Origin of the sequence: Paenarthrobacter sp. OM7, from assembly GCF_029873575.1 — a bacterium.
GTDB lineage: Bacteria > Actinomycetota > Actinomycetes > Actinomycetales > Micrococcaceae > Arthrobacter.
Genome location: NZ_CP123579.1, coordinates 1,940,983 through 2,171,668 on the forward strand (window position 1 = coordinate 1,940,983; position 230,686 = coordinate 2,171,668).

A 230,686-nucleotide genomic window follows, 5' to 3' on the forward strand; every position below is an offset into this window, starting at 1 on the left:
CAGGCGCTGCTCATGAGCGACGCCGACGTCAAGCTTGACGTTGGACGTGAACTCACGCGTGGCCTTGGCGCCGGCGCGAACCCCGAGGTGGGCAAGCAGGCCGCAGAGGACCACGCCGACGAGATCGAAGAAGTTCTCCGCGGTGCTGACATGGTCTTTGTGACCGCCGGTGAAGGCGGTGGCACCGGAACCGGTGGCGCCCCCGTAGTGGCACGCATCGCCCGCTCGCTGGGCGCGCTGACCATCGGTGTGGTGACGCGCCCGTTCACCTTCGAAGGCCGCCGTCGTGCCGGTTCGGCCGAGGCCGGCATCGACGCCCTGCGCGACGAAGTCGACACCCTGATTGTCATCCCCAACGACCGCCTCCTGTCCATCAGCGATCGCAACGTCTCCGTCCTGGACGCCTTCCGTTCCGCGGACCAGGTGCTCCTCTCCGGTGTCCAGGGCATCACGGACCTCATCACCACCCCCGGCCTGATCAACCTTGACTTCGCCGACGTCAAGTCCGTCATGCAGGGCGCGGGCTCGGCCCTGATGGGTATTGGTTCCGCCCGCGGCGAGGACCGTGCGGTCAAGGCTGCTGAGCTGGCCATCGCTTCGCCGCTGCTGGAAGCTTCCATCGACGGCGCCCACGGCGTCCTGCTCTCCATCCAGGGTGGTTCGGACCTGGGTCTCTTTGAAATCAACGAGGCCGCCCGTTTGGTTCAGGAAGTGGCACACCCCGAAGCCAATATCATCTTCGGCGCAGTCATTGACGACGCTTTGGGCGATGAGGCACGCGTGACCGTCATCGCGGCAGGCTTCGATGATGTGAAAGCGACCTCGCCTTCCATGGACCAGTCGCGTCCTGCGCAGAACCCCGTCCCCTCGGATCGTCCCGCTGCCCCGAGCAGCGCACCGTCCAGCGCCGCTGCTCCGCAGCACGCAACGGCCGGAATCGGTGCCGCAGGCCTGAGCAACTGGGGCCAGCAGCGTCCGTCGGCACTCCCTGCCGACTCAGGCTTCGACGTCGACCTCCCGGCGGTAGTGGAGCCCGATCTTTCGGGCAGCCGTTCCGACGACCTCGACGTCCCCGACTTCCTGAAGTAAGCCGAGTTCGGAGAGTCCATTCCTGGTGTTCTGGTGGCGCAATGAAGTTCGGCCCGGCGTCTCTGTAGCCTTCACGGATACAGGCGCCGGGAACCTGGCTCTCCACGTGGGAGACAACCCCGCCGAGGTCCTGGCGCGCCGCGTTCGAGTTGAACAGGCCGCCGGACTGGAAGCCGGCACATTCCAGTACATGGATCAGGTCCATGGCAACACCGTGGCGTTCATTGACGGCCACGGGCCAGGGCCAACGGCCGACGCCATGGTTTCAGCCGCCACTTCCTCACGACGTGCGGTGCAGCCGTTGGCGGTCATGGTGGCCGACTGCGTACCCGTGGTCTTCGTGGGGAGCGGTACCGGCGCCGATCCTGTGATTGCAGTAGCCCATGCCGGGCGCCCCGGTGTGGCTTCGGCGGTTGTGCCCGCAACCGTCGAGGAAATGCGCAGGCGCGGTGCAGTGGACATCCATGCATGGCTGGGCCCTTCCATCTGCGGATCCTGCTACGAGGTGCCGCCCGGGTTACGGGACGAGGTCGCGGCCCGGGTTCCTGCCACGTGGGCCACCACGTCCTGGGGTACGCCCGCCCTGGATCTTCCCGCCGGCGTCAGGGCCCAACTGGAAGCCATGGATGTCACCTTGGAGTACTCGGGGGAGTGCACTCGGGAGCACAATTCACTTTTCTCATACCGCCGGGACTCCCGGACGGGTCGATTTGCAGGTTTGGTGTGGACGCATGATTAGCCTTGGTCGCGACGACGAAAAACGCGATGGCCTGACGGGTGATGCCCGGACTGCCGAACTCTCCCACAGGCTTGACACGGTGAGGCGCCGGATCGAAACAGCTGTCGCTGCTGCCGGACGGACTGACGCGCCACGGCTGATCGTGGTGACCAAATTCCATCCCGCGGACGATGTACGCCGGCTTGCGGCACTGGGCGTGACCGATGTCGGAGAGAACCGTGATCAGGAAGCTGCCGCCAAAAGCGCCGGTCTTCCCGACGTGGATGTCCGGTGGCATTTCATTGGGCAACTCCAAAGCAACAAGGCCAAGTCAGTCGTCAAGTATGCTTCGTCGGTTCAGTCGATCGACAGGCTTCAGGTGGTCGACGCCTTGGCCAAGGCCGTTGCGCGGGAACAGGATGCTACTGGGCGCGGCGACCTCGACTGTTTCATCCAAGTGGGTTTGGATGACGACGCCGGTGCCCACCGTGGTGGCGCCAGCCCCTCCGACGTCGGCGTGCTGGCAGACAGGATCGAATCGGCTTCCGGCTTGCAGCTGTCCGGGCTCATGGCCGTGGCGCCGCTGGGAGCGGATCCGGAGGCGGCATTCGAGAAACTTGCCGGTATTTCCGAGGCCCTCCGGGCCACCCATCCAGCTGCCACACGGATATCGGCAGGGATGAGCCAGGACCTCGAAGCGGCAGTGAACTTCGGAGCGACACACCTGAGAATAGGCTCCGATATTCTCGGTTCCCGTCCGGCCGTGGGGTAGCGTCAAAGTATTGGAATGACGGGCCGGGGTTCCAATATGTCACGTCATGGCGGCCCGCCTACTGCAGAAACGATAGGAGTGCACCATGGCTGGCGCTCTGCGCAAGACAATGATCTATCTTGGGCTCGCCGACGGCGATGAACACTACGAATCTGAGCAGGCTGTCGCCTCGCACCACGACGAAGAACGCCCCCAGTCACAGGAACGGGAAGAGCGCAGGGCGCCTGCTCCCGTCCGGGAAGTTGTCCGTGAAATGCCCACTGTAGATGCTGAAGAGGAATACCGCGCACCCGTGACACCCATCAAGCGTGCGGCCTCCAGCCGCGAAGACGCCTCTGGCCTGAGGCAGATCACCACCGTTCACCCCCGTTCCTACAATGACGCCAAGATCATCGGTGAGAGCTTCAGGGATGGCATTCCCGTCATTATGAACGTCACCGACATGGGTGAAGCCGATGCCAAGCGCCTCGTGGACTTCTCCGCCGGCCTGGTGTTCGGCCTCCACGGCAGCATCGAGAGGGTGACCAACAAAGTCTTCCTGTTGTCGCCGTCGTATGTCGAAGTCATCGGTGATGACAAAAAGGCCAGCGAAACCCAAGCCAGCTTCTTCAACCAGAGCTGACATCGATCTTTTGCGGATGCCAGGCGGGTCAACCTGCCTGGCATCTGTGTTGCAATAGTAGGGACCGATCCGCATTCCGGAACAAGTGGGAGATCTGAGCTAACTCGTGGGCATTGTTTTCGGCCTTATCTATATTGTGTTGTTGCTGTTCTTCATTGCCCTGATCATCCGGCTCATCTTCGAATGGGTCCAGATGTTTGCCCGCCAGTGGCGGCCACGGGGTGTGGCGTTGGTTACAGCGCACGTGGTCTACTCCGTGACGGATCCTCCGCTGGGGAGGCTCCGGAGGCTGATACCGCCACTCCAGTTGGGCGGAATCTCCCTGGATTTGGGCTTCCTGATCCTGATTATCGCCGTCAGCATTGCGATGGCGGTAACCAACAGCCTGGCGTAGCTGCTCCGCGGAACCCGGACCACCGATGGTTCAAAGGCCGCAAATTCGCCAATTCAACACGATGGTGTTGAATTGGAGGAACCAGATGATATTTAGGTACCGTAGTTTTGAACGGCCGGAAGGCCTACTGACTAACTAGACCAACGAGGTGACCAGATGGCTTTGACGCCAGAAGACGTTGTCAACAAGCGCTTTCAGCCGACCAAGTTCCGCGAAGGCTACGACCAGGACGAGGTAGATGACTTCCTCGACGAGATCGTGGTGGAACTTCGCCGCTTGAACCAGGAAAATGACGAACTTCGCAAGAAGCTCGGCGAAGCCGGTTCGGCAGTGCCTGCTGCAGCTGCTGCGGCTCCGGTGGTTGAGAAGGTTCCGGCCCCCGTCAAGGTCGACAAGGAAGCTGAAGCCAAGGCGGAAGCCGAAGCCAAGGCTGCTGAAGCTGCCAAGAAGAAGGAAGCCGAGCAGGCTGCAGCCGCTGCTGCCGCCGCCAAGGCTCCCGCTGCGACCAACAGCGTCACGCCCTCCGCTGAATCTGCTGCGGGCCTGCTGGCCATGGCCCAGCAGATGCACGACAAGCACGTCTCCGACGGTGCCCAGCAGAAGGAAAAGATCATTGCCGAGGCTCAGATCGAGGCTTCCAGCCTCGTCAACGATGCCCAGGAGAAGTCCCGCAAGATCCTCGGTGCCCTGGAGCAGCAGCGCTCCGTCCTTGAGCGCAAGGTTGAGCAGCTCCGAGGCTTTGAGCGCGACTACCGTTCACGCCTGAAGGCCTACATTGAAGGCCAGTTGCGCGACCTGGACGCCCGTGGTTCCGTTGCTGCCCCCGAGGTCGGCGAAGCAACCGCAGACGTTTAGCAAGTATTCTGAAAGCCGGTGGCTGAGGACTCCTCGGCCACCGGCTTTTGCTGTTAAAAGCCCATGACAGTGCCCGCCACGCTTCCCGAATGAAAGCACTATGACCGACTTCACCGATGACGCCCCACAGTCGGCGCCCGCCGCCCGCCGCAAGTGGCGCCCGGCCATGCTCTGGCTGTTTGCCGGCTTCGCCGTGTTTGCCTACACCTTTGACCAGCTCACCAAGCTTTGGGTGACCAGCACCATGACGGAGGGGGAGCGGATCCCCGTTCTTCCCCCGTTGCTGCACTGGTACTACATCCGGAATTCGGGTGCCGCGTTCTCCATCGGCGAGAACGTAACCTGGATCTTCACGATTGTCATGGCCGTCGTATCCGTGGCGATCCTCTTCCAGTTGCGGCGCCTGGGATCGGCCTGGTGGGCCCTGTCGCTGGGCCTGCTGCTCGGAGGAGCGTTGGGCAACCTCACTGACCGCTTGTTCCGGGAACCGTCGTTTGCGATGGGCCACGTCGTGGATTTCATCCAGCTGCCCAACTTTGCCATTTTCAACATCGCAGACTCAGCCGTGGTGTCCGGCGTCGTCATCATCTGCCTCCTGACGCTTCGCGGCATCGGCATGGATGGGACGCGTCAAACGTCTGCTCCCAAGCCGGCTGATGACGCACGGTCCGCCAATGATGCCAAGCCGGCAGGCGGTTCCACCGGGGAGCCCGCCGGTGAGTAGCGCTGTAGTGGTGCCCGACGAACTGGCAGGTGTTCGGGCTGACGCAGGCCTGGCCCAGTTGCTTGGTATCTCCCGTTCCGCGGCGGCGCTGCTGATCGCTGAAGGCAACGTCACTGTAGGCGGCGTGGCAATGGGCAAGTCGGCAAAACTTGCCGCCGGCTCAGTGCTGAAGGTCACCGTCCCGGATCGACGGGATCCCTTGGAAGTGGTGGAGGAAGTTGTGGAAGGCCTGAAGATCCTGCTGGACGACGACGAGTTCGTAGTCATCGACAAACCGGTGGGGGTCGCGGCCCATCCTTCACCCGGCTGGGTGGGACCCACAGTGGTGGGAGGTCTCGCCGGGGCCGGGTACAGGATTTCGACGTCCGGTGCGCCCGAGCGCGCAGGGATCGTCCACCGGCTGGACGTCGGTACGTCGGGTGTCATGGTAGTGGCCAAGACTGAACACGCTTACACCATGCTGAAGCGCGCTTTCAAGGAACGGACCGTGGAGAAGGTCTACCATGCTGTGGTCCAGGGACTGCCTGACCCCCTGGAGGGCACCATTGATGCTCCCATCGGCCGCCACCCCGGCCACGACTGGCGGTTCGCGGTGATCGAGGACGGCCGGCCATCAGTAACCCACTACGAGGTGTTGGAAGCCTTCGGCAAGGCAACCCTGGTGGAAGTGCACCTGGAGACCGGTAGGACACACCAGATCCGCGTGCACTTTTCGGCCTTGCGTCACCCGTGTGCCGGAGATCTCACCTACGGCGCGGATCCCCGTCTCGCGGCCACCCTGGGATTGACCCGCCAGTGGCTGCACGCGCGTCAGCTTGGATTCACCCACCCCGGCACGGGTGAGTGGGTGGAAGTCAGCAGCGAGTATCCGGCGGACCTCCAGTACGCCTTGGACCTGCTCGCCACCGGTTCAGCGTAGGGCACCGCCGGCCGGGGTCCCTGCCCCGCACGGGCCGGGACGGTAGACTGTCGTGGTGACTTCCAGCAATGATTCGTTCGTCCACCTGCACACCCATACCGAGTACTCCATGCTGGATGGAGCGGCCCGTCTGGGTGAGCTGTTCGATGAAACCGAACGTCTCGGGATGCCCGCTCTGGCCACCACAGACCACGGCTACTTGTTCGGTGCGTTCGACTTCTGGCGCAAGGCCACGGACAAGGGCATCAAGCCCATCATCGGCGTCGAAGCCTATGTCACGCCCGGCACCGCCCGGGGCGACAAGGAACGAGTCCGCTGGGGCGACGAAAGCCAGCGCAAGGACGACGTTTCCGGTGGTGGCTCATACACCCACATGACGCTCTTGAGCTACAACAATGTGGGTATGAGGAACCTGTTCCGGGCTTCCTCCATTGCGTCCCTCGACTCGGTTTTTGGTAAGTGGCCCAGGCTGGACCGGGAACTGCTCAACACTTACTCCGAAGGTTTGATCGCCACCACGGGCTGCCCCTCCGGGGAAGTGCAGACCAAGCTGCGGCTCGGCCTTTACCGCGAGGCCGTTGAGGCTGCAGCGGAGTTCCGCGACATCTTCGGGGCAGAGAACTACTTCTGTGAACTGATGGACCACGGCCTGGACATTGAACGCCGTGTGACCGGCGACCTCCTGCGCCTGGCCAAGGAGCTCAACCTGCCGCTGGTGGCCACCAACGACCTCCACTACACGCACGAGCACGATGCCAAAGCCCACGAGGCTTTGCTGGCAATCCAGTCCGGTTCCACCCTTTTGGAACCAACGTACGACAACGGCGGCTCCCGCTTCGCTTTCTCGGGCAGCGGCTACTACCTGAAGTCTCCACAGGAAATGCGGGAACTGTTCCGCGACCACCCTGAGGCGTGCGACAACACGCTGCTGATTGCCGAGCGCTGCGAAGTTTCGTTCAACACGGGCGCCAACTACATGCCGCGTTTCCCCTGCCCGCCCGGGGAAGACGAGACCTCCTGGCTGGTCAAGGAAGTAGACGCCGGCCTCAAATACCGTTACCCCCAAGGCATCCCGGACAAGGTCCGCAAGCAAGCAGATTACGAGCTCGGCGTCATTACATCAATGGGCTTCCCGGGCTACTTCCTGGTGGTTGCCGACTTCATCAACTGGGCCAAGAACAACGGGATCCGGGTGGGTCCGGGACGTGGTTCCGGTGCAGGCTCCATGGTGGCTTACGCCATGCGCATCACCGACCTCGACCCCCTGCAGCACGGCCTGATCTTTGAACGCTTCCTGAACCCGGACCGTGTGTCCATGCCCGACTTCGACGTCGACTTCGATGACCGGCGCCGCTCCGAAGTGATCGACTACGTCACCAAGAAGTACGGTGACGAGCGCGTGGCGATGATCGTCACCTACGGAACCATCAAGACCAAGCAGGCGCTGAAGGACTCCTCCCGCGTTCTGGGCTACCCGTTCAGCATGGGCGAGACCTTGACCAAAGCGCTTCCGCCTGCCGTCATGGCCAAGGACATTCCCTTGGCGGACATCCAGAACCCGGAGTCCAAGCGCTACAGCGAAGCAGGCGATTTCCGCCAGCTCATCGCCACCGACCCCGAGGCCGCCAAGGTCTTCGAGACGGCCTTGGGCATTGAAGGCCTGAAGCGCCAGTGGGGTGTCCACGCCGCGGGTGTCATCATGTCCTCGGACCCCATCATCGATGTCATTCCCATCATGCGCCGTTTCCAGGACGGCCAGGTCATCACCCAGTTCGATTACCCGACGTCCGAAGGCCTCGGCCTGATCAAGATGGACTTCCTGGGTCTGAGAAACCTGACGATCATTTCGGACGCCCTGGAAAACATCAAGATGAACCGTGGCGTCGAGTTGGACCTGGAAAACCTGGAACTCGACGACGCTGCCTCCTATGAACTCCTTGCCCGCGGTGACACCCTGGGCGTGTTCCAGCTTGACGGGGGACCCATGCGGTCCTTGCTCAAGCTGATGAAGCCTGACAACTTTGAAGACATCTCGGCTGTCCTGGCGCTTTACCGCCCGGGTCCCATGGGCGCCAACGCCCACACTGACTACGCGCTGCGCAAGAACGGGATCCAAGAGGTCATTCCCATCCACCCGGAGCTGGAAGAACCCCTCAAGGAAATCCTCGGCGGCACCTTCGGCCTGATCGTGTATCAGGAGCAGGTTATGGCGGTGGCACAGAAGCTGGCCGGATACTCACTGGGCCAAGCTGACATTCTTCGCCGTGCCATGGGTAAGAAAAAGAAATCCGAACTGGACAAGCAGTTTGCCGGCTTCTCCCAAGGCATGCAGGACAACGGCTACTCCATGGCTGCCGTGAAGACCTTGTGGGACATTCTGCTTCCGTTCTCCGATTACGCATTCAACAAAGCCCACTCGGCTGCTTATGGCGTGATCTCCTACTGGACGGCCTACTTGAAGGCGCACTACGCGCCGGAATACATGGCTGCACTGCTGACCTCGGTGGGCGATGACAAGGACAAGTCGGCCATCTACCTCAATGAATGCAGGCGCATGGGCATCACGGTCCTGCCGCCGGATGTCAACGAATCCTCGCTGAACTTCACCCCGGTGGGAACGGACATCCGTTTCGGTATGGGTGCCATCCGGAACGTCGGCGTCAACGTAGTGGACGCCATGGTTTCAACGCGCGCCACAGAGGGCAACTACACCTCGTTCAAGGATTTCCTCTTGAAGGTTCCGGCCGTGGTGTGCAACAAGCGAACCATCGAATCGCTGATCAAAGCCGGCGCTTTCGATTCGCTGGGGCACCACCGCCGGGCTTTGGCCATGATCCACGAAGAAGCCATCGATTCCGTGATCACCCTCAAGCGCAACGAGGCGATTGGCCAGTTCGACCTCTTCGCCGGCTTCGAGGACCAGGAGCCCGAAGCGTCGCTCACCACGGAAATCCCCGACCTTCCCGAGTGGGAGAAGAAGGACAAGCTGTCCTTCGAACGGGACATGCTGGGACTCTACGTTTCAGACCATCCCCTGCAAGGGCTGGAAGGCGTTCTTAGCCAGCACGCGGAACAGTCCATTACCTCGATCATCGGTGAAGACGGACCGCACGACGGCGCGATTGTCACCATCGCGGGCATGATCACCTCGTTGAGCCGCAGGATCGCCAAGGCCAGCGGCAACGCCTACGCCCGGGCAGAAATCGAAGACCTCGGCGCATCAATGGAGGTCATGTTCTTCGGGCAGGTCTACGGTCCCATCGCCTCCGTCCTGGCCGAGGACCTCATCGTGGTGGTCAAGGGCAGGCTGCAACGCCGGGACGACGGCGCAGTGACGCTGAACTGCATGGAGCTTTCGGTGCCGGACCTCAGCGAAAGCGTCAATGGTCCCGTGGTGATCACCATTCCCACGTTCAAGGCAACCGAAGCGGTCGTAACGGACCTGCGCGATGTCCTGCGCACTCACCGCGGGAACTCCGAAGTCCGGCTCAAGCTGATGGGTGATACCAAAGTGGAGGTCATGGGGTTGCCCGTGCATATGCGGGTCAACCCCAGCCCGTCGCTTTTCGGTGACTTGAAGGTCCTGCTGGGGCCGGCCTGCCTGGACAACTAGCGAACCAAAGCCGGCAGTCAGGGATTCCGCCCCGTCAGATTTCGTAGTCGAGCGGCGCCGGCTTGCTGTAACCGCCGCTGTGGTACAGCAGGGGAGTGCCGTCGTCGCCTACTTGGCCATCGATGACCTCCACTACTACCACTGCGTTGTTCTCGAACGAGAGCCGCATCTGGATCTTGCCCACCAACCAGCCACTGACATCCTTGAGAATCGGCACATCGTGGGGGCCAGGTTCCCAATGGTCGCCTTCGAACCGGTCACGTGTCCGTGCGAAACGGTTGGCGAGGGCTTGGTTCTCAAGCCCCAGCATGTGGACACCGATGTACTCGGCATTGGCTACGGCCGGCCACGAACTGGAGCTCCTGGCCATGTTGAAAGTGAACCGGGGCGGCTCGGCGGACAGCGACGCCACAGAGGTGGCGGTGAAGCCGAAGGGCTTTCCGTTCAAGTTCGCCGTGATGATGGCAACCCCGGCGGCATGCCTGCGGAACATCTCCCGGAAAGTCTGGTCAAAGCCGGATGGTTCGCTTGTCACGTCGATGAATCTCCTGGACTGGGGGCTGACTCTCCCATCAGCGTATTCCTCCGGCGCTGCCGGGTCCTCATTTTGTTGAGCCTGCATGAACCTTTGTTAATGTGAGGGGTATGACCGAGCCAACCGTGCACGTACCTGCTGTTGCCGAACCGGCCCCGGCCGCTCCTCCCCGCAGTTTCAAGGAGGCTCTCTGGCTTGTCCTTCCGCCGGCCGCCGGCGTCCTTCTTGGAGTGCTCTGGTGGCTGTTGGCTCCGGGTGGGCTCAACCTGGTCTCCGGCAACCCCGCGCTTGCCGATGCAGTCAATCCCGAGTCCTGGCTTCCACGCGACCTGGTCCTGGCGGGGTTGGTACTCGTGGCGGGGTGCTTCACGGGGGTCATGCTGGACGGGAAACTGCAGGGCCCCTCCGTGGGGCGCCGATTGACCTTCGCACTCGTTGGCGGCGCGATGGGTGGCATGGTGGCGTGGTTGGTTGGCTTGCTGACCGCGCAGCTGTTTGGCCCGGCCCCCAACCCCGCACTGGGTCCGGGATATGGATTCACGCTCCGTTCCTTCGCTGTGCTGTTGCTGTGGCCGGCCGCGACGGCCTTCATCACGTTCGTCCTGGCGCTGTTCGGGGTTCTTTCCAAGAAGCCCGTAAAATAGCCAAGTGACCACTTCTTCGGATACTTCCGCCCGCCCCGCCGCTTCCCTCGATTTCCGGAGCATCGATTTCCGGGGCCGCCACCTTTCCCTGGCTGAGCTGCGTGCCGCAGTTCCCAGGGCGCGCCACCAGACCATGGCCGACGCCGAGCAGAAGGTCCAGGACATCATTTCAGCCGTCCGCGGCCGTGGCTTCGCGGCCCTCGCTGAGCTGGCCAGGAAGTTCGACGGCGTGGAACAGTCCCACCCACGGGTTCCGGCTGAGGCGCTGGACCAGGCCTTGGCCGGTCTGGATCCCGACGTCCGCGCTGCTTTGGAAGAGTCCATCAGCCGCGCCAGGCAGTTTGCGGAGCAGCAGCGCCCGGCCAATGTGGATGTTGCCCTGGCCGATGGCGCAGTCGTCAGCCAGAACTGGATTCCGGTGGGCCGCGTTGGGCTCTACGTGCCCGGCGGGCTCGCTCCTCTGGCCTCCTCAGTGATCATGAACGTGGTGCCGGCAGTAGCGGCCGGGGTTGAGTCGATTGCCCTGGCTTCCCCACCCCAGAAAGACTTCGACGGCCTTCCGCACCCCACCATCCTGGCTGCGGCAAAGCTGCTCGGCATTGATGAGGTCTATGCCATCGGCGGTGCGCAGGCGATCGTTTCCTTCGCCTACGGAATCCCGGGATCCGCAGACGAGCTGCCCATTGAACCCGTGGATGTGGTGACCGGCCCCGGAAACATCTTTGTTGCCACGGCCAAGAGGCTCGTCAAGGGCGTGGTGGGCATCGACTCAGAGGCCGGTACCACCGAGATTGCCATTCTTGCCGATTCCACAGCACAGGCCCCCCTCGTGGCCGCCGACCTCATCAGCCAGGCAGAGCACGACCCCAAAGCAGCTTCAGTTCTGGTGACGGACTCCGCTGACCTGGCTGACGCCGTCGTGTCTGAACTGGCACGGCAGGCTGCCGTCACCAAGCACAGCGCCCGGGTTCTGGAGGCGTTGTCCGGGCCGCAGTCCGGTGTGGTGCTGGTGGATGATCTCGAACAGGGGATCGCGGTCTGCAATGCCTATGCAGCTGAACACCTGGAAATCATGACGGCGGATGCTGCGGCTGTTGCGTCGCGGATCCGTAACGCCGGCGCCATCTTTGTGGGTGACTACAGCCCCGTCAGTCTGGGTGACTACTGTGCCGGATCCAACCACGTACTGCCCACCAGCGGAACAGCGGCCTTCTCTTCAGGCTTGAATGTCACCACGTTCCTCCGCGCCGTTCAGGTGATCAACTACAACCGTTCGGCGCTGGAACAGGTCAGCGGCCACATCGTGAGCTTGTCCGGTGCCGAAGATCTCCCCGGTCACGGCGACGCGGTCCGGATCCGCTTTGCGTAGCCCACTTAACCACTACATATAAGGGTGCCCACTACTACATGTAGTAATTACACGCTTGTCATTACGTAGTGAACAAACGTAAACTGGTGCCGGAAGTTTAAACTTCCGGCACCTTCTGCGTCCCCGGCAACCCGCCGGCTCCGTTCCGTGCCGGAACTGTCAGGGGAGGCCCAGCGTGTATTGTCCGTTCTGCCGGAATCCCGACTCCCGTGTCGTCGACAGCCGCATGGCCGACGACGGCTCTTCCATCCGCCGCCGCCGTCAGTGCCCTGAATGTGGCCGTCGATTCACCACCGTGGAGACCACCAGCCTTTCCGTCATCAAACGGTCCGGAGTCGGTGAGCCCTTCAGTCGGATCAAGGTCATCAGTGGTGTCCGCAAGGCATGCCAAGGACGCCCGGTTACTGAGGACGATCTTGCCATGTTGGCGCAGGAAGTCGAAGAAAACATCCGGTCCTCGGGTGCGGCGGAAATTGACGCGCACGAGGTCGGTTTGGCCATTCTTGGCCCGCTGCGGAAGCTGGACGAGGTAGCCTACTTGCGCTTCGCCAGCGTCTACCAGGCTTTTGAGTCCCTGGAAGACTTTGAATCGGCCATTTCACTGCTTCGCCACGAGCATGAAGAGCATGCGAAGACCGGGGCAAAAGAAGCCAAGGGTTCAGAGAAGAGCCCACTCTAGCTCCGGTGGCGGTGCGGAGGGGAAGCCGCGCCCGCCACCGGCACCAGGACCGGCACACGCCAGGGTGAGCGTTTCCGGCACGCCGGTCAGCGGCCTCCGGAAACAGGAAGCACAGCTCCGGTAATGTACCCGGCCTCGGCGGACGTCAGCCATAAGACGGCCGCCGCCACTTCTTCGGGTTCAGCCCCGCGCCCCATGGGAATGGTGGGGTTCAACCTTTCCACCCGGTCCGGCATGCCTGCGGCGGCATGCAATCCTGTGTTGGTGCTGCCGGGGGCCACCGCGTTGACCCGGATGCCCTGTTTGGCCACCTCGGCCGCCAAACCAACCGTGAGGACATCTACAGCGCCCTTCGTGGCAGCGTAGTGGACCCAGGTTCCAGGCGAGCCCGCTTTGGTGGCGGTTGACGAGATATTAACGATCGATCCGCCACTGCCGCCGTTGTCGGTGGAGAGCCGTCGAACAGCTTCCTGGCACATATGGATCATCCCGGATACGTTGACGTCAACAACCCGTTGAATGGTCTCGGCCGGTACGCCCACCAGGGGGCCGATCAGGTTGCCGGTGATGGCCGCGTTGTTGATAACGGCGGTCACCTGACCCAAGGCCGCGGCTTCGTCGAACAAACGCACGACGTCGGCGGGGCGGCTGACGTCGGCCTGGATGGCCAGTGCCCTGCCGCCCAGTCCGATGATGTCCTCAGCCACGTTTTTAGCTCCTGCGCTGTCCTCGGAGTAGTTGACCACCACTGCATATCCTGCGCGCGCCGCAGCGTGGGCCACGGCAGCTCCGATGCCTCGGCTGGCCCCCGTGACGATAACCGTTCCGACTCCCGGAACTGTGTCCTCAGCCATCCTGCGGACTACTTGGTGAGCTTGTGGTGCAAAGCGACCTCAAGCGCTGCGCCGACAATACCGGCGTCGTTCTTCAGTTTCGCAGTCACAATCTTGGTGCGCAGGTCCAGGTGCGGGAAGTACTCATCGGAGCGCTTGGAGATTCCGCCGCCCACAATGAAAAGTTCGGGGGAGAACAGGAACTCAACGTGCTGGAGGTATCGGTTGAGCAGGACGCCGTACTCGTCCCAGCTCAGGCCATCGCGTTCACGGGCTACGGCGGAGGCCTTGGTCTCGGCGTCGTGTCCATCCACCTCAAGGTGGCCCAGCTCCGCGTTGGGGACCAACTGGCCGTTGAAGATGAAAGCAGAGCCAATTCCGGTTCCCAGAGTGATGACCAGGACCGTTCCATCCACGCCTTCGCCGGCTCCGTAGCGGGCTTCAGCCAGACCGGCTGCGTCGGCGTCGTTGATAACCTCCACGGGTCGGCCAAGACGCTTGGTAAACCTTGCGTCGATGTCAGTACCGAGCCAGGTCTTGTCCACGTTTGCAGCTGAGTTGACCACGCCGTGCTGGATGATCCCGGGGAAGGTCACACCCACCGGGGAGTCTGCAGCCGGGGCGTCCGGGCGGCTGGACAGTTCTTCGACGATCTGGGCTACAACTTCGGCGACTGCCTCAGGAGTTGCGGGCTGGGGTGTGGGAACACGGAAGCGGTCTCCAATCAGCTTGCCCTTTTTCAGGTCGACGATGCCGCCCTTGATGCCGGTGCCACCGATGTCGATACCGATCAGCGGTGCGTTCTTGTGGGTCTTCTCATCCTTCTTGGACAATGCAATTCCGATCATGGCAGGAGGGGATGGGCATGGCGCAGCCGCCCGGGCTGCTGGACCTTCCGACGAGCTCAGGGAAGGGTAAGGATTTCCGCGCCGGTCTCAGTGACCAGCAGGGTGTGTTCGAACTGGGCCGTGCGCTTGTGGTCCTTGGTAACGACTGTCCAGTCGTCGGCCCACATGTCCCATTCGATGGTGCCGAGCGTCAGCATGGGTTCAATGGTGAAGACCATGCCTTCCTCGATCACGGTGTTATACGCCGGGGCTGCGTCGTAATGCGGAATGATGAGGCCCGTGTGGAAGGCCTCACCCACACCGTGGCCAGTGAAGTCCCGCACCACGCCGTAGCCGAAGCGTTTGGCGTAGGACTGGATGGCACGGCCGATTACGTTGATTTCGCGGCCAGGGGCCACGGCCTTGATGGCCCGGTTGAGCGACTCCTGCGTACGCTCAACCAGCAGACGGGATTCCTCATCCACGTCGCCAACCAGGAAAGTGTAGTTGGTATCCCCATGGACTCCACCGATGAAGGCTGTGATGTCGATGTTCAGGATGTCGCCGTCCTGCACCACGGTGGAATCGGGGATCCCGTGGCAGATGACTTCGTTCAGCGAAGAACACAACGACTTGGGAAAGCCACGGTAGCCAAGCGTGGAGGGATAGGCCTTGTGGTCCAGAAGGAACTCGTGGCCGATTTTATCCAGGTAGTCCGTGGTGACGCCGGGCTCCAGGTGCTTGCCCACCTCGACTATCGCCTGGGCCGCGATCTTGCCGGCGATGCGGATCTTTTCGATGGTCTCCGCCGACTTCACCTCGGAACCGGTGAACTTGGCCGGCGCCTTCTTGCCGACGTATTCGGGCCGCGGAATGGAGGCCGGGACAGGCCGCTCGGGGCTGATGGTTCCTGGGGTGAGGGCGCCGATGGGTGCAGTCGAAGCAAGAGAAGGCATAGATTGATCATATAAGGCACACAAGAGACGTAAGTAACAAAGGGTGGCCGGGTTCCCGTGACCCCGCCAACGTTACGCGTCCAGCCGCCCAAGGACCGAGGAGGAGACGTGACGGAGTACTGGTACAACGTCAAGACGCACGAGATCGAAGAGGACGCCATGTCCGATTGGACCCAGCTGATTGGCCCTTACAAATCCAGGGAAGAAGCCGAACACGCCTTGGAAAAGGTTAAAGCCCGAAACGATGCCTGGGACGCCCAGGACGACGACTAGAAGGAATGCTCGGGTCCGGGAAACTGCCCGGACCTGACGTCCTCGCCGTATGCGACGGCTGCGTCCCTCAGGGTGGTGCGCAGGTCGGCGTATTGCTTGACGAACTTGGCCATTTTTCCTCCCCGCAGACCAGCCATGTCCTGCCACACGAGGACCTGTCCTGTGGTGGTGTTCCCGGCACCGATACCTACGGTTGGTACCCGCAACGCGGCATCGACGGCGGCCGCCGTTTCCGCCGGAACCATTTCCATGAGCACGCTGAAGGCTCCGGCGTCCTGCAGTGCGAGGGCGTCGTCCACGAGGCGTTGTGCGTCGTCTCCGCGGCCCTGGACGCGATAACCGCCCAAGGAGTGTTCGCTCTGCGGAGTGAAGCCAATATGGGCCATGACGGGGATGCCGGCCTGAACCATGGCTTTAACGGTGTCTGCGTAATAAGCGCCCCCCTCGATCTTGACGGCGTGCGCCAGGCCTTCCTTGAGGAACCGGACGCCGGTAGCAACTGCGTGCCCTGGCGAAACCTCGTAGCTGCCGAAGGGAAGGTCCGCCACGATCAGGGCCCTCTTGGCAGCCCGGCTCACCGCCCGGGTCAGGGGCAGGAGCTCGTCCACAGTGACGGGCAGGCTCGTCTCGTTGCCAAAGACGTTGTTGGATGCCGAGTCTCCGACGAGGAGGACTTCGATTCCTGCCTGGTCAAAAATCTCTGCGGTGTACTGCTCGTAGGCAGTCAGCATGGCGAAGCGCCCGCCGTTGTCCTTGGCTTGCTGGAGGTGGTGGATCCTGACTCTGCTGAGCGGCTTACCTGCGCTTGAAGCGGGCGTCGTGGCAGCAGATGCCGGGCCGGTCCCGTAGGGTGCGGGAACTTCGGCGGGCGTGGTGGACTCAGGAAGGTTGCTCGGGGCCATGGGTAGAGCCTAAGGGGTGCCGACGACGCCTGCCACCAGTGTGCCAAGCGTCACTGAATGTAAACGCTGTGTTACGCGCAGGTACTGCTGCGGCATAAGCACCGAAGACTTAGTAGAGTGAAGGCTGAGTTGTCGTGGCTCCAAACCATTGGAACCAGCGGCATGGACACTGAATCGGAAAAGAGGCCCTATGGACCGCCAGCAAGAGTTCGTTCTGCGGACGATCGAAGAGCGTGACGTGCGCTTCGTACGCTTGTGGTTCACCGACGTCGTGGGTTCCCTGAAGTCGGTAGCGCTTGCGCCTGCCGAGGTTGAGGGAGCTTTTGAAGAGGGCCTTGGCTTTGACGGTTCAGCGATCGAGGGCCTTGCCCGCGTCTTTGAGTCCGACATGCTCGCCCAGCCGGATCCGTCGACTTTCCAGATCCTGCCGTGGCGCGGTGAGACGGAACAGACATCGCGCATGTTCTGCGACGTCCTGACCCCTGACGGTGAACCCTCCGCAGCTGACCCCCGCAACGTCCTCAAACGGACCCTGGCTAAGGCTGCGGACATGGGGTTCACCTGCTACACCCACCCGGAGATCGAGTTCTACCTGCTCAAGTCCAAGGACCTCGGCCCCGATGGCTCGCCGGTTCCCGTGGATGAGGGAGGCTACTTCGACCACGTTCCGGGCGGCGTTGCCCAGGACTTCCGCCGTACGGCTGTCACCATGCTCGAATCCGTCGGCATCTCCGTGGAGTTCAGCCACCATGAAGGCGGCCCGGGCCAGAACGAGATCGACCTCCGTTACGCGGATGCCCTGCAGACCGCTGACAACATCATGACCTTCCGTACGGTCATCAAGGAGGTCGCGCTCCAGCAGGGGACTTACGCCACCTTCATGCCCAAGCCATTCACGGACCACCCCGGCTCCGGCATGCACACCCACTTCTCCCTGTTCGAGGGCGATACCAACGCGTTCTTTGAAGCTGGAGCTGAGTTCCAGCTTTCCAAGACGGCACGCCAGTTCATCGCGGGAATTTTGAAGCACGCTCCCGAATTCACGGCAGTCACCAACCAGTTCGTGAACTCCTACAAGCGGCTCTGGGGCGGCGGCGAGGCGCCGAGCTACCTGAGCTGGGGACACAACAACCGTTCCGCGCTTGTCCGCGTTCCGCTGTACAAGCCCGGCAAGGGCCAGTCGGCGCGTATCGAGTACCGCGGGATCGACTCCGCCACCAACCCGTACCTGGCCTACGCTGTCCTGCTGGGCGCAGGGTTAAAGGGCATCGAGGAAGGCTACGAACTTCCCGCTGCTGCGGAAGACGACGTCTGGTCGTTGACCACCGCTGAGCGCAGGGCCATGGGGCATGCGCCATTGCCGGCCAGCCTCCACGACGCCATCCGCGCCATGGAGGAATCGGAGCTTGTAGCCGAGATCCTGGGCGAGCAGGTCTTCGAGCACTTCCTGCGCAACAAGCGCGCGGAGTGGCAGGATTACCGCCTTCAGGTCACACCGTACGAGTTGCAGCGCAACCTCGGCATTCTGTAGGCAAGGCCAATGAGCCTTGCACGTCGGCTCATTTCAGCCGGTTTCAGTGATCTCGAAAAGGCAGAACGTTTCCTTACTGCCCCTGAACTTGAGGGTATTGACCAGGAAGCGCTCTTTGCCGGGCTTTCCATGTCCGCGAGCCCGGACACGGCCCTGCAATCGTTGGTCCGCCTTCTGGAGAAGAATCCAGGGCTGAAGAAGCTGGCTGCGGCGGAGCAGGACACCAGCGAGCCCATGTACCGTCTGTTGGGCGCTTCCGAGGCGCTGGGGGAGTTCCTCATGCGCCGGCCTGAACACCTGGATGTGTTCGAGGCCCGCGTCAGCCCAGAGCCCCTCCAGGCCTCCAGTGAAGAGCTCCGGGCCATGCTTCTCCGTTCCGTGAAAGCCGAGCCCGGAGCCCAGCGCCCTGTGGCCGGGATCACCGGGATGCCGGCCTACGCGGCACTTCGGAGTGCCTATCGACGCGGGCTGACCGAGCTGGCCATCAAGGATCTTTGTGCCGCATCGCCCCAGGACTTCATGCCGGCTGTCGGCGCCGAACTGGCCGACCTTGCTGGTGCCGCCATCGAGGCCGCCCTCGCCGTGTCCCGGGCCGAAGCGGCAGGACAGTACGCTGCCGCGGAGATCGCCGACGTCGGGCTTGCCGTCATTGGCATGGGCAAGTGTGGCGCCCGTGAACTGAACTACATCTCCGACGTCGACGTCATTTACGTCATTGAGGCGGGGGATCTGGAGGACGCCCGGGCGTCCACCATCGGTACTGCCCTGGCGTCCGGGATTTCCCGCGCGATTTCTTCGTCGGCGCCGGAGCCCGGGCTATGGGAAGTCGATGCCAACCTCCGTCCCGAGGGAAAGTCCGGACCGTTGGTCCGTACCTTGCCCTCCCACCTCAGCTACTACGCACGTTGGGCAGAAAGCTGGGAGTTCCAGGCGCTCCTGAAAGCACGCACCATTGCCGGCGACCGGGAACTGGGCCAGCGCTACGAGAAAGCGGTGGAACCGCTGGTGTGGGCCTCCGCGGGCCGCGAAGGGTTCGTCGAATCCGTGCAGGCGATGCGCCGCAGGGTCACCGATTACATCCCCGCGGCCGAGGAACAGCGCCAGATCAAACTGGGGCGCGGCGGCCTTCGCGATGTCGAGTTCACCGTCCAGCTGCTGCAACTGGTCCACGGAAAATCCGACGAATCCCTGCGATGCAGGGACACCACGTCAGCCATTGCCGCACTGTCTGCCGGGGGTTACATCGGCCGCACGGATGCAGCCGCTTTCGACAACGCCTACCGGTACCTGCGTTTGCTGGAGCACCGGATCCAGCTTTTCCAGCTGCGGCGAACCCATCTCATGCCTGTGGCCGAGGACGCGCAGCGGTTCCTTGCCAAGGCCGTCCTGGGGCCTTTTTCGCTGGAACGGCCGCATCCGGACCAGCTGATGGCGACCTGGCAGAAGACCAAGAAAGCCGTGCGGGAGCTGCATGAGCGCATCTTCTACCGCCCCTTGCTCAATACTGCGGCCAAGCTGAGCAGCGAGGATGCCAAGCTCACCCCCGAGGCAGCCCAAGGGCGGCTTGCTGCCCTGGGCTACTCGGATCCGCAAGGGGCCATGCGGCACATTGAAGCGCTGACGGCCGGAGTCAGCCGGCGGGCGGCGCTGCAGCGGCAGCTTCTCCCCATTTTGCTGGGCTGGCTCGCTGACGGCGTGGACCCCGACGCCGGTCTGCTCGCCTTCCGCAGGGTCAGCGAGGCCCTGGGCACGACACATTGGTATTTGGGTCTGTTGAGGGATTCGCAGGCGGCTGCGGAACGCTTGTGCCAAGTGCTGGCCAACTCCCGGCTGATATCGGATCTATTGGAAGTTTCCCCGGAGTCTGTGGCCTGGCTGGCAAGCGACAAAGAGCTGGTGCCCATCAGCTTCGAAGCCCAGTGGCAGGAGATCCGGTCCAAGCTTTCCCGCCACCCCGATCCCGAAAGTGCCATGCGGCTCATTCGCTTGATCCGGCGCCGCGAGATCCTGCGGACAGCGATCGCCGACAGTTCAGGATTGCTGGACCAGGACGCAGTTGGCCTTGCCCTGGCTGAAACCGACCGGGCCGCTGTCCTGGGGGCGCTTCATGTAGCCGAATCCGTCATTGCCGCCGATGGTCCTCTGAAAACCGATGTCCTGGTGGTCGCCATGGGGCGGCAGGGTGGACGGGAAATCGGTTACGGCTCGGACGCCGACGTCATCTATGTGCATCGCGCCCGTCCAGGGTTCTCTGACGCAGAGGCCCAGGAGCAGGCGACGGCGATCGTCGCCAAAGTCTCCAGCTTCCTCACCCAGCCGCTCAAGCCGGCCATCATGGCTGAACGGGTACTCATGGTGGACGCGGACCTGAGGCCCGAAGGCAAGAACGGCGCGATGGTCCGGTCGCTGGAGTCTTATGCGGAGTACTACCGTCGGTGGTCGCTGATTTGGGAGGCCCAGGCGCTGCTGCGGGCGCGTCCCATGGCCGGTTCCGATGAGCTGGCCGCCGATTTCGTCAAGCTTATTGACCCGATCCGCTACCCTCGGGAGTTGGCGGAGCAGGATGTGCGGGAAGTCCGTCGAATCAAAGCACGCGTGGAGTCTGAACGTTTGCCGCGAGGTGCTGATCCTGCGCGTCACGTCAAGCTTGGGCGCGGCGGGCTGAGCGACGTCGAATGGCTGGTGCAGTTGATCCAGCTGCAGCACGCCGGCAAGCATCCGGAGCTGAGGACAACTTCGACGCTTGAGGCCCTCTCCGCAGCGGAAAAACTGGACTTCATTGGACATGACGACGCTGCGCTCCTGCGGGATGCGTGGCGGTTTGCCAGCAGGATACGCTCAGCGAATGTGATCGTCACGGGCCGGGCTTCTGACCTTCTGCCGTCTTCACGCAAGGACCTTGAGGCTGCGGCCCGCTGGTGTGGATATGCTCCAGGAAATGCCGGACAGTTTGAAGAGGATTACCTGCGGCTCAGCCGGAGGGCCAGGGGAGTGTTCGAGAAGGTCTTCTACGGCAATTAGCCCGGGGGAAGCGCCGCCCCGGCCTTTTCCCGGGCATGCCGCAACATGGAGACCACCGGAACCCCTGGCACCAGCATGCCGTTGACCACGTAGCCTTCTTCACGGTCCCGGAGTGTCTCCACCATCCGATCCCGCCAGCGGTGCAGTTCAGCGTGGCTCGCGGGATCGTCGGCGAGGTTGAAGCGTTCCTGCGGATCGGCGTCGAGGTTGAACAGTTCTTCTGTTCCTCTTCCGGAACCCCAAATGTATTTGTGGTGCCCGTCGGTCAACCAGTGCAGGTTCTGGCCCCAATAGACATGTTCGCCGTGCAGGACGTCCCGGACGGATTGGGTATTCTCGCCGCGCACCAGGGGCGCAAGGGACTTTCCATCCACGGAGTCCGGTATGGGCAACCCGGCAAGATCCAGCAGCGTGGGCATGATGTCCCGCAGTTCCACCACGTGGTCCACTACGGTGCCCCGCGCTGCGTCCTGTGCTGCAGGTGAGTTGGCGATAATGAACGGTATGCGGGCGGATCCCTCGTAGGGCACGGCCTTGCGGAACATGTGGTGGTCGCCCATCATTTCCCCGTGGTCGCTGGTGAAGGCTATGACCGTGTTGTCATCGAGTCCGAAATCCGCCAGTGACTCCTTGATCCGGTTGATCTGCAGATCGATCTGCGCCATCAGGCCGTAGTACCCAGCCCTGGCACGGTGGACCACATGGTCCGGCATTCTGCCGTAGCTTGCTTGGTAGTCTCCGTCCCTCCGGTTCCCATCCCAGTGGTGCTCCCAATTGCCCACCACGGCCTCATACCCGGGAAGGCCGAGGTACTGCTCAAAAGCCCACGACGGCGGGTCGTACGGTGGGTGCGGACGGTGGAAGGAAAGGTAGAGGAAGAATGGTTTCACAGGATCGCGGCGGTGCATCCATTCGATGGCCTGCGTGCCGATCCAATGCGTAGGGTGCAGGTTCTCTGCCTTGTCCCAGGGCCGGGCAACAACCGAGTTGCAGTTCACGCCGTGATCGAAATACTCTGCATCGGGGCCCATCCCCGGCTGCCTCCGGAGCCACGGCACGTAGTCATCAAACATGGCGAAATGCTGTTGGTGTTCCCGCCGCGCGTGATGAAGGTAGCCGTCATGGAGGACCACATCGTCGAAGCCGAGCCTTGAGCGTTCGGGCCACACATGCATCTTGCCGATTGCTTGGGTGTGGTATCCGCCCTTTCTGAACTCGTCCTGTACTGTCACCGGGTGGACAGCGTGAAACGGTACGCCGTCGTTGTACCCCACCCGTCCGTGGCGTTCCTGGGACTGTCCTGTAAACAGGGCCGCGCGGGCAGGGACGCAGGATGGCGTAGCAGAATAGCCTTTGGAGAACCGCACGCCGCTTCGGGCGAGTTCGTCGAGATGGGGTGTTTCGACGTAGGGATGGCCGTCCGAGGACAGGCAGTCGCCCCTCCATTCATCCACGCAGATCAGAATGACGTTCGGCCGGTTCATGGAGAGGTTCCTTCGACGTAGGGAACAGTTGTGACAACACTAGTAGGAAGACCCCGCGAAATGCTTGAATATGACTCGAAAGATCAATTTTCGAGCGCGAATGATCACTCTGACGTGGGTGATGTGTGGCTGATTCCGCTTAAGTGCCTGGACGATGACGCGCGGGCCATTCACCTGGGTGCCGTGGCCACGCTTTCCGTCGAGGAGAGGCAGCGCGAGTTCGTCGGGGACCCCCTCCGCATGATGCTGCTGGGCATGGAGGAGGAGTCCCGTCAGCCGTACGTCATTGAGTCAGGGGGGCTGGCGGTGGGTGTGCTGACCCTCCAGTACGGGGCTGCGGAATTGGCGGGTTGGTCCGACGGTGATTCTGCATGGCTTCTCAGGGGCTTCCTGATCGACTCGGGAAGCCAAGGGCGTGGCCTGGGAACACGGGCTGCGCGTGCGGCAACACAGGAGGCGTGGAAGCTGACGACCCGGCTGGGCGGCGGCCAGACCGGCGTCGTGCTGTCCGTCAACGAACGTAATCCGGCGGGACAGGCTGCTTACGCCAAGGCTGGCTTCGTCGATGCAGGCAGGTACCTGGGCGGCAGTTCCGGTCCGCAGCGAACGATGTACAGGGCCTTTGAGTGACACTGACGTCAACACTGGTTGACGATTAGCATTTCGTCAACTAGGGTTGACGTCATGGAGGTGGACCGAATGAAGACGCTGGTGGGATCGATGGATGGAATGGGCCCGGCTGAGGCACTGTACGCTGTAGCGGAACTTCAGAAGGAAGTCGGGCGGCGGGAAGCTTCGCTGGTACGTGCGGCCAGGCAGTCCGGTTTGTCATGGGAGGCGATAGCCCTTTGCCTGGGCGTCAGTAAGCAGGCGGTGCACAAGAAGTACGGCAAGCAGTAGAAATACTGCCGCGGCAAATGTGCAGGGGTCTGGCCCCGGCGGCTGGGGTCGTTTAGGATTCTCCCGTGACAATCAGCGTGGATTCGGAAGGTGCAGCTTTCTCCACCATGTCCTGTTTTCGCTGCGAACAGGCAGGGCCGCACTGGTCCTCGCGTCACGGCCGTGCCGGTACGTTTGTCTGCCGGCGCTGCTTTGCGACCTTCTCTGACGAAGAACCTGCTGCAATGGTCGGGGGAGTTTTGAGCCATTCTCCGGCGACCGCCGAAGAGCTGCGGTTTTTCGAATCCAAGTAGTCGCGGTACCTGGCAGGCGAAAAAACGAGTACACGCTACTCGTGTCCCCGCAATGGCCGCGGGGCAGCATTGTGGTTATGACAACGTATGTGATTGAACCAGCGGCCCTGCTCCATCGCTGCCAGTGCTGCGGCGAAGAAACTGACCGGGTGTTCTGCACTGACTGTGCAGCGCCGGAAGTCCCGGGGCGGTCGCCCAGAACCAAGCACTGATGGCTTGGCTCCGGTGAGCGCTGCGGCTCCTGGGGCATCAGGCTGCGCAGACGCTAAGTATCCTTATAGACTTCTTCTGTCACTGTTCTCTAGGCAGAGGGAAAGTCCATGGAATACAACCCAAGTTCGACAGAGAAGACCGTCCTTGCCGGGGAGTTGGACCGGCGCCATGTGGGCCAGTCCGTGAGCTTTCAGCCCAATGACTTCACTGTGGTTTTCGGAACCATCGCAGGCATTGCGCGAACCGAAGCGCTGGTCTACCTGTCGCTTGATGGAGTCGGCGGCGGTACCCACCTGAAGGATGAATACGACCTCACGATCGACCACAAGGTCTACCTTCAGCTGGATCCGCTGGGCAGCGCTGAAAAGGGTCTTTCGGAAGCTGCTGGTTTCGTCAAGGAGAAACTGGATGAGATCGCCAGGAACATCCGCGAACGCGATCAGGATAAGACTGAGTAGTTAGCCGCAAAAAAGGCGATCCCCGGTCCATGTGGACCGGGGATCGCGCTGGTTAATGCGCGTGGTGGAGCTTAGACGCCGTAGTAGAGCTCGAACTCGTACGGGTTCGGGCGCAGCGACAGCGGGCGGATCTCATTCTCGTACTTGTAGTCGATCCAAGTGTCGATGAGGTCCTGGGTGAAGACGCCGCCGGCCTGCAGGAACTCGTTGTCCTCGCGAAGGGCCTCAAGAGCTTCTTCCAGGGAACCCGGAGCCTTGGGGATGTCCTTGGCTTCCTCGGCCGGGAGCTCGTAGAGGTCCTTGTCGATGGGAGCCGGGGGCTCAATGCGGTTGCGGATACCGTCGATGCCGGCCATCAGCTGGGCAGCGAACGCCAGGTACGGGTTGGACGAGGGGTCCGGAGCGCGGAACTCGATGCGCTTGGCCTTCGGGTTGGTGCCCGTGATCGGGATACGGATACCGGCGGAGCGGTTGCCCTGCGAGTAGACCATGTTCACGGGGGCCTCGAAGCCCTTGACCAGGCGGCGGTAGGAGTTGACCGTCGGGTTGGTGAAAGCCAAGACTGCGGAAGAGTGCTTCAGCAGGCCGCCGATGTACCAGCGAGCCATGTCGGAGAGGCCTGCGTAGCCCTTCTCGTCGTAGAACAGCGGGTCACCGTTGCTCCACAGTGACTGGTGGCAGTGCATGCCCGAGCCGTTGTCACCGAAGACGGGCTTCGGCATGAAGGTGACGGACTTGCCCCAAGCATCGGCAGTGTTCTTGATGATGTACTTGAACTTCTGCAGGTCATCAGCAGCCGCGGTCAGCGTGGTGAACTTGTAGTTGATCTCCGCCTGGCCTGCGGATCCAACTTCGTGGTGGGAGCGCTCAACCTCAAGGCCGGCCTTATCCAGTTCGATGCACATGGCGTCGCGAAGGTCGGCCTGCTTGTCGGTGGGGGAGACCGGGAAGTAACCGCCCTTGACGGGGGTCTTGTAGCCGAGGTTTCCGCCCTCTTCCTTACGGCCGGTGTTCCAGTGAGCTTCCTCGGAGTCGATCTTGTAGAAGCTGCCCTGAGGGGAGGACTCGTACTGGATGTTGTCGAAGACGAAGAACTCAGCCTCGGGAGCGAAGAAAGCAGTGTCGGCGATGCCGGTGGAGGCCAGGTAGGCTTCAGCCTTCTCGGCTACGCCACGGGGGTCGCGGTGGTAAGGGTCACCGGTGCGGGGGTTCACGATGGAGAAGTTCAGCGCAAGCGTCTTCTCGATGCGGAACGTGTCGATGAAGGCCGAGGTCACATCCGGGATGAGCTGCATGTCGGACTCAGCGATGCCCTGGAAGCCGCGGATGGAAGAACCATCGAAGAGCTGGCCATTGACGAAGAAGTCAAGGTCAACGCTCTTGGCCGGCACATTGAAGTGCTGCTGGACACCAGGAAGGTCGGTGAAGCGGATATCGACGAATTTGACGTCTTCGTCTTTGATGAACTTGAGGACTTCGTCCGCAGTCTTGAACATCTATGCTCCTTATGCATATCAAGTAACAGGCCCGGAAGGCCGCGTGGTGCAGCCCATGCCAAAGCTCCGGAGACACAAAACATCCCCTTGTGCAGTGGTGGCTGGCAACTCATACCACCATAGGGAGATGGGATTTCCCGGGGGTGTCAGTATTGTTTCCGGCAGGTTACAGAATCATCTGTTGTGTAAACGGTAGTCGGCTTCCCGGTGTCTGGTCCACGTCGGTCCGGTGGGCGAACACTGCGCCCGGACAAGCACCTCTGGCGGCCGCTTCCGGAGCTCTGGCAGGTCGGACACCGGGCAGCCCAGCCGTTAGGCTTGAGGTGTGGTAGATAGAAAAGACATTGGCTCCTGGTTGAGCGGTCCGGACACGTCCGGAATCTCCAAGTATCCCGGCGAAAGGCTCGGGTTGCCTGAATCGGGTCCCGGCTCCACTGCGCGCGCCGGGCGCCGCATCCTGGGCATCGTTGTGGATTGGACCATCGCGTTGGTCATCAGCAACTTTGCCTTCGGCGGCGACCCATGGGCTACGCTGGCCATTTTCGCTGTTGAGCAGATTCTCCTGATTGGCACCTTGGGCTACAGCATCGGACACAGGGTGGCTGGCATCCATGTGGTTCGCTTGGGCGGAGGTCCTGCCGGTCCGGTGGCCGCAGTGGTACGGACGATCCTCTTGTGCCTGGTCATTCCGGCAGTCGTCTTTGATCCCGACCAGCGGGGCCTGCACGACAAAGCGATGAACACTATCCTCATACGGATGTAGGCACGCCCTCCCGGCAAAGAACACAACAAAAAACCGCTGCTCCCCGAATTCGGGGAGCAGCGGTTTTTCGTTGTAGCGAAGAGCGTCAGCGTCCGCGCGCGGCCTTGCGGTCAGGGCGCGCTTTGTAGGGATCAATGCCTTTGGGGATCGGCAGGCGGTTCCCCAGGGAATTGATGCGTTTGCTGACAGCGTTTACTTCAATCTTGGTGAGCTCCTTGTTGAGCTTGCCCATGGTCTTTGCCAGTTTGTTCAGGGGCACTTGGCCTTCTCCCCGTCCGGATTCCAGAACGTGGATGGTGACGTTCGGAAGAATACGGGCAAGGCGCTTGCGCTCTGCATCGACAAGGGGCTTAACACGGTGTGTGGGACCTTCGCTGACCAAGACAACCCCGGGCCGGCCAATGGCCATGAAGACTGCGTCCTGCGTGCGTGGGTTGACCGCTACAGGCTGGTCCTGTGTGACCCAACCACGGCGGAGGGTTCCCAAGGCGGCGCCAGAGGCGCCCGGCTGGTTCTCGATCTGGGCGAAGGCAGCCTTTTCGGCCCTTCGGGACAGGATGAACACCGCTGCCAGGAGACCCAGCGGAATACCGATAATCAGGCCGGTGACCCAGTTCTCCAGAAGGAAGCCGATCAGGAATGCGACAGCCACCACGGCAAGGAACGCCAGCACCATGATCCACACGACCTGGGGATCGTTCCGCCGGGTCATTTTGAAGACTTCAGCGATTTGCTTCAGCTGGCCAGGCTTCTTTGCCTTGGCTTCCTTGGGCTTGCGCTGGAACAGCCCACGCTTGGGTGCGTCGGCCGAGGGGGTCGAGTTGCTGGAATCAGGGGAGTTCGCCATAGTGCCTTAATTCTACGTGATGTACGCCCAGACACCGGACGCCTTGAGGACCACGGCCAGGCCGCAGGCGATTCGTTTTTGATTTCTCCGTCACGAACCAGCCCGCTGTGTCACTTGGTTTAAGTGACTCCCAAGCTCCGGAGTGACTCGACACTGCGCATTTCCCCACGTTCGATCGCCATAGGAACCACATGCCCGATTTGCCGCCACTGCTCACCATCGTCCTTGAGGAAACCGGACAACTTGACCGCGAGTCCGCCATGTACCGGCGATTGATAGCTGCACGCCTGCGGCTTGAATCGCATTTCTCGGTCCTTCATGTTGCTGAGCCCTTGACGACGACCGTCATCGCCAGGCTCTGCCGGCAGATCGACAGCAAGTACGTCATCTTCATGCGGACTTCCCACCTCTTGTCTGCGAACTACGTGGCCACCCTCTTCGAGTACCTCAAGTCGCGCACGGTCTATCTTGCCGAGCCCGTCATGTACACAGGCCCCATCCCGAAACATGTGGCCGGAACCAAGCTCGACGACGCGTACCACTACGCCCGCGACACCGACGTCTTTGGCAGTGCCTTCAACACGAGGAGATTGTCCGACGCACTGGAGGCGCTCGAGGACGTGGATCGCACCGCCATCTACACCAGCTACCGCATGTATTGGTCGATAGCGAAGGTCAGGCCGCTCACCACAGGTTTCTCCATGGCATCAGATACCAAGGGAGCGATCGGCCTTAAGGTTGCCGCGGAAGCCAACCGTCTGATGCCGGTGATGCCCGTTCACTCCAAAGAAATCAGGCTGCAGGTCCTGCGCTACGTTGCACTGTTCCTCCGGGGGATCCGGGGGCAAAAGGCGACGTCCATTAAGTTGAACCATCTTCGGGACTTGATCAGCGGCTTCGAGCTGATGGAGCTTCTGGCCATGGTGGAGCCGCTGCAGCCTTTCGAAGCTGCCTGGATCCGCTGGCTGGTTGACCCGGAAGACGGCAAGCAGTTCTACAAGCAACTCAGCAACAAAGACGCCTACCTGGTTTTCCGGCACAAGCCTGACGCTGGCGCGAGCGAGGTCCCACTGTATGAGTTGCTGTTCAATGACGAGATCCTGAGGATCGGAAAGTGCTATCTGGCACGCAATCTCAGGTCCGGCCATGCCAGGCCCGGCAGCTACAACTTCTACAACCGGCCGATCCGCCCTTCCTCGACGATCCTCTTTTTCGACCGGCCTCATCAAGCAGACGACAATGCAGAGCATTTGTATGAGTACTTCACAGCAAGGCATCCCGAATTTACCCATGCGTACTTCGCGATCAACCCCAAGTCGCCCGACTGGGCGCGCCTGGAGGCCAAGGGCTTCAACCTGATTTCTATTTTCACCAAGGATTTCTACGAGAAGTTCCTCATATCAGACCTTGTGGTGTCCTCGCAGATATACAGCATCAGATACCGCGGAAAATCGTTCGCCAACTCCCGGTTTGTCTACCTCCAGCATGGAATCCAGCTCAATGACATGTCCGATTGGGTGCTCTCCAAGTACTTTGACGTTTTTGTTGCCACGGGCAGGATCGAAACGGAATACATGAGCAAATTGGCTCCTGTTGAGACCCTGAACAGTGGATTGCCGCGCTACGAGTCCTTGGCCCGCGACATCCAAGGACAACAACATCTTCTCTTCATGCCCACATGGCGCTTCAACCTGCACCAGTCCTCGACTGAGCACTTTGTGCAGTCGGGCTACTTCCATGCCATTGACACCTTGCTCTCGGACCCAAGGCTCATCAGGTTCCTTGAGGACACAGACCGGATCATGCATGTGAAGCTTCACCCCAACGTGGAAAAACGAGCCGGACAGTTCAGGTTTACCGAACGCATCGTGAAGTCTGATTTGAGCTACCGGGAAGCGATCTGCGCCGCTGAGCTCGTGGTGACCGACTACAGTTCCGCGGCCCTTGACGCGGCCTTCGTGGGCAAGCCAATTGCGTACTACCACTGGGACGCAGCCGATTTCTTCAACGACCAGCCCTACGAGAGTCGCATGGACTACAGCGACGACGGACTGGGCCCTGTGTTCAGTGAGCACTCCGAGCTGGTGAACCACATCGTCCGTGAGGATTTCGCCGTGAGGGATCCCAAGTACATCAGACGCCGTGAGCGCTTCTTTGAGGGAGTGGATCCAGCACACATCAACGAAAAGATCGTCGAAAGGATGTTGAGTCTCTGATGGCGTTGATTCATGGCTTCAAGAAGAGCATCACCAAAGCGGGCCGGGCGGCGGCCTACTCGCCTGCCGGGCTGGAGGTCGCCAGGGCAGTCCTGGCCTCCCGTGCCGATTCACCCGTGCGGCGCATTATCAAGGCCAAGGGCCTGGAGGGGAGGATCCGCCGTGTTGCCTCCGAAAGCCTCCCGCAAGGGGTCTACTTCGCGAAGCTGACCTTGGGCAATTGGGAAGCCTGGAAGGGTCAGCAGTTCCGGCTGCTCCAGGACGGGAAGGTGGTCTATGGAAACATGGTGGAACCACCGGCCCGTGGGTTCCCTCTTGAATACCGCAACATCATGGTCACCTCGGACGATGTCTCCCGCTTCGCTGTCGATATCGACGCACCCTATGAGTTGAAGATCGGGCGGGGAGCGTTCACCACGCGACAGCAAATTTCGTACGATGAGCAGTATGGTGTGGAGCAACACGGGGACGTGTTCTACTCCTTGCGCGGGAACACAACAAACCCGAAAAGGATGCTCATCACCTTCCCTGGTTTTGGCCCTTCGACTACGCGGATTTCCTATGCAGTAAGTTACCTCAAGGACCTCACGGAGACGGACCTGCGGGACACCATAATGGTGTGCTTCCAAGACCGTTACCTGGTGGCCGGTTCCTACATGATGGTGGACAATGCAGGCAGGCCTCTGGAGAGCCGGGTGGGGGGAGCCATTGAGGGGCTGCGGAGCCGGTTCCACATCGATCGCAAAGAGATGCTCTTCTTCGGTGCATCCAAGGGTGGTTCCATCGCCATCCACTACGCCATGGACTATCCTGAGGCCGCCTTGCTTCTTGCAGTGCCGCAAATGAACCTGCCGTACTACTTCAGCAAGCCGTTCTTCAAGGACAACCTCTTGCAAAACCGTGCCTTGCGCGATGTCGGGCAACCAGAGGACCGCCTCCGCCGGTATTTCGCGGAAGGACGCAGAATTGACTACTTCTATACGAACTCCGACGAGCTGAGCAATCATTCGCTGATCGAGTTGGCCTCCGACATACCCAATCTCTCGAAGTACCGCATCAATGGCGGACACTCCGACGTCGCCAGGGCCGCTCTCCCCGCCATGTTGTGCATCATTCGGAGATTTCTCGGCGACCCGGTGGAGGAACAATTCGCGTGCGAAGAGATGCGTACCTTCCGCCACGACCAGACCCTCCAGGTGCAGGTCAGGATCGATGCGGAAGCTTCCACGGTCACCGGGGCCAACTGGTTCATCGCCGGGAGCTCGGGGAGAACACGGTTCCTGCAGCTGATGACGGAGCACTCCTATCACTTCGTCAAATACACCGCCGGTGAGCAGAGTCTTTTCCCCGCCTATGACCCCGTCGGCCAGCTCTCCCAGGTGATCGCCATGAAGGCCGATGGGACCACATGGACCGGCGCCCTGCCAGAGGCTGTGAAACCGGGGACACGGATACCAAAGAAGACCTTGAGCTCCCAGGCGTTGACACTTCACACAGAAACCACGCAGGACTATGCCGTGCTCGACGGAGATACCTTCGCGCGTTTCCGCTATAGCTGCCGCACACTGGCCCCTGACGGTGACACCATGGAGATCCATTTCGTTTCCGACCCCGAAGCAGGCATTGCAGACGTCGAGGACAGTTGTACCCGGACGGCGTGCAGGGCTGCAGTCCAAGTCCTCGATGGCTGGGCCTTGGCGGATATCGCAGCTCTGAGGTTTGTCATCGCTGCCGGAGTCCAGCGCTTGCTGATCGTCGTCCATGGAGACACGCACGCCGACGCTGCCGAGGCACTGTCCGCCATTGACTGGGAAGACACCAGCGTTGTGCTTGCGGACTCCCGGGAGGTGGCCGGTGTCCGACAATACTGATTCAAGCAGAGGTGGCCAGCCCCCGAAGAACCAGATCATCCGCTCTTACGCGGATGTCGCCGCCATTCAAGACAACGTAGTACACCTCAAGGAAACGCCCGGGTCTGAATTCACCTCATCAAGCGTGGAATTCGCGGGAACTGGAAACGTCCTCTTCATCGAGGATGGAACAAGGCTCCGCAACACAAGGCTCCGCTTCCTGGGGAACGACGCCGTGATCCATCTCCGGAAGTCCCATGGGTTCCTCAGGCTGATTGTGACGGTATTCGAAGAGTCGGTCTTCTATTTGGGCCCTGGCGCAACTTTCACGGCAGAAGCGCGGGTCCTTCCCACTGAACGCAAGCACGTGATCGTGGGCAGCGATGCAATGTTTTCGTCCCGGGTTTCCTTCAGGACGGCCGACCCACACTTGATCTATTCAGTCGAGCATCACCAGCGGGTTAATCCTACCGAGTCCATTTGGGTGGGGGACCATGTGTGGTTGGGGGAAGACACGCTTCTTCTCAAGGGAGCCAAGGTCGGTTCCGGCAGCATTCTTGCTGCCCGTGCCCTGATCACCAAGAACGTCCCGTCCAACGCTACAGCCGCGGGCGTGCCCGCAAGGATCGTGAGTAAAGGGATCTTCTGGACGCGACCATCAGTGCATGGGTACACGGCGGCCCAAACGGAAAAGAGCCTTGTCCATTCGGGGAGTGAGTTCATCTTCGTCTCCGACGAGCAGGTCATTGACGTTTCCACCTTGGAACGCGGGTTGGACGCTGCTACCTCCGGCATCGGACGGGCCGCCTGGTGCTTCCAATTGGATCACCTGGGCGCCCGGAACCGGTTTTACCTGGGATGAGACCACTCAGCCGCGCCGCCTGGTGGGGCGGCGCGGCTGAGGATGGGCTTGCCTACTTGTGGGCGGCGAGGATGGTGGAGGCTTCCTGGCGGGTGGTGCCGGAGTCCTGGATGCCCTCGGCAATGTGGGCGAGGTGGGCGGGGATGTCCCGGCCCTTCTTCCGCATCGCGGTGGCCCAGAGGCGCCCGGCCCGGTACGAGGACCGCACCAACGGACCCGACATCACACCAAGGAACCCGATCTCCTCGGCCTCGTGCTGGAGATCCACGAACTCCTGCGGCTTGACCCACCGGTCCACCGGCAAGTGCCGCTCGGACGGGCGCAGGTACTGGGTGATCGTGATCAAATCACACCCGGCCGTGTGCAGGTCACGCAGGGCCTCGGAGATTTCCTCCCGGGTCTCGCCCATGCCCAGGATCAGGTTGGACTTGGTCACCATGCCCAGATCACGGCCCTGCGTGATGACATCCAGGGACCGCTCGTACCGGAACGCCGGACGGATCCGCTTGAAAATCCTCGGCACGGTCTCGACGTTGTGCGCGAACACCTCGGGCTTGGAATCACAGATCGCCGCGATGTGCTCCGGCTTGCCGGAGAAGTCCGGGATCAGCAGCTCCACCCCGGTGCCCGGGTTCAGTTCGTGGATCTTCCGGACCGTTTCGGCGTACAACCACACACCCTCATCGGCCAGGTCATCACGGGCCACACCGGTGACCGTGGCGTAGCGCAACTGCATCGCCTGCACCGATCGGGCCACCTTGGTGGGTTCGAACATGTCCACAGGGGACGGCTTGCCGGTATCGATCTGGCAGAAATCACACCGCCGGGTGCACTCGGACCCGCCGATCAGGAACGTCGCTTCCTTGTCTTCCCAGCACTCAAAAATGTTCGGGCAGCCGGCCTCTTCACACACAGTGTGCAGGCCTTCCTTCTTCACCAGGTTCTTGAGCTGGACGAACTCAGGACCCATCTGGACCTTGGCCTTGATCCACTCGGGCTTGCGTTCAACCGGGACCGCCGAGTTACGCTGCTCAACGCGCAGCAACTTACGGCCTTCAGGTGCCAGTGTCACTGGAGTGCTCCTTCGTGGGTGGAAATGAGTGCTTCTTCATGCTTGCGGAATTCTTCCACGAAGCGGTCAACGATGTCGGCCGGGTTGATGGTCCGGCCGGCTTCCAGCGACATGGTGGTGACACTGGCGTCGGTAATTCCACAGGCAATGATCTGTGCGTAAGGCGCCAAGTCATTGCTGCAGTTGATGGCGACACCATGCATGGTGACGCCGTCCAGGACGCGGATACCGATAGCGGCAATTTTGCGGTCCGGACCTTTTTCATCGGCAAGCAGCCAGACGCCGGCCCGGCCTTTCACAGTCACGGCGTTGATGCCGTAGTCCGACATCACGGCAATCATGATGGCTTCGAGCCGTTCCACATAGTCGCGGATACCGGCGCGGTTCTTGAGTTTGAGGATGGGATAGGCGATCAGCTGTCCTGGACCATGCCAGGTCAACTTTCCACCGCGGTCCACGGGAACGACGGGTGTCCCGTCAAAGGGTCGTTCGTGATCTTCCGTGAGTTTGCCGGCCGTATAGACGGCAGCGTGCTCCAGGAGCAAAACGGTGCTGTTCTTCTCGCCCGCAACAACTTTGTTGTGGATCTCGCGCTGCAGGTCCCAGCCCTGCATGTAGTCAACGAAATCAGGGGCAAGACCCAGTTGTGAAAACTCAAGAGTCATGGGTTCAAGCTTAGACCCAGCGGCAGACTGTCCATGATTTTGTGGCGAACCTCTCAGTCGCATCACGTGCTGTTGGTGCCAGGGAGTGATCTGTTTGCGACCTGTGGATAACTTCTGCGGAAAATTCCGTATTCCGGTAGATCTTGTCTATGGAAACTCTGGATCCGCCAGCCGCCGTCACGCCGTCCGCTCCGGGCTATGTGACATCCCGCATGTTGGGCCAAGGCAGTACTTCTACTGTATGGCTGGTCACCAGGAGCAGCGATGGGGCGCGGTTCGCCATTAAGTGCGCCAGTCCCGGAGCCCAGATGGCGCAATCCAAGGTTCTTGAGGAAGCCTCGAGGGAGGTCAAGGTCCTGTCCGGCCTGAAACACCAGCACCTGGTTCGGGTTCACGACGTCGTTCCGCTTGAAGGCGATTGCGTGGGGACACTGGGCATCGTCATGGACTACGCGGCGGGCGGCTCGCTGGCCAACCTGATGGCAGGGCGGGGAAGGCTCCATGTAGGCGAAGCTGTCACCATTCTGACCCCTCTTGCCCAGGCCTTGGACTACCTCCATGCCAATGGCACCGTGCATGGTGACGTGGCGCCTGGAAATATCCTCTTCACTGCCGAGGGGAAGCCACTGCTCGCGGACCTGGGCATTGCCTCCGTGGTGGGAGGTGGCCGGCCAAACCTTGAGGCTGGAACACCCGGCTTCACGTCGCCGGGTGGCGCAGTTGCCGCCTGCAGTGGGACCGACGCATTGCAGGAACTCCAGCCGGCGCGTGATGTCTATTCCCTTGCCGCCGTCGGGTGGTACTGCCTGACGGGGGCGGCTCCGGAGACCACTCAACACCGGCCGCCGTTGTCTGTGCTGGTTCCGGATGTTCCGAGGTCGTTGGTGGCCGCCTTGGAGGCTGCGCTGGATGTCGATGCGTCGGTGCGGCCTGCTGCCAGGGAACTGGCCATGGCGATTTTCAGGAGCGCGGCGCCTGAGCCGGTGGACTTGTCCGGCGCCGTACATTCCTCCGTCATTCCTGACCTGCTGACCCGCCGCCAGGCCTTGGGGCGTCCCGCACGGCGCATGCCCCGATGGTTTGGATCATGGCGGAGTTTCCTTCCGCTTGGACTACAGCCTGGACTTCGTCCGGAGGGCCGGCGGCCCCAACGTCGTGGCCTCTGGGCCAGGGTCAGGGTCCTTGCGGCCGTACTGACTACCGGGTTGCTGCTCGGCATCGCGGCATGGATACTGTGGCCGCAGAACCCGCAGCATCAAAGCCTGGAGTTATCTGCGCAGCCGCAGCAAGCAGCGGCGGAGACCTTGAATCCGGCCCCAGGGCCAGGAACCACGGTGTCCGCCGCTCTGCCGGAAGAACTGGCCGAAGGACTCCACGCCGAAGATCCGGCAGTGGCCGTTGCCACGCTGGCATCCGTGCGCGACATTGCACTGGGGCAGGGAAGACCTGAGTTATTGGCTTTGGTCAATGCCGCTGGATCACCCGCGGAAGCCTCTGACCAGCTGCTGGCGGACCACCTGCGGAAAACCGGAACGATGTACGCCGGATTCTCGACGACGTTATCCGCGGATGGCGTGTCCGAACCCGGGGAGGCCGGCGACGCCGTGGTCACGGTGACTGTCGCGACATCCGGCTATCAAGAACGTGATGCCTCAGGAGCCAAAGCCCGGCCACAGCCTGCCGGCCCGCCGCAGAAGCTTCGCGTTCACGTTGTTCGCGCTGACGGGCGATGGTGGATTTCAGAAATCCTCGCTCCAAGCACCGGCAAGGAAAGCGACACCCTGGACCACACTGGTCCAGCGACCAATGGCTGACGGCCAACCGCCCGGTCAGCGTGCCCTGTCCTTGGTCAACCAGGCCATGGCGTCAGATAAGGATGGGTGCTCCCACGTGAAACCAGCGTCCGACAGCCGGGCAGGCTCCATTCTCTGGTTGGCTAGAACCAGCTCATCGGCAAGCCGCCCCAGCACCAACCGCAAAGCGGGACGGGGGACACGTAAGAAGGCTGGCCGGTGGAAGGCTTTGGCCAGGGCGGCGACGATCGTGTTGACGTCTGCGCTTTCCGGGGCGCAAACATTCACCGCGCCATCAATGTCAGTTCTCAGAAGATGCGCCAATGCAGCCACTTCATCGGCCAATGTGATCCAAGGCCAGTACTGCCGCCCGTTTCCAAACGGCCCGCCCAGCCCGATCCTCAGCAAAGGGAGGAGGGGTCCAAGCGCGCCCCCTGAGGTGCTGAGTACTACGCCGGTCCGTGGAGTCACTACCCGCACACCAGATGGTGCGGTCCGGGCTGTTCGTTCCCATTCGACGCACAAGTTTCCCAGCACGCCATGGCCGGGCCCCGAATCCTCCCGCAGGAGGCCCTCGCGTGAGGCACCGTAGTATCCGGAGGCGGACTGGCTGATGAAGGTGGCCGGTGGTGTGCCGAGCCTTCCCATGGCGTCGGTCAGGGTCCTGGTAGCTTCGAGCCGGGAATCCCGGAGTTCCCGGATGCGCTTCTTGGTCCACGGGCGGTCCCCGATTCCGGCTCCGGAAAGGTTGATGACGGCCTCGGCCGTGTCCAGGACGGCTTCGTCGAGTTGCCCCGCGGCCGGGTTCCACGTCCATTCACCGGGGTCCTTGGCGGGCCTCCGCACCAACCGGATGACCTCATGGCCGTGGCCGGCCAGGTGCTCCGATAAAGCCGTTCCGATCATTCCTGACGCTCCGGACATCACGATTCTCATGACCCATCTCACCATGGGAAACGTGTATGGCGGAAACGCCTGTCGGTGCCGCTGAGGCTGGGCGCCTCTTGACTATGATCGAACAATGACCTCCTCCAGCTACCTCCGTTTCCCGCATGTGCACGGCGATCTGGTCACTTTCGTGGCCGAAGACGATATCTGGGTGGCCCCCCTTTCCGGCGGGCGTGCCTGGCGGGTTTCGTCCCAGCAACTGCCGGCAAGGAACCCCCGCTTCACTCCGGACGGAAAACGACTCGTGTGGACGGTGATTGTGGGAACGTCTCCGGAGGTTGTCACGGCCAACGTCGACGGCGGTGGCTACAGGCAGCTGACGTACTTCGGCCACAGCACCACTAAAGTCAAGGGCTTCACACCGTCAGGAAACGTGGTGGTGACCAGCGCCTTCCAGCAGTCCGAAAGCCGCCACACGCATGCCTACAGTGTCCCCCTTGACGGGGGTGCCGCCGTCGAACTTCCCTTTGGACCCGTCGAGGCAGTTGCCTTTGGTCCCGAAATCGGTGACGAGAAGCCCGTGGTGTTGGCCAGTGTCCTTTCCCGGGAACCTGCTTGGTGGAAGCGGTACCGAGGCGGCACGGCGGGCAAACTGTGGATCGACGCCGACGGTAACGGTGAGTTCGAGCGCCTGGTTCCGGAGATCGAAGGGAACCTCACTGACCCCCTGTGGGTGAAAGGACGCATCGCCTTCCTTTCGGACCATGAGGGGTACGGCAACCTCTACTCCGTACTTCCGGACGGGTCGGGGCTGCGCCGCCACACCGATCACGAAGACTTCTACGTCCGGCATGCGGGCACCGACGGTGACCGGGTGATCTTTGAATCAGCCGGCGAGCTGTGGATGCTTCCTTCACTCGATGCCGACGCCGAGGCAAGCAAACTGGATATTACGCTGGGTTCGGCCTCGCCGGCCCGCCGTCCCGCGCCCCTCAAAGTCGCTGCGCACCTCGGCGACGTCGCTCCCAACGCGTCGGGTACAGCCAGTGCCGTGGAGTCGCACGGAACGCTCCACTGGCTCCGGCATAAGGACGGACCATCGCGTGTAGTCGAGGCGACACCCGGGGTGCGGGCCCGCCTGCCGCGTCCGCTGACCGGCGGCCGGATTGCCTACGTCGCTGACCATGAGTCCGTTGAAGCCCTGTACATCAAGCGCATCGCCTCGCGATTGTCGGCAGTCGTGGACGTGCCCGACGCGGTTGTTCCGACGCCGGCTCCGGACAATGAATCTGATCCACTGCCCAAACCGGTGTCCGCGTCCAACGTGTTGGGGCAGGCAAGTACTGCGGCGCGGGCAACAGTCCCTGTCACGCCGCCAACCGGCGCGGGAGCCGGCACGCCGGCCGAAGCGTCCGCTGACACTGTGAGTGCCACGGACGCGCCGCCAGTCCCTGAAACGGCGGAGGACGCGGCGGACGTCCGGATTGAATTCCCGTCGCCGACGCGCACAAGTGCACTCGAGGCGAGCCCGGATGGACGATGGCTCGCAGTGGGGACCTCCTTTGGGGACGTCTACGTTGCAGACACCGCCCAGGGAACGTTGAGCCTTGTTGTCAGCGTGGGTGAGGGGAGCATCGAACAACTGGCGTGGTCCGGGGATTCGCAGTGGCTGGTGTGGTCAGAGCCGGTCACATCTTTCGGTTCGCGGAGTAAGCTCCGAATCACCCGCCCAAGTGACGCTGAGGCGGGCATCATCGATGTCACGGACGGCCGTTTCTGCGACGAATCACCTCGGTTCACCCCTGATGGGAAGTTCCTCGCTTTCCTGTCGAACCGAAGTTTCGACCCCGTCTATGACGGCCACTCCTTCGACCTGTCCTTCCCCAGCCCCATCAAGCCGTATCTTGTGGCCTTGGCTGCGGACACGCCTTCACCTTTTGGCCCGTCCGTTGATGCGCTGGAGGACGGGGCGGCTGCCTCGGTGGAGTCCGACGACGGCGGCGCACCTTCCGTGCGTGTCGACCCGGAGGGACTGGCTCACCGCGTCATCAGTGTGCCCGTGCCGCAAGGGAACTACTCGCAGCTGTCTGTCGCAGACGGTGCCTTGTTGTGGCTTGATACTGAACTCTCCGGCGTGACGGGCGAAGGCAAGGGCACCCTAGCAGATAAGAAGACCGCACCGGCCTTGGTGCGGTACGAGCTCGCAAAGCGCAAGAAAACCACCTTGGTTGCCGCAGTGGACAGCTACAGGTTGTCCGGTGACCTCAAGCGGGTTGTTTACATCCTGGACCAGCAGGTGACCTCGGTACCTTCGGACACCAAGGTGGACGAGGAATCCGGAGACCTGGTGAAGGTGGAGCTGAACAGGATCCGGGTCATTCTTGACCCGGTGGCTGCCTGGGGGCAGGCCTTTGAGGAGGCTTGGCGTCTTCAGCGTGACTTCTTCTGGACCGCAGACATGGCTGGCCAGGATTGGGACTCCGTCTTCAAACGCTACCGGCCGATAGTGGACCGTTTGGGCTCGCATGACGACTTGGTGGACCTGCTGTGGGAGATGCACGGTGAGCTGGGAACGTCGCACGCCTACGTCAAGCCTGCCGCTGTGAGCGAGCCAGGGCGTAACGGCCAGGGCCGCCTGGGTGCTGAGCTTCACTTCGGCAGCAAAGGCTGGGAAATCACGCGGATCCTGGCGGGGGAGTCCTCGGACCCGCTGGCGACTTCGCCCTTGACGCGACCGGGTGCCGACGCGAAGGCCGGTGACGTCCTCCTGGCGATTGACGGCGTCGAACTTTCGGCGGCTTTGACGCCAGCAATGCAGTTGGTGGGAGCAGCCGGCCGGACAGTGGAGCTGACCCTGCTGAACGGCGAAGGACACGGTGGGGCCGCCGGGGCTCAACGTCGTGTGGCTGTTGTCCCTGTCCGTGATGAAGAGAGGCTTCGCTACCAGGACTGGGTCAGGGCCAACCGCCGCACCGTGCGGGAGGCCTCGGACGGTAAGTTCGGTTACCTGCACGTCCCGGACATGATGGCCAACGGCTGGGCGCAGCTCCACCGCGATCTGGATACCGAAACCGCCCTGGACGGCCTGATTGTGGACGTACGCCGCAACCGTGGCGGGCACACCTCACAGCTGGTCGCCGAACTCATCGGCCGGAAGGTCACTGGCTGGAGCATGCCGCGCGGGGAGAAGCCGCGGACTTACCCGGACCACGCCCCCCGCGGTCCTGTGATCATCCTCGCCGACGAATTTGCGGGGTCGGATGGCGACATCATCACCCAGGTTTCCAAACTGAGGGGCATTGGCCCTGTGATCGGTACGCGGACATGGGGAGGGGTGGTGGGCATCGACAACCGCTTTGCCCTGGCGGATGGCACCGGCGTGACGCAACCCCGGTACGCCACGTGGTTCAGCGGTGGGATCGGCTGGGATGTTGAAAACCGCGGAGTGGAGCCGGACATCGAAGTACTGTTTCCGCCCCACGCCTATGCCGCCGGTACTGATCCCCAGCTGGAGTACGGCATTGGTGCACTCAAGGAAATGATCCAGGAACTGCCCACGGACAGGCCTCCCCTCCGCGAGGGCTACCGCAAGGTCCGTCCGGAACCGTTGCCCTCACGTCCGCAGAAGGGCTAAGGGCAGAAGGTTCAACAGCGAAGAGCCCCGCCGTTTCCGTGAAGGAACGGCGGGGCTCTTCTTGTGGTTCAGTGGTGCTGTTCAGTACAAGGTGGAGCTAGACGGAGAGCGTGGCATCCAGGGTGATCTCGATGCTGGCCAGTGCACCCGAAACGGGGCAGCCTGTCTTCGCGTCTTCGGAGATCCGGCGGAAGTCCTCTTCGGACAGGCCAGGAACCTTTGCGGTCATGGTCAGGTGGCTCCCGGTGATGCCGGTTCCGGGAACGAAGGTGACATCTGCCTTGGTGTTGACTTCCTCAGCAGTGAAACCTTCACCGGCGAGGGCGTGGCTGAAAGCCATGGAGAAGCATGCGGAGTGGGCCGCGGCGATCAGTTCTTCAGGGCTGGTCTTGCCGCCGGACTGTTCGGTACGTGCCTTCCAGGTGACATCGAACGTGCCCAGGCCTGAGCTGTCCAGCGTCGTGTTGCCGGCGCCCTCGATCAGGTTGCCGTTCCAAACCGTGTGTGCGGTGCGTGTTGCTGCCATTTCCACTCCTTGAAGTCGTTGTGAGTCGGCAACCAGCCTGAGGCAGGTGCCACCGGTTTCCATCCTAGGGATTTGCCCGTGGGACCGCACGGACATTCCGCTGTCAGTGGATTGTGACCCCTTGACTGGCGGGATGAAGACGGGAAAACATACCCCTGCGCGGACAAGCCGGGGCCTTGGAATCGCGTCCATTATGATCAACGCGGTTGACGCTGCCCGGCGTCAGTATGGTGCCGGGTCAGTTCCAGAGCGTGGCGATGGCGATGTTCACCAGGGCAAGGCCGCCCACACCATGAGCCAGCCCGGTGGAGACAGGCTCGCCCTTCTTGACCTTGCGCGAGCCAATGACGGCAAGGACAGCCACAGCGACCCCAATGGCGAACTTAACCCCGAGTTTGAAGTAGTTGGGATCGGCATCAGGCAGCAAGGGGAACAAACCCATCATGGCGATGCCGGTCAGGAGCTGGAGGAAGGCGCCATCGCGCTGGCGCGGGTGGATGGTTGGCTCCTTGATGGTGGCGATCCAGTAGCCCACAATCATGGCCGCGCCGACGATGTGCAAGAACACCAGAATGCTGAAGAGGATACTCATGGACCCAGCTTATCGAGTTGGTTCTACGTCCCGTAGCAAAGCCACGCGGAGCGGATACAGCAAAGGGGCAGGCCACCGGATTTCCGGTGACCTGCCCCTTTTACGTCACAGCAGGACGTTGTGTCGCTAAGCCCTAGAGGCCAAGGTCGGCTTCGAACGCACCTTCCTCAAGGCGGGCCTTGAGGGTCTGCAGGAAGCGGCCGGCGTCTGCGCCGTCCACCAAACGGTGGTCGTACGTCAGGGAAAGGTACATCATGGAGCGGATGGCAATCGAGTCGTCGCCATTTTCGTCAGCAACCACCACGGCACGCTTGACAATCGCACCGGTTCCGAGAATACCCACCTGCGGCTGGTTGATGATCGGCGTGTCGAACAGTGCGCCAACAGAACCGATGTTGGTGATGCTGAACGTACCGCCGGACAGCTCGTCCGGGCCGATCTTGCCGTCGCGGGTGCGGCCTGCGACATCGGCGATCTTGCCGGCGAGGCCCGCAAGGTTCAGGTTGCCGGCGTCGGAGATGACCGGAACCAGAAGGCCCTTGTCGGTGTCGACGGCGATCGCCAGGTGCTCGGCGTTGTGGTAGGTGATTTCCTGCTTGGACTCGTCGTAAGCAGCGTTCAGCTTGGGGTGCTGCTTCAGGGCTTCTGCTACAGCCTTGGCGATGAACGGCAGGAAGGTGAGCTTGACGCCATTCTGGGCCAGGAACTGGTTCTTGGCCTTGAGGCGGAGCTTGGCAATCTTGGTCATGTCGACCTCATGCACCTGCGTCAGCTGGGTGGAGACCTCAAGGGACTCGCGCATGCGGCGGGCGATGACCTGGCGGATACGTGGTGCCTTTTCCGTGGTGCCGCGCAGGGACGATGCTGCTACCGGAGCAGCGGTCTTGGCAGCGGGGGCTGCGGCTGCGGGAGCCGATGCTGCGGTGGCAGCGGCGGCCTGCTTGGCTTCGGCAGCGGCCAGGACATCCTGCTTGCGGATACGGCCACCGACGCCGGTACCGGAGACGGAAGCAATGTCCACACCGTGCTGGTTGGCAAGTTTGCGGACCAAGGGAGTGACGTAACCGGATTCCGAAGAACCTTCAGCAGCAGGAGCGGCAGCGGGAGCGGCCGGAGCGGCAGCAGGTGCGGCCGGAGCGGCAGCAGGTGCGGCCGGGGCGGCAGCGGGTGCGGCCGGGGCGGCAGCAGGTGCGGCCGGAGCGGCAGCGGGAGCGGCCGGAGCGGCAGCAGGTGCGGGTGCAGCGGCAGGTGCCGCGGGTGCGGGAGCGGCGGCCGGTGCGGCTGCGCCGGAACCGATGACGGCAAGCACGGAGCCAACCTCAGCGGTCTCGTCCTCGTTGACGCGGATTTCCTGCAGGGTGCCCGCAACCGGCGACGGGATTTCGGTGTCGACCTTGTCGGTGGAAACTTCCAGAAGGGGCTCATCCACCTCCACAGTGTCGCCTATAGCCTTGAGCCACCGGGTCACGGTACCTTCGGTAACGCTTTCACCCAACGCGGGGAGGGTTACTTCATGGCCTTCGCCGCCGGAAGCGGCGGGTGCCTCGGCAGCAGGAGCTTCCTCTGCTGCTGGTGCAGCCGGAGCCTCCTGGGCGGCTGCCGGCTGCTCTGCGGGAGCAGCCGGTGCCTCCTCGGCCGGAGCAGCCTCGGCAGCAGGAGCACCTGAGCCGGAGCCGTCGCCGATGCGGACCAAGGGGGCGCCAACTTCAGCGGTCTCGTCTTCAGCGACGAGGATTTCTTCGATGACGCCTGAGATCGGAGAAGGGATTTCGGTGTCTACTTTGTCGGTTGAAACCTCGAGCAGCGGCTCGTCGATCTCTACCCGGTCACCAACCTGCTTGAGCCAGCGGGTGACGGTTCCTTCGGTGACACTCTCACCGAGGGCGGGCAAGTTAACGGATTCAGACATGTCGTCCCCGTTCTCCTTATTGATCTTTGTGCGGATGAATTCTGCTGGTCCGGTTCAGGCGCATGCGGCATTTTCCGCTGCATGCGCCTGAACCGTGGGTCTTGGTAAGACTTAGCCGTGGAGAGCTTTGCCCGCGAGGGCAAGGTGGGCTTCGCCCAAGCTTTCGTTCTGGGTGGGGTGGGCGTGGACCAGCTGGGCCACGTCCTCCGGGTAGGCTTCCCAGTTCACGATCAGCTGGGCCTCACCGATCTGCTCGCCCATACGGGAGCCGATCATGTGGATGCCCACCACGGGGCCGTCCTTCTGGCGTACGAGCTTGACAATGCCACCGGTGCCGAGGATTGAGCTCTTGCCGTTGCCGGCAAGGTTGTACTCCTGGGTCTGCACCTGGTCGTCGCCGAACTTCTCCTTGGCGGCCTTTTCGGTGTAGCCGACCGTGGCGATTTCGGGCTCGCAGTAGGTGACCTTGGGGATGTTGATGTCCTCGACGATTGCCGGGTTCAGGCCGGCGATTTCCTCGGCGACGAAGATGCCCTGCTGGTAGCCGCGGTGTGCGAGCTGGACGCCGGGGACGATGTCGCCCACGGCGTAGATGTTGCCGACGCCGGTGTGGAGACGTTCGTTGGTGATGACGAATCCGCGGTCAATGGTGAGGCCGGCTTCTTCGTAGCCCAGGTTGGCGGTCACAGGACCGCGCCCGACGGCCACGAGCAGGAGGTCGGCTTCGAAGGTCTGGCCGTCCACCAAGGTGACCTTGACGCCGTCGTCGTTCTGTTCGACGCCCTGGAAGAAGATGCCGGTGGTGAACTTGATGCCGCGCTTCTTGAAGGCACGCTCAAGGTTCTTGACGATCGAGGCGTCTTCGTTGGGAACCAGGGAGGGGAGGCCCTCGATGATGGTGACGTCTACGCCGAACGACTTCCATACGGAAGCGAATTCGACGCCGATGACGCCGCCGCCGAGGACGATTGCGCTCTTGGGGATGTAGTTCATGGTCAACGCCTGGTCGGAGGTGATGACCTTGCCGCCGATTTCCAGGCCAGGCAGGGAGCGTGAGTAGGAGCCGGTGGCCAGGACAATGTTCTTGCCCGTGTAGGGGGTGCCGTTGACTACTACCGTGTTGTTGCCCTGAAGCTTGCCTTCACCCTCGATGACGGTGATGCCCTTGGACTTGATGAGTCCTTGGAGGCCCTTGTACTTACCGGCGATGATGCCGTCCTTGTAGGCGTTCACGGCCGGCATGTCGATGCTGTCCAGCGTGACATTCACACCATACTTGGCGGAATCGCGTGCATGGTCGGCCAGTTCGGCCGAGTGCAGGAGTGCCTTGGTGGGAATACAACCGTTGTGCAGGCAGGTTCCGCCGAGCTTTGCCTTTTCCACAAGGCCAACGGTGAACCCAAGCTGTACGGCCCGCAGGGCAGTGGCGTAGCCGCCGCTGCCGCCACCGAGTACCAGGATGTCGAATTCTTGCGCAGTTGCCTGATCGGCCACTAAAACGCTCCCTCGCGTGAATGATGACACGGGACTGCATGCCATCTGGTCTTTGGAACTTGTTCTGCCGTGATTATGCCAGCACCTAAGTTCTCTTGCATTTGTGACTATCGAGTTCACCTTAGCGAACCACCTACCCATGCTCCACCCTCGGCGGGCGTTTTGTGGAGCGCTTGTGTCGAGACTCACGTTCACTTGTGACACAGCGCTACACGCCGCATAATTCCGGGGTTGCGCGGCCCTTGCAGGGTGTCCGGCAAGGACCGTCGCGGCCCTGGTGGGCGGGGGCGTGCCGCTTAGGCAGGAACGGCGAGGAGATCCTCGGCGTAGGCAACCAGGGTGCGGACAGTGCAACCGGTTCCCTGCTTGGGGGTGTAGCCGTAGGGGCTGCCGTTGTTGAACGACGGACCCGCAATATCGACGTGTGCCCAAGGGATCTGCTGGCCGTCGCCGTTCTTGCCGACGAATTCCCGCAGGAAAACGGCTGCGGTCATCATGCCGCCGTTACGCTCACCAATGTTGGCAAGGTCCGCCACCTGGGAATCCAGGCTTGGGCGCAGTTCTTCCGGCAGCGGCATCGGCCAGACCAGTTCGCCTGCCCGGTCTGCCGCCGACTTCAAGGCTGCGGTGACGGAATCGGAGCCCATGACACCAGCCGTGCGCAGTCCCAACGCGATGAGCTGGGCGCCCGTCAGTGTGGCAACGTCAATAATGGCGTCCGGCTTTTCCAGGCTGGCAGCGACGAGCCCGTCGGCCATGACCAGACGCCCTTCGGCGTCGGTGTTGAGGACCTCGACCGTCTTTCCGCCGTAGATGGTGAAGACGTCGGCAGGCCGTGCCGCAGCACCCGAGGGCATATTCTCCGCAATGCAGAGCCACGCGGTCGCCTTGATGTTCAGGCCAAGCGAAGCGATGGCCAAAACGGTATTAAGGACGACGGCGGCGCCCGCCATATCGCTCTTCATGTCGCCCATCCCGAGGGCCGGCTTGATGGAGATACCGCCGGTGTCGAACGTGATGCCCTTGCCCACGAGGGCAATCTTCCTGGTGGCCTTGGCCGGAGCATATTCGACCTTCACCAGGCGTGGCTGTCGGGTTGAACCCTTACCGACGCCAAGGATGCCGCCGAAGCCTTCCTTTTCCAGTCGCTTTTCGTCCCAGACAGTGACCTTGACGGGCAGGCCCTTGGCGAGTTCCTTGGCGGACTCGGCGAACGACTCCGGGTAGAGGTGACTGGGAGGCTGGTTGACCAGGGTCCGGGTGGCGTTGACGGCACGGGCCACAACAACAGCACGGTCCAGTGCCGGTTGGGCATCCTTGGGATCGACATCGGAGAAAATCAGGGCCTTGGCTACAGGGGCTTTCAGTCCGTCCTTGCTGGAACGGTGCTCCGTGTAGGAGTAGGCGCCAAGGGCGGCACCCTCGGCGATGGCCGCGACATCGGTGACGCCGGTGGTCGGGAAGGCCAACGTTACTGACGTGACGCCGGCCAATTGCCGGACGGCAGAGCCCGCGGCGCGGCGCAGGGATTCTTCGGGGAGGCTGCCGGATTCCGACAATTTGCCCACGCCGGCGAGGACCAAAATTCCCGAGCCGGTCTCCGGCAAGCCCGGGAGCCGGTGTGCCTGATCGGCAGCGCCGGTGATCCCCAACAGTTTGAGGGAGCCCGCAACGGACTCGGCTGCCTTTGCGCTCAACGGATTCGGCAGCAGCACTGGCCCATCCGCACCTTGCGCAACTCCAATCACAAGTGCGTCGCTGGGGGACTTTTTCAGGTCCTTGGCGATGATGCCCAGGATGATGTCAGTAGTCTTGACCACGAGGATGTTGCCTCACTTCTCTCTGCATTGCATGGCTGGGCCGCATGTTTGGCGGCCTGCCCCGGTACGCGCCCGACGTCCTCTTCCGACGGCGGCCTTGGTCTTCAGGGGCCAGTGTCGCAAGAGGATACCGGCCCGGTTCGATCGTAGTCTCTTGAACGCTGCGGACAGCAATTAAATGAGAGCTGCGGCACATCCGGTGCAGGAATGCCCGCTGGAGGTGCAGCGTTGTAAGGATTAAAGGAATCCCACCGCTACTACCGACGGCCCCGTTGGCGCCATGTGGCCGGCACCTCCGGGACCTTCCCCTACTTTGTCATTGCGAAAGGAACACGCCGTGTTTGAACGGATATCCGGCTCCCTCCTGGACCCTGAATCGCTGTACGCGCGCAACATCGAGACCTTCCACAGCCCTGAGCTCCGCGGGCTGAACATGGTCATGGGATTCACCGGCTTTGCCGACGCCGGCCAGGTGGTCCGGCAGATCAACGCGGAACTGCTGGACGAGCTCGACGCCGAGGTAGTGGCCATGTTCGATGCCGACCAACTGATCGACTACCGTTCGCGCCGCCCCCACATCAGCTTCGTGGAAGACCACGTACAGGATTACCAGGCCCCCAAGCTTGGTCTGTATAAGTTGACCGACGGACTCGGTCAACCGTTCCTGTTGCTGGCAGGCTTCGAACCGGACCTCCAGTGGGAGCGTTTCTCAAGGGCCGTCGTCGGGATTGTTGAAGAGCTGGACGTCAACCTGGTCACCTGGATCCACTCCATCCCCATGCCTGTCCCGCACACGCGGCCTGTGGGAGTCACCGTTCATGGCAACCGCCCCGATCTCATTGAAGGGATTTCCAGCTGGAAGCCCACTGTGGACGTTCCCGCTGCCATCGGCCACATTCTTGAACTCCGGCTGACGGAAGCGGAACGCAACGTGGCGGGCTATGTCATCCATGTTCCGCATTACTTGTCAGAAGCCGAATATCCTCCGGCGGCTGTAGCCGGCCTGGAGTACCTGGGGGCGGCAACATCGCTGATGCTGCCCACCGACCGGCTCCGTGAGTCAGGCCGGGAAGTTGGTCGCCAGATCGCGGAACAGATTGAGGCCTCGGAAGAGGTCCAAGCGGTGGTCACCAATCTGGAGGCCCGGTACGACGAGAAATCCGAGGGAGTGGTCCGCCGCTCGCTGCTGGCGGACGAGAACGATGAGCTGCCCAATGCCGAGGACATCGGAGCTGCAGTCGAGGCCTATTTGGCCCGTAAGGACTCGCCTCAATAAATCATCTTTCAGGAGGTGACAGGCATAATTGAGGGGTGAATGCACCCCGCGCCTGGCTTATCTGGACGATCGGCGTGTTCGCCTACCTGGTGGCGGTGGCGCAACGAACGTCCTTCGGCGTTGCTGGATTGGAGGCTACTGAGCGGTTCCATGCCAGTGCAGCCGCCATCTCCTTCTTCACCGTGCTTCAACTCCTGGTCTATGCAGGGCTGCAGATTCCGGTCGGCGTCCTGGTGGACAGGTTCGGTTCACGGGCCATGATCGCCGGGGGAGCAGTCCTGATGGGGCTGGGCCAATTGCAGCTCGCGTTCGCGGACAGTGTGCCCGGAGGTGTCCTTGGCAGGGTCCTGGTGGGTGCCGGTGACGCCATGACGTTCATTTCGGTCATCCGTCTGGTGCCGTTGTGGTTCGCTCCCGCCAAGGTTCCCTTGGTTACCCAGCTCACCGGGATGTCCGGCCAGTTGGGGCAGCTCTTCAGTGTGGTTCCGTTTGCGCTTCTCCTTCACACTTCCGGGTGGACCCCCGCGTTCCTCACCCTTGCGGCCATGTCAGTGCTGGCTGTGGTGCTGGTACTCGCGATGCTGCGGGATGCACCTCCCGGGCATCCGCCCAAGGAGTCCGGGCAAGGCCTGAGGGCCACGGGAGTCTCTCTGTCACGCGCTTGGAAACAGCCGGGGACCCGGCTGGGGCTGTGGAGCCACTTCACCGTCCAGTTCAGCGGAAACCTGTTCGCCATGACCTGGGGCTACCCTTTCCTGCTCTCGGCCCAGGGACTTGATGCCGGAACAGTCTCCGCTTTGATGGCGCTCTTTGTGGCAACCGCCATCATTGCGGGTCCGGGCTTTGGCCGTTTCGTCTCCAAACACCCCATGAGACGCTCAGCGATGGTCCTGCTGATCACCTTTGCCACCGCTGTGGCGTGGGCTGCCGTTCTCCTCCTTCCTGACCGCGCTCCGTTGTGGATGCTGGTCGTGCTGGTAGTGGTATTGGCGGTTGGAGGTCCGGGGTCCATGATCGGTTTCGACTTTGCACGGACCTTCAACCCCTCGCACCGGATCGGCACGGCAACCGGAATTGTGAACGTGGGTGGCTTCATTGCGGCACTTGTTGCGATTTACCTCATCGGCCTGGTTCTGGACCTCTTGAATGCCAGCGGTTTCTCGGGTGGCGATTTGTACGGACTGGCACCGTTCCGCATCGCACTCAGCGTGCAGTTCCTGCTCCTTGGCCTGGGAACGGTCCTCATCCTGGTGACCCGGCGTAAAGTCCGGCGGCAGATGGCCGCCCAGGGAATCCATGTACAGCCGTTGGTGGCAACCCTGGCCAATCAGCGCCGGGAGCGCGTGGAAAAAAGGCGCGCCTCGCGTGCCACCGCCGCAAAGGATCAGTAGCGCGGCTGCCGCCCTTGCCCCGGCGTGAAACGGACCAGCTTTTCCACATAGGCAAGGTATGGTCTGTTTCTGCCAGCCGGACGTACGCAGGCTGGATGCATGACCACCAAGAGAACACTGAGCATCCACCAACCTGAAGACATTCTTGGCTATATCCCCCACCTGCTGGGCTATTGGCCCGAGGACAGCCTGGTTGCCATCACCATGCAGGGGAAAATGCTGGGAGCCACGCTGCGGGTGGATCTGCCGTCCCGCCGGTCGCCCCGGGCACTTGTCGGTTTCGCTGAACAGATACGCCAATACCTGGTGGCGGACGAAGCCGCCAACGGTGTGGTGCTTGCTGTCTACACCGAATCCGGTTGGGCCGATGGAACCGTCGTCGACCAGGCGATGCCAATGATTGAAGCCTTGCAACTGTCCCTCGACGAGGTTGACTTGTCGGTGCGGGATGCCTGGCTGATCGGAACCAACTATTGGCGCAGCGCCTTCTGTTCGGACAAAAGCTGTTGCCCGGATCCAGGACTTCCGGTGGCCCGCATCAAGGACAGCCGCTTGAACGCTGAGCTCGTTTACCAGGGGAGTGCAGTCGGTCCGTCGCCGAGGAGCGGCACCGGACAACCCTCACTTGCCAGATCAGGACCGTTGGATCCTTCCGTGGTGGAAGCGGAGATCCGATGGGGAGAGCGCATCCTCGGCACATGGCGCAGTGGGCGATGCCTGGAATCCGTCCTTGCGGTCTGGCATCACGTCCTCGCCAGAGTCGAGCATGGTGCTCCTTTGCAGCCGGAGACTGACGCGCAACTGATCGGATTCCTCAGGACCACGCTGAGGGTGCCGGCTTGGCGGGATGCCGTGGTGGTGATGGCGGCCGCCGGCATGGACTCTGCAGTATCGGGCGCTGCTGCTTTTGAATTCTTCAGCGACGACGAGTCGTGCGCGCCGCCGTTTGATGTTGGCGAACTCGTCGTAACGGCATCCGCCACCTACCCGCCAGCCACTGCTCCGAGTGGTTCGAGTGGGCACGGGGATGTCTTCACTTATGGCGATGTCCTGCTGGGAATGCGCCCCGATACGCCGTGCTGGCCTCGCGTTGATGCGTTGCACCGCGTCCTTGCCGGGCTGTGCGTGGAAGAAGAGTCGGGTGATGTGGCTGCCGCGGCGTTCACGCTTCAGGGGTGGATCACATGGTGCAAGGGCAGCGGTTCAATCGCCCATGCATGCCTTGCTCGGGCCGAAACTGCCCGTCCTGGTTATCGGTTGGCCGAACTGCTGATGGAGGTCCTGGGCCAGGGCGCCGTTTGTCGGTGGGCGAGCCGGCCCGGCTCGGCGTGGAGGGGGCCCAGACAAGCACCTGTGTAGGACGCCTGTACCCACGTGGTGGAACTTCAACAGGCATGGGTTTCGCAAAACCGTGAGACAATGGATGCCGAGACCCGGTTGGGTCCGCGTTTGAATGCCTGCTTGAGCCCGGAAACGGGAACAAATCAGCGTTGTCGGGAGTTCTATCTACAGACTCTGCAGACGGCGATCGCATTTGAAATTGATCGCGGACTTGACAGGGTCATAGTGGTGTTGCCCGTATGGTGATTCCACAGACCGCCGCTAGAAAGGTTTTCTGTGACTCCGTCTTCCGTCGAGAAGGAACCCGCCGCCCAGGCTGAATTGACCGCCGAGGAAAAGAAGGCGGCCACGTCGGCAAAGCGCGCGGCGACACGCGCTGCCAACAAGGCTTCAGAGGGTGACTCTGACAAGCCCGCACCGAAGAAGCGTGGGCCCAAGCCCGGCGCGAAGGCCGCCGCTGAGGCCGCTAACAAGTCCGGCTCCGACTCCGAGGAAGCCACTGCCGAGGACGAAGACTTTGATCCCGCAGCAGCGGAGGAAGTCGAAGTCGGGGAAGATGACACCGAGGATGGCGCAGCCGCCGCCAAGGACAAGCCCGCCCCGTCCGGCTCGGGATTCGTCTACTCCGACGCTGACGACGACGACGCCCCGGTCCAGCAGGTCATGTCCGCGGGCGCAACCGCCGACCCCGTCAAGGACTACCTGAAGCAGATCGGCAAGGTCGCCCTGCTGAACGCAGAGCAGGAAGTGGACCTGGCGCTTCGCATTGAAGCCGGCCTTTTTGCCGAGGAAAAGATCAACGCTGATGACGGATCCATGGATCCCAAACTCAAGCGTGAACTTGAGTTCGTCATTCACGACGGAAAGCGCGCCAAGAACCACCTGCTCGAGGCCAACCTGCGTCTCGTCGTTTCCTTGGCCAAGCGCTACACGGGTCGTGGCATGCTCTTCCTGGACCTGATCCAGGAAGGCAACCTTGGCCTTATTCGTGCAGTGGAGAAGTTCGACTACACCAAGGGCTTCAAGTTCTCCACGTACGCCACCTGGTGGATCCGCCAGGCCATCACGCGCGCCATGGCTGACCAGGCCCGCACCATCCGTATTCCGGTGCACATGGTGGAAGTCATCAACAAGCTGGCACGTGTCCAGCGGCAAATGCTCCAGGACCTTGGCCGCGAACCAACGCCGGAAGAGCTGGCTCTGGAGCTGGATATGACCCCTGAGAAGGTCGTAGAGGTCCAGAAGTACGGACGCGAGCCGATCTCGCTCCACACCCCGCTCGGCGAGGATGGAGACTCCGAGTTCGGTGACCTGATTGAGGACTCGGAAGCTGTAGTTCCGGCCGACGCTGTCAGCTTCACGCTCCTGCAGGAGCAGCTTCACTCGGTGCTGGACACCCTGTCTGAGCGCGAAGCCGGCGTGGTGGCCATGCGATTCGGCCTGACGGACGGCCAGCCGAAGACTTTAGACGAAATCGGCAAGGTCTACGGAGTCACGCGTGAGCGCATCCGCCAGATCGAATCGAAGACAATGTCCAAGCTGCGGCACCCGTCCCGCTCGCAGGTCCTCCGGGACTACCTGGACTAAATCTGCCCGCACTGCAAAAGCGGCCCAGTCGGATAACCGACCGGGCCGCTTTTTGTTGATTGCCGTTCAAGGGGCAAATTCCCGGGCACACCCGGGAAGCAACAAGGCCCCTCCCTGATGGGAGGAGCCTCGTTATCTGATCAACACAATACTTGCTGAACAAGGGAGTCCGGCTGTGCGGGCTGCCCTGCCTAGTCGACGGGGACGGGTGCCTTCTCGTTGAGGCGCTCGGTCTCATCGTGCCAGTCCGAAGTCATGGGCCGGAGCGTAGCTTCAACTGCACGTGCGTGGTGGCCGCAGAAAAGCAGCTCACCACCGGAGGACTCGAGTACAACGCGGACATATGCCTGGGCTCCGCAACGATCGCACCGGTCAGCTGCGTTTAGCGTGCGGTCTGCAACTGCTGTTGTCATGTCGGCCTCCTTAGTAGTTCCGTACATCCATATAACCAGCATTCGACGCAGATCCATGGCAAGGATGGGTCACTTTCGCTGTCCGCGTATCACATGTGCGTAACGTAACCACACAGATTGGCCCGTACAGGGAGTGGCACCCAGTGGCACCGGTCGGTCGGGGCTAGCCTAGTATGGGCAGTGTTTGCCCTGAGTTACCAGCATTCACCAGCGATTACCAGTAATTACCAGCAGTTACCAGCAATTTCCGGCACTGAGCAGCAACTGGACGGCTGGGAAGCACCCCCAGATTCACCTTGAGATATACCCCGAAGGAGCACACTGCGAGTGGCACCGAGTTCTGAATACAACGCCCGGCACCTGTCTGTCCTTGAAGGCTTGGAAGCCGTCCGCAAACGCCCGGGCATGTACATCGGTTCCACCGACTCCCGTGGCCTTATGCACTGCCTCTGGGAAATCATCGACAACGCCGTTGATGAAGCCCTGGCGGGATTCGGCCACGACATCAAGGTGATCCTGCACGCCGACAACTCGGTGGAAATCCACGACGACGGCCGTGGCATCCCGGTGGACGTTGAACCCAAGACCGGTCTCTCCGGCGTCGAGGTCGTCTTCACCAAGCTGCACGCGGGCGGCAAGTTCGGCGGCGGTTCCTATACGGCATCCGGCGGCCTGCATGGCGTTGGCGCTTCTGTGGTCAATGCTCTGTCCAGCCGCCTGGACGTTCAGGTGGATCGCGGCAGCAAGACCTACCAAATGTCCTTCCGCCGGGGTGAGCCCGGCCGGTTCGTGGATTCGGGTTCGAAGCCTGGCCCCGAGGCTCCCTTTGAGCCGTTCGTTGAGAACTCCGTGCTGGACGTCGTGGGCAAGGCCAAGCGCGGGGTAACGGGAACCCGGGTCCGCTACTGGGCGGACCGGCAGATTTTCACACCTGATGCGAAGTTCTCCTACGATGACCTTGCCGCGAGGGCCCGCCAGACGTCCTTCCTTGTGCCCGGCCTGAAGATCACGGTCCGCGATGAACGCAAGCTCCCCGGGACTCCGGGTGAGAACGGTGCACACGAGGAAGTGTTCCATCATGACGGAGGCATCTCGGAATTCGTTGAGTTCCTGGCCGCAGATGCCGGGGTGACGGATGTTTGGCGACTCCACGGTTCCGGAAAGTTCAAGGAAACGGTCCCGGTGCTGGACGACAAGGGGCACAGCAAGATCGCGGAAGTCGAACGCGATTGTGAGGTCGATATTGCCCTGCGTTGGGGAATCGGCTACGAAACCACCATGCGCAGCTTCGTCAACATCATCGCCACTCCCAAGGGCGGTACCCACCAGTCGGGCTTTGAGGCGGCGTTGCTGAAGACCTTCCGCAAGGCTGTGGAAACGAATGCCCGCAAGCTCAAGGCCGGTAACGACAAAATCGAGAAGGATGACATTCTCGCCGGGCTCACTGCCGTTTTGACTGTCCGGCTTGCGGAGCCGCAGTTCGAGGGCCAGACCAAGGAGATCCTGGGTACGTCGGCGGTACGGGCCATCGTGGCCAAAGTGGTGGAAAAGGAGATCACTGGCCGGTTGAACTCGGCCAACCGTAACGACAAGGCCCAGTCGGCGCTCCTGCTGGAAAAGATGGTCAGCGAAATGAAGTCGCGCATCTCGGCGCGTGTTCATAAGGAAACCCAGCGTCGCAAGAATGCGTTGGAAACCTCCTCGATGCCCACCAAGCTGGCCGATTGCCGCACGGACGATGTTGCCCGTTCAGAGTTGTTCATCGTTGAAGGTGACTCCGCCCTGGGTACAGCCAAGCTCGCCAGGTCTTCCGACTTCCAGGCCCTGCTGCCCATCCGCGGAAAAATCCTGAACGTCCAAAAAGCTTCCGTGGGCGACATGCTCTCCAATGCCGAGTGCGCGGCGCTTATTCAGGTAGTTGGGGCCGGCTCGGGTCGCAGCTTCGATATTGAGGCAGCCCGTTACGGCAAGGTCATTCTCATGACCGACGCCGACGTGGACGGCGCGCATATCCGGACCTTGCTGCTGACCCTGTTCTTCCGCTACATGCGCCCCATGGTGGAAGCAGGCCGAGTGTTTGCGGCAGTTCCGCCCCTTCACCGGGTGGAGGTGATCAACCCCGGCCAGAAGGCCAACGAGATGATCTACACCTACTCCGAGGCGGAGCTTCATGTCCTCCTGGCGAACCTTGCCAAGGAAGGCAAGCGCTACAAAGAGCCCATCCAGCGCTACAAGGGCTTGGGCGAAATGGATGCGCAGCAACTGGCAGAGACCACCATGGATCCACGGCACCGGACTCTGCGGAAGGTTGGCATCGACAGCGCCCAGCGCGCTGAAGAGGTCTTTGACCTTCTCATGGGCTCGGATGTTGCGCCCCGCAAGGAGTTCATCATTGCCGGCGCCGCCACACTGGACCGGGAACGCATCGACGCCTAGCCGGAGGTGGACGGAGCCGCTGGTTCCTTGGTTCCCGGCGCGGCGAATGCCGTCAGCCCCACCAGCAGTGCCAAGGCTCCCAATCCCCAGGGAAGTCCGGCCGCCACGGCGATGCCGCCCACCAGCAACGGACCGCCGGCATCGCCGAGTTCGCGTCCCAGCTCGGCTGAACCCATGGTTCTGCCCAGCCGTTCGGAGGGGGTCGAGTCTGCCAGGTGCGCAAAAGCCAGGGGTGTGGAAATGCCTATCCCTGCGCCGATCAGGACGGCAGCAAGGTAGATCCAAACCGCTCCGGGGAGGAGCCCTGCCATCAGTGTGCCCGCCGCGATGCAGAGCAAGCCTGCCACCATGCCCGGCTTGTCGGCGAGGAAGCCCTGGTCCCGTAGCCTGCCGATGCGAGGTTGTATCAGCGACGACGCAAGGGCCAATACCGTTACAACCGCCACGCTTCCTGCCGTGCCAAGGCCTTCGCGTGCCGCCAAGGCAGGAAGGAAGCCGACGGCTGCGCCCAAGGCCCCGGTGGCTGCAGCCAGGACCAGTGTAGGGCCCAGGAATGATCTCTCGGTGCTCTGGCGCCATACATCCACAATGGTGTACCGGGGGCGGGGCAGTGGCGCCAAACGCGGCACCGCCACCGCTGCCCACATGGCAACAATGAGGCCCAGGGCGGACAGAACGCCGAAGAGGAGAGGGAAGCCGCCGCTGATGATGGCAACAGCTCCCAGCAGCGGTCCTACCGCGTAGCCGAGCCCCTTCCACGAACCGTATCGTCCGAAATACCGTCCGGTGTGCTTTCCCGCGAGGCGTGCCACGCCGGCCGATGATGCCGGTGAGAACGCCGAAGCCGCCATTCCCTGTCCCAGTCGCGCCATAGCGAGCATGGCAGGCTGGTCGGCCCACAACCCGGTAAGTGAGGCCGCGGAGAAGGCCAGGAGCCCACCCACGATGACCGGTTTTGGCCCGATGCGGTCACTCAGGGCGCCAAACACCGGCTTCAGGAACACTTCGGCGATGTCGTACAAGGCCAGCAGTACGCCCAAGGCCAGCAGGCTCAATCCAATGTCCGCGCTTTCGGCCCCCAGGCCGGCAGCGACAGCATGCGCGCCGAAGGCGGTGGTGAATCCCGCAGCGTAGAGCGGCCAGCGCTGATAGGCGTGGACGGGGAAGGCCGCGGCGTCAGTGGGATTCACGCTTCACAATCCCGTTCAGCCCAACAGTCCCGGGACGATCAACAGCGCGGTCGGCACTGCCAGCAGCAAGGCCGATACCACCAGGACAAGGATACGCAGGCCCTTGGTAAGTGGAGGCTGGGGTGAGAGGAGGCGGCTGACGCGTGACGCCGTCGTGCGTGGTGAGTCCGCCCCTCCGGTGGCACTGACGGCATTGCCTTCGATCACGGCGCCGCCGGCGTTGAGTGCCCCGGTTCCGATGGCGGGCTGGGAGGTTCCGCTGGCGACGATCGCGATGGCCTTGATCAGGGTGCCTTTGCTTTCGGTCCGCAAGGCGACGTCATCGGCCAGCATCTCGATCAGGGAGTTCACCGCGGTCTGGGCCAGCCGCGTGGTGGGGAACCACGGCAGGGCCTGGCGCCAGGCGGCGAAGGCCCACAGCAGGAGGTCGTGGCGCTGGGACAGGTGGGCGTTCTCGTGAATGAGGACGGCTCTGAGTTCAGCCGGCTCCAGGGCTGCCATCAGGCCGTCGGACAAGACCGTGACGGATCGGGCGCCGCCGGGGAGGCAGTACGCCACAGGGGAGTCGTGGTTGATGACCACGGTGCCGGGGCCGTCGTCGGACGGTGAGGCGAGCAAGGCCAGCAGTTCGCGGTGCCGCCGCCGTTGGCGCTCGATCTTGTAATAGGTCAGGAGCAGGGTGAAAACCAGGTGCGCGGTCAGGAGCGCTGCCGCGGACAGTGCGAAGAGGTGCCAAAAACCCAGCGCTGTGGTGGGTTCGTTGTTGAAGACCATGCCGGCCAGGCTCTTGAGACCGGCAATGAGGTTGTCGCCGATGGGCTCCAGCCCGTAGACCAGCATGGCGCCGATCATGGACAGTCCACCGGCGAGGGCGATCGCCTGCCACAGGACCATGGCCGTGAAGGGCGAGCGTGCCGGCCACTGGGCGCGGGACAGCAGGACGGGCACCGGCCATGCCAAAATCAATGCCAGGACCGCAAGCAGGTATGAGGTCCAGAACATAGTGGCTAATTGTAGCCGAGCAGTTTGCGCAGGGTAGCGGCTTCACTTTCGGTGACGGAACCAATGAAGCGGGCCAGGACGGCCTCGCGGTCCGGGGCGGAGCCCAGGACTTCATGCATCAGTTCGGCGGTGTGGTCAGCGCGGCTGGAAACAGCTTGGTAGCGGTGCGGACGGGTACCGCGCTCACGCTCCACCAGCCCCTTCTTTTCCAGGCGTGACAGCACGGTAAGCACCGTGGTCACGGCCAGATCCTTGCCTTGATGTCCCGCAGTGCCATCTCCGGCCTCGGAATCCTGCGCCAACAGATCGCGCAGGGTATTGGCAGTTGCAGCCTCCTGGCCTGCCCAGAGCAGATCCATGACTGCCCGTTCCAGTTCCCCAAGACTTGCCATCTATACGTCCCTACCTTCCGCTTCCCGGTGCAGGGTAACTGCTGCCGGGAGCGATGATCCAACATTCCACCATAAATCTACCGCTTTTCAGCTCTTCATTCTACGTGAGGTAGAACTATCGGCGCGCCGCGGCCACTGGGGAGCCCTTGCGCGTGGGTTACGCCACTTGAAGAATGGGTTTCGTCGCCCGCCATTTGTTCTACACTGTGTAGAAGACAAGTTTTCTACGCAACGTAGAAGTAACGTCATCGTACTTCGGTCCGCCGTACAAAGGACAGCCATGGACGCCTTGGAAATCGCACGCTGGCAATTCGGTATCACTACCGTCTACCACTTCATGATGGTGCCCCTCACTATCGGCCTGGGACTGGTGGTGGCCATTATGCAAACCATCTGGTACCGCACGGGCAAGCCCGAGTACCTGCGGATGACCAAGTTCTGGGGAAAGCTCTTCCTCATCAACTTCATCATGGGCGTGGCCACGGGCATCGTGCAGGAATTCCAGTTCGGCATGGCGTGGAGCGAGTACAGCCGGTTCGTCGGTGATGTGTTCGGCGCGCCGCTTGCCCTCGAGGCCCTTCTGGCCTTCTTTGTTGAATCAACGTTCCTGGGGTTGTGGATCTTCGGGTGGAAGCAACTCAAGCGCGGCGTGCACCTGGCTTGCCTGTGGATTGCCGTCATTGGTTCCGTCTTCTCCGCCTACTTCATCATCGTGGCGAACTCCTGGATGCAGCACCCTGTGGGAGTGGAGATGGTGGACGGACGGCCCGTGATGACCGACGCCTGGGCAGTTTTCACCAACAACACAGCGCTGGTGGCTGTACCGCACACGCTGTTCGGTGCGTTGGCAGTTGCCGGTGCGTTCCTCCTGGGCATCGCCTGGTACCACTTGTGGCGTCGCCGGCATGACGGCATCGACGTCGTGGGCAAGGACGGCAAGCTGGTCTCCGGTGAAGCTGCGATCCCGGGCCGGGACACTTCGGACTACACCGTGTGGATGAAGAGCCTCCGGATCGGTGCCGTGGTTGCCATGATTTCCTTCGCCGGCACCGCCATCACGGGCGACCTTCAGGGCAAGCTGATGTTTGAACAACAGCCCATGAAAATGGCTGCCGCAGAAGCCGCCTGCCACGACGGCACGGGCTTCTCGGTCCTGAGTGTTGGCAACCTCGGCGCCACCAACTGCGATGACATTGTTGCCGTGATCGAAGTACCCGGCATCCTCTCTTTCCTGGCCAAGGGTGACTTCACCACCGAAGTGAAGGGTGTCAACAGCCTGCTGGGCGAGTACAAGGAAAAGTACGGAACCCATCTCCCGGACAACCCGCTGTACGGCGACCGTGCGGGGCAGGAAATCCAGTACGTGCCTGTGATGGAGGTGACCTACTGGGGCTTCCGCATGATGATCGGCTTCGGCGGGATCGCAGCCTTTGCCGCACTGCTGGCTCTCTGGGTGACCCGCAAGGGCGTAGTGCCGCAATCGAAGTGGCTCATGCGCCTCGCCGTCTTCGGCATTCTTGCACCCTTCGGAGCCAACGCCGCGGGATGGATCTTCACCGAAATGGGACGGCAACCGTTCGTGGTGGCGCCCAACCCGGACATGAACGGCATCGACCAGGTCTTCATGTTCACAGCTGCCGCCGTGTCGCCGGGGGTCAGCGCCGGGGAGCTCCTGACCTCGCTGGTGGTCCTCACCGCCATCTACGCCGTATTGCTGGTGGTCGAAGTGAAGCTGCTGGTCAAGTACATCCGGGGCGGGGTGGCCTCCGCGATGCCGGAGCTGGCCCACCCGGCCAAGGACACGGACGACGACGACAAGAACGACGCCGGTCCGGACAAGTCCGGCGACGACGTCCTGGCCTTCGCCTACTAGAGACAGGGGAAACTGACAATGGAACTGTTGCCAACCATCTGGTTTGTTGCCATCGCGGTGCTGTGGACGGGCTACCTCTACCTGGAGGGCTTTGACCTTGGCGTCGGCATGCTCATGAAGCTGTTTGCCCGCAACAACACGGACCGCCGTGTGCTGCTCAACACCATCGGCCCCGTGTGGGACGGCAACGAGGTATGGCTGCTCACTGCAGCCGGAGCCACTTTCGCAGCCTTCCCGCTCTGGTACGCCTCGCTGTTCTCCGCCCTCTACCTACCACTCCTGGCAGTCCTGGCCGCGCTGATCTTCCGGGCTGTCGCCTTCGAATACCGCGGCAAAGTGGACTCAGAGCGCTGGCGGAACCGCTGGGACTGGGCGATCGCCGTCGGATCCTTTGTCGCAGCCTTCGGCATCGGTGCCGCTTTGGCGCTGACCACCACCGGCCTTCCGTTGAACGCCAACGGAGACCGCAGCGGCGGCCCGATGTCCTGGTTCAGTGGCTATGCGCTGCTGGGCGGTTTCGGTGTGGTGGCGTTCGCCCTGGTCCACGCCCTTGCGTTCCTGGCCCTCAAAACCGACGGCGATGTGCGGCACCGTGCCCGCCGCTGGTTTGTGCGGTTGGTGCCGTTTGCGGTGTTGCCGATGTTCGGCTGGATGGTGTCAGTGCAATTCCTCAGCGGCAAGCCGTGGACCTGGGCCCTGGTGGCGGCCGGAGTCGTAGCTGTCGTCCTGGCCTGGACGCTGGCCAGGGCAGGGGCAGAAGGTCGCGCCTTCGGTGCCCTGGGTGGGTTCATTGTGTGCGCCACCGCTTCGATTTTCGGGGCAGCCTTCCCCGTGGTGATTCCTTCCACCCTTGACCCAGCGTTCAACCTGACCATTTCAAATGCCTCATCCTCGGACTACACACTTGGACTGATGAGCATTGTGGCAGCCGTAGGACTGCCCTTGGTGATCGCGTACCAGTCCTGGACCTACTGGGTATTCCGCCGACGTGTCAGCGCGGCGCACATCCCTGAAGCGCACGGCTTCCTTCCCGCGATTGCCGCCAAGGTCCTGATCTCCAAGGACAGCCAGCCAACCGCAAGCACCAAGGAAGGCTAACCGCCCCATGAAGCCCGTGTTCCCCTCCGGCCCGGCCACCCGATCCGCGCTCTACCTCATTGGGCTCCTGTCCGCCCTCAAGGCGCTGTCCCTGGTGCTCATGGCCCAGGCCGTGGCGGGGATGCTGGCAGGGCTCGCTTCCGGAACGGGGGACTGGAGCAGCGGACTCGTCTGGGGTGCCGTGGGAGCAGTCCTGAGGTCACTCACGGTCTGGGGCCAGGGTATCGCCTCCAGGCGTGCAGCCCTGGGTGTCAAGGAGGAGTTGCGGGCGCAGCTGCTGCGGCGCTCACTGGCCGACCGTGGTTCATCCCCGGTCGAAGGAATGAACGACGGCGGCCTGGCCATCCTGGCGACGCGGGGCCTGGATGCGCTGGACGACTACTACACCCAGTACCTGCCCGCCTTGGTCAATTGCGCCACGGTGCCGCTGTTGATCGGGACCAGGATTCTCTTTGCCGACTGGGTCAGCGCGGTAGTGATCGTCCTGACCGTTCCGCTGGTGCCGTTGTTCATGGTCCTGATTGGCCGGCACACGGAGGACAACGTCAGGGACGCCCAGACAACCCTCCGGAAGCTCTCCGGGCACATCCTGGAACTGGCCAAGGGCCTTCCGGTGCTGGTGGGCCTGGGCCGCGCCACCGAACAACGGGCGGCCTTGGAAGACATTTCGGAGCAGTACCGGAGCCGGACCATGGGAACGCTCCGCACAGCCTTCCTGTCAGCGTTGGCGCTCGAACTCATTGCCACGATCTCCGTTGCCGTTGTTGCCGTGTTCATTGGTGTCAGGCTTGTGGGCGGCGACATGGCGCTGGAAGCCGGCCTTCTGGCCCTCATCCTGGCCCCGGACTGCTACCTGCCGCTTCGGGAGCTTGGTACGGCCCACCACGCCAGCGACGACGGCAGGGCCGCCTTGGAAACCACCCATGCCGTGCTGGATGCCCCCGCGCACCAACCCCTGATGGACAAAGAATCCTCAAACAACACGCCGTCCGGCGTTGTGGTTGACGGGTTGGCGGTGACTTATCACGGGAGGTCCACAGCCGCCGTCGGGCCCCTCAGTTTTACCGCTCCGCGGGGAAGTATCACAGCCCTCGACGGCGACAGCGGCGCCGGGAAGAGCACCGTCCTTGGTGTCCTTGCCGGGCTGATCGGACCAGGGCCGGGAGCCGGCGTAACGGGAACGGTCACTGGAGCCGGGAAGGGGGCCGTGGCATGGGTGCCCCAACACCCCGCCATGGCAACAGAGACCGTCCAGGAAGAAGTGTCGCTGTATCTTGACGGGTACAACGGAGATGCCGCCCAAGCCGTCACACGAGTTCTGTCGAAAGCAAAGGCTGCGCACCTGGCTGCGAAGAACCCGGCCGAGCTGAGCCCCGGCGAACTACGCCGTGTTGCGCTCGCCCGTGGATTGGCACGGGTGGAAGCAGGGGCCACCGTCCTGCTGCTCGACGAGCCCACCGCACACCTAGACCCTTACTCAGCCAGCGTGGTCCGCGACGCCATCGAGTCACTGCGAGGCAACGTGACTGTCATCCTGGTGGCCCACGACGCCGCAACCCGTGCGCTCGCGGACCACGTGGTGCCCGTGGGGAACAAACGCTTCCATAATGCGCCCATGGTTCCGTCCAAGCGCACGGGTGACACTCTGGAGAAGGCCGCTGGCGAGCAGCGCCAGACACCCATGACCGATGGTCTTACCCAGAGCGCCCCACAGGCCGGCAGCCTGAAGCGCCTGATGGGGATCCTCAAGCCCGTGCAGTGGAAGTTTGTCGCAGCCGGCACCGTGGCAGTCCTGGCTGCCCTGTTCGCGGTAGCACTGTCAGGTTTGTCCGGGTGGCTGATCATCAGGGCGAGCGAACAACCGCCCATCCTCTACTTGCTGGGCGCGATCGTGGGCGTCAGATTCTTCGGAATCGGCAGGGCAGTCCTGCGCTACTGTGAGCGGCTCCTGACCCACGACGCCGTGTTCGCCGCTATGACCCGCCTCCGCGGAGCACTGTGGGAGACACTGAGCCGCAGGGCACTGTCATTGAGGCGCCTTCTCCAAGGCGGCAATGTTCTTGGCGCAATCGTGGACGACGTCGATACCCTCCGGGATCTCCTGCCACGGGTCGCTCTGCCACCCGTCACCGCAGTGGGGGTGGGAGCAGCGGCGATCGCAGCCACCGCCGTCGTCCTGCCCGCCGCCCTGCCCGCTGTTGTGCTGGCCTCCGTTGTGGGACTTGCAATCGCTCCGCTCCTTGCCGTCCTGGCTGACAGGAACGCTGCCAAGGCCGAACAGCACATGCGCTCCGCGGTACTTCACGGCGTGGCCGCTGCCCTGGACGCCCGGGCAGAACTGACGGCCAACGCAGTAGCCGGGCCGGTCCTCAAGGATCTGCGAACCAAAGACCGCGAAGCCACCGTCGCTGCCCAGCGCTCGGCATGGGCTGAAGGCCTCGGCCAAGCCGTGATCGTCCTGTCCTGCTCGCTGGCAGCCTTGTGGGCAGGTGTCCTCAGCGCTCCTTCTGTTGCCAACGGTGCAGTCCCGCCCGAACTTGTGGCTGTCATCGTCCTGATGCAGTTGGCCTTGGTGGATGCCTTCAGCGGCATCGTTTCCGCAGTGCGCCAGGCTCCGGCGCTCGCGGACGTGCTGGGCCGGGTTGCTGCGTCCGGGGCTTTGGACGCTCCTGCCACCGATCTTTCCGGGGCAACCCGAACAGAACTCGACGGCGGCCCGCGGCCACTCCCGGACCGCGACGGCTCAGCGGGGCTTGAATTGAAGGGTGCGGCGGCCGCCTGGCCCGGGGGCCCCGATGCCTTCGCCGGGATCACCGCCGAAGCCGGACCCGGCCGTTGGCTCGCGGTGACAGGGCCCTCGGGCGCGGGAAAGACCACGCTGCTGTCCGTGCTGCTGGGCTTCCTGCCGCTTACCCGGGGAACAGCGAAGCTGACGGGCACCGCTGCCTGGTGCCCCCAGGAAGCGCACCTCTTCGACTCGACCATCCGTGGGAATCTCCTGCTCAGCCGTCCGGCCGCGGCGAAGCCCAGCGAGGCCGAGATGCACAAGGCACTGGCCGACGTCGGACTTGATGCGGTGGTGGACGCCTTGCCGGACGGGCTCGATGCCAGGATCGGGCCCGGTGGCTCGTTCCTCAGCGGAGGCGAACGGCAGCGGCTGGCAATGGCCAGGACCCTTTTGACTGGGGCATCGGTACTGCTGCTCGACGAGCCCACCGCCCATCTGGATGCCGGTTCTGCACGGGAAATGATGGCCATTCTCCGCCAGGGCCTCAAAGACGTCACGGTTGTCCTGGTGACGCACAATCCTGACGACATTGATCCGGGGGATGCGCGGCTGGAACTGCCCGCAGCCCGGCCTGCGGCGAAACAAAGCATGGGCGCGCCGGAACTGGTGGGAAAGCGTACCCCTCAGTAACCTGTTGGCATGCCTTTCAACGCCGCAAGCCCTGCTGTGCCCAATGCCGACATCACCGGCCTGCAGTGGCGGCCTGCCACCATGGAGGATCTTGATAACTGGGCGGCCCTGGTAGCCCGGACGGCCGCCGTCGAACATCCCGTCTGGTACGAAAAGCGCGGGGACCTGGCCCACATCCTGGAGTCCAGCAAGAACCCGCCGCAGACGAGCACCCTGCTGGGTCTGGACGCCGACGGTGCAGCACGCGCCTACGGACGTATTTCCAAGAACCCGGAGGGCGACAAAGCCACCGGAGGGGCGTGTGTTGATCCCGAATGGCAGCAACGCGGGATCGGCTCAGCAGTCCTGGTGTGGCAGGAAGAGCAGGTGCGCAGGCGGTTCGACGCTGATCAGGCTGCCGGGCATACAGAGGCACCGCCGCGGCTCCGCATCCAGACAGAAGAACAGCACGAACACCAGGCCACTCTCCTGATGGGGCATGGGTATGCTGCCGTCCGCTGGTTCAATGAAATGCACCGGCCCCTTTCCCACGAACTGCCCCAAGTGCCACTGGCTGCCGGCCTGGAACTCAGGACGCTGGAACCGACGCTCTTTGAACCCGTACGTCAAGCGCACAACGATGCTTTCAGGGATCACTGGGGGAGCGAACCCAGGGACGAAGAGTCCTGGCGCTTCACCATCGAGGAACCCACGGCGCGGCATGATCTCAGTGCGGTGGTTCTCGACTCAGGGACGGGGGAGGTGGCTGGATACCAGCTGAGCAGCTTCGATCCCGATTCCGCAGCAGACCGCGGTTTCACAGAGGGCTATACGGAGCTCCTGGGCGTTCGGCGCGCCTACAGGGGCCGTGGCATTGCACAAATGCTGCTGGCGGACGCCATGCGCCGGTACACCGATGCCGGGATGCGGGTGGCATCGCTGGATGTGGATTCAGCCAACCCCACCGGTGCGCTGGAGCTTTACCTCCGGATGGGCTATGCACCCGTGAACCGCAGCATGACGTGGGAGAAGATGCTCTAGCCCGTCTTAGCCGTCCACGTCATGCAGATGGTGGACAACATCGTGGAGGAAGTACTGGGAGAACGTCAGCACAGTAAACGAGGACCCGTTGCTGCGGGTGCCGGTGCGCTGCCAGTCATTCTCGGTGACCCGGGCGAAGGACTCGGCGATCTCGCTGCCCTCCGCTTCAAGTTCGTCAGCCACGGTTCGGGGGTCGGCCGAACCGTACTCCCCATCGATGGCGGCCTGGTCCTGGTCCCAGTTGTCGAACCGGGCATCATCCTCGGTCAGCATCAGGTTCAGTCGTTGGTCGAACAGGCTGAACACATCGCGGACGTGGCAGGCGTACTCCAGGTTGGACCATGTGTGGTCGTCAGGCCGGACGGCCGCATCTTCCCGACGGAGGACAGCCCTCCACCGGGGGAGCATGTTCAGGACCGACCCTGGCACCGTGGAAGGAGTTACCGTGGCGGGGTCGAAACCACATTCGGGGCAGGGCTGGGAGAGCACCCAGGTCCAGTCTTTTTCGTCAGGGATGATCGGCATGCCGCCAGTCTAAGCCGACCTGCACCACACCCGTTGCGAACCGTGAAATATGGTGTCGTTTTCGCATGACGTGCCCGCCCGCGCAAGAGTAAAGTTCATTCCGGGGGGAGAGCCGGAAAGAGAAAAACATGCTCAAGGATCAGCAGGTTGGTGCCGTCCTACCGGCACAGGACATAGCCCGGGCCCGCGCGTACTACAGCGAAAAACTCGGACTGGAACCCGAAAATCCGGACGCCGACGACAACCTCCAGTACAGGTGCGGCGATGGAACGGGATTCTTCGTTTACCAGACATCCAATGCCGGGTCCGCGAAGAACACCCAGATGGGCTGGACTGTCGATGACGTCAAGGCCACCGTGCAGGAACTGCGCGGCAAGGGTGTCACGTTTGAGGACTACGACTTTCCTGGATTGAAAACTGAGGACGGAATCGCCACGATGCCTGACGGCAGCGCTGCGGCATGGTTCCTGGACAGCGAGGGAAACATCCTCAGCATCAACCAAACCGGCTAGCCCGCGCCGTGGCCCCAGGGCCACGGCACAGCGAAGGCCGGGGTCCATATCCCCGGCCTTCGCTGTTCCTGACGGCTGTGCTGTTCGTGGCGCGGCTATTCTGCCGCTTCGACCCATGCCATGCTCGGTCCGATCGCCTCAACAGGCTGCGACAACGGCACGCCGGAACCATCCCTGCGGCCATGCTCGTGCGGGAGGGCCCGCGCGACGCCGGCTGCCGAGGACGCTTTTGCGGGGCCATGTCCCGCCCACGCCAGCAGCAGGGTGTCTTCGCCCTTGAGGAAACGGTGGACCCGGACGCCGCCGGTGGCACGGCCCTTGGCAGGGTACTCCTCGAAAGCTGTCACCTTCGCGGTGCCGGGAGCTGTGCCCGGCAAGGCGCCATTGGTGCCGGCAATGGTGACGACGACGGCGGCGGGATCGTTGGTGCGTACGGTTCCGAAGTGGATCACTTCATCACCGGCGGCCAGCTTGATGCCGGCCATACCGCCCGCCGTTCGGCCCTGCGGCCGGACGTTGGACGCACTGAACCGGAGCAATTGTGCCTGTCGGGTCACGAAGACGAGATCGACGTCGTCCTCCTGTGCCGGTTCCACAGCAAGGACCGAATCCTTGTCCTTCAGTGCGATGATCTCCCAGTCCTCACGGTTCAACGGATAGTCCGGTTGAACCCGTTTGACGATTCCCTGGACGGTGCCAACAGCGAGGATGGCATCCAAGGGAACGAACGCAACCAGAGTCTCGCCCTTGACCAACGTGATGAAGTCCTTCGCCGGGACACCGCCGGCAAGGTTGGGAAGCCCGGACATCGGCGGGAGGACGGGCATGTCCATGACCTGCAGGCGCAGCATGCGCCCTTGCGACGTCACCGCGCCGATCTCACCCCGGGCAGTGGTTTTCACCACCGAGCGGAAGACATCGTGCTTGGCCCGGGGTCCCGCTTCGGCCAGCGGCTCCTGGTTGGACGTCCTGGCAATCTGGCCTGAGACGCTGAGCAGGGCCCAGCAGGGGTCATCCGGAATCTCCAAGGGCAACGCCGCAGCCTTGCCCTTGGGGCCGGGAGTGGAAGCTGCGAGGGCTGCAGCCACGGTGGGGGAGACGGCTTCGGACTCCAGCAGCACCGTGCGCCGGGGTGTGCCGTACTTTTCGGCGATGACCCCCAACTCGCCGGAGACGAGGTCGCGGAGCAACTCATCGGAGGCCAGGATGGCCTCAAGTGCCTCGATTTCGCGGCGGAGCTCGTCCTGTTCCTTCTCCAGTTCAAGCCGGGAATACTTGGTCAGCTGCCGCAGACGCAGTTCCAGGATGTAGTTGGCCTGGATCTCGGTGAGGTCGTAGATGGACATCAACCGCTCGCGGGCGGCAGACGCTTCGTCGGAGGAACGGATGATCTGGATGACTTCGTCGATGTCAACGATCGCGATCAGAAGGCCCTCCACCAAGTGGAGGCGGTCCTTCTTCTTGCCCAGGCGGAAGGACGTACGGCGGCGCACCACAGTCAGCCTGTGCTCAACGTACACCTGCAACAACTGCAGGAGGCCCAGCGTCTGTGGCTGACCGTCCACCAACGTAACGTTGTTGATCCCGAAGGAATCTTCCATGGGTGAATAGCGGTAAAGCTGCTGGAGGACGGCGTTGGGGTTAAAGCCGTTCTTGAGCTCGATGACCAAGCGCAGGCCGTGGTTGCGGTCCGTCAGATCCACCACATCGCTGATGCCTGTCAGCTTCTTGGCGTTGACGGCATCCTTGATCTTCTCGATCACCTTTTCCGGGCCCACCATGTAGGGGAGCTCAGTGACCACCAGGCCGGTCCGCCGGGCGGACAACTGTTCCACCTCAACCTTGGCGCGGGTTTTGAAGGAACCGCGGCCGGTGGCGTAGGCGTCGCGGATTCCGTCCAGCCCAACAATCCGGCCGCCTGTGGGCAGGTCGGGACCCGGGATGAACCTCATGATGTCATCCAGCGTGGCGTCCGGGTTGGCGATCAGGTGGCGTGCGGCGGCGATGACCTCAACGAGGTTGTGTGGAGGCATGTTCGTTGCCATGCCCACCGCGATGCCCGTAGTGCCATTGACCAGCAGGTTGGGGAAAGCGGCTGGGAGGACATCCGGCTGGGTCAGTTGGTTGTCGTAGTTGGGGACGAAGTCGACTACGTCTTCGTCCAAGTGATCCGTCATGGTCAGCGCGGCGGCGGCCAGGCGTGCCTCGGTGTACCGCGGTGCTGCCGGTCCGTCGTCGAGCGATCCGAAGTTGCCGTGGCCATCGATCAGCGGCAGGCGGAGGGAAAAGTCCTGCGCCATGCGCACCATGGCGTCATAGATCGCGGTGTCGCCGTGGGGGTGGAGCTTGCCCATGACTTCGCCCACCACCCGGGCACTTTTAACGTGCCCGCGATCCGGGCGGAGGCCCATATCGGACATCATGTACAGGATGCGCCGTTGAACGGGCTTCAGTCCGTCGCGGGCGTCCGGGAGCGCACGCGAATAAATCACTGAGTAGGCGTACTCCAGGAAGGAGCCTTCCATCTCCGAAGTGACGTCGATGTCCACGATATTTTCGGTGAAATCGCCGAGGGGTTCGGCTGTCCGTGCTGATTTTTGGCTGCGGGCCATGGGGTCGGTGAATCCTTGAAGTTGTACTGCGGATGTTTTAGCTAGGCTAAGCCTATGGTGGATCAGCCCGGCGTCGGCATTTATCCGGAATATTGGGAGGCTGATGTCGTCCTGCGCGACGGCGGAACCGCCCACCTTCGCCCCATCCGGCCCGAGGACGCCGATGCCCTGCAAGCCTTCCATGCGGGCCAATCGCAGGCGTCGATCTACATGCGGTTCTTTTCCTTCAAACCCCGGCTCTCCGGCAAGGAAGTGCGGCGGTTCACCGAAGTGGACCACATCAACCGGGTGGCCTTCGTCATTACCATCGGCGGGGAGATCATGGGCATCGGCCGTTACGACCGGCTGGATGACCCGGACGAGGCTGAAGTCGCCTTCAATATCTCAGATGCCCATCAGGGCCGCGGGATCGGCTCGATCCTCCTGGAGCACCTGGCCGTTGCCGCCCGCGAAAACGGCATCCGGCGTTTCACTGCCGAGGTCCTGCCGGACAACCGGAAGATGCTGATGGTCTTTGCCGACGCCGGCTATGACCTCACCCGGCAATTCGACGATGGCGTGGTGAGCGTCGAGTTCAACATCGACCCCACGGAGAAGTCGCGGGCCGTTATGGAATCCCGTGAGCACCGCGCCGAGGCCCGCAGCGTGCGCGACCTGCTGTCGCCGTCGTCGGTGGCTGTTATCGGCGCCAGCCGCAAGTGGGGAACCATTGGCTACCAATTGCTCGAACACATCATTGAAGGCGGGTTCAAGGGCCCTGTCTACGCGGTGAACCCTGAGGCTTTTGAACTTGCCGGCATGGTCTCCTTCGGCAAGTTGTCGGAAATACCTGGACCTGTGCAGTTGGCCATCATCGCTGTTCCTTACGAAGAAGTACCCAAGGTGGTGGACGATTGCGCTGCTGCCGGCGTCAAGGGCATCGTAGTGGCAACTGCAGGATTTGCCGACGACGGCGAGCGGGGCCTGGCACGCCAGCACGAACTGGTGCGTCGTGCCCGGGCCAACGGGATGCGGGTGATCGGCCCCGAGTCCCTCGGAATACTGAACACCCACCCGGCCGTATCCCTCAACGCGTCCATGGCGCCCACCATGCCGCCCAGGGGAAGTTTGGGCCTGTTCAGCCAATCTGCTGCTGTGGGCGTTGCTGTCTACGCCGCCGCCAGCCGCCGCAGGCTCGGTTTGTCCTCCTTCCTCTCGGCGGGAAACCGTGCCGACGTTTCCGGCAACGATGCCATGCAGTACTGGGAGGACGACGCCGACACCTCCGCAGTGGGCCTGTACCTGGAATCCATCGGCAACCCCCGTAAGTTCTCCCGCCTGGCCCGCCGGTTGTCGCGGAGCAAGCCTGTGATCGTCGCAAAGTCCGATGTGACGGGCCTCAGCCTGCCGCCGGGGCACGAAGTGCGGACCACCCAAGCCCCCGCTGCCGCAGTGGACGCCATGATGCGCCAAGCAGGCGTCATCCGCGTGGAAACCATTGAGCAGCTCATGGACATCGCCCAGATCGTGTCATCCCAGGCGCTGCCACAAGGCCCCGGGGTTGCCGTCTATTCCAATTCCGTGGCCTTGGGCAAAGTAGTTTCCGACACCGCGGGTCCGCTCGGACTGGAGGTGAACCGGCTGGTCACTGACGTTGACCTCAACGCCGGTATGTCGCTTGCGCTCCCGGCACTGCGGACCAGCCTCATGGAAAGTCTGGCCGATCACTCCGTCCACGCTGTGATTGCCGCACTCCTGCCCGCGAGGGGACTCACGGTGGAGGCGTTGGCCGGTGTCCTCGCGGAATGTGCCGCAGAGGCCGGGAAACCCGTTGTTGCCGCGTTCACGGGAATTCTGGACCCCTCGGTCCACGTGGAGGGCATGGTGGGTTCCGCAGGGAAGCCCGTGCTTCCGTGTTTTTCCAATGCGGGCGCCGCCGTGGCTGCCTTGGCGGCCATTGTTGGCTATGCACAATGGCGCGACAGGGACCAAGGACTGTTCGTTGAACCGGACGGCTGCGACGTGGAGGGCACCCGGGAAACGCTGACGGCGATGCTGGCCGGTGTTACCGGCGAGAAACTCAGGAAGCTCGACGCCGGGGCTGCCGCGGCGCTGCTTGCCGGCTACGGAATCGACGTGGTGCCCACGCTTGGATTCGGTACACCGGACGAAGCCGTGCAGGCGGCCGACGCGGTGGGTTGGCCTGTGGTCCTGAAAACCACCGACCCAGCCCTCCGGCACCGGCTGGATCTGGGCGGGGTGCGGTTGGACATCCAGGACGCGGAATCGCTGCGCCTGAACGTTGCACAAATGCGCCGGGCCTTGGAACCATATGGATCGCCGTCCCTTGAGGTCCAGGCCATGGCTCCGGTGGGACAGGCCTGCACTTTCCGGGCCATTGAGGATCCGTTGCTGGGGCCCGTTCTCTCCTTTGGGTTGGCCGGTGATGCCGTGAACCTGCTGGACGACTGGGCCCACCGGGTACCTCCGCTCTCGGCTGCGGACCTGCATGACGTCATCCGCTCACCGCGCGCCTCAAGGAAACTCTTTGGTTATCAGGGACTGCCTGCGGTGGACGTGGCTTCCCTGGAGGACATAGCGGCCAGGCTTGCGAAGCTGAAGGACGATCACCCGGGAATTGCGCTGGTGGAATTCAACCCCGTCCTGGCCGGTCCCTCGGGCGCCACGATCCTGGGTGCCGAGGTCTGGATTGGCAACGCCGCACAGCGGACTGACAGCGCGCGGCGTGCGATGCGAAGTTAGCCACAGGGTGGACCGCGCGGTTAGGAAGTCATCAACCGATCTGTGAAAATGGGGGAATGAGCACCCAGTCTCCGACGCCTCAATCACGCCCGTCCAACACCGGGCACCACACCGCGCATAACCACAGCTCGCAGGGGCAGAGCCTGGACCAGGCATTGCAGCAGGCGGGGTTTTATCCGCGGCTCGTGGCGGACGTCGTCGATGACGCCCTGGACGGCCGGGAGTGCCTTTCCCATTTGGTGCACTTGGAGACGCACTTTGACCGCGCCGAGGTCCGCAGGCACATCACTGTCCTGGTGCTCACCGAAGACATGCTGGTCATCACCCATGTTGACGACCAGCAGCTTGATGAAGCCGGCGAGCAAATTGTTGCCCAGATCTCTACGGAGTCGGTCCCAGTGGCCCAAATCCGCTCGGTGGTCCTCAGCTACATGTACTCCCAGCCCCAGAACTACAAGCCCTCCGATCCTGTACGGGAGCTCACCGTCTCCATTGCCTGGTCCGGAGGCCAGCGTTTGGACATGGGACCGGCGAGCTGCGGAGACCCCCAGTGCGAGGCAGATCACGGGTACAGCGGCACCATTGCCCAGGAAGACATCGTGCTGCGCATCAGCGCCGAAGCGGATGGTCTGCAGGCCGTCCAGGATGCCAAGCTCTTTGCCCGCGCCCTGCGTGCCGTTAATACAGGAAATCCGGCTCCCGTCCAGCACACGGGCATCCCCGCTCCGCGGCCGCGTTCGGGTGTCTTCAGCAACCGCTTGAGCCGCGGACACCAGCGTTGAGGGACGCCGCGCAGACCTCGTCCCCGGTGACCCACGACGCAGCCGATCTCCCCTCGGCCCCGCTGTTCGGGAGCAAGTCGATCGCGGAAGTCTTCACGAGTTCCGCCGCTGCTCTCGGAGTGCCCGGGTTCACCAACCACTTGCAGGTGCCGGCATCCCAGCGTATCTGCGTGGTCCTCGCCGATGGTTTGGGCCGCAACCTGCTCAAACAGAAGGCCTCCCACACGCCCTTCCTCCGCTCAGTCCTGGCCGAAGGACAGGGTAACGTCCCGCAGTGGATCGACTCAGCTTTCCCCAGCACCACGGCAGCCTCCCTGGCGAGCCTGGGCACCGGCTTGCCCGCCGGACAACATGGCATGGTGGGATACGACGTCCTGGATCCAGCGCAGGACAAGGTAGTGAACCTCCTGGGCAACTGGGATTCACAGGTGGATCCTGTGGAGTGGCAGCCCCACTCCACCGTCTTTGAACGACTGGCCGAGGAACTGGACGTGGTGACCGTCAGCCTGCCTCAATTCGGTAACTCGCCCATGACGCAGGCCGCACTGCGGGGGAGCAGGTTTATTGGCGGCACTACGCTGCATGCGCGGACGGCCGCGGCCGCGGAAGCAATGTCCGGTGGCGGACGTTCCCTGATGTACTTCTACCTCAATGAGCTGGACAAAGCGGGCCACCGCCATGGCTGCCAGTCGGACCGTTGGGAGCATCAACTCGAAGAACTGGATTCCGCGGTCAAACGGCTCTCCTCAACGCTCCCGGCAGGTACCACCATCCTGTTGACCGGTGACCACGGCATGGTGGACGTTCCCGAATCCCAGAGACTGGACTACTCCGCCGATGAATCCTTGGTGGCAGGAGTCAGGCACACTGCAGGGGAGCCGCGCATGGTGCACCTGTACCTTGAACCCGATGCCACCGCGGAGCATCGCGAAGCCCTGCTCGCAGCCTGGCGTCATCGCTTCGGTGAGAGGATCTGGGCTTTCACGCGGAACCAGGCCATGGACGCCGGATTGTTCGGTGCTGTCCGCCCCGAGGTTGCGCCGCGCATTGGCGATGTCATGATCGCAGCCCGCGATACCCTGGCACTGTATGACACCCGCCGTGCCCGCCCCGCTTCCCTGGAGGTAGTGGGCCAGCACGGTTCGCTGACCAAAGCCGAGCGCGAAGTTCCCTTGGTGTGCTTCGCTGCTGCCGGCAAGAAGGGCAAACGTGGCTGAACTGGTCTTCTTCTCAGGCACCATGGACTGTGGCAAGTCCACCCTTGCCCTCCAGATGGACCACAACCACCGCGCAAGGGGCCGCGGAGGTGTTCGCTTCAGCTGCAACGACCGCGCCGGATACTCCACCATCTCCAGCAGGTTGGGACTCCACATCGATGCCGTTGAGGTGGAGGGTGACACCGACTTCTGGGACGAAGTTGTGGTCCGCCGCACCAGCGGACTCCGCGTGGACTACCTTATTTGCGATGAAGCGCAGTTCTATACACCCGCCCAAGTGGAGCAGTTGGCACGTGTGGTGGATGAGATGGAGGTGGACGTCTTCGCCTTTGGCATCACCTCGGACTTCCGCACCCGGCTGTTTCCTGGGTCACAGCGCCTCATTGAGCTGGCCGATAAGGTCCAAGTGCTGCAAGTGGAAGCACTGTGCTGGTGCGGGCGCCGGGCAACTCAGAATGCCCGGACGGTGAATGGCATCATGGTGGTGGAAGGCAAGCAGGTGATGGTGGGTGACGTGGCACCAGCCACCGGGGGCGAGCACGTAGAAGGCAGTCTGGAGGCCGGCGTCGAAGGCCGTGAGGCTTCGGTGGGTTACGAGACATTATGCCGCCGCCACTACATGCGGCGCGTCACGGTGCACGGTGCCAACCTGATGGCAGGGGCGGACCAGCCGCTCCCTTTCGACATTGACGCTTGCCTCTGGCCGGGCGCCGGGGAGCTCCGCCACAGCTAGCTTGTGGAATCAGTCTCCGCGGGCTCCAAAGACAATCTCGTCCCAGCTGGGAATGCTGGACCGCTTTGGCCGTGACGGTTGGCGTTCTGCGGGGGCATCGGTGTCCTTGCGGCCCGCGGAGTCCCCGGGGTTCTTGGAATCATCAGCAAGGGTTTCGCTGTCCCGATGATCTTCAGGAGATTCCTCCCGCGGAGAGTCCGTGTTTCGGACAGTGCTGTTGCCACCCAGGAGTTCGTCAAGCCCGGCAGGTTTGCGCCCTGTGAGTGAAGTGACGGGTCGCAGCGGGCCGGCTACCACCGTGATCTCCCGCGTTTCCGTGCTGACGCCGTGGTGCAGCTTCAGGGAATCGTCTTCATCTTCGTCGTGGGGTTCAAAGTGCCGCGGAGCCAGGCTCAGCCGCGAGAGCATGGAGGGGCGCCCGTCTTTACGTGCAGGTTCCTCCGCGACGGCCGGAGCCGGTTCGGGATCTGCAGCGTCGTTTTCTTCGAGGTCTTCGTGCTCGCTTCCGGGCCGCGGGTGGGCTGCGGGAACGTTGCTCAGCAGCACCGCCAAGGCGTCGTCTCCGTCTTCGTCCACGCCCAGGCGCTGACCCCGCCGCGAACGCAGCATTTCCAGGAGGCTGTCCGATTCCTTGGCGGACGCGCGGGCGGCTGTCTCAGCATCGGTTTCGAAATCGAAAGGCCGGTCCGAGACGGCAGCGAGCCTGCGCGCCGGGACGGGTCCATCCAGTGGCTCCAGCTCGCTGAGTTGTTGGGCCCAGCGGTTGGCGTTCTGAAGGGACTTGCGCTGCGGGCTGAAGGTCCACATGGCAGGAGGTTCCTCACCGATGCTGCCGTGGGTGCCCGGTACCGTTTCGAAGCGTGCGACGACGGTCCAGGAACCGTCCGTACGGCGCCACGAGTCCCATTCCACCGTGGCCGAATCGATGCCGTGGGCAGCGAGCCTGTGGTCTACCATTTCACCCAGCGTGGCCGGGTTGTCGCCGAAGGCCGAACGGTAGGCGTCGTGCCCGGGGGCAGGGGCAGCAACCTCAATGTTGCGTGCCTGCCTGGCTACGTACTCACGCTCTGCGAGGACAGGGCCTTCGTAGCGTTGGACGTTGGCGAGGGGCAGCCCGGACAGCTCGGCCACTTCGGCCGCGGTGGCCCCACTGCGGATCCTGGATTGGATGTCGCGCGGGGACATGGCAATGGCTGTGTTGGCGGCGCGGGCCGCCACTTGGGCAGGGGTCCGGCTCGCCGCTGACCTCAAGGCCTCGTCGATCGGAAGCTGGAACATCGCACCGCCGGGGCCGCTCAAAAGCAGATGCCCGCCGTCGTCGTGGACGCCTACCAGTCGTAGATCCTGCATAACACCCTCCACCACATGGCATAACTGACATTCGAAACTCTGCCACCCGCCGGGGTCTTTTCCTACTAGGAGGGAGGGCGTGCCGTGATATTCCGGTGAAACCGGCCCTGCGAGGAGTTCTTTCGGTGCTTTTTGGCAACGATTGGGGGTTATGGACATTCGTGGGCGGGAAGAGGACAATCTGGCCGATACCGGGCACAAATCCGAGGCGTGCAGCGTTGCACCCTTACCTCGGTGGCGATGGCCGCCGGACCGGCGAGAACCCACTGCAGACAGGGAGGACTAGGAAGGACCATGGCCACCGATTACGATGCCCCTCGAAAGACCGAGGAAGACGTCAGCGAGGATTCCCTGGAAGAACTCAAGACGCACCAGTCGGGGAAGCAATCTTCCGCCGTGGACGTCGATGAGTCGGACCTTGCCGACGGCTTCGAGTTGCCCGGTGCTGATTTGTCCGGCGAAGAACTCCTGATCCAGGTCATGCCACCCCAACCGGACGAGTTCACCTGCTTCAATTGCTTCCTGGTGAAGCACAAGTCCCAAATCGCCACCGAGCGTGGCGGACATTTGTACTGCACGGAGTGCGAAGGATAGGAACACCAGCGTTCCCGGGGGTTCCCGCAGGGACTTGTCAGTCCCGCGGGGTGGTGAGCGCCGAGACCAGTTCGTCAGGCCGGCGGGAAGAGGTGAGCCAGTACGGAGTCCGGTCCGCGGGGTCGGTGATCTCAATCTTGACCACGGGGTCGATCCAGCCACGGAAGCACATGTAAGCGAGTCCGTTGAGCCGGGGACCCCGCTCGGCGGTGGCTTCGCCTTTGGTGAAGGCCTGGACGGATCCCACGAACTTCCGGTCGATGCTGGCCCTGCCTACCCGGACCGTGGTGGGAGTGACCGTAATCGTGGGTGTTGAGAGCACCAACATGATGGTCATGATGGCCAGCAGGACCAAAGCCGCGATGATGCCCGTTGCTGCGCTGATGGGGCCGAACATCAGGATGCCGGCGCCGGACAGGCCCACCACCACAACCCAAATCCACACTGACGGCCACAGTTTCTCGGTGTAGAGAACCTCCGATGACGTCGGGGTGTTCCGGGCAGGCACGGGGGAGGACTGGTCAGGCGTAGGCATGCCTCCAGCTTATCCGGCCCTGCGCTGGTGCTGCGTCCACCCTCAAAGGCAGCGGCCGGCAGGCCGGGTGCGCAGGTTCCTGCTCCCAGTAGAATGGACCACTGTGAGCAATGAGACGGCAGTATTCAGCACAGACACCGCCCCCGGAACCGCCAACGGCAGTGAGACCCCCGCGGCCTACGGAGCCCCCACCTTGGAAGTCCAGCTGAAAATGCTCGACGCCGGGTTGGAAGCGCCGTCGTACGCGCACCCGGGAGATGCCGGAGCCGACCTCCGGGCCCGCGAGGACGTACACCTCGCCCCGGGTGAGCGGAAACTTGTTCCCACGGGCGTTTCGATAGCGCTGCCGAATGGTTTCGTGGCTCTTATCCACCCGCGGTCGGGGCTCGCCACCAAGCATGGGCTGACCGTCGTCAATGCTCCAGGCACTGTTGACGCAGGCTACCGGGGCGAGATCGCGGTGACGCTCCTGAATACCGATCAAGACCACGCCATCGACCTCAAGCGCGGCGATAGAATTGCACAAATGGTGATACAGCGCGTTGAGTACGCGCGGTTCGTGGCTGTAGACCAGCTGTCCGATTCCGTTCGTGGAACCGGCGGCTTCGGTTCCACAGGCGGCTTCAACGCACCGAAGCCCTCAGCAAACCACTGACCTCGCTGCGTCGGAGGCATCGCCTTGGCGTGGTTTTACATGGTTTAACGTGGGTGCGGTTTACTTGGGGATAGACCACTACTAAGGAGAAAACCCAATGCTTTTTGGGCGCGGCAAGAAGTCCAAGGACGAGCGGTCGGACACCGCCGGCACTGTCGAGGAATCCGGTGCTGAGGCACAAAGTCCTCAATCGGGCCAGCTTGGCACCCCCGGTGATTTCCGGCTTGCCAAAGGCCCCTTGGATATAGACGAGATCGAGGACCGTGACGGTTACGTGGACCTCGGGGCGCTGCTGATCGCTCCAGCCGAAGGTCTCCAGTTGAGGCTTGAGGTTGAAGAAGCCACCCAGCGTGTGGTGGCCGTGACCATGGACCTGGACGGTTCCAGCCTGCAGCTTCAGGCGTTTGCGGCTCCACGGTCAGAAGGTTTGTGGGATGAGATCCGGGAACAGATCACCCAGTCCGTGGCCAGTCAGGGCGGGGAAACCGAAGAGGTTTCCGGAGCCTTTGGTACCGAGCTGGTCGCCAAGTTGCCCGCTGAAGCGGCCGATGGCAGCCGTGGTTTCCGTGCCGCGCGTTTCATGGGCGTGGACGGTCCGCGCTGGTTCCTCCGCGGCGTCCTTGGCGGGCAGGCTGCCTTGGAGCGGGACGCTGCAGCAGGGCTGGAAGAACTTTTCCGCCGGGTAGTGGTGGTGCGCGGCGACAACCCGATGCCTCCCCGCGAATTGCTGCAGCTGCGCCTGCCCAAGGACGCTGCCGTGCCGGGACAGGCCGGCGCTCCGCAGGCTGCACCGGCCATGGAACAGCCCGAACGAGGGCCGGAGATCACCCAGATTGGCTGACACTTCGGGCAGGGGAGGAACAGCCGGCCAGCGACCCCGGACGCAGGGAGTCCGTGATCTTCCTGCCCGGGGGAGGGCGGTGTGCACCGGCTTCATCGAGTCGGTGACGCATCAGCCGCCCAGCGATCAGCCATTCTTTTCCGCTGTTGTCGTCGACGCCCTGGGTCCCGGACCACATCACGCCATCAATGCAGGTGGAATCCGGAAGCCCTACGACCGTCTCCGCGTCATTTGGCTCGGCAGGACACGCGTCCCCGGTATCGAGGCCGGTGTGCAGCTTCGCCTGAACGGCATGGTGACCCAGCTTGACGGTTTGCCGGCCATGTTCAATCCACGCTACGAAATACTTTCCCGTCAGGAGCATCTATGACCGTGTCCAATGGATCAGAACCCAAGGACACCGGGGGCGCTGTTCCCGATCAAAGGATGTCACCGCCGGATGATGCCCTCAAGCCGACGGCAGAAACCCCCAGTGTGTCCGATCTCGCTGCCGGCTACGCCGAAAAAGCCGGCCTCCACCGGAACAGCGCTGGGCATGTGGACATGCTGAAGTCCGCCGGTGGATGGCAGGGAATCGCTGAGAGCATTCTTCCGGGACTGGTGTTCCTGGTGGTTTTCACCGTGACCCGTGATCTGACCCCGGCGTTGGTGGCGGCTTTGGCCGCCGCCGCGGTTTTCACCGTGGTCCGGTTGATCCAACGGCGTCCCCTGACCCAGGCGCTGGCCGGTGTGGTGGGCGTCGGTATTTCCGCGTGGTTGGCCAATACCACGGGCAAGGCAGAGGACTTCTACGTCCTGGGCTTCTTCACCAATATCGCCTACATCGCCGCCATGGTCCTCTCCATTGTCCTCAAGTGGCCGGTGGCGGGCCTTCTTTTTGGTTTCGTCCGCAATGAGGGCCTCGAGTGGCGGAAGGATCCCGAACGGCTCAGGGCTTACAAACTGGGAACGTGGATTGTGGTTGCGGTTCTTGCGCTGCGCCTTGTGGTGCAGGTGCCGTTGTACTTCCTGGGTGAGGCCGGCCTGACAGCGTTGGCGACCACCAGGCTCCTGATGGGCGCCCCGCTGTACATCCTGGGTCTCTGGGTGGCCTGGCTGCTCACCAAGCCTGCACCTCAGCCGTCGAAGCCGTCGTCCTCAGAGGACTGATCCGCGGCCGAAGACGTTTCCCCACGAGGTTCGCCGCCGTCGTCGGAACCTGGCGACAACAGTGACCGGAGGCCGTCTTCGGCTGCGATGGTGGTGACGAAGAACAGCTCGTCGCCGCCATCCAGGACATCGTCCCGGGTAGGAGTGATCGGCGCTTGGTCGCGAAGGATGGCTACCAGTGTTGCGTCCTCCGGCCAGTCGATCCCTCCGACCGTGCTGCCGATGACATGGGAGTCATGCGGGACGGTGAATTCGACGATCGAGGCCACACCGGTCTGGAGCGTCAGGAGGCGGACAATGTCGCCGATTTCCACGGCTTCTTCCACCAATGCCGTCATGAGCTGCGGGGTGTTCACCGCGACGTCGACGCCCCAGGAATCATTGAACATCCAGTCATTCTTGGGGTTGTTCACACGGCCCACGGTGCGTCCCACGCCAAACTCGGTCTTGGCCAGCAGGGACACCACAAGGTTGACTTTGTCGTCGCCCGTGGCTGACACCACGACGTCGGCATCCTCAAGTTTTGCGTCCTGCAGGGTGCTGAGTTCACAGGCGTCTCCCACCAACCAGCGGGCGCCCCGCAGTCCGCTGCGGCCAATGACCTCGGGCTTGAGGTCGATCAGCAGTATCTGGTGCTTGTGGGCCAGAAGTTCGCGGGCAATGGACGAGCCGACGCTTCCTGCGCCAACAATGACAACTTTCACTAAGACTCCTTGGCGGGTGCTTTGGCGAGGATCCGGCTGATCTCGGACGTTCTGTCCAGGCTCAGCATCGCGTGGACCGTATCGCCTTCCTGGTAAGCCGTGCCGGCCTGGGGGAGCACGCCCTCACCAAACCGGGTGAGGAAGGCGATGCGGATTCCCGAGGCCGCCTCGATCGAAGCGAGGCTGTGCCCAATCCAATCCTCGTGCAGCTCCACTTCGGCCAGCACGAGCCGGCCTGAGGGCTCACGGTAGTCTCCGGCCAAATGCTGCTCCGGAAGAATGCGGCGAAGGACCTGGTCGGCGCTCCAGCGGACGGCTGCCACCGTGGGGATGCCCAGTCGCTGGTAGATTTCGGCGCGGCCGGGATCGTAGATCCGTGCCACGACGTGGGCAACGTGGAAGGTCTCGCGGGCCACCCGGGTGGCCAGGATGTTCGAGTTGTCGCCACTGGAGACGGCGGCGAAGGCGTAGGCCTCTTCCACGCCGGCTTGCTTGAGGGTGTCCCGGTCGAAACCCACCCCGGTGACCTTGCGGCCGGTAAAGGTGTTGCGCAACCGGCGGAAGGCCCGCTCGTCCTGGTCGATGATGGCGACCGAATGGCCGGCATCCTCCAAAGTGTGTGCCAGGGTTGCGCCAACACGGCCGCAACCCATGATCACGAAGTGAGCCACCATGTCTCCTTTATCTGTGCTGTCCGTCCCGCTCGGTATGACTTTACCGGTGCCGCGTGGCTGCGCCTGCGAACGACCGTCATGACATCGATGGGGATTCAGAGTAGCTTTGCGGAGTGCTGACAATTTTGAATGCTGCGAAGCGGGTGTTGGTGGGCCGGCCAGTCAGGAACGACCGCCTGTCCCACACCTTGTTGCCCAAACGCATCGCTTTGCCGATCTTCGCCTCGGATGCGCTGTCTTCGGTAGCCTATGCCCCTGACGAAATCCTGCTGACACTCGCCCTGGCGGGAGTCAGCGCAGTGGCCTTCTCTCCACTTGTCGGCCTCGCGGTCATGGTGGTTTTGCTCACAGTGGTGGCGTCCTACCGGCAAAATGTCCACGCCTATCCATCCGGCGGCGGCGACTACGAAATCGCCAGCGTCAACTTGGGCAAGTATGCCGGGCTCACGGTGGCGTCGGCCCTGCTGGTGGACTACGTGCTGACAGTGGCGGTGTCCATGTCCTCGGCGGCCACCTACCTCACTACGGCCATTCCCTCGCTGCACGGCCAACAGGCACTCATCGCCACCATCGGCGTGGTCATCCTTGCGTTGGTCAACCTCCGCGGGGTCAGGGAAGCCGGGACGCTCTTCGCTGTCCCCACCTATATCTTCATGGCGTCCATCCTCGGCATGACCGCAGTCGGCATCTTCCAAGCAGCTACCGGGACACTGGGTGAGGCACCCTCCGCCAACTTCACCATCGTCCCGGAGCCAGGCTTCGACGAGGGATTGGTGGGCCTTGCCGGAGCTTTCCTGCTGCTGCGGGCCTTTTCCTCCGGGGCCGCGGCGCTCACAGGTGTCGAGGCCATCAGCAACGGCGTTCCCAATTTCAGGAAACCAAAGAGCAAGAATGCGGCCAGCACCCTGTTGCTGTTGGGCGTCATAGCGGCCTCCATGCTGGCCGGAATCCTCTACCTTGCCAACGCCACCAAGGTGCACATTGTCCTGGACCCCGCGCGCGAGTTCCTGGTGGATGGCAAACCCCTGCCGGAGGGCTACATCCAGACGCCTGCCATCAGCCAGATCGCGGACACCATCTTTGGCTCGGGCTCCATCCTTTTCTATGTCGTGGTGGCTGCCACGGGTGTGATCCTGGTGTTCGCCTCCAACACCGCCTTCAACGGCTTTCCCGTGCTTGGCTCCATCCTGGCCCAGGACGGTTACCTTCCCCGCCAGCTCCGAACCAGGGGTGACCGCCTTGCCTTCAGCAACGGCGTTCTCGCCCTGGCGGCCGGCGCCCTGGTGCTCATCCTTGCGTTTAATGCCGATGTCACCAAGCTGATTCAGCTTTATATTGTGGGTGTCTTCATCTCGTTCACGGCCAGCCAGCTCGGGATGATCCGCCACTGGGGCCGGGAGCTGAAGCTTGCCAGGGACAAGGCTGTCCGCCGCCGCATCTTCAAGTCGCGAACCATCAACATGCTGGGCTTTGGCATGACCGCATTGGTCTTGGTGATCGTCTTGATCACCAAGTTCGAGCAAGGTGCCTGGATCGCTTTGCTTGCGATGTTTGTCCTCTTCCTCATCATGTGGAGCATCCGGGCCCACTATGACAATGTGGCCCGGGAACTGGCCGTTGACGAGGACTCGTCCCCGCGTGCGTTGCCCACCCGTGTCCACGCGGTACTGCTTGTCTCGCACGTACGCAAGCCTGTCCTGAGGGCACTGGCCTATGCCAGGGCGTCGAGGCCTTCACGCCTTGACGCAATTACCGTGGACATCAATACCGAGGAGACCGAACACACCGTCCGGGATTGGGAGAAACTGGAAATTCCGGTTCCCCTGACCGTCCTGGCCAGCCCGTACCGCGAGACCGTGACGCCCATCATGGATTACATCAAGAACATGCGCCGTGATTCGCCGCGGGACTTGATCGTGGTTTACATCCCCGAATACGTCGTGGGCAAATGGTGGGAACAACTGGTCCATAACCAGACAGCACTCAGAATCAAGACGAGGCTCCACTTTGAACCTGGAGTCATGGTTGCCAGCGTTCCGTGGCAGCTGAAATCCTCCGAAGAAGCAAAGGCACTGCAGGATACCTAAATGACCTCCCACAGCAATTCCTCCCACACCGATCACCCCGTCAATGACCACCAAGGGGCATCCGGTACTGAACTGGTCGTTGACATTGGTCCCATAGCCCACGGAGGGCACTTCGTCGCGCGGCACGAAGGGCGCGTCATCTTCGTCCGGCACGCCATCCCGGGGGAGAAGGTCCGTATCCGGTTGACTGACTCCGGTGACTCGTCGCGCTTCTGGCGGGCCGACGTCGTCGAAGTCCTTGACGCTTCGCCCCACCGGGTCCCGCACTTTTGGAGGGCAGCGGATTCCCAGGCCTCCTGGCGCCGTGGCGGGCCGCCGGTTGGCGGCGCCGAGCTCGGGCATATTTCGCTGGAGCACCAGCGTGCCCTGAAAGCCGAGGTGCTGGCTGAACAACTCAAACGGCTTGCCGGGCTTGACCTCGCCACAGAGGTGGAAGCCGTGGGGGACCATAACGACGACGGCCTCGGCTGGCGCACACGCGCCGGCTTTGCCGTGACCTCCAAGGGGCGGTTGGGCATGCACGCCCACCGCTCGGACGTGGTGCTTCCCATCAAGGAGATGCCGTTGGCGCTCCCGGGACTGAACGACCTGAAGCTGTGGGACCTTGACCTCTCGGGCATCGCCCGCGTCGAGGTTGCGGTCCCGGCCAATGGATCCAGGCCCCTGATACTGCTGGCGCCGGAGGAGGGGACGAGCCCCAAGAGGGTGCACAGCATTTTGTCGCAGTTGCCGCATGACGTGTCGGTCGCCAGCTTCGACCCCAGCAAGGGAGAGGTCCTGCAGCTCCGGGGGAGAACCTGGGTGCAGGAGACCGCGGCCGGCCACGAGTACCGGGTCACCGGCGAGGGTTTCTGGCAGATCCACAAGAACGCACCGGAAACGCTCGTGGGCGCTGTGACGGACTATCTTTCGCATGGCGGGTACTTGCAGCCGGGCGCCGCAGTTGCCGACCTCTACGCCGGTGCCGGGCTGTTCGCGGCACCGCTGGCCGACGCCGTGGGTGTCACTGGATCGGTGCTCTCGGTGGAGGGTGCCCCCGGCGCGAGCCGCGACGCACGTAAGAACCTGCACGGTGAGCCGCAGGTGGAAATCGTCCAAGGGCGGGTGGAACGCGTGCTGCACCAGAGTGCCCGGAGCTTCGATTCCGTGGTGCTGGATCCACCGCGGGCCGGAGCCGGAAAGGCTGTGGTCAAGCAATTGATGGCCACTGGTCCCCGCGCAATCGCCTATGTGTCCTGCGATCCTGCTTCCTTTGCGCGTGATCTGGGTTACTTCCATCAGGGAGGTTGGCGCCTGGAGTCACTGCGGGCCTTCGATCTCTACCCCCATACCCACCACCTCGAAACAGTGGGCTTGATCGTCCCGTCCGCCTAGCCGGAGTGTCGCCCGCCCGCCGCAGTGCGGCGGGCGGCGCCGCGTTTGGTGGCGACATGCCACTCTTGGGGCGGATGCCACTACGATGGGCGTAGTAGCCCCGCTTCGCTGGAATCATCGCCGCGGACCGGGGTGACCACGAGAGATGCCGCCCGGCTAAGTAAGGTGCGCCTAACTGGCTAGCGGCCAACCACGCGACAAAGATGAAACTGTTGCGAGAGGAGTCCTGCCATGAGCACTGTGGACAGCTTCGGTTCCAAAGGCGTACTGAATGTAGCCGGCACCGATTATGAAATTTTCCGGTTGAACTCCGTAGAGGGCGCAGACAGCCTTCCGTTCAGCCTTAAGGTATTGCTTGAAAACCTCCTGCGGACTGAGGATGGCGCCAATATTACGGCGGACCATGTCCGCGCCCTGGCCGGTTGGGATCCCAATGCGGAGCCCGATACGGAAATCCAGTTCACCCCGGCACGTGTCATCATGCAGGACTTCACTGGTGTTCCCTGCGTCGTTGACCTCGCCACCATGCGCGAAGCAGTCAAGGAGCTCGGCGGCGATCCCAAGCGCGTCAACCCCTTGGCGCCTGCAGAAATGGTCATCGACCACTCCGTCCAGATCGACGCCTTCGGTAACTCCGGCGCACTGGAGCGCAACATGGAGATCGAATACCAGCGCAATGGTGAGCGCTACCAGTTCCTTCGCTGGGGCCAGACCGCGTTCGACGACTTCAAAGTTGTCCCGCCGGGAACCGGTATTGTCCACCAGGTCAACATCGAGTACCTGGCACGCACCGTGATGACCCGCGAGGTAGACGGCGTTCTTCGTGCCTACCCCGACACCTGTGTGGGCACTGACTCGCACACCACCATGGTCAACGGCCTGGGCATCCTGGGTTGGGGCGTCGGCGGCATCGAAGCCGAGGCAGCAATGCTTGGCCAGCCCGTTTCCATGCTGATCCCCCGCGTAGTGGGCTTCAAGCTCAAGGGCAGCATCCCGGCCGGCGCTACCGCCACCGACGTCGTCCTGACCATCACCGAAATGCTGCGCAAGCACGGTGTTGTTGGCAAGTTCGTTGAGTTCTACGGTGAAGGCGTTGCCGCTGTGCCGTTGGCCAACCGCGCCACCATCGGCAACATGAGCCCGGAATTCGGTTCCACGGCTGCCATGTTCCCCATCGACGACGTCACCCTGGAGTACCTGCGCCTGACCGGCCGTTCCGAAGCAAACGTCGCCCTCGTGGAGGCGTACAGCAAGGAACAGGGCCTCTGGCACGATCCCTCCCGCGAACTGCGCTTCTCCGAGTTCCTTGAGTTGGACCTGTCCACGGTTGTTCCTTCCATTTCCGGCCCCAAGCGTCCCCAGGACCGCATTGAGCTCACGGACGCCAAGGAGCAGTTCCGTAAGGACATCCACAACTACGTGGCCATCGAAGACGGCAGCGTTGACGAGTCGCTGGACGAGTCCTTCCCGGCGTCGGACGCGCCGTCGTTCACTCATGCTGACTCGCACACCACGGAGACGGAGCGCGTTTACTCCGCCGCCAACGGTGCGCATGGCCGCCCGTCGTCGCCGGTCAAGGTCAAGACTGCCGACGGACGCGAATTCGAGCTGGACCATGGTGCAGTGTCGATCGCATCGATCACGTCCTGCACCAACACGTCCAACCCGTCTGTGATGCTTGCTGCTGCCCTCCTGGCACGCAACGCCGTGGACAAGGGCCTGACGTCCAAGCCGTGGGTCAAGACCTCTGTTGCCCCCGGCTCCAAGGTGGTCACTGACTACTACGAAAAGTCCGGCCTCACGCCGTACCTGGAGAAGCTCGGCTTCTACATCGTCGGTTACGGTTGCGCCACCTGTATCGGTAACTCCGGTCCGCTGGAGCCTGAAATCTCCGAGGCTATCCAGGCCAACGATCTTTCCGTCACCGCAGTCCTCTCCGGCAACCGCAACTTCGAAGGCCGCATCAACCCGGACGTGAAGATGAACTACCTGGCGTCGCCGCCGCTGGTCATCGCCTACGCCCTGGCCGGTTCCATGGACTTCGATTTCGACACCGATGCCCTGGGCACCGACTCGGAAGGCAACGAGGTCTTCCTGAAGGACATCTGGCCGAACCCCACGGAGGTGCAGGAAGTCATCGACTCCTCCATCGACGAGGCCATGTTCGCCAAGGGTTACGAAGGCGTCTTCGACGGCGACGACCGTTGGAAGGCCCTCGATACCCCTGCAGGCGACACCTTCGCATGGGCCGAGGACTCCACCTACGTGCGGAAGCCCCCATACTTCGAGGGCATGAAGGCACAGCCGGACCCCGTCCAGGACATCGAGGGCGCCCGCGTCCTCCTGAAGCTCGGCGACTCCGTCACCACGGACCACATCTCCCCGGCTGGCTCGTTCAAGTCGGACACCCCTGCAGGCCAGTACCTCCTGGCCAACGGTGTGGAGCGCAAGGACTTCAACTCCTACGGTTCGCGCCGTGGCAACCACGAAGTCATGATCCGCGGTACCTTCGCCAACATCCGCATCAAGAACCAGCTCCTGGACGGCGTCGAGGGTGGCTTCACCCGCGACTTCAGCCAGGAAGGTGCACCGCAGGCGTACGTGTACGACGCCGCCCAGAACTACCAGGCAGCGGGAACGCCGCTGGTGGTGCTGGCAGGCAAGGAATACGGTTCGGGTTCTTCCCGTGACTGGGCTGCCAAGGGCACCGCGCTCCTGGGCGTCAAGGCCGTCATCGCCGAGAGCTACGAGCGTATCCACCGCTCCAACCTGATCGGCATGGGCGTCCTCCCGCTGCAGTACCCCGCAGGTGAGTCGGCAGCAACCCTGGGCCTGACCGGTACGGAAACGTTCGCAGTTGAAGGCGTCACCGAGCTGAACAACGGCACCACGCCGAAGACGCTCAAAGTGACGGCTACGGCAGAGGACGGTACCGTCAAGTCCTTCGACGCGGTTCTGCGCATCGATACCCCGGGTGAAGCGGACTACTACCGCAACGGCGGCATCCTGCAGTACGTGCTGCGCCAGATCTCCGCATAGCCAGTCGGCCGGTTTCCGGCTGATCCTGATGCCAGACAGCCCCGGCTGGTCGCCTGACCAGCCGGGGCTGTTGGCGTCCTGGTCCCGCCGCGATGCGGATCGTCGCGGTGGGAAACGCGCAGGCCCGGGCACGCGCTAAAGTTAACAAGCACGTCATTCACCCTAAGGAGGGCCGTTGGGACTTTTGGAAACCGTCAAGGATCCACAGGACCTGGCCAAACTGTCCGGCACCGAGCTGGAACAACTGGCCGGCGAAATCAGGGAATTCCTGATCACCAACGTAGCCGCGACAGGCGGACACCTGGGCCCAAACCTTGGTGTCGTTGAACTCACCCTGGCCGTCCACCGGATTTTCGAGTCCCCGCGGGACAGCATTGTCTTCGACACCGGGCATCAGTCCTACGTGCACAAGCTGCTTACCGGCCGCCAGGATTTCAGCACCCTCCGCCAGCAGGGTGGGCTCTCCGGTTATCCGGAGCGCGCTGAATCAGAGCACGACATTGTGGAGAGCTCCCACGCCTCGTCCTCCCTGTCCTGGGCCGACGGCATTTCACGGGCCCGGCAGCTGACCGGCGAAGGTGACCGGTTCGTCGTCGCGGTGGTGGGCGATGGCGCACTCACCGGTGGCATGACGTGGGAAGCCATCAATAACATTGCCGCTGACAAACGGCGGCGTGTGGTCATTGTGGTCAATGACAACGGCCGTTCCTACGCACCCACTGTTGGCGGCTTTGCCGACTACCTCGCTTCACTGCGCCCCACCATCGACTCCCTGCGCACCACTCCGGCGTACGAGCGGATGCTGGACTGGTGGAAGAAAAAGCTCCAGAACGGCGGTCCCGCCGGGCAATTCACTTACAAGAGCCTGCACGCCATGAAGAAGGGCATCAAGGACTGGTGGGCTCCCCAAGGCATGTTCGAGGACCTGGGCATGAAGTACATCGGTCCGGTGGACGGGCACAGTCTCCAGGCCATGGAGAATGCGCTGAACACCGCCAAGGCTTACGGAGGCCCGGTGATCGTGCACGCGATGACTGAGAAGGGCCACGGTTATGCCCCGGCCCTGGCCAACGAGGCAGACCAATTCCACGCCGTGGGAATCATCGACCCCGAAACGGGCGAGTCCACGGAGATGCCTGGCGCCAGGTCATGGACCTCGGTGTTCGCTGAGGAGATCGCGGACATCGCTGATGAGCGCGAGGACATCGTGGGCATTACAGGCGCCATGCTGATCCCCGTGGGCCTGCACAAATTTGCTGAGCGGCACCCGGAACGCGTCATCGACGTCGGCATCGCTGAGCAGCACGCCCTCACGTCGGCTGCGGGCATGGCCTTCGGCGGCCTGCATCCCGTGGTGGCGGTCTATGCCACCTTCCTGAACCGGGCCTTTGACCAGCTCCTCATGGATGTGGCCCTGCATAAGGCCGGCGTCTCGATTGTCCTGGACCGGGCCGGCGTCACCGGCCCGGACGGCCCCAGCCACCACGGCATGTGGGACATGGCGATGGTCCAGATCGTGCCGGGACTCCATTTGGCCGCACCCCGCGATGCCACCAGGCTCCGGGAAGAATTGCGGGAGGCTGTGGCGGTTGACGACGCCCCCACGGTGGTGCGGTTCTCCAAAGGCAGCGTCGGTTCCGAAGTTGAAGCGATTGAACGGCTTCACGACGGCGTTGACATCCTTGCCCGCCGACCCGAGGGATCCACCGAAAACGATGTCCTCATCGTCAGCGTCGGCGCCATGTCTGAGCTCGCGCTGGATGTGGCCGGCCGGCTGGGTGCCCAAGGCATCAGTTCCACGGTAGTGGACCCCCGTTGGGTCCTTCCCGTCCGTAAATCGATCATTGCTCTCGCTGCCCGCCATCGCCTGGTCATCTGCATTGAAGACGGCGTGCGTGCCGGTGGCGTTGGCTCCCGCATCCGGCAGGAGATGCGTGCTGCGGGGGTGGATACGGCCCTCAATGAAGTCGGTTTGCCTGTGGAGTTCCTGGTCCACGGCTCCCGGAGCCAGGTCCTGGAACGCGTTGGACTCACCGCCCAGAAGATAACGCACGACGTCGTAGCCCAGGTTCTGGGGACCAAGGTCCCCTTCGCGAGGCCCCTCCCAGGCCAGGAACACCCCACCACCGGCAGTCTGCCCACGTTGTGATGAATAACCCCGGACCGGGCGCACTGCAGCCCGGTGACCTCGTTGTGTCGAGGAACAGGAAATGGAACGGCAAAGCCCATTGGGTGGTGCCTGGCCGGTATCTTGGCGAAGACCTTCACGGCTGGTGGATTTTCCAGGGTGCGGGGGAGTTCTGTTCCCGTCCCGGGGCAGCCTTCTACACGGCTTCGGACGCTGTCCTGCTGGTCCCGAGGACCGGCGAGTTTGTGGCGACCTTTTACGACGATACGTACCCGGGCGACTTCCGCATTTACGTTGACCTCGCCACGTCCCACGACTGGAACACCATCAGGCCCGGCGTCACGGAGTTCCACATGATCGACATGGACCTGGACGTGATCCGTTCCACCCGGCACGGTGTGTTTGTTGACGATGAAGACGAGTTTGAGCAGCACCGGGTGGCCATGGGCTATCCGCACGACACAGTGGCCGCTATGCGCACGGAATGCGCCGCCCTCTTGGAGGCTGTAGCGGCCATGAAAGCACCGTTCGACGTCACTGGTGCCAGCACCAGCGCCGAATGGTTCAGAAAAGGACGGGCATGAGCGGCATTATTCGCACGTACAAGCGGGACGATGAGGGAGTACTTCACTTCCGGGAAGCCTGGTACGACGACGAGGACCAGCAGTTCGTGATTAATCACGGCGTGGTGGGTCATCAGAGCAAAACCGACGAAACCGGCGTGGAGGACGAATCCTCGGTGGAGGGCCTGATGTCGGCATTCGCTGCGCAGTGCGAGGAAGACGGATACGCGGAGATTCCAGAGTCAGAGCAGTTCTGGGTTGTTGCCCAGATTGCCCTCAAGACCAAGGAGGGCACCGAGCGGGACCGTCATCTTGAACGGAAAGCCAAGGCCGCCCTGACAGGGGAACTGGCATGGCGCGGGTTGGGCATCGTGGACCGGTCCGAAATAGGCAATGGCCACTTGAACATCTTCTGCCTCTGCCCGGACGTCAACAAGGCCGTGAATGCCATCAAGATCTGTGTTCGTGGTGAGGACCTTGACTTCACCAAACTCACTATCGCTGCGGCGCCCCACAGCGAGCCCGACGCCTTCCGGCTGAAGCACTCGCCCAAGCAGGGCGTGGGCTTTACTCTCTAAGTAGCACCCCAACGCACCAGGAGGGACTTCCATGGCGTCCAAGAGCAACTGGCCCGGACATACACCACTGCCCAAGGGCCTCGCTGCACCGGCGAGACGGGCTTTGGCGCACGAAGGAATTGAGACCCTGGAGCAGTTGGCGGAATTCGGAGAGGTGAAAATCTCCAAGCTCCACGGCATGGGGCCGGTGGCCATCGCCCAGCTTGAGGATGCCATGGAGGAATCGGGAATCTCCTACAGCGGCGGCTAGGCTGATTTCATGACTGAATACCGACGCCTTGGCCATTCCGGATTGACTGTCTCAGCTGTTGGGCTGGGCTGCAACAATCTTGGACGCGCCAATACACCCACCGAGTCCCAGGAGGGCACGGACGACGTTGTCCATGCCGCGCTTGATGCCGGAGTGACCTTCTTTGACGTTGCCGATGTCTACGGCCGCGAGCCGGGCCTGAGCGAGGCCATGTTGGGCAAGGCGCTCAAGGGCCGGCGTGACGACGTAGTCATCGGCACCAAGTTCGGCATGGACATGCGTGGAGTCAACGGCAACGACTTCGACGCCCGCGGTTCGCGCCGCTACATTGTGAGGGCCGTGGAAGCATCGCTCCGCCGCTTGGACACAGAGTGGATCGATCTCTACCAGTTCCATACCCCGGACGCGCGGACGCCCATCGAGGAGACCCTGGCCGCCTTGGATGACCTGGTGTCCAGCGGCAAGGTGCGGTACATCGGCCATTCCAACTTTGCCGGCTGGCAGATCGCTGAAGCGGAGTACGTCGGGCGCCAGCTTGGGGGCGCGCGCTTCATCTCGACGCAAAATCATTACAACCTCCTGGACCGGCGCGCAGAACTCGAGGTGCTTCCCGCTGCGGGTGCCTTCTCCTTGGGCGTCCTTCCTTACTTCCCCTTGGCCAACGGGCTGCTCACAGGAAAGTACTCTGCGGGCAAGGCCCCTGAAGGTTCCCGCTTGAGCCACACCCGCACCAACCTGGTGGACGACGCCGATTGGGACCAGCTGGGTCGCTTCGGCCAGTTCGCCAAGGAGCGGGACATCAGTGAATTGCAGCTGGCCTTCTCCTGGCTTGCCGCGCAGCCCGGTGTCGGCAGCGTGATCGCGGGCGCCACGCGTCCGGAGCAGATCCGCGAAAACGCCGAAGCTGTGTGCTGGGTACCTACCCAGGAAGACCGCGCGGAGCTGGATGAGATCTTCCCGCGGACGCCGAAGGTTGCACTCTTCTAGCCCGCTAGCACATCCCGCCCCCCGTCAGGCGTCCCTCTCGCAGAAAACAGACCCTAAAACGGAACGCTCTCCCACCTCGGTGAGAGAGCGTTCCGGTTTGGGCCGCGGGATGTGAGAGAGCGATCGGTTTAAGGGCCCGGGATGTGAGAGAGGGACGGATCAGGCAGGGGCTGATGCGACGCCGGGGGCGAGGAACCTCTTGCCGTTGACCCGCTCCGAAGCGCCCACGCGATCCAGGTACGGTGTGATGCCTCCGAGGAACATCGGCCAGCCGGCGCCCATGATGACGCAAAGGTCGATGTCTTCCGGTCCGGAGACCACGCCCTCGGCGAGCATGAGCCCGATTTCCTCGGCCAGGGCATCCTGCGTGCGTCGAAGGACGTCCTCGCCGGTGGACGGGGTGTCGCCGAAGGACATAATGGCCAAAGTCTCAGCCGGGATAACAGGAGTCCCATCGGGGCCTGGGACCCATAGTGACTTTACTCCGTTGTCGATGAGCTTCTGCAGGTTCTGCGAGACGGGGAACCGGTCGCCGAACGCTGTGTGCAGGGACTCCTGCACATGCTGGGCGACCGGCAGGCCAACCATGGCAGCCAGGGTGAACGGCGACATCGGCAGCCCCATGGGACGCAGGGCGTTGTCAGCGACGTCGGCAGGTGTTCCTTCGTCGAACGCTGCGATGACTTCACCCATGAGGCGGAGCAGGATGCGGTTGACCACAAAGGCTGCGGCATCCTTGACCAGCACCGCGGTCTTCTTGAGACCCTTGGCGAGTTCGAAGGCGGTGGCCAGCACGGCGTCGTCCGTCTTGGGTGCCCGCACAATCTCCAGGAGGGGCATGACAGCCACCGGGTTGAAGAAGTGGAAGCCCACCAGGCGTTCCGGGTGCTTCAGGTCCTCGGCCATGGCAGTGACAGACAGCGAAGACGTGTTGGTGGCCAGGATGCATTCGGGAGAAACAATTGCTTCAACCTCCGCGAAGACCTGCTTCTTGATGTGCAGTTCTTCGAAAACGGCCTCGATGACGAAGTCGGCGTCGGCGAAGGCTTCCTTGGAGACGGAACCCGTAATGAGCGCCTTGGTCCTGTTGGCGGCGTCGGGCTTGATCCGCTTCTTGGCCAGCATCTTGTCCACTTCGGCATGGACGTAAGCAACGCCCTTGTCCACCCTCGCCTGATCGATGTCGGTCATCACTACAGGGACTTTCAGCTGGCGGGCGAACAGCAAGGCCAGCTGGCTTGCCATGAGCCCTGCGCCTACCACGCCGACCTTGGTGACCGGGCGGGCAAGCTTGCGGTCAGGGGCCCCTGCAGGACGCTTTGAGCGCTTCTGGACAAGGTCCAGGAAAGCGTACACAGTGGAGCGGAACTCGTCCGTTTGCATGAGCCCTGCGAGGGTCTCACACTCGAGCTCTGCCGATTCCGCCTGTGTCATGGTGCGGTTGGCTTCCATGACGTCCAGGACCTTTGCCGGGGCAGGGGAGGCATTGGAGGTCTTGGACTCCACAAAAGCCCGTCCAGCGGTGACTGCGGCTGCCCACCGCCCAGCGACTGCGTCGTCCGCGGCATCTACGGAGTTCTTCCGCTCAGGTGTGACGTCGCCTGAAATAACCTTTGCCGCCCATGCGAGCGACTGTTCCACGAAGTCGGCAGGCTCGAAGATGGCGTCGGCCACCCCCAGCTCGAATGCCTGCGGTCCGGTGAGTGTCCGGTTGTTGCTCAGGGGATTCTCGATCATCACCTTGACGGCGTTCTCGGGACCGATGAGGCGCGGCAGGATATAGACGCCACCCCACCCCGGCACGAGGCCGATGAACGCTTCGGGGAGGGCCAAGGCGCCGGCACCGGTGGAGACGGTCCGGTACGTCGACTGCAGGGCGATTTCGAGTCCGCCGCCCAGGGCAAGGCCGTTGATGAAGGCGAAGCTTGGCACGCCAAGATTTGCCAGGGTGCTGTAGACGGCGTGGCCAAGCTGTGCCATCCAGAGGCCGTGCTCGCGCTCCTTGAGCGTTTTGACGGCCGACAGGTCGGCGCCGGCCACCAGGAAGTACGGCTTGCCCGTGACACCGACACCCACGATGTCACCCCGTGAAGCGCGTTCCTTGAGTTGGTCCAGGACGCCGCCCAGTTCAACCAGCGTGTTGGGGCCCAGCGTGGTGGGCTTGGAGTGGTCCAAGCCATTGTCCAGGGTGATCAGCGCGAAGGTTCCTGCGCCACCTGGCAGCTGAATGTCCTGCACGTAGGAGTGGGTGACCACTTCGTCAGGGAAGAGGGCGGCGAGCTTCTGGAATTCGGCGGCGCTCATGCGGCGGCTCCTTCGGTGGTGGCGGTCTCAGCGGTGGAGGAAGCGTAGTCGGGGTGGTGCGGGTTCTCCCAGATCACTGTTGCACCCATGCCCAGGCCGATGCACATAGTGGTGATGCCGTAGCGCACTGTGGGATCTTCCTCGAATTGCCGGGCCAGCTGGTTCATCAGGCGGACGCCGGAGGAAGCAAGTGGATGTCCGACGGCGATCGCACCGCCATAGCGGTTGACGCGGGGGTCATTGTCGGCGATGCCGAAGTGGTCCAGGAAGCTCAGTACCTGGACCGCGAAGGCTTCATTGATCTCGAAGAGCCCGATGTCTTCTATTCCCAGTCCGGCGTTCTTGAGCGCCTTTTCCGTCGCCGGAACGGGGCCAATGCCCATGACCTCCGGTTCGACGCCCGCGAAGGCGTAGGAGACAAGGCGCATCTTGACGGAGAGTCCCAGCTCCTCGGCGGCTTCGGCCGACGCGAGAACGGCCGCCGTCGCGCCGTCATTCAGGCCAGCGGCGTTTCCGGCAGTGACGCGGCCGTGGGCACGAAAAGGGGTGCGAAGTTCGGCGAGGTCGGCCACCGTGGTTCCGGGGCGAGGGGGTTCGTCCGTGGTGTGGAGCGCCCAGCCCTGGCCCGGCTTCATGGTGGCCACGGGGACGAGGTCGTGCTGTATTTGTTCGTTGGAGTACGCTGCGGCGAGCTTGGCTTGCGAAGCAGCGGCATAGGCATCCGTGCGGTCCTTGGTGATGGCCGGGAACCGGTCGTGCAGGTTTTCTGCCGTGTTGCCCATGTTCAGGGCAGCCGGGTCCACCAGCCGCTCGGACATGAACCGCGGATTGGGGTCGGCTCCGGCGCCCATGGGGTGGTTGCCCATATGTTCCACTCCGCCGGCGATGACGACGTCGTAGGCGCCAAAGCCGATGCCACTCGCCGTCGTGGTGACCGCCGTCATGGCGCCTGCGCACATGCGGTCGATGGCGAAGCCGGGAACGGTGCGCGGGAGGCCGGCCAGCAACGCGGCGGTGCGGCCGATGGTGAGGCCCTGGTCTCCGGTCTGCGTGGTGGCGGCAATGGCTACCTCGTCCACGCGGTCTGCTGGCAGGGACGGATTGCGCCGCATCAGTTCGCGGATGCACTTCACCACGAGGTCATCGGCCCTGGTGCCCGCGTAGATTCCCTTGTCGCCGGCTTTGCCGAACGGGGTGCGGACTCCGTCCACGAAAACGACATCGCGGACATTCCTTTGGGCACTGCGTGATGGACTCATGTATTAACTCCTCGTTGAGACATGGTGCCGGCCCGCGTCGCGGGTGCTCCGGTTGGCATTAACGCAATGTTACTCGCCGGTAACTTACGGTGCAAGGTGTGTCGACCTCCTGCCGAGTGACCCTGGAGACGCGAAAGGCCCGCCGCCGCGAACCGTAGTTCGGGTGACGGGCCTGGCAGTCTGGACAGACTCAGGCGGAGTCCGATGACTGTTGGGTTTCCTGTGCCTGCCGGCTGTCCTTCGTTTTGGATTCTTTGGCCGGCAGGGGTTTGGGGTGCAAGCAGGCGTCGGTGAGGATTGGTGCGGCGAAGGAGACCTGCCATTCGCGGGCACCCAGCTCCCGCAATTCAGCAGATACCGTTTCCAGGGATATGTCCGACGGTGGCCGCCAGGTGATCCGCCTCAGGAAGTCCGGTGTCAGCAGGTTCTCCACCGGCAGGTTGAGTTCGTCAGCCTTGGCCTGCAGCGCGGGCCGGGCGGTGGCCAGGCGTGCTGCAGCCTCCGGGTCGCGATCCACCCACACCCGCGGCGGCGGTGGAGCGTTGGTGGGCAGATGCAAGGGCGGAAGATCAGTCAGGGTGCGGGCGATGGTGATGCATCGCAGCCAGCGCGGTGCCTCCCGTTGGGCAGAGCGGCCGTGGAATCCCTTGGTGGCCAGTAGTTGGGGGACAGTGGTGGGCATGGCTTTCGCGGCGGCCACCAAGGCCGAATCAGGAATCAGGCGCCCCGGCGCCACATCGCGTTTACGTGCCAGCTGATCGCGCTCCTGCCAGAGTTCGCGGACTGCTGCCAACTGACGGCGGTCCCGGATCTGGTGCAACCCGGACGTTTTCCGCCAGGGATCGACGCGGGGCGGTGAAATACCGGCGGCAAGGATGCCGGCGAATTCCTGTTCGGCGTACTCCAGCTTGCCGTCCGCCTCCAGCAACTCGATGAGCTCTTCGCGCAATTCCGCAAGAACTTCGACGTCGAGCGCTGCGTACCGGAGCCAAGGCTCGGGCAGTGGGCGGGTGGACCAGTCGGCTGCAGAATGTTCTTTTGCCAGGCCGAATCCGAGGAGTTGCTCGATGACGGCCGCCAGGCCTACGCGGGGAAGGCCGGCAAGGCGGGCGGCAAGTTCGGTGTCGAACAGTTTGTCGGGCCACATGCCGAGTTCGGACAGGCAGGGAAGGTCCTGGGTGGCTGCATGCAGGATCCATTCGACGCCTCGGAGAGCCTCGTTGATGATGTCCAGGTTGTCGAAAGGCTCGGGGTCGATCAGCCAGGTTCCCGCTCCGTCGCGGCGGATCTGCACCAGGAAGGCGCGTTGGCCGTAACGGAAGCCGGAGGCGCGCTCTGCGTCCACGCCGGCCGGTCCTGTTCCGGCGGCGATGGCGGCGGCGCATCGTTCAAGTCCGGCCGGAGTGTCGATGACCAGGGGGACGCCTTCGCGTGGCGTATCGAGATCGATGACTTCGGGGACGTGGCTGTCAAAGCCGTCTACCTTGATGTGGGTGGTGGGATCAGCAACCGGATCGCCGGCTGTGGTTTTATCCAGATTTTCAGGGGTCATGGTGGCTTAAGCTTACCGATTCACGCCGGGTTCTCGCCGGGACGCGGTGCTGACCGTGTATTGGCCGCCGTGGGCGACGTGTCAACAGTGGTCAATTCAGCCTCCTGTTGGGAAGTCCAGTGACGCCCGGTGGAAGGGGAGGAAGCCCGGCGAAAGTACAGACCATGTCAGACCAGGCCTCCAAGTGCGCCTGGACGTCAGCGCCGGCAGGGGTCCATGAAGCGCGAAGTTCAATGTCTATGGTGTCCGGGCGTTCGGCCAGTGTGCCAAAGCTCTCGGAAAGGATCCTTGTTGCCGTGCCGCCAGCCGCGCGATACGGGGCTGCGTGGTTCTCCAGGGCGTCCACCAACCACGTCCAGGCGACGGAGCCCAGCATGGAGTCGTTGCCCATCTCAGCGTCCATTTGGGCCCGGATGTAGGTGACAATACGGAATTCACCTTCCCACACCGGTGAACCATCGGGATCGTAGAGGAGGATGAACCGGCCCGTGGCCAGTTCGTCGTCGTCCTCGCTCGCCGGCGTGTTCGCCTGGCTCGCTGCGAAGGCCTTGGCCGCCGGCCCGTGGACGGGAACGCGGCGCGTTGCCGCAGTGGGGCTGAAAACTTCCGCACCCAAAGCCACCGCGTACGGGGCCAGCCGGGCGGGCGCAGGGATCTCATCAAGCCGCAATTCGCTGCGGCATTGGGCTTTTCGAAGTGTTCCCAAGGCGAGGAGAAAGTCCGAGGGAACCTGTGCGAGGGCGTTCACCATCGCAGGTTATGCTTCCGGGGCGGCGATTCCCAGCAGGCTCGCCGCCCCGGATGCGAGGGGTTACCGGGAGGCCAGCTCCCGCTTGATGCCAGCAACGAAGGCGTCGATGTCTTCCTCTGTGGTGTCAAAGGAGCACATCCACCGGACCTCACCTCTGGCGGCGTCCCAATCGTAGAAGGCGAAGCTCTTGCGCAGGCGGTCGGCAACGCCGGCCGGGAGGATGGCGAAGACGCCGTTGGACTGCGTCGCCTGGGTGGGCTCCACGCCGTCGATCGCTTCAACGGCCGTCCGCAGGCGGGCGGCCATGGCGTTGGCGTGGGCGGCCGAACGCAACCACAGTCCATCCTCCAGCAGGGCAATGAACTGGGCAGAGATGAAGCGCATCTTCGAGGCGAGCTGCATGTTCATCTTGCGAAGGAACTTCAGGCCATCAGCCGCTTCCGGGTTGAGTGCCACTACGACTTCGCCAAAAAGGAGCCCGTTCTTGGTGCCGCCGAAGGACAGGATGTCCACGCCGGCGTCGCGCGTGAAGGCCCGGAGGGGAACATCAAGGTGAGCGGCTGCGTTCGCCAGCCTTGCGCCATCCATGTGAAGCTTCATGCCCTTGGAATGGGCGTGGTCCGCGATGGCCCGCACTTCTTCAGGGGTGTAGCAGGTACCCAGTTCAGTGGTCTGGGTTATGGAGACCACCAAAGGCTGGGCCCGGTGCTCATCACCCCAGCCCCACGCTTCGCGATCAATCAGCTCGGGGGTGAGTTTGCCGTCCTCGGTGGGAACCTGGAGGAGCTTGATCCCGCCCACCCGTTCGGGTGCACCGTTCTCATCCATGTTGATGTGCGCGGTGGAGGCACAGATCACCGCTCCCCACCGGGGAAGGAGGGATTGCAGGGCAAGGACGTTGGCGCCGGTGCCGTTGAAGACCGGGAAGGTCTCGATGCCCGGCCCGAATTGCTGCTCCAGCACCTCCTGCAGCCGTGCGGTGTACACATCCTCGCCGTAAGAGACCTGGTGCCCGCCATTGGCGGTTGCCAGTGCTGCGAGGATCTCCGGGTGCACGCCGGAGTAGTTATCGGAGGCAAATCCACGAACCGATGGGTCATGGAGCTGGCTGTTCCCAACCATCGTGTTGGCGCTGTTGGCGCGGTGGATGGCCTCTGTTGTGCTCGTCACTTGTTCATTCACGCTTTCAAGTCTATTTGGCCAGCAGGATGCGCTGGCCGTTGAGGTTTGCGGCCGGTTCTTCGAACAGTCCGACGACGGCGGCCGCCAGGTCCTCGACGTCCGTATAGCCGGGGAACCGCCTGTCCGGATGCGCGGCACGCATTGCGGAATCCACCAGGGCTTTGACCACGAAGATGACGGCTGCGCTGTGTTGGCCTTCTGGCTGCTGCTGGTTGTCCGGCCGGCCGTCCGCCTGCGCGCGGCGGAACCCGTCAGCCACTGCAAGGGTCCAGGCTTCAGCGGCAGCCTTTGCCGCGGCGTAACTGGCGGCAGCGGCAGTAGGGGCTGACGCGGAGGTGGAGGAGATCATCGCCAACCGGCCCTGCGGGGATGCCTCGAGCTGGCTGTAGAACACCCGGGAGACGTTGCGCAGGGTAGTGATCGCGCCCCGTTCCAGGGCATCCCAATCCTCATCGGATTGGTCTTCGATGCCTTTCGCACCACGCCAACCGCCCACCAAGTGGATGACTCCATCCACCTTTTCAACGCCGTGGCCGGAGAGCCCGTCCGCGAGGTCGCGAACAGCCTCATACGAAGCGAGATCGCACACCAGGGGGACCACTCCATGGCCGGCTTCATTCGCCGCTTCCTGGATGCGAACGTCGTCCGAGCCCACAGTGAAGACCCGGTGACCGGCGGCCCCCAGAGCCCGCGCGGCAGCAATGCCGGACGCGCTGCTGCCGCCGGTCACAAGGATGGTCAGTGTGGGCATCAGGCCGCCGTCGCGCCGGTGATGCCCGTAGTGGATTCGATCACGGGACGCATCTTCTTCTCCAGTGCTTCGTAGAACATGGACAGCGGGAACTCGTCGTCAAGGACCTGGTCGGTGAGCCCGCGGGGAGGACCGTCCAGCGGCAGGGCATCCGGTCCCTTGGCCCACACAGACGCCGGGTGGGCAGTCACCGTGCCGGAAATGAGTTCGTACGCAGCCAACCAGTGGGCGGCCTTCGGCCGGTCAATGGAACGCCAGTAGAGTTCTTCGATTCTGGCACCGAGTTCAACCACTACTGCAGCGGCATCCTCCCAGTCAATGGAGAGCTTGCTGTCCGTCCAGTGAAGGACGTGGTGCTGGTGCATCCACGCGAACAGCAGTTGACCGCCAAGTCCGTCATAGTTGCGGACACGGCTGCCGGTGATCGCGAAGCGGAAGATCCGGTCAAAAATCACCGCGTACTGAACAAGTTTTGCGTGCTTCCTGGCGTCAGGATCGGCGTTCTCATCCTTCTCGATGCGGACTGACTCGCGGAAAGCGGTCAAATCGCATCGCAACTCTTCCAACGAGTAGAGGAAGAACGGCATGCGCTGCTTGATCATGAACGGATCAAAAGGCAGATCACCCCGCATGTGGGTGCGGTCATGGATGAGGTCCCACATGACGAACGTGCGCTGGGTGAGTTCCTGGTCCTCGATCAACTGGGCTGCATCTGCTGGAAGTTCCAAAGAAGTGGTTGCTGCTGCTGCCTTGAGGACGCGACGGAAGCGTGCGGCTTCACGGTCGGCGAAGATGGCGCCCCAGGTGAAGGTGGGAGTCTCGCGCACAGCAACGGTTTCGGGGAAGAGCACCGCGGAGTTGGTGTCGTACCCGGGAGTGAAATCGATGAAGCGGATGGGGACGAACAGCTTGTTGGAGTACTCGCCCGCTTCAAGCCCGCCAATGAACTCAGGCCAGATGACCTCGATCAATACGGCTTCGACCAGCCTGTTGGTGCTGCCGTTCTGCGTGTACATGGGGAAGACCACCAGATGTTGGAGGCCGTCAACGCGCAGTTCCTGGGGCTGGAACGCCTGCAGGGAATCCAGGAAGTCCGGTACGCCGAAGCCGCCCTGTACCCACCGGCCAAAGTCCTCCACCAGCAACTTCAGGTAGCGGGCGTCGTGGGGGAACAGGGGAGCCAAAGATGTGACGGCGTTGCAGATCGTTGCTACGAGGTTTGTTGCCTCGCCGTGGACCGAGGGATCGGCGATGGAGCCGTCCTGTTCTTGGTGTGCTTGGAGTGCTGTGGCCGCGGCCTTCAGCGTTGTCCACTCGGCGTTGTCAGCGGTGACACGCGGGAGGGTGGAGGTGGCGATGGTTGTCATGGAGCTCGGCCCTTTCCGAAGTAGTGGTTGCTTCTGGGCCGAGCGTAGCAAGCGAAAAGCATTGCTAATTGAAAAAAGCCCCGAGGACAAGTAACTCTTGCCCTTTGGGTGTTCCTGCACAGTTCGAGATCCAGCGCCCCGCACTCCTGCAGGACAACAGCTCCGGACGGACCGAACCCATGGCCGGCCCGTCCGGACCCGTCAGCTCTCTTCCGGGTTGACCAGGCGGAGCGAGATGGAGTTGATGCAGAACCGCTGGTCCGTAGGGGTGCCGTAGCCCTCGCCCTCGAAGACGTGCCCCAAATGCGAATCACAGGTGGCGCAACGGACCTCTACCCGTTCCATGCCCATGGTGCGGTCATGAAGATAGCGGACCGTGCCTTCAGCCAAGGGAGCCCAGAACGACGGCCAGCCGCAATGGGAATCGAACTTCTCCTTGCTGGTAAACAGCTGGCTGCCACAAGCACGGCACTGATAGACGCCCTCTGTGTGGGTGTCCCAGTACTCGCCGGTGTACGGCCGCTCCGTTCCCGCCTGCCGCAGAACGCGGTATTCCTCGGGGGTCAACTCCTCGCGCCACTGGGCATCAGTTTTCTCCGCAGGCGCAGAAGTTGTCTTGCTGGTGTTCTCAGGAGTGTTCATGTCTTGTGCAACGCTCACGAGTCGCCGATAAATCCCGAACCCGCGTACAGATGGAGGACAGGAAGTCCCAATTGATCCTGCGCTTTGTTGGCCCAGTCGGTGTGGAACGTATCGGCGATGGCATGGGGGCGCGTGACCACTACGGCCTGCGCGGCATCGAGCGCACGCACTTTGGACACCAAGCCGGCCACGGCACCGCCGTCGACGACTTCACCCGTGACGCCGCCACCCAAACCGGCCAACGCCGCCAGGGAGGCCGACAACGTCTCCGACGCTTCAGCACGCTCCGCCGCCGGATCCGGTGACTGCGCTGTAAGTTCGCGGAACGCCTTGGCGATCTCCAGCAACGAAAGATTCTCCAGGAAGTCCACCAAGAGATGTCGCTCGGTGTTGGCGGGAACCAGGACAACAAGGGGCGCGTCGCTGCCATCCACCAGTTTGGCGATGTTAACGCGGTCGTCGGGGCCAAGGGGCTCTTCAGTCAAGATGACTATGGGATCACTCATGGCTACAGCGTAGTCCCGCATAACCTGAGTCCGCAGGCTTTGGTACCGAATCAGGGTGCAGGTGCGCCGCGCGGCCCGCACCTGCACCCGGCGTGGCCAGGAAGCGGCAACAATGGAGGCATGGCATCGACACACGGGTCAGCGGGCGACGCTGCAGAGAACAAAATGTCCCTCCGTACCAAATGGGCCATAGGCGGCTTCCTCGCGGGCGGCACCCTCGCAGGCCTGCTCGGCGCCGGGTCCTCTGCGCTCGCCGTCTACTTTGCACGGCGCGTCATCACCCCGGCGGCCCGCCATGAGGACCAGGAGGTCCTGGCAGTCATCCGGGACGACAAGGGGCTCCAGGTCATCCTCGCGGCTACCCCGGACACCACCATCGACGGCGTGTTCAGTCTCTTCTTCGCCGGCGGTCAAGGACACGCGCGGATTGGCCGGATCGTGTCCTACTCCCCGGCCGAGCAGACTGTCCTCCGCGAGGTTGAAGAGGTCTACAGTGGCAATCTGGCAGAGGCCCGCCGTGGCTGGTGGAGCGGCGCTACCTACCCGGACCCGGCGTCGATCGGCCTTGCGGCCGAGGATGTGGAGATAAAGGTCGACGGCGGGCTGGCGCCGGCATGGTTGATCCGCGCTGATGCTTCCGCTGCAGCGCCGGTCTGGGCAATTATGGTGCACGGGCGTGGCGCCACGCGGCTTGAGGGCCTCCGGGCTGTGCGTACGGCGCGGAGCCTGGGGCTGGACAGCCTGCTCATCTCCTACCGCAACGACGGCCTGGCCCCTTCAGCCCTCGATGGGCGCTACGGCCTGGGATCCACTGAATGGCGGGACGTGGAGGCTGCCATTGATTACGCCTTGGAGCATGGGGCCGGGGAGGTCGTGCTGTTCGGGTGGTCCATGGGCGGAGCGATCAGCCTGCAGACAGCCGATCTCTCCAGGCACCGCCACCTCATCCGGGCCTTGGTGCTGGATGCCCCCGTCATCAACTGGGTCAATGTCATGGCCCACCATGCCCAAATGAACAGGATTCCCTACACCGTGGGGCGTTATGGGCAGTTGATGCTGGGTCATCCGCTGGGGCGCAGGCTGACCGGCCTCGCGGCTCCCGTTGACCTCAAGGCCATGGATTGGGAAGCCCGCGCCATTGAGCTGCGGACCCCCACGCTGTTGATCCACAGCGTCGACGACGACTACGTTCCGTTCGGCCCGTCCGCCAGCCTCGCCGAGAAGAACCCGGAAATGGTGACCTTTGAGCCCTTCAACGGGGCGCGGCACACCAAGGAATGGAACGTGGACCCGGAACGGTGGGAACGCGTAGTGCACGCATGGCTGCAGCGGGAATTGGCTCCACGGAACAACCCGGGACAGCCGGTGGCGGCAGGTCCGGAGAATGGTGCAGGCTCAGTGGGTGGTGCAGGACTGACTGGCGCTTCTGGCCAGACTGGCTAAGGCCGACGCCTGGTATCAGCTGGCGGGGAGGTGCCGATGGCCGCAACGGCGGCCTGTGTCAACCGGATGAGGTCCGCGGGAGCGAGTTCGATGTCCAGTCCGCGGCGGCCACCGGAGACCAGGATGGCGTCAAAGCCCAGCGCTGATTCGTCCAGGACCGTGGGGGAGGGCTGGCGCTGTCCCACGGGCGATATCCCGCCCAGCACGTAACCGGTGCGGCGCTCAGCGGCCTTGGGATCGGCCATGGCCGCTTTCTTCGCTCCCAACGCCGCAGCAACCGACTTCAGGTCCAGGTTTCCGGACACAGGGACAACGGCTACCGCCAGGCGGCCTTCGACCTCCACCATGAGTGTCTTGAAGACCCTCTCCGGCTCGATGCCCAGGACCTCCGCGGCTTCCATGCCGTAGCTGGGCGCGGCTGGATCATGGGCGTACGGGTGAAGCACAAAAGAAACGCCGGCCGCAGCAAGAGCTGCAGTAGCCGGCGTTCCCTGTGAAGCCATTTTTTTGGCCATACCGTCTGGTGGCGCCTTTCGGTGTCCTGGCGGGCTCAGTGCTCCAGCCGGCTGGCGGCTGCAACTTTGCGCTTGATGCGGCCGAGCATGGCCGTCATTCCCCGCATACGCAGGGGAGTAATGGCCCGCGTCAGGCCCAGCAGTTCGGGCATGTCGTCCGGAACAGCAAGGATCTCTTCGGCGGTAAGTCCGTCGAGTCCCTCGTGCAGGACACCGGCGAAGCCGCGGGTGGTCGGCGCCTCCTGGGGAGCCTTGAAGAAGAGCCGGTACTTGCGGGCACCGTCAGGATTCTTCTCCGACTCGATCGTGAGGAACAGCGGGGACTGGCATTCCACAACCTGCTCCAGCAACTCAGGGTGGTCCTTCAGGCGCTCTGGAAGCTCCGGAAGGCCCCTGGAGAACTCAAGCAGGAGCTGCAGACGGTCAGGCTCCGTCAGTGCCTGGAAGTCATCGACGATTTCCGCCAGCGCGGTGGGCAAAGTGTACGTACTCATCTCTTCCAGCTTACGCACAACCGCGGCGATTGCGCTCTGTATGCCGCAACACTACGGGCCCTCCGGACGGTGGCGGATTCACGCGACGACTAGTTGCGTGCGAAGGCGGCTGGAACGGAACCGCGCTCTGCACCCTTGACGATGGGAACGCGAACGGCATTGCCCCACTCTGTCCAGGAGCCGTCATAGTTGCGCACGGTATCGAAGCCCAGCAGGTACTTGAGCGCAAACCAGGTGTGGCTTGAGCGTTCGCCGATCCGGCAGTAGGCCACGACGTCGTCGCCGGCCGCCAGCCCGGCCTCACCCAGGTACAGGGCTTCGAGTTCTTCCCGGCTGCGGTAGGTGCCGTCCTCTGCAGCGGCCCGGGCCCATGGAATGGATGCGGCCGTAGGGATGTGGCCGCCACGGAGTGCGCCCTCTTCGGGGTAGGCAGGCATGTGGGTGCGCTGTCCCGTGTATTCCTCGGGGGAGCGGACGTCGATCAGGGGGTTTCCCAGGTGTGCCAGGACATCTTCCTTGAAAGCGCGGATGGGAGCGTCGTTGCGCTCTACTTCCGGGTAGTCGCCGACGACGGGCTGTGAAGTTTCGGTGGTCAGCTCGCGGCCTTCGGCGATCCATTTGTCGCGGCCGCCATCCAGGAGGCGGACGTCTTCGTGGCCGAAGAGAGTGAAAACCCAGAGGGCGTAGGCAGCCCACCAGTTGGACTTGTCGCCGTAAATGACAACCGTGCTGTCGCGGGAGATTCCCTTTGATGATGCGAGGGCAGCGAAAGCAGCGCCGTCGACGTAGTCGCGGGTGACCTCATCGTTCAAATCGGTGTGCCAGTCGATCTTTACGGCTCCCGGGATGTGGCCGGTCTCGTACAGGAGGACGTCCTCATCGGACTCAACCACTACCAGTTTGCCGTCGGCAACAGCGCCGTCGGCAAGCGCCGATGCGAGCCATTCGGTGGAAACAAGGCGTTCGGGGTTCGCGTACGAGGCGAACTTTTCGTTCTGTTCAACGGGGTAGGACATGGTGATGGCCTTTCACTGACAACGGACGGAAGCCTGGCCGTGGGGAGTGGTGCAGGTGCCGGCCCGGCTGCTTCCAACACTAACCACGGGGCGACAGGAATGCTTCCCTGCGGTCACACGGTGAAACATGGGGTTGGTCACGTGTCCCGCCGGGGCCGCCAGAAGCCGGTATTCTTGCTGGGGACCTAATACCGAAGGAACGGACCACCGTGGTACAGATCGAACAACTGGCTGCCCGCACGCCGGCAGTCTCCGTGGAGGAGCTCCTCAAGGGTTTCTACCCCTCTCCGCGATTCGGAGAGGTATCGTTCGACAGCTACCGTCCCGACCCCTCGCAGCCGAGTCAGGCCAATGCCGTGAAGCTCCTCTCGGCCTTCGCCGACGGAGTGGGATCCGAAGACAACGGCGGCTTGTTCAAGAAGCTCTTCGCCAAGAAGGCGCCGGCCACCAGAGCAGGAATCTACCTTGACGGCGGCTTTGGCGTCGGCAAGACCCACCTCCTGGCCTCGTTGTGGCACAGGTCGCCCGGACCCAAGGCCTTCGGTACGTTCGTTGAATACACCAACCTGGTGGGTGCGCTTTCATTCCGCAAGACCGTGGAGGCGCTGAGCAGCTACAAGCTGGTCTGCATCGACGAATTTGAACTGGATGACCCCGGCGATACCGTGTTGATGTCCCGCCTGATGCGTGAACTGGCCGACGCCGGCGTCAAGCTCGCGGCCACGTCCAACACCCTGCCCGGCTCGCTGGGCGAGGGCCGCTTTGCCGCCGTCGATTTCCAACGCGAGATCCAGGTTCTCGCGGACCAGTTCGATGTTGTCAGGATCGACGGCGAGGACTTCCGGCACCGTGGATTGCCCGCTGCTCCGGCGCCGCTGAAGACCGAAGAGCTCAAACACCGTATGAAGGCCGAATTCGCCGGCAGGACCGTGGCGGTGGATGACTTCCGCACGCTGGTCAATCACCTGGCTGCGGTTCACCCCAGCCGTTACCGTCAACTCATCTCCGGCGTTGAAGCCGTGGTGTGGAGCGATGTCGAAACCATCACGGAGCAGGCAGTAGCCCTTCGCTTCGTAGTGCTGGCGGACAGGCTTTATGACAAAGATGTGCCCATCCTGGCCAGCGGCGTCCCCTTCGACAAACTCTTTACCGAAGAGATGATGACCGGCGGTTACACCAAGAAGTACTTCCGGGCTGTCTCCCGGCTGACCGCCCTTGCCCGTGAGGCGCAAAACCACGAACCCGCCTGATTCACGCTTTCTGAACAGGCTCGCGGCTCTTGAGCATCCAGCGCACCAGGATGCCTCCGGCCAGCGCCCAGAACGCAGCGCCAACCCCGGCAAAGCTGAGGCCTGACGCTGCCAACAGGAAAGTGATGCAAGCCGGAATGCGTTCCTCCGCTACAGCCAGCGCTGAGGAAATGGAGGCGGCCAGGGTCCCCAGGAGTGCCAGGCCGGCGACGGCTTCCAGGAGTCCCGGCGGGGCTGCGGCCACCAACGTCACCAGCGCCGCGGACGCCGCGGCCAGGACAAGGTAGGCCAGTCCGGAAACGAACGCTGCGATCCAACGCCTGCCATGGTCCTTGCCTGCTTCCTCTCCCGCCGCCAGCGCTGCGCTGAGTGCCGCGAGGTTTATCGCGTGTCCGCCGAAGGGTGCACCGGCAAGAGTGCCCGCGCCGGTGACCAGCATCGAGGGACGCCATGGAGTGGTGTACCCGAACGACTTCAGGACTGCGACGCCTGGAATGTTTTGCGACGCCATGGTGACGATGAACAAGGGTAATGCCAGCCCTACGGCAGCCTCCAGGGAGAAGGCCGGAGTGGTCCACTCAAGCCTTGGCACGAGGCTGTGAAGGGGTACCTGGACTCCGTTGGAGACTATGTGGATCCCGATGACGGCGAGGGCAACCAGCAACGATGCCGGGACAGACCAACGCGGTGCGAACTTCATCAGGACAACCCAGCACAAGATCACCGGAGCAACGAGGAGCGGTGCCGAGCCCAACGACTTGAAGGGCGCCAGGCACAGGGGGAGCAGGACCCCGGCAAGCATGGCTTGCGCCAGCGCCGTAGGGATCCTGGCCATGAGGCGCCCCAACACCGGCAACAATCCCGTCAGGACGATCAGTACCCCGACCATCAGGAACGCGCCCACGGCAGCCGGCCAGCCGCCGTCGACCATTCCAGCGGAGGCGAGCAGCGCTGCCCCGGGTGTTGACCACGCGAGCGTGACCGGCATCCTGGACCGCCAGGACAGCCACAGGATCCCGAGGCCGAAGGTCAGGGTGAGCGCCAGTAAACCGCTGGATGCCTGGGCCTGATTGGCCCCCACAGCTTGAAGACCTGCCAGGACTACTGCGAACGATGAAGTAAAGCCAACCAACGCTGTCACAATGCCGGCGGTGATCGGCGGGCCCAGTGTGTCCCGGCTGACATGGTTATGAGTGGTGGGCGGGGAGACAGAACGCATGAAGTCCAACGTACCCGAACAGCGGGCGGACGCCCTGTCGGTTAAACGCCAAGGGCACCGGTGGCGCCTCTCGGCGGGACCGGTGCCCCCTTGACGTATCTGGTACGGCGGCTCAGGCAGCTACGGCTGCTTCGGCTCATCCGTGACGGGAGCCTGTCCAGGCTTTCCGTCGTTCTTGGCCACGAAGTCGGAAGCGGCATTCTGGACCTTGTCGACGTGGCCGGCATACTTGCCGCCCGTCTTATTGTCCACAAAATCCCCGGCCTTTTCGATGCCATTCTTGATGGCTTCTTCGTTGCCTTGAATGAGACCCTGAGCCTTGCCCTTCAGGTCGTCAATTAAACCCACGGGCACCTCCCTTCCATCGCGGAGCCAGTTCGCTCCTCCGCGTCCGACCCTAACACCACTTGACAGAGGTGCCAAGGGTTGCGGACGACGCTGTGGACAAACTACGCCAATGGCTTACTTTCCACCTTGTGGCGCGGGCTGTCCGGGTTCATCAGTGAGTGCCTGCGACCGTACGCGAAGTAGATCACCAGGCCGATGACCAGCCACACTCCAAACCGGGCCCAGGTTTCCCAATGCAGTTGGAACATCAGGAACGCGGAGGCCAGGACGCCGAAGGCAGGGACGATCGGCATGAGCGGCAACCGGAACGTCCTCGGAGCATTTGGCTTGGTGTATCGGAAAACAATTACTGAAACGCAGACCACCACGAAGGCGGCCAGAATGCCGATGTTGGTGAGGTCGGCTACTTCCTTGATGGGGAAAACGCCGGCGAGGAAGGCCGAAGCAACGCCGGCGATCCACGTCACGCGCTGTGGCGTGCCGTGCCGGTCCGTCTTGGCGAACCAACCGGGCAGCAGGCCGTCGCGGCTCATGGAGAACCACACGCGCGTGACGCCCAACAGGAAGGTCAGCATGACGGTCAGGATGGAAAGCACCGCGAACACCGAGATGATGGTGGCAATGACGGGCAGTCCAACCCCCTGGAACGCCGACGCGAAGCCGGCCGTGGGGTTGATGTCCTTGTAGTTCTGCATACCGGTCAGGACCAGCGTGGCAGCTACGTACAAAAGCATGGCGATGATCAAGGACAAGATAATGGCCTTGGGCATGTGCTTCTTGCCGTCCTTCGCCTCTTCGGCCGCCGTGCTCATGGCGTCATAGCCGAAGACTGCGAAGAAGACGGTTGCGGCGCCGGCGATAACCGGACCGAAGCCGCTGGGCATGAACGGGTTGTAGTTCTCGGCGTTGACGTAGAAAATACCGAGTCCGATGATGAACAGGATCAGGATGACCTTGATGGCCACCGCTACCAGTTCGAACCGGCCAAAGGCCTTGGTTCCACGGCTCAGGATCCACGTGACCAACAGGCAGACCAGGATCGCCGGGAGGTTGATGATGCCGCCCTTGCCCTCGTCGGCAGTGGACGTCATCCACGTTGGCATGTGGATTCCGATGCCGGAGAGGAACGCATCGAAGTAACCGGAGATGCCGATGGCCACCACAGCCACGATCGCGATGTATTCCAGCAGCAGATCCCAGCCGATGAACCAGCCAATGATCTCGCCGAGGGCCACGTAGCCGTAGGTGTAAGCCGAGCCGGCGCGGGGGATCATTCCAGCGAATTCGGCGTAGGACAGCGCGGCGGCGCCGGATGCCAAGCCGGCGATCAGGAAGGAAATCAGAACTGCGGGGCCTACGCCCGGAGTTCCCTCGCTCCCGTGGGCTACAAGGCCGGCGAGGGAGAAGATCCCGACGCCGATAATTCCGCCGACGCCGATGGCCGTCAGCTGCCAGAGGCCCAGACTTTTGAATAGTCCGCTGTGCTTGTTTTCTTCCTCAATGTCGTCGATCGGCTTGCGCCTCAGGACGGACTTGGAAGCCGTCTGTTGATTCATGGGGGTACTCCTGCCAGTTGGCGTGGAACGGTGATGAGCTCGCAGTACATTATGCGAGCCTAATCACATTAGATAAAGCGACTTCTTCTGAGGGGTATCGGTTACTTCAAGTAATGAATCGGTTATTTGCTGAAGTTGGGCACAAAAAAAGCAGCTCCGGGGAGCTGCTTTTCTTTCTGGAGCGGACGACGAGATTCGAACTCGCGACATCCACCTTGGCAAGGTGGTGCTCTACCAGCTGAGCTACGTCCGCACATGTTGTCTGCCGGGCTGATGCCTGGCCGTCAACAACAAACAAGTTGCCTTGTTCTGGTGGGCGATACTGGGATCGAACCAGTGACCTCTTCCGTGTCAGGGAAGCGCGCTACCGCTGCGCCAATCGCCCGTTTCCGGGTCCTATCGAGTAGGAGAGCGGACGACGAGATTCGAACTCGCGACATCCACCTTGGCAAGGTGGTGCTCTACCAGCTGAGCTACGTCCGCACATGTTGTCTGCCGGGCTGATGCCTGGCCGTCAACAACAAACAAGTTGCCTTGTTCTGGTGGGCGATACTGGGATCGAACCAGTGACCTCTTCCGTGTCAGGGAAGCGCGCTACCGCTGCGCCAATCGCCCATGCATCCAGCCAACTGCTGGAAGACATGGTTTTCACCGAGGTGGGTACGGGATTCGAACCCGTGTATACGGCTTTGCAGGCCGCTGCCTCGCCTCTCGGCCAACCCACCGTGTAAGCCGAATTCCGGGGAATTCCTGCTTTGACAGTGCCTTGCGAGCGGACGACGAGATTCGAACTCGCGACATCCACCTTGGCAAGGTGGTGCTCTACCAGCTGAGCTACGTCCGCAGTGTCGTTTTGACGGACAACCCTTCAGGCTTTCCGTCGCTTTCCGACGAGTAAAAACTCTATAGGAGGTTGTTGCAAACTCCAAATCGAGGGTGGGGATTTGGTTTCGCAGGTGGCTGGATCCTTGAATCTGCGCGGAATCCCCTGAGTTTCACCCATGTAATTCCACTGCTGTAGTTCGGTTGTCAATGAAGGCGCTGATCGGTTTTGCAATCAGGCCGTGGTCGGTTAGTGTTTTCTATGCACCCGGGCGATTGGCGCAGTGGTAGCGCGCTTCGTTCACACCGAAGAGGTCACTGGTTCGAACCCAGTATCGCCCACCAAGAGAAGCCCCCGGAGTTCCGGGGGCTTTTGGGTTTCTGAGGCATTTTCCTCCACTCCGTGGTACCTGCGTGGGACTCGCGAACGAGGTCCATGAATCCTGCTCGGCAGGATGATGGCTACCTACTGTCCCAAGTACCACGGGGACACCACACCAGTACTACCCAGTCCCACCACCAAGGTGTCTCGGTTTCAGTAATTGCCACGGTTGATCGCATTCCCCCCTCTTGTCCTGGTGTCAATAAATGGCAATCAACCAGCAGGGCAGAGCACGCGACCGATGCGACCAGCATGCCTCTCACAGAGGGGTGGTCCGTTAGTTCCGGTTGAGTCCGAAGGTGCGGGTCTTCAATGGCGCCTAGTAGTGGGGCTTCGCTGCGTTCACTTCTGAGGACGGCGCGCTGGGCCCGGGATTCCGGCCACGTTGTTGGCATTTAGAGTTGTAGCCCAGTGGATGAGCGGAGAAGCACCTGAAAGTCGGCGAAAGACAGCGTGCTTTCCCGATGCACGTCGGGTTCGTCCACAACGGTCACAGTAGGCCTGTCAGCGTCGAGCAGTATGTTGAAGGTGTTGTACTCGTAGTAGCGTCTTCCGCTCTTTAGCTGCTCTATCCCGGCGAGGAGTTGGAGCCGAATGTAGTCGTTCAACTCTCCCGAAAGGAACTCTTCAAGGGGCTGTTGAGCCGTCCCTTTCAGTGGGGCGTCTTCCGTTTCCCAGCGTTGTGAGGCTGCTGCTGCAGCCTTCCCTGGAAGTTGCAGTAGCCACCTGCCGGAATGTCCTCGTTCACCCAGTCTCCTGGTGACAAGGCCTGAATCTCATCGAGGAGTCCGAAGAACTCCGGTCTGGCTGCTTCCGGGGTCGTGGTGACGCCCTTCCCGTCATCGGGAAGCATGTTGCTCGCTGCGGTTTGAGAGGGTGATGGGGCTGTAACAGCACTCCTACCCGGAGACCCAGCGGCGCATCCGGACACAAGCAGCAGCAGGACGGCGCTGGTGGATAGGACAGGCCAGTACCTACGGACTTTGCTGATCACTGCTTCCTACCGGAATTTGCCCTCGGGATCCGGAGCGCATCGAGTGTTGCCGCCGAGCGTGGTGCCCTAGCTGCTCGTTCCAAGCTGCATGGAGAACTTGCCATCGCCAAAGCCAGTGGTCGTCTGGTCTCGGTTCGCCCCCGAAGGCTGGGTTTGAACAACTCTTAGCCCATTGCTTTCAAAGACTTCCTTTACCGACTTATGTATCGCTTCAGCCTGATCTTCTGAGATCGCGCCCTGCGTACTGTCGTAATTGAACCGAGTGCCCTCGGTCCCGTCCGGGAGGGGGCACGCCATACCGGGTTATCGGGTGAAATTTTCGTCCAATCGCCCGGGGCGAGAGCTTCAAATTTGTGTGAAGATGTTGAGGTATTCCGTGCGGGCTTGTTCTGGTCCCATAGTCTGCTCCGCGGCGCTGGTAGGTGGGGTGGTGCTCGGCGTTGTTACACAGCCAGTGAGGGCAGTGAGGATGGCAACGACAAGGCCTTGGATGAGAAATCTTCGCGAAGACATGGTGGTCATCGTGTCGCATTCGTGAATTGATCGTCCGCCTGGGGATTCCTAGCGAAATTTACCTTCCGGGTCGGCAAAGCAGCGGGTATTCCCGCTGAGGGTGATGCCGTACTTGCCGGTACCGAACCCCATAGAGAACTTGTCGGGCCCGAGGACCACGGTGTGTCGGACAAAGTTCGGGCCATCATCGATTTCCTGCCTGAGATTAAACCCGGTGGCCTCGAACAAGGCCTTGACCTTGTCGTGGAGAACATCCATCTCTTCCCGGCTCAGTGGACTCCGACTGGTATCGAAGGAGACCTGGGTGCCTTCCGTGCCGAGGGGACGATCACAGACCCACCCTGCTTTGTCTGGTGTGACTTTCGTCCAGTCGCCGGGGGCGAGAGCTTGAATCTTGTTGAAGAGGTCAAGGTACTCTGTTCGGGCTTCTTCCGGGTCCATGAGCTGCTCCGCGGTGCTGGTAGGTGGGTTGGTGCTTGGCGTTGTCCCGCACCCTGCAAGGGTGAGTAAAAGGATCGCCGCGGCGGGAAGCATATGCCAGTATCGGCGGCTACGTGTGGATGTCATCGTTTCGCATTCGTGAGCTGGTCATTCAAGCCGCGGGCGATCCTGGCCTGGTTGTAGCTAGACTCTGTTGACTTGTCGAAGTAACCGTAGATGCCGTCCTTGCCACCGGTTTGCCCGTCGTGGGTTTTCGTTGGCAGGTCTTTGGCACCATCCGGTCCTGTGGTGCCGTCCGTGCCAAAGGTGACAGCGCCGAATCCGGAGTCGTCGGTGCTTTTACGCTGCCAGCCGACTCCATGCCCGACCTCGGCTACGTGGTCCCAGTCGTAGCTTCCCCGGTAAACAGTTCCTCCGGGGTTCAGATGGAGATCGTTCACGGAGGTCACGTTATCAGGGGCACCAACGTCACCGACGAGAACGAGGTTATCGACAGGCAGCCCGGTTTTTGCCGCCTCCATGACCCCGAGGGAACCCATGGAGTGCCCGACAGCCGTTGTCATCGCTGCGTTGTCGAGGTTCTGATGAACTGCGTTGAACCCGACCACATCGCTGCGTAGGGCCGGCCCCACGACCTTTGCCTGGTCATTACTGAAGACGCCCATACCTTTGGCCGGCTCAACGCCAATCCAAGCAACAACGGCAAGACGGTCCCGGTCAATCCCATTCAGACGAGCGAGGTCACGTTGCTCAACTCTTTGATCATTGGCCTGTTTGGTTTTGGATGCCATGTCCTTGCCGACGGTAGTGTCCAGCCCGGGGAGCTGGTAGGTGACGTGCTGGGCGGCATCGAGGTCTCCCACGGAAATAGATGCACCGAACCCGGTCTCCGATCCTTGCCCCCGGGCGAAGGGCACGAAGCTAACGAGTTGAAAGATCGATGACTTGTCGTCAGTATCGACGACTTTTTCGTTGCCCTCGCTGTCGTAGAGCGATTCCCAGACTTTGTTGACCATGCCTTCCTGGGAGCCTTCATCAACGTCTCCGCCGTGCTCGTCGCGGTACTTCTTCAAGTAGTCGTGCATCTGCAGTAACTTTTTGCGGTTGGCAAGGTCTCGGGCGGTCGCGGTGACACCGTTCAGGTTTCCAATAACTTCGGGCAGTGCATCGATCAGGAGCTGCTGTTCTTCACCGACGGTGACTTTCCCGGTGGCAGGCTCGACGGTGTGGCCGAGGCCAGAGCGATAGAGCCGCTGCCTGCTGTTTCGAATGCGGTGGCGACCTGCTCTATCCAATCGGCATCTGCTGCGTTGGCGGCGAGCAGCCGCTCAAAACCAGCAACAAACGATTCAGTCTCGATGGTCACCCAGGAACACCATGCTGTGAAACCGCTCCAGGCATTCCGGACTGCGACAAAGTGTGAGTTCAAGGTGTTCGTGGCAGTCCGGGATACTGATGCGAAGCCGCGCAGCTTGCCCGGGTCAGCCGAGGTGGTTCCGGTTCCTGGTCCGCCGGCGAACCGGGGCCGGTCCCGCGGAGAAAACACAGCTGAAACAGCCGGTGCAGGGACCGGTGTGCTCTCGGGCATGGGGTCCAGGACCATGGTGGCGACTGTTGCGGATGCTTCGATCATCGGACCTGATGCCGCAGGCGTCCTTGAACAAGCGCCCGTAGCCGCCGTTGAAGTCCTGCACTGCCCGCTCCACGGCCCCGTGCAGGAAGCCTCCCTCGGCACGCAGAACCTCGTCGGCGGAGTTCGCGGCAGTGATCAGCGCGTCGGCCGCGCCGTCATCAAAAGCAATTCCCATGCCTGCCCCAAACCAGAACAATAAATCCAACGACTAGCATAACCGGTGTTTGCGCAGTTGCCAGTTCATTGCGCCGGCCGACTTTAGGAAGGGTGTACGACGCCAAGAAGCACCGGTTCCTGACAACTGAACAGGTTGCCGAGGAACTGAATGTGTCAGCGAACCAGATCAGGGCCTTGCTCAAGTCAGGCGATCTGCGGGGTATCCAGGTTGGAGGCCGGAACGTCTGGCGCATTGCTGCCACCGATGTGGAAAGCTACATCGCTGAGGCGTACAGGGTCACTGCAGAGCGGATCGCCGCCGGCGAACTTCCGGAGTGATGGCCAGACGAACAGTCTTGAAGCGATGCTGCGCCTAGCGGCGGCTTCCCCACGTCTTGTGCCAGTACTCGGCGCTCTGGCTCTTTGAGCGCACGATGGCGTCGGGTTTCGGCGTAGCTGGCCACATCTCCAGCAGGTAATGATCGACGACTTCTTCGGAGAATTCTCCATCATGGCCTTCGTCGCGGCCCTTCGCACTGACCCGCAGCCGGTAGCTCCCGGGCGGCACGTTAGCTAGTTCCCCCTTCGTCTCATTGGCCCACGAGGCCCAACGCAGATCGTGTCCTGGGGGGAGTGCGAAGGATACCTCTACGATGTCTTCCCATGCGCTATCGGGTTCCGTAGCTGGCCGCTTATCAAGGAGAACGATGCACATGTCAGAACCGCCAGACCGTCGTCCGAGGTTGATATAGACGCCATTGGGAGCTGCAGCCCCGACCAGGCCGTTGACCTGGCCCTCAAAGCAGCGTTCAAAGATGCCGTCGAAGCCGCCCTCGTCAGCCCAGATGAGGTCGAACTGGCCGTAGTCCGTCATGATCACCTGATCGAGCAGCACTCTATCCATGGCATCAGGATAAGTCTTGGATAGCGCAGGTTACTCAGGTACGTCGGTGAAGTACTGGGCGACGTCGTAGTTGCCGATCAGCCGCGCCAGCCCCACGGGCGTCTGGCCGCTTCCGTTGACACAGAGCGGATCAGCGCCGTGCGAACGCAGGAGTTTGATCAGTTCGCCACGGCCGTTTGAATTGAAGACGGCTGTAAAGAGCGCGGTGTTACCCCAGCCGTTTTGAAGATCAACGGTGGCGCCGGCACCAAGCAAAGCGGCAGATGCTTTTACTGAGTATTCCTGCGCAGCAAAATGTAGGGGCGTGAATCGGGCTTTGTCCTGGGCATCGGGAGAAGCGCCGTCAGCAAGAAGTTGCTCTACGGCGGCAACATCGTTTTCCAGGGCTGCGTAGTGGAGCGCTGTGCGGTTCATTCTGTCCATAGCTGCAGCCTTTCATATCTGTGCCTCAAGAAAGCGCGCGCCGGCAGGATTGCTAATTGTCTTTTCAGGGCTTGTTTATGGTTCCGGGGATGTGAGTTGTTGAGGGCTCAGTTGCAGCGCGAGTTCACGTAGTTGGCGGGGGCGGAAGGGCTTGATCAGGTAAGCGGTGGCTCCGGCTGTGATGCCATGAAGTTCATCACCACGCTCAGCGAAAGCTCTGATCAGGGCGCTGACTTAGTCCGCACCGTGGAACAGGCAGGCTACATCCGCGCCGGTTGAGTTCTTCCCGAACCGGGGCTTAGCGGTTATGGAATTCGAACCTGTCGCCCCCGTCCGGATCGCCTAGCGTATAGGTGAGGAACTGATCTGAGCCACGTTTCCAGACAGACAAGGGAAAGATTGCCAAGTCCTGTGATGTCTCAGGCCGGAGCCTGACGTTCGTGAACTTTTTGCTGACGAGGTCCTTTTTGATCGACCATTGGCCGGAATAGGTCACTAACCTTTCCCAGTCGAGCTTCTCTGAAGAGGTCCCATCCCCGAAGGTTCCCTCAGTCACACCAGACCACTCAAAGATACCGTCAGCGCAGAGCTTCAAAAGTGTGGTGTGGCCGTTCTTCGGCTTCGATGTCCACTCGCCAATAATGTCAGAAGGCTCTACCTCGTCGGGGAGCTCCAACAATGCGCACGCACTCACCGTGGCGACGAGAACTGCGCCCCCGAGGCTTATCAGTACCTGCCGGCGGCCAACCTGGGATTCCTGCAGCTCAACCCGCGCAGGAAGGAAGTTGCCAATCTTCATTGATCTTTGCCTCTCTCACATGGGGGATTCGGTTCAACGCCAAGGCGCCGATGAAGGATCCCATACCGGACGCTGGTTAGTGCTAGTCGGGTTCTCCTGCGCTTTTGAGGATCGCAGCCACCACGTCCGCTTTTTGCCTGGTGTAAGCACTCCAGTCCTTGGTGCTGACGGCGGCTTCGCGCTTGGCGGGGCAGTAATTGCACGGCATTCGCCAACACCGATGGGTATTTCGCGTCACGAAACGCTTCATCGGAGCACTTTGTCAACATGCGTGCTGACGATGAACCTGATGTGCCCTGGACCCCTCCTGACCCTGGGCTGTCCACTTCGGAACTGGCGGAGACGGCTCCCATCCTTGCGGCGAAGCTGGCCCGGCTGCCGCCGGAGCAACTCGCAATGATCTTCCCGCCGGAGAATTCTGTCGGCCCTGTATGACACAGTCTTTATATGACTGCTCCACTGCTTGCCCACGCTACTGACTACGGCCGGATGTATGCCCGCTCTACCACGGAGCAATTTTCGGTTCCCTCCATCACCACGGTGATCGGACAACAGGCCCACTCGCTGGACGGTTGGTTCAGCTACATGGGTGCGAGCAGTCTCGCTGCGGACCCGGAGCTTCCGGCGATTCTTGGAAGCCCGGCCAAAACCCGCCAAGCGATTAACAAGGCGGCCAAAGCTGCTGAGGTGTATAGGGACGCGGCAGCAGCACGAGGCGACCGCGTGCACACGTACTGCGAGCAGGTTGCCTTGCGTGCTCTGGGACGTCCGCACCGCATGCAGGAATGCCGGGACGACCTCGCAGCCCATGGTGAGGAGGCGTTTGCCGCCCGTTTCGATGAATGGTGGGAGCTGTACCGGGTGGAGCCCTTGGCCCCGGAGATCACCGTGTGGAACAAGACTGTGGGCTACGCCGGGACACTTGACCTTGTAGCCCGGATCAATGGGCGTATCTGCCTGATCGACTACAAGACCAAAGGCACTACGCGGGATGGAACGGTCAAGGCCCTCGATGACAAAGTGGTCATGCAACTCGCGGCCGGAATGAAGGCGGAGGAAAGCCTGGTCGATCCCGTTGCCGGAGTATGGGAGCCATGGAAATACGGAGACAACCCCATGCTGCTCGCTGTAGCCATCGGAGAGACCGAAGTCCGGCCGATGCGGGCCAACCCGGAAATCCTCAAGCACCATTGGTGGAAGTTCTGCGCGCTTCGGCGCGTCTGGGAAATGTCGGCAGACGTCTCTGCTGCGGGACAAGCGCTGTTGCCCATTGCTCCGCCGGTGTTCGCAGCGGTTGGCGCCGGAGCGGCAAACAGCGCCAGCGGTGATTGACCTCAACTAAACTGGCTTAGGCTCCGCAACACCCGGAGCCGGGTTTGACGATAGTGAGGACTGACAGCACATGGCAATTTTGAGTATCCGAATCATCGGGGATCCGGTGTTGCGCACCGTAGCGGACCCTGTCACCGATTTCGGTCCGGAGCTCGCCAAGCTGGTAGCTGACATGACTGAAACCATGGAGGACGTGGAAGGTGCGGGCCTCGCTGCACCTCAGATCGGCGTCAGCCAGCGTGTTTTTACCTACCGCATTGGGGGAGTGGAAGGCCACATCATCAACCCTGTCCTGGAGAACAGCGATGACTTCCAGCCGGATGAAGTAGAGGGTTGCCTCTCGATCCCCGGCCTGGGCTTCCCGGTCCGCCGTTTCCGGACAACCAGGGCCACCGGCGTAGATTTGAATGGCAACCCGGTCTCGGTGGAAGCCGAGGGCATGCTTGCCCGGTGTTTCCAGCACGAGACGGACCACCTTGACGGTATTTTGTACACGGACAGGTTGGAAGGGGATGACCGCAAGGCAGCTCTCCGCGCCATCCGGAACGCCAACTACCACGCCATTACGGAGAAGACCACGTCACAGCGCGCCGCCAGCGTGGGATCGAGTTTTGGTGGCGGCAGTTTCGGGGCACCCGAGTGAGGGTCCTTTTCGCAGGAACCCCCGCCGTGGCCGTCCCATCGTTGGACGCTCTGGTTAAGGCGGGATTCGACGTCGTCGCGGTCCTGACGCGCCCGGACGCGCCGGTAGGCAGGAAGCGTGTACTGACACCTTCGCCCGTCGCAGCGCGGGCGATGGAACTGGGTATCGACGTCATCCGCGCGGCCAAGGTCGATGCGGAAACCACCGCCCGGATCTCGGACTTCGCCCCGGATGTCGCTGCCATTGTTGCCTATGGTGGAATTGTTCCGAAGGCAGCCTTGGGAGTTCCGAGGCATGGGTGGGTCAATCTGCATTTCTCGCTCCTCCCTGCTTGGCGGGGCGCTGCCCCCGTCCAGCGATCAATCATCGCGGGGGACGAAATCACCGGTGCCGTGACGTTCCAGCTCGAAGAAGGCCTCGATACCGGCCCCGTGTTCGGTACCCTCACTGAAGCTGTGCGGCCGGACGACACCTCCGGGGACCTCCTCGAGCGCCTCTCCATCAGCGGAGCCGTGCTTCTCAGCCAGACGCTTTCCGCGATCGACGCCGGTCAGGCTGCCCCGCAACCCCAAACCGGAGAAGTCTCCCTCGCTCCCAAATTGATGCTGGAGGACGGCCGCCTTGACTGGCAGCTGCCGGCCCTTGCCGTCAGCCGCCGGGCTCGTGGTGTGACACCTGAGCCGGGGGCATGGACAACGCTGGAAGGCCAGCGAATCAAACTTGAACCACTGGCACTCCGTCCTGAGATTAAGGACCTGGCTCCGGGCGCCATCAGGGTGGAGGGCAAATCTGTGCTGGTGGGCACCGGATCCCACGCCGTTGAGCTCGGCAGGATCCAGCCGGCAGGTAAGAAAATGATGTCGTCGGCTGACTGGGCCCGCGGCTTGGCAACACCCGAGAGAGTGGTATTCGAATGAGTGAGTCCGGCCGGCGAGGCCCCAACAACAGCGGGAACCGGGACGGCGCCGGACAAGGCAACCGGGGTGCACGTGGCGAAAGCCGGCGTGACGCCCAGGGCCGGGAGCGAAACCGTGGCCCTCAACGGGGCTTCACGAACAATGCTCCCTCGCAGCGTACGCGCCGCGCTGACCCAGCCCGTCTTGTGGCCTTCGAAGTGCTCCGTGCTGTTGCTTCCGAGGATGCCTACGCCAACCTGGTGCTCCCAGCCCGCATCCGGGAACACCGGCTGGATCGCCGGGATGCCGGCTTCGCCACGGAGCTGAGCTACGGCGCTTTGCGCGGTCAAGGCACCTATGACGCCATCCTCGCCCGCTGCGTGGACCGCCCCCTCGAGCAGTTGGACCCTGCCATCCTGGATGCCCTGCGGATCGGCGCCCATCAGTTGCTCTCAATGCGTGTTCCTGCGCATGCAGCGTTGGACCAGACCGTTGGCTTGGCGCGTGCCGTCATCGGCGCAGGTCCGTCAGCCCTGATCAACGCAGTCCTGCGCAAGGTCACTGCCCACAGCATGGGCGAGTGGCTGGACATCCTGCTGGCCAACGAAACCGATGAAACCCGGATTGCCTCGCTCCGGCATGCCCACCCTGAATGGATTGTCCGCGCATTGCGCCAATCGCTTGTCAACCACGGACGTCCGAAGTCGGAAATTGATGACCTGCTGGAGGCGGACAACGCCGCGCCCGTGGTCAATCTGGTGGCGCTGCCGGGTTTGGGAAGCCTGGACGAGGCTTTCGACAATGGGGCCACGGCAGGCGAACTGGTCGAAGATTCGGCATTGTCCGCCGGTGGAGACCTCGGCCGCCTGGAAACAGTTCGTCGCGGAACCACCCGCGTGCAGGATGTCGGATCCCAGCTGGTTGCCCGGGCCTTGGCCGGCGTGGACCTGGGCGCCTCCTCCGGAAGTGAACGCTGGTTGGACTTATGCGCAGGTCCGGGAGGGAAGGCCGCCCTTTTGGCTGCCCTGGCGCACCGGGACGGCGCTACGTTGTTGGCCAATGAGCCCGCGCCACACAGGGCGAAGCTCGTTCAGCAGGCACTGTCGGCTGTTCCGGAGGACACGTGGTCGGTGCGGACCGGTGACGGGCGCGACGTTGGTTCGGAGCAGGCCGAAGCTTTCGACCGCGTCCTGGTTGATGTCCCCTGCAGCGGGCTGGGAGCTTTGCGCAGGCGGCCCGAATCGCGCTGGCGGCGCTCACCCAAGGACATTGGCGACCTCGGTCCGTTGCAACGTGACCTCTTGAAGTCTGCAATTGATGCAGTAAAGCCCGGCGGGGTGGTTGCTTATGTGACATGCTCGCCGCACCCGGCCGAAACCACCGCGGTTGTCAGCGACGTCATGGCCAAGCGTGAGGACCTGGAACTGCTCGACGCCGGGCAGGCTCTTGACGATGTCAGCCTCACCGGACACTTGGGCGCAGGTCACGAACAAACAGCCCAGTTGTGGCCGCACGTCCACAAGACCGATGCCATGTTCATGGCCATCATCCGTAAAAAGCCGTAACTGCCGGAACCCGGCTTTCCATTTCCACCGACCCAGAGGGGCTGCTTTGTCTCAGTGCTGTATCAATCCGAGCATCCTGTCTGCCGATTTCGTCAACCTTGAGGCGGAACTGCAGCGGATCAGCAATGCCGATGCCGTTCACGTCGACGTCATGGACAACCACTTTGTCCCCAACCTGACGCTGGGCCTGCCGGTGGTGCAGCGGATCCAGGCGGTCAGTCCGGTACCGTTGGACGCCCACCTGATGATTTCCGACGCCGACCGCTGGGCGCCTGCCTACGCGGACGCAGGCGTTGCTTCGGTGACGTTCCATGCGGAAGCCGCCATGGCCCCCGTCAAGCTGGCACGCGAACTGCGTGCGCGGGGATCCAAAGCTGGAATGGCCCTTCGTCCGGCTACGCCGGTTGAGCCCTACCTGGACATGCTCAGCGAATTGGACATGCTGTTGATCATGACGGTGGAGCCCGGATTTGGTGGGCAGTCCTTCCTGGACATCACCCTGCCCAAAATCCGACGTGCGCGGGCTGCGGTAGAGGGCTCCGGCATCGGCGTGGCCATCCAAGTGGATGGGGGAATTACTGAGGAAACCATCATCAGGGCCGCAGAAGCAGGTGCCAACGTGTTCGTGGCAGGCTCGGCGGTCTATGGGCACCAGGATCCCGCAGCTGCGATCGATCGGCTCCGTGCAGCGGGCCAGGCTGTGACGGCGACGTTCGCCTGACGACCGTCACCACATGTTACGAAGATGGCTGGGAATAGCCCGGCCATCTTGGTAGTTGTGGCAGAATAACAACACACATACGTGCTCCGGGGTCGGTGTAAGTCCGAACCGGCGGTTATAGTCCGCGACCCGCGAGCCATCGGATTCCAAGTGATTGGACCTTCGATGGCAGACGGTTGAACTGGTGAAATTCCGGTACCGACAGTTAAAGTCTGGATGGGAGAAGCACGTACAGTCATGCCGTGGGCGTTCCTTTAGCGACGCCCGGCATTGCGCTGTCGTACACCCCCGGAGTCATCGCGGCTTACTGGGAAGGAACGGCATGGAATTTCTGCGATGGCTCTTCGAAGCACAGATCCCCGTTGGAGGATCTGCTCTTGTCTTACGCGAAGTGCTTGGAAACATCTTTGGGCTCCTCAGCGCCCTTGGCGGTATGCGCCGCAAAGTCTGGGCTTGGCCGATCGGCATAGTCGGCAACATCCTCCTGCTCACGGTCTTTCTGGGTAACGTCTTTGGTGCAGCTGCGCCGGCTACCCTGTGGGGGCAGGCAGCACGGCAGGTGATGTTCATCGCCGTCGCCATTTACGGCTGGTACCGGTGGCAGCAAGGCCGTCAATCGAGCAGCCAAGGGCGCGCCATTGTGCCTGGCTGGGCCAGCAACAAGGTCCGCATCGCTCTGGTTGGCGCCATGGTGGCCGGCACGGCAGCGCTGACGCCCTTGTTTGATGCCCTCGGTTCCTACCCGCCGGTCTGGGCCGACGCCTGGACCTTCATGGGGTCACTTCTGGCGACGTACGGCATGGCCCGTGGATGGACTGAGTTCTGGCTGATCTGGGTTGCCGTGGACATTGTAGGTGTGCCGTTGCTGTTCAGCGCCGGCTACTACGCCAGCGCGGTCATGTACCTGTTCTACGGCTTCTTCACCCTCACCGGATTCTTCGTCTGGTGGCGGGCCGAAAAGCGCGAACGTACCGGTCGTGATGCCGGCACACCGGACCTTGCACTACCGGCGGGAGTTGCACGATGACGGCCGATACAGCCCTCTACACTCCGGCGGAGCGCGCGGCCATGGATGCCGCACTCGCCGCAGCCCTTGCCGGTCCCCGCGGAGCCAACCCGTTGGTTGGGGCAGTCATCCTCAGTCCCGAGGGCCAGCAATTGGCGACGGGATACCATCGGGGTGCCGGCACGGCCCATGCCGAAGCAGACGCGATCTCCGAAGCCCGCAAGCAAGGCATCGACACCGTGGGAACAACCATGGTGGTAACCCTGGAACCGTGCAACCATGTGGGCCGCACGGGACCCTGTGCGCAGGCAATCATGGCGGCGGGAATCTCAAAGGTGATTTACGCCGTCGACGATCCCCACGACCCCGCTGCGGGCGGCGCCCGCACGCTCCGTTCCGCCGGGGTGGAGGTCCGTTCCGGGCTGGCCCTCGACCGGGCGTTCGACCTCAACCGCGATTGGTTCGACGCCGTTGCCGCCAAGCGCCCGTTTGTCACCTTGCACATCGCCCAGACGTTGGACAGCCGCATTGCGGCCGACGACGGCACCAGTCAATGGATTTCGAGCCCGGAGTCGCTCGCTGACAACCATGGGCTGCGGGGACTCATCGACGCCATCCTGGTGGGCACGGGGACCGTCCTGATCGACAACCCCCGGCTCACTGCCAGGGACGCAGAGGGAGAACTCTCCAGCCGGCAGCCGGTCCGCGCCGTGATGGGTCTACGGGACGTCCCTGAAGATGCCGCAGTCCGCGGGACCGACGGGCGCTTTGTGCACCTGCAAACACGCGATCCGGCAGAGGCTTTGGGCATGCTGTTCGACCAAGGAGTAAGGCACGTCATGGTGGAAGGCGGCTCGTCCATCCTGAGCACATTCCTTGGTGCGCACCTCGTGGACGAACTGATCGTCTATATGGCTCCGACGTTGCTGGGATCCGGAACTCCTGCACTGCACGACCTCGGAATCACCACGCTGGCAGACGCCCAGCACTGGTCCTGGGACAACGCCGGTGGCGGAGCGGTCCGGACGCTCGGCAACGACCTTCGGCTGCACCTGCGGTCCCCAAGGGGCACCGCCGCCAATATCAAGAGTTTGGTTCCACACAAGAGTTTGGTTCCGCGCAGTGAAGCTGCGGAACATGTCACAGGAGGACACTGATGTTTACGGGAATCGTTGCAGAACAAGGCACCGTGCTGGGCATTGAGCATGACGGCGACGCCAGCGCCACGCTGCGGCTGAAAGCACCCACCACCACCGATGGCTTGGCCTTGGGTGGTTCCATCGCCGTCAACGGAGTGTGCCTGACCGCCACGCAAATCGACGGGCAGGACTTCAGCGTTGATGTCATGGGTGAAACCCTCGTCCGGACCACCATCGGCGGGTTGGCCCCGGGGGACACCGTGAACCTTGAACGCTGTGTTCCAGCGGGGGGACGGCTGGACGGCCACGTGGTGCAGGGGCACGTGGACGGTGTGGGGGAGTTGCTGGAACGCGAGGCCCTCGGAAATTGGGACCGGCTGCGTTTCGGTGTCCCGGCCCCGCTGGCACGTTACATTGCCGAGAAAGGTTCGATCGCAGTCGACGGTGTCTCGCTGACAGTGACCGCCGTCAGCGCTGCTTCCGAACCGGCGCCGTGGTTTGAGGTGGGGCTGATCCCCACAACGCTGGAAGAAACCGGGCTGGGAGCCAAGCCAGTGGGTGGCCACGTCAACCTGGAAGTGGACGTGTTGGCCAAGTACACCGAACGCCTCCTGTCCTTCGCGCCGCAGGCAGGGAGCACTCGATGAGCGCCCCTGCCAAGACATCACCGGCCGGAACGCCCCGTACCGGACTGGATCCCGTGGAAGCGGCCATTGAGGCAATGGCCGCGGGCCGGGCAGTGATCGTGGTGGACAACGAGGACCGTGAGAACGAAGGCGACATTATTTTCGCCGCCCAGCACGCCACGCCCACCCTCATGGGATGGACCATCCGGTATTCATCCGGCGTCATCTGCGTCCCTTTGGACGGCGAACGTGCTGACGCACTGGTGCTGCCTCCCATGGTGGAGATCAACGAGGACGCCAAGGGGACCGCATACACCGTTTCCTGCGACGCAGCGATCGGCGTCAGTACAGGTATATCGGCTACGGACCGGGCCCTGACGGCCCGTATTCTGGCAGATCCGGGCAGCACCCCGGCCTCAATAACCCGTCCCGGGCATATTTTCCCGTTGCGTGCGGTTAAAGGGGGAGTGCGTGAACGTCCGGGTCACACGGAAGCTGCCGTAGACCTGTGTCGTCTTGCCGGGTTGGCCCCGGTGGGTGTGATCGCAGAGTTGGTACATGATGATGGTGAAATGATGCGCTTGGACAGCCTGCGCGACTTCGCCGCCGACCATGGATGCCCCCTCATCTCCATAGAGGACCTGGTGTCGTATGTTGAGGCGGTAGAGTCCCAGACGGCACCCATTTCACAGGAGGACGAGGAGAAGCGATGACCGCATCGACCACGCGCAGCAGCGACCACACCGGCCCTGCGCCCCACCCCGTCAGCGGTGGCCCGATCGTGCAGTTGCCCACGGCTTTCGGCGACTTTGTGGCTCAGGCCTGGACGGACCACGTGACCGGCGTTGAACACCTCGCCGTCAGTTCGCCCAATCCGCCGAAGGATGGCCGTGCGCCGCTGGTACGGCTGCACTCCGAGTGCCTGACCGGCGATGTTTTCGGTTCATACCGCTGCGACTGCGGAGAACAGCTGGCTTTTGCCTTGGAACTCATCCACGCCGAAGGCGGAACGCTGCTCTACCTGCGCGGCCAGGAGGGCCGCGGCATCGGGCTGGCCAACAAGATCAAGGCCTACGCCTTGCAGGAAGCCGGTTTCGACACAGTGGAAGCCAATGAGCAACTGGGCTTGCCGGTTGATGCACGTTCGTACAGCGCGGCAGGACAGATCCTCGCCGAGATGGGACTTCATGAAGTCCGGCTTCTGAGCAATAATCCCGACAAACAGCACCGGCTCGACAAGGCCGGAGTGACTGTGGTGGAAATGGTCCCCACCGAGGTGCCTTCACGCGAACAGAACCTGCGCTACCTGCAAACCAAGAAGGACCGGATGGACCACCGGCTGACGCTCGATGTCGAGCCCGTCAGCAATGGCAAGACGCCTTCGAACCACACCTTTGACAACAACCAAGACTGAACGGATCCACACCACACCATGAGCGGACACGGCGCCCCCACTATCGACCTCACCACCCTTAACCCTGAGGAAACCTCGCAGCTCAAGCTGGCCATTGTGGCAGCAAGCTGGCACACACAGATCATGGACGGGCTGGTGGATGGCGCACTTCGCGCCGCCAAGGAAGCCGGGATCGCCGAGCCCACACTCCTGCGGGTTCCGGGCAGCTTTGAGCTTCCTGTCGCCGCCGCCAGGCTCGCACCGCACTTTGACGCAGTGGTGGCACTTGGCGTGGTCATCCGCGGCGGGACACCGCACTTTGACTACGTATGCCAGGCCGCGACATCCGGACTCACCGATGTCAGTGTCCGCACCGGCGTGCCGGTGGGCTTCGGTGTCCTCACCTGTGACACCGAGCAGCAGGGCCTGGACCGCGCAGGCCTGCCCGGTTCCAAAGAAGATAAAGGCCACGAAGCTGTCACCGCAGCCCTCGCCACGGCAGTGACGTTGAAGCAGTTCAGCTAAAGCCCTTGCCTGCGGGCGCTCAAGGGGATGTGGGTGTGTCTTCACTCACATCCCCTTCGTCATGCAACGCCCCAACAAGCGGTGTCCGCCCCGGAGCAAGTAGTCTGGAGGGCGTGAAGAATTTCGAGACGCTGTTCGCAGAACTGAGTGAGAAAGCAGCGACCCGCCCGGCAGGCTCGCGCACGGTTGCCGAACTGGACTCCGGAATCCACGGCATCGGCAAGAAGGTGGTCGAAGAGGCCGCCGAAGTCTGGATGGCCGCGGAGTACGAATCGGACGAAGCCGCCGCTGAGGAAATCTCCCAGCTGCTCTACCACCTGCAGGTCCTCATGCTCGCCAAGGGCCTCACTCTGGAGGACGTTTACAAGCATCTCTAGCCACGCCACTCCGCTCGCCTGTAGCGGAGCCCCTGCGTGGCCAAGGTGCCTGAAAACTCCCTTCCAACAAGAAAGTCTCCCCATGCTCCGTGTAGCAGTCCCCAATAAGGGATCCCTGTCCGAAGCCGCCTCGGCCATGTTGTCCGAGGCCGGTTACCGCCAACGCCGCGATACCCGCGAGCTGGTCATGGTGGACCCCGACAACGACATTGAGTTCTTCTTCCTCCGTCCCCGTGACATCGCTGTTTACGTGGGCCAGGGAACGCTGGATGTCGGCATCACCGGCAGGGACCTCCTGCTCGATGCGAAGGTCGAAGCCGAGGAAATTCTTCCCCTGGGCTTTGCGCCGTCAACCTTCCGGTTTGCCGGTCCTGTAGGTGACTTCGCCGGCGTCGAACAGCTTGAAGGGAAGCGCCTGGCCACCAGCTATGACGGCCTCCTGCGCGACTATCTCGCCGGGCGCGGCGTGAACGCCACAGTGGTCCGCCTCGATGGTGCTGTGGAGTCCTCCGTACGCCTCGGCGTGGCGGACGCCATTGCCGACGTCGTCGAAACCGGAAACACCCTCAAGGCTGCCGGCATGGAGATCTTTGGCGATCCCATCCTGAAGTCCGAGGCCGTGCTCATCCGCCGCTCCGGTTCAGGTGGAGCAGCCAACGGTACAGCCAAGGAAATCGAGATCCTCATCCGCCGGCTCCAGGGCGTCCTGGTGGCCCGCCAGTACGTGCTGATGGACTACGACATCCGCAAGGACCTGGTGGAAGACGCCGCTGCGCTGACTCCCGGCCTTGAATCGCCCACCGTGTCGCCCCTGCGTGATTCGGAATGGGTTGCCGTGCGGTCAATGGTTCCCAAAAAAGAAACCAACCGCATCATGGACGAGCTCTACGACCTCGGTGCGCGCGCCATCCTGGTCAGCAGCATCCACGCCTGCCGCATCTAACCCACGCAGTGATCGAGTAGAGCCCAGCAGAACTGAGGAGCAGCACATGGCTGTAGCCGTCCGCGTCATACCCTGCCTTGATGTCGACGCAGGCCGCGTCGTCAAAGGCGTCAACTTTGAAGGCCTCCGCGACGCCGGTGATCCGGTGGAACTTGCGCACCGTTACGACAATGGCGGGGCCGATGAACTGACGTTCCTGGACGTCACTGCCTCATCCGGCAACCGCGAAACCACGTTCGACGTCGTTCGCCGCACGGCTGAGGAAGTCTTCATTCCCCTCACCGTGGGTGGTGGTGTCCGTGGCGTGGCAGAGGTGGACAAGCTCCTGCGCTTCGGTGCGGACAAGGCGTCCATCAATACCGCCGCTGTTGCCCGTCCGGAGGTCATTGACGAAATCACCCGTCACTTCGGCTCGCAGGTCCTGGTGCTCTCCGTGGATGCGCGCCGTACCCGCGAAGGTGACGTCCCGACGTCGTCCGGTTTTGAAGTGACCACGCATGGCGGCCGCACCGGAACCGGAATCGACGCCATCGCCTGGGCCAAGGAAGCAGCGGACCGGGGCGTGGGCGAAATCCTGCTCAACTCGATCGACGCCGACGGTACGAAGGACGGCTTCGACCTTGAATTGATCCGCTTGGTCCGCGCTGCAGTGAACATTCCGATCATTGCCTCGGGCGGCGCCGGGGAACCGGCCCACTTCCCGCCCGCCGTAGAAGCAGGAGCTGATGCCGTACTGGCCGCTTCGGTGTTCCACTTTGGTCCGGACGACATGATCGCCCAGGTCAAGGCCGCCATCCGGGAGGCCGGCTTCGAAGTCCGTTGATCGGCAATGATTAAAAGCAAGGGAGGGTCACCACGCAGTGACCCTCCCTTGGTTTGTTTAGAGGCCGATATCGGCGGACTGCAACAACGCGACGGCGTCCGGCTGGCCTTCGAAGGTGACCAAAGCCTGGCTGGTGCGGCCGTGCGCATGCATGAGCAATTCGCCCGGTTCGCCAACAATGGCGACGGAAACGGGGGCGCGCTTGGCGACATGCCGCGGCCCGGTGGGACGTACCAGGACGATGCCGAGGTCTACGCCGCGGTACAGGAAGGCAGCCCGCTTGATGAGGTCGTCCCACAGGGCATCCGAATATGCTTCGTCGAGTGCGCGGGGGGCCCAACGGTCGCCCGCGCGGCGGACGTCCTCAGTGTGAACGAAATACTCAATGAGGTTGGACGTCTCATCCAGGGCTTTGATCTTCAAGGGGGAGAGGGCCGGTGGGCCGGCGCGGAAAGTTTTGATGAGGTCCGCGTAGGCGTCAGGGCTCTTGAGCTTGGCTGCAAGTTTGGAAGTGGCCTTTTCCGAGGCCTTGCCCAGGCTGGGAATCAGAAGGCCCAAACCCACTGCAATCTTCCGTTCGCGCAGATACAAATGAGCAGCAAGATCCCGCGTCTGCCACCCTTCGCAGAGCGTGGGGGAGTCAGGTCCGGCCGCCAGCAGGGTTTCGGCCAGTACTTCTCGGGAAGGATCGACGAAATGCATCACTTGTGAAACTAGCACGATCGGAGCCCTCATGCGCAGTGGAACCGCCGCAGAATCCGGCTCCCGCCAAAGGCACTAGACTTGATCTGATGTCAGAGCAGTCCGCCCCCAGCCACTCTCCCGCCGTGGAGCCCTCCAGCGACCCCGCAGGCCCCTTGCCGCAGGAGATCGCCAGCGCCCTCAAGCGTGATTCATCCGGACTCGTTGCCGCTATCGTGCAGCAGCATGACACCAACGAGGTCCTCATGCTTGGTTGGATGGATGACGAGGCTCTCCACCGCACCATGACCACGGGACGTGTGACGTTCTACTCGCGCTCCCGCCAGGAGTACTGGCGCAAGGGCGACACCTCCGGACACGTACAGTTCGTGAAGTCTGTCGCCCTTGACTGCGACGGCGATGCCCTCCTGATCCGCGTGGACCAGATCGGCGCAGCCTGCCACACCGGTACCCGGACCTGCTTCGATGGTCGCGACTTCACAGTTGTTACGGGCCACCGCGACTAAGGCACCCACTACTTTCCACTGACGCACCACCTCAGACAAAAGGCGGAGAACATAGCCATGCAGGACCTTGGAATCATCAGCCCGGGCCTGGAAGAGTTCCGCGAACTCGCCGTCCACAGCCGTGTCATCCCTGTCCGACTCAAGGTCCTGGCAGACGCCGAGACTCCTATCGGCTTGTACCGAAAGCTGGCCAAGGGCCAACCCGGAACATTCCTCTTGGAGTCCGCGGCAGTTGGCGGCGCGTGGTCGCGTTACTCCTTCATCGGATCCAAGTCCCGTGCCACGCTGACCACCAAAGACGGACAGGCCCACTGGATTGGTGAACCGCCCGTGGGGGTTCCCGTCTCGGGTAACCCTGTTGACGCGGTGCGGGACACCATCGAGGCACTCCAAACAGACCGCTTTGATGGGTTGCCGCCGTTCACGTCCGGTTTGGTGGGCTTCCTCGGGTGGGAAGCCGTCCGTCACTGGGAGCGGCTGACGTCTCCGCCCGAAGACGACCTGCACCTGCCTGAGATGGCCCTCAACCTGGTCACCGACATGGCTGTTCATGACAATGTGGACGGCACCGTCCTCCTGATTGCCAACGCCATCAACTTCGACGACAGCTCCGAGCGCGTGGACGACGCCTGGCACGACGCCGTCGCCCGGGTGAAGGGTTTGCTGGACCAGATCAGCACCCCCGTGGCCCAGCCGGTCTCTGTGCTGGAAACCGCTGCCCTGGACTTTGCTTCCAGCGTCCAGGAGCGGTGGGATGAAGCCAAGTACCTTGAGGCGATCGACCGCGGCAAGGAAGCCATTGTTGACGGCGAGGTTTTCCAAGTGGTGATTTCCCGGCGCTTCGAGATGGAATGCGCTGCGGATCCCCTGGATGTTTACCGCGTCCTGCGCAATACCAACCCGAGCCCGTACATGTATCTCTTCAGCCTGGAGGATGCGGACGGCCGCGGGTACTCGATTGTGGGCTCGTCACCGGAAGCGCTTGTGACTGTGACCGGCGAGGAAGTCATCACCCACCCCATCGCCGGTTCGCGCCCCCGTGGGAAGACCGTTGAGGCGGACAAAGCACTGGCGACAGAACTGCTGGCCGACCAGAAGGAGCGGGCCGAGCACCTGATGTTGGTGGACCTGTCGCGCAACGATCTGTCAAAGGTCTGTGTGGCAGGAACGGTGGACGTCACGCAGTTCATGGAAGTGGAGCGGTTCAGCCACATCATGCACCTGGTGTCCACCGTGGTGGGGGAGCTCGCTCCCCAGGCCAAGGCCTACGACGTCCTCAAAGCGACGTTCCCGGCGGGCACGCTGTCCGGCGCTCCCAAGCCCCGCGCGCTGCGACTGCTGGACGAACTGGAACCCCACCGGCGTGGCATCTACGGCGGCGTGGTGGGTTACCTGGACTTCGCCGGTGACATGGACATGGCGATTGCCATCCGGTCAGCCCTGCTCCGTGAAGGCCGCGCCTATGTCCAGGCCGGCGGTGGAATTGTGGCCGATTCGCACAAGCCATCCGAAGCGCTGGAGACGGTGAACAAAGCGGCTGCGCCCCTTCGGGCCGTTCACACCGCGGGATCGCTGCAGAACATTTCCGCTGAAACGGTAGGGACTGCAGACATCCACGACGACGGGACTTCCGCGTCATGAGCACCGCACCCTCAGCATCTCCCGTCAGGCAGCCGCCGCGCTGGGCACGTAGATCCAGTGTGGTTCTCGCCACCACCATCCTTGCCCTGGCGGTATTCGGTGCCACCACGCAGACCTGGATCGAGGTCAGCCTGGATCCCACCGGAGCGTCCAACAGCGACCTCCACGTCCAAGGCAGCAAGGCAGCCACGGCAGTTACTGCCCTTGCGGTGGTCGCCTTGGCCGGCGGACTGGCGGCGTCCATTGCCGGAAAAATCGCGCGCTGGATCATCGCGGTCCTCATCGTCCTGTCGGCGGCCGGGATCATTCTTGCCGCAATCACTGTCCTGCTTGACCCGTTGGGTGCCGCCCAAGGTGCCATTGCTGCAGCAACAGGCGTGTCCGGCGGACAGGCTGACGCTGCGTCCACGGCGTTCCCGGTGGCAGCCATTGTGGCGGGTGCCCTGCTGGCCCTTTGCGCTGTTGCCTTGCCGCTGGCCGGACGTCATTGGACCTCCCGGACCAAGTACGACGCCGGCGCACGGGGCCGGAAGAGCAGCAACGAACCGGTGGACGAGATTGACAGCTGGGACAGCCTGTCGCGTGGTGAGGACCCTACGTAGGCAGCTGCAGTGGGCTTCCGGGCAGGTGTGGCGCAACAAAAGCCCACACGCCTGTCGTGACGTCGGACGATGTCCCGGGCGCCGCCAATAAATGGCAGAATGTAAGCAGTATTCATCCTGAGGAGATTTCACATGAGCAAAACAACAGTGTCCGCAAACCAAGCTGAATCCACCATGGCCAGCCACGCTGACGCCATTGGCCACGGAAACAGCCCGGCTGCCTGGACCTGCGTACTTGTGATGCTGGTCGGTGCCCTGATTTCCTCCATCGCGTTCGTCATTGCCAGTACCCCGATCTTCATTGGCGGACTGGTTGTCATGGTCATCGGCCTGATCGTGGGCTTCGTCATGCGCAAGGCGGGCTACGGAGTGGGCGGCAGCAAGCTGCAGAACAACGGCCACTAATCGTGACCGTTCTTGATGACATCATTGTTGGCGTCAAGGAGGAGATGGAGACACGCAGCCGTCTCGTTTCCCTTGCGGAGCTGAAGGAACGCGCCGGAGGTGCCGCCCCGGCACACGATGCATGGGCCGCCCTGGGTGGTCCCTCATCCGTCCGCAACGACCTCAAGGTCATCGCAGAAATCAAGCGTCGCAGCCCGTCCAAGGGCGACCTCGCGCCCATCGCGGATCCCGCTTCCCTTGCGGTCCAGTATGCCGACGGCGGGGCTTCCGTCATCAGCGTCCTGACCGAACAGCGCCGTTTCGGCGGCTCGCTGGCCGACCTCGATGCCGTCCGCGCCGCCGTCGATATTCCCTTGCTGCGCAAGGACTTCACGGTGGACGAGTACCAGATCTGGGAAGCCCGTGCCCACGGCGCCGACCTCATCCTGCTTATTGTCGCGGCACTGTCGGACTCGGAATTGGCGGAGTTCAGCGCGCTCAGCCACGAGCTCGGCATGAACGTGCTGGTGGAAACCCACACCGAGGAAGAGATCGAGCGCGCCGTCGCGGCCCAGGCCAAGATCATCGGCATCAATGTCCGCAACCTCAAGACCCTCGACGTCGACCGCTCGGTTTTCGGTTCCCTGGCTGGATTGATTCCTGCCGAGGCCGTCATCGTCGCCGAGTCGGGTGTGCGGGGCGTGGACGACGTCTCGCATTACGCCGCGGGCGGCGCCAACGCCATCCTGGTGGGGGAGGCGCTTGTCAGCGACTCCACGCCGCGCGAACGCATCACTGAATTCAAGGCAGCTGGAGCTGCCGCCATCGCCGTCAGGAACTGAGGCAGTCACTGAATCACGGCGAACTGTCGCAAGGCAGCCCGGGCTTGAGCCTGCGGCTGCCTTGCGGCACGTGGAACTACCCAATGAACTAACTGGAACAGGACGGTGAGACTGATGGTCAACGCGCCAACAGCCGGCTCAGAAGAGAATGCGGCTGACGCATTCCTGCAAGGTGGCCCTTCGCTGCGCAACGCCTCCGGGCCCTATTTCGGCAACTACGGCGGACGCTGGATGCCCGAGTCCCTCATCGCCGCCCTCGACGAAGTCCAGGACACCTTCGAGAAAGCCAAAGCTGACCCCGAGTTCATCGCTCAGCTCAAGGACCTCAACAAAAACTACTCCGGCCGGCCTTCCCTCCTCACCGAAGCCAAACGCTTCTCCGAGCACGCCGGCGGAGCACGCATCTTCCTCAAGCGCGAAGACCTGAACCACACCGGGTCCCACAAGATCAACAACGTCCTGGGCCAGGCCCTCCTCGCCAAGCGCATGGGCAAGACACGGGTGATCGCGGAAACCGGCGCCGGACAGCACGGCGTGGCCAGTGCCACGGCGGCAGCTTTGCTTGGCCTGGAATGTGTGGTCTACATGGGTGCCGAGGATTGCCGGCGCCAGGCCCTGAACGTTGCCCGCATGCAGCTGCTCGGTGCCACCGTGGTACCCGTGACCAACGGCTCCCAGACACTCAAGGACGCCATCAACGACGCCCTGCGCGACTGGGTCTCGAACGTCGAACACACCCACTACCTTCTGGGTACTGCGGCCGGGGCACATCCATTCCCTGCCATGGTCCGCTATTTCCATGAAGTCATTGGCGAGGAAGCCCGCAGCCAGATCCTGGAGCAAACAGGCAAGCTCCCCGATGCCATTGCCGCATGTATCGGTGGTGGGTCCAACGCGATCGGCCTGTTCCACGCTTTCCTTGACGACGCATCCGTCAAGATCTATGGCTTTGAAGCAGGCGGAGAAGGTGTCGAGACCGGTCGCCACGCGGCTGCGATCTCCCTGGGCCGTCCCGGTGTCCTGCACGGCGCCCGTTCCTACCTCATGCAGGACGAAGACGGCCAGACCATCGAGTCCCACTCCATCTCTGCGGGTCTGGACTACCCCAGCGTGGGTCCGGAGCACTCATACCTGGCCGACATTGGGCGCGTCACGTATGAGGCGGTCACGGATACCGAAGCGATGGATGCCTTCAGCCTCCTGTGCCGGACCGAGGGCATCATTCCCGCCATCGAGTCCTCGCACGCCTTGGCCGGCGCCATCAAGATCGGCCATCGGTTGACCGAAGGCAAGGAGAACCCTTCCGACGTCACGGTGATCGTGAACCTGTCCGGTCGTGGAGACAAGGACGTGGAGACGGCCGCGGCCTGGTTCAACATGTTGGATGAAGAAGGCCACGTCAAGGGCACTACGTTATCTACCCGTAAGCCCAAGGGCCCCACCGAGCGCACGTCCGATGCCGGGGATGTCAACGAGGACCAGAACTGATGACTGAAGAATTCGCCAGCAAATCCGCTGCCGCCATCGATCGTGCCAAGGCAGAAGGCCGTGCCGCCCTGGTGGGCTACCTCCCCGCGGGGTACCCCACCGTCCAGGAAAGCATCGAGGCGGGCATCGCCTTGGCCCGCAATGGCGCTGACCTCATCGAGATCGGCATCCCGTACTCCGATCCTGTGATGGACGGCCCGGTCATCCAGGCTGCAACCACCGAGGCGATTGCCAACGGATTCCGTGTCAGCAACGTTTTCGACGTTGTTGCCGGCATCACCGCCGCTACGGATGCGGCCGTGCTGGTCATGACCTACTGGAACCCGGTCATGCGCATGGGTGTCGATGAATTCTCCCGGCGCCTGGCCGAAGCCGGGGGAGCAGGGCTCATCACCCCCGACTTGGTCCCTGACGAGGCTCATGAGTGGTTCGAGGCCTCGGATAAGTACGGCTTGGACCGGGTGTTCCTCGTGGCACCTTCGTCCACCCCGGAGCGACTTGATATGACCGTCAAAGCAAGCCGTGGATTCGTCTACGCTGTCTCAATCATGGGCGTCACCGGAACGCGCACCTCTGTCAGCAGCAGTGCTGAGGACGTGGTGGCCCGTGCCCACGCTGCCGGAGCCGGGCGCGTGTGCGTCGGTTTGGGCGTGTCCAACCCGGACCACGTCCGTGAAATTGCCGGCTATGCTGACGGCGTGATCGTTGGAACCGCCCTGGTGGCGGCTCTCCGCGATGGCGGCGTGGACGCTGTCGGGCAACTCACCAAGAACCTCAGCGCCGGCTTGGGCCGCGCAGCTGCAGAAGCCTAGAAAAGGAAACAGCGAAGCGAATGCAGACCGTCCTCCACGCAGCGGCAATGGTCCCCATGAGTATCCCGAGCCCATCGTGGTCCGGTTTCGACATTCCGCTACCGTGGGGGACGCTGCGTATCCACGCTTACGCCCTCTGCATCCTGGCGGGCATCATCGTTGGCCTGTGGCTGACGTCGGCCCGATGGAAGCGCCGTGGCGCTCCTGAAGGCAGCCTGTGGGACATTGCCATCTGGGCAATTCCTTTCGGCATCATCGGCGGCCGGCTCTACCATGTGTTCTCCTCGCCTGACGCTTACTTCGGTCCGGGCTTTGACGGTTCCGGGGACCTGTCCCTGATTCCGCAGATTCAGCGAGGCGGACTCGGCATTTGGGGTGCCGTCATCCTGGGTGCCGTGGGCGCGTGGATTGGTTGCCGCCGGGCAGGCGTCAAACTGACGGCTTTCCTGGACGCAGCTGCGCCGGGACTCCTGCTGGCCCAGGCGATCGGCCGTTTGGGGAACTGGTTCAACCAGGAACTCTTCGGTGCGCCGACCACCTTGCCTTGGGGACTGGAGATTGATCCAGCCAACGCGAACTTCCCGCCGGATATGGCGGCAGGCACGCTGTTCCACCCCACGTTCCTCTACGAGATGCTGTGGAACCTGCTGGGCGTGGCCATCCTTCTGCTGCTGGACAAGAAGTTCAACTTCCGGTGGGGCCGGCTCTTCTGGCTCTACGCGGTGTACTACACCCTGGGCCGGGTGTGGATCGAGGCGTTGCGCATCGATGATGCTGAACAGATCAATCTGTTTGGCATTACCACCAGGCTCAATGTGTGGACCAGCATCTTTGTCTTCATTGCTGCGCTGGCCATCTTCTTCATCCTCGGCCGCCGGGGACGGCCTGTGCCCGACACTCCTTACTTGGCGGGGCGCGAGCCTGAAGAGAAGGCCGGAAAAGAGCCCATTCCGGTGACGAGCGTCACCAGTCATGATGTGGACGCATCTGTCTCAGATACTGGTTCGCGTGGTAATCTCCCTGATAACCAAAGCGATTCGGGCCACGTTGACGAGCCGCAGAAAACAGCAGGGAAGCCGGAAAAGGACACCACGTCCGCCCCGGAATCCACATCTGCTGCAACTGCCGCAAGGAAGGCCCCCGGATCCACGCCGAAGGCTGACGACACCAAGTAGTCACGTTCGGTCAAGGGGCAACAGAGTCACCGCTCGTAGGGCCCAGTCCACAGCGTCGTGGCACCCCGGAAACCGGACCGCAGCATACCGATGTTCACTGGTCAAGCCGGGGCCAGAGGTCTGCGTAACTGTTCGTTGCGCTGGATCGGCTGGCCTACAATTCCAATTACTAGCGCTTTGTTGTGCCCGTCACAGGGCAGGCAAGGTGGGGCCAACGTTGTCCCTTCCATACGCACGATCTCGAGGAAGGACGTCTCCCATGACCCATCTTCATAACCCCGGTTGGTCCGAAAATATCGAACCTCAGGGTGCCATGTCTCCATTCAAGCGCTTTGCCGCGCTCCCGGAGGCCCAGGGTCTTTACAACCCTGATACGGAGAAGGACGCCTGCGGCCTGGCTATTATTGCCACGCTCCGCGGGGAACCGGGATACGACATCGTGGAAGCGGCTCTGACCGCCCTCCGCAATCTCGAACACCGCGGCGCCGTGGGCGCCGACGAAGGTACCGGCGACGGTGCGGGCCTGCTTATGCAGGTACCGGACGAGTTCTTCCGGGCCGTCACCGAATTCGAACTGCCCGCCCCTGGCCAGTACGTGGTGGGCACAGCTTTCCTCCCCGCCGAGTCCCGCGAAGCAGAAACCGCGAAGGCCGGCATTGAAGCGCTTGCAGCCGACGAAGGCCTGACGGTCCTCGGCTGGCGTGAAGTTCCAGTGGTCGCTGATCTGGTCGGCGCCATGGCACGGGCCTGTATGCCGTACTTCTCGCAGCCGTTCTTTGCCTCAGCCACCGGTGAGCAGCTTGAGCACAATGAGCTGGACTCCCGCGCTTGGCGCATCCGCAAGCGTGCCCAGAACAAGTTCGGCGTGTACTTCCCGTCGCTGTCCTCGCGCACCGTCGTTTACAAGGGCATGCTGACCACAGCCCAGTTGGAGCCGTTCTACCCGGACCTTTCGGATAAGCGCTTCAAGACGAAGCTCGCCATTGTCCACTCGCGCTTCTCTACCAACACGTTCCCGTCATGGCCTTTGGCGCAGCCTTTCCGCACCATCGCGCACAACGGTGAAATCAACACGGTCAAGGGCAACCGCAACTGGATGCGTGCGCGTCAGTCGCAGCTGGCCAGCCCGCTGCTGGGTTCCGTTCCCGAAGAGCTGTACCCGATCTGCACCCCCGGTGCCTCGGATTCCGCTTCCTTCGACGAGGTTGCCGAGCTCCTGTGGCTGTCCGGCCGCCCCATCACGCACTCCATCATGATGATGATCCCGGAAGCGTGGGAGAACCACGCCACCATGGATCCCGCCCGCCGTGCTTTCTATGAGTACCACTCACTGCTCATGGAGCCGTGGGACGGTCCGGCCGCTGTTTCCTTTACTGACGGCAACCTCGTTGGTGCAACCCTGGACCGCAACGGCCTGCGCCCGGGACGCTACTGGATCACCGAAGACGGCCTCATCATCTTTGCCTCCGAAGTTGGGGTGATCGAGGTAGAGCCTTCCAACGTGGTCAAGAAGGGCCGCGTCGCCCCCGGCAAGATGTTCCTGGTGGACACCGAAGCCGGACGCATCATTGACGACGCCGAGGTCAAGGCCGAGGTTGCTGCTGCCAATCCGTGGGCTGAATGGCTCAAGGACAACCTGATCGACATCAACGAGCTCCCTGAGCGCGAGCACGTGGTCCACACCGCGGCGTCGGTCAACATCCGCCAGCGCACGTTCGGGTACACCACCGAAGAGCTCAAGATCCTGCTCGGCCCGATGGCCCGCACGGGTGCCGAGCCCCTGGGTGCCATGGGTTCGGATACTCCTGTTGCCGTGCTTTCCAAGCGCCCACGCCTGCTGTTCGACTACTTTGTGCAGTCCTTCGCCCAGGTCACCAACCCGCCGCTGGACGCCATCCGCGAGGAACTGGTCACTTCACTGAAGTGTGCCATCGGCCCCAACGGCAACCTCCTGGACGGCAAGCAGGTCCGCCAGCCGCAGATCTCCCTGCCGTTCCCGGTCATCAACAACGACCAGCTCGCCAAGATCGCGAACATCGAGACGCCCGACGGCGACCGCATCGCCATGAAGGTCCGCGGCCTTTACCGCCCGGAGGGTGGGGAAGCGGCACTTCGTGCACGCCTGACCGAAATCTGCGAACAGGTTTCCGGCGCGATCAACCGCGGTGTGCAGTACGTGGTGCTGTCCGACCGTGACTCAAACGCACAGTGGGCGCCGATTCCCTCGCTCCTGCTGGTCAGCGCCGTTCACCACCACCTGCTCCGCAGCGCCAACCGCACCAAGACCGCGTTGGTGGTTGAGGCCGGCGATGTCCGCGAGACGCACCACGTCGCCGTGCTCATTGGCTACGGCGCATCCGCAGTCAACCCATACCTGGCCATGGAATCGGTGGAACAGCTGATCTCCAACGGTGACGTCACAGGCGTCACCGCTGAAGACGGCGTCTACAACCTGATCAAGGGTCTCGGCAAGGGTGTCCTGAAGATCATGTCCAAGATGGGTATTTCCACCGTGGCTTCCTACACGGGCGCCCAGACCTTTGAAGCGCTGGGCCTGTCCCAGGAGCTCGTGGACGAATTCTTCTCCGGCACGCATTCCCAGCTGGGGGGCGTCGGCTTGGACGTCATCGCTGCCGAAGTTTCGGCGCGCCACCAGATGGCCTACCCCGAAGGTGGCATCGAGCACCCGCACCAGCCGCTTCTTGGCGGTGGCGAGTACCAGTGGCGCCGCGACGGTGAACCGCACCTCTTCAACCCTGAGACTGTGTTCCGCCTGCAGCACGCTACCCGCGAACGCCGGTACGACATTTTCAAGGCCTACACCAAGGGCATCGACGACCAGTCCGAGAACCTGATGACCCTGCGTGGGCTCCTGAAGTTCAAGGACGGTGTACGCCCTGCGGTTCCGCTCGAGGAAGTGGAACCGGTCTCCAGCATCGTCAAGCGGTTCTCTACCGGTGCCATGAGCTACGGCTCCATTTCCAAGGAAGCGCACGAGACCCTGGCCATTGCCATGAACCGTTTGGGCGCCAAATCCAACACGGGTGAAGGTGGCGAGGACGTTGACCGCCTGCTGGATCCGGAGCGCCGCTCTGCCATCAAGCAGATCGCTTCCGGCCGCTTCGGCGTCACCAGCCTGTACTTGACCAACGCCGACGACATCCAGATCAAGATGGCCCAGGGTGCCAAGCCCGGCGAAGGTGGCCAGCTGATGGCCCAGAAGGTCTACCCCTGGGTAGCCCGGACGCGTCACTCGACTCCCGGCGTTGGACTCATTTCCCCGCCCCCGCACCACGACATCTACTCGATCGAAGACCTCGCACAGCTCATCTACGATGCCAAGCGCGCCAACCCTTCGGCCCGTGTCCACGTGAAGCTGGTTTCGGAAGTCGGGATCGGCACGGTGGCGTCCGGCGTCACCAAGGCGAAGGCCGACGTCGTACTTGTTTCAGGTCACGACGGCGGTACCGGCGCCTCGCCGCTGAACTCGCTCAAGCACGCGGGCGTGCCGTGGGAACTCGGCCTGGCCGAGACCCAGCAGACCCTCATGCTCAACGGTCTCCGCGACCGCGTGGTGGTTCAGGTGGATGGCCAGCTCAAGACCGGCCGCGACGTTGTTATTGCTGCCCTGCTGGGTGGCGAGGAATACGGTTTCGCGACTGCTCCGCTGGTGGTTTCAGGCTGCATCATGATGCGCGTCTGCCACCTGGACACCTGTCCCGTTGGTGTTGCCACCCAGAACCCCGAGCTCCGCTCCCGCTTCAACGGCAAGCCCGAGTTCGTGGTCAACTTCTTCGAGTTCCTCGCAGAAGAAGTCCGCGAAATCCTTGCAGAGCTCGGTTTCCGCAGCCTGGAAGAAGCCATCGGTCACGCCGAGGTGCTGGACACCCGCGAAGCGATCAACCACTGGAAGGCCGAAGGGCTGGACCTCGATCCCATCCTGCACGGGCTGGAGTTCGACGACGACGTGCCGCTGCGCAACATGACCGGCCAGAACCACGAGCTGGACAAGCACTTTGACCAGCGGCTCATCACCATGGCCCAGGAAGCACTCAGCGACCGCATGCCCGTCAAGATCACCCTCGACGTCATTAACACAGACCGGTCCGTGGGTACGATGCTGGGCCACGTGGTGACCAAAACCTTCGGCATCGATGTCCTGGCGACCGACACCATCGACGTCACGCTCAACGGCACCGCAGGCCAGTCGCTCGGAGCGTTCCTGCCCGCGGGCATTACGCTGCGGATGTTCGGCGATTCCAACGACTACGTCGGCAAGGGTCTCTCCGGCGGCCGCATCATCGTCCGCCCGGACCGCACCAACGTGTTCCAGGCAGAGCGCAATGTCATTGCAGGCAACGTCATCGGCTACGGTGCCACCAGCGGCGAGATGTTCCTGCGTGGCCAGGTTGGCGAACGCTTCCTGGTCCGCAACTCCGGTGCGACCGCCGTCGTCGAAGGTATTGGCGATCACGGGTGCGAATACATGACCGGTGGCCAGACCTTGATCATCGGGCGCACCGGCCGCAACTTCGGTGCCGGCATGTCCGGTGGTACCGCCTATGTGCTGGACCTGCAGCCCGAGCGTGTCAACAAGATGGCCCTCGACACCGGCGAACTCCAGCTCCTGGAGCTCGATGCCGAGGACCGCGACATCGTTCACGGCCTCCTCACCAAGCACCTTGAGGAAACCGAATCCGTCCTGGCCGGCCGTCTGCTCGAAAACTTCGACGACACCGCCGCCCGCATCACCAAAGTACTGCCCCGCGACTACGCAGCAGTCCTGCAAACCCGTCTCGACGCCATTGAAGAGGGTTTGGACCCCGATGGCGAAGAAGTATGGTCTCGAATCCTGGAGGTAACCGGTGGCTGATCCACGCGGATTTCTGAAAGTCCGGCAGCGCGAAACGCAGCCACGCCGTCCTGTTCCCGTCCGCATCATGGACTGGAAAGAGGTGTACGAAGCACAGGAAAAGGGTGTCCTGAAGAGCCAGGCCGGCCGCTGCATGGACTGTGGCGTTCCGTTTTGCCACCAGGGTTGCCCGCTGGGCAACCTGATTCCTGAGTGGAACGACCTCGTGTGGCGGGATAAGGGTGAAGAAGCGATTGAGCGACTTCATGCCACGAATAACTTCCCGGAATTTACGGGCCGTCTGTGCCCTGCACCTTGCGAAGCGTCCTGCGTGCTGGGTATCAACCAGCCTGCAGTGACCATCAAGCAGGTCGAGGTTTCGATCATCGACCAGGCCTTCGACAACGACTGGGTCCAGCCGCTGCCGCCGACGCGCCTCACCGGCAAGACAGTGGCCGTGGTGGGATCCGGACCGGCAGGCCTGGCCGTGGCACAGCAGCTGACCCGTGTTGGCCACACCGTGGCCGTCTACGAACGCGACGACAAGATTGGCGGACTGCTCCGCTACGGCATCCCCGACTTCAAAATGGAGAAGGAACAGGTTGACCGCCGCCTGGAGCAGATGAAGGCCGAAGGCACCCGCTTCCGGACCGGAGTCGCCGTCGGTACAGACGTGACCTGGGAGCAGCTGCGTCGCCGTTACGATGCCGTCGTAGTCGCCACCGGTGCTACCGTGCCGCGTGACCTGCCCATCCCGGGCCGCGACCTTGAGGGCGTCCACTTCGCCATGGATTACCTGGTTCCTTCGAACCGTATGGTGGCAGGGGAGAACCCCGAAAACCACATTGATGCCCGCGGCAAGCACGTTGTCATCCTCGGTGGTGGCGATACCGGTGCTGACTGCATCGGCACCGCCCACCGCCATCAGGCTGCTTCGGTGACCACGCTCGCGATCGGCAAGCAGCCGCCGTCGGAACGTGCAGGACACCAGCCGTGGCCGACGTTCCCCACCCTCTTCGAGGTCGCAAGCGCCCACGAAGAAGGCGGCGAGCGTACCTACCTTGCGTCCACCGTTGAGTTCGTTGGAGAAAACGGCAAACTCACCGGCGTCAAAGTTGCTGAAACCGAGTTCGTGGACGGCAAACGCCTGCCCAAGGCCGGTACAGAACGGATCATCCCAGCTGACCTGGTCTTCCTGAGCCTTGGCTTTACCGGCGCCGAGCCGGCAGGAATCACGGAGCAGGTCAGCGCAGAGTTCGACGGTCGGGGCAACGTTGCCCGCGACGGCTACTACATGACGAACACCGAGGGCGTGTTTGTTGCCGGCGATGCCGGACGTGGCCAGTCACTGATTGTGTGGGCCATTGCGGAAGGCCGTGCATGTGCGGCCGCAGTGGACAAGTTCCTGATGGGAAGCACCATTCTCCCGGCACCGGTCGCCCCCACCGACCGGGCAATAGCGGTCTTATAGCGCCGGCAGGAACGTTTCTTTTACTCAATCAGCATGAACTACTTAGGGTAGGTATATGAGACGCGCGAAAATTGTGGCAACTTTCGGCCCGGCTATCTCCAGCTTCGACAACACCCTCGCGGTGCTGGAGGCCGGCGTCGACGTTGCTCGCATGAACATGAGCCACGGCGACTACTCCGTGCATGACATCACCTACGAAAACGTCCGCAAGGCTGCGGCGCAGCTGGGCAAGCCTGTTGCGATCATGGCTGACCTCCAGGGACCCAAGATCCGTCTTGGCCGTTTTGTTGACGGACCCCACGAGCTGGCCGTCGGCGACACCTTCACCATCACCACCGAAGACGTACCCGGCACCAAGGACATCTGCTCCACCACGCTCAAGAGCCTCACTGAAGACGTCAACGTGGGCGATGCCTTGCTGATCGACGACGGCAAGGTGGCCATGCGTGCCATCGAGGTTGACGACGTCAAAGTAGTCGCCACCGTTACTGTTGGCGGCAAGGTTTCCAACAACAAGGGCATCAACCTGCCCGGTGTTGCCGTCAACGTCCCCGCCTTGAGCGAAAAGGACGAGGACGACCTCCGTTGGGCCCTCAAGCGCGGCGCCGACCTCATCGCCCTCTCGTTCGTGCGTGATGCCTCAGACATCAAGCGCGTCCACGAGATCATGGACGAAGAAGGCCGCCGTGTTCCGGTGATCGCCAAGATCGAAAAGCCGCAGGCAGTGGAGCAGCTCCACGAAATCATCGACGCCTTCGACGCCATCATGGTTGCCCGTGGCGATCTCGGTGTCGAGCTGCCGCTCGAAGAGGTGCCGATTGTCCAGAAGCGTGCCATTGAACTGGCGCGTCGCTGGGCCAAGCCGGTCATCGTGGCCACCCAGGTCCTGGAATCCATGATCGACAACCCGCGTCCGACGCGTGCCGAGGCTTCAGACTGCGCCAACGCAGTTCTCGACGGCGCCGATGCAGTCATGCTCTCCGGCGAAACCTCTGTGGGCCAGTACCCCATCGAAACCGTCAAGGTCATGGCCCGGATCATCGAGTCCACCGAAGTTCACGGCCTCGAGCGCGTCCCCCCGCTGGGTACCAAGCCCAAGACCCGCGGTGGCGCCATCACCCGTGCCGCCGTCGAAATCGCCGACCAGCTGGACGCAAAGTACATCTGTACTTTCACCCAGTCCGGTGACTCGGCACGCCGCCTTTCGCGCCTCCGCCCCGTCAAGCCGGTCTTCGCGTTCACACCGGTGGAGCACGTCTGGAACCAGCTTGCCCTCACCTGGGGCATCCAGCCGGTACTGGTCCCCTCCGTGGGCCACACCGACGAGATGACCGCACAAGTGGACAAGAGCCTGCTGGAAATGGATCTCGTGGACGAAGGCGACCTGGTTGTCATCGCCGCCGGTTCCCCTCCAGGACAGGCCGGTTCCACGAACTCACTGAAGGTCCACAAGGTGGGTGACCTCGCCGATACCTCCAAGGTTGACGACGGTTCACGCAAGGAACCTGTTGGCCCGTGGCCTGAAAAGAAGTCCAAGACCAAGAGCTAGTTCTTCGGTTGTTGAATGCGGGCCCCGCCTTATGGCGGGGCCCGCATTTTTGTTTGTTGGTGGTGAGTACGACGGCGGCCGCCCACCTCGCAGGAGGTAAGCGGCCGCCGTCGTTGTTGTGGTTCTTGCGTTAGTTGACCTGGTTGATGATGGTCTCGGCAACCTCACGCATGCTGAGGCGACGGTCCATGGAGGTCTTCTGGATCCAGCGGAAGGCTTCCGGCTCCGTCAGGCCCATCTTGGTGGTCAGGAGGCTCTTGGCGCGCTCTACAAGCTTGCGCGTGGCGAACTGTTCCTGGAGGTCGGAAACCTCGTTCTCGAGCGCCTTGATTTCCTCGTGGCGGGAGAGAGCGATCTCAATGGCCGGAATCAGGTCCGCGGGGGAGAACGGCTTGACGACGTAAGCCATGGCACCGGCGTCGCGTGCCCGCTCCACCAGTTCCTTCTGGCTGAAAGCAGTCAGAAGGACAACAGGCGCGATGCGTGCCTTGACGATTTTCTCAGCCGCCGAAATGCCGTCCATCACGGGCATCTTCACGTCCATGAGGACAAGGTCAGGCTTCAGTTCCTCGGCCAGCTGCACAGCTTTCTCGCCGTTGTCTGCCTCGCCGACGACGTCGTACCCCTCGCCCTTCAAAATTTCGATAATGTCCAGGCGGATGAGGGTCTCATCCTCGGCTACGACAACGCGTCGGGCCGGCTGGGCTGTGGGTGTGGACTCCGTCTGTTCGGTCACGGGATCTCCTTGAAAAGGTTCGGCGGGTTCATGTCCATCTTAGTGTGGACTCTTTGATGGCAGGTTTTTGTTGCATCAGCGCGCCCGGTTCTTTGAATCAGCCTATCTGCATGTATAGTAATTTCGCGTGCTGGGAAAGGATCGCGTTGCTCACAGACGTGAGCAGTCAGCGAGATTTAACTTCCCGGTAATCCGCGCCCGAGTGGCGGAATTGGCAGACGCGCTGCACTCAAAATGCAGTATCGAAAGGTGTGTGGGTTCGAGTCCCACCTCGGGCACTGTGTTGTCGCAGGTCAGGGGCCTATATGGCCCCTGACTGTTGACAAAACCCCCAAATCTGTTGACACGGAACTAGCATTTTTATGTGGCTAGTATCCGGAAACGCGTCAAAAAGGACGGCTCTTCGTCCTTCATGGTGGTCTGGCGCGACCCCAAGATCCGGAAGCGGCAAGGCATCACTGTCGACTCTGCGCATGAGGCTGAAACGCTCAAGCGGTTGCTCGATGCGAACGGTCAGTCCTTCGAAATCGCACAGCAGGCACTGTTAGACGACAGGGCGAAGATACCCACGGTTGGCGAAGTCTTTCAGGAGCATATCGACCTCCTGATCCGGCCCTCGAGTGGAACGGTGAAGACCTATCAGACGATGCTGGATCTCCATGTGAAGAAGGTCATTGGCCACGTCCCCGTCGACAAGCTTGACTACCGATTGATCGCCTACTGGGTGAAGTCGATGATGGCCAAGGGACGATCACCTAAGACAATCAAGAACGTCCATGGGCTGATCTCTGCTTCGATGAACACCGCGGAGATGCTGGGGTACATCACGCGCAATCCTTGCCGGGGCGTGCAGCTGCCGAGCGTGGAGAAGGCCGAGGACGAAATGATGTTCCTCACCCATGCTGAGTTCGGGTTGATCATGGACGGGATGGGGGAGCGGTACACGGACTTCACGAACTTCCTTGTGATGACGGGAACGCGCTTTGGTGAGGCGACGGCTCTGACGGTTGCTGACATTGACTTATTGGGGAAGCCGGCGACAGCCCGGATCAACAAGGCGTGGAAGCGGGACGGGAAGAACCAGTTCTACATCGGGCCCACGAAAACAGGTGCCCGCAAGAGGACCATCGGGCTGAACCCTGCTCTCGTGGACCTCTTGATTCCTTTGGTCGCTGGACGCCTTGGTGGTGACCTGCTTTTCACAACACCCAAAGGTGAGCGAATTGTTCACAAGCTCTACTGGCACCACTACTGGATGCCGGCGGTCAAGGCTGCCCACGAAGGCGGGTTGCGTAAGAATCCACGTATTCACGATCTAAGGCACACTCATGCCTCGTGGCTGATTCAGGACGGGGTCCCTATCTTCACGATCTCGCGTCGGTTGGGGCATGCGTCGACCAGGACTACAGAGGGCGTGTATGGGCACCTGATGCCGGAGGCGCTGCAGGCTGGGGCGGATGCGACCGAGCATCAGGTCGCGGCGTTTATGCGCTGAAGCGGTTCTGGGCCGTCAGGAGACGAGTCGATTGCGGGCACGCGTGCCGATGAGCCTGGTGCTGCTCGCGCTGGCCACTTGCGTAGATGGTATGGGGTGGGAGCTAGGCAAGATCTCACTCAGCCTTGCTATCTCGGCGATGTGCTCTGAAGTGAAGACGATCTTTCCCTTGCCCAGCATGCATGGGGGAAGCGGCCTGCCGCGGCGCCGTCCCGGAGCCATCCCTCACTGCAGCGCATGAGGGCCGCGGGCTTCCGCGGGTTCAAAGAATTCCAAGTCCATACCAGTCCGTTCGTCGAAAATTGCGCTCTGGTATTCCATGTGACCTTTTCCGGCGAAGACATGACGTAGGGCGCCAGCGCTTCTGAACAGCTCAGAACCGAACCAGTTCACCTGGAGGTGCATGCGCATTGTGAAGCAACTCCGCTCCTCCGTGGCCTTCGCCCACGTCTATTGGTGATGGAATTAGAGGTGGCAACCCAATGACGGTCTTATGTTTGAATCATGTACCGAGGGCTATCGACTGGACGTCATACGTACGAGTTGCTGCCGGAGTGAGCCCGGGCTTCGTCCGTGGGCGAGTTGATAGGCCGTTGGTTCTTACCGCACTCCCACCACTTGGTTTTGCCCGAAGGATGCCCCGCCCGTCGTCCATCATGCTGGGGACGAGCAATCGCGGCTGTACTGACATATCAAAAGGCTTTTGGCAAACTTCTAGTGCAGTTCCGAGTCTCAGGTCGTTCGTAAATGACCTACGAAGTAGAATCAGTTCGGCGAATACCTGGACTTCCTGTTCTTCGCCGTGTTCCGCTAACAGGTTAGAGCGGCTCGTGCCGGTCGGATAGATATCGATGTAGACATCTGCACTCCAGTAGGGTCACAAGTTATTTCCAACTCATAAGGAACCTAGAACATCTTGGACAGTGAAGAACTAAATCTAGTGAAGTTCTATGGCCCGACAGACCTCGCTTCGGCGTGGCATTTTGACCGTATCCAGGAGATAATCGCTAAGTTTCGCTCTGGTAATGGGCCACTCACGACCGTTAGCGCCATTGAACTCTATAATGTGTATCTGTACATTGACGCAGGCCTCCTGCCTGCGACGTTCAGCCCAGAAGAATACGCGGCTGTCCGGGCTCTTCGTCCTAGTCTTCTTGCGGCAGTCTCCCGATTCTTCTCACAAATTCAAGACTCAACTGTGACATCGCAAATTTCTGATGTCGGTTTTCTCTACACTACTGAGCTAGTTGAGCTCTTGGGACGAAATAAGGCTTATGACCGTTGTGATCCCGAACTGATGATCAACGCGCTGACCCTGGCAGGGGTCAATCTAGCTACCATGCTGGGTAACAAGAAGCTGGTTACAAGCTATGAAAGTCATATTCGTGAAGCCCTGCTTGATGATCCTAAGAACGCAGAACATCTCGTCCGGAAGTACCTGCTGAAGGATGCATCGTCTGATGTGCATCTCCCCAAGTCGTTCAGTGCTTCTGACAGTCGGGATCTTCTGTCGGGATACCTAGACAGTGCCGGTGCGAATTTGAACTATGTGCGGTTGATCGAGACGGCTCCCATCGAACCCCATACTGGCATCGACGCAAAGCTAAAGCTCAAGGCGAAGCGGCGGGCGGCGCTAATGGTTGAGGAACTTTTCAAGGAAGAATCTGCATTAAGAATAAGAACTGGCACGGAAGTACGACTGTCTGACTCTCAACGAGAACCAGTTCATATGGAACTGGACGACATGGTGACCACGTTCACGTATAGTCGGAGTTGGCTGGATGAAACTCTTGACATGGCCAGCATCTTGAATAATTTTCAGCACTTGTTTGAATTTGCTGATCACCAGGTCTTACTAACCCTTCCTTCCTACACATCTGAACTTGGCGTCTTTGAAAGGCTTATCACGACTAGCGGACGTAAGGACTACCTGACCGGTGCCGCCTTTAATGCTAAGGATGTTAGCTCGCTGATACAGACCCGTCTGTATCAGGATTTCCTGGCGTCCAAGGATATTGGGCTGGAGGAGGTCATTGCTTGGTTCTTTGCAGAGTACTTGCCAAGCGAATTCGGGGTCGAAAACTTCTCCTTTGCCCCATCAGCGGCAGGGTCTTCATACCTTGAGAAAGCCCGTCACCTCTTTGCGGAGATGGAAGGCATCGTCAACCAGTTCAAACTCTTCGTCCAAGACGGCGAAGTTGACAGAGAGCTGCTCGCACTGACGTCAGACCCAGTAGCTTACCGTGAGATTCCTAGTTTGCTTGAAGGCAAATACGTGTATGCGACAGAGCATGATGAGATTTCCGGAATACTTCATACGCTTTTCTCTGACCAGTCCGGCCTGACCTACATCAACAAGACACTGCACGATTCCAGCGCTGTTCGGCTGCTCCTGCGTAACAGAATTTCGTATGCCGACTTTGCCGCTCACCAGCAGCGAACCGTCGACGAGTTAATTCGTTTGGGCGTGCTGGAAAACACGGGCACGCGCGTGCAGTTCGTTGAGCAGCAGCAAGTGGAGGTACTCCGCAGACTTTACGACACGCAGGGCGCCGCATATCATCGCCTCCCACAGCAGGGCCGCGACTATGTCGATGCGATCGAAGCGCGAGGGTGGGTATCGCGGGGGTCCACGTTACTGACGGAGTCTGAGGCCAGCTACTTCAACTACTTGTTGAACAAGGCTGAGTTTAGCAACGGACCAGAGCTTCGGAACAAGTATTTGCATGGCTCGCAACTGTCTTCAGCCAGTGAAGCCGAGCACTTCCAGACCTACCTCACGGCACTGAAGCTCATCATGTCTTTGGTGATCAAAATGAACGATGAGTTCTGCTTGTTCTACCCAGAAAAGGGCGCTCAGGATTAGTCCAACCGTGCGTTGTCGGCCATGCGAGGGGACTGCCCCGGGCAGTCCCAGATGGCATGAAGGCGTTCCAGTTCGGAGGACTTTGACCGTAACGCTGTTGCGAGCCGGTCAGTGCGTCGATCGCCGTCTATAGGCTCGCTATGTGGTTGATGTCCGTAGCTCTGCTTGTTCACACCAGTTCATGTGGTCTGCACGTACACTCCGCATGATTTCCCAGCGGACTCGCCTTGGATGCCAGAGGTGTGAAGGGAGTGGTGACGGAGCCGCTGAAGGACCCTGCATTACGAAGACTAAAACCGCAAAACCAAGAGCGATCTGCTACTTAATTCCCATCACACTGCGTGTTCCACTTCCAAGGAAATGGGACAGGAAACTGTGTAGCGTTTAGGCACCTTCACCGGGCATTTGCGGGCGAGTCTTACAGGAATCCGGGAGGCCTGAAACCGCGGGTACCTTTGGCGGACGTTAGACGTGGCCGGTGGGGGACCGCCAATCGGGCGTCAGTACAGGGCGGGCAAGGCGCTTCGGAAGTACGCGAATAGGGCGCTGATAGACTCCTGAAGTGCAAAAGCCATCACGGTCGACCAGAGAGCTCCGCGGTGCGGCAGGGTTGCTCATCGCACAGGGTGTCCTGATGGAGGGCCTGGTATTCGTCGGACTTTTGGTGCTCTTGGCCCTAGGTGTCGCCCAGGACGTCATTACCCGGAACGCGCATATATTCGCCCTGCCATACCTGCAGGACAATCTCTATCTCATGATGACGATGAGTGGAGTCTTCGCTGCTCTCCGGGTGACTGGGGGCATTGCCCTCTGGCGGGGCCGCCTTTGGGGCCTTGCACTTTCACTCGTCAACTGCGCAGTCACGCTTGTTCTCATGATTTTCCTCCTGCCCGCCGGAATCGCTGACGGGTTGCTGTCAGGTGCCGCGCTTGTGCTCATACTTCACGGATGGCTCGGAACTCGATCCGTCAGCGGGGCCAACTTGCAATCGGATCTTGAGTCCAGCGTCCGCTGAGGGATCCTCTACCGGACGGCGAACCGAGTTTGGCCTGAAGTCGCGCCATCGGGCGCGAAGAGAAATCGCGGCTGAAGGAAAGCGATCTAGTGAGCCGTGGTTCTCCTAAGGCCTAACGGCACAAGACCGAAACTTCATCAACCGAGCGAATTTCGGCGCCGCCCCTGCCACCGGGTTGATATTCGCACCACTCCTCGGCGAAGGCTTGTACGGCAACCCAAACTATAGGGACGGATGCTGCTACAACGAGGATCATGGCCAAGCCCGCCCATACCACGTTTTAAGGGCGGTGACGCTTCGTCGCATCATCACGAATGCCACTAAGCCGGCCAAAAAGGTTGCCAGAACGGCGCTGACTTGCAGCGTCTGGTTCGGCGTTGCCCCGGTCCCGGTGAGTACAGACGTGATGGTGGCCCCAGCGACAAGAGCGGATAGAATCGCGGGCAGAACTGCCAGTAAGCAGAAGATCGTAGTCAGGACCACTGCTGGACGTGGTCGATCGGGTCTTACCCTGGCAAATTCGGTATCCAATATTCCCCCAACTGTTCGTTGCCCGACGCTACCAGACGACCGCCCCACACTCTTCTGTACCAGGCAGCTCACTCCGTCCCGTAAGCGGTGGCTAAAGAGCGTCTCCGCGTCCGATTGAGGATCCCCTCACGGGCACCCGCGCGGCATCGAACGGTAGCAGAGAATTCTTGGTTGACAATCAAATCCGGGGTGGGGGAGTGTGCCTGTCAATGAGGTCCCACTTCCAAGGAAATGGCACATCCGACTGCACCGCCAATATCGGGTGACGTGCCTGTCTTGTAACTAACGATGATCACCGATCTCGAAACACTTAGTCGCAAGACTCGCCGGGGTTCAGAATGGCAAGCTGCGCAGGGGAGCAGAGCTACATCAGTGAGACGCCTCTTATCCCAAGGTTTACGAGAAGTGAGCTACAGCCAGGTCTCATTGGCTGGTTAGACTCGGGCGGTGAGAGCTGCCGCAATATTGGCGTTTCCTCGCCGCTGCTTCAGGGCGCTCCTGTCATTGCGGGGGTTGCATGAGTCGAAACTCATGTCCATCCAACTCTCATTGTCACGGGTTCTCTACCGGAGGAGACTGAGGCGACGGCATCCCATCTCGGACCGCCTGCGAGGCCACCCGGCTGCGGGGCCTCACAGTAGCTTGTAGTGGCCTGGTGGATCAATGATTTCCATGACACCCATCGAAAAGGCCGCTCAGCGGTCACGCCATCTCTTGCCCTTGCTGACTATCGCACTGATTGGATGTCTCGGCGGGTGCGAGTATGAGTCCGACGACGCATCCCTGCCGTCTGCCAGTTCTCCGATGACGGAGGCTCGCACGGTCCCACCGCTGCCTGAGAGTCGCGACCCTCGCACGGTCCCACCGCTGCCTGAGAGTCGCGACCCTCGCACGGTCCCGCCGCTGCCGAAGAGAGGCGATATCGACGCCGGCACATATCTAGTCCCCGTCGACGGCTACAAGGAGCCTTTCGAGATCACCGTTCCAGGCGGCTGGTCTGCTCTCGACGGCAACAGCCTGGGCAAGGATGACCCGGATCACCCGGCTGAATGGGCCGTCCACCTGACCCTTGGGTCCGCGTTCTATGTGTCGATGGACGCATGCAACTGGAGGGGTGCCCTTGCCGATGTCGGTCCTGCGGACTGGGCCTTCACTAGGGCTATGGCGGCGCAGTCATCAACGGCAAGCACTCCTCCTGTCAAGATCATGGTGGGCGATTACCCCGGCTTCGAGTTCGACCACTCCGTCGAGGGCGACGTGGACATCCCGGCCTGCGACAGCGGCAAGTTCTGCATCCACTCAGAAATGATGTACCACTGCACACACTGGTACTCGACTCAGAATGAACACGAGACCTACCGGGTGGTCGACGTGGAGGGCCGACGGGCTGTCGTTGCGGTGGGCTATATCGACGAATCGATCAATCCGGAGCTGATAAGAGAGGCGCGCGCCGTTTTCGACTCGATCGTGTTCAGGTCCTTCAAATGACCAGCTGATCCGATAGGCGATCCCGCCCGCGGTCTCCGACTCCTTCTCTGAACCCACCAAGGATGTCGCATAGGCTCAGTGTCTCGAAACGCTGGGGTTTCGAGGCGAGTTCGAGCGGGCGCCGGAGGAGGTTGCCTGCTGGCCCCGCACTAGCCCTGGGTGAGTGATTCGAGGCGACACGGAGCGGCGCAAAAAAACCGCCATTTATCGCCAACATTCACAGGCAGGGGAGTGTCCCATTCCGGATGTCCACTTCTAAAGGAAGTAGAACACTCAATAGTGCGGCGTCTAGGGTGCCGCGCGCTTGAGGAAGCGGTTATTCTAGGCTTCACTGACGAGGGGGAGCTATGGAACCAATCACTGTGGACGTCGGCAAGGGCACGCTGGGACTCGATTCGGAGGGAGTTCTCCACCTTGTGTGGAAGCCGTCCACTGTTCTCGAAGCTGACGATGTCCATGCAGCGATGGCAATGGTTAATGAAGTAGCCGGCGGTGCCGAGTACCCGATGCTGATCGACATAACGAACACCAGGGCCGTAACGCGTCCAGCCAAGTCCGTTTTCAGTACGAAGTGTGCTGCGTCGCGAATTGCCCTGCTAGGTTCCAATCCCGTAAATCGGGTTATCGCAAACTTCGCTATGGCACGCCGGACCCTCCCATGTCCCACCCGGTTCTTCACCTCCCACAGTGAGGCCATGACCTGGCTTCGCGGTAGTCCGCTCCCCTAACTCCACTGGGGACAGAGCATCCCAACCCTTGCGTGCCATACCAGGGGTGTGGGACGCTGCGGGTGAGGTGGCAGCCCACCCCTGATTGAAGACGCGTTTTAGCTCAACTCTGCCTGAGGTTTGCCTGTCGGAACTGGTAGAACAGCTCGGGGTCGCCTTCGTCCAGTCCGAAGACGATTCCAGAGGAGACCCATCCGCGGCTTGCTAGTAGGCGCTGCATGGGCTGGTTCGACAGATTGGTCGAAGTGAAGAGCTTTGTTTCCCGCTCCGCGGCCTCGATGTCACTCATCAGCAAGTGACCGATGCCGGCCTTCCTGTGTTGCTCGCCGACCAGGATGAGTACTAGGAAGTCATTGCCGAAGAATGAGGGCTCCATCGCCGTGTAGCCTACTGGGGAGCCATCCTCGGCGGCCACTCTGACCGAACCGGACTCAAGCCATTTCCAGAGTTCCTGCCGCCTGCGGGTGTCCTTTTGCGCGATCTGGTCAAGTCCTACAAGCTCCTCGAACTGTTCTGTGGTGCCGGTTTCAATGGTTGCCATGTTCTTCATCCCATCACGCAAAGCGTCTGGTTCCGCCTTCGGGACTGGGGAAGTTTGGGCTGCAGCGTTCCAGTCCCAAGGAAGTGGGAGGCCCGGCCGCCCCTCTGACCCGGAAGGACCGGCATCTGCTTGGAGGCAGCCGGGTCGGCGTTGATTCTTGATGGAATCTTGAGGTGTTCATTGCTCTGTCTGTGAGGTGAAGCGGCCATGCTTGAAGCGTCTGGCGGAAGCGTAGGCGTACTGGGTGGTCGGTCTAGCAGTGGGCAGGCCACACCAGCTACCGTGCCGCAGCTGGTCACAAGGACTGCTGACTGAGCATCGGCACCCATGTCTTGGGCCGATGGGCGGTGGGATCATGGAGGCACGGTCAAGCAATCGTCACGGCAGCCCATGCCGGGGAGCGCCCCGCCGCGGTTTCACAGGATGTGCAGAGGCTTCCTTTGCATAACCCCGCTACCCAGCAAATGCTCATTGTAGGGAAGCGACGGGAGGCCGCCGAAGCCAAGCTGGAACAGCGGCTCCGTGCCGAGAACCCCCCCAGTAACGCCCGACGGGTAATCCTCACCTCGGAAGGCGACCGGCGGGAGGGCCTCGGAGGGCCTTCTTAGGGCTTATGGAATTCCTTGCTAAATTACTCGCAGAGTTTTTCCCAGCTGTTGCTGCCGGCCGCTGTTCCTGGCACCCGTCAGGAGGTCCTGAACATCGGCAGGAACTGTCCTTCGAATGTGTATCTGTTGTGAACGGCGGTGTTCAGGTTGGATTCTGGTGTTGTGGAGGATTGGTCCGCCGATGCTGAGCAATTGGCTGATCTGCTTGTTGCTGCAGAAGACATCAAAGTGTTCCTCGATGGGCTCGCGGTCTTAGGAGCTTCGGTGATGTCGCGGGTTACCGAAACCCGTATCGAGTGCGCAGTGACGCTGGAGCGGCGCAAACGAATCTCAACAATCGGCGGGAGCAGCGACAAAGCGATGGTCCTGGACAGGATCGAGCAAACCCTGGGGGAGGGGCCCTGTGTGGAGGCGCTGACTCGCGATCGCCCGGTCCTTCTTGAAGACTCCCTGTCATCACCGCAGTGGAGCGAGTACTGCCAAGCCTTAAGCGCGGCCGGTATGCGCAGCACTCTGGGCGTCCCGATGGAACTGGAACAGGGTGCCTCCGCCGTTCTGAACTTCTTCGCGCCAATCCCGGGCTCTTTCTCATCACGGGCCGTCGCGAGTGCGTTGACCTTCGCGGGAGTTGCCGGCAAGGCGCTCCGGCTGGCGGTCCGCATCACCGTCTTGAACGAGAACGCGGCTGACCTTGACGCTGCCATGACCAACAGGTCAGTTATCGATACCGCATGCGGGGTGATCATCTCCCAAAACCGGTGCACACCCCAGGAAGCGTTCGATATCCTCCGCAAAGCTTCCAACGACCGGAACCAGAAGCTGCACGACCTGGCCCGAATCCTGGTAGCCGGGGTCCCCGCCCACCAACAAGCACAGGAAACGTAACCGGAACATGGGCTTGATACTAAGGGAAGAAATGCGCCATCCCTTGGCAGGTGGTGGGTGCCCTGAAAACGGACATGGAAAGGGGCGGGCGTGAGGCTTACGGTAAAAATAAGGAATGCCACGGATGGTCGGATGGACCTTCAAGTCCTGGAACTGCCCGATCTTGAGGTCTCTGTGCAAGGCGTCCGGGAGATCCCCGAAACGGTCAGGGATGCCATGGCAGGACTCACCGGTCGCCAGCCGACCAATTTATCCGGCAAAGGGAGAGCACAGGGAGTTTTCACTGGACAGAACCGCAGGAACCGACTGCACATCCTGCAACCGCCGGTGGGCTGGCTGGTCAGCCTTGCCAAGCCAGCCCTCGGCGCCCCGGTAGATCAGCCGTGCAGGGCCTAAATCAGTTGTGCAGCGCGGTTTTTAGAACGTTTATAGCCTGCCCCACAGCCGCCACAGCCGCATGTGTGTCGTGCATCGAATTGACCATGACGAAGTCGTGGATGATCCCGCCATAGCGGACCTGTGTCACTGGGACTGAAGCGTCCCGCAACTTGGCAGCGAAAGCTTCCCCTTCATCACGCAACACGTCTGCACCCGCGGTGATGACCAAGGCGGGTGGAAGCCCGGTGAGTTGTTCACAACTTGCGCGAAGGGGGGAAACCGTGATCTCCGCTCGCTCGGCCTCACTGGTGGTGTACTGGTCCCAGAACCATTTCATGCCCTCACGCGAAAGGAAGTAGCCCTCGGCAAACTGGTCGTAGGACGCTGTATCAAAGTTTGCGTCAGTCACCGGGTAGAACAGCACCTGCTGAAGGAAGGTCACGTCACCGCGCTCTTTGGCCATAAGAGTCAGCGCGATGGCCATGTTGCCACCAACGGAGTCACCTGCGACCGCCATCTTGGATCCGTCCAGCCCTTTTTCGGCTCCGTGAGCGGCCACCCACTGGGCCACTGCATAACTTTGCTCGTTGGCAACCGGGTATTTGACGTCAGGAGATCGGTCGTACTCCGGGAACACCACGGCGGCGTCGGCTCCGACTGCGAGGTCGCGGACCAGGCGGTCGTGCGTATGCGCGTTCCCGAAGACCCATCCTGCACCGTGCGTGTACAGGATGACCGGAAGTGCTCGAGTGCTGCCCTTCGGCCTAACGATCCGGGTGCTGACAGAACCCGTCGGTCCGCCGGACACGGTGACCCATTCCTCATCGATCTCGGGTTTCCAGATGCCGGCATCCTGGACACCGTCTACGGCTTTACGGCCTTCTTCCGGTGTGAGCTGGTACAGGAACGGCGGGGTGCTGGTGGCATCCACGAATTCCTGGGCCTGCGGTTCAAGGGAGATGTTGTGCGGGTTCCCGCTCATTTGATTGTCTTTCTCTGGGTTCTGATACGGACTAGGCCAGTTCGTCGATGGCTTCAATGATGAACGTCGCAACCTCGTGCGGGTGCGTCATCATGACCAGGTGCGGCGCGTCGAGTTCCAGGACCTTGCGGACATTGGCGCGCTGGTAGCCGAAACGCTCCACCTCCGGGTTGATGGTGTGGTCCGCGCTTGAGACGATGCCCCAGGCAGGCTTGGTTTTCCATGCAGCGACCGGTGCCGCCTCGCCAAAGGCGATTGCCGAGAGAGGTCGCTGGGATACGGCGAGAACGCGACTGATTTCCTTGGGGACCCCTGCGGCGAAAATGTCCGGGAACGCTTCCGGCTGGACTGACACATCGGTTCCGGGGTCCGAGCCCTCCACCGGGTACGGCGAGTACACGAGGTTGGCTGAAAGATCCGAATCGGGGAAGCCACCCTGCAGGGCACCCAGGCTTTCGCCTTCTTCCAAGGCGTAGCCGGAGACGTAAACCAGACCCACTACGTTCTCAGCCACGCCTGCAACGGTGATGACTGCGCCGCCATAGGAGTGGCCGGCAAGCAGCACGGGCCCTTCAATCTGTTCCACGAAGGACCTGATATAGGCGGAGTCTCCTGTCAGGCTGCGGTTGAAGACTGGCGGAACGGCAACGTCGTATCCCTCATCGAGCAGTGCGCGGGCTACGGGCGCCCAGCTGGCGGCGTCAGCGAATGCGCCATGCACCAGAACAATAGTGGGGGTTTTGGACACGGGGTCTCCTTCTGTTTGGGCTGGCGGGTACTCGTCATGAGCCCTCTGCCAGTCCACAGCATTGTGGTGGTGGGCACCACGAAGAAAGCACGCAGAACGGGAATTTAGTCGCCCGCAGCTAACCTTATGTAGTTGTGGCCACGTGGATGTATGTCATGCGGGCGCACTCTTGCCGGCACTGGCATTTTTCGCTGGCGGAGATCGTTCCGAAGGGGTGGCAGTGCGTCTGTCTGTTCAGCAGTGGTAACAACGGCTCGGCCTTTGGCAGTGCTGCTCCGCGAGTACCGTGAACGGGCGGTATTTTCGCTCGAGCACCTCGCTGAAATTTCGGGCGTCAGTGACCGAACCATCAGCGACATCGAGCGCAGTGTAAGCACGGCCCCTCAACGCCGAACCCTCCTAGCCCTTGTCGCTGCGTTGAACCTCACCGAGTCCGAACGTGATGAATTTCTGCGCGCCGCCCGTCTCGGAAAGGTGACCACGGGTTCCGGCGGTAGATCCGCCTCGCTCGAGCCGCGTCGACTCCCCGACTTCACTGGGCGAACCTCCGAAATAGCGCAGCTACTGGCGTTTCTTGATGCCCGAACCGCCACGGGGCGGACCGTCGCCCCGGTGGCCGTAGTGCATGGTGCCCCCGGCATGGGCAAGACGGCACTGGCTGTGGAGGCACTGCATCGCCGGGCGTCGAACCCGTCAGTTGCTTTCTTTGTGGACCTGAACGGACTCGACGCCATCCCGCTGACACCCCTGCAAGTTCTCCAGGCTCTGCTCAAGCAAGCCCTGCCGCCAGGCAGGCTCATACCAAAGGCTCTCGACGCCGCGGCGTCGCTCTGGCGCGAAGTTTCACGGAACTCTCCAGCAGCGGTGTTGCTGGATAACGCCGCCAGCGAAGCCCAAGTTCGTCCGGTCCTCACAACGGGACACAAAGGGGCTGTGGTGGTGACGTCGCGCCGAAGCCTTGCCGGACTGGAAGGAGTGCGAAGGTTTCCTCTCGGGCCCCTCCCACCGTCCGACGGCGAAGCATTCCTTGCGGAAATGCTCGCCCTTGACCAAGGCAACGAGTCTTTACGGGAGTTGGCCACTTTGTGCGATCACATCCCGTTGGCGTTGCGAATAGCAGGCAACCGCCTGGCCAGCCAGCCGTCCTGGACCGTGAGGGACTTTGTTGATCGCCTCACTTCCGAGGAACGCCGCCTGCGCGCGTTGGTGGCGGGCGATCTGGCAGTCGAGGCGGCGTTCAGTTTGTCCTACGCCCACCTCACGGGCGAACACCAGCGACTTTTCCGGAATCTCTCCCTCCTCAAAGGCACATCTTTCAGCGCTCCCCTGGCCGGAGCGGCGATGGGCGCCGGCAGCTATGGTGCGGTGGATGTGGAGGAAGGTCTGGATGAATTGGTTGATTTGGGGCTGGTGCAAGCGCTAACAGGCAATCGGTACCGTCTCCACGATTTGTTGAGGCTCTACGCAGCGGGTCGGCTCCGGGCAGAGGCGAGCACCCAGGAGACTGCGGCCCTGCGCGCTCATCTTCGGTCGTGGCTGTTGTCGAGCACGGTGAGTGCAGGAAATTGGTTTGAACCCCACCCCGTGGCCGGCATCATCTGCAGCACACCTGGCACTGCATTCGCCAGTTCAGCTAAAGCCAGGCAGTGGCTCCAATCGGAAACTTCAGATTGGTTCGGGGCCTATCACGATGCCGTTTCGATGGGGGAACACGAAAAGGTTGTAAAAGTCGCTGAATCCTTGCACTGGTTCGCCGGGATTTGGGAATCATGGGGCCAGTGGCATCGGCTGTTCACGGATTCCGTGTCATCCGCGGCTGCGCTGGGTGACAAAGCACGCCTTTCAGCTCATCTCGGATACTTATCTTTTGCTTTCAACAATGAGCGGAAGGACCACCAGCGTGCATTGGAAACGGCGCACCTCGCCCTGGACGCCGCTACAGAGGCAGATGACCCCGCGTATCAGGGCTGGGCTTACCTGTACATTGCCTTGAGCCAGAGGGGCCTCGAAAGGATTCCCGAAGCAATGACCAGCGCAGATCGGGCGATCTCCCTCTTTGAGGCTGTCGGGGAGATTGAGGGCCAAGCACCCGCTTTGATGCTCAAGGGCAGCATCCATCAGTTGTGGGGGCAACTGGACACTGCAGTTGATGTGGCTACAGGGCTTCTCGCATTGACCAGGAGTAGCCAAATGCCACCCAACGTTGCAGACTTCATCGAGTTCTACACCCTGCAGTTGTTGTGCGGCTCGTTGCACAGTCTGCAGCGATATGAGGAGTGCCTTGAAGTAGCAGGGGAAGCATTGGCTGTAGCCGAGGAGATGGAGTGGCACTTGGGGCGCGCTTCAGCTCTCTATCACCGCGGGAAAACCTACGACGCCCTCAACAGGCGCGAACAGGCCGCGGAGGATCTCTCCCATGCGCTTCGACAGGCGGCGTACGCTGGAGACGTGCGACTGGAATCCGCCATTCGGGAGATGGCAGACGGGGTGAAGGAGAGGTTATAAACGCCCAGTGGTTTCGTCGGTGAGCTATGAACAGCTACGGTGAGATTCCGTTTACACCGTGAGCGGCCTGAAGATCCCACAGAGACACGGGAGGACGTAGTGCTGGGCCCGAGTAGATCATTGCCCTTTTCCTGATGCTGGCGGCACAGGAGCTGTGGCTGTTCCAGCGCCCTTACTGCGACAGTGGCACAAGCGCTGGCCGCGCGGCTTCGCTAATCTATTTGGCCCACACTCGTGGCCGGAGGCTATTACTTAAACTACGCGGAACAGATCCAGCAGGGACAAGGGACGGCATACCTGACCCGGGTGGTCCGAGGGTGTGTTGGCGTACCAGCAAAGGTCATAAAAGAAGTGTGGACAATGTTCACACTATCCACCCCGGACTGGCCCGTACACCCACCGGATTGGCCCGGATTCCGCATGTTTCCGCCACTTCCCAGTGTTCCCAAGGCCTTGGAATCCCGTTCGAGTCCCACCTCGGGCACGGCATACCCCCTCGTCGGAGGGGGTTTTTGCTTTAACGTGTTGACAATTGTTGACAGGAGCCTCCGATGTGGTGCCGGCATGTGCCTGGCCGCCGGTTGGCCTGTTCAGTTGTGGAGAGCGGGTTCAGAGCCGTGGCTGGGTGGCCCTCCGCTGGCAGTGTATGGGGGTTGTACGTCTCCTTTCTCGGGTCGTCCCGTAGGTCGTGGTTGTCCTACACCTCTTCATGGGTAGGGGGAACGAGCGAAACATGACATCGAGATCATGCGTCGATTCCAGCCGGCCTGGGCTCGTGCCTGGAGAGAGGGGGATGGGCCAGCGGTGTTTGCGCTGGCCCATCGGTGCCAGCTGCGGGGGATTGTCCCATTCGATGACGAGCCGGTCGTTCAACGGCGCGAGAAAGTCGGAGGGTCGCAGATCAAAATACCGCTCAGACGTAGTACGTTCAGCGATGATTTCGCCGTGGTTCTCGAAGGCACCCCACAGTCGCGATCGTTTTTGGCCGTCGGCGGCAAGGATGATCCAGTATCGCGGTGGGACGGCAGGGAAACTGCGCGGCAAGACACTCTGCTCCCGGGTGTAGGTAAGAACGCGTTCGGGCGTCAGGTCCTCGGGGCCTCGCAAAGCCTGGGGATCGCTAGGGCTGAAGGTGTGCCGGATGACCAGGATGTCTTCCAGCTGCACAACTGGATCGTGGTCCGCGCCCATGCCAACGAGAACATGACCAAGGGTCAGAGCTGCGCGGGGGGGTGACTCCGGCAGGAGTTGCAGCGTTCTCATGGAAGCCGAGGAGTTCAAGATCTGGCACGTGATCACTGTAAGTCATCGTGGCTTAGCTTGTGGCTCTGCTGTCATCTGCGACCAGAGCTCACTGTGGCCCGGCACGTCATGGTCAGCTCGGCTATCCCTGGCTCTGCGGATCAGGAACGCAGCGGCTATTGCCATCGACTACTGTGCCAAGGTCGCCCGTGTAGAGCTGGATAACTAAGCCATCTGGTCCAAAACCATTAGTCATGATGAGCTTGTTTGTGGTCGTAGATTGATCAAAGACCTTTACGCTGTACCCGCGGGACTCATAGAAATGTTCGACTTTCTGCCGAAGTGTCTCCCGCTCGGTGGCGCTGAGGGGTCCCATGGTCCGCGCACCAGCGAACGACTTGCCGTTTCCGGTTCCCTGGAAGCTGCAGTAGCCACCTGCCGGAACATCCTTATTGGTCCAATCGCCCGGTGCCATCGCTTGGATCTCGTCGAGGAGTCCGAAGAACTCCGTTTTGGCCTCTCCCGGTGTCATGGTTGCCCCTTTCCCGTCATCGGGAAGTGTGTTCGTTGCGGTGGTTTGAGAGGGTGATGGGGCAGTATCAGTGCCTTTGCCCGGAGACGCGGGGGCGCATCCGGACACGAGCAGCAGCAGGACGGCACTGGTGGAAAGGACGCGCCAGTACCGGTGGACCTTGTTGGTCACTGCTTGCTACCGGAATTTGCCCTCGGGATCCGGCGCGCATCGGGTGTTGCCGCCGAGCGTGGTGCCGAAGCTGCTCGTTCCAAGCTGCATGGAGAACTTGCCATCGCCAAAGCCTGTGGACGTCTGGTCTCGGTTTGCTCCCGAGGGCTGGGTTTGTACAACTCTTAGCCCTTTGCTCTCAAAGACTTCCGTTACCGTCTTATGTATGGCTTCAGCCTGATCTTCTGAGATCACGCTGCGTGTACTGTCAAAGCTGAATTGAGTCCCTTCAATGCCCTGGGGCAGATCGCAGACATCCCCCGGTGCCTCTGGTGCAACTTTCGTCCAGTCGCCAGGGGCGAGAGCTTGAATTTGTGTGAAGATGTCGAGGTATTCCGTGCGGGCTTGTTCTGGTCCCATAGTCTGCTCCGCGGTACTGGTAGGTGGGTTGGTGCTCGGCGTAGTTCCACACCCAGTGAGGGCAGCGAGGATGGCAACGACAAGGCCTTGGATGAGAAATCTTCGCGAAGACATGGTGATCATCGTTTCACATTCGTAAGTTGGTCACTCAAGCCCAAGGCGATCTTGGCTTGATTGCTGCTTGACTCTGTGCCGCGATCAAAATATCCATAGACGCCGTCCTTGCCGCCGGTCTGTCCGTCGTGGGTTTTGGTGGGGTTCTCAACGGTGCCATCGGGCGCGGTGGTGCCGTTCGTGCCGAAGGTGACGGCACCGAATCCGGGGTCTTCGGTACTTCTACGCTGCCAGCCGAGCCCATGCCCGACCTCGGCTATGTGGTCCCAGTCGTAGGTTCCCCGGTATACGGTGCCGCCGGGGTTCAGGTGGAGATCGTTCACGGAGGTCACGTTGTCAGGGGCTCCAACGTCACCGACGAGAACGAGGTTATCGACCGGCAGCTCGGTTTTGGCTGCTTCCATGGCGCCGAGGGAACCCATGGAGTGCCCGACGGCGGTTGTCCTGGCAGTGTTCTCGAGGTTCTGATGAACGGCGTTGAACCCTGTCACGTCGTTGCGAAGAGCAGGACCCACGACTTTTGCCTGGTCATTGCTGAACACACCCAGACCCTGGGCCGGCTCAACACCAATCCAGGCAACAACAGCGATTCGATCAGGATCAATTCCATTACGTGAGGCGAGGGCACGCTGATCAAGCCTTTGATCCTTGGCCTGTTTGGTCTTGGATGCCATGTCTTTGCCGATGGTGGTGTCCAGCCCGGGGAGCTGGTAGGTGACGTGCTTGGCGGCATCGAGGTCTCCCACGGAAATAGATGCACCGAACCCGGTCTCCGACCCTGTCCCGAGACCAAAGGGAGCGAAGCTGATTAGTTGCCGGATGTCGGATGGATCCTGAGGATTGGTTTTCGGCCTGCCCTCGCTGTCGTAGAGCGATTCCCAGACTTTGTTGATCATGTCTTCCTGGGAGCCTTCATCGACTTTTCCGCCGCGCTCTTCGCGGTACTTTTTCCAGCGGTCGTGCATCTGCAGCAACTTTTTGCGGTTGGCAAGGTTCCGGGCTGTCGCGGTGACACCGTTCAGGTTCCCTAAAACGTCCGGAAGTTCATCGATCAGGAGCTGCTGTTCTTCACCGACGGTGACTTTCCCAGTGGCAGGCTCGACGGTGTGGCCGAGACCAGACCACCACGTGGCTGTCGCTACGGGGTCCAGTCGTGGTTGGGTCAGGAGTTCTCGCAGCCGGGCGGTGCCACCATTACCCAGCCAAACCTTCAGTTGCGCGGCACTCATGGTTCCGAGGTCGTTCAGGCCCACTTGGTTTGGTGCTGCGTACTGGATGAAGAGTCCGTTGAGCATGCTGTCCGCTATAGCGCCGCTGCCGGCTGTTTCGAATGCAGTGGCGACCTGCTATCCAATCGGCGTCTGCTGCGTTCGCGGCGAGGAGCTGCTCAAAACCAGCAACAAACGATTCAGTCTCGATGGTCACCCAGGAACACGATGCTGTGAAACCGCTCCAGGCATTCCGGACTGCGACAAAGTGTGAGTTCAAGGTGTTCGTGGCAGTCCGGGATACTGATGCGAAGCCGCGCAGCTTGCCCGGGTCAGCCGAGGTGATTCCGGTTCCCGGCCCGCCGGCGAACCGGGGCCGGTCCCGCGGAGAAAACACAGCTGAAACAGCCGGTGCAGGGACCGGCGTGCTCTCGGGCATCGGGTCCAGGACCATGGTGGCGACTGTCGCGGATGCTTCGGCGATGTTCCCGGAGAGCAGGTGCTGTTTACGGATATTGTCGCGTTGCTGCCAGGCATCCATGTTCTTTTGCCGGGCTTTCTCTTGCTGTGCCCTGTGCTTGGCCTCGCCGACGTCCTCGGCCAGAGCCGCGAGGACACCTGCAAGCTTGCCGCGATCATCGGACCTGATGCCGCAGACGTCCTTGAACAAGCGCCCGTAGCCGCCGTTGAAGTCCTGCACTGCCCGCTCCACGGCCCCGTGCAGGAAGCCTCCCTCGGCACGCAGAACCTCGTCGGCGGAGTTCGCGGCACGGATCAGCGCGTCGGCCGCGCCGTCATCAAAAGCAATTCCCATGCCCGCCCCCAACCCAGAACAATAAATCCAATGACTAGCATAACTGCTGATTGCTTCTCTTGAGGGTCTACGCAGCCGGACGGTTTTAAGGATGGACGGGTGTCCGACAAAAAGAAGAAGCGCCGGTTCCTGACTATTGAACAGGTCGCCCAGGAACTCAATATCTCCGTGAGCCAGATCAGGACGCTGCCGAAAGCCGGGGATCTGCGCGGCATCCAGGTTGGAGGTAGAAACATCTGGCGCATTGCTGCCGCGGATGTCGAGGACTACATCATTGCGGCGTACACTCTGACCGCCGAGAGGATTGCCGCCGGCGAGCTGCCGGAATGAGTGCCTGGCCTATCCATCAGCGATGTCACCAGATGTCCCAAACGACTCCGGCGAACCAGTCGGCTGTGTTGGATCCGGATTCCTCGTCACCCAGCGGTTCCAGCACGCACAGCAGGGCCCGGGCGAATTTTGCACCGGAATTTCCCAAGATGAGCTCCGCAGCGGAGCACAGTTCCAGTTAGGTCAGGGGACCATGCAGGTCACGCACATCCGGAAAGGGTGTGCCACCGATGATCTTCTTGAGTTCCTGCCTGACCGCCTCTGCGCGGCGGGGTCGCCGTCGTATTAGTCCTCCCAGAACCCGACCACCTGTCAGGTGGCGGTTGCGAACACCGGCATGACGCCCTCATGGATGCGGGCCTCCCAACTTTCAGGCACGCTTCCATCCACGGTGATGAACGCCGTGGAGTCGAACCAGGCAAGACTGTGACCGTTGTCGGTGAGACGCTGCAGGTCAACACGGCGGCCTGCATGAGCGAGCTGTGAGACGACGTGGTACTCAGCGTCGATCGTCAACCATGAAATTGGCTCCAGTGTTGTCCGTTCGTCGTGGGTGAGGACCGGACTGTATTTGACCTTCATGGTCTTTCGTCCAGCGGGTCGGCGAGCCAGCCCAGCAGCTGTTCCTGTTCATCGCCAGGCATCGGCAAGGTCGCCTGCTCGACCCAGAGTACGGTTCCCACGGCGCAGACCCGAAGACCCTTGAACATTCGCAGCTCATCACCGGGCCGTACTTGCTCCGGCTATTCGAGGGCTGTCAGGGACGTGGAGTCCGCGACCCAAGGCTCGTGGACGCGACGCTTCAGGTCCAAGCGGCGGTTCAGGCCCAACTCCTGCCGGGCCAGCTCTCGCCCCTGGCCCTCGGGCAACGACTCCTGGTCCGCTTACGTGTCAGCGCGGGGCCATCAAATTCCTCGGCCTCCCTGCAGAGGTCGTCAAACACGGTCGGGAGAACGAGCTCACGAGTTGCATCATGGCAAACCCCGCGAATCGGGTCCAGGTACTGCAACCTTACAAAGCCCTGCGGGCTCCCGGCATAGTGTGGAGAGCCCGCAGGGTTTGGTGTGCTCTATGTCGCTAGATGGTCGCTTTGTCGTAGGCCCGTTCCCGGCGCTGGTCGAAGATGGTGGCTCCGACTTCTTGCTCGGCTTGGTTGTTGATCGAGAGGTCTATGCCTGGCCTGTCCCGTAGGATCAGTACCGCAATGACAGACAGTATGGTCATGCCGAGCAGATACAGCGAAACCGCCGCGCTGCTTCCGGTGGATTGTATGAGCGCTTGGGCAATGGTTGGTGCGAATGCCCCTCCGAGGATGGCCCCGATCGCGTAGGAGATGGATACTCCGGAGAAGCGCACTGAGGCCGGGAATATTTCGCTGTACCAGGCTGCCTGTGGCCCGTAGCTGAGTCCCAGACCGATGGTGAACAGGCCTAGCGCGAGGTAGAGCATGGGCAGCGAACCGGTGTCGATGAGCCAGAACAGCGGGAAGACCATGAGTGCCTGGGATCCGAAGCCGATCAAGTAGGTGCGTTTGCGACCGATCTTGTCGGCGAGGTAGCCCGAGAGAAGCGTGAAGAGGAACCACATGGCAGCGGCGAAGGTGATCGCAAGGAGTACGTCGGTGCGGTCCAGGCCTACTTGACTGGTGGCGTAGCTGGGTATGAATCCTCCTGTAGCCATGTAGCCTGCTGCGTTGTTTCCTGCGAAGACAAGTGCGGCGAGCAGGACCAGTAACCAGTGTTTGCGGAACAGTTCGGCGGCCGGGACTTTGGTCTGCTGTTTTTTGGTGGCGATCTCCTGGAATACGGGGGATTCGTCGACGGCGCGCCGGACCATGTATCCGACGGCGATCAGAACGATACTGAGCAGGAATGGCACGCGCCAGCCCCATTCGATGAAGGCTGTTCCCGGGGAGACCCATCCGGTCATGACGGCGGTGACTCCGGAGGCCAGTAGCATGCCCAGCGGTACGCCTAGTTGGGGGAAAGCTCCGGCGCGGCCACGGCCATTGCGTGGGGCGTGCTCGACGGCCATGAGAACAGCGCCTCCCCATTCGCCGCCTGCCGAGATGCCTTGGAGAATTCTGAGGAGCAGCAACATGACGGGGGCCAGGATTCCTGCAGTTTCGTAGGTCGGGAGGATACCGATGAGTGTGGTGGCGGCTCCCATCAAGATGAGTGTGAGGACCAGCATGGGTCGACGGCCGATGCGGTCGCCAAAGTGCCCGGCTAGGAAGGCTCCGAGCGGGCGGAAGAGGAAACTTATCCCCACGGATGCGAATGCCAGCAAAAGCCCGATCGATTCCCCCGCAGGGGCGAAGAACACCTGGGCAAAGACGAGACCGGCGGCTGTGGCATAGATGAAGAAGTCGTACCACTCGATGGTGGTTCCGACGATGGTGGCGAAGGCGACGCGTCGTTGCGTCTTTTTCGCCGCGGCGTCGGTTGATGCACTGGGCATGGTTTCTCCTGCGTTGGGTGAGGGTGGTGTTGAGGGGGAATGCTATGCGGGGTTTAGCAGAGCCTGCTTTGTATGTGCTTTCAGGCTGAAACCTGGAACCTGGGCTTCTTCGGGTGATGGTCCCAGGCCTGCTGATAGAAGTTTCCGGGCAGCCATGTGATCTGCTGCGGCATTCACGGATTCGACTGCTACGAGTTGGCCGTCCCGGTGGCAGAGGACCGAAAATTTGGCTGTAGCGGGGTCGCCGATGAGTGTGGTTGTGTCATCGGCGCTGGACATTCCGGCCATTTGCAGCCGCAGTGTGCCCTGTGTTGACCAGAACCAAGGTGTTTCTTCGTAGTGGTCCGATGCGCCAAGGACGACCTGTGCTGCGTGACGCCCGTGCGCCGCTGCGTTCTGGACCGACTCGAGCCGGGTTCTGGTCCGGGTATGGGGGTTCGGGTAGTTGGCGCAGTCGCCGATGGCCAATATCCAAGGGTCTGAAGTTCTCAGGTACTGGTCCACCACGATGCCGTTGTTTGTTTCCAGTCCGGCCCTGGCGGCAATCTCGTCGTTGGGGATGATGCCCACACCGACAACAACGAGGTCAGCCGGGTAACGCCGATTTGTGGTGGAGTGGGCGGCACAGACTCCGCCATCAGGGCCAGCCTCGAAACGACTGATGCCTTCACCCAGGCGAAGCTCGATACCGTTTCGTTGGTGCGCGTCGGTAAACCACTCGCTCATAGCAGGGGTCAGGGCCCGGGCCATGGGGCGGGAGGCAAATTCCAACACAGTCACGGAGCATCCGTGGGCTCTTGCGGCTGCGGCGAATTCCAGGCCAATAAATCCTGCTCCAATGACGACGATGTCCCGCGCTTGAGTGAGAGCGGCGTGCAGTTCTTCTGCGTCCCGCAGAGTCTTCAGGCTGTGAATGCCTGTCGCCTCCGCTCCGGGACAGGTCAGTTGACGGTTGCGGGAACCAGTGGCCAGCACAAGGTGGTCGTAGGGAAGCGCAGTCCCGTCCGAGATGGTGACGGTCTTGTTGTCCCGGTCGATGTCCGTTGCGGAGACACCGCTGCGCAGGTCGATGTCGTTGTCGGTGTAGAAGGAGGCCGGCCGCAGTGGCAGGGGCACGGGGCTCCCGCCCGGAGCCAGGTAGTCCTTGGACAGTGGCGGGCGCTGATAAGGCAGGCACCCTTCCTCGGCGAGGATGGTAATGCTGTCGGTATATCCGCCGGAACGGAGAGAGTCGGCCGTTTGGATGCCGGCTTGGCCGCCTCCGATGATGATTACTCCCATGGTTTAGACCTGGTCCGTGGGAATGTCGACGATGATTGCGTCAAGGTGTGCGCCGACACTCACCTGGCATCCGAGGCGGGACTGGCTTGTCCGTTCTGCCGTGGTGCAGTCGAGCATTTCGTCTTCGTCGTCGCTGAGACCGGGCAGGGCGTCCTCGAATTCGGGGCGAACATACACGTGGCAGGTTGCGCACATGGCTTGACCGCCGCATTCGCCGACGATGCCTTCAACGCCATTGGTGACCGCAGCTCGCATGAGAGACGTCTCTTCCTCCACGGAGACGATGTCGGATTTTCCGGTGGGCTGTACGAAAGTGATGGTTGGCATGATTCTTCCTTGGAGTGCTGGATAGGGGTGGGTTTCAGTTCCACAGGACTGGCATTTTGGTCAGTCCCCGGAATACCCAGCCGGCGTCGATAGAGGGGTTATCAGGGTCCAGCCGCAGACTAGGCAGCTTGTCGAAGAGCGCGGGCATCGCCACTTGAGCCACTTGGGCACGGGCGACCCACGTCCCGGCGCAGAAGTGTGCGCCTCCACCGAAGCCAAGGTGCGGCTTCTTTGGCCGGTGGATGTTGAACGTGTCCGGGTCGGTGAACACGGCAGGATCGCGGTTTGCGGCGCCGAGCACGACGCCCAGCCGTGCGCCGGTGGGGAGGCGCACACCTTCGAGGACTATCTCGCGGGTCGTCTGCCGCGGGTACATCCCGATGGGCGCGACCCAGCGGACAGACTCTTCGAAAGCGACCGAAAACAATTTTGGGTTAGCCAGGACGTCGGCCAGTTGGTCCGGGTTGGTCAGCAGGGCCCAGACCGTTGTGGCCAGCACGTCGCGGGGCTCGTTGAGGCCCCCGCCGATGGTCATCTTGAGGTTGGCCCGGATCGACTCCAGCGGAATAGGCATGGACGCCAGCCCCGAGAGCAGCGATGGATCGGGGTTCTTGCGCAGGTACGGGATCATGTCATCAATGGCCGCGTCTACCTCTTTGGACGATGCTTCGCTCTTGGTCCAGACGGAGGCGTCGTCGGCATAGTTGCCGGTGCCATCGATCATCGTCTGGCTCCAGCGCTGGAAGTCCTCCTGGGTGGAGTTGTGGAAGCCACAGATCAGCCTGAGGTTTTCTGCCGCGTAGGGAGCGGCGTAGTCCCAGACGAAATCAGCGCCCGGACCCTTGGCGGCGAGCTCGTCCAGGTACTTGGTGTTGTTCTTTTCGAAGATCGACGCCCAATGATTCTTGATCGATCCGGGGCGCAGCGTGCTGCCGTATGAGTCCCGGTCCACTTTGTGCTCCGGGTCGTCTTTGCGCAGCATTGAGTGGCCCATGGCCCGCTTCATGAGTGAACCGGATTCGTTGGCGGAGTAAGTGTCCGCGTCCTGTTCTATGGTGTGGCAGGCAGCGTAGCTTGTGACCATGTAGCGGTTCACTGCCGGCACCCAGTGCACTGGTGCCTCTTCACGCATGCGCCGGTAAATAGGGAACGGGTTGCTGTACAGATCGGGAATGGATACCCAGTCTGCTAGAGGGGCCTCAATGAGTGCCTCGGCAGTTGGGGAATCTGAGGCGCCAACGTGGTCTGCTGGAACTGAGGCAAGCAGGGCATTCCGCTCCGCTGTATCTTCGGGGAGCGCCCCAGTGAACGGGCAGCCTGGGGCTTTTGGGGTTCCTTGGGTGATCATCATTGGTCTCCTGGATTCGTGGGCAACTTTGCCTGAACTCAGTGTGGAACAGAACACATCCCCGGTAAAGTACAAGTATCTGCGATATATCCACGGTTTTAGCGAGGAGGAAAAAGGTGGCTCGATACACACTTCGGCAGCTCGAAATATTTGTCAGCGTGGCGGAACACGGCACCATGACCGCAGCTGCGGACACCCTGCTCATTTCGCAATCGGCAGTCGCAGGAGCAATCAACGCACTTGAGCACGCCTTCGGAGCGCAGCTGACCATAAGGCGCAAGGCTCACGGCGTGGCACTGACCGCGGCCGGACGTTACGTCCTGGACCGCGCCAAAGGGCTGCTCCATGCGGCCACCGATTTGGAGCTTCACGCCGCCGACGCCGGAGCTGAGTTACGCGGGTCCCTGACGTTGGGCTGCTACGGGACACTGGCGCCTACCGTACTGGCAGCGCTCATCGACAACTACAGTAGGCGGCACCCCTACGTCGACCTCGACTTTTTCGTCGGCCCGCAATCAGACGTGCAGGAAGGGCTCAAGTCCGGAACGTTGGACTTGGCCATCGCCTACGACCTGTCACTGCCCAATGGGCTGCGGGGCCAACGACTCTTCGACACTTCGCCGGCCATCGTCTTGGCCGCTGACCATCCACTCGCCATTTACCCGACGCTGCGCTTGGAGGATGTCGCTGACGAGCCGATGATCCTCTTGGACGTCTACCCCAGCCGCGAAAACACGATGATGATGTTCTCCAGCGCGGGTCTGGACCCAAACATCCGGTTCAGGACCTTGGATTACGAAGTGACCAGATCGCTGGTAGGACGCGGAATGGGTTACGCCATCCTCGTGCAGCAACCAGCCTCCAACCAATCCTACGAAGGGCGACCACTCGCAGTTCGACCTATAAACCCCGCGGTGCGCAGCGTTCCCGTTTCCCTCATCTGGCCAGCTGCCATAAAACAGTCTCAGAGCGTCGAAGCCATGATCACACTCGCGAGGCAGCTGTACACCCCACCGGTCAACGCTGGTTCGAAACACGGAGACATCTGAACGGAAGGTCTGGCAATACTATCCGTCGGACAGTTCCGGAAGCTTCCACAGTACGTACAGCCTGACCGGCCCGTACAGCATCGGCACCGCGCACCCATCGAGCGCAAGGCGATATCTGTTGATGTGCCCTTGGGACCCTGCCACTAGGGCATACCACCGACACCAGAGGCAAGGTTTTCGTTCCATCTCGCCGCCGACTTCCGGAAGTTTGTCGGCGAGCAGCGCCGCGCTGGGAGTAAGTGGGCGGTCCGGATGCAGGAGCAAACCAACTTGCTGTTGCGGGGGACGTCAGCGAAGAGAATGCCGTTCAGCGGGTAGAGGCTGCCGCGGGAAGCCCCATCGGCGCGCTGACTGCCTCAGACGGTCAAAAGTGGGCGGACGGCCTCTTTATCTTCGCCCTTAGCCCCGTGGGGAGACACGTGGGCACGTATATGGGTGAGGACCGGAAGGTATCTCTTGAGCAGCGGGATGATGTTCAGGAGGCGGCCAAAGAACGTCTTCGCGACGCCCAATGGACAGATGGAACCATCGCAGGGGTCCGGCGCGCGGCGCATGGTCAAGGCCATTGAAGCCGGCTGCGACCAGTTCGGTGGAGAGGCCTGCCCCGAAATCCTGGTGGTTTAGTCAAGTCGGGCCGCATCCGGGTTCAGCGCACCGACGAATCCGTGCGACGGTTGCTGAAGGCCGTCGTGGGCAACGCCGAATTCCGTGAGGAGGGCCTCAAAGCACAGACCCGTTCCGTGGTGGCTCTTAAAACTGCAGCGGGTGTCTTTCCTCTGAGGTCCTCGACGCGGGTCTACGTGGAAGGGATGTCCCCTGATGCCCTCGCTGATTGTGCTGTCATCGCAACTGCTCCGGACGATGCCGACGTCGCGATTGTCCGTCTCAATGCCCCTTACGAGCCACGAAATGATCTGTTCCTTGAGGCGATGTTCCATGCCGGGAGCCTGGATTTCGATGCCGCCACCGTTGCGCATACTGAAGAACTCGCCTCGAAAGCACCCGTGGTCCTTGTGATGAACCTCGACCGTCCGGCGATACTCACGCCGCTGGAACCGCACTATACGGCTCTCTTGGCCACGTTCGGAGTCTCCGACGAAGCCCTCGTGCGGGTGCTGGCTGGCAAGGTAAATCCCGAAGGCCGGCTTCCCTTTGAATTGCCCCGATCAACTCAAGCCGTCCTGGAGGCCCACAGCGATGAACCAGGCGGCACCCGGGATCCTCTGTACACGTACGGGCGTGGACTGGGTGGGGTGGCTGTTCCCGCATGTGAGACCGACGGTTGATCTCCAGCAACCGAAGGCGAACCGAAGCGTCGCATGCGTGCAGACCAGGGTGCCCTTCAGGAAGTCGATGGACGCGCCGATGTTAAGGAGGACGACGGCGGGAGTTATGCTCCCGCCGTCGCGCGTCGTTCTGCTTGCTGCCTCGCACTGTTGGCGCGGCATTCAGCCTTCGTGCTTTGAATGCTCGCCCAGACGGTGCCATGAGCGGTTGTGGTAGACCAGAGCGTCGCCGGCCTCGCCCGCTTGGACGTCACGCATCACGCGGGACTCCAGGGCGTGAACGGCGATGATGGTGGAAGTCCCCACCTCCATGCGATTGATGACGGCGCAGCGCACCCACGCCCGGACATCGTCATAAACCGCTTCGCCGGTGGCAAGGGTCGACCAGCGGTGCGTCTGGTCAAAGCGGTCTGCGCCGGGGGTCGCTCCAAACTTCGCCAAGTCGATGTCGTGCGCGTCCAGCAGGTGCACGACGACGGTTTCGGCGCGTGAAAGCACCTCAGAGGCAGAGGACAGTGCCGAGACCGAGAAAATCAGCAACGGAGGTTCCGCACTCACTGACACGACCGACGATACCGTCAGTGCCACCGGTCCTTCGCCGGCATCCGCCGTGATGACGGCGACACCTCCCGGGTGGCCACGGAACAGTGCTTTGAATTCGTCGGCCGAGAGGGAGGACGGGAAGCTTTGCTTCGGAGCCTCGACCCAAGTGTCTGGGGGGTAGGCGTGAAACATGGTTATGACACCCGGGGGACGGAGCGGGCGAGTTCCTCGCGAATGATGTTCGTTCCTGCGCTGAGAGCACTCAGCTTGGCCAGTGCGACGTCGCGGGGGAACGGTGCCATGCCGCAGTTGGAGCTGGGGATGAGCTTGTCCGCATCGACGAACTGCAGGGCCTTGCGGAGGGTGTCGGCAACCTCCTCCGGGGTCTCGATGGTCTCGCTTGCGACGTCGATTGCCCCGAGCATGACTTTCTTGCCGCGGAGGAGCTCGATGAGGTCCATGGGCACGTGGGAGTTCTGGGATTCCAGCGAGATGATGTCGATGCTGGAGTTCTGAAGCAGCGGGAACGTTTCCTCGTACTGCCGCCACTGTGAGCCGAGCGTCGCCTTCCAGTCGGTATTGGCCTTGATGCCGTAGCCGTAGCAGATATGCACGGCGGTCTCCGCACGCAGTCCCTCTGCCGCTCTCTCCAGCGCAGCCACGCCCCAGTCCTTGACCTCATCGAGGAAGACATTGAACGCGGGCTCGTCGAACTGGATGATGTCCACCCCGGCCGCCTCCAGCTCTTTCGCCTCCTGGTTCAGGATCGCGGCGAACTCCCACGCCAGCTTCTCGCGGCTCTTGTAGTGGTCATCGAAGAGCGTGTCCACCATCGTCATTGGACCGGGAAGAGTCCATTTGATCGGCCGGTCGGTGGTTGCGCGGAGGAACTTGGCGTCGTCGACGAATACCGGCCGCTCGCGGCGCACTGCTCCGACGACGGTCGGCACGCTAGCGTCGTAGCGATCGCGGATGCGCACGGTCTTGCGCTGTTCAAAGTCGACCCCGCTGAGATGCTCGATGAAGGTGGTGACGAAGTGCTGGCGGGTTTGCTCGCCGTCGCTGACGATGTCGATGCCGCGTCGGGTCTGTTCGTGGATGGCGATGCGCAGAGCATCCTGCTTGCCCTCGAGCAGCTCATCTCCCTCCAGTTTCCACGGGGACCAAAGAGTTTCCGGCTGTGCGAGCCACGATGGTTTCGGCAGGCTTCCGACAACGGTGGTGGGCAAAAGTGTGTTCATGATTGACGATTCTCCGTGGGTCAGTTGACGAGAGCGGGGTATTTGGCGGTCCACCGGTCCAATAGATCCTTGTGGGGAGTGATGAAGTGCTCCTCCGTGTACTTAGCCTGCTTGATCGCGAGCTGACTGCGCTCGACGCGGTCGTAGGCGATCTGGGTCCGTGAGTAGTCCTGCTCTCCCAGGCTCGGCTGGTAGACGACGGCGGCGGCGGAGTTCGCGTTGTAGACCTCCGGGCGGTAGATCTTCTGGAATGTTTCCATGGTGCTGATCGTGCCGATGAGCTGCAGGTTCGAGTAGTCGTTGAGCAGGTCGCCGCGGAAATAGAAGGCGAGCGGGGCAACGCTGCCGCGTGGCATGAAGTAGCGGACTTGCAGCCCCATCTTTGCGAAGTACGCGTCCGTCAGCGAGAATTCGTCCTGCTGGTACTCGACGCCCAGGACCGGGTGATGGTTCTCCGTTCGCCGGTACGTCTTGCTCGTGGAGACGCTGATGCACACCACTGGCGGTTGCGGGAAGCGTTCCTTGCATGCGGGGGAGTCGAGGAATTGCTGGAACAGTTTGCCGTGCAGATCGCCGAAGTCCTCGGGAACGGTGGGCTTGCCTGACTCTGCTGCTGCCGCTGGCAGTACGACGCTGAAGTCGAAGTCACGGACGTAGGAGGAGAAGTTGTTCCCGACGATCCCTTGGTGACGGACCCCATTCAGCTGGTCGACGATCTGGATGTCGAGAACCTCGAACAGCGGGAACTGCTGATCCGTACCTTCCGCGGTGAACTCAATCTGCACGGAAACGATCTCAAGCGCGAGGGTGTAGCGGTCCCGGTCCGGGTTGTCCCAGCTTGCGAGATCGTTGAAGCGGCGCCGAATCATGGTCAAGGCGTTGCGGAGGTTCTCCTGGCGGTGCTCGCCCCGTGCCAGGTTGGCGAAATTCGTGGTGATCCGCGAGCCTTCCGACGGTGAGTAATCCTCGTCGAAGGGGGTCGTGGTGATGCTGAAGGTGAAGTCGTCTGCCATGTGCTGCCAATCCGTTGATGGGCCGGAGACGGCCTTTCAGAAGGTGATGTATCCATGGTGCAACCTACCGAGGGGTATCGGGTAACTAGGCGTTACTATGCATTCATATAGAATCTTCCTATGGCCCAGATTTCGAGCGGATTGACGCTGCAGCAGCTCCGCTACTTCATCGAAGTTGCAGCTGAGGGGTCGATCTCCGCGGCAGCCGATCTTCTTTACGTAGCCCAGCCGACAATGTCCGCAGCGATGAAGGACCTTGAGGCGCGGGTGGGCCGTGCGCTCTTGGTTCGCTCCGCCCGCGGAGTCACCCTCACCGCCGACGGAGTCGAGTTCCTCGGCTACGCGCGGCAGGTAGTGGAGCAGTTTGCTCTCCTCGAGCAGCGCTACCTTGGCAGGCCACCACGGCGACGTCTGCTCGGGGTGTCAACGCAGCACTACTCGTTCGCGGTGGACGCCTTCGTCCGGATGGTCAAGGCCACTGACGTGGCCGAATACGAGTTCTCTCTGCGTGAGTCACGCACCTGGGACATCATCGAGGATGTCCGGACGCTCCGCAGCGAAATAGGCATTCTCTACCGGAACGATTTCAACCGGAAGATCATCGACAAGCTGCTCCGGGAGTCCGGGCTCGCGTTCACTCCGCTTTTCCTCGCCGATCCGCACATTTTCATTTCAAGGAAAAACCCGCTCGCCTCAAAGAAGCGTGCGACTCTCGCCGATCTCGCCGGTTTGCCGCGGCTCACCTTCGATCAAGGTGCGAACAACTCCTTCTACTTCGCCGAGGAGATTCTCTCCACCTTGTCCAGCAAACAGGAGATCCGGGTCTCTGACCGTGCGACGATCTTCAACCTCATGATCGGGCTCCACGGCTACACGATCTCGACCGGCATCATCAGCGGGCAGCTCGACCCGGAAATCGTCGCCATCCCGCTCGACGTTGATGAACGCATCGAGATCGGCTGGATAGGCCACGCAGCGATTCCACTCACCGACCAAGCGCAGCGCTATCTGAAGGAATTGCGGGCCGTCGTGGCGGAGTTCGGCGTGGCGCTGATCGACTGACTGCAGCTGGGTGGGCGGGTCTTTACCCTTCAGTGATTGGAGGTAGTTGTTTCAGGCGAGCGGGCTGGTGTCGTATATGCCCGACTTCGTCGTTGGCATGGCCGGCGCGGGCGCCAGCGAGGAAAACGTCCCGTTCCAGGTGGTGGCGGGGCCAGTCCGAGGACGTCACGCCGGGCTTGTAAGGCCGCGGTGCCTTCGCCTGTCTGTTGCTTGCTACCGGAATCTGCCCCTCTTTGCCCTTTGCTCTCAAAGACTTCCTTTACCGCCTTATGTATCCCCTTGTGCTTCCGGTGCAACTTTCGTCCAGTCGCCCGGGGGCGAGAGCTTGAATCTCGTTGAAATGTTCTAGGTAGTTCGGGCTTGTTCTGGTCCCATGGTCTGCTCCACGGTGCTGGTAGGGGAATCCGTGACGGGAGTGGTCCTGCACCCTGCAAGGAGCAGAGGAAGGACCGCCGTGGCGGGAAGGGCACGCCAGTAATGGCGGCCTTTCGGGGTCATTGTTTCCTGGAGCTGGTGTTATGTGGTCCTCTCTTGGTTCGTCCGGTAGGTCGTGGTTGGCCCACACCTCTTCATGGGTAGGGATGCTGCGCACGATATGACTTTGGGAACTTGCACTAAGGATCCTGACTTCGGTTCTTTCGTCGGGCGAGGAAACAAACGGGTCTTGGCCGTGTCGTCGGAGCGCACTGCGAAATCAAGCCGGACGCGGGCTCGACGCAGACGACAGCTCCCCAGCGGTGCCTACGGAACATTGCAGCTCGCGACATTGCAGCTCGCGCGAATGTCGGCTGAGCACGCCGACGCGGACCAGTCTGCCGATAAGCGCACATATGTCGCGACGGAGAGCATACGGCAAGTTCCGCCTGCCATTAACGGCAGCGCTATACCGCGTCCGACTGCTGCACTTACGGTTCAGAAAACGTATGGGAACCGCGTCGCCGCTCGGCGTAGGGCTTCCACCGGCTTCAAGAACGGCACTTGGACCGATGTACTCGACCACTGGAAGTGTTGCCAGCAGCCCTGCCCACCGCGCTCACCGCGATTCAGATTATGAGCAAGTGGCAACTACTGGGTCGAAGGGGGTGTGAAAGGGGATTCGGCTATCGGTCGAAGCAATTGCGAGGGCGCATGCCCATACCGCTGGCGGAAGGCCCGGCTGAAGTGTGCGGGGTCTGAGAATCCCCACGATAGGGACAAGTCCGTCAGCGTGCCGTCATAGCTCCCGGTCAACAAGGTCTCCCGGATCCGGTTCAGACGTTGCTGCCAGACCCAGCCCATCACTGTCTCGCCGTCCGCTGCGAAGGCGCGGTGGATGCTGCTCGGAGACAGGTGAAGCTCTCTTGCGATGGATTTGATGCTCAGGGACTCGTCGCCGAGGTTTTCGAGGATATGGGCTTGCACGAGCTTGCGCCGGGAGACTCGCTGCGCGTCCGGCACGCAACGGGCGAGGCCACCCAGGCCGGCAACAATCAGATGCTCCACGCCCTGGGAGACTGATAAAGAGACATCCGAGGGCAGAACGTCAATATCGTTCGCCAGGAACTGCACTGTATTTACCAGCAGACGTGCAGCCCCTGGATCCGCGTTTACTGCCAATGCGGTGAGTCTGGCAGCTTCGGGTAAATGTCGCTCCAACGCAATTCGTGGAAGGCGGAGCACAAGTTGCTCAAAGTGGCCGGTCAGCAGCAGCGAATACGGTCGGGTGGTGTCATAGAGCGCGAATCCGCCGTCGTGGAGGGCGGCCGAGCGGCCTTCCTGGGTTACCAAGCATGAGCCTTCGGTTTGGATGCCCACGAGATAGTAGTCGTCGGTGGAAGCGTCGATGGCAGCTGGTGTGCGGTGGACGGATTGCGCGGAAGCACGGACACGGGCCAAATCAAGCGATGCCAGAGTCTGGACGGTTATCTCACCATCTATGGACTCGCGGCCGTCACCCGCCTTGCAGTCGAGGTCAACGAAAGTATCAGAAACGGCCTCCGTCCAGAACGAAACACTGTTCCGGGGAGACACCGCCGCTGTGCTCACAACCTTGGCCATGCCCCATCTTATCGCCGCCCTGCGCCAACTCTGGGGCCGGTTTGCCGAGGCCGATGGGGGTGCGTGCAACGTGACATACGCAGTCAACGTTCCTGCGATTCTCGATCAAGAATCCTTGGGAATTGAGACATAACGTGGAAACACATCCACTTCTATGACTCGCATCACATCCTTTAGGAGATCCCAATGAACCACGCCCAGTTCAAAGCAGCCGTCGTTCAGGCAGCACCGGCATTCCTCAACCTGGACAAGACCATCGATAAAACGATCGCCCTGATCGAGGACGCGGCACGCAACGGCGCGCAGATGATTGCATTTCCCGAGACCTGGCTCCCGGGGTACCCATGGTACGCCTGGCTCGACGCACCAGCCCTGTGGCTGCCGCAATACACCAAACGCTACTTCGATAATTCCCTTGAGTACGGCACTCCCCAGGCGGAGCGGATCTCGAAGGCAGCCAGGGACAACAACATCATGGTCAGTATGGGACTGAGCGAACGCCACGGCGGCAGCCTCTACATCGCTCAATGGTTCATTGACAGTGAAGGACAGACCATCGCCCAGCGCCGCAAGCTAAAGCCCACCTACGTGGAGCGCACCATCTTCGGCGAAGGCGATGGAAGCGACTTGGCCGTCTGGGACACCAAGCTGGGGCGCGTCGGCGGGCTCTGCTGCTGGGAGCACCTGCAGCCATTGTCCAAGTACGCCATGTACGCCCAGAACGAGCAGGTGCACGTCGCCGCATGGCCGAGCTTTTCCCTATATGAAGGTGGTGCCTTTGCCCTCGGCCCTGAGGTCAACACCTCCGCCTCGCGCATCTATGCTGTGGAAGGCCAGTGCTTCGTTCTGGCTCCGTGCGCCACCGTGTCCCAGGACATGGTCGACGAGATGTGCGCCACCGACACGCAGAAAGCACTCCTGAAAACCGGCGGCGGACATGCCCGCATCTTCGGACCCGACGGCCGGCAACTCCACGAATCCCTTCCGGACGACCAGGAAGGCCTCGTCTACGCTGAGATAGATCTGGGCCTTATTTCAGCGTCGAAGGCTATTTCCGACCCAGCGGGCCACTACTCCCGCCCCGATGTCACCCAGCTGGTCCTCAACAAAGCTCCTAGGAGGGCCGTCATCGACGCCGTCCTGCCAGCGGATACCGTCCCCAGTCCTGAGCAACTCCGCCACGTAGAAGAGCCAGCGCTTCCAGTCATGGCGGAACTCTAAATGGCTCCTGACCCCAGCCGTCAGGACCCGGCTATCGAGTCTTCCATCCCGATACACCTCACCGTCGAACGGACGCACCCGAAGCGGGCAGGCGATAGCTACATACCGCCCTACCCGCCCTACTCCGCGCGATTCGCAGAAGCAGGTCATTATTGCCTATGGGGACGACGTCGAGGCTTATGGTCGCTGGTTTGAACACCACCGTGACGCACTGATCGGTGCTGCTCTGGAGCCCGCCGACTACGGCCGCTCACGGTGACTTCCAATTCGTAGACGCCGGCCATGAGGGTTTGGGGTCGGATAGAGAACTCTCCGGAAGCTTTATGGGCCACGACGTGGAGGCCGTAAAACGGCGTCCGGCCGCCGACCCGTAACCTCCAGTACCCCTCCGGCAATCATTGGTTCAGCCCCACCCGGTCCTTCTTCGCCTGGTTGGAACATGAAGACGTAGTTTGGCCAGTCCAAGCACTCGGACTTTCCCGGCCGGGCCGCATCCGTCAGAGCTTGATGGCTTCTGCCAAAACTGGGGCCAGGCGGCGGACGCCTTCGGCAATCGTATCGGGCGGCACTGCGCTGAAGGCCAGGCGGAGCTTGTTGGAGGGGCCGTCGGCGGGGGAGAAGGCTGCTCCGGGGATGAAGACGACGCCGGCGTCGATTGCTTTTGCGAGCAAGGGGTACGTGTCCACGCCGTGGGGCAGGGTGACCCAGACGAAGAAGCCGCCGTCCGGGCGGGTCCATGTAAGCCCGGCGGGCATGTACTCATCCAACGCGGAGAGCAGGGCCTCGCACCGCTCCGCGTACAGCGTGCGGTACGTATCGATCTGGCTTTTCCAGTCATAGTCGCGGAGATATGCCGAGACGATCATCTGGTTCAGTGGCGGCGGGCAGAGGCGTCACGGCTTCGGAGGCCAGGTAGAAGCGGCGCTGCAGGTGCGCGGGAACCAGTGCCCAGCCGATCCGGAGGCCGGGAGCGAAGATCTTGGAGAAGGAGCCGAGGTAGATGACATCGTCCGGGTTGGCCGCGCGCATCGGGGCGATGGGATGGCCATCGAAACGCAGGAGTCCGTAGGGGTTGTCCTCCAGGACAATGATGTTCGCGTCCCGGCATATATCGACGATCCGTTGCCTGCGTTCGGCGGCCAGGGTGATCCCGGAGGGGTTGTTGAAGTTGGGGATCGTGTAGAGGAATTTGATGTTCTTTCCCTCTGACTGGAGCGCCGCGATCCTGGCCTCAAGAAGCTCAGGTACCAGGCCGTCGTCGTCCATGTCGATCGGTGCCACCTCGACTTGGTATGCCTCGAACGTGTTCAAGGCCCCCACGTAGGTGGGGTTTTCCACCAGGACCACATCGCCGGGGTTGCAGAAGACCTTGGTGGCCACATCCTGTGCCGACTGTGAGCCGGCGGTGATGACCACATTGCCGGGATCAGCGTCGGTGATGCCCTCTGCCGCCATGATGTCGCAGATCTGGGCACGGAGCTCTTCGGTGCCCTGGCCGCCGCCGTACTGCAGGGCCGTCATGCCTTCCTCGGCGATGATGCGGGCTGCGGTCTGGCCGAGCTTCTCCAACGGCAGCGACTGCAGGTAGGGGTTGCCCCCGGCGAGTGAGACAAGGCCGGGCCGCATCGAGATGTCGAAGACATCGCGGACGGCGGATTGCTTGATGTTGGCGGCCCGCGCGGAGAACAGTTCCTCGTGCGGGTGGGCGGCCGTGGCGGCCCGCTCAATGGCGTCGATGGCTTCAGCGGGCAGCGTTGCGCCGGCATCCAATGTTTCGTGGGTCATTCGTCTCCAATACTGGGGTCTCCGGCGTGTTCGCGGGTGTCCTGGTGCCCTTGTCTGATGGCCTGTTGCGTCAGTGCAAGTGGTCGTCTGGTCCCACGCCAGGTGCTTCACGTTGTTCTTCGTATGTCGTCAGCCCGGGTGTCTGGCTCGTGTTCGTTGGCGGTACAGCTAGGGGAATGCACTCCGGTTCTGATCCCAGCCTGACGCCGGGATCAGAACCGGAAAGCTCACCGCAGGTCATTCCAGCCCGGGCTGCGTCAGAGTACTTTGCTCAGGAAGTTGATTGTCCGTTCCTGTTGGGGGTTTGCGATGACGTCTCTGGGATCGCCGGATTCGACGACCACGCCGCCGTCCATGAAGGTCAGGGTGTCGCCGACTTCCCGGGCAAAGCCGATTTCATGGGTCACGACGACCATGGTCATTCCGGACTTTGCCAGGTCTTTCATGACCGTCAGGACGTCTCCCACGAGTTCGGGGTCCAAGGCTGAAGTGGGTTCATCGAACAGCATCAGTTCAGGTTCCATTGCCAAGGCCCGGGCGATCGCTACTCGTTGCTGCTGGCCCCCGGAGAGCTGCGCGGGGTAGTAGTCGGCCCGGGAGGCCAGCCCAACCCTGTCCAAAAGTTCCAAGGCTTTGCGTTTGGCGGTGATTTTGGGCCGGCCTTTGACATGGACTGGAGCTTCGATGACATTTTCGAGTGCGGTTTTGTGCCCGAACAGGTTGAAGCGCTGGAACACCATGCCGATGTTGCGGCGTTGGCGTGCAATGTCCTTAACGTTCAGCTGATGGAGCCTACCGTCCTTCTCTTTGTAGCCGACAAGTTCATCATCGACGTAGATCCGGCCGGCGCTGATGCTCTCCAGCTGGTTGATGCACCGGAGCAGTGTCGACTTCCCGGAACCCGATGGCCCGATGAGAACAGCGACTTCACCTTCTTTCACGGTCATATCGATGCCTTGAAGCACGTGGTGGTGACCGTAGAACTTGTGCAGTCCCTCGATTCTGACCAAGGGGGTGGTCATCTGGGTCGACGACTTGGTGGTTTCGGCAGGGGCTGAAGTCATCGTCCGCTCTCCTCAATAATCTCAGTGGTTTTCGCCGTGGTGTTCGCTTTGGCTGCTTTCAGTGCCGCAGGATTCACTGCGACGGGAGCGAGGTTGTCGATGCCTTTGCCGTAGTGCCTCTCGATGAAGTGCTGGCCGACCATGAGGAGGCTGGTGATGAAGAGGTACCAGGTGGCGGACACGATGAGCAGCGGAATGGGAAGGTATGTGCGATTGGCGAGGGAATTTGTAACGAACGTCAGGTCAAGGGTGAAAGGAACAGCCAGGACAAGAGATGTGGTCTTGAGCATTCCGATGGTTTCATTACCTGTCGGTGGGACGATGACGCGCATTGCCTGGGGCAGGATAATGCGCCACATGATCTTCGCCCTCCTCATGCCCAGGGCTTCCGCTGCTTCCATTTGGCCCTTGTCCACGGACTTCAAACCCGCCCGGAAAATTTCGGCCAGGTAGGCCGATTCGTTCAGTCCGAGTCCGAGGACTGCCGCCCAGAATGCTGTGAGTACGTCCTGGGTGGTGAAGCTGAAGAGCTCCGGCCCGAAGGGAACGCCGACCGCGATTTTTGGGTAAAGCACGGCGACGAGTCCCCAGAAGATGAGTTGGGTGTATACGGGGGTACCGCGGAAAAACCAGACCCAGAACCATGATGTCCACCTCAGTATGGGGTTATCTGATTGGCGCATGAATGCAAGCAGTATGGCCAAGCCAACGGCCAGAGCCATGGACAGAACTGTGAGGAGCAGCGTCCACCCGACGCCTCGGATCACATTGATGTCCAAGAGGTACAGCCCGACGGTCTCCCAATGGAATTGGGGGTTGGTTGCCAGGTTTTGGCCGATCAGGATCATCACTAGAACGAGGATGCCTGCGCCGATCCACCGACCAGGGTGCCGCACCGGGATTGCGTCGATTAATGCCGGGGCTGTCGCCGTACCGGACACGGAGGGTTCAGCTGTTTGCGTTCTCATGACGCACCTGCCGCATCGTCGAGGGAAGCAGACCGACCTTGTGGTTGGTTGCTGTCCATACCAACGGCGCTGAATGAACGGGCCAGGGGCGCTGTCATGCAAGGCGCTGTCGCCGGCACGCTTAGCGTGTGGACGGTCAAAACCGTACCGAAGGGCCTGGAGGTTGGAATCATGCTCTGCCTTACTTAGGAGGTACATATCGCGGAGAAACGTGCCGGACTTGGATCCTGGCCATCGCCTGCCCCAACCATAAAAAGAATGTGGCTCAGGTCACGCGAGCCCTAATTTTTCTGTGCCTCAACGGCTCAGGGGTGGGTTCAGCCTCAGAAATTGCTGTGACGGGAAGCGCTACGCCTTTGCGGCGTGCCACGATTCAGCAGCATGCCCGGCGGTTGATTTAGTTCCTGGTCACAACCAGTGACAGGCGCCGTGGCCTGAAGAAGAGAGGAAACCAATGACGAGCACGTCAGAAATCGTCGGGCAACGGCACGATCCCGAGGCGCCCAGGTACGCAGGAATCGCGACCTTCGCCCTGCTTCCCAGGCTGGAAGAAGTCCCAAGGGCAGATGTGGCCGTGGTGGGCATCCCGTTCGATTCCGGTACGAGCTTCCGGCCCGGAGCGCGGTTTGGCCCGGCCCACATCCGCGAAAATTCCCGCCAGCTGCATCCGTACCACCAGATCCACGATGCTTACCCGTTCCGTGACCAGCAGGTCGTCGACGCCGGCGACATCGCTGTCGGACCGTACGGAATCGAACGGGCTGTCACGTCGATCCAGGCGGGAGCGGAAAAGCTGACATCCCAAGGCACCCGGATCATGGCACTTGGTGGTGACCACACGATAGCTTTGCCGTTGCTGAGGGCGGCTGCGGCGCAGCATGGACCGCTGGCCGTGCTTCACTTCGATGCCCACTTGGACACCTGGGACGTACTGCACGGAGAATCAATCTGGCACGGCTCCCCCTTCCGTCGCGCGGCCGAAGAAGGACTGATGGATCTGAATCGATGCCAGCACGTAGGCATCCGCGGCGGAGTCTACGATCCAAGCGAGCTGGACGACGACCGTCAAGCCGGGTTCGAGATCGTCCGCAGCGAAGAGTTCCAGGAACGTTCGATTCCCAGCATCGTGGAGCAGGTACGTGGCCGTCTCGGCACGGGGCCCGTGTACATCTCCGTGGACATCGATGTTCTCGACCCCGCACACGCCCCGGGCACAGGGACCCCGGAGGTCGCCGGCATCAACACCCGGGAATTCTTCACCGTCCTGCGGAAATTGCGCGGGCTGAACATCGTCGGTGCAGACGTTGTCGAAGTTGCGCCGGCGTACGACCATGCAGGCGTCACGGGCTTGGCAGCAGCCCACACGGCATGGGAACTCATCACGCTCATGGGCCTTCGGGACACCTCCGGCGGGGAAGCCAACTCCTGACGTGACGTTGGTTGCCAGCTCTGCTGGCAGCGAGGCGGCGGACCGAATCTTCGGCCCGCCGCCTTTGTCGTCTCTCCAGGTCCCGATCCGTCAAAGCCCTTGGTCCAAGGCTGCGCCTCCACCTGGACTGTTCACTCAAATGGCCCCGGCACGAACCGGGGCCAAGGCCAGCATCATCGCGGCGGATGTGTGGGGTCCCAATGAACATAGGAGCCCACGGCCGGTTTATCCGGTCGTGGGCTCCTATGTTGAAGGGGGCAGCGCGCAGCTGGGCGCCGCGCCTACAAGGTACCGTGCTGAACTTGGACGGCTGCGCCGACTGCCGCGAGGAAATCGTCCACGTCTGCCGCCGTGGTGTCGAAGGCAGTCATCCAGCGTACTTCTCCGCGTGCCGCATCCCAGTCGTAGAACCTGTACCGTTGCCGCAGTGTTTCGGCTGCCCCCGGTGGCAGGACGGCCAGGACAGCGTTAGCCTGCGTTGACTGGGACAGGTGCACGGCCGGGTTGCCCTCCACTCCTGCGCGCAGCCGCGCGGCCATGGCGTTGGCTTGCGCAGCTGACCGGTACCAAAGGTCCGATTCGTAAAGGGCGGTGAGCTGCGCCGAAACGAATCGCATTTTTGATGCCAGCTGCATGTTCAGTTTCCGCAGGTACTTGACGCCCGCGACGGCATCCGGATTGAGGACGACAACTGCTTCCCCAAAGACCATTCCGTTCTTCGTCCCGCCCAGGGAGAGCACGTCGACTCCGGCTGCGGTGGTGAAGTCGTGGAAGGGACGCTGCAGGTGGGCGGCGGCATTGGACAAGCGTGCGCCGTCCAGATGCAGCAGCATTCCCCGCTCATGGACGAAATCAGCGATTTCCTTGATCTCCCCGGCCTGGTAGGCCGTACCGAATTCGGTCGTTTGCGTGATGGACACCGCAAGGGGCTGGGCCCGGTGTTCATCACCCCAACCCCACGCTTCCTGTTCGATCAGTTCGGGGGTGAGTTTGCCGTCACTGGTAGGTACCGGCAACAACTTCAGCCCACCGATCCGCTCGGGGGCCCCGTTCTCATCGGTGTTGATATGGGCTGAAGCGGCGCAGATAACTGCTCCCCAGCGGGGCAGCATGGACTGCAGCGCCAGGACGTTCGCCCCGGTGCCGTTGAACACAGGGAAGGCCTGGACTTCTGGCCCGAAATGCTGCCGCATGACGTGCTGGAGACGCTCGGTGTAAACGTCCTCTCCGTAGGCGGGCTGGTGGCCCTCGTTGGCTTGGATCAAAGCTGCCAGCACTTCCGGGTGCGCCCCGGCATAGTTGTCTGAGGCAAAGTTGCGCAGACCGGCATCATGCAGGGGCCGGCCCGGGTGAAGGGCTGTGGTGAGTTCTGTAACTGACATGGATGTCCTTCCGAGTACCGGCCAGCGGCTAGATCAGGTGCTGCCGGGTCCCGTTCAAGCTCCCGGCATCCGCGTCAAAGAGTGCCGTGACGTGTTCGGCAAGTTCCTGCACATCGGTGTAGCCGGGGAAGGCACGGTGTGGCGCAGCCTCACGCATGGCGTCATCGACCAGTGCCTTGACGACGAAGACCACTGCCGCTGACTTCTGTCCGACGGGTTCTGCCTTGTTGCCTGTTTGGCTCTGGTGAAAGCCATCGGCGACACCCAGAACCCAAGCCTCGGAGGCTGCCTTGATCGCAGAATAGGCGGCGCCACCAGCGGTCGGTTTCTGTGCCGTCACAGAGGAGACGATCGCCAGACGCCCTTTGTCAGACGATTCAAGATCTTCGTAGAAAGCCCGGGAAGTATTCCGGAGCGTGGTGAGCACGCTGGTGTGCAGAACGTCCCAGTCCTGATCCTGCTGGCCAGTGATGCCATCCCCGCCACGCCATCCACCAACGAGATGGATCAGCCCATCGACAGGGCCGACGTCCGCGCGGACAGTCCGGGCGAAGGTGTCGACCTCCGCAGGGTCGGCAAGGTTGCAGACGTAGGGTGTGACCTCCTGATACTCCTGCGCGAGGGCCCTGACGCCGGCTTCGTTGACGTCGACGGCGGCGATCCTGGCCCCCTGTGCTGCCAAAGATTTCACGACAGCCCGTCCGGCGGCACTCGTGGAACCTGCCACCACCACGTTCAGGCTTGCACGTATTGCGGTGGGGGCGCTCATGCCGCGGTCGCTTCGGAGGTTGTCTGCGCTGTTTCGCCGGTGATGCCGGACGTGGAGGAAATGACGTCCCTCATCTTCTTCTCGAGCGCCTCATAGAACATTGAGTGAGGGAACTCGTCATTGAGGACCAGATCAGTCAGACCACGCGGTGGGCCCTCCAGGGGCAGCGCTTCAGGGCCCTTGGCCCAGATTGAGGCCGGATGAGGCGTTACGGTCGCCGAGATCAATTCGTAGGCAGCCAGCCAGTGGGCTGTTTTGGGACGATCGATTGAACGCCAGTACAGGTCTTCGATTTCCTGTCCGAGGGCGATGACGACCTGGGCGGCACCATCCCAGTCGATGGTCAGTTTGGTGTCCGTCCAGTGCAGAACGTGGTGCTGGTGCATCCAGGCGAACAGCAGCTGGCCACCGAGCCCGTCATAATTGCGAACGCGGCTGCCGGTCATGGCGAACCTGAAGATCCTGTCGAAGATCACAGCGTACTGGACGAGCTTGGCATGTTTGCGCGCTTCCGGAGAAGCGTTCTCGTCTTTTTCGATCCTTACAGACTCGCGGAATGCGGTGAGGTCGCAGCGCAGCTCTTCGAGGGTGTAGAGGAAGAAGGGCATTCGCTGCTTGATCATGAACGGGTCGAAGGGAAGATCCCCGCGCATGTGCGTCCGGTCATGGATCAGGTCCCACATTACGAAGGTGGACTCGGTCAGGTGCTGGTCATCCAGCAGGCTTGCAGCGTCTTCGGGCAAATCCAGCCGGGTGATCTCCGCTGCTGAACGCAGAACGCGCCGGAACCTTGCCGCTTCACGGTCGGCGAAGATGGCACCCCAGGTGAACTGCGGTGTTGTCCTGACAGCGACGGATTCGGGGAAGAGCACTGCCGAATTGGTGTCGTAGCCAGGGGTAAAGTCGATGAACCGAATCGGCAGGAACAGGGGGTTGGAGTAGTCTCCGGTTTCGAGTTCGTCGATGAACTCGGGCCAAACAACTTCAATCAGAACTGCCTCCACAAAACGGTTGCTGCTGCCGTTCTGCGTGTACATCGGAAAGACCACAAGGTGACGCACGCCGTCGGCCCTGTGCTGCTGAGGCTGGAAAGCCTGGAGGGCGTCAAGGAAGTCGGGCACTTCAAAACCAGCCTCTTCCCACCCTGCGAAAGCGTCCTGCACCTGTTCCAGATACTCCGCGTCGTGTGGAAACTGCGGAGCCAGTTCTGCGAGGGACTTCCGGATGGTCGCGGTAAGCCGTTTGGCTGTTACCTTGTCTTCCGGCTCGGGCACGGAACCGTCCTGGATTTGGATGAGTTGGAAGTCTGTAGCGGCCTGCTTGAGCGCCAACCAGGCGGGAAGCTCACGTAACTGGGCGGTGGACAACGTCACAGCGGCGGAACGTGTGGTCGTGGACATGCCATTCCTTTCAGAGGATAACGATCGGGTGAGAAACGACGCTACAGCTAAGACAGAGAATCTAATGGAAAAGATGCCGAAGCATAAGATATTTTGTGCCTCATTCGCTCGCGGGCTTGCTAAGCCCTCAAGATTCGCGGTCCTGGCTATACAACCGCTTCCCGGTGCCGCATAAAGTTCAGCTTGCGTCGATTCCGCCCATACTGGCCTGCGCGACCACCGATACCCAAGCAGAATGTGGCAGTAACAGGGTGGGACCAATGAGGCAAACAGGACAATATAGGAACAGCGAAGCAAAGGAAGACACATGGCCATCAGTTCCAGCCAACTGCAGACATTGCTCGCTGTCATGAAGACCGGCTCCTTCGCCGCGGCCGCGGAAGACGTCGGATACTCGCCCTCGAATGTCTCCCAGCAGATGCTGACGCTTGAACAGGAGACCGGCGTTCGCCTTTTCACGCGACATGCCAGGAGCGTCACTCCCACAGTTGAAGCATTCGCACTGGCCAAGCAGGCCGCGCGTATTTTAGCCGGCGTCGACGTCATGATTTCGAGTTCCCGGGCCGTTCAGGGCACAGGCAAGGAACCGATGCGGGTTGGGATTTTTCCCAGCCTCGCAGCACAGGTACTGCCCCTGGTACTTCGGCATCCTGAGTGGGAGAAGTCAGGCGTGGACCTTCGCGTGTCTGTTGCCGAACCGTGGGAGACTGCGGATGAACTCCGGTCAGGCGGACTCGATGCCGCTTTCGTGTTTCAACTCGGAGAATCCGGCTTGTGGCCGCCGAGTATCGCGAGAGATCAGATTGCCGAGGACCCTTTCAGGGTGGTTATCCCTGCCGCTTGGGGGATTGCTGCACACACGCTGATGAGTGTGGACGACCTCTCCACCAAGCCTTGGATCATGCAGTACCCCGGGGGCAGCGACGGTGTTGTCATCGAGCAGCACTTACGGAACCACAATTTCCGACCCCGCGTGGTCGGTGTCAGTGATGACTTCAACGCCACTGCAGCACTGGTCGCAGCCGGGATGGGCGGCGCCTTCCTTCCCGAACTCTCCCTTCAACGCTCGGAGGGTCTGGTCCGGGTACGCGTGGAAGGCTTGGAGCTGACTCGAAACATCGTCGCCTTGACCTCCCGGGAACGCCCGGGGTCTCGACCTACAACACTGATACGGCTCTTCAAGGAAGCACTCGAAGGCCCTCAGTAATCACCCACCGTCAACAACGGCCAGCGGGAATGCGGCTCTGCCATGAAACGGTCGACGAAGCCCCACGATCCCTGATGCTGGTGCGCGGATTGCCCGGCGGCGAACTACATTTCCCCGTGGGTGCCAAAGTCGGGGCTGCCTTTTTGTTGGCTACGGACAGAGACCCGCGGGACAGTCCTGTTCTGCACATCTGGGCCCTGATTGTTGGGTTTCCGCGACAGAGGCCAACGCTGCAGGAACTTCGACGAGGCATCCGGCATCAACCCACCCCGAGCCAGGGAGCCGAGCAATGACGGACCAGTCGCAGCCAACGCACGTGCCCGCAACTTTCGTGGAGCACCAGAAGACCGCCTTCACCAAACAGTTGACCGTTAAACGCATAGTCTTTGACCCGGCAGGGGAACCCTTTTGGGCACCGCTATCCCACAGCGGTGAAGATGAAGAGCCACTCCGCTACCGGACCGGCCAGCGCGTGAGTTTCTACCTGGACGGCGCCGTGAGAAAAGGCACCATCGATGTCGTCATGCCAGATGGCACCCTGCTGTGGGTGTGGTTGGACGGCGGGGCGGGTCGACGGCTGTTTTCTTCCGATGATTCGACCCTGATGCTGCAGCGGGCAACTACGGCTGGTCCCGCCGTGGCCGGGCTGCCAGTAGACATTGAGAAGCCGGATACGCCAACAGAATGCTGACGTACCCGGCTGCCTTGCTGATAACGCCGCTGGTGCGGACTATTCAATAGTCGTGGGTGGGTTCACTTCGGCCTTGTCCAGAGCCGTCTTCTCCTGACCCCAGGCCTTGAGAATGGTGCCGTAAGTCCCATCAGCGATGAGGCTGTTGACAGCGGCAGCGACAGCCATGGCCAGGGGTTCATTGTCCTTGGCCACGGCGATCCCGACAAGGCTCGGGTCGACGGCGTCTCCCAGGGGCTCAAGCCGGCCACCGGTTTCCGACACGGCGTATCCGGCAGCGGCCGACATGGCCACGAAGGCATCGAGACCTCCATTGATGAGGCGTGTTGTCACGTCCGTCTGGTTGGTGAGGGTAAGTACCTCAATGGCGGGCTTGGCGCTGGCGACGCAGTCATCGGACTGCTTTCTGACAGCCGTCTCCTGTAGCGTCCCTGTCTCAACGCCGACTTTCAGACCGCAGGCGTTCTTGCTGTCGACTCTTTTCGGGTTGTCTTTCTGCACCACCCACTGGGTGCCACCTGCAAGGTAGCTCACGAAGTTGACGGCCTTCAACCTCGTGGATGTCACGGTGAAGGATGACACGCCCAGGTCGTATTTCGGGCCGAGGGAGGGGAGGATGTTGGCAAAGTCGGCGTTCTGGAACTCAGCTTTCAATCCCATGCGGGCTGCAACGGCGTTGGCTATGTCGATGTCGAAGCCCATGGGTGTTTGACCGTCGGCACCTCCGAGGAACTCAGCCGGAGCATAGGTAGGATCGGTGGCTACGGTGAGGACGCCGTCCGCCCGGACATCTGCCGGAACGCTGGCCGAAATCTGCTCATCCCGGCTGACGCTGGTGGGATCAAGGCTTTCCGTCGAAGTCGTTCCTCCTACCTGTTCGGACGTTGTACAAGAGGCGACAGACAACGCGACGGATGCGGCCAGAACAAGGGCCAAGCCAGTTCTCTTCTGCATGATTTGCACTTTCTCTAGGCACATATATGTCCGTTCTTCGGAACGTTGTGGTAACGCTACGGTTCCCGAAAATATGAGCAATCGGCCATTAGAAGGACCGCACCGACAACGCCGTTTCGGCAGTGAAGGCCGAGAATTTCTTATGGACAGCTACGCTGGGCCGGCGGTGGGTTATAGGCCCCAAAGAGGCGCCGACTAGCCCATACGACGAGGACGTAAATCCCCTCAACGTGGCGTAGGGTTTCTGTTCCTCAGTCACATTCTGGAGGCATCATGGCTCACTCTGTCTTACGGTGATGCCGCTCACAGCTAAGAAAAAACTATGCTCAAGGCGCACCGCACCGAAGCGGTGGACCAAGAGCTCCAACAGGAATGGCTTCTACACATGAATGACTAAAGATCGCCAGGCGTCTGCCAACGCGCAGCCCCGGGTCGACGACGACTCCCTCGCGCAGGTCTCCCGCGACGCCATCGACGATGAAGCAACCGCCCGCCCCCAGAACCCGTCAGCCTGTCATCCAGTTGCGGGTGGGCACCCCCCCAGATTGAAAGGCACCCATGGAGAACTCTCCAACAACTGGCACAAGGACGTCCCGAGCGGGATTGAGCCTTACCCAGCAAGTACGAACCCGCAAGCCGCTGCACATGCTGAAAAGGGAATCAGACATCCAGACGACCGGTCTCCGGCGGAGCCTGAGCCTTGTCCAACTGACCATGATCAGTGTGGGCGCCACCTTGGGAACCGGGATCTTCGTTGTTTTAGGCGATGCTGTGCCCATTGCCGGACCCGCTATTTGGATTTCTTTCGTTGTAGCAGGCATCGCGGCCATGCTCTCTGCATTGTCCTATGCGGAAATGGCGGGGGCAGTTCCCGTCTCGGGGTCCAGCTACTCCTATACCTACGTCACCATGGGTGAAGGGCTGGCCTGGATCTGCGGATGGTGTCTGCTGCTCGAGTATGCGGTTTCCGTAGCCGCCGTGGCAGTCGGGGCCGGTGAATACCTGTCTGAAGTGGCCAAAGCGTTCGGAGTTGAACTTCCGCATGCGCTTATTCAACCGCCAGGCGATGGGGGAGTGTTCAACGTTCCCGCCGTGGTGATCGTACTGCTGGCTGTCGTACTGCTCATTCGCGGGTCCCGTGAAAGCGCCGTGGTCAACACCATCCTCGTCGGACTCAAGGTAGTTGTCCTGCTGCTCTTTATCCTTGTCGCTTTCAGCGCGTTCGATTCACGGAACTTTGAGCCACTTGCCCCCATGGGCCTCGCCGGCATTACGGCTGCTTCCTCCCGGTTGTTCTTCTCTTACATCGGCTTCGACGCGGCCTCCACTGCCGGCGATGAAGCGAAAAACCCCCAACGTGACCTGCCCAGAGCCATCGTGATCTCGATGGCTGCTGTCACTGTCCTGTATGTGGCCGTGGCCGTGGCCGCCGTCGGTGCCCGTCCGTGGGGATGGTTCGACGGTCAGGAATCGGCTTTGGTGCACATCCTTGAAGAAGTGACCGGCACCGTGTGGGTCTCCCTGATCTTTGCCATCGGGGCTGTCATCGCCATCGTCAGCATCGTCCTGGTCACCCTCTACGGCCAGACCCGCATTCTGATGGCAATGTCACGGGACGGAATGATCCCGCCCGTCTTCGCCAAGGTCTCCCGTCGCACACAGACCCCAATCGCCAACACCATGATCACCGGCGGTGCCATAGCTGCCGCCGCAGGGTTGATCCCCCTCGGCGAACTGGCCGACGCAACCAGTATCGGCACCTTGTTTGCGTTCTCTCTCGTCAGCATTTCGGTCATCGCCTTGCGGCGTAACCAGCCTGACATTCCACGTACCTTCCGGGTTCCCTTGTACCCGTTCACGCCGATACTTGCTGTTGTTATGTGCCTGGTTCTGATGGTGAACCTCGGTGGAAGCACGTGGATTGTCTTTGTCGTCTGGATGGCGCTCGGCGCTGGCATCTACCTCGCATACGGACGTCGGAATTCCGTTGTGGCACAAAGTCTCAGGGTAAAAGACGTCGCGACCGAACCACAATCGGCCGAAGTGGATCAACTTCAGAACTGAACATGGCTGGGAGGGGAAGGCCTTAGGCCTCCGCCTCGCGAACTGACCAGGCCTGGCCTTGCTCATTCGCGGACTTCAGCGACGCGGTCACTGCACGGTGCAACAAACGCGGTGTCATGGCTGGCACGCCATGACACCGCGGGACACCCCGCGGGAAGCCACCTTGCTTCCACCGCGAAGTCTTCCGGGTCAGCCCGAACCAGGTCCTGGAAGTACTGAAGGAGCACCACGTTGAACTGGTCGAATTAACCGGGCTGCCTACGGCCGAAGAGTTCCGTCTCAGCACCCCGCGGGCAGGGGCTTGCCCGTCCAGCGCGCAATAACCTCGTCCCAGGTGGTGCCGGCAGCGGCAGTAGTCCGGAGCCACCAATGGTTTCCATTGACCGCCACATGGCGCCCGTAGTCAACCTTTTGAGTGCCTTTGGCGGGTAACGTATGGCGCCAGCAAGCCTAGGCTTGCTTCAGGTCACGACGAGGTGGCCGTCAGGATGGAGGTTGAGATGTCACCGAAGTATAAAGTGCCACCTTTCGATGCTGAGCTGGGTGCCACGCTGGGAGCGTTGGGCGACTTGATAGGCCCAACGTTGACGCCCGACATGATCAAAGGCATGCGCGAAACCCTGGTTGCACCGCCTATCGAGGATCTTCTCGCTGGACGCCCCGTGACACATTTTGAGCGGACGATCCCCGGTCCGGTGGGCGCTCCGGACCTTACTGTCTCCATCTTCCGCCGGGTCGATCACGCGCCCGGCGGACCAGGCATCTATAACATTCATGGCGGGGGAATGGTTATGGGTGACCGTTTTCTTGGAGCGGATTCCCTCGTTGACTGGGTTGAGTCCCTTGATGCAGTGGCCGTTTCAGTGGAGTATCGACTTGCCCCCGAACATCCCGATCCGGCGCCGGTGGAGGATTGTTATGCAGGCTTGGAGTGGATGGCCGCCAATGCCGAAGAACTGGGTGTCGATCCCCACCGGATCGTCGTTGCAGGCGCCAGTGCTGGCGGCGGACTCGCTGCAGGGGTGGCGTTGCTCTCACGCGACCGTGGTGGCCCTTTCCTGGCCGGCCAGTTGTTGATCTACCCCATGCTGGATGATCGCAATGAGACCGTTTCCAGCCACCAGTTTGATGGCATAGGTGTATGGGACCGTACCAGCAACGACACTGGCTGGAATGCGCTCTTGGGGGAACGGCGTGGAACCAACCAAGTTTCCATCTACGCCGCCCCTGCGCGCGCTGCGGACCTCTCAAACTTACCTCCAGCGTTCATCGATGTCGCTTCAGCCGAGGTTTTCCGGGATGAGGACATTGCCTATGCTTCAACCATCTGGATGTCTGGTGGGGAGGCCGAATTGCACGTGTGGCCGGGTGGCTTCCACGGTTTCGACATCTTCTTTCCCCAAGCGGCGCTCTCGATATTGGCCCGCGAAGCCAGAACCCGGTGGCTACGACGAGCGTTGGGCGCCTGACCGGCCCAGCCGGCTGGGAGATCTTCGTTGCCGGATTGGCCGGAGTGGCACACCATAGAGTTCGTAGAGACCGACGACGGAGTGGGTGGTATCAGTGCAGGGACTCGTGTGGCGGCTCAAAGCGCTCGATCCGGTAGCCTCGGAAAGCCTCAAAGTCATCGCCTACTTCGATACCCTGATCAACAGCCGGGCCAACGCAGACATGCTCATCCGTGGGGCAGCAGCCCTGTGCGGCTGCCCCGTGGGTTATTCGCTGGAAGGCCGGAGCATCTGTGTAGATGCATCGGGCCAGAGAATCACCAGCGAGCAAGGGCAGTGGCCCTCCCAGCCATTCGGCATTGACGGGAAAGCATGGATTCAACGCGCCAGGCCCGGGTTCGTCAACGACGAGCTGATTCTGGAACGCCTCGCACTCGCCTTGGGCGTCTTTTGGGACCGGACCAGTCCGGTGGCCATCACGCGACGGGCGATGGAGGCGGTCATCGACGGTGATATGCCGGAGGAAAAGCGTTCTGAGGGGGCAAGGCTCCTGCACCTCGAGCGGGACAGGATGTATCGGGTTCACGCAACGCCGGTAACGACATCCATGCCTGGTCCCACTGCATTGGTCCAGACGCCCTTCGGACCCATTAAGGCAGGGATCCGCCCATCCACAGAAGCGCTTGAGGAGGTTGGCCCCACAGGAGTAGGCCTCGCGCGGGCCCCCCGCGAACTCTATTACTCCTGGGAAACGGCCCTGCTGGCCTCCGACTCACCACTCCACGCCACAGTGTGCAAACGGCTGACGAGCTCGGAAGTCTCATCGTCCTGGCCGGGCGGGCAGACGACTCCGGGCAGGAGCCGACCGATGTCACCAATTTGAGGCAATTGGTGGAGGGTCAGCCGAAAGCGTTGCCCATGCTCGAAGCCATAGCGGAGTCCAGCAGCCTGCGATCTGTTGCCGGACAGCTCCATCTGCACCATTCAAGTGTTCAGAGCCGTGCTGCAGAACTCTCAATCGCCTTGGCTTTCGATATCCGGACGCCAGTTGGGCGGGTTCGCCTAACGCTGGCTCTGGCTCTTTTCCGGCTTGCAACAAATCGCTTCGACTGACGTGCTGCCCATGATGAATCAGATCCTCTCAGGTGCGAAGGGACCTTCAAGTTGCAGTCCCTATCCGCGGTGGCCCGGCGGACGCGCCGGTTTGTCACGGCAAAGGTGGTGGGATATGGGCGCTGGGAGTCGTACCTGCTTGCTCAGGCAGGCAATTCCAGCCGGAAGCCGCAGCGAACGCAGCGCAAAATCTGGGTTCTAAGCCGGACGTCAAGCAGTTGAGACAAGTCATCTCCAGGAATGCTGCTGGCGGTAAGGGTCCGTCGCACTTCGAGGGGTACTCTGGCCATGGGCTCGCTGCAATGAAGGTAGCTGTCGCCGAAGAGGATGAGCCCTTCGAGATTCGTTCCGGTGTTCAGCCGTGCAGCAACTTCGCTGAATCGCGTGAAGTGCGAGAGTATCGAACCGCATCCGGTACAGCTGTAAGAGACCTCTACGACGAGGCCGACTGTGCGGGCCCGTGCTGTTTCAATCGCGTGTAGCACCAGGTAGCCGTCGGTCCGGCACGTCGGGCACCACATTCTCGACCCTTGGGGCAGGGATGTCCCACCCGATGGAATGGAGTTCTCTGCCATGACGGCTACCGGTCCTCCTCATCCGTGAAAGAGGGGCTGCTTTCCCGGTAGGAATGGACGCGGCAGACTATCGGGCGATTAGTCGGCTTCCCTGCTGTGGCTAGGGCCGTTGGGGGCCGGTTGATGAGCGACAAGATGTTGCCTCCTCGTTGCGCTGGTAAGGCGCTGCCGGGGTCTGGGGCAACAACACCAGCGTAGGCACCAAGGAGGCCGCGAGTCCATAGTAAAGAACCCTGTGAGGGCGAATCCTCTCAAAACAAAGGCCCTGAGCGCTCCGTTAGCTCCGGTGCTCCCCTGCGAGGGGGCAGGTGAACGGGTCAGCCGCGGCGAGACCTACGGTATTGAGGTAGCGGATCACGATTCCGTAGGAGTGCATCAGCCTGGTTTCGGTGTATGGAATGCCCATGAGAACGCAGTGTTCTTTGACAAGTTGGCTTGCTTCTCGCAGATGCTGGCGGGGCATGTCGGGAAACAGATGGTGTTCAATCTGGTAGTTGAGCCCACCCATGAAGAACGTCACGAACCTGCTGCCGGTGATATTGCGGGACGTGAGCACTTGCCGGGTCAGGAAGTCGGCGCGACTGTTTTCGGGAAGTATCGGCATCCCTTTGTGGTTTGGCGCAAAGGTTCCTCCCATGTAAAGCCCGAAAACGGCGACCTGAACCCCGATAAACGCCGCAGCGATCCCAGGGGACAGCGTGAGGAACAACAATCCGATGTAGGTGCCAAAACGCAGGCCCAGCAGGCCAAGCTCAAACCAACGGAACTTCACGGGGCCGCGGCGCAGCAAGTACCTGAGCGAGTCGACATGCAGCGTCCAACCAAGGAACAATAGCAGTGGGAAGAGGAGGTAGCCCTGTCGTTTGCCGAACGCCCGGGAAAATCGTCCACGGTTGTTGGCCACTTCGTTGTGAAAGACGATGGCACCGGGAGCGATGTCCGGATCCCGGTTAACCACGTTCGGCCGGGCGTGATGCCTGGAGTGCTTGTCGGTCCAGTAGGCATAGCTCATGCCCACCATGAGGGTGGCGATCAGGCGTGCTGTCCACTCGTTTGCCGCCCGGGTGGCAAAGACCTGAAGGTGCCCTGCTTCGTGCCCGACCAAAGCGAACTGCGTGAAGACAACGCCGAGTGCCGCCGCTACTGCAAGCTGGAGCCACGAGTCGCCCAGAAGGAAGAACGCCCCCCAGACGCCGGCACCCGCGATGATCAAGAGCATCAGCAGCAGGATGTAATAGCGGCGGCACCGCTCGAGCAGCCCCGCTTCTTTAACTGAGGTCAAAAGGCTCGCATAGCTGCTGGTGACTTTGTTGATGCGAATTGCGGACGTCGTCTGCCTGGCTGCTGGTTTGACTGTGGGTACGACCGGTGGGGGCTCTTTGATGAGCGACAAGATATTGCCTCCTCGTGTGTGCTCTGAATGCACTGCCGAGGTCTGGGGCAACAACACCAGCGTAGACACGAAGGACACTGTGAGTCCATAGGGACCGGACCCGGGCGGGCAATCCTTTACAGCCGGTCACATGGAAAGTGCTAAATCTTCAGAGTGCGCTTGACGATGCTTTCGGCGACATCGTGAAGGTTTTGCCGCGAAGATCGGGCGTGTGCGCGCAGCACGTTGAAGGCACTGTCCATGTCGAGGTTTTTGGTCTGGGCAATGACGCCTTTGGCTTGCTCGATAAGCACCCGGGTGGTCAACGCGCGTTGGAGTTGGTCGTTGAGGACGCCAGCTTCGCGGATGGTGCGCTCCTGCAGAAGGCTGATGGTGGCAACGTCGGCCATGGCCTGGGCAATGGAGGCGTCTTCGGGGGACAGGGCGCCGGTTTCGGCTCCGAACAGGCCCATGGCGCCGATGACCCTGGTGTGGACGCGCATGGGTACGGCATGCACTGACCTGAAGCCCATGTCCAAGGCGATTTGCTGGAAGGCCGGCCAACGGTCACCAAGGGCGCCGATGTCATCGACGGTGATGACTGTTCCTGTGTGGTAACACTCCACGCACGGCCCCGCTCCGGCTTCGAGTTGGAGCAGTTCCACCAGTTGGCTTTGCTCGCTGGTTGAAGCCAGCAATTGCAATTCGCCGTCGGCGTCGGAGAGCAACAGCCCGGCTTGGGCGGCGTCGAGTAAATCGACGGCGTCCTCCACGAGCGTGTGGAGCAAGTCCAGGACGTCGTAGTCGGCAACGAGGGTGTCGGTAAGCTTCACGAACGTATCGCTGAGACGTTCGGCTCTGCTTTTGTTTACCATGTCTGCATTTTACTGTGATCCGGTTTCTGCGGCGCCCGCGGCCGGCGTGAAATCCAGCTTTCGGCTGACAACGTCCAGCGCGGTGTCCTGCAATGATCGTCCGCTGGCGAATGCATGACCGCGCAACAGCAGCAATGCTTCATCGGCGGTGCTGTCGGTCTGGACCAGAACCATGCCGGTTGCCTGGTGGATTTCACGCCGGGCCAGTGGAATGGCCGCCGATCCGGCCTCATTGCCGGGCAATAATCCGCGCAGCAATGTCCAGGCGGTCCGGCTGGCGATTTGTGCGGCCCGGCTGACCTGGGCGGGGCTGAGTTCCCGCGGTGAGGTGCAGTACAGTTCTGCTACCCCGATGACCAGGCCGCCGGCGAGCAACGGAAAAACAAAGAACGCTGCCGCCTCCGTTCTGGTGGCCGCCTCGGAAAAGGCCGGCCACGACCGGACCCCTTCGGCGGTCAGGTCGGGGATCACCACCGGCAGGTGGGTGCGGAAAACATCCCACCGTGGCCCGTCCCCGAGGTCGTACTGGAGCTCATCGAGCCGGCCGGCCGTAGCGTCGGACGCGCACATCAACGTTTCGGCGGCTGAACCACCGAAGACAGATACAGCTGCGCCATCAATAGGCAGTTCCTGGAGGAACGCGGCACACAGATCGCCGTGGGGTGCGTTCCACGGCGCGGCTGTCAGGTCAGGCACGCTTGATCAGAGCTCCCGCGATGGCTCGGCTGCACCAATGACCACCATTCCTGTTTTTCCTGGACAGTCGGACTCTGACTGCTTCCTCAACCATAAACCCGACGGCGGTTGAGGCCCTCGACGGCGGTGGTCGCCACGGTCTGCTCATCACCTTTCGAGAGGCGTTATTTCTCGAAAAAGGTTGAAGTGTAGGTCGCGTTGACCCGCTGGACGATGTTTTCGGCGACTACGTGGAGTTTTTGGTTGCGGTCGCTGGAGGCTTTCTTAAGGATTTCCATTGCCCGTACCTGGCTGCATCGGTTCTGGGCCATGATCATTCCGCACGCGAGGTCGATCACGGTCCGGCTTTCCAATGCAGATCTAAGATCGTCGGCCAGCTGTTCTGCCGTCGTGATCCTGACAGCCAGACGAAGGGCCCTACCGGCCATATCGCCAAAAACCCGGGCATCTTCAACGGTATTCGGAGTAAACTGATCTGCCGGTGCTGCGAAGAAGTCGAGGACAGCGTCGGCGTCGGCCCCCAGCTCAAGGGGGATACCCATGGCACTGCGGTACCCCTCGTCGGTGAGGGTCCTGCAGTAGTTGGGCCAACGTTGGTCGGCCGCAGCATCCGAGACAATCATGGGCTTTCCCAACTCCAGTGCTTCCACGCAAGGTCCTTCGCCGAGGCGTTGTTCGATTTGATCCAGCCAGAGGGCGATGTCGCTGCTGCCGGCGATCGTGGTGCGGCGTTTGCGACGGTGCAGCGCTACCGCGCATTCGATCTGCGTTCCCTCGGTGTGGGTTAGCTTTTCCGACGCGAGCCCAGCCATGCCCTGAAGGAAGCCCTTGAGGTCGTCGGTCGACGTTATCAGCCGGTTCAGGTGATCGAAGCCTTCCTCCAGCTCGTTGTCCGTCATGCGTCCAATCTAGGGTTTGGCGTCCTGATTCACAATGAATGGTGGGTGGCGTCCGGTCAGGACGCCGATTGCTTAGCTGGCTAGTGCGTTCTTCTGCCGCGTGGTGATGCTCGATGGTCCGCCGCAGTGTGTGCACCTGATGGTGTAGGACTTGGACGTCGTGAAGACGGGGACGAAGAACAGGGTGAACTTCGTGGCGCGTTGCTGCAGGTGGTGATGAGCGAACTGGCCGCAAAACCGGCAGGTAGCCATTCGTCCGGGCAATTCCCGGATGGCGGTTTTAAGACCGAAGATGAGAAACATCGGAGATGCCTTTCAGGGAGTTCGTGGGGTTTTCTGGTGGGGACATTCACTTCCGTCGGTACTGCGCGCCGGCAAGTGACCCCAGAGAAGATAAGCAAGCTTTCCTACCCAGTCTACGCATAAAGTCTACATTGTAGAAATGTCTATCCCTGCCGTTCTGGCAAGTGGACTCGTGAAGGCCGGTTACCGAAACCACCACCGCGGTCAAAGTTCCGCACGTTCGGAGACCGGCCGCCGTCGAACCGTGGGCCCAGGTGCGGCCTGCCGAAGGGGCCGGATGGCCAGGCCGGGGATCACCATTCCGACATGGTTGGCCCAGGCGGGGATTCCGGGGGAGCCCCCGGTACCTTTCGTCTCCCCCGGCAGTCGCGTAGATTGAACAAACACGGCGCTTGTCGCCATGGTCCGGACGGGAATCATTGGACGCCATGCGGCCGACAACGGGAGCGGGCTCTTTCTGACGGGAGTTACGTTGCGCGAGATATCTCTTCCCTCCGGTGAGGCTGTCCCGGTGCTCGGGATCGGAACGTGGGGTATGGGCGAGAACCCCAGCACCGCCCCGCGAGAGACCGCTGCGATCCATGCGGCCCTGGATTTGGGAATGTCCGTAGTGGATACAGCTGAGATGTATGGCAACGGCGCGGCCGAGGAACTCGTCGGAAGGGCGCTGGCAGCCCGGCGGAAAGAAGCGTTCCTGATCACCAAAGTCCTGCCGCACCACGCGACATTACGCGGAACCATCGATGCTTGCGAAGGTAGCTTGCGCCGTCTTGGAACGGACATCATCGACCTTTATTTGCTCCATTGGCGCGGCGTTGTGCCCTTGGCCGAAACGCTCGAAGCATTTGAACGCCTGCAGGAGGCCGGGAAGATCCGGCACTGGGGCGTCAGCAACCTCGATGTGGCGGACATGGAAGAACTTATGCGCCTGCCGGGCGGACGGAAAGTCGCGACCAACCAAGTGCTCTACAACCTGACCCGCCGAGGTATCGAGTTCGATCTTTTGCCCCGCTGCGGCGACGGGGGTATACCGGTGATGGCGTACTCGCCGCTGGAGCAGGGGAGGATGCTGAATGATTCTGTGCTGGTGCGAATCGCAACCGAACACGGCGTAAGTCCCGCGCAGATCGCCCTCGCCTGGGTGCTCAGGCATCCGCTCGTCCTCGCCATTCCCAAAGCTTCCAGCCCGCACCATGTCCAGGAATGCCAGCGGGCCCTCGACGTTCAACTTGCGCCCCACGACCTGGCGGACCTGGATCGCGCCCATCCTCCTCCCACCCACAAACGCGTGCTTGAGATGATCTAGGCGGTGTCAGGGCTTTTCGGGCAGCGCCCTCGGCGAGGGCGCGATGATGGCCCGCGGAGTCCCGGCGGGGAACTGTACTGAAGTTGGCAGACGGAAACATCCCTTGTGGTGGCCGGCGATCACTGCGAGACTGGCAGTGCATCGCGCCGCTCCCTCGTTCCGTGGAGGAGGTGCCACGAGGCCAGTTCGGTCCGCACCATACTCGCCGCAGCACCGTTCCAAGGAGGCTCGCCATGAAAACTGTCGTGCAGTACGGAATCAGTCAGGGCGGGCCGGGTGATGGAGCATGATTGAGGTTGCATTGTTGGTGATCCTTAAGGCCAAACCCGGCAAGGAGAAGGACGTCGCAGATTTCCTCCGCTCCGCGCGTTCCGTCGTTGAACAGGAGCAAGGCACGCGTGCTTGGTTCGCCCTCCAGTTAGACGAATCGACTTTCGGAGTATTTGACGTTTTCCCCGATGACGACGCCCGCCAGACCCACCTCTCCGGGGGAGTCGGGCAGGCACTTGCCGCTCAGGGAGCAGAGTTGTTCAGTGTGGAACCGAACATACAGAACATCGATGTGCTCGCATACAAACTCCCCGGTGAAGGCGGATAGGGGACCGGCAAGCCGTCGCCGCTCCACGGTGCCACGTCATGCGCAGGCTTAGGAGCAGAGGGTGACACGTTCGGACACGAGCCGTGCCGAGGCGTTCAGCGACGCCGTCATCGCGATCGTCATCACGTTCCTTGTACTTGAGCTCACGCCGCCGGAGACTGAGCCAGGCGGGCTGATGGCCGGGTTGTTGGGTCAGTGGCCGACATACTTGGCTTATGCGGCCTCCTACACCTACCTGGCCGTGATCTGGCTCAACCATAAATCAGCCTTCTCCCGTATTCGGCAGATGGATATCGGCCTGCAGTGGGCCAACCTAGGCATCCTCGCCACGCTCGCTCTTTTGCCTTGGCCCACAGCGGTGATCATCGATACAGCCAAGTCAGGCAATCTGGCCGATGAGCGGGTCGCGGTCGCGCTGTACGCGATCGTCGGGGCACTGCTGTGCCTGTCATGGCTGGTCTTCTTTTCGCACCTGGCACGGCACCCTGAGCTCACCGAGGAGGAGGTGGAGGATACCTATTTCGCGCGCGAGCGGCCACGTGCCCTTGCCGGGGTGGTGCTTTACCTCGCGGCGGGAACGGCAGGTGTCCTCGTCCATCCGCTGGTCGCATCGGTGATCTTTGTGATCCTGCCTGTTTTCTACGGTCTCACCAGTCACGGGTTCGATCACAGGCCGGCCTTCCTGCGGGGCCCGTAGGCCACTGCTCGTTGCCCCTGTCTTCCTCGCCGGTGCAGTTCCCACGCGCTCCACCCTCATGTCCAGCGGTCCTGCGTTATGTGGTCCTACTGACGTTGCAAGCAGGATCCCTGGCCCATAAGGTACTAAGGAAGCTTACCTTTGTGGTGGAGTGCAGTAGTCGATTTGCCGATCAACATCGAGGAGAACGCGCAGTGCCAGTTGAGGACAACATCAAGATTCCAGGGACTCCGTCGATTGAGAGCCCCGCGGTTGAAGAGCCAACAGATGCACGGGAGCCGTTGCCGCCGAAGCCTGATCAGCGGGGTCCGGAGGCCGTGTCACCTACGGGGAGCCCCACCGGAGCACCCGTGAACTCGCGTTCGCAGTCCGGCCAGTACCTGACAACGGCCCAAGGTCTAAGGCTTGGAGATACAGACCATTCACTCAAGGCGGGTCCGCGGGGCCCGATTTTGCTGCAGGACCATCACTTGCGTGAGAAGATCACGCACTTTGACCACGAGAGAATTCCCGAGCGTGTTGTCCACGCCAGAGGAGCCGGGGCACATGGAATCTTCCGCTCTTATGGCACGGCTTCAAAAGTCACAAAGGCAGGGTTCCTTGCGCCGGATGTGGAAACCCCGGTGTTCGTGAGGTTTTCCACTGTCCTGGGATCAAGGGGGTCCGCCGATACCGTCCGTGACACCCGTGGCTTCTCCACGAAGTTCTACACGGATGAGGGCACCTACGACCTGGTGGGAAACAACATTCCTGTCTTCTTCATCCAGGACGGCATCAAGTTCCCGGACATCATCCACGCGGGGAAACCGCACCCTGACAGGGAGATCCCACAGGCCCAGAGTGCGCACGATACATTTTGGGATTTCGTTTCGTTGCACACCGAAGCCCAAGCCCACACGATGTGGAATATGTCTGACCGCGGAATTCCCCGTTCCTACCGGACCATGGAAGGGTTCGGCGTCCACACATTCAGGTTGGTGGATGCGGCCGGCAAGACCACTCTGGTGAAATTCCACTGGAAGCCGAAGCTGGGCGTCCACTCATTGGTGTGGGAAGAGGCCCAGATTATTAACGGCATGGATCCCGATTTCCACCGCCGTGATCTGGCGGATGCGATCGAATCAGGTGCCTACCCGGAATGGGAGCTCGGCATCCAGACTTTTCCGGACACTGAAGATCAAATGTTTGAAGGTATCGACCTTCTGGATCCCACCAAGTTCATCCCTGAGGAATTGGCGCCGGTTCAGCCGATCGGGCTGATGACGCTGAACGCCAACCCGACCAACTACTTTGCCGAGACCGAGCAGGTAGCCTTCCACCCCGGACACCTCGTCCCAGGTATTGATGTAACCAACGATCCTCTGTTGCAGGTCCGGCTCTTCTCCTACCTGGACACGCAGATTTCGCGGCTCGGCGGCCCGAACTTCGCGCAAATTCCCATCAATCGTCCCCACGCCCCGGTCAATGACATGCTGCGTGACGGTATGCACCAGACTGCCGTGCATGGGGGAGTAGCCCCTTACCATCCAAATTCCCTTGATGGTGGTTGCCCCTTCATGGCAGGGCAGGACGTGGGAGCATTTGTGGACGTCCCTGAGGAAGTCGCCACAGGAATGAAGGAACGGCGCAATCCCGCGTCGTTCGATGATCACTTCAGCCAAGCCCGGCTGTTCTTCCACAGTTTGACTCCGGTGGAGCAGGACCACGTGATCCAGGCCTACACCTTCGAGCTTGGCAAGTGCTACGAAGTGGCAATCCGGGAACGGCAACTTATGGCGTTGGCCAATATTGATGCCGGCCTTTGCGCTGCTGTCGCCAAGGGCCTCGGGATGCCCGCTCCCACGGCCACCGTTGACACGCCGGACGTGGAACCGAGCCCTGCTGTGTCCCAGATTGGTGGGAAGTGGCCTGTTGCCGGTCGCGTCGTGGGCATCATCGCGGACAGTGAAAGTGACCTGTCGTTGGTGACAGCGGCACGCGAGGCGCTGGATGCGGCAGACATGGTTCCGCTGGTTATTGCACCGTCCGGAGGTGTGATCGAGTCGGATCAGGGTCCGGACGTGACTGTTCAAAGGAGCTACCTCACTGCACGCTCCACCGAATTCGACGCAGTCATTGTGGCAGGCGGAGGCACTCCGGCAGCCGACGCCATGCCGGGCCGCGACGCCAAGGCCGGTGAACCCGGGGTGACCCTTGATCCGCGGGTGGTCCTGATGGTGTCCGAAGCGTTCCGTCATGGCAAAGCCATTGGTGCCTGGGGTCCAGGTGCCGCAGTTCTTGACGCGGCCGGCGTCCCTCAGGCTGCCCCCGGAATCGTCAGTGGTGAAGGTCCGGACACGGTAATTCCGGTGGTCCGGGAATTGCTCTCCGCACACCGGGCGTGGGAGCGGTTCCCGGTGGCGGGGTCGGCTTCTTAGCCCCCAAGGACAAACTGTTAAGCACGACGGCGGCGGGTTGCCCCTGTGGGCCAGCCCGCCGCCGTCGTGGTGTCAGGCCGGTCGGTGCTTCCGCACCCTCCTCAAGGCGGCTACTGCCCCCAGACCCGCCAGTACCCACGGGGCACCGACAAGTATGGGGTCGATCCACTGATGGTTCAGGTCGGCGCGCTTTTTCCCGAAGCGGGAACGCGCACCATGGTGGGTGAACTCGCTGAGCACGCCGGTTTCGGTCACCGGGTTGTCCGGTTGCAGAGTTGCGAATGCGCGCACGTGGTTTTCCCACGCGTCCACTCTGTCGGCGGCGATCAGCACAAGCCAGTGGGCTGCGCGGCCCTCGCTGTATTTCCCGTACGCGTACTTCCGCAGCGCACCGGAGATGCCCTTGGGAGGGGTTGAGGTGCCAAAGACGGGGGTCACCAAAGCGTGTTCAATGGACCGCTCCCGGGGCCATTTCTCCTTCTGGCGTTCGGGAAAGTCCCAGCGCGCCCCGGTCTCGATACCGGGCTGCTCGCGGGGGTAGGAGGGCCTGTCCGCCGGGTCGAGGTCCACGCCCCATCCCGGGATCCGTGCCCGCAGCTCCTCCGCAGTTTCCTTCAGCGCGGGCGTGCCGGAGGTGTAGGGCGTCGGTATTTCAGCCATTGCGATCCCCTTTCAGACCGTGGTTGCGACGATCAGGGGCTTGATGCAGTCATCAAGCTTCGCCGAGAAGATGTGGTAACCCTCGGCGATGTGCTCCAGAGGGATGCGGTGGGTGACAATGTCGCTGGGTTTAAGATGCCCGTTCTGGATGTGTTCGAACAACCGGGGCCACTGCCTTTTGACAGGGCACTGGTTCATCCGAAGCGTCAGCCCTTTGTTCATCGCGTCACCGAACTTCACGGCGCTGAAGAGCGGTCCGTAGGCGCCCACTACTGACACCGTGCCGCCCTTGCGGACGGAGTCGATGGCCCAGTTGAGGGCGATGGGAGACCCACCCTGCAGTTTCAGCTTGCTGCTGGTCACGTGCTGGAGGAAGTTACCGTCCGCTTCGGCTCCTACCGCATCTATCACGACGTCGGCGCCCAGGTAGTCCGTGGCTTTTTTCAGGTGCACCACAATGTCGTCGTACTCAACAAAGTTATAGGTTTCGGCATGGGCGAACGAGCGGGCCTTTTCCAATCGGTATTCCAGGTGGTCGATGACGATCACCCGCCCCGCTCCCATGAGCCATGCCGACTTTGCCGCGAACAGGCCCACCGGGCCGGCACCGAACACCACAACGGTGTCACCTTCGGCAATGTCGCCCAACTGGGCGCCGAAGTAGCCAGTAGGCAGTGCGTCCGTGAGCAGGACTGCGTCTTCCTCGTCCATCCAGTCCGGAATCTTGCTGGGACCCACGTCAGCGAACGGCACGCGCACAAACTCAGCCTGGCCGCCGTCGTAACCCCCGCAGGTGTGGGAGTAACCGTAAATACCGCCCACGGCAGTGGCGTTCGGATTCACGTTGTGGCAGTTGGAGTACAGGCCGCGTGAGCAGAAGTAGCAGGACCCGCAGTAGATGTTGAACGGAACCATGACCCGGTCCCCGACCACCAGGTTCTGCACCGAGGAACCCACCTCGTGCACCACGCCCACAAACTCATGACCGAAGGTCATCCCGACCCGCGTGTCCGGCATCATGCCGTGATAAAGGTGCAGGTCTGAGCCGCAGATGGCCCCCAACTTCACTTGCACGATCGCATCATTGGGATGTTCGATCTGCGGTATGTCTTTTTCTTCCACGCGTACCTTATAGGGCCCGCGATACACCATGGATCGCATCAGTTCCCCTTCCGGGAAGTAGTTCGTTCCGGCATTGAAATGACCTCCCGGGCCTAGGTGCCGTCGGGGTGGAGGACGACTTTGGTCCAGCCGTCGACGCGGTCATCGAAGTTTCTGTAGGCCTCCGGGGCCTTGTCCAGGGAAAGTTCGTGGCTGACCAGGAATGAGGGACTGGCTTTTCCGCCGGCAATGAGGTCGCGAAGGGCCCGGTTGTATTTCTTGACAGGGCACTGGCCGGAGCCCATCGTTTGTCCTTTGAACCAGTAGTTTCCATAGTCGAAGGCCACCTGCCCCTGCTTGGCGAGTTCGTCCGGGGCGCCAGGATCCTGCGGCAGGAACACGCCTACTACGCCTAGGCCGCCGACGAACCGGACGGAGTCCACCAGGCGGTTCAACGTCAGGTTGGGCTGTTCGTTTCCGCTGGGGTCGTGCGCCTGGTACCCGACGCATTCGCATCCCCGGTCAGCCCCGAACCCCATGGTTTGGTCTTTGACGAACTCAACAGGGTCCACTTTGGAATCGTCTACAGGGATAGCGCCGATCTGTTCCGCCAGCTTCAGGCGGTCACTGTGACGGTCCACCACCATGACTTTTCCGGCGCCCTTGATGATGGCCGAGTAGGCGGCCATGAGTCCTACTGGCCCTGCGCCGTAGATGACGACCGAGTCCCCGGGGTAAACGCCGGCCATCTCGGTTGCGTGCCATCCGGTGGGGAAGATGTCCGCGACCATGACATAGTCGAGTTCCTTCTCCTCGGCGTCCTCGCCCAAACGCAGGCAGTTGAAGTCTCCGTACGGCACGCGCAGGTAATCGGCCTGTCCGCCTTGATACGGGCCCATGTCCGCAAACCCGTACGCCGCGCCGGCGAGCTTGGGTTCGGGCTGCATGGTCAGGCAGTAGTTGGTGAAGCCCCGTTCACAGTTCTTACAGAATCCGCAGGCGATGTTGAACGGCAGTACGACGCGTTCGCCCACCTTGACCTTGCTCACCGCGGAGCCGGTTTCGATCACTTCACCGAGGTTCTCGTGCCCGAAGGTGCGGCCGGTCTCGAAGCTGGTGCGGCCTTCGTACATGTGCAGGTCGGAGCCGCAAATATTCGACGACGTTATTCGCACCAACACGTCGGCGGGGTGCTCAATCCTGGCATCAGGTACATCCTCGACGCTGACGTCGTTCGGCCCTTTGTAGACTACTGCCTTCATTTTTCCGCTCTTTTCTTGTTGCCCAAGCCGATCCGACCAAGTCGATGTAGCTTTCCGGGGGCGCAGGCGCAGAAATGGCGCGGGGTCCTGAACGGAATAATGGCGCAGCCGTAACCCAGAAACGGGTGTTGATTCAGCGAGGAAATGGGGAGTGCAGGTTGAGACGCGAGAGTCGCTCAGAAGGGGCCGTAAGGCCCAACGCTTTCAGACCGCAGGATGTCCGGGACGATCCGCCTGCTGGTCCGTCCGCAAACGAGACAATGAATAAGCTTCAATACTAAGCACACTTATTAATACTGTCGAGGTGTAGCGACAGAAAAGATGACGATCAATTTTGCCGGTTGCGTTGGGCGGGAATGGTGACAGTCACGGTGGTGCCCTTGCCCGGCTGGCTGCTGAGCTTGATCGTTCCGCCGTGGGCGTCGATGACGGCCTTGGCGGGGACTAACTGAATTTTGGCCCGAGGTCCATACATCAGGCTTGCCCGCCAGCCTCAGCCGACACCATCACTATGCGACCACGGAAGCGGCGGGACGGTGCCAAGGCAGGGCCTCCGACGGGTCAAGCTGCTGGGTTGAGCTTCTGCCGCAGTTGCTGCAGTGCCATATGAACGACGGGCTCGGATTTATGGATCTCCCTGACATTCATCCCGGTGAACTCTTTGATGGCCCGGCGCATGCTTTGAACGTTGGTGAATCCGCTCCGTGTCGCAATTTCTGAGTAGGTGATTCTTTGAGCATGGGCTTGAAGCAGAAGCTCCAACGCTTTCCGGGTTCTCAAGGCGCGGATTCGCTCACCCAAACGGAGTTCTTCGGTCTCAAAAAAGTAGAACAGGGAGCGACGGGAGAGGTTGAACGTTCCGGCGATCATTGCCACGTCCAGATTTGGGTTGTCGTAACTGCTCTCAAGGTATTTCTTTACCGCCCGGCTTAGTGCCGGTTTCTGTGTCTCATCGTCGGCCGGCGATTCGAGCAGGGAGCCCACCAGGGTTGCCATGACGGATCGTAGGATCTCACTGGTTCCTGATGCCTCACTGTCGATGCCGGGCCGCTTCCAACTCATCAATGCGGGTATCACGAAGGTGCCCACAATGGGGTGGCTTGCAAGGTCAGGCAGGCGAAGAAGGGAGCGCAGTCCGCCTTCGCTGACATTGAGACTGACGCGGTCCATGTTGAGTTGCTGTGCGTGGAATCCTTCGGGTGCATCGAAACTGCCACCAAGCGAGGTGTCGATGAATCTCACCGAACCCGTTGGAACCGGCTCGGGGGTGCCATTGAGATCGAGGGTCAGACCCGACGCCTTGCGGAAGTAGGCCAGGCGCAAGTCAGTGGAGTCGGGATTCGGCGCCCAAAAGCCCAGCGCGGGGGTGTTGTGCATCTCTATGAGGCTGAAGCCCGGTCCGGCAAGATTAATAGCTGAGGGACTGACGGACGCAGGACTCTCTCCTTCTGACCGCTCCAGCCTCATTGGTGTTTCGACGGCGTTGCCGTACCAGACCCGCCAATGCTCGAACCTTTGTTCTGGAGTGAGCCCTTCCGGTACTGCGTAACGTCGCACACGGGCGCTGTTCCCGTCACCAGATTGAGGCATGCCGTCCTCCTTTACCAGCTGAGCATCATGGCAGTCTTGCGAGCTGGCACGGCGGCTTAGGGAAGCGCTTGCGGTGACTCGTCAGACCGACCGAAAATGAGGTCCGCTGGTAGGTCAATTTTACCTCCGGATGCACCTTCGGCTGGTGCGTTGATGTGTATATGTTTTTCACAGAGGTGCGTCTTGCAATTATTTGGCCAGCGCCTCAAGGAGCGGCCGGTGTGTGGGGAAAGCGGGCTCATTTTCCTGCCGGTTGATAATTTCGTTTCCGTCGGAAAGCGGTCTGGTTGCCAGTTGATTTACTCGGTGGGGGGAGAGGACATACTCGACGGCCAGGATGCTGGCGCCAACCACTCCAGCTTCCGGCCCGGTTTCGGACTGGGTGATTGTCAGGTGCTGGGTCGCTAAAGGCGTTGATCGTGCGTAGACCGTTTCGCGTATCCCTGCCATGAGGTGTTCTCCGGATTGGGCAAGCGATCCGCCCACAACAATCAGGGCGGGGTTGATGAAGCTCACGCACATGTTGAGCATTTCTCCGATGTCGCGGCCCGCTTGGCGGACCGCTTGGACAGCAGCCAGATTCCCGGAACGAACCAGCGAAACGACATCGCTTCCAGTGGTTGCCTCAAGCCCGCTGTCGCGGAGTTGAGCGGCGATGGCAGGTGCGCCTGCAATGGCTTCCAGGCAGGCACTCTTGCCACAGCGGCAGAGAATTCCTGCCCCCCGGGAAACAGCAATATGGCCGACGTCTCCGGCGACACCTGCCGCGCCACGCTGCAGTTCTCCTCCGCTGACCACTCCAGATCCGATGCCAGTGGCGACTTTGAGGAAAATCATGTTCTCCTCGTTGGGCCAACGGGTCGCCCGCTCGCCGAGGGCCATAAGGTTGACGTCGTTATCGACGAGTACGGGTACGCCCAAGGTTTGCTGAATGTAAGCGGGAACATCGAATCCGTCCCACCCTGGCATGATCGGCGGGCTCGTCGGCTTTCCGGTGGAGTGCTCTACCGGGCCAGGTAGTCCGATGCCGACGGCGATGACGTCCGCAGTCGGGCGCGCCAAAACTTGCAAGTGTCCCTTCACCATCGTCAAAAGCCAGTCCAGGACCGCTTCGGGTCCGCATGAAATCTCCAGCCGCTCAGTGGTTTCCACGAGTATCGTTCCTGACAGGTCAGTGAGGGCCACTGTGGCGTGTGTCGCGCCGACGTCTGCGGCCGCCACCAACTTTGCGCCTGGGTTGAAAGCTAGCCGCGCCGATGGACGACCTCCAGTAGAAGGTGCCCCTGATACGGGAACCACCAGTTCCAATTTCAGGAGCGGCTCAAGGCGGGAACTGACGGCAGCTCGGCCCAACCCTGTTGTTCCAGCCAGGTCTGCTCTGGTTCGTGGTTGTCCGTCCCGCAGGATTTGCAGTAGTTCGCCGGGTCCGCCGTTGTCCATGACACTCCAATTCGGGGCTAAAAAGAGGTTGTTCGTGAGCCTGAATTCTTGACGCGTCGGGCTCACCGGACCCTGAGGGCCCTCATCTCCACTTAGTGTCAAGCGGCTCACTCGTTCCCGTCCACCCGGCGAAGTGCTTAGCATCACAAAGTGCAACTTGGGTGTGCATTCGACCCCCATCAGCGTCAAAAGGTGCAGACTTTTGTTGGGCCCCTGACCAAAGCCACGTGCTGCGTGTCACTGTTTCGACATGGACAACGACAGAACCACGACAGCCCCCTCCCGGCTACGGGCCGGATTCGTCGGCGCCGGGTTCATGGCCGAGGTGCACAGCCGGGCCGCCCGCGCTGCAGGGGCGGATATCGTCGCCATTGCGTCTTCGAGCCGTGCCAGCGCCGACCGCGCCAAAGACCGCCTGGGTGTGCAGCGGGCTTACGATTCCGCCCAGGACCTTTTCGAGGACGACGCGATCGACGTCATCCACATCTGCACGCCGAACGGCACTCATTACGGACTGGCTGAAGCTGCGCTGAAAGCAGGTAAGCATGTGGTCTGCGAGAAGCCATTGGCCACCAACGTCCAGGATGCAGCCGAACTTGTAGAGCTAGCCGCCATGGCCGGGACAGTTGCGACCGTCCCCTTTGTCTATCGCTTCCATCCGATGATCCGGGAAGCCCGGGAACGTATTTCCTCGGGCCAAGCAGGACGGATCTCCGCTATCCAGGGCTCTTACCTCCAAGACTGGTTACTCTCCCGGGAGGACGACAACTGGAGGGTGGACGCCGTTGTGGGTGGGCCCTCGCGGGCGTTTGCCGACATCGGCTCCCACCTGTGCGACCTTCTCGAATTCGTGAGCGGTGAACGGATAACCAAAGTCAGTGCCATGAGCAGGACTCTGTTCCCGGGCCGGGCGAACAACAGGGACATTCAGACCGAGGATCTCGTGGCGGCTGTTTTCGCCACTGATTCGGGCAGCGTGGGAAATCTCCTGGTCAGCCAGGTTGCGCCCGGCCGAAAAAACCGCCTGATGATCGAGATCGCGGGTTCAGAGAGCACCCTCCAGTTCGACCAGGAAGCCCCGGAGACATTGTGGCTGGGTAAGCGGGCGGGGTCTCAGTTGCTTGTCCGTGATCCGGGGGCACTCAGCCCGGAAGCAGCACGGCTCAGCGTGCTGCCAGCTGGTCACCCGCAGGGTTATCAGGATGCGTTCAATGCGTTCGTGGCCGATACCTATGCCGCCATCGGCGGTGACCTCCGCGAAGGCCTGCCGACCTTCCAGGACGGACTCAGATCAGCCGTCCTTACACAAAGCATCATCAAATCCAGCAAGGACGGCGAATGGGTCGACGTCCCAAACACTAAAGAACCAGTAGGAGTGCAGCTATGAAGATCATTCAAGTAGGCCTCGGCGCCTGGGGCGCCTCATGGCTGAACGTGATTCACCACAGCAAGAGTTGGGAGCTGGCCGGCGTTGTCGACGTCAACCCCGACGCTGCGAGGGCCGCGGGTGAACAATACGGAATTCCTGCCTACGCCACCATCGACGAGGCGCTGGGACACAAGGACACGTTCGACGCTGCCTTGGTCATTGTTCCACCCGAGTACCACGCAGCGGTGGCCATCCCGGCTCTGGAAGCAGGGGTGCACACACTCATTGAGAAGCCCCTCGCCCACAGCCTTGAAGACGGCATTCGCATCATTACAGCGGCAGAGAAGTCCGGCAAACAAGCCATGGTTTCACAGAACTACCGTTTCAAGCGCGCCGCCCGCACCGTTCAGCGCCTCATCCGCGACGGAGTCATCGGAGACCTCGAGCACGTCTTCATCGACTACAAGAAGAACCCGCCGTTCGAAGGGTTCCGGCTGGAAATGGATGAACCACTGATCGTGGATGCCATGATCCATCACCTTGACCAGCTCCGCGGCATCGTTGGTGTCGAACCCACCGCCGTGCGTGCGCGCTCTTGGAACACTAGCACCTCCAGATTCAAGGGCAACGCCTCCGCCGTGGTGCAGTTCGACTGCGACAACGGTGCCCGCGTCGTCTACACGGGATCGTGGAGCTCATACGGTCCGCAGACCAGCTGGGACGGCGACTGGGAAATCCAAGGCAGCAAGGGCACCATCACCTGGAAGAACAACGAGGTCACCATCAACTTCGCCTCACTGTTTGACACCGTCTTCCTTGCCGGCGCGGTGGAACGCTCCGGCGTCATGCACGTCGATTTGGACCCGTTGCCGGTGGAGGAACGCTTGGGGACCCTCGAAGCGTTCCGCGACGCCATCGAAACCGGAAACAAGGCTGAGACGGATGTCACCGACAACATTCAGAGCTTGCAACTCGTCATGGCCACCGCCGACTCCGCCCGCCAAGACGGCGCGCCCATCACCTTGAAGACCAACGCCGAACTCTTCGGCAGCCACTAGCACTTCCGACCCGAGGAAGTGTCGAATTGACTGGAGATACAAACATGCAGCCACAAACAGCCACCGGCTCGTCCGGTCCGGTTTCCGGGAAGGCTGGCCCCGGAAAATCCCACGACGATTCCCGTTCACGGCTTTCCGGCATCGGCGACTTCATCGGTGCGCAGGGCCTGCTGGTCGTCGTCCTGCTATTCGGTGTACTGCTGACGTTCCTCAGCCCGGTATTCCTGACCACAGTCAACCTGGTAAATCTGTTCTACCAGTGCACGATCCTCGGTGTGTTCGCCATTGGCATGACCTTCGTGATCCTTACTGGCGGCATCGACGTTTCTGTAGGATCGACGGCTGCCCTGTCGTCGGTGCTGTCCATGGGCGTGATCGTCAACATGGATATGCCGCCGGCAATCGGACTACTGACCGGCCTCGTGGTTGGAGCCGGAGTCGGTGCCGTCAACGGACTGATGGTCACCAAGCTGGGGATATCCCCGCTGATCGCGACCCTGGCAACACTCTCCGCCGGGTCGGGAATCGCCTTCGCCTACTCCGACGGCGGCAACATCACACCTGTACCCAAGATGCTCACCGAGGTGGTCAGCGCCAAAATCGCAGGAATTCCCCTGCTCATACCGGCCGTTCTGGTGCTGGCGTTCCTGGCCCATCTGGCCCTGACCCGCACTACCTACGGACGCTCCATCTACGCCGTCGGCGGTAACAAGGAAGCTGCCCTGCTCGCAGGGATCCGGGTAGACCGCGTCACCATGAACGCCTACATCATCGCTGGTCTCTCGGCGGGCATGGCCGGGCTTCTGCTCACCGGCCGCCTGGCCTCAGGAAGCCCGAGGGCGGGCGACGGCATTGAGCTGACAGTCATCGCAGCTGTGGTCATCGGCGGAACAAGCCTCTTCGGCGGCCAAGGAAACATCAAGGGCACACTGCTCGGCGTGCTGTTGATCGCAATGGTTTCCAACGCCGTGAACCTGCTCGGAATCCCTTCCTCCTACGACCGGATTGTCCAAGGCGTGGTGATCTTCGCCGCAGCCGCCCTGGACGTCTACCGCTACAAGTACGTCCAAAAGAACCTGTCACGTAAACGCAAGATCGGACCGCCGCCATCGAAAGACACGGACGGCACTCGTGCACCACAAACTACCGAAGCTCCGGCCTGACGCCTGACGCCCCACGCAAGCAGGCCGCCCCGGCCGGCATGCCCTAGCACCCAACAGAAAGAGTAAGTCAATGAAGACCTCACCCAAACTGGCGGTTCTCGCGGTAGTTTCCGCCGCAACCATCGCCCTGACCGGCTGCGGTGCACCTAGCGCCGCACAGGAATCAAACGACGGAACAAAGACAAAGAAGATCGCCGTCTTGCTCTACAGCCAGAGTTTTGAATTCATGGTTGCCCTCGGGCAGGGCGTCAAGGATAAGGCGGAGGAGCTCGGCGTGGAAGTCACAGTCCTTGATGCCAAAGGCGATTCCAGCACCCAGATCAGCCAGATCCAGGATCAACTCGCCCAGGGTGTGGACGGCATTGTCCTCAGTCCGAACAACTCAGCTGAACTGGTTCCCGGAGTCCAGATGATCCATGATGCCGGAAAGACCGTCACCACCGTGGACTCGGTCATCCCGGGGGACATCGCCGACGCCGCCGTCGCCTTCGACAACGAAAAGGCCGGCAAACTCGGGGCCGAAGCCTTGGCCAAACTGATGGAAGAAAAGGGAACCGTTCTTGAATACCAAGGAGCCAAGGGCGCATACCACGCAACCCTGCGCGGCAAGGGTTTCAGCGAAGGTATCCAACAGTTCCCTGGTATCAAGGTCATCGGCCGTGACGCACAGTGGACTGCAGACAACGCACTGTCATTGACCGTCGATAACTTCACCGCCGACTCAAGTATCAACGGCCTCTTCAGCCACAACGACGAAATGGTGCGGGGAATCGTCTCCGGCCTCTCGCAGATCAACAAGGACGCCCCGGTCGGAGCAGAGAACCACATCCCGCTGGTTGGCGTCGACGGCACACCGCTCGCCCTGGAGCGCATCCGCAACGGTACCCAGGACGCGACGATGGACCAGAACCCGTTCGAGATGGGTGCACTGGCCCTTCAGGCCCAGGTTGACCTGCTTGACGGCAAGCAGGTGCCCAAGATGCAACTGACCGACACCAAGCTCATCACCAAAGAGAACGTCGATGACCCCACTCTCTGGGGCAACATCTTCAAGGACTAGCGCAGCTAACCCCTCGGCTGCCTGGCCAGGCCCCGCCGCTTGGCCAGGCAGCAACACCAATTCCCTCAAGGAGAAACATGTCCCGCTTCAAGTATTCCTACAACGCCATCGTCTACTACCAGGAAGACATCGCCAAAGGCATTGACCGCGTCGCCCGTTACGGCTACGACGCCATCGAACTGGTCGGAGAACCGGCAACGCACAACGTCGACGAGATCAACAAACTGACCAGCGACGCCGGTATCGACGTCAGTTCCATCTGCAGCATCTGGTTTGGAGAGGAACGCGACCTGATCAACCCCAGCGCCGCCAACCGGCAGAAGGCCTTGGACTACGGCAAGTCGGTAGCCGACTTCGCCGCCGCCGTCGGAGCTCCGACCATCATCGTCGGGCCATCCCCGGTGGGCAAGACCGAAGCCCTGGCGAGCGATGAACAGGAATGGGAATGGGCGGTCGAGAATGTCCGCACACTTGGCGAATATGCGGCGAGCGTCGGCATCAACATCACTCTCGAACCGTGGAACCGCTACGAGACGCATTTCCTGAACCGGCTCGACCGGGCTGTGGAACTTCTGGACGCTACCGGTCTGAAGAACGCCGGCGTGCACGGCGATCTCTTCCACATGAATATCGAAGAAGACAGCATCCACGGAGCGTTCGCCCGTGCTGGCGGCAAAGTCAACCACGTCCACCTCGCCGACTCAAACCGGGCTGCCCCCGGCGTAGGACACATCGACTTCCGTCCGACACTGCAGACGCTGAAGGACATCAACTTCGACGGCTACCTGACCTTCGAACTCCTGCCCGCCGCGTCGAACCCCTTCGCCATGATGGCTCGTGACGGCCACCTGGAGTTCCTGGACCCCTACACCGAAAAGGCCATCAACGAAATGAAGAAGCTGGAACAGGAGCTTTGGCCCCATGAGTAAATACGAATTCGGGGTCAGCACCTTCATCCTGGTCTCCCCGTTCACCGACCGCGACGTTGATCAGTTCGACGTCGCCAAGGAGATGGGCTACGACCTGATCGAGGTCTGTATTGAGGACCCTGCCGTCGTCAGTGCGGAAGCACTGAAGGAAGCCTCGGAACGGACCGGACTGCCCGTATCCATCTGCGGGGCGTTCGGACCGGACCGCGACGTCTCGCACGAAAACCCGCAGAAGCGTCGGCAGGGAATTGACTACCTGAAACTCTGCGTTGACATCGCCCAAGCCGTCGGTTCCCCCCACGTTGCCGGCCCTATGTACTCAGCCACCGGCAAAGCCCGGCTGCTTCCCCCCGAAGAACGCCGGCAGCAGCGCCAGTGGGCGGCCGACAGTCTGCGTGAAGTAGCGGACTACGCTTCCGAACGCGGCGTCACGTTGGCCATAGAACCGCTCAATCGCTTCGAAACGGATCTGGTCAACACTGTGGAGCAGGGTCTGGAACTTTGCGGTCTGATCGGCCGGGATAACGTAGGCCTGATGCTCGACACGTTCCATATGAACATCGAAGAGAAGAGCATCGCGGCGGCCATCACCTCTGCCGGTGACAAGGTCTTCCACTTCCAAGTGTCAGAGAACGATCGCGGAACGCCCGGCAGCGGTCACGTGCCGTGGTCCGAGACCTTTGACGCGCTGAAAACGATCGATTACCAAGGTTCCATTGTTGTCGAATCGTTCCTCCCCACTGTCGAGGAAATCGCCAAGGCCGTTTCGCTCTGGCGGCCGGTGGCACCGTCCATGGATGCGCTGGCCAGAGATGGACTCACGTTCCTGAGGAGGGAACTGCCGTGATTGGGACGCCCGGACGCGCTTCATCAATCGTTGAAGCACGAAATCTCGTAAAACTGTTTCCGGGCGTCGTGGCCCTCTCCGGCATGGACTTTGAGCTTCATGCCGGAGAGGTGCACTGCGTCTGTGGTGAAAACGGAGCCGGAAAATCAACGCTGATCAAGACCCTCAGCGGGTTCTATACTCCCGACGAAGGCGGCGTGTACGTGGACGGCGAACTCATGCCCTCCAGCACCGCGGCTTCCAAAGCCGCCGGGATCGCCACCATCTATCAGGAACACAATCTGGTCCCGGACCTGTCGGTCGCCGAAAACGTCCTTCTGGGAAACTGGGGCGGACGCAAGGGCATCCTCTCCCGTCGCGATATCCGCAAGCGGGCAAGGAAGGCCCTGGACCAGGTTGCACCCCACCTCAACCTCGACACCCCTGCGATGGCGCTCTCAACGGTGGACGGACAGATGGTGGAAATCGCGCGTGCCATTGCCCAGGACGCAAGAGTGATCATCATGGATGAGCCAACCACTGCCCTGACCGAGCAGGACGTGGAGAAACTGTACAAGCTCGTCAACGAACTCCGGGACAAGGGCCTGGCGATCATGTACGTTTCGCACAAACTGGAAGAAGTCTTCACCCTGGCCGACCGGATAACCGTAATCCGCGAGGGCAAAACCGTGGCCTCATCCGTCCCTGCAGATGAGCTCGATGCCCGTTCCGTTGTGCAGCTGATGGTGGGCAGGGATGTTGACCTTTACGAGCACATTCCCCGCGAACGCGGTGAACTTGTGCTTGAGGCGCAGGGTCTAAGCCTTGCCGGTGCCTTTGAGGACGTGAACCTCCAGCTGCACGCCGGTGAAATCGTCGGACTGGCAGGACTGGTCGGTGCCGGCCGAACCGAGGTAGCCCGGTGCATCTACGGGGCCGACAAAGCCGACGCCGGCACTGTGCAAGTAAGTGGCCGGAAACTCAAGCTCCACGGCGCATCTGCCGGCATCGCCGCAGGCATTGCACTTGTCCCGGAAGAGCGAAAGCTGCAGGGCATCATTCCCATGCTGTCCATCCGCGAGAACACTACCCTTACCCTGCTGAAGCAGATCAGCAAGTGGGGCGTACTGCGGCGTGGCTACGAAAAGAAGATGGTGACCAGCTACATTAAGGAACTCGATGTCAGGACCCCATCCGCGGAAACCCCCATCCAGTCCCTGTCCGGCGGCAACCAGCAAAAGGTCATCATCGCACGCTGTCTGGCGAGCAATCCCAAGGTCCTCATTTTGGACGAGCCAACAAAGGGCATCGACATCGGCGCGAAGGCGGAGATCCATCGCCTCATCGAGCAGCTGGCCCGCAGAGGCGTCGCCGTACTCGTGATCTCCAGCGAACTCCCCGAGCTGCTGGAGCTCTCCGACAGAGTGATGGTCATGCGGTCCGGCCGGGTAGTGGCCGAGCTGGATAAGGCACAAGCAACCAAAGAAAACGTCATCGCTTATGCCGCGGCGTAAGCGATCAGACCAGAACGGAGAGAATCATGCCCGATCAACAGACCCGGCCGTTCACCTTGTTTACCGGCCAGTGGGCCGACCTCCCCTTCGAGGAAGTCGCTCGCCTTGCCTCGGGCTGGGGCTATGACGGCCTGGAAATCGCCGTCTCCGGAGACCACCTGGACGCCTGGCGCTGGGACGAACCCGGCTACGTCGAATCCAAACTCGCTGTCCTGGAGAAGTACAACCTGAAGGTCTGGGCCATCTCCAACCACCTCAAAGGCCAGGCCGTCTGCGATGACCCCATCGACTTCCGCCACGAAGCCATCGTCGGCTCACGTGTCTGGGGCGACGGGGAGCCCGAGGGCGTCCGCCAACGCGCTGCCGAAGAAATGAAACACACCGCACGCCTCGCCCGCGCCCTGGGCGTGGACACCGTCGTCGGGTTTACCGGTTCTTCCATCTGGCAGTACGTGGCCATGTTCCCGCCCGTCCCCGAAAAAGTCATCGAGGCCGGCTACCAGGACTTCGCCGACCGCTGGAACCCCATCCTGGATGTCTTCGACGAAAACGGGGTCCGCTTCGCCCACGAAGTCCACCCGAGTGAGATCGCCTACGACTACTGGACCACCGTCCGGACCCTCGAAGCGATCGGCCACCGGGAAGCGTTCGGCCTGAACTGGGACCCCTCCCACTTCATGTGGCAAGGCATCGACCCCGTGTCCTTCATCTGGGACTTCAAGGACCGGATCTACCACGTGGACTGCAAAGACACCAAGCTCCGCCCCACCGGCCGGAACACCGTCATGGGCTCCCACCTGCCCTGGGGCGACCCCCGCCGCGGCTGGGACTTCGTCTCCGCCGGACGCGGCGACGTGCCCTGGGAATCGTCCTTCCGCGCCCTCACCGCCATCGGCTACAACGGCCCCATCTCCGTAGAATGGGAAGACGCAGGAATGGACCGACTCCATGGGGCACCCGAAGCCCTGGCCGCACTGAAGAAGTTCGACTTCCCGGCGTCGCAGACCTCCTTCGACGCCGCATTCAGCAGCAAGGACTAAGTATGTAACCGACGTGATCCGCGCCCTTCGACCCGGCCAGGGCTGCAAGGTGTGGTCGAGTCTGGTTTGACATTCCCGTCGGCCAATTCGCTGCTGTTCGTGGCATGACCTCCGCTCCTCGAAAGCTGTGGAGCGGAGGTCCAAGCCTTTAACCACAGCCACATCGTTTGGGGTCTTGAGGTCAAGCCTGGGGAGAACGGCGAGGAGGGCGGAGCCACGAAAGGGCCCGGGATTGGTCAGGCGATGCCGGTCGCCTTGCCAACGGGTGAGGCCTGGAATCCACCTGAAAAGCTGGCGGATTTCCTCGCTGCGGGGGAGCCTCCTGTCTATGGTGGGTTCGGCTCTGCCTTGGAACAGATCGCGGGTGGCACGGTTTCGGGTGACATGGTTTACAAGCTTCGTGTCCAGTGGCTCATGCTGCGAGGTCTCGCTTGCTGAGCAGAAAGCCGGCTAGTCCGGCTCCAGCCAGGGCAATGCCGGTCATGGTGAGGGCGGCTATGGGGTCGAAGGCTTCGACGGGCATCGCCGCCGTGTGGCGGAACGCGCTAAGGTCCTGGAGCCAGGCGGGCAGGCGCATCAGTTCGCCGAATTGCCCCAAAACCAGCCCGACGGCCAGAAACCCCCAGCCTAAGGCGATGCTCGCCCGCGGGATAACAGAGAAGGCCACGGCCGTAGCGGCAATGAATACGACGGCGGCCGGTACGTGAGCCAAGGCGGCGCCGATCAGCAATCCAGGAGGTCCGCTTGCCACGCCCGACACGGCAAGACCTGCGGCGGCTGCGGTTCCCGCAACCACAGCCACCATCACAGTAGAGACGGTAGCGAGGAGCAGGTTCGCACCGAGCCAGCGTGCCGGGGAACGTGGCGCCGCCAAGAGCAGTTCAGCTCGCCCTTCCGCTTCTTCTGTGCGAAGCCGCAGCACAACCTGGACACCTGCGGCAGCCGCGAGGACACCCGCGATGCCCAGCAGCGCGGTAGTGAAAACGTCAATGAGCTCCCCCCGGCCGCCGGGAACGAGCCGGAAAATCAGCTCGCGAAGCGACTGATTCCCGCCGATGACGTTGGTGACCACGGGCCCCAGCCCACCGGCCATGCCGCCAAGCAGGCCCGAGAAGAGACACCAGCCCAGCAAGATGAATCGTTGTTGGTGCCATGCCAAGCCGAGCAAAGAAGAGGCCCCGGTCGCGGCCCGCTCCCGTCCGGCGCGTTCGGCCAGCAGACTTTCTCCCAGATCTCTTTTGCTCCTGAGCCCGATGACGGCCAGCGCCAGAAGAAGGCTCACCGCAACCAATCCCAGCAGCGGGATGGGATCAGCCACCGTGAAAGGTCGGGAGCGTTGTCCCCAGCCGATGGGGGAGAACCACGAAAACCATCCACTGGTCACCTGGGTCAGGTCAGCGGACGGGGTACCGAAAGCGTCGCCGACGCCCCGCACGAAATACGCCCCGCCGACCAAGGCGGCAGCTGCGCCGTTGGCTGCCCGGCCTGAGGGCATGATCTGTGCGACGAGTCCACTGATTGCTACGAAGAACGCGCCCACCGCGCCGACTGCCGCCCAGCAGTGATCGCGCCGGACAAGGGCAATCCTGCGGCAACGTAACCGGCCGCCACGGAGACTGCCAGAACCAGATTCGCCGTGCCTCCAAGGATAAGGGTGGCCGTGATTGGTGCGGCCCGGCGGACCGGGACGGAGCCAATCAGTTCCGCTCGTCCGAGTTCTTCATCCGTGCGGGTGTGCCTGATGACCAGGAAAGTGCTCATCAACCCTGCGAGGACAGCGGTGAACGCATAGCCTTGAAAGAACACGACTGCCCCGACAGTGGTCCCGTCAGGAAGTCCCCGGACGAACAGGAACGCAGGGCTTGCCCCGGCAACAGTGATGATGGCTGTCCGGGCTGCTTCATCACCAAATTCGGTGGCCACGGCATTGGCGATGATGAAGCCAAGAAAGGCAATGCTCAGGATCCACACCGGCAACAGCACCCGTTCCCTGCGCGCCTGCACCAGCAGAAGTCCCATCATTCCGGACATCAGCGAACCTGGCCGTTCGCGCCGCTGTAGTGGCTGAGGAAAAGGGACTCAAGCGATGGTGGAGACACGGTCAAACCGCTGAGTCCGGCCGCTGCTACCGCCTGCAGCAACGGCGAAAGGTCGGCCGGGTCGACGTCGAACTCAACCAGGCCGCCGTCGACTATGAGGTTCTGCACGCCGGGCAAGGAGTGAAACAGTTCAGGTTCGGTGGCTTCGACCCTGAAATGGGTGTGTTTCAGGTGACGCAATCCGGCCAGGGTTCCTGATTCCACGGTGCGTCCCGAGCGAATGATGGTCACCTTATCGCAGAGCTGTTCAACCTCGCTGAGGATGTGGCTGGACAGCAGCACTGTGGCGCCCTCCGCAGTGACGCGCTGAACCTGCCGACGGAAGACCGACTCCATGACGGGATCCAAACCCGCGCTGGGCTCATCGAGCAAATACAGTCGTGCCGGCCGCGCGAACGCAGCAATCAGGGACACTTTTTGGCGGTTTCCCTTCGAATATGTCCTGGCCTTACGACGCGGATCCAATTCAAATTCTTCGATCAAGTCCCGGCGGAGCCGTTCGTTGACACCGCCCCGCAGGCTCGTCAGCAGATCGATGACTTCGCCGCCGGAAAGGTTAGGCCACAAGCTCACATCCCCCGGAACGTAGGCGATGTCCCGGTGGGCGCGGACGGGGTCTTGCCAGGGGTCGAGTCCGAAAACGTGGGCCGTTCCTGCGGTGGGACGCATCAAGCCCAGGAGGACACGCAACGTTGTTGATTTGCCGGCCCCGTTGGGGCCCAGGAAGCCGTGGACTTCCCCGTACCCAACCCGCAGGTCCAGCCCGTCAAGGGCGCGGGTCCTGCCGAAAACTTTAACGAGTTGCACGGCGTCGACGATTGGTTCTGACGATGATGGCATTGCGGAGATCCTGTCTTCGGTCCAACGACCCAGACGGACGCCGGAGCCGTTCCGCGGGCATTTCACCCAGCGGGCCGACCAGGCTTCCCGGCTCTCCGAACCACAGCCTACGTCTGTGCAGTCCCCCAAGGAAGAGGACCACGCACACCCGTTAGGGCGCGGTGTTCACCTTGCCGATCAACGCGTCAGCCCGAATCCTCAGTGGTCCACGCCGGGGCGTGCGCGGAAGACGGTGTTGGTGTGGTCCGGTTGGTTGAAGGTGAGACCGAGCAGGGCGTTTTCGGTGACCTCAGGTAGTGCGGGGTGAATCCAGTATTGGTTGGCAGCGAACGTGCGTACATCGAGGTCGAAGGCCAGGACGGTGATCATCTGCTGGATCAGGGTTGATGCTTGGGGGCCCATGTAGTGGGCGCCGAGGAGTTTGCCGGTGTCTTTGTCGGCGATGAGTTTGCAGATGCCGGTGGTGTCTTCCAGGGCCCAACCGTAGGCGACGTCCCCGTAGCTTTGGACTTTGGTTGTCACGTTGTGGCCGTGTTCGCGGGCTTGGGATTCGGTCATCCCGACGGTGGCGATCTGGGGGTGGGTGAAGGTGGCGGCGGGGACGTGGTCGTGGGGCATTCTCTGCAGGCTTTCCGGGTTGAGCAGGTTGTGCCGCACCGCGCGCATCTCGGCGTTGGCGACGTGTTTGAGCATGTAGGGCGATGAAACGTCGCCGAGGGCCCAAACTCCCGCGGCGGAGGTTGACCGGCCGTAGTCATCGACCTTGATGCGTCCGGCGCCTATCGTCTCGATCCTGCCGGAGGGCAGGTCCAGCAGGTCCCCGTTGGGGATGCGCCCGGTCGCTACCAGCAGTACCTCCCCGGTGGCGGAGGTGCCGTCGTCGAGCCTGACGGTTATACCTTGACTTGTCTGGTCGGCGCCGATGATGTTCCGGCCGGACCGGACGTCGAAGCGTTCGGCGGCGAGGTCGTTAAACGGGTCGTGCAGGTCCTCGTCGAGGTTCCGCAGGAGTGTGGAGCGGGCGATGATTGTGACGTCCGTGCCGAGGGCGTCGAAGACGTGGGCGAACTCCATGGCGATGTAGCCGCCGCCGATGACCACCAACGATTTGGGTAGATGAGGGAGCCGCATGATGTCCTCATTGGTGTGGTACCGCACGCCCGAAGCGGCGATGGCCTCGGGGATGAAGGGGCGGGAGCCCGCGGCGATGACAACCTGGTCACCCGAGATGGTTTTCTGCTGGTTGCCTTGACCTGTTTGCACGGTGCGTTCTCCGATGAAGACAGCGTGCTGGTCGTAGACATCGATGTTCGGAGTCTGTGGTCCGCGCCGGTATTCCTCACCGGCGGCGGCAATGGGGTCGACGCGGTTCTCGAAGATCCGGCCCACTATGCCAGGCCAGTCTACGGAGTTGACCTCGGCGTGGAGGCCCAGCCGTGCGGACCTGGCGGTCTGCAGCGCGGTGTCGGCGGTGTGGACGTACATTTTTGAGGGGATGCAGCCGGCGTTCAGGCAGGTGCCGCCGAACGTCGCTTCCTCGATGATCGCGATCGACCGGTCTTCGAACCCGGGTCCGGGAATGGAGTTCCCGGAGCCCGTGCCGATGATGATCAGGTCGTAATGCCGATCCACGGCGGCCTTGCTGGAAGTGGTGTGCATGCAGGTGGTCCTCACTCTGGGGTCTTCCCAACCCTACTGAACACAACCTGTCGGGACCCATTACACGGGCCGCACGGCAAGGCAGGGGAGCGCCCGCGAAGCACGGACACCCCCCCTGAATACTTACCGGGTCGCCTGATCATGGCGCAGCGGAGTCAACGTTCTGCTCGTTGTGCACCCCTGGCGCACTCAGCGATTGGTGCTGGGGGCTGTTCCCCGCTCAGCACTGCGAGGGCGTTGTCGGCGGCGAGCATGGCCATGGCGGTGCGCGTCTCCACCGTCGCCGAGCCAAGGTGCGGCAGGAGCGCAACATTGTCCAGTTCCAGCAGGCCGGGATGGACGCGGGGCTCCTGCTCGTAAACGTCGAGCCCAGCTCCCGCGATTGCACCCTCCCGGAGCGCGGATGCCAGTGCGTCTTCATCGACAATGGGTCCGCGGGCGGTGTTGACAAGGTATGCCGAGCTCTTCATTTCTGCGAGTTGCCCGGCCCCGATCAAGTGGTGAGTGGCGGGACCGTAGGGGCAGTGCAGTGAGACGACGTCGGAAACGGCCAGCAGCTCGTTGAGATCGACGCGTCGTGCATCCAACTCGGCGGCGACCGTGGGATCGATTTCGCTGCGGGACTGGTACACGATCTCCATGCCGAAGGCCTTGGCCCGACGCGCGGTTGCCTGGCCGATGCCGCCCATGCCCACGACGCCGAGTGTCTTTCCCTGCAGGCTGGACCCCAGCAGGAAGAACATGCCCCACTTCCATGACTCGCCCGACCGGATAAGCCGTTCGCCCTCACCGAGCCGGCGGGTAGCCATCAGGATGAGGCCGAACGCGATGTCCGCCGTAGCGTCGGTGAGCACACCGGGCGTGTTCGTGGCGACGACTCCGCGCGCGGTGCAGGCGGGCACATCGATGTTGTCGTATCCGACGGCGACGTTCGCTACGACTTTGAGCTGCGGGCCGGCGGCGTCGAGCAGTTCGGAATCAACGCGCTCGGTCAGCAGGGACACGATCGCGTCTGTACCGGCTACCCGCCGCAACAGCTCTTCGCGGCTGATGGATTCAGGCCCCGTCCAGGCATCGACGTCGTGCTCGGCGCGGAGCTTTTCAATGGCAGCATCGGGAATGCGTCCCGTGACGAGGACCCGGCTCATGCCGTTGCGATCCAGTCGCGCAGGCGGCCAAGGCCGTCGCGGATGTCAGCGACGTCGATGCCTGAGTAGGCGAGCCGGATGTACTGCCGCTCCTCGCCGGGTTGGCGGCGCCCAAAGTGCTCACGTGTGCAGAAGGAGACTCCGGTTTTGTAGAGTGCGTCGCTGGCGAAGTCGCCCACTGCTGTGTATCCCATTTTCTCCATGACGTCGGTAACGTCGGGGAACAGGTAGAACGTCGATTGAGGTACCGCGACGTGCATCCCGGGGACGGAGTTCACGAGCTCGCAGGCAGCATCCCGGCGCTCACGCAGGATGTCGAGCATCTGTTGGACCGGTTCCTGGGTGCCGCAGAGTGCTTCGATGCCAGCCCACTGCACGTAGTGGGTGGTACAGGATTCGTCGTTGGTGTTGAGCGTGCTGAGGACTTTCGCGATCTCAAGTGGTGCGACTGCGCAGCCCAGCCGTGAGCCGGTCATGGCGAACTTCTTGCTGAAGGTGTACAGAATGACAGTACGTTCAGCCATGCCAGGAATCGAGGCAATCGAGCTCGAGACCCCCTCGTAACGGGTCTCAAAATAGGCCTCATCGGAGAGAACCCAGAGATCGTGCTCCTGCGCGATCTTGGCGATGGCTTCACGTTCGGCAGCAGTCGACTCGGCGGAGATGGGGTTCTGCAGGTCGTTGTAGATGATTGCGGTGGTGTTCGGAGTGATCGAGGCCCGAACCTGATCGAGGTCGATCGAGAAACCCTGGCTCGTGGGGAGGTAGCGGTACGGTACTGCCTTTCCTCCGAGGTATTCGATCTGCGACTCGTAGATGGGGAATCCCGGGTTCGGGTAGAGCACTTCCTGTCCGGGGTTCATCACGGCCTGCAGGAACTTCGTGATGACCGGTTTGCCGCCCGTCATTACTACTACGTTCTCTGCAGAGAAGGTCACTCCGCGGCGTGAGCCAAGGTCTTCGGCAAGGGCTTCGCGGAGCTGTGGGATGCCCGGGCCGGGGCAATAGCCGGTGTAGCCGTCAGCGATTGCCTTGGTCATGGCTTCGACGATATGTGGGGCCGTCGGGATGTTGATGTCGCCGAGATGGAAAGGGTAAACCAGATTTCCCTTTGCCTTCCAGGATGCCGCGGCTTGGGCCACGCTAAAGGCGGTTTCAGTGCCGAGCCGTTCGAGCCGATGCGCGAGTTGCTGCATGCCGTTTACTCCTCGTTGAGTCAAAAGTCCGTCGTAGACATCTAATACTTAACTAATATATCAAAGGCGGAGCGCTCCGCTCAAGGATGCTCGCGTTCGAGCGGTGTTGTCGATGAGCCAAAAACCTGGATCCGGATACGCGGACTACCGCACTGGCGGTCTTTATTGGTTGCGGGTTTGCATCCCATCCGCTGGGCGTATTACGGTCTAGCTACTGAAACCGGCATGGGCGCAAAAGCCCGGAGGGGAGGGGCGCATCACCGCTGACCGATCCACGTATCGCCCCATTCCCGTTGAAAGCCCCTCCTGAGGGGCTTTCCCTGTGTTTCAAGGGATGAGATTTATAAGTATACTTATGATATTTGCTGGTTCGGATATCCCGGCACATGTTGCTGAGGTCTTCGGTCTCCGTCGTTGCGAGGAGTAGTTCATGGTCAGCTTTCGTCCCCTGGCCCGCATCGCCTCGGTTTTGACCACCCCACTTGCGCCTGAGGATGTCCTGGCGTTGTTCAATCCGGTCTATTCGTCCCGTCAATTGCGTGGAGTCGTCACCGAGGTAGTCCGCGAAACACCTCAATCAGCCACCATTTTCTTCCGGCCCGGCCGAGGCTGGCATGCCCACCTCGCCGGGCAGTGGGCGAGGATAGGCGTCGAAATCAACGGGGTCCGGCAATGGCGCTCCTATTCGCTGAGTGCGCCGGCTGGCAAAGGTCCGGCCATCACGGTCACTGACGTAGGATCCGTATCCGGAACCTTGGTCCGCAAGACCAAGGTGGGTGACGTCCTTTTCCTGGCGCCGCCCCAGGGCGATTTTGTCCTCCCTGAGCATCCCCGTTCGCTGCTCATGCTCACTGCGGGAAGTGGCATCACCCCCGTCATGTCAATGATCCGGACGCTTGTCCCAAGCCGCCCTGACGCTGACGTTGTCCTGATCCACTCCTCCCGTGAAGAAGGCGACAGTATCTTCCGCGAGGAACTGGACGAACTTGCCGATCAATTTCCCAACTTCCGCGTGCTGCAGTGGCACACCAGTGGACGTGGCCGCATGAACTTCACGTCTGCGGACGCTCTCGAAGAAGTGTGCCCGGACTGGCGCGACAGGGCCGCATACGCGTGCGGCCCGGGGTCTTTCCTGGATGACGCCGAAGCTATGTGGAACCAGGCAGCGTTGACTCCTGCCGGCGCATCAGGGAAGACAGCCAGCGGTGGAACGGGGCAGGGCTCGCTCACTATCGAGCGCTTCAGCACCGAGCTCCTGGGAGGTGACGGCAGCGAAGGCGGCGTGGTCACGTTCGAAACTTCCGACCGGGAGGTCAAGGCCGACGGCGGTGTCCCTCTCCTCGACGTCGGCGAGGACGCAGGGGTCCTGATGCCCAGCGGCTGCCGCATGGGTATTTGTCACAGCTGTCTGACTCCCTTGCTCGCCGGGAGGGTCCGCGATCTGCGCACCGGTGAGATCCATGGGGCACCTGGGGAACTTATCCAAACCTGTGTCTCGGCAGCCGCCGGGCCTGTCAATCTGGAAATCTGAGGAGTACAACCGCATGTCAGTAGTCTCAGCCAAAGGCTCCGTCACCGCCGTCGGATCCAAGACCCGGCCCGGTGCCCTTGCCGATGAGGGAAGGCCCACGGTGCGGCCGCCGGCGGCCGCACATCTGAGCGACGAGCAAGTAGCCCAACTGGGCCGTGAGCTTGATGCAATCCGCGACGAAATTCTTGCCAAGCGTGGCTCCAGCGACGCTGCCTACATCAGGCGCATGATCAAGATCCAACGTGGCTTGGAAATCTCAGGTCGTGCCGCACTGCTGGTAGGCAAGAACAAGGCTGCCTGGTTCACCGGCACCACACTTCTCAGCCTGGCAAAAATCCTGGAGAACATGGAACTTGGCCACAACATCCTCCACGGCCAGTGGGACTGGATGCGTGACCCGGACATCCACTCCACCACCTGGGAGTGGGACTTCGTTACCCCGTCGCGATCGTGGCAGCACACGCACAACGATCTCCACCACCGTTGGACCAACGTGGTTGGCAAGGACCGCGACGTCGGCTACAACCTTCTGCGCATGGACCCTGACCAGGAGTGGAAGCCCTTCAACCTGGGCAACCCTCTTTACAACGCCTTGCTTGCGCCCGTATTTGAATGGGGCATAGCCCTCTACGACTTGGAGATCCCTGAGTA

208 protein-coding genes, 8 tRNA genes, 1 pseudogene and 1 riboswitch (2 of these 218 running past the window's edge) are annotated in these 230,686 nt (G+C 61.9%); of the genes and pseudogenes, 120 read left to right on the forward strand and 97 right to left on the reverse strand.

The genetic code is table 11. The features are described from left to right. The 9 genes from ftsZ to dnaE form a co-directional block, all read left to right on the forward strand. On the forward strand, nt 1–1,089 hold the 3' portion of the coding sequence (gene ftsZ / locus QEH68_RS08925) for a cell division protein FtsZ (RefSeq protein WP_011774419.1). It extends 132 nt beyond the left edge of the window; the window shows 1,089 of its 1,221 coding nt (coding positions 133–1,221); the start codon falls outside the window, past its left edge; it ends in the stop codon at nt 1,087–1,089. A 25-nt stretch (nt 1,090–1,114) separates the two neighbouring features. Next, on the forward strand, nt 1,115–1,828 hold the full coding sequence (locus tag QEH68_RS08930) for a polyphenol oxidase family protein (protein WP_280627715.1): 714 nt from the start codon (nt 1,115–1,117) through the stop codon (nt 1,826–1,828). Further along, nucleotides 1,821–2,579 carry a YggS family pyridoxal phosphate-dependent enzyme gene (locus QEH68_RS08935; protein WP_280627716.1) on the forward strand — a complete coding sequence of 253 codons (759 nt, stop codon included), beginning with the start codon at nt 1,821–1,823 and terminating at the stop codon, nt 2,577–2,579. The genes QEH68_RS08930 and QEH68_RS08935 overlap by 8 nt, the downstream gene beginning before the upstream one ends. An 85-nt stretch (nt 2,580–2,664) precedes the next feature. Then, nucleotides 2,665–3,201 (forward strand): cell division protein SepF, encoded by a 537-nt coding sequence (gene sepF, locus QEH68_RS08940; RefSeq protein WP_089594506.1) that lies wholly within the window; start codon nt 2,665–2,667, stop codon nt 3,199–3,201. A gap of 106 nt (nt 3,202–3,307) precedes the next feature. Next, nucleotides 3,308–3,595, forward strand: a complete 288-nt coding sequence (locus QEH68_RS08945) for a YggT family protein (RefSeq protein ID WP_207597124.1) — start codon at nt 3,308–3,310, stop codon at nt 3,593–3,595. Between the two features lie 156 nt (nt 3,596–3,751). Then, nucleotides 3,752–4,450, forward strand: coding sequence for a DivIVA domain-containing protein (locus QEH68_RS08950; RefSeq protein ID WP_207597125.1), 699 nt, complete (start codon nt 3,752–3,754; stop codon nt 4,448–4,450). 100 nt (nt 4,451–4,550) lie between these two features. Continuing rightward, nucleotides 4,551–5,174 (forward strand): signal peptidase II, encoded by a 624-nt coding sequence (gene lspA / locus QEH68_RS08955; protein ID WP_280627717.1) that lies wholly within the window; start codon nt 4,551–4,553, stop codon nt 5,172–5,174. Continuing rightward, nucleotides 5,167–6,093: an RluA family pseudouridine synthase gene (locus tag QEH68_RS08960; RefSeq protein ID WP_207597127.1), complete on the forward strand. Its 927-nt coding sequence runs from the start codon at nt 5,167–5,169 to the stop codon at nt 6,091–6,093. The genes lspA and QEH68_RS08960 overlap by 8 nt, the downstream gene beginning before the upstream one ends. 55 nt (nt 6,094–6,148) lie before the next feature. After that, nucleotides 6,149–9,706 (forward strand): DNA polymerase III subunit alpha, encoded by a 3,558-nt coding sequence (gene dnaE / locus QEH68_RS08965; protein ID WP_207597128.1) that lies wholly within the window; start codon nt 6,149–6,151, stop codon nt 9,704–9,706. Nucleotides 9,707–9,740: 34 nt separating this feature from the next. Here the strand turns inward: dnaE and QEH68_RS08970 are convergent, their stop codons facing one another. After that, nucleotides 9,741–10,241 (reverse strand): flavin reductase family protein, encoded by a 501-nt coding sequence (locus tag QEH68_RS08970; RefSeq protein WP_207597532.1) that lies wholly within the window; start codon nt 10,239–10,241, stop codon nt 9,741–9,743. A gap of 110 nt (nt 10,242–10,351) precedes the next feature. Here QEH68_RS08970 and QEH68_RS08975 point away from each other — a divergent pair, with 110 nt between their 5' ends. From QEH68_RS08975 to nrdR, 3 genes are all read left to right on the forward strand, one after another. Further along, nucleotides 10,352–10,885 (forward strand): hypothetical protein, encoded by a 534-nt coding sequence (locus QEH68_RS08975; RefSeq protein ID WP_207597129.1) that lies wholly within the window; start codon nt 10,352–10,354, stop codon nt 10,883–10,885. A gap of 4 nt (nt 10,886–10,889) precedes the next feature. Next, the gene (gene hisD / locus QEH68_RS08980; protein WP_280627718.1) at nt 10,890–12,254 is read left to right on the forward strand and encodes a histidinol dehydrogenase; all 1,365 of its coding nucleotides are present in this window, start codon (nt 10,890–10,892) and stop codon (nt 12,252–12,254) included. A 175-nt stretch (nt 12,255–12,429) separates the two neighbouring features. Further along, the gene (gene nrdR, locus QEH68_RS08985; protein ID WP_280627719.1) at nt 12,430–12,933 is read left to right on the forward strand and encodes a transcriptional regulator NrdR; all 504 of its coding nucleotides are present in this window, start codon (nt 12,430–12,432) and stop codon (nt 12,931–12,933) included. An 86-nt stretch (nt 12,934–13,019) separates the two neighbouring features. On the opposite strand, the gene QEH68_RS08990 is transcribed toward nrdR, so the two are convergent. The 3 genes from QEH68_RS08990 to map all read right to left on the reverse strand — a co-directional run bounded on the left by QEH68_RS08990 (nt 13,020) and on the right by map (nt 15,549). Then, on the reverse strand, nt 13,020–13,787 hold the full coding sequence (locus QEH68_RS08990; RefSeq protein WP_280627720.1) for an SDR family oxidoreductase: 768 nt from the start codon (nt 13,785–13,787) through the stop codon (nt 13,020–13,022). Between the two features lie 8 nt (nt 13,788–13,795). Then, on the reverse strand, nt 13,796–14,599 hold the full coding sequence (gene ppgK / locus QEH68_RS08995; protein ID WP_278251957.1) for a polyphosphate--glucose phosphotransferase: 804 nt from the start codon (nt 14,597–14,599) through the stop codon (nt 13,796–13,798). 71 nt (nt 14,600–14,670) lie between these two features. Then, entirely contained in the window at nt 14,671–15,549 is an 879-nt protein-coding gene (map, locus tag QEH68_RS09000; protein ID WP_207597133.1) for a type I methionyl aminopeptidase, read from the reverse strand. A 108-nt stretch (nt 15,550–15,657) separates the two neighbouring features. On the opposite strand from map, the gene QEH68_RS09005 reads away from it, so the two are divergent. After that, nucleotides 15,658–15,822, forward strand: coding sequence for an SPOR domain-containing protein (locus QEH68_RS09005; protein ID WP_280627721.1), 165 nt, complete (start codon nt 15,658–15,660; stop codon nt 15,820–15,822). Here the strand turns inward: QEH68_RS09005 and panB are convergent. Then, the gene (gene panB / locus QEH68_RS09010; RefSeq protein WP_280627722.1) at nt 15,819–16,724 is read right to left on the reverse strand and encodes a 3-methyl-2-oxobutanoate hydroxymethyltransferase; all 906 of its coding nucleotides are present in this window, start codon (nt 16,722–16,724) and stop codon (nt 15,819–15,821) included. The two genes, QEH68_RS09005 and panB, sit on opposite strands and share 4 nt — an antisense overlap. A 190-nt stretch (nt 16,725–16,914) precedes the next feature. Here panB and glnA (QEH68_RS09015) point away from each other — a divergent pair, with 190 nt between their 5' ends. Next, on the forward strand, nt 16,915–18,255 hold the full coding sequence (glnA, locus tag QEH68_RS09015; protein WP_026542529.1) for a type I glutamate--ammonia ligase: 1,341 nt from the start codon (nt 16,915–16,917) through the stop codon (nt 18,253–18,255). 9 nt (nt 18,256–18,264) lie between these two features. Beyond that, nucleotides 18,265–21,276, forward strand: coding sequence for a bifunctional [glutamine synthetase] adenylyltransferase/[glutamine synthetase]-adenylyl-L-tyrosine phosphorylase (locus QEH68_RS09020; protein WP_280627723.1), 3,012 nt, complete (start codon nt 18,265–18,267; stop codon nt 21,274–21,276). Here QEH68_RS09020 and QEH68_RS09025 read toward each other — a convergent pair. Then, nucleotides 21,273–22,760 (reverse strand): arylsulfatase, encoded by a 1,488-nt coding sequence (locus QEH68_RS09025; RefSeq protein ID WP_280627724.1) that lies wholly within the window; start codon nt 22,758–22,760, stop codon nt 21,273–21,275. The genes QEH68_RS09020 and QEH68_RS09025 overlap by 4 nt on opposite strands. 60 nt (nt 22,761–22,820) lie before the next feature. On the opposite strand from QEH68_RS09025, the gene QEH68_RS09030 reads away from it, so the two are divergent. The 4 genes from QEH68_RS09030 (at nt 22,821) to QEH68_RS09045 (ending at nt 24,624) form a co-directional block, all read left to right on the forward strand. Next, a complete protein-coding gene (locus tag QEH68_RS09030) occupies nt 22,821–23,390 on the forward strand; it encodes a GNAT family N-acetyltransferase (RefSeq protein ID WP_280627725.1) in 570 nt (189 codons plus the stop codon). Between the two features lie 54 nt (nt 23,391–23,444). Continuing rightward, on the forward strand, nt 23,445–23,660 hold the full coding sequence (locus tag QEH68_RS09035) for a hypothetical protein (protein WP_026542533.1): 216 nt from the start codon (nt 23,445–23,447) through the stop codon (nt 23,658–23,660). Nucleotides 23,661–23,725: 65 nt separating this feature from the next. Further along, complete coding sequence (locus tag QEH68_RS09040; RefSeq protein WP_280627726.1) at nt 23,726–23,953, forward strand: hypothetical protein; 228 nt, start codon at nt 23,726–23,728, stop codon at nt 23,951–23,953. A gap of 320 nt (nt 23,954–24,273) precedes the next feature. After that, the gene (locus tag QEH68_RS09045; protein ID WP_207597139.1) at nt 24,274–24,624 is read left to right on the forward strand and encodes a hypothetical protein; all 351 of its coding nucleotides are present in this window, start codon (nt 24,274–24,276) and stop codon (nt 24,622–24,624) included. Between the two features lie 71 nt (nt 24,625–24,695). On the opposite strand, the gene glnA (QEH68_RS09050) is transcribed toward QEH68_RS09045, so the two are convergent. Then, entirely contained in the window at nt 24,696–26,120 is a 1,425-nt protein-coding gene (gene glnA, locus QEH68_RS09050) for a type I glutamate--ammonia ligase (RefSeq protein ID WP_089594519.1), read from the reverse strand. A gap of 325 nt (nt 26,121–26,445) precedes the next feature. Here glnA (QEH68_RS09050) and QEH68_RS09055 point away from each other — a divergent pair, with 325 nt between their 5' ends. Next, nucleotides 26,446–26,883, forward strand: coding sequence for an RDD family protein (locus tag QEH68_RS09055; protein ID WP_207597140.1), 438 nt, complete (start codon nt 26,446–26,448; stop codon nt 26,881–26,883). A gap of 85 nt (nt 26,884–26,968) precedes the next feature. Here QEH68_RS09055 and QEH68_RS09060 read toward each other — a convergent pair whose 3' ends face one another. Continuing rightward, the gene (locus tag QEH68_RS09060) at nt 26,969–27,730 is read right to left on the reverse strand and encodes a DUF4191 domain-containing protein (protein WP_207597141.1); all 762 of its coding nucleotides are present in this window, start codon (nt 27,728–27,730) and stop codon (nt 26,969–26,971) included. A 191-nt stretch (nt 27,731–27,921) separates the two neighbouring features. On the opposite strand from QEH68_RS09060, the gene QEH68_RS09065 reads away from it, so the two are divergent. From QEH68_RS09065 to QEH68_RS09075, 3 genes are read left to right on the forward strand one after another with little or no spacing between them, the layout of a single operon-like run. Beyond that, complete coding sequence (locus tag QEH68_RS09065) at nt 27,922–29,946, forward strand: CDP-glycerol glycerophosphotransferase family protein (protein WP_280627727.1); 2,025 nt, start codon at nt 27,922–27,924, stop codon at nt 29,944–29,946. Further along, complete coding sequence (locus QEH68_RS09070; protein ID WP_280627728.1) at nt 29,946–31,817, forward strand: hypothetical protein; 1,872 nt, start codon at nt 29,946–29,948, stop codon at nt 31,815–31,817. Before QEH68_RS09065 ends, QEH68_RS09070 begins: the two co-directional genes overlap by 1 nt. After that, nucleotides 31,801–32,658: an acyltransferase gene (locus QEH68_RS09075; protein WP_280627729.1), complete on the forward strand. Its 858-nt coding sequence runs from the start codon at nt 31,801–31,803 to the stop codon at nt 32,656–32,658. Before QEH68_RS09070 ends, QEH68_RS09075 begins: the two co-directional genes overlap by 17 nt. Nucleotides 32,659–32,710: 52 nt before the next feature. Here the strand turns inward: QEH68_RS09075 and lipA are convergent, their stop codons facing one another. Both lipA and lipB read right to left on the reverse strand, forming a co-directional pair. Further along, nucleotides 32,711–33,730 carry a lipoyl synthase gene (gene lipA, locus QEH68_RS09080; protein ID WP_280627730.1) on the reverse strand — a complete coding sequence of 340 codons (1,020 nt, stop codon included), beginning with the start codon at nt 33,728–33,730 and terminating at the stop codon, nt 32,711–32,713. Next, a complete protein-coding gene (gene lipB, locus QEH68_RS09085) occupies nt 33,727–34,395 on the reverse strand; it encodes a lipoyl(octanoyl) transferase LipB (protein ID WP_207597146.1) in 669 nt (222 codons plus the stop codon). The genes lipA and lipB overlap by 4 nt, the downstream gene beginning before the upstream one ends. A gap of 149 nt (nt 34,396–34,544) precedes the next feature. On the opposite strand from lipB, the gene QEH68_RS09090 reads away from it, so the two are divergent. Then, entirely contained in the window at nt 34,545–36,209 is a 1,665-nt protein-coding gene (locus QEH68_RS09090) for a serine/threonine-protein kinase (RefSeq protein WP_280627731.1), read from the forward strand. 15 nt (nt 36,210–36,224) lie between these two features. Here the strand turns inward: QEH68_RS09090 and QEH68_RS09095 are convergent, their stop codons facing one another. Continuing rightward, nucleotides 36,225–37,124, reverse strand: a complete 900-nt coding sequence (locus QEH68_RS09095; RefSeq protein ID WP_207597148.1) for a TIGR01777 family oxidoreductase — start codon at nt 37,122–37,124, stop codon at nt 36,225–36,227. An 85-nt stretch (nt 37,125–37,209) separates the two neighbouring features. Here QEH68_RS09095 and QEH68_RS09100 point away from each other — a divergent pair, with 85 nt between their 5' ends. Beyond that, nucleotides 37,210–40,710, forward strand: a complete 3,501-nt coding sequence (locus QEH68_RS09100) for a S41 family peptidase (RefSeq protein WP_280627732.1) — start codon at nt 37,210–37,212, stop codon at nt 40,708–40,710. Nucleotides 40,711–40,807: 97 nt separating this feature from the next. Here QEH68_RS09100 and QEH68_RS09105 read toward each other — a convergent pair whose 3' ends face one another. From QEH68_RS09105 to QEH68_RS09125, 5 genes are all read right to left on the reverse strand, one after another. Continuing rightward, complete coding sequence (locus QEH68_RS09105; RefSeq protein ID WP_089594529.1) at nt 40,808–41,236, reverse strand: OsmC family protein; 429 nt, start codon at nt 41,234–41,236, stop codon at nt 40,808–40,810. Between the two features lie 238 nt (nt 41,237–41,474). Further along, nucleotides 41,475–41,828, reverse strand: a complete 354-nt coding sequence (locus tag QEH68_RS09110; RefSeq protein WP_207597150.1) for a hypothetical protein — start codon at nt 41,826–41,828, stop codon at nt 41,475–41,477. A 133-nt stretch (nt 41,829–41,961) separates the two neighbouring features. Beyond that, a complete protein-coding gene (sucB, locus tag QEH68_RS09115) occupies nt 41,962–43,737 on the reverse strand; it encodes a 2-oxoglutarate dehydrogenase, E2 component, dihydrolipoamide succinyltransferase (RefSeq protein ID WP_280627733.1) in 1,776 nt (591 codons plus the stop codon). A 111-nt stretch (nt 43,738–43,848) separates the two neighbouring features. Next, nucleotides 43,849–45,231: a dihydrolipoyl dehydrogenase gene (gene lpdA / locus QEH68_RS09120; protein WP_280627734.1), complete on the reverse strand. Its 1,383-nt coding sequence runs from the start codon at nt 45,229–45,231 to the stop codon at nt 43,849–43,851. Between the two features lie 296 nt (nt 45,232–45,527). After that, on the reverse strand, nt 45,528–47,051 hold the full coding sequence (locus QEH68_RS09125) for a leucyl aminopeptidase (protein WP_280627735.1): 1,524 nt from the start codon (nt 47,049–47,051) through the stop codon (nt 45,528–45,530). A 337-nt stretch (nt 47,052–47,388) separates the two neighbouring features. On the opposite strand from QEH68_RS09125, the gene QEH68_RS09130 reads away from it, so the two are divergent. From QEH68_RS09130 to QEH68_RS09145, 4 genes are all read left to right on the forward strand, one after another. After that, complete coding sequence (locus tag QEH68_RS09130) at nt 47,389–48,327, forward strand: PAC2 family protein (RefSeq protein ID WP_207597154.1); 939 nt, start codon at nt 47,389–47,391, stop codon at nt 48,325–48,327. 35 nt (nt 48,328–48,362) lie between these two features. Further along, entirely contained in the window at nt 48,363–49,718 is a 1,356-nt protein-coding gene (locus QEH68_RS09135; protein ID WP_280627736.1) for an MFS transporter, read from the forward strand. 99 nt (nt 49,719–49,817) lie between these two features. Then, nucleotides 49,818–51,077 carry a DUF4192 domain-containing protein gene (locus tag QEH68_RS09140; protein ID WP_280627737.1) on the forward strand — a complete coding sequence of 420 codons (1,260 nt, stop codon included), beginning with the start codon at nt 49,818–49,820 and terminating at the stop codon, nt 51,075–51,077. Between the two features lie 258 nt (nt 51,078–51,335). Next, on the forward strand, nt 51,336–52,646 hold the full coding sequence (locus QEH68_RS09145; protein WP_089594537.1) for an RNA polymerase sigma factor: 1,311 nt from the start codon (nt 51,336–51,338) through the stop codon (nt 52,644–52,646). Nucleotides 52,647–52,837: 191 nt separating this feature from the next. On the opposite strand, the gene QEH68_RS09150 is transcribed toward QEH68_RS09145, so the two are convergent. Next, entirely contained in the window at nt 52,838–53,059 is a 222-nt protein-coding gene (locus tag QEH68_RS09150) for a hypothetical protein (RefSeq protein ID WP_018778705.1), read from the reverse strand. A gap of 327 nt (nt 53,060–53,386) precedes the next feature. Here QEH68_RS09150 and QEH68_RS09155 point away from each other — a divergent pair, with 327 nt between their 5' ends. Further along, entirely contained in the window at nt 53,387–55,495 is a 2,109-nt protein-coding gene (locus tag QEH68_RS09155; RefSeq protein WP_207597157.1) for a DNA topoisomerase IV subunit B, read from the forward strand. Here the strand turns inward: QEH68_RS09155 and QEH68_RS09160 are convergent. Genes QEH68_RS09160 through QEH68_RS09170 form a run of 3 tightly spaced genes read right to left on the reverse strand, consistent with a single transcriptional unit; the run spans nt 55,492 to nt 58,079 of the window. Then, complete coding sequence (locus tag QEH68_RS09160; protein ID WP_280627738.1) at nt 55,492–56,685, reverse strand: MFS transporter; 1,194 nt, start codon at nt 56,683–56,685, stop codon at nt 55,492–55,494. The genes QEH68_RS09155 and QEH68_RS09160 overlap by 4 nt on opposite strands. Nucleotides 56,686–56,700: 15 nt before the next feature. After that, nucleotides 56,701–57,687, reverse strand: coding sequence for a M56 family metallopeptidase (locus QEH68_RS09165; protein WP_280627739.1), 987 nt, complete (start codon nt 57,685–57,687; stop codon nt 56,701–56,703). A gap of 5 nt (nt 57,688–57,692) precedes the next feature. After that, nucleotides 57,693–58,079 carry a BlaI/MecI/CopY family transcriptional regulator gene (locus QEH68_RS09170; protein WP_011774471.1) on the reverse strand — a complete coding sequence of 129 codons (387 nt, stop codon included), beginning with the start codon at nt 58,077–58,079 and terminating at the stop codon, nt 57,693–57,695. A 280-nt stretch (nt 58,080–58,359) separates the two neighbouring features. Between QEH68_RS09170 and QEH68_RS09175 the strand changes: the two genes are divergently transcribed. From QEH68_RS09175 to QEH68_RS09190, 4 genes are read left to right on the forward strand one after another with little or no spacing between them, the layout of a single operon-like run. Then, nucleotides 58,360–59,952, forward strand: coding sequence for a cytochrome ubiquinol oxidase subunit I (locus tag QEH68_RS09175; protein ID WP_280627740.1), 1,593 nt, complete (start codon nt 58,360–58,362; stop codon nt 59,950–59,952). 18 nt (nt 59,953–59,970) lie between these two features. Further along, nucleotides 59,971–61,050: a cytochrome d ubiquinol oxidase subunit II gene (cydB, locus tag QEH68_RS09180; RefSeq protein ID WP_280627741.1), complete on the forward strand. Its 1,080-nt coding sequence runs from the start codon at nt 59,971–59,973 to the stop codon at nt 61,048–61,050. A gap of 7 nt (nt 61,051–61,057) precedes the next feature. Beyond that, a complete protein-coding gene (gene cydD / locus QEH68_RS09185; protein WP_280627742.1) occupies nt 61,058–64,468 on the forward strand; it encodes a thiol reductant ABC exporter subunit CydD in 3,411 nt (1,136 codons plus the stop codon). Between the two features lie 9 nt (nt 64,469–64,477). Continuing rightward, nucleotides 64,478–65,488 carry a GNAT family N-acetyltransferase gene (locus QEH68_RS09190; RefSeq protein WP_280627743.1) on the forward strand — a complete coding sequence of 337 codons (1,011 nt, stop codon included), beginning with the start codon at nt 64,478–64,480 and terminating at the stop codon, nt 65,486–65,488. A 6-nt stretch (nt 65,489–65,494) separates the two neighbouring features. Here the strand turns inward: QEH68_RS09190 and QEH68_RS09195 are convergent, their stop codons facing one another. Then, on the reverse strand, nt 65,495–66,013 hold the full coding sequence (locus QEH68_RS09195) for a DinB family protein (RefSeq protein WP_280627744.1): 519 nt from the start codon (nt 66,011–66,013) through the stop codon (nt 65,495–65,497). A 128-nt stretch (nt 66,014–66,141) separates the two neighbouring features. Between QEH68_RS09195 and QEH68_RS09200 the strand changes: the two genes are divergently transcribed. Further along, nucleotides 66,142–66,525: a VOC family protein gene (locus QEH68_RS09200; protein WP_207597165.1), complete on the forward strand. Its 384-nt coding sequence runs from the start codon at nt 66,142–66,144 to the stop codon at nt 66,523–66,525. A gap of 95 nt (nt 66,526–66,620) precedes the next feature. On the opposite strand, the gene QEH68_RS09205 is transcribed toward QEH68_RS09200, so the two are convergent. Continuing rightward, complete coding sequence (locus QEH68_RS09205; RefSeq protein WP_207597166.1) at nt 66,621–69,137, reverse strand: DNA topoisomerase IV subunit A; 2,517 nt, start codon at nt 69,135–69,137, stop codon at nt 66,621–66,623. A gap of 54 nt (nt 69,138–69,191) precedes the next feature. Between QEH68_RS09205 and QEH68_RS09210 the strand changes: the two genes are divergently transcribed. The 4 genes from QEH68_RS09210 to QEH68_RS09225 are packed head-to-tail and all read left to right on the forward strand — an operon-like array spanning nt 69,192 to nt 74,611. Then, nucleotides 69,192–71,879 carry a bifunctional GNAT family N-acetyltransferase/acetate--CoA ligase family protein gene (locus QEH68_RS09210; protein WP_280627745.1) on the forward strand — a complete coding sequence of 896 codons (2,688 nt, stop codon included), beginning with the start codon at nt 69,192–69,194 and terminating at the stop codon, nt 71,877–71,879. A 56-nt stretch (nt 71,880–71,935) separates the two neighbouring features. Beyond that, nucleotides 71,936–72,661, forward strand: coding sequence for a DUF5998 family protein (locus QEH68_RS09215; protein ID WP_207597168.1), 726 nt, complete (start codon nt 71,936–71,938; stop codon nt 72,659–72,661). A gap of 26 nt (nt 72,662–72,687) precedes the next feature. Further along, nucleotides 72,688–73,878 (forward strand): alkaline phosphatase family protein, encoded by a 1,191-nt coding sequence (locus QEH68_RS09220; protein WP_207597169.1) that lies wholly within the window; start codon nt 72,688–72,690, stop codon nt 73,876–73,878. Beyond that, nucleotides 73,871–74,611, forward strand: a complete 741-nt coding sequence (locus tag QEH68_RS09225; protein WP_280627746.1) for a thymidine kinase — start codon at nt 73,871–73,873, stop codon at nt 74,609–74,611. Before QEH68_RS09220 ends, QEH68_RS09225 begins: the two co-directional genes overlap by 8 nt. A gap of 9 nt (nt 74,612–74,620) precedes the next feature. Here QEH68_RS09225 and sepH read toward each other — a convergent pair whose 3' ends face one another. Next, nucleotides 74,621–75,961, reverse strand: coding sequence for a septation protein SepH (sepH, locus tag QEH68_RS09230; protein ID WP_280627747.1), 1,341 nt, complete (start codon nt 75,959–75,961; stop codon nt 74,621–74,623). A gap of 294 nt (nt 75,962–76,255) precedes the next feature. Between sepH and QEH68_RS09235 the strand changes: the two genes are divergently transcribed. Next, complete coding sequence (locus QEH68_RS09235) at nt 76,256–76,555, forward strand: DUF4193 domain-containing protein (protein WP_207597172.1); 300 nt, start codon at nt 76,256–76,258, stop codon at nt 76,553–76,555. A gap of 37 nt (nt 76,556–76,592) precedes the next feature. Here QEH68_RS09235 and QEH68_RS09240 read toward each other — a convergent pair whose 3' ends face one another. Beyond that, the gene (locus tag QEH68_RS09240) at nt 76,593–77,090 is read right to left on the reverse strand and encodes a DUF3093 domain-containing protein (RefSeq protein ID WP_280627748.1); all 498 of its coding nucleotides are present in this window, start codon (nt 77,088–77,090) and stop codon (nt 76,593–76,595) included. Between the two features lie 103 nt (nt 77,091–77,193). Between QEH68_RS09240 and dut the strand changes: the two genes are divergently transcribed. The 4 genes from dut (at nt 77,194) to QEH68_RS09260 (ending at nt 79,735) form a co-directional block, all read left to right on the forward strand. Further along, nucleotides 77,194–77,745, forward strand: coding sequence for a dUTP diphosphatase (gene dut, locus QEH68_RS09245; protein WP_207597173.1), 552 nt, complete (start codon nt 77,194–77,196; stop codon nt 77,743–77,745). A 97-nt stretch (nt 77,746–77,842) separates the two neighbouring features. After that, nucleotides 77,843–78,586, forward strand: coding sequence for a DUF3710 domain-containing protein (locus tag QEH68_RS09250; protein WP_207597174.1), 744 nt, complete (start codon nt 77,843–77,845; stop codon nt 78,584–78,586). Continuing rightward, nucleotides 78,579–78,956, forward strand: a complete 378-nt coding sequence (locus tag QEH68_RS09255) for a hypothetical protein (protein ID WP_280627749.1) — start codon at nt 78,579–78,581, stop codon at nt 78,954–78,956. Before QEH68_RS09250 ends, QEH68_RS09255 begins: the two co-directional genes overlap by 8 nt. After that, nucleotides 78,953–79,735 (forward strand): DUF3159 domain-containing protein, encoded by a 783-nt coding sequence (locus QEH68_RS09260; protein ID WP_280627750.1) that lies wholly within the window; start codon nt 78,953–78,955, stop codon nt 79,733–79,735. Before QEH68_RS09255 ends, QEH68_RS09260 begins: the two co-directional genes overlap by 4 nt. Here QEH68_RS09260 and QEH68_RS09265 read toward each other — a convergent pair. Both QEH68_RS09265 and QEH68_RS09270 read right to left on the reverse strand, forming a co-directional pair. Then, nucleotides 79,702–80,439 (reverse strand): NAD-binding protein, encoded by a 738-nt coding sequence (locus tag QEH68_RS09265; RefSeq protein ID WP_207597176.1) that lies wholly within the window; start codon nt 80,437–80,439, stop codon nt 79,702–79,704. The genes QEH68_RS09260 and QEH68_RS09265 overlap by 34 nt on opposite strands. Further along, complete coding sequence (locus tag QEH68_RS09270; RefSeq protein WP_207597534.1) at nt 80,439–81,110, reverse strand: TrkA family potassium uptake protein; 672 nt, start codon at nt 81,108–81,110, stop codon at nt 80,439–80,441. Before QEH68_RS09270 ends, QEH68_RS09265 begins: the two co-directional genes overlap by 1 nt. Before the next feature lie 116 nt (nt 81,111–81,226). Here QEH68_RS09270 and QEH68_RS09275 point away from each other — a divergent pair, with 116 nt between their 5' ends. The 8 genes from QEH68_RS09275 (at nt 81,227) to QEH68_RS09310 (ending at nt 92,119) form a co-directional block, all read left to right on the forward strand. After that, nucleotides 81,227–83,200, forward strand: a complete 1,974-nt coding sequence (locus QEH68_RS09275) for an APC family permease (protein ID WP_207597177.1) — start codon at nt 81,227–81,229, stop codon at nt 83,198–83,200. Continuing rightward, on the forward strand, nt 83,201–84,574 hold the full coding sequence (locus tag QEH68_RS09280; RefSeq protein ID WP_280627751.1) for a TRAM domain-containing protein: 1,374 nt from the start codon (nt 83,201–83,203) through the stop codon (nt 84,572–84,574). It abuts the gene before it with no gap. Between the two features lie 231 nt (nt 84,575–84,805). Beyond that, a complete protein-coding gene (gene acnA / locus QEH68_RS09285) occupies nt 84,806–87,613 on the forward strand; it encodes an aconitate hydratase AcnA (RefSeq protein WP_207597179.1) in 2,808 nt (935 codons plus the stop codon). Nucleotides 87,614–87,788: 175 nt separating this feature from the next. Next, nucleotides 87,789–89,762 carry a 1-deoxy-D-xylulose-5-phosphate synthase gene (dxs, locus tag QEH68_RS09290; RefSeq protein ID WP_280627752.1) on the forward strand — a complete coding sequence of 658 codons (1,974 nt, stop codon included), beginning with the start codon at nt 87,789–87,791 and terminating at the stop codon, nt 89,760–89,762. Next, a complete protein-coding gene (locus tag QEH68_RS09295) occupies nt 89,762–90,325 on the forward strand; it encodes a DUF402 domain-containing protein (protein WP_207597181.1) in 564 nt (187 codons plus the stop codon). Before dxs ends, QEH68_RS09295 begins: the two co-directional genes overlap by 1 nt. Further along, nucleotides 90,322–90,882, forward strand: a complete 561-nt coding sequence (locus tag QEH68_RS09300; RefSeq protein WP_280627753.1) for a hypothetical protein — start codon at nt 90,322–90,324, stop codon at nt 90,880–90,882. Before QEH68_RS09295 ends, QEH68_RS09300 begins: the two co-directional genes overlap by 4 nt. A gap of 31 nt (nt 90,883–90,913) precedes the next feature. Then, nucleotides 90,914–91,132, forward strand: coding sequence for a hypothetical protein (locus tag QEH68_RS09305; protein ID WP_207597183.1), 219 nt, complete (start codon nt 90,914–90,916; stop codon nt 91,130–91,132). A 9-nt stretch (nt 91,133–91,141) separates the two neighbouring features. Further along, the gene (locus QEH68_RS09310; protein WP_280627754.1) at nt 91,142–92,119 is read left to right on the forward strand and encodes an aldo/keto reductase; all 978 of its coding nucleotides are present in this window, start codon (nt 91,142–91,144) and stop codon (nt 92,117–92,119) included. Between the two features lie 159 nt (nt 92,120–92,278). Here the strand turns inward: QEH68_RS09310 and QEH68_RS09315 are convergent, their stop codons facing one another. The 9 genes from QEH68_RS09315 to QEH68_RS09355 all read right to left on the reverse strand — a co-directional run bounded on the left by QEH68_RS09315 (nt 92,279) and on the right by QEH68_RS09355 (nt 102,433). Then, nucleotides 92,279–94,423, reverse strand: coding sequence for a 3-hydroxyacyl-CoA dehydrogenase NAD-binding domain-containing protein (locus QEH68_RS09315; protein WP_280627755.1), 2,145 nt, complete (start codon nt 94,421–94,423; stop codon nt 92,279–92,281). Further along, the gene (locus tag QEH68_RS09320) at nt 94,420–95,682 is read right to left on the reverse strand and encodes an acetyl-CoA C-acyltransferase (RefSeq protein WP_207597186.1); all 1,263 of its coding nucleotides are present in this window, start codon (nt 95,680–95,682) and stop codon (nt 94,420–94,422) included. Before QEH68_RS09320 ends, QEH68_RS09315 begins: the two co-directional genes overlap by 4 nt. Before the next feature lie 190 nt (nt 95,683–95,872). Further along, entirely contained in the window at nt 95,873–97,234 is a 1,362-nt protein-coding gene (locus QEH68_RS09325) for an HRDC domain-containing protein (protein WP_280627756.1), read from the reverse strand. Nucleotides 97,235–97,325: 91 nt separating this feature from the next. Next, entirely contained in the window at nt 97,326–97,985 is a 660-nt protein-coding gene (locus QEH68_RS09330; protein ID WP_280627757.1) for a DUF3000 domain-containing protein, read from the reverse strand. 60 nt (nt 97,986–98,045) lie between these two features. Then, complete coding sequence (locus QEH68_RS09335; protein WP_280627994.1) at nt 98,046–99,107, reverse strand: low specificity L-threonine aldolase; 1,062 nt, start codon at nt 99,105–99,107, stop codon at nt 98,046–98,048. A 70-nt stretch (nt 99,108–99,177) separates the two neighbouring features. Next, nucleotides 99,178–99,918: an SDR family NAD(P)-dependent oxidoreductase gene (locus QEH68_RS09340; protein ID WP_280627758.1), complete on the reverse strand. Its 741-nt coding sequence runs from the start codon at nt 99,916–99,918 to the stop codon at nt 99,178–99,180. After that, the gene (locus tag QEH68_RS09345; RefSeq protein ID WP_280627759.1) at nt 99,918–101,285 is read right to left on the reverse strand and encodes a DUF6421 family protein; all 1,368 of its coding nucleotides are present in this window, start codon (nt 101,283–101,285) and stop codon (nt 99,918–99,920) included. Before QEH68_RS09345 ends, QEH68_RS09340 begins: the two co-directional genes overlap by 1 nt. Nucleotides 101,286–101,486: 201 nt before the next feature. Beyond that, on the reverse strand, nt 101,487–101,927 hold the full coding sequence (msrB, locus tag QEH68_RS09350; protein WP_280627760.1) for a peptide-methionine (R)-S-oxide reductase MsrB: 441 nt from the start codon (nt 101,925–101,927) through the stop codon (nt 101,487–101,489). A gap of 14 nt (nt 101,928–101,941) precedes the next feature. Beyond that, nucleotides 101,942–102,433 carry a hypothetical protein gene (locus QEH68_RS09355; protein ID WP_280627761.1) on the reverse strand — a complete coding sequence of 164 codons (492 nt, stop codon included), beginning with the start codon at nt 102,431–102,433 and terminating at the stop codon, nt 101,942–101,944. 120 nt (nt 102,434–102,553) lie between these two features. On the opposite strand from QEH68_RS09355, the gene QEH68_RS09360 reads away from it, so the two are divergent. Further along, the gene (locus tag QEH68_RS09360; RefSeq protein WP_280627762.1) at nt 102,554–103,876 is read left to right on the forward strand and encodes an alpha/beta fold hydrolase; all 1,323 of its coding nucleotides are present in this window, start codon (nt 102,554–102,556) and stop codon (nt 103,874–103,876) included. On the opposite strand, the gene ybaK is transcribed toward QEH68_RS09360, so the two are convergent. The 3 genes from ybaK to QEH68_RS09375 form a co-directional block, all read right to left on the reverse strand. Beyond that, nucleotides 103,873–104,391 (reverse strand): Cys-tRNA(Pro) deacylase, encoded by a 519-nt coding sequence (ybaK, locus tag QEH68_RS09365; RefSeq protein ID WP_207597192.1) that lies wholly within the window; start codon nt 104,389–104,391, stop codon nt 103,873–103,875. The two genes, QEH68_RS09360 and ybaK, sit on opposite strands and share 4 nt — an antisense overlap. Nucleotides 104,392–104,426: 35 nt before the next feature. Beyond that, complete coding sequence (locus tag QEH68_RS09370; RefSeq protein ID WP_198318399.1) at nt 104,427–104,885, reverse strand: SufE family protein; 459 nt, start codon at nt 104,883–104,885, stop codon at nt 104,427–104,429. 89 nt (nt 104,886–104,974) lie between these two features. After that, the gene (locus QEH68_RS09375; protein WP_207597193.1) at nt 104,975–105,901 is read right to left on the reverse strand and encodes a sulfurtransferase; all 927 of its coding nucleotides are present in this window, start codon (nt 105,899–105,901) and stop codon (nt 104,975–104,977) included. 209 nt (nt 105,902–106,110) lie between these two features. On the opposite strand from QEH68_RS09375, the gene zapE reads away from it, so the two are divergent. Continuing rightward, on the forward strand, nt 106,111–107,151 hold the full coding sequence (gene zapE, locus QEH68_RS09380) for a cell division protein ZapE (RefSeq protein WP_280627763.1): 1,041 nt from the start codon (nt 106,111–106,113) through the stop codon (nt 107,149–107,151). Between the two features lies 1 nt (nt 107,152). Here zapE and QEH68_RS09385 read toward each other — a convergent pair whose 3' ends face one another. From QEH68_RS09385 to QEH68_RS09425, 9 genes are all read right to left on the reverse strand, one after another. Then, complete coding sequence (locus QEH68_RS09385; protein WP_280627764.1) at nt 107,153–108,370, reverse strand: benzoate/H(+) symporter BenE family transporter; 1,218 nt, start codon at nt 108,368–108,370, stop codon at nt 107,153–107,155. 120 nt (nt 108,371–108,490) lie between these two features. Continuing rightward, complete coding sequence (locus tag QEH68_RS09390) at nt 108,491–108,724, reverse strand: antitoxin (protein ID WP_207597196.1); 234 nt, start codon at nt 108,722–108,724, stop codon at nt 108,491–108,493. Nucleotides 108,725–108,819: 95 nt separating this feature from the next. Then, on the reverse strand, nt 108,820–110,274 hold the full coding sequence (locus tag QEH68_RS09395) for an amino acid permease (protein WP_280627765.1): 1,455 nt from the start codon (nt 110,272–110,274) through the stop codon (nt 108,820–108,822). A gap of 177 nt (nt 110,275–110,451) precedes the next feature. Continuing rightward, nucleotides 110,452–110,527: transfer RNA gene (locus QEH68_RS09400), tRNA-Gly, on the reverse strand. A 57-nt stretch (nt 110,528–110,584) separates the two neighbouring features. Then, a tRNA-Val gene (locus tag QEH68_RS09405) sits at nt 110,585–110,659 on the reverse strand. Nucleotides 110,660–110,684: 25 nt separating this feature from the next. Beyond that, nucleotides 110,685–110,757, reverse strand: a tRNA-Gly gene (locus QEH68_RS09410). 57 nt (nt 110,758–110,814) lie between these two features. Further along, a tRNA-Val gene (locus QEH68_RS09415) sits at nt 110,815–110,889 on the reverse strand. A 39-nt stretch (nt 110,890–110,928) separates the two neighbouring features. Next, nucleotides 110,929–110,999: transfer RNA gene (locus QEH68_RS09420), tRNA-Cys, on the reverse strand. Between the two features lie 46 nt (nt 111,000–111,045). Continuing rightward, nucleotides 111,046–111,118: transfer RNA gene (locus QEH68_RS09425), tRNA-Gly, on the reverse strand. Between the two features lie 248 nt (nt 111,119–111,366). Between QEH68_RS09425 and QEH68_RS09430 the strand changes: the two genes are divergently transcribed. Then, nucleotides 111,367–111,441, forward strand: a tRNA-Val gene (locus QEH68_RS09430). Between the two features lie 432 nt (nt 111,442–111,873). Here QEH68_RS09430 and QEH68_RS09435 read toward each other — a convergent pair. The 3 genes from QEH68_RS09435 to QEH68_RS09445 all read right to left on the reverse strand — a co-directional run bounded on the left by QEH68_RS09435 (nt 111,874) and on the right by QEH68_RS09445 (nt 114,721). Next, nucleotides 111,874–112,086: a hypothetical protein gene (locus QEH68_RS09435; RefSeq protein ID WP_280627766.1), complete on the reverse strand. Its 213-nt coding sequence runs from the start codon at nt 112,084–112,086 to the stop codon at nt 111,874–111,876. A gap of 947 nt (nt 112,087–113,033) precedes the next feature. Beyond that, nucleotides 113,034–113,426, reverse strand: coding sequence for a hypothetical protein (locus QEH68_RS09440; protein WP_280627767.1), 393 nt, complete (start codon nt 113,424–113,426; stop codon nt 113,034–113,036). Between the two features lie 122 nt (nt 113,427–113,548). After that, complete coding sequence (locus tag QEH68_RS09445; RefSeq protein ID WP_280627768.1) at nt 113,549–114,721, reverse strand: alpha/beta hydrolase; 1,173 nt, start codon at nt 114,719–114,721, stop codon at nt 113,549–113,551. Nucleotides 114,722–114,784: 63 nt separating this feature from the next. On the opposite strand from QEH68_RS09445, the gene QEH68_RS09450 reads away from it, so the two are divergent. Together QEH68_RS09450 and QEH68_RS09455 are read left to right on the forward strand one after the other, a co-directional pair. Further along, nucleotides 114,785–115,258, forward strand: a complete 474-nt coding sequence (locus QEH68_RS09450) for a hypothetical protein (protein ID WP_280627769.1) — start codon at nt 114,785–114,787, stop codon at nt 115,256–115,258. A 68-nt stretch (nt 115,259–115,326) separates the two neighbouring features. After that, on the forward strand, nt 115,327–115,554 hold the full coding sequence (locus QEH68_RS09455; protein ID WP_280627770.1) for a helix-turn-helix domain-containing protein: 228 nt from the start codon (nt 115,327–115,329) through the stop codon (nt 115,552–115,554). A gap of 34 nt (nt 115,555–115,588) precedes the next feature. Here the strand turns inward: QEH68_RS09455 and QEH68_RS09460 are convergent, their stop codons facing one another. From QEH68_RS09460 to QEH68_RS09470, 3 genes are all read right to left on the reverse strand, one after another. After that, entirely contained in the window at nt 115,589–116,119 is a 531-nt protein-coding gene (locus QEH68_RS09460) for a hypothetical protein (RefSeq protein ID WP_280627771.1), read from the reverse strand. 30 nt (nt 116,120–116,149) lie between these two features. Further along, complete coding sequence (locus tag QEH68_RS09465; protein ID WP_280627772.1) at nt 116,150–116,542, reverse strand: ankyrin repeat domain-containing protein; 393 nt, start codon at nt 116,540–116,542, stop codon at nt 116,150–116,152. 298 nt (nt 116,543–116,840) lie between these two features. Then, nucleotides 116,841–117,341, reverse strand: coding sequence for a hypothetical protein (locus QEH68_RS09470; protein ID WP_280627773.1), 501 nt, complete (start codon nt 117,339–117,341; stop codon nt 116,841–116,843). Between the two features lie 267 nt (nt 117,342–117,608). Between QEH68_RS09470 and QEH68_RS09475 the strand changes: the two genes are divergently transcribed. The 15 genes from QEH68_RS09475 (at nt 117,609) to hisF (ending at nt 129,330) form a co-directional block, all read left to right on the forward strand. Then, nucleotides 117,609–117,776: a hypothetical protein gene (locus tag QEH68_RS09475; RefSeq protein WP_157731687.1), complete on the forward strand. Its 168-nt coding sequence runs from the start codon at nt 117,609–117,611 to the stop codon at nt 117,774–117,776. Between the two features lie 12 nt (nt 117,777–117,788). Beyond that, nucleotides 117,789–118,673 (forward strand): cytochrome, encoded by an 885-nt coding sequence (locus QEH68_RS09480; protein ID WP_207597198.1) that lies wholly within the window; start codon nt 117,789–117,791, stop codon nt 118,671–118,673. Between the two features lie 70 nt (nt 118,674–118,743). Next, nucleotides 118,744–119,316 carry a peptide deformylase gene (gene def / locus QEH68_RS09485; protein ID WP_280627774.1) on the forward strand — a complete coding sequence of 191 codons (573 nt, stop codon included), beginning with the start codon at nt 118,744–118,746 and terminating at the stop codon, nt 119,314–119,316. Further along, nucleotides 119,313–120,233 (forward strand): methionyl-tRNA formyltransferase, encoded by a 921-nt coding sequence (fmt, locus tag QEH68_RS09490; RefSeq protein WP_280627775.1) that lies wholly within the window; start codon nt 119,313–119,315, stop codon nt 120,231–120,233. Before def ends, fmt begins: the two co-directional genes overlap by 4 nt. Further along, nucleotides 120,230–121,777 (forward strand): transcription antitermination factor NusB, encoded by a 1,548-nt coding sequence (locus QEH68_RS09495; protein ID WP_280627776.1) that lies wholly within the window; start codon nt 120,230–120,232, stop codon nt 121,775–121,777. Before fmt ends, QEH68_RS09495 begins: the two co-directional genes overlap by 4 nt. 46 nt (nt 121,778–121,823) lie before the next feature. After that, entirely contained in the window at nt 121,824–122,498 is a 675-nt protein-coding gene (rpe, locus tag QEH68_RS09500) for a ribulose-phosphate 3-epimerase (protein ID WP_172323889.1), read from the forward strand. Between the two features lie 77 nt (nt 122,499–122,575). After that, a riboswitch (FMN riboswitch) is annotated at nt 122,576–122,731 on the forward strand. Nucleotides 122,732–122,820: 89 nt separating this feature from the next. Continuing rightward, nucleotides 122,821–123,525 carry a nicotinamide riboside transporter PnuC gene (pnuC, locus tag QEH68_RS09505; RefSeq protein WP_280627777.1) on the forward strand — a complete coding sequence of 235 codons (705 nt, stop codon included), beginning with the start codon at nt 122,821–122,823 and terminating at the stop codon, nt 123,523–123,525. Further along, entirely contained in the window at nt 123,522–124,661 is a 1,140-nt protein-coding gene (ribD, locus tag QEH68_RS09510; RefSeq protein WP_280627778.1) for a bifunctional diaminohydroxyphosphoribosylaminopyrimidine deaminase/5-amino-6-(5-phosphoribosylamino)uracil reductase RibD, read from the forward strand. The genes pnuC and ribD overlap by 4 nt, the downstream gene beginning before the upstream one ends. Further along, nucleotides 124,661–125,290, forward strand: a complete 630-nt coding sequence (locus QEH68_RS09515; protein WP_280627779.1) for a riboflavin synthase — start codon at nt 124,661–124,663, stop codon at nt 125,288–125,290. Before ribD ends, QEH68_RS09515 begins: the two co-directional genes overlap by 1 nt. Further along, nucleotides 125,287–125,982 carry a 3,4-dihydroxy-2-butanone-4-phosphate synthase gene (gene ribB / locus QEH68_RS09520; protein ID WP_280627780.1) on the forward strand — a complete coding sequence of 232 codons (696 nt, stop codon included), beginning with the start codon at nt 125,287–125,289 and terminating at the stop codon, nt 125,980–125,982. The genes QEH68_RS09515 and ribB overlap by 4 nt, the downstream gene beginning before the upstream one ends. Continuing rightward, nucleotides 125,979–126,683 (forward strand): GTP cyclohydrolase II, encoded by a 705-nt coding sequence (gene ribA, locus QEH68_RS09525; protein WP_207597206.1) that lies wholly within the window; start codon nt 125,979–125,981, stop codon nt 126,681–126,683. The genes ribB and ribA overlap by 4 nt, the downstream gene beginning before the upstream one ends. A gap of 18 nt (nt 126,684–126,701) precedes the next feature. Further along, entirely contained in the window at nt 126,702–127,187 is a 486-nt protein-coding gene (gene ribH, locus QEH68_RS09530) for a 6,7-dimethyl-8-ribityllumazine synthase (RefSeq protein WP_207597207.1), read from the forward strand. Nucleotides 127,188–127,300: 113 nt separating this feature from the next. Further along, entirely contained in the window at nt 127,301–127,564 is a 264-nt protein-coding gene (locus tag QEH68_RS09535; protein WP_024820576.1) for a phosphoribosyl-ATP diphosphatase, read from the forward strand. A gap of 82 nt (nt 127,565–127,646) precedes the next feature. Beyond that, nucleotides 127,647–128,507 (forward strand): ATP phosphoribosyltransferase, encoded by an 861-nt coding sequence (hisG, locus tag QEH68_RS09540; RefSeq protein ID WP_207597208.1) that lies wholly within the window; start codon nt 127,647–127,649, stop codon nt 128,505–128,507. 46 nt (nt 128,508–128,553) lie between these two features. Further along, nucleotides 128,554–129,330 carry an imidazole glycerol phosphate synthase subunit HisF gene (hisF, locus tag QEH68_RS09545; RefSeq protein WP_089594622.1) on the forward strand — a complete coding sequence of 259 codons (777 nt, stop codon included), beginning with the start codon at nt 128,554–128,556 and terminating at the stop codon, nt 129,328–129,330. 57 nt (nt 129,331–129,387) lie between these two features. Here hisF and QEH68_RS09550 read toward each other — a convergent pair whose 3' ends face one another. Continuing rightward, complete coding sequence (locus tag QEH68_RS09550) at nt 129,388–130,032, reverse strand: TIGR03085 family metal-binding protein (protein ID WP_207597537.1); 645 nt, start codon at nt 130,030–130,032, stop codon at nt 129,388–129,390. Between the two features lie 89 nt (nt 130,033–130,121). On the opposite strand from QEH68_RS09550, the gene hisI reads away from it, so the two are divergent. From hisI to pyk, 11 genes are all read left to right on the forward strand, one after another. Further along, nucleotides 130,122–130,538 (forward strand): phosphoribosyl-AMP cyclohydrolase, encoded by a 417-nt coding sequence (hisI, locus tag QEH68_RS09555; RefSeq protein ID WP_207597209.1) that lies wholly within the window; start codon nt 130,122–130,124, stop codon nt 130,536–130,538. A gap of 57 nt (nt 130,539–130,595) precedes the next feature. Beyond that, nucleotides 130,596–132,179 (forward strand): anthranilate synthase component I, encoded by a 1,584-nt coding sequence (locus QEH68_RS09560; RefSeq protein WP_280627781.1) that lies wholly within the window; start codon nt 130,596–130,598, stop codon nt 132,177–132,179. Then, nucleotides 132,176–132,781: a Trp biosynthesis-associated membrane protein gene (locus tag QEH68_RS09565; protein ID WP_280627782.1), complete on the forward strand. Its 606-nt coding sequence runs from the start codon at nt 132,176–132,178 to the stop codon at nt 132,779–132,781. The genes QEH68_RS09560 and QEH68_RS09565 overlap by 4 nt, the downstream gene beginning before the upstream one ends. Before the next feature lie 132 nt (nt 132,782–132,913). Then, nucleotides 132,914–133,186, forward strand: a complete 273-nt coding sequence (locus tag QEH68_RS09570) for an HGxxPAAW family protein (protein ID WP_207597212.1) — start codon at nt 132,914–132,916, stop codon at nt 133,184–133,186. A 2-nt stretch (nt 133,187–133,188) separates the two neighbouring features. Next, the gene (gene trpC / locus QEH68_RS09575) at nt 133,189–134,007 is read left to right on the forward strand and encodes an indole-3-glycerol phosphate synthase TrpC (protein ID WP_280627783.1); all 819 of its coding nucleotides are present in this window, start codon (nt 133,189–133,191) and stop codon (nt 134,005–134,007) included. 114 nt (nt 134,008–134,121) lie between these two features. Beyond that, entirely contained in the window at nt 134,122–135,495 is a 1,374-nt protein-coding gene (trpB, locus tag QEH68_RS09580; RefSeq protein ID WP_207597214.1) for a tryptophan synthase subunit beta, read from the forward strand. Beyond that, nucleotides 135,495–136,307, forward strand: a complete 813-nt coding sequence (trpA, locus tag QEH68_RS09585; protein WP_207597215.1) for a tryptophan synthase subunit alpha — start codon at nt 135,495–135,497, stop codon at nt 136,305–136,307. The genes trpB and trpA overlap by 1 nt, the downstream gene beginning before the upstream one ends. 20 nt (nt 136,308–136,327) lie before the next feature. Continuing rightward, on the forward strand, nt 136,328–137,482 hold the full coding sequence (gene lgt / locus QEH68_RS09590; protein WP_280627784.1) for a prolipoprotein diacylglyceryl transferase: 1,155 nt from the start codon (nt 136,328–136,330) through the stop codon (nt 137,480–137,482). Nucleotides 137,483–137,741: 259 nt separating this feature from the next. Continuing rightward, nucleotides 137,742–142,355 (forward strand): glutamate synthase large subunit, encoded by a 4,614-nt coding sequence (gene gltB, locus QEH68_RS09595; RefSeq protein ID WP_280627785.1) that lies wholly within the window; start codon nt 137,742–137,744, stop codon nt 142,353–142,355. Beyond that, a complete protein-coding gene (locus QEH68_RS09600; protein ID WP_207597218.1) occupies nt 142,348–143,805 on the forward strand; it encodes a glutamate synthase subunit beta in 1,458 nt (485 codons plus the stop codon). Before gltB ends, QEH68_RS09600 begins: the two co-directional genes overlap by 8 nt. A 55-nt stretch (nt 143,806–143,860) precedes the next feature. Next, the gene (gene pyk / locus QEH68_RS09605; protein ID WP_089594632.1) at nt 143,861–145,354 is read left to right on the forward strand and encodes a pyruvate kinase; all 1,494 of its coding nucleotides are present in this window, start codon (nt 143,861–143,863) and stop codon (nt 145,352–145,354) included. 130 nt (nt 145,355–145,484) lie between these two features. Here pyk and QEH68_RS09610 read toward each other — a convergent pair whose 3' ends face one another. After that, a complete protein-coding gene (locus tag QEH68_RS09610; RefSeq protein ID WP_026540371.1) occupies nt 145,485–146,090 on the reverse strand; it encodes a response regulator in 606 nt (201 codons plus the stop codon). 196 nt (nt 146,091–146,286) lie between these two features. On the opposite strand from QEH68_RS09610, the gene QEH68_RS09615 reads away from it, so the two are divergent. From QEH68_RS09615 to QEH68_RS09640, 6 genes are all read left to right on the forward strand, one after another. After that, nucleotides 146,287–146,368, forward strand: a tRNA-Leu gene (locus tag QEH68_RS09615). Between the two features lie 134 nt (nt 146,369–146,502). Continuing rightward, complete coding sequence (locus tag QEH68_RS09620) at nt 146,503–147,585, forward strand: site-specific integrase (RefSeq protein ID WP_280627786.1); 1,083 nt, start codon at nt 146,503–146,505, stop codon at nt 147,583–147,585. A gap of 916 nt (nt 147,586–148,501) precedes the next feature. Beyond that, the gene (locus QEH68_RS09625) at nt 148,502–150,451 is read left to right on the forward strand and encodes a hypothetical protein (protein ID WP_280627787.1); all 1,950 of its coding nucleotides are present in this window, start codon (nt 148,502–148,504) and stop codon (nt 150,449–150,451) included. Between the two features lie 562 nt (nt 150,452–151,013). After that, nucleotides 151,014–151,466 carry a hypothetical protein gene (locus tag QEH68_RS09630; RefSeq protein WP_280627788.1) on the forward strand — a complete coding sequence of 151 codons (453 nt, stop codon included), beginning with the start codon at nt 151,014–151,016 and terminating at the stop codon, nt 151,464–151,466. A 1,203-nt stretch (nt 151,467–152,669) separates the two neighbouring features. After that, nucleotides 152,670–153,485: a hypothetical protein gene (locus QEH68_RS09635; RefSeq protein ID WP_280627789.1), complete on the forward strand. Its 816-nt coding sequence runs from the start codon at nt 152,670–152,672 to the stop codon at nt 153,483–153,485. Between the two features lie 347 nt (nt 153,486–153,832). Further along, nucleotides 153,833–154,213, forward strand: a complete 381-nt coding sequence (locus QEH68_RS09640; RefSeq protein ID WP_280627790.1) for an STAS/SEC14 domain-containing protein — start codon at nt 153,833–153,835, stop codon at nt 154,211–154,213. A 103-nt stretch (nt 154,214–154,316) separates the two neighbouring features. Here QEH68_RS09640 and QEH68_RS09645 read toward each other — a convergent pair whose 3' ends face one another. After that, the gene (locus QEH68_RS09645) at nt 154,317–154,754 is read right to left on the reverse strand and encodes a GNAT family N-acetyltransferase (RefSeq protein WP_280627791.1); all 438 of its coding nucleotides are present in this window, start codon (nt 154,752–154,754) and stop codon (nt 154,317–154,319) included. A 770-nt stretch (nt 154,755–155,524) separates the two neighbouring features. Here QEH68_RS09645 and QEH68_RS09650 point away from each other — a divergent pair. Together QEH68_RS09650 and QEH68_RS09655 are read left to right on the forward strand one after the other, a co-directional pair. Continuing rightward, the gene (locus QEH68_RS09650) at nt 155,525–156,247 is read left to right on the forward strand and encodes a GAF and ANTAR domain-containing protein (protein WP_280627792.1); all 723 of its coding nucleotides are present in this window, start codon (nt 155,525–155,527) and stop codon (nt 156,245–156,247) included. A 132-nt stretch (nt 156,248–156,379) separates the two neighbouring features. Further along, entirely contained in the window at nt 156,380–156,643 is a 264-nt protein-coding gene (locus tag QEH68_RS09655; protein ID WP_280627793.1) for a hypothetical protein, read from the forward strand. A gap of 1 nt (nt 156,644) precedes the next feature. On the opposite strand, the gene QEH68_RS09660 is transcribed toward QEH68_RS09655, so the two are convergent. Together QEH68_RS09660 and QEH68_RS09665 are read right to left on the reverse strand one after the other, a co-directional pair. After that, on the reverse strand, nt 156,645–157,607 hold the full coding sequence (locus QEH68_RS09660) for an alpha/beta hydrolase (RefSeq protein ID WP_280627794.1): 963 nt from the start codon (nt 157,605–157,607) through the stop codon (nt 156,645–156,647). Between the two features lie 31 nt (nt 157,608–157,638). After that, nucleotides 157,639–158,355 carry an alpha/beta hydrolase gene (locus tag QEH68_RS09665; protein ID WP_280627795.1) on the reverse strand — a complete coding sequence of 239 codons (717 nt, stop codon included), beginning with the start codon at nt 158,353–158,355 and terminating at the stop codon, nt 157,639–157,641. Between the two features lie 267 nt (nt 158,356–158,622). Here QEH68_RS09665 and QEH68_RS09670 point away from each other — a divergent pair, with 267 nt between their 5' ends. Together QEH68_RS09670 and QEH68_RS09675 are read left to right on the forward strand one after the other, a co-directional pair. Further along, nucleotides 158,623–160,860: a tetratricopeptide repeat protein gene (locus tag QEH68_RS09670; protein WP_280627995.1), complete on the forward strand. Its 2,238-nt coding sequence runs from the start codon at nt 158,623–158,625 to the stop codon at nt 160,858–160,860. 945 nt (nt 160,861–161,805) lie between these two features. Further along, nucleotides 161,806–162,096, forward strand: a complete 291-nt coding sequence (locus tag QEH68_RS09675; protein WP_280627796.1) for a hypothetical protein — start codon at nt 161,806–161,808, stop codon at nt 162,094–162,096. 148 nt (nt 162,097–162,244) lie between these two features. Here QEH68_RS09675 and QEH68_RS09680 read toward each other — a convergent pair whose 3' ends face one another. The 4 genes from QEH68_RS09680 to QEH68_RS09695 all read right to left on the reverse strand — a co-directional run bounded on the left by QEH68_RS09680 (nt 162,245) and on the right by QEH68_RS09695 (nt 165,340). Continuing rightward, nucleotides 162,245–162,634 (reverse strand): hypothetical protein, encoded by a 390-nt coding sequence (locus QEH68_RS09680; protein WP_280627797.1) that lies wholly within the window; start codon nt 162,632–162,634, stop codon nt 162,245–162,247. Nucleotides 162,635–162,811: 177 nt separating this feature from the next. After that, entirely contained in the window at nt 162,812–163,204 is a 393-nt protein-coding gene (locus tag QEH68_RS09685; RefSeq protein WP_280627798.1) for a hypothetical protein, read from the reverse strand. 119 nt (nt 163,205–163,323) lie between these two features. Beyond that, nucleotides 163,324–164,613, reverse strand: coding sequence for an alpha/beta hydrolase (locus tag QEH68_RS09690; RefSeq protein WP_280627799.1), 1,290 nt, complete (start codon nt 164,611–164,613; stop codon nt 163,324–163,326). Continuing rightward, entirely contained in the window at nt 164,513–165,340 is an 828-nt protein-coding gene (locus tag QEH68_RS09695) for a hypothetical protein (protein WP_280627800.1), read from the reverse strand. Before QEH68_RS09695 ends, QEH68_RS09690 begins: the two co-directional genes overlap by 101 nt. A 99-nt stretch (nt 165,341–165,439) precedes the next feature. On the opposite strand from QEH68_RS09695, the gene QEH68_RS09700 reads away from it, so the two are divergent. After that, nucleotides 165,440–165,670, forward strand: a complete 231-nt coding sequence (locus QEH68_RS09700; RefSeq protein ID WP_280627801.1) for a helix-turn-helix domain-containing protein — start codon at nt 165,440–165,442, stop codon at nt 165,668–165,670. 25 nt (nt 165,671–165,695) lie between these two features. Here the strand turns inward: QEH68_RS09700 and QEH68_RS09705 are convergent, their stop codons facing one another. The 7 genes from QEH68_RS09705 to QEH68_RS09735 form a co-directional block, all read right to left on the reverse strand. Continuing rightward, complete coding sequence (locus tag QEH68_RS09705; RefSeq protein ID WP_280627802.1) at nt 165,696–165,818, reverse strand: hypothetical protein; 123 nt, start codon at nt 165,816–165,818, stop codon at nt 165,696–165,698. 164 nt (nt 165,819–165,982) lie between these two features. After that, nucleotides 165,983–166,252 (reverse strand): hypothetical protein, encoded by a 270-nt coding sequence (locus tag QEH68_RS09710; protein ID WP_280627803.1) that lies wholly within the window; start codon nt 166,250–166,252, stop codon nt 165,983–165,985. Between the two features lie 161 nt (nt 166,253–166,413). Continuing rightward, on the reverse strand, nt 166,414–166,539 hold the full coding sequence (locus tag QEH68_RS09715) for a hypothetical protein (RefSeq protein ID WP_280627804.1): 126 nt from the start codon (nt 166,537–166,539) through the stop codon (nt 166,414–166,416). A 208-nt stretch (nt 166,540–166,747) separates the two neighbouring features. Continuing rightward, a complete protein-coding gene (locus QEH68_RS09720; RefSeq protein WP_280627805.1) occupies nt 166,748–168,130 on the reverse strand; it encodes an MFS transporter in 1,383 nt (460 codons plus the stop codon). Between the two features lie 42 nt (nt 168,131–168,172). Beyond that, entirely contained in the window at nt 168,173–169,411 is a 1,239-nt protein-coding gene (locus tag QEH68_RS09725; protein ID WP_280627806.1) for an FAD-dependent oxidoreductase, read from the reverse strand. 3 nt (nt 169,412–169,414) lie between these two features. Beyond that, nucleotides 169,415–169,738 (reverse strand): 2Fe-2S iron-sulfur cluster-binding protein, encoded by a 324-nt coding sequence (locus QEH68_RS09730; protein WP_280627807.1) that lies wholly within the window; start codon nt 169,736–169,738, stop codon nt 169,415–169,417. Between the two features lie 34 nt (nt 169,739–169,772). Next, nucleotides 169,773–171,089, reverse strand: coding sequence for a cytochrome P450 (locus QEH68_RS09735; RefSeq protein WP_280627808.1), 1,317 nt, complete (start codon nt 171,087–171,089; stop codon nt 169,773–169,775). A 113-nt stretch (nt 171,090–171,202) separates the two neighbouring features. On the opposite strand from QEH68_RS09735, the gene QEH68_RS09740 reads away from it, so the two are divergent. The 3 genes from QEH68_RS09740 to QEH68_RS09750 all read left to right on the forward strand — a co-directional run bounded on the left by QEH68_RS09740 (nt 171,203) and on the right by QEH68_RS09750 (nt 173,421). After that, a complete protein-coding gene (locus QEH68_RS09740; protein WP_280627809.1) occupies nt 171,203–172,135 on the forward strand; it encodes a LysR substrate-binding domain-containing protein in 933 nt (310 codons plus the stop codon). Between the two features lie 407 nt (nt 172,136–172,542). Then, entirely contained in the window at nt 172,543–172,704 is a 162-nt protein-coding gene (locus QEH68_RS09745; protein ID WP_280627996.1) for a DUF5129 domain-containing protein, read from the forward strand. A gap of 96 nt (nt 172,705–172,800) precedes the next feature. Beyond that, nucleotides 172,801–173,421, forward strand: a complete 621-nt coding sequence (locus QEH68_RS09750) for a glycoside hydrolase family 3 C-terminal domain-containing protein (protein WP_280627810.1) — start codon at nt 172,801–172,803, stop codon at nt 173,419–173,421. 162 nt (nt 173,422–173,583) lie between these two features. On the opposite strand, the gene QEH68_RS09755 is transcribed toward QEH68_RS09750, so the two are convergent. From QEH68_RS09755 to QEH68_RS09765, 3 genes are read right to left on the reverse strand one after another with little or no spacing between them, the layout of a single operon-like run. Continuing rightward, nucleotides 173,584–174,156, reverse strand: a complete 573-nt coding sequence (locus QEH68_RS09755) for a flavin reductase family protein (protein ID WP_280627811.1) — start codon at nt 174,154–174,156, stop codon at nt 173,584–173,586. Between the two features lie 2 nt (nt 174,157–174,158). Beyond that, a complete protein-coding gene (locus tag QEH68_RS09760; RefSeq protein WP_280627812.1) occupies nt 174,159–175,205 on the reverse strand; it encodes a methionine synthase in 1,047 nt (348 codons plus the stop codon). Between the two features lie 20 nt (nt 175,206–175,225). Continuing rightward, nucleotides 175,226–176,218, reverse strand: coding sequence for a DUF1852 domain-containing protein (locus tag QEH68_RS09765; RefSeq protein ID WP_207597282.1), 993 nt, complete (start codon nt 176,216–176,218; stop codon nt 175,226–175,228). 120 nt (nt 176,219–176,338) lie between these two features. On the opposite strand from QEH68_RS09765, the gene QEH68_RS09770 reads away from it, so the two are divergent. Then, nucleotides 176,339–177,280 (forward strand): LysR family transcriptional regulator, encoded by a 942-nt coding sequence (locus QEH68_RS09770; RefSeq protein WP_207597283.1) that lies wholly within the window; start codon nt 176,339–176,341, stop codon nt 177,278–177,280. A 1,065-nt stretch (nt 177,281–178,345) separates the two neighbouring features. Here the strand turns inward: QEH68_RS09770 and QEH68_RS09775 are convergent. Further along, on the reverse strand, nt 178,346–179,317 hold the full coding sequence (locus QEH68_RS09775; protein ID WP_280627813.1) for a helix-turn-helix domain-containing protein: 972 nt from the start codon (nt 179,315–179,317) through the stop codon (nt 178,346–178,348). Here QEH68_RS09775 and QEH68_RS09780 point away from each other — a divergent pair. Together QEH68_RS09780 and QEH68_RS09785 are read left to right on the forward strand one after the other, a co-directional pair. Then, a complete protein-coding gene (locus QEH68_RS09780; protein WP_280627814.1) occupies nt 179,316–179,450 on the forward strand; it encodes a hypothetical protein in 135 nt (44 codons plus the stop codon). The genes QEH68_RS09775 and QEH68_RS09780 overlap by 2 nt on opposite strands. 53 nt (nt 179,451–179,503) lie before the next feature. Next, on the forward strand, nt 179,504–180,538 hold the full coding sequence (locus QEH68_RS09785; RefSeq protein WP_207597285.1) for a carbon-nitrogen hydrolase family protein: 1,035 nt from the start codon (nt 179,504–179,506) through the stop codon (nt 180,536–180,538). Between the two features lie 497 nt (nt 180,539–181,035). Here QEH68_RS09785 and QEH68_RS09790 read toward each other — a convergent pair. From QEH68_RS09790 to QEH68_RS09800, 3 genes and pseudogenes are all read right to left on the reverse strand, one after another. After that, nucleotides 181,036–182,323 (reverse strand): annotated as a pseudogene (locus QEH68_RS09790) (PLP-dependent aminotransferase family protein). 257 nt (nt 182,324–182,580) lie between these two features. Next, entirely contained in the window at nt 182,581–183,387 is an 807-nt protein-coding gene (locus QEH68_RS09795; protein WP_280627815.1) for an amino acid ABC transporter ATP-binding protein, read from the reverse strand. Beyond that, nucleotides 183,384–184,355, reverse strand: a complete 972-nt coding sequence (locus QEH68_RS09800) for an amino acid ABC transporter permease (protein WP_280627816.1) — start codon at nt 184,353–184,355, stop codon at nt 183,384–183,386. The genes QEH68_RS09795 and QEH68_RS09800 overlap by 4 nt, the downstream gene beginning before the upstream one ends. Before the next feature lie 454 nt (nt 184,356–184,809). On the opposite strand from QEH68_RS09800, the gene speB reads away from it, so the two are divergent. Next, entirely contained in the window at nt 184,810–185,784 is a 975-nt protein-coding gene (speB, locus tag QEH68_RS09805; RefSeq protein WP_280627817.1) for an agmatinase, read from the forward strand. A 281-nt stretch (nt 185,785–186,065) separates the two neighbouring features. Here the strand turns inward: speB and QEH68_RS09810 are convergent, their stop codons facing one another. From QEH68_RS09810 to QEH68_RS09820, 3 genes are read right to left on the reverse strand one after another with little or no spacing between them, the layout of a single operon-like run. Beyond that, entirely contained in the window at nt 186,066–187,166 is a 1,101-nt protein-coding gene (locus QEH68_RS09810; protein ID WP_280627818.1) for a low specificity L-threonine aldolase, read from the reverse strand. A 28-nt stretch (nt 187,167–187,194) separates the two neighbouring features. Next, nucleotides 187,195–187,935 carry an SDR family NAD(P)-dependent oxidoreductase gene (locus QEH68_RS09815; protein WP_280627819.1) on the reverse strand — a complete coding sequence of 247 codons (741 nt, stop codon included), beginning with the start codon at nt 187,933–187,935 and terminating at the stop codon, nt 187,195–187,197. After that, entirely contained in the window at nt 187,932–189,335 is a 1,404-nt protein-coding gene (locus QEH68_RS09820; protein ID WP_207597291.1) for a DUF6421 family protein, read from the reverse strand. The genes QEH68_RS09815 and QEH68_RS09820 overlap by 4 nt, the downstream gene beginning before the upstream one ends. Nucleotides 189,336–189,642: 307 nt before the next feature. On the opposite strand from QEH68_RS09820, the gene QEH68_RS09825 reads away from it, so the two are divergent. Both QEH68_RS09825 and QEH68_RS09830 read left to right on the forward strand, forming a co-directional pair. Continuing rightward, nucleotides 189,643–190,542 (forward strand): LysR family transcriptional regulator, encoded by a 900-nt coding sequence (locus tag QEH68_RS09825; RefSeq protein ID WP_280627820.1) that lies wholly within the window; start codon nt 189,643–189,645, stop codon nt 190,540–190,542. Between the two features lie 289 nt (nt 190,543–190,831). Continuing rightward, nucleotides 190,832–191,233: a hypothetical protein gene (locus tag QEH68_RS09830; protein WP_280627821.1), complete on the forward strand. Its 402-nt coding sequence runs from the start codon at nt 190,832–190,834 to the stop codon at nt 191,231–191,233. Nucleotides 191,234–191,272: 39 nt separating this feature from the next. On the opposite strand, the gene QEH68_RS09835 is transcribed toward QEH68_RS09830, so the two are convergent. Then, entirely contained in the window at nt 191,273–192,187 is a 915-nt protein-coding gene (locus tag QEH68_RS09835) for an ABC transporter substrate-binding protein (protein WP_280627822.1), read from the reverse strand. 645 nt (nt 192,188–192,832) lie between these two features. Here QEH68_RS09835 and QEH68_RS09840 point away from each other — a divergent pair. From QEH68_RS09840 to QEH68_RS09850, 3 genes are all read left to right on the forward strand, one after another. Continuing rightward, the gene (locus QEH68_RS09840; RefSeq protein WP_280627823.1) at nt 192,833–194,251 is read left to right on the forward strand and encodes an amino acid permease; all 1,419 of its coding nucleotides are present in this window, start codon (nt 192,833–192,835) and stop codon (nt 194,249–194,251) included. A gap of 500 nt (nt 194,252–194,751) precedes the next feature. Next, nucleotides 194,752–195,720, forward strand: a complete 969-nt coding sequence (locus QEH68_RS09845; RefSeq protein WP_280627824.1) for an alpha/beta hydrolase — start codon at nt 194,752–194,754, stop codon at nt 195,718–195,720. Nucleotides 195,721–195,814: 94 nt separating this feature from the next. After that, nucleotides 195,815–196,582 carry a hypothetical protein gene (locus QEH68_RS09850; RefSeq protein WP_280627825.1) on the forward strand — a complete coding sequence of 256 codons (768 nt, stop codon included), beginning with the start codon at nt 195,815–195,817 and terminating at the stop codon, nt 196,580–196,582. A 1,082-nt stretch (nt 196,583–197,664) separates the two neighbouring features. Here the strand turns inward: QEH68_RS09850 and QEH68_RS09855 are convergent. The 5 genes from QEH68_RS09855 to QEH68_RS09875 form a co-directional block, all read right to left on the reverse strand. Continuing rightward, nucleotides 197,665–198,858 carry an acyl-CoA desaturase gene (locus tag QEH68_RS09855; RefSeq protein ID WP_280627826.1) on the reverse strand — a complete coding sequence of 398 codons (1,194 nt, stop codon included), beginning with the start codon at nt 198,856–198,858 and terminating at the stop codon, nt 197,665–197,667. Between the two features lie 62 nt (nt 198,859–198,920). After that, the gene (locus QEH68_RS09860; RefSeq protein WP_207597297.1) at nt 198,921–199,634 is read right to left on the reverse strand and encodes a GAF and ANTAR domain-containing protein; all 714 of its coding nucleotides are present in this window, start codon (nt 199,632–199,634) and stop codon (nt 198,921–198,923) included. Between the two features lie 9 nt (nt 199,635–199,643). Next, nucleotides 199,644–200,330, reverse strand: a complete 687-nt coding sequence (locus tag QEH68_RS09865; protein ID WP_280627827.1) for a GAF and ANTAR domain-containing protein — start codon at nt 200,328–200,330, stop codon at nt 199,644–199,646. 164 nt (nt 200,331–200,494) lie between these two features. Further along, nucleotides 200,495–201,229 (reverse strand): GAF and ANTAR domain-containing protein, encoded by a 735-nt coding sequence (locus QEH68_RS09870; protein WP_280627828.1) that lies wholly within the window; start codon nt 201,227–201,229, stop codon nt 200,495–200,497. Nucleotides 201,230–201,301: 72 nt separating this feature from the next. Continuing rightward, nucleotides 201,302–201,532: a zinc-ribbon domain-containing protein gene (locus QEH68_RS09875; protein WP_280627829.1), complete on the reverse strand. Its 231-nt coding sequence runs from the start codon at nt 201,530–201,532 to the stop codon at nt 201,302–201,304. A gap of 472 nt (nt 201,533–202,004) precedes the next feature. On the opposite strand from QEH68_RS09875, the gene QEH68_RS09880 reads away from it, so the two are divergent. From QEH68_RS09880 to QEH68_RS09895, 4 genes are all read left to right on the forward strand, one after another. Then, the gene (locus QEH68_RS09880) at nt 202,005–202,838 is read left to right on the forward strand and encodes an aldo/keto reductase (RefSeq protein ID WP_280627830.1); all 834 of its coding nucleotides are present in this window, start codon (nt 202,005–202,007) and stop codon (nt 202,836–202,838) included. A 286-nt stretch (nt 202,839–203,124) separates the two neighbouring features. Next, nucleotides 203,125–203,436, forward strand: coding sequence for an antibiotic biosynthesis monooxygenase (locus tag QEH68_RS09885; RefSeq protein WP_207597302.1), 312 nt, complete (start codon nt 203,125–203,127; stop codon nt 203,434–203,436). A gap of 61 nt (nt 203,437–203,497) precedes the next feature. After that, the gene (locus QEH68_RS09890; RefSeq protein WP_280627831.1) at nt 203,498–204,133 is read left to right on the forward strand and encodes a TMEM175 family protein; all 636 of its coding nucleotides are present in this window, start codon (nt 203,498–203,500) and stop codon (nt 204,131–204,133) included. A gap of 194 nt (nt 204,134–204,327) precedes the next feature. Next, nucleotides 204,328–206,550: a catalase gene (locus QEH68_RS09895; protein ID WP_207597304.1), complete on the forward strand. Its 2,223-nt coding sequence runs from the start codon at nt 204,328–204,330 to the stop codon at nt 206,548–206,550. 72 nt (nt 206,551–206,622) lie between these two features. On the opposite strand, the gene QEH68_RS09900 is transcribed toward QEH68_RS09895, so the two are convergent. From QEH68_RS09900 to QEH68_RS09925, 6 genes are all read right to left on the reverse strand, one after another. Beyond that, nucleotides 206,623–207,210 (reverse strand): hypothetical protein, encoded by a 588-nt coding sequence (locus tag QEH68_RS09900; protein WP_280627832.1) that lies wholly within the window; start codon nt 207,208–207,210, stop codon nt 206,623–206,625. A 12-nt stretch (nt 207,211–207,222) separates the two neighbouring features. Continuing rightward, nucleotides 207,223–208,371: a zinc-dependent alcohol dehydrogenase gene (locus QEH68_RS09905; RefSeq protein ID WP_207597306.1), complete on the reverse strand. Its 1,149-nt coding sequence runs from the start codon at nt 208,369–208,371 to the stop codon at nt 207,223–207,225. A 53-nt stretch (nt 208,372–208,424) separates the two neighbouring features. Beyond that, complete coding sequence (locus tag QEH68_RS09910; protein ID WP_280627833.1) at nt 208,425–209,573, reverse strand: glutathione-independent formaldehyde dehydrogenase; 1,149 nt, start codon at nt 209,571–209,573, stop codon at nt 208,425–208,427. A 328-nt stretch (nt 209,574–209,901) separates the two neighbouring features. Beyond that, nucleotides 209,902–210,048 (reverse strand): ATP-binding protein, encoded by a 147-nt coding sequence (locus tag QEH68_RS09915; protein ID WP_280627834.1) that lies wholly within the window; start codon nt 210,046–210,048, stop codon nt 209,902–209,904. 86 nt (nt 210,049–210,134) lie between these two features. Then, nucleotides 210,135–211,040: a helix-turn-helix domain-containing protein gene (locus tag QEH68_RS09920; protein WP_280627835.1), complete on the reverse strand. Its 906-nt coding sequence runs from the start codon at nt 211,038–211,040 to the stop codon at nt 210,135–210,137. A 312-nt stretch (nt 211,041–211,352) separates the two neighbouring features. Continuing rightward, nucleotides 211,353–212,603, reverse strand: a complete 1,251-nt coding sequence (locus QEH68_RS09925; RefSeq protein ID WP_280627836.1) for an ROK family protein — start codon at nt 212,601–212,603, stop codon at nt 211,353–211,355. 250 nt (nt 212,604–212,853) lie between these two features. On the opposite strand from QEH68_RS09925, the gene QEH68_RS09930 reads away from it, so the two are divergent. The 8 genes from QEH68_RS09930 (at nt 212,854) to QEH68_RS09965 (ending at nt 221,562) form a co-directional block, all read left to right on the forward strand. Next, nucleotides 212,854–213,990 carry a Gfo/Idh/MocA family oxidoreductase gene (locus QEH68_RS09930; protein WP_280627837.1) on the forward strand — a complete coding sequence of 379 codons (1,137 nt, stop codon included), beginning with the start codon at nt 212,854–212,856 and terminating at the stop codon, nt 213,988–213,990. Continuing rightward, nucleotides 213,987–215,030, forward strand: coding sequence for a Gfo/Idh/MocA family oxidoreductase (locus tag QEH68_RS09935; protein WP_280627838.1), 1,044 nt, complete (start codon nt 213,987–213,989; stop codon nt 215,028–215,030). The genes QEH68_RS09930 and QEH68_RS09935 overlap by 4 nt, the downstream gene beginning before the upstream one ends. Nucleotides 215,031–215,074: 44 nt before the next feature. Next, a complete protein-coding gene (locus tag QEH68_RS09940) occupies nt 215,075–216,193 on the forward strand; it encodes an ABC transporter permease (protein WP_280627839.1) in 1,119 nt (372 codons plus the stop codon). Nucleotides 216,194–216,263: 70 nt separating this feature from the next. Continuing rightward, nucleotides 216,264–217,253 (forward strand): sugar ABC transporter substrate-binding protein, encoded by a 990-nt coding sequence (locus tag QEH68_RS09945; RefSeq protein WP_207597312.1) that lies wholly within the window; start codon nt 216,264–216,266, stop codon nt 217,251–217,253. 77 nt (nt 217,254–217,330) lie between these two features. Beyond that, nucleotides 217,331–218,182, forward strand: a complete 852-nt coding sequence (locus tag QEH68_RS09950) for a sugar phosphate isomerase/epimerase family protein (protein WP_280627840.1) — start codon at nt 217,331–217,333, stop codon at nt 218,180–218,182. Then, entirely contained in the window at nt 218,175–219,029 is an 855-nt protein-coding gene (locus QEH68_RS09955; protein ID WP_207597314.1) for a sugar phosphate isomerase/epimerase family protein, read from the forward strand. Before QEH68_RS09950 ends, QEH68_RS09955 begins: the two co-directional genes overlap by 8 nt. Continuing rightward, nucleotides 219,026–220,522, forward strand: a complete 1,497-nt coding sequence (locus QEH68_RS09960) for a sugar ABC transporter ATP-binding protein (RefSeq protein ID WP_207597315.1) — start codon at nt 219,026–219,028, stop codon at nt 220,520–220,522. Before QEH68_RS09955 ends, QEH68_RS09960 begins: the two co-directional genes overlap by 4 nt. Before the next feature lie 26 nt (nt 220,523–220,548). Beyond that, a complete protein-coding gene (locus QEH68_RS09965; protein ID WP_280627841.1) occupies nt 220,549–221,562 on the forward strand; it encodes a sugar phosphate isomerase/epimerase family protein in 1,014 nt (337 codons plus the stop codon). 412 nt (nt 221,563–221,974) lie between these two features. On the opposite strand, the gene QEH68_RS09970 is transcribed toward QEH68_RS09965, so the two are convergent. The 6 genes from QEH68_RS09970 to QEH68_RS09995 all read right to left on the reverse strand — a co-directional run bounded on the left by QEH68_RS09970 (nt 221,975) and on the right by QEH68_RS09995 (nt 228,504). Further along, nucleotides 221,975–223,102: a hypothetical protein gene (locus tag QEH68_RS09970; protein WP_280627842.1), complete on the reverse strand. Its 1,128-nt coding sequence runs from the start codon at nt 223,100–223,102 to the stop codon at nt 221,975–221,977. After that, nucleotides 223,084–223,593, reverse strand: coding sequence for a hypothetical protein (locus QEH68_RS09975; protein WP_280627843.1), 510 nt, complete (start codon nt 223,591–223,593; stop codon nt 223,084–223,086). Before QEH68_RS09975 ends, QEH68_RS09970 begins: the two co-directional genes overlap by 19 nt. Next, the gene (locus QEH68_RS09980; protein WP_280627844.1) at nt 223,593–224,501 is read right to left on the reverse strand and encodes an ABC transporter ATP-binding protein; all 909 of its coding nucleotides are present in this window, start codon (nt 224,499–224,501) and stop codon (nt 223,593–223,595) included. The genes QEH68_RS09975 and QEH68_RS09980 overlap by 1 nt, the downstream gene beginning before the upstream one ends. 198 nt (nt 224,502–224,699) lie before the next feature. Then, a complete protein-coding gene (gene mtr, locus QEH68_RS09985) occupies nt 224,700–226,160 on the reverse strand; it encodes a mycothione reductase (RefSeq protein WP_280627845.1) in 1,461 nt (486 codons plus the stop codon). A gap of 155 nt (nt 226,161–226,315) precedes the next feature. After that, nucleotides 226,316–227,308 (reverse strand): D-glycerate dehydrogenase, encoded by a 993-nt coding sequence (locus QEH68_RS09990; protein WP_280627846.1) that lies wholly within the window; start codon nt 227,306–227,308, stop codon nt 226,316–226,318. Beyond that, nucleotides 227,305–228,504 (reverse strand): aminotransferase class I/II-fold pyridoxal phosphate-dependent enzyme, encoded by a 1,200-nt coding sequence (locus QEH68_RS09995; RefSeq protein WP_280627847.1) that lies wholly within the window; start codon nt 228,502–228,504, stop codon nt 227,305–227,307. Before QEH68_RS09995 ends, QEH68_RS09990 begins: the two co-directional genes overlap by 4 nt. Before the next feature lie 430 nt (nt 228,505–228,934). Here QEH68_RS09995 and QEH68_RS10000 point away from each other — a divergent pair, with 430 nt between their 5' ends. Beyond that, on the forward strand, nt 228,935–230,035 hold the full coding sequence (locus tag QEH68_RS10000; protein ID WP_280627848.1) for a ferredoxin reductase: 1,101 nt from the start codon (nt 228,935–228,937) through the stop codon (nt 230,033–230,035). Between the two features lie 13 nt (nt 230,036–230,048). Next, on the forward strand, nt 230,049–230,686 hold the 5' portion of the coding sequence (locus tag QEH68_RS10005) for an acyl-CoA desaturase (protein WP_280627849.1). The gene runs 514 nt beyond the window's last position; 638 of the gene's 1,152 nt are visible here — the first part of the coding sequence; its start codon is at nt 230,049–230,051; its stop codon lies off the right edge, out of view.

Excerpts from the sequence above, each read along its gene's own strand:
- QEH68_RS08935 (WP_280627716.1), top strand. The coding sequence starts at position 1,821 with ATGATTAGCCTTGGTCGCGACGACGAAAAACGCGATGGCCTGACGGGT.
- sepF (WP_089594506.1), top strand. The coding sequence starts at position 2,665 with ATGGCTGGCGCTCTGCGCAAGACAATGATCTATCTTGGGCTCGCCGAC.
- QEH68_RS08950 (WP_207597125.1), top strand. The coding sequence starts at position 3,752 with ATGGCTTTGACGCCAGAAGACGTTGTCAACAAGCGCTTTCAGCCGACC.
- lspA (WP_280627717.1), top strand. The coding sequence starts at position 4,551 with ATGACCGACTTCACCGATGACGCCCCACAGTCGGCGCCCGCCGCCCGC.
- QEH68_RS08975 (WP_207597129.1), top strand. The coding sequence starts at position 10,352 with ATGACCGAGCCAACCGTGCACGTACCTGCTGTTGCCGAACCGGCCCCG.
- QEH68_RS08990 (WP_280627720.1), bottom strand. The coding sequence starts at position 13,787 with ATGGCTGAGGACACAGTTCCGGGAGTCGGAACGGTTATCGTCACGGGG.
- map (WP_207597133.1), bottom strand. The coding sequence starts at position 15,549 with ATGCCTTCTCTTGCTTCGACTGCACCCATCGGCGCCCTCACCCCAGGA.
- panB (WP_280627722.1), bottom strand. The coding sequence starts at position 16,724 with ATGGCCCCGAGCAACCTTCCTGAGTCCACCACGCCCGCCGAAGTTCCC.
- glnA (WP_026542529.1), top strand. The coding sequence starts at position 16,915 with ATGGACCGCCAGCAAGAGTTCGTTCTGCGGACGATCGAAGAGCGTGAC.
- QEH68_RS09020 (WP_280627723.1), top strand. The coding sequence starts at position 18,265 with ATGAGCCTTGCACGTCGGCTCATTTCAGCCGGTTTCAGTGATCTCGAA.
- QEH68_RS09025 (WP_280627724.1), bottom strand. The coding sequence starts at position 22,760 with ATGAACCGGCCGAACGTCATTCTGATCTGCGTGGATGAATGGAGGGGC.
- QEH68_RS09030 (WP_280627725.1), top strand. The coding sequence starts at position 22,821 with ATGCTTGAATATGACTCGAAAGATCAATTTTCGAGCGCGAATGATCAC.
- QEH68_RS09035 (WP_026542533.1), top strand. The coding sequence starts at position 23,445 with ATGGAGGTGGACCGAATGAAGACGCTGGTGGGATCGATGGATGGAATG.
- QEH68_RS09045 (WP_207597139.1), top strand. The coding sequence starts at position 24,274 with ATGGAATACAACCCAAGTTCGACAGAGAAGACCGTCCTTGCCGGGGAG.
- glnA (WP_089594519.1), bottom strand. The coding sequence starts at position 26,120 with ATGTTCAAGACTGCGGACGAAGTCCTCAAGTTCATCAAAGACGAAGAC.
- QEH68_RS09060 (WP_207597141.1), bottom strand. The coding sequence starts at position 27,730 with ATGGCGAACTCCCCTGATTCCAGCAACTCGACCCCCTCGGCCGACGCA.
- QEH68_RS09065 (WP_280627727.1), top strand. The coding sequence starts at position 27,922 with ATGCCCGATTTGCCGCCACTGCTCACCATCGTCCTTGAGGAAACCGGA.
- QEH68_RS09070 (WP_280627728.1), top strand. The coding sequence starts at position 29,946 with ATGGCGTTGATTCATGGCTTCAAGAAGAGCATCACCAAAGCGGGCCGG.
- lipB (WP_207597146.1), bottom strand. The coding sequence starts at position 34,395 with ATGACTCTTGAGTTTTCACAACTGGGTCTTGCCCCTGATTTCGTTGAC.
- QEH68_RS09090 (WP_280627731.1), top strand. The coding sequence starts at position 34,545 with ATGGAAACTCTGGATCCGCCAGCCGCCGTCACGCCGTCCGCTCCGGGC.
- QEH68_RS09095 (WP_207597148.1), bottom strand. The coding sequence starts at position 37,124 with ATGAGAATCGTGATGTCCGGAGCGTCAGGAATGATCGGAACGGCTTTA.
- QEH68_RS09100 (WP_280627732.1), top strand. The coding sequence starts at position 37,210 with ATGACCTCCTCCAGCTACCTCCGTTTCCCGCATGTGCACGGCGATCTG.
- QEH68_RS09105 (WP_089594529.1), bottom strand. The coding sequence starts at position 41,236 with ATGGCAGCAACACGCACCGCACACACGGTTTGGAACGGCAACCTGATC.
- QEH68_RS09110 (WP_207597150.1), bottom strand. The coding sequence starts at position 41,828 with ATGAGTATCCTCTTCAGCATTCTGGTGTTCTTGCACATCGTCGGCGCG.
- sucB (WP_280627733.1), bottom strand. The coding sequence starts at position 43,737 with ATGTCTGAATCCGTTAACTTGCCCGCCCTCGGTGAGAGTGTCACCGAA.
- QEH68_RS09140 (WP_280627737.1), top strand. The coding sequence starts at position 49,818 with ATGACCACCAAGAGAACACTGAGCATCCACCAACCTGAAGACATTCTT.
- QEH68_RS09150 (WP_018778705.1), bottom strand. The coding sequence starts at position 53,059 with ATGACAACAGCAGTTGCAGACCGCACGCTAAACGCAGCTGACCGGTGC.
- QEH68_RS09165 (WP_280627739.1), bottom strand. The coding sequence starts at position 57,687 with ATGTTCTGGACCTCATACCTGCTTGCGGTCCTGGCATTGATTTTGGCA.
- QEH68_RS09170 (WP_011774471.1), bottom strand. The coding sequence starts at position 58,079 with ATGGCAAGTCTTGGGGAACTGGAACGGGCAGTCATGGATCTGCTCTGG.
- QEH68_RS09175 (WP_280627740.1), top strand. The coding sequence starts at position 58,360 with ATGGACGCCTTGGAAATCGCACGCTGGCAATTCGGTATCACTACCGTC.
- cydB (WP_280627741.1), top strand. The coding sequence starts at position 59,971 with ATGGAACTGTTGCCAACCATCTGGTTTGTTGCCATCGCGGTGCTGTGG.
- cydD (WP_280627742.1), top strand. The coding sequence starts at position 61,058 with ATGAAGCCCGTGTTCCCCTCCGGCCCGGCCACCCGATCCGCGCTCTAC.
- QEH68_RS09190 (WP_280627743.1), top strand. The coding sequence starts at position 64,478 with ATGCCTTTCAACGCCGCAAGCCCTGCTGTGCCCAATGCCGACATCACC.
- QEH68_RS09195 (WP_280627744.1), bottom strand. The coding sequence starts at position 66,013 with ATGCCGATCATCCCTGACGAAAAAGACTGGACCTGGGTGCTCTCCCAG.
- QEH68_RS09200 (WP_207597165.1), top strand. The coding sequence starts at position 66,142 with ATGCTCAAGGATCAGCAGGTTGGTGCCGTCCTACCGGCACAGGACATA.
- QEH68_RS09205 (WP_207597166.1), bottom strand. The coding sequence starts at position 69,137 with ATGGCCCGCAGCCAAAAATCAGCACGGACAGCCGAACCCCTCGGCGAT.
- QEH68_RS09210 (WP_280627745.1), top strand. The coding sequence starts at position 69,192 with ATGGTGGATCAGCCCGGCGTCGGCATTTATCCGGAATATTGGGAGGCT.
- QEH68_RS09215 (WP_207597168.1), top strand. The coding sequence starts at position 71,936 with ATGAGCACCCAGTCTCCGACGCCTCAATCACGCCCGTCCAACACCGGG.
- sepH (WP_280627747.1), bottom strand. The coding sequence starts at position 75,961 with ATGCAGGATCTACGACTGGTAGGCGTCCACGACGACGGCGGGCATCTG.
- QEH68_RS09235 (WP_207597172.1), top strand. The coding sequence starts at position 76,256 with ATGGCCACCGATTACGATGCCCCTCGAAAGACCGAGGAAGACGTCAGC.
- QEH68_RS09240 (WP_280627748.1), bottom strand. The coding sequence starts at position 77,090 with ATGCCTACGCCTGACCAGTCCTCCCCCGTGCCTGCCCGGAACACCCCG.
- QEH68_RS09250 (WP_207597174.1), top strand. The coding sequence starts at position 77,843 with ATGCTTTTTGGGCGCGGCAAGAAGTCCAAGGACGAGCGGTCGGACACC.
- QEH68_RS09260 (WP_280627750.1), top strand. The coding sequence starts at position 78,953 with ATGACCGTGTCCAATGGATCAGAACCCAAGGACACCGGGGGCGCTGTT.
- QEH68_RS09280 (WP_280627751.1), top strand. The coding sequence starts at position 83,201 with ATGACCTCCCACAGCAATTCCTCCCACACCGATCACCCCGTCAATGAC.
- acnA (WP_207597179.1), top strand. The coding sequence starts at position 84,806 with ATGAGCACTGTGGACAGCTTCGGTTCCAAAGGCGTACTGAATGTAGCC.
- QEH68_RS09295 (WP_207597181.1), top strand. The coding sequence starts at position 89,762 with ATGAATAACCCCGGACCGGGCGCACTGCAGCCCGGTGACCTCGTTGTG.
- QEH68_RS09300 (WP_280627753.1), top strand. The coding sequence starts at position 90,322 with ATGAGCGGCATTATTCGCACGTACAAGCGGGACGATGAGGGAGTACTT.
- QEH68_RS09305 (WP_207597183.1), top strand. The coding sequence starts at position 90,914 with ATGGCGTCCAAGAGCAACTGGCCCGGACATACACCACTGCCCAAGGGC.
- QEH68_RS09310 (WP_280627754.1), top strand. The coding sequence starts at position 91,142 with ATGACTGAATACCGACGCCTTGGCCATTCCGGATTGACTGTCTCAGCT.
- QEH68_RS09315 (WP_280627755.1), bottom strand. The coding sequence starts at position 94,423 with ATGAGCGCCGCCGAATTCCAGAAGCTCGCCGCCCTCTTCCCTGACGAA.
- QEH68_RS09320 (WP_207597186.1), bottom strand. The coding sequence starts at position 95,682 with ATGAGTCCATCACGCAGTGCCCAAAGGAATGTCCGCGATGTCGTTTTC.
- QEH68_RS09325 (WP_280627756.1), bottom strand. The coding sequence starts at position 97,234 with ATGACCCCTGAAAATCTGGATAAAACCACAGCCGGCGATCCGGTTGCT.
- QEH68_RS09330 (WP_280627757.1), bottom strand. The coding sequence starts at position 97,985 with ATGGTGAACGCCCTCGCACAGGTTCCCTCGGACTTTCTCCTCGCCTTG.
- QEH68_RS09335 (WP_280627994.1), bottom strand. The coding sequence starts at position 99,107 with ATGGTTGGGAACAGCCAGCTCCATGACCCATCGGTTCGTGGATTTGCC.
- QEH68_RS09340 (WP_280627758.1), bottom strand. The coding sequence starts at position 99,918 with ATGCCCACACTGACCATCCTTGTGACCGGCGGCAGCAGCGCGTCCGGC.
- QEH68_RS09345 (WP_280627759.1), bottom strand. The coding sequence starts at position 101,285 with ATGACAACCATCGCCACCTCCACCCTCCCGCGTGTCACCGCTGACAAC.
- msrB (WP_280627760.1), bottom strand. The coding sequence starts at position 101,927 with ATGAACACTCCTGAGAACACCAGCAAGACAACTTCTGCGCCTGCGGAG.
- QEH68_RS09355 (WP_280627761.1), bottom strand. The coding sequence starts at position 102,433 with ATGAGTGATCCCATAGTCATCTTGACTGAAGAGCCCCTTGGCCCCGAC.
- QEH68_RS09360 (WP_280627762.1), top strand. The coding sequence starts at position 102,554 with ATGGCATCGACACACGGGTCAGCGGGCGACGCTGCAGAGAACAAAATG.
- ybaK (WP_207597192.1), bottom strand. The coding sequence starts at position 104,391 with ATGGCCAAAAAAATGGCTTCACAGGGAACGCCGGCTACTGCAGCTCTT.
- QEH68_RS09370 (WP_198318399.1), bottom strand. The coding sequence starts at position 104,885 with ATGAGTACGTACACTTTGCCCACCGCGCTGGCGGAAATCGTCGATGAC.
- QEH68_RS09375 (WP_207597193.1), bottom strand. The coding sequence starts at position 105,901 with ATGTCCTACCCCGTTGAACAGAACGAAAAGTTCGCCTCGTACGCGAAC.
- QEH68_RS09385 (WP_280627764.1), bottom strand. The coding sequence starts at position 108,370 with ATGCGTTCTGTCTCCCCGCCCACCACTCATAACCATGTCAGCCGGGAC.
- QEH68_RS09395 (WP_280627765.1), bottom strand. The coding sequence starts at position 110,274 with ATGAATCAACAGACGGCTTCCAAGTCCGTCCTGAGGCGCAAGCCGATC.
- QEH68_RS09440 (WP_280627767.1), bottom strand. The coding sequence starts at position 113,426 with ATGGACCCGGAAGAAGCCCGAACAGAGTACCTTGACCTCTTCAACAAG.
- QEH68_RS09450 (WP_280627769.1), top strand. The coding sequence starts at position 114,785 with ATGGTCACCCAGGAACACCATGCTGTGAAACCGCTCCAGGCATTCCGG.
- QEH68_RS09460 (WP_280627771.1), bottom strand. The coding sequence starts at position 116,119 with ATGGATAGAGTGCTGCTCGATCAGGTGATCATGACGGACTACGGCCAG.
- QEH68_RS09465 (WP_280627772.1), bottom strand. The coding sequence starts at position 116,542 with ATGGACAGAATGAACCGCACAGCGCTCCACTACGCAGCCCTGGAAAAC.
- QEH68_RS09470 (WP_280627773.1), bottom strand. The coding sequence starts at position 117,341 with ATGAAGATTGGCAACTTCCTTCCTGCGCGGGTTGAGCTGCAGGAATCC.
- QEH68_RS09475 (WP_157731687.1), top strand. The coding sequence starts at position 117,609 with ATGCGTGCTGACGATGAACCTGATGTGCCCTGGACCCCTCCTGACCCT.
- QEH68_RS09480 (WP_207597198.1), top strand. The coding sequence starts at position 117,789 with ATGACTGCTCCACTGCTTGCCCACGCTACTGACTACGGCCGGATGTAT.
- def (WP_280627774.1), top strand. The coding sequence starts at position 118,744 with ATGGCAATTTTGAGTATCCGAATCATCGGGGATCCGGTGTTGCGCACC.
- QEH68_RS09495 (WP_280627776.1), top strand. The coding sequence starts at position 120,230 with ATGAGTGAGTCCGGCCGGCGAGGCCCCAACAACAGCGGGAACCGGGAC.
- pnuC (WP_280627777.1), top strand. The coding sequence starts at position 122,821 with ATGGAATTTCTGCGATGGCTCTTCGAAGCACAGATCCCCGTTGGAGGA.
- ribD (WP_280627778.1), top strand. The coding sequence starts at position 123,522 with ATGACGGCCGATACAGCCCTCTACACTCCGGCGGAGCGCGCGGCCATG.
- QEH68_RS09515 (WP_280627779.1), top strand. The coding sequence starts at position 124,661 with ATGTTTACGGGAATCGTTGCAGAACAAGGCACCGTGCTGGGCATTGAG.
- ribB (WP_280627780.1), top strand. The coding sequence starts at position 125,287 with ATGAGCGCCCCTGCCAAGACATCACCGGCCGGAACGCCCCGTACCGGA.
- ribA (WP_207597206.1), top strand. The coding sequence starts at position 125,979 with ATGACCGCATCGACCACGCGCAGCAGCGACCACACCGGCCCTGCGCCC.
- ribH (WP_207597207.1), top strand. The coding sequence starts at position 126,702 with ATGAGCGGACACGGCGCCCCCACTATCGACCTCACCACCCTTAACCCT.
- hisG (WP_207597208.1), top strand. The coding sequence starts at position 127,647 with ATGCTCCGTGTAGCAGTCCCCAATAAGGGATCCCTGTCCGAAGCCGCC.
- hisF (WP_089594622.1), top strand. The coding sequence starts at position 128,554 with ATGGCTGTAGCCGTCCGCGTCATACCCTGCCTTGATGTCGACGCAGGC.
- QEH68_RS09550 (WP_207597537.1), bottom strand. The coding sequence starts at position 130,032 with ATGCATTTCGTCGATCCTTCCCGAGAAGTACTGGCCGAAACCCTGCTG.
- hisI (WP_207597209.1), top strand. The coding sequence starts at position 130,122 with ATGTCAGAGCAGTCCGCCCCCAGCCACTCTCCCGCCGTGGAGCCCTCC.
- QEH68_RS09560 (WP_280627781.1), top strand. The coding sequence starts at position 130,596 with ATGCAGGACCTTGGAATCATCAGCCCGGGCCTGGAAGAGTTCCGCGAA.
- QEH68_RS09565 (WP_280627782.1), top strand. The coding sequence starts at position 132,176 with ATGAGCACCGCACCCTCAGCATCTCCCGTCAGGCAGCCGCCGCGCTGG.
- QEH68_RS09570 (WP_207597212.1), top strand. The coding sequence starts at position 132,914 with ATGAGCAAAACAACAGTGTCCGCAAACCAAGCTGAATCCACCATGGCC.
- trpB (WP_207597214.1), top strand. The coding sequence starts at position 134,122 with ATGGTCAACGCGCCAACAGCCGGCTCAGAAGAGAATGCGGCTGACGCA.
- trpA (WP_207597215.1), top strand. The coding sequence starts at position 135,495 with ATGACTGAAGAATTCGCCAGCAAATCCGCTGCCGCCATCGATCGTGCC.
- lgt (WP_280627784.1), top strand. The coding sequence starts at position 136,328 with ATGCAGACCGTCCTCCACGCAGCGGCAATGGTCCCCATGAGTATCCCG.
- gltB (WP_280627785.1), top strand. The coding sequence starts at position 137,742 with ATGACCCATCTTCATAACCCCGGTTGGTCCGAAAATATCGAACCTCAG.
- pyk (WP_089594632.1), top strand. The coding sequence starts at position 143,861 with ATGAGACGCGCGAAAATTGTGGCAACTTTCGGCCCGGCTATCTCCAGC.
- QEH68_RS09620 (WP_280627786.1), top strand. The coding sequence starts at position 146,503 with ATGGTGGTCTGGCGCGACCCCAAGATCCGGAAGCGGCAAGGCATCACT.
- QEH68_RS09635 (WP_280627789.1), top strand. The coding sequence starts at position 152,670 with ATGACACCCATCGAAAAGGCCGCTCAGCGGTCACGCCATCTCTTGCCC.
- QEH68_RS09640 (WP_280627790.1), top strand. The coding sequence starts at position 153,833 with ATGGAACCAATCACTGTGGACGTCGGCAAGGGCACGCTGGGACTCGAT.
- QEH68_RS09645 (WP_280627791.1), bottom strand. The coding sequence starts at position 154,754 with ATGGCAACCATTGAAACCGGCACCACAGAACAGTTCGAGGAGCTTGTA.
- QEH68_RS09655 (WP_280627793.1), top strand. The coding sequence starts at position 156,380 with ATGGACCTTCAAGTCCTGGAACTGCCCGATCTTGAGGTCTCTGTGCAA.
- QEH68_RS09660 (WP_280627794.1), bottom strand. The coding sequence starts at position 157,607 with ATGAGCGGGAACCCGCACAACATCTCCCTTGAACCGCAGGCCCAGGAA.
- QEH68_RS09680 (WP_280627797.1), bottom strand. The coding sequence starts at position 162,634 with ATGACACCGGGAGAGGCCAAAACGGAGTTCTTCGGACTCCTCGACGAG.
- QEH68_RS09685 (WP_280627798.1), bottom strand. The coding sequence starts at position 163,204 with ATGGGACCAGAACAAGCCCGCACGGAATACCTCGACATCTTCACACAA.
- QEH68_RS09690 (WP_280627799.1), bottom strand. The coding sequence starts at position 164,613 with ATGCTCAACGGACTCTTCATCCAGTACGCAGCACCAAACCAAGTGGGC.
- QEH68_RS09695 (WP_280627800.1), bottom strand. The coding sequence starts at position 165,340 with ATGGGAATTGCTTTTGATGACGGCGCGGCCGACGCGCTGATCCGTGCC.
- QEH68_RS09710 (WP_280627803.1), bottom strand. The coding sequence starts at position 166,252 with ATGAAGGTCAAATACAGTCCGGTCCTCACCCACGACGAACGGACAACA.
- QEH68_RS09720 (WP_280627805.1), bottom strand. The coding sequence starts at position 168,130 with ATGCCCAGTGCATCAACCGACGCCGCGGCGAAAAAGACGCAACGACGC.
- QEH68_RS09725 (WP_280627806.1), bottom strand. The coding sequence starts at position 169,411 with ATGGGAGTAATCATCATCGGAGGCGGCCAAGCCGGCATCCAAACGGCC.
- QEH68_RS09730 (WP_280627807.1), bottom strand. The coding sequence starts at position 169,738 with ATGCCAACCATCACTTTCGTACAGCCCACCGGAAAATCCGACATCGTC.
- QEH68_RS09735 (WP_280627808.1), bottom strand. The coding sequence starts at position 171,089 with ATGATGATCACCCAAGGAACCCCAAAAGCCCCAGGCTGCCCGTTCACT.
- QEH68_RS09755 (WP_280627811.1), bottom strand. The coding sequence starts at position 174,156 with ATGTTTCACGCCTACCCCCCAGACACTTGGGTCGAGGCTCCGAAGCAA.
- QEH68_RS09760 (WP_280627812.1), bottom strand. The coding sequence starts at position 175,205 with ATGAACACACTTTTGCCCACCACCGTTGTCGGAAGCCTGCCGAAACCA.
- QEH68_RS09765 (WP_207597282.1), bottom strand. The coding sequence starts at position 176,218 with ATGGCAGACGACTTCACCTTCAGCATCACCACGACCCCCTTCGACGAG.
- QEH68_RS09770 (WP_207597283.1), top strand. The coding sequence starts at position 176,339 with ATGGCCCAGATTTCGAGCGGATTGACGCTGCAGCAGCTCCGCTACTTC.
- QEH68_RS09780 (WP_280627814.1), top strand. The coding sequence starts at position 179,316 with ATGCCCCATCTTATCGCCGCCCTGCGCCAACTCTGGGGCCGGTTTGCC.
- QEH68_RS09775 (WP_280627813.1), bottom strand. The coding sequence starts at position 179,317 with ATGGCCAAGGTTGTGAGCACAGCGGCGGTGTCTCCCCGGAACAGTGTT.
- QEH68_RS09785 (WP_207597285.1), top strand. The coding sequence starts at position 179,504 with ATGAACCACGCCCAGTTCAAAGCAGCCGTCGTTCAGGCAGCACCGGCA.
- QEH68_RS09795 (WP_280627815.1), bottom strand. The coding sequence starts at position 183,387 with ATGACTTCAGCCCCTGCCGAAACCACCAAGTCGTCGACCCAGATGACC.
- QEH68_RS09800 (WP_280627816.1), bottom strand. The coding sequence starts at position 184,355 with ATGAGAACGCAAACAGCTGAACCCTCCGTGTCCGGTACGGCGACAGCC.
- speB (WP_280627817.1), top strand. The coding sequence starts at position 184,810 with ATGACGAGCACGTCAGAAATCGTCGGGCAACGGCACGATCCCGAGGCG.
- QEH68_RS09810 (WP_280627818.1), bottom strand. The coding sequence starts at position 187,166 with ATGTCAGTTACAGAACTCACCACAGCCCTTCACCCGGGCCGGCCCCTG.
- QEH68_RS09815 (WP_280627819.1), bottom strand. The coding sequence starts at position 187,935 with ATGAGCGCCCCCACCGCAATACGTGCAAGCCTGAACGTGGTGGTGGCA.
- QEH68_RS09820 (WP_207597291.1), bottom strand. The coding sequence starts at position 189,335 with ATGTCCACGACCACACGTTCCGCCGCTGTGACGTTGTCCACCGCCCAG.
- QEH68_RS09825 (WP_280627820.1), top strand. The coding sequence starts at position 189,643 with ATGGCCATCAGTTCCAGCCAACTGCAGACATTGCTCGCTGTCATGAAG.
- QEH68_RS09830 (WP_280627821.1), top strand. The coding sequence starts at position 190,832 with ATGACGGACCAGTCGCAGCCAACGCACGTGCCCGCAACTTTCGTGGAG.
- QEH68_RS09835 (WP_280627822.1), bottom strand. The coding sequence starts at position 192,187 with ATGCAGAAGAGAACTGGCTTGGCCCTTGTTCTGGCCGCATCCGTCGCG.
- QEH68_RS09840 (WP_280627823.1), top strand. The coding sequence starts at position 192,833 with ATGCTGAAAAGGGAATCAGACATCCAGACGACCGGTCTCCGGCGGAGC.
- QEH68_RS09845 (WP_280627824.1), top strand. The coding sequence starts at position 194,752 with ATGTCACCGAAGTATAAAGTGCCACCTTTCGATGCTGAGCTGGGTGCC.
- QEH68_RS09860 (WP_207597297.1), bottom strand. The coding sequence starts at position 199,634 with ATGGTAAACAAAAGCAGAGCCGAACGTCTCAGCGATACGTTCGTGAAG.
- QEH68_RS09870 (WP_280627828.1), bottom strand. The coding sequence starts at position 201,229 with ATGACGGACAACGAGCTGGAGGAAGGCTTCGATCACCTGAACCGGCTG.
- QEH68_RS09875 (WP_280627829.1), bottom strand. The coding sequence starts at position 201,532 with ATGTTTCTCATCTTCGGTCTTAAAACCGCCATCCGGGAATTGCCCGGA.
- QEH68_RS09885 (WP_207597302.1), top strand. The coding sequence starts at position 203,125 with ATGATTGAGGTTGCATTGTTGGTGATCCTTAAGGCCAAACCCGGCAAG.
- QEH68_RS09900 (WP_280627832.1), bottom strand. The coding sequence starts at position 207,210 with ATGGCTGAAATACCGACGCCCTACACCTCCGGCACGCCCGCGCTGAAG.
- QEH68_RS09905 (WP_207597306.1), bottom strand. The coding sequence starts at position 208,371 with ATGCGATCCATGGTGTATCGCGGGCCCTATAAGGTACGCGTGGAAGAA.
- QEH68_RS09910 (WP_280627833.1), bottom strand. The coding sequence starts at position 209,573 with ATGAAGGCAGTAGTCTACAAAGGGCCGAACGACGTCAGCGTCGAGGAT.
- QEH68_RS09915 (WP_280627834.1), bottom strand. The coding sequence starts at position 210,048 with ATGTATGGACCTCGGGCCAAAATTCAGTTAGTCCCCGCCAAGGCCGTC.
- QEH68_RS09920 (WP_280627835.1), bottom strand. The coding sequence starts at position 211,040 with ATGAGGCTGGAGCGGTCAGAAGGAGAGAGTCCTGCGTCCGTCAGTCCC.
- QEH68_RS09925 (WP_280627836.1), bottom strand. The coding sequence starts at position 212,603 with ATGGACAACGGCGGACCCGGCGAACTACTGCAAATCCTGCGGGACGGA.
- QEH68_RS09930 (WP_280627837.1), top strand. The coding sequence starts at position 212,854 with ATGGACAACGACAGAACCACGACAGCCCCCTCCCGGCTACGGGCCGGA.
- QEH68_RS09935 (WP_280627838.1), top strand. The coding sequence starts at position 213,987 with ATGAAGATCATTCAAGTAGGCCTCGGCGCCTGGGGCGCCTCATGGCTG.
- QEH68_RS09940 (WP_280627839.1), top strand. The coding sequence starts at position 215,075 with ATGCAGCCACAAACAGCCACCGGCTCGTCCGGTCCGGTTTCCGGGAAG.
- QEH68_RS09945 (WP_207597312.1), top strand. The coding sequence starts at position 216,264 with ATGAAGACCTCACCCAAACTGGCGGTTCTCGCGGTAGTTTCCGCCGCA.
- QEH68_RS09950 (WP_280627840.1), top strand. The coding sequence starts at position 217,331 with ATGTCCCGCTTCAAGTATTCCTACAACGCCATCGTCTACTACCAGGAA.
- QEH68_RS09955 (WP_207597314.1), top strand. The coding sequence starts at position 218,175 with ATGAGTAAATACGAATTCGGGGTCAGCACCTTCATCCTGGTCTCCCCG.
- QEH68_RS09965 (WP_280627841.1), top strand. The coding sequence starts at position 220,549 with ATGCCCGATCAACAGACCCGGCCGTTCACCTTGTTTACCGGCCAGTGG.
- QEH68_RS09975 (WP_280627843.1), bottom strand. The coding sequence starts at position 223,593 with ATGTCCGGAATGATGGGACTTCTGCTGGTGCAGGCGCGCAGGGAACGG.
- QEH68_RS09980 (WP_280627844.1), bottom strand. The coding sequence starts at position 224,501 with ATGCCATCATCGTCAGAACCAATCGTCGACGCCGTGCAACTCGTTAAA.
- mtr (WP_280627845.1), bottom strand. The coding sequence starts at position 226,160 with ATGCACACCACTTCCAGCAAGGCCGCCGTGGATCGGCATTACGACCTG.
- QEH68_RS09990 (WP_280627846.1), bottom strand. The coding sequence starts at position 227,308 with ATGAGCCGGGTCCTCGTCACGGGACGCATTCCCGATGCTGCCATTGAA.
- QEH68_RS09995 (WP_280627847.1), bottom strand. The coding sequence starts at position 228,504 with ATGCAGCAACTCGCGCATCGGCTCGAACGGCTCGGCACTGAAACCGCC.
- QEH68_RS10000 (WP_280627848.1), top strand. The coding sequence starts at position 228,935 with ATGGTCAGCTTTCGTCCCCTGGCCCGCATCGCCTCGGTTTTGACCACC.